221 protein-coding genes, 4 tRNA genes and 1 pseudogene (1 of these 226 only partly in view) are annotated in these 227,386 nt (G+C 61.5%); 108 read left to right on the forward strand and 118 right to left on the reverse strand.

What is annotated here, in order from left to right:
* Positions 1–1,597: the 3' portion of a valine--tRNA ligase gene (locus tag ACK4FH_RS12195; RefSeq protein ID WP_409814025.1), read on the forward strand. 1,205 nt of this gene lie to the left of the window's left edge; 1,597 of the gene's 2,802 nt are visible here — the last part of the coding sequence; its start codon lies beyond the left edge, outside the window; it ends in the stop codon at positions 1,595–1,597.
* Between the two features lie 51 nt (positions 1,598–1,648).
* Here ACK4FH_RS12195 and ACK4FH_RS12200 read toward each other — a convergent pair whose 3' ends face one another.
* On the reverse strand, positions 1,649–2,737 hold the full coding sequence (locus tag ACK4FH_RS12200) for a Zn-dependent alcohol dehydrogenase (protein WP_409814027.1): 1,089 nt from the start codon (positions 2,735–2,737) through the stop codon (positions 1,649–1,651).
* A gap of 207 nt (positions 2,738–2,944) precedes the next feature.
* Between ACK4FH_RS12200 and ACK4FH_RS12205 the strand changes: the two genes are divergently transcribed.
* A complete protein-coding gene (locus tag ACK4FH_RS12205; protein WP_409814030.1) occupies positions 2,945–3,697 on the forward strand; it encodes a tetratricopeptide repeat protein in 753 nt (250 codons plus the stop codon).
* A 3-nt stretch (positions 3,698–3,700) separates the two neighbouring features.
* Here the strand turns inward: ACK4FH_RS12205 and ACK4FH_RS12210 are convergent, their stop codons facing one another.
* The gene (locus ACK4FH_RS12210) at positions 3,701–4,084 is read right to left on the reverse strand and encodes an EthD domain-containing protein (RefSeq protein WP_409814032.1); all 384 of its coding nucleotides are present in this window, start codon (positions 4,082–4,084) and stop codon (positions 3,701–3,703) included.
* Positions 4,085–4,286: 202 nt separating this feature from the next.
* Here ACK4FH_RS12210 and ACK4FH_RS12215 point away from each other — a divergent pair, with 202 nt between their 5' ends.
* Entirely contained in the window at positions 4,287–5,798 is a 1,512-nt protein-coding gene (locus ACK4FH_RS12215; protein WP_409814034.1) for a M81 family metallopeptidase, read from the forward strand.
* 3 nt (positions 5,799–5,801) lie between these two features.
* On the opposite strand, the gene blaOXA is transcribed toward ACK4FH_RS12215, so the two are convergent.
* The 4 genes from blaOXA to erpA all read right to left on the reverse strand — a co-directional run bounded on the left by blaOXA (position 5,802) and on the right by erpA (position 8,543).
* A complete protein-coding gene (blaOXA, locus tag ACK4FH_RS12220; RefSeq protein ID WP_409814037.1) occupies positions 5,802–6,605 on the reverse strand; it encodes a class D beta-lactamase in 804 nt (267 codons plus the stop codon).
* Positions 6,606–6,677: 72 nt separating this feature from the next.
* On the reverse strand, positions 6,678–7,463 hold the full coding sequence (gene xth / locus ACK4FH_RS12225; RefSeq protein ID WP_409814039.1) for an exodeoxyribonuclease III: 786 nt from the start codon (positions 7,461–7,463) through the stop codon (positions 6,678–6,680).
* A 10-nt stretch (positions 7,464–7,473) separates the two neighbouring features.
* Positions 7,474–8,049, reverse strand: coding sequence for a PAS domain-containing protein (locus ACK4FH_RS12230; RefSeq protein ID WP_409814041.1), 576 nt, complete (start codon positions 8,047–8,049; stop codon positions 7,474–7,476).
* 131 nt (positions 8,050–8,180) lie between these two features.
* The gene (gene erpA, locus ACK4FH_RS12235) at positions 8,181–8,543 is read right to left on the reverse strand and encodes an iron-sulfur cluster insertion protein ErpA (protein ID WP_409814043.1); all 363 of its coding nucleotides are present in this window, start codon (positions 8,541–8,543) and stop codon (positions 8,181–8,183) included.
* A 112-nt stretch (positions 8,544–8,655) separates the two neighbouring features.
* Between erpA and ACK4FH_RS12240 the strand changes: the two genes are divergently transcribed.
* The 13 genes from ACK4FH_RS12240 to ACK4FH_RS12300 all read left to right on the forward strand — a co-directional run bounded on the left by ACK4FH_RS12240 (position 8,656) and on the right by ACK4FH_RS12300 (position 21,178).
* Positions 8,656–9,846, forward strand: coding sequence for a deoxyguanosinetriphosphate triphosphohydrolase (locus ACK4FH_RS12240; protein ID WP_409814045.1), 1,191 nt, complete (start codon positions 8,656–8,658; stop codon positions 9,844–9,846).
* An 80-nt stretch (positions 9,847–9,926) separates the two neighbouring features.
* The gene (gene argS, locus ACK4FH_RS12245) at positions 9,927–11,675 is read left to right on the forward strand and encodes an arginine--tRNA ligase (RefSeq protein ID WP_409814048.1); all 1,749 of its coding nucleotides are present in this window, start codon (positions 9,927–9,929) and stop codon (positions 11,673–11,675) included.
* A complete protein-coding gene (locus tag ACK4FH_RS12250; RefSeq protein ID WP_409814049.1) occupies positions 11,675–12,520 on the forward strand; it encodes an SPOR domain-containing protein in 846 nt (281 codons plus the stop codon). Before argS ends, ACK4FH_RS12250 begins: the two co-directional genes overlap by 1 nt.
* On the forward strand, positions 12,517–13,530 hold the full coding sequence (gene nagZ, locus ACK4FH_RS12255; RefSeq protein ID WP_409814052.1) for a beta-N-acetylhexosaminidase: 1,014 nt from the start codon (positions 12,517–12,519) through the stop codon (positions 13,528–13,530). The genes ACK4FH_RS12250 and nagZ overlap by 4 nt, the downstream gene beginning before the upstream one ends.
* A 201-nt stretch (positions 13,531–13,731) precedes the next feature.
* Positions 13,732–14,583, forward strand: a complete 852-nt coding sequence (locus tag ACK4FH_RS12260) for a segregation and condensation protein A (protein WP_409814055.1) — start codon at positions 13,732–13,734, stop codon at positions 14,581–14,583.
* Positions 14,576–15,403, forward strand: a complete 828-nt coding sequence (scpB, locus tag ACK4FH_RS12265) for an SMC-Scp complex subunit ScpB (RefSeq protein WP_409814056.1) — start codon at positions 14,576–14,578, stop codon at positions 15,401–15,403. Before ACK4FH_RS12260 ends, scpB begins: the two co-directional genes overlap by 8 nt.
* A gap of 205 nt (positions 15,404–15,608) precedes the next feature.
* On the forward strand, positions 15,609–15,839 hold the full coding sequence (locus ACK4FH_RS12270; protein WP_409814059.1) for a twin-arginine translocase TatA/TatE family subunit: 231 nt from the start codon (positions 15,609–15,611) through the stop codon (positions 15,837–15,839).
* 61 nt (positions 15,840–15,900) lie between these two features.
* A complete protein-coding gene (gene tatB / locus ACK4FH_RS12275; RefSeq protein ID WP_409814061.1) occupies positions 15,901–16,371 on the forward strand; it encodes a Sec-independent protein translocase protein TatB in 471 nt (156 codons plus the stop codon).
* Between the two features lie 10 nt (positions 16,372–16,381).
* On the forward strand, positions 16,382–17,206 hold the full coding sequence (tatC, locus tag ACK4FH_RS12280; protein WP_409814064.1) for a twin-arginine translocase subunit TatC: 825 nt from the start codon (positions 16,382–16,384) through the stop codon (positions 17,204–17,206).
* A gap of 136 nt (positions 17,207–17,342) precedes the next feature.
* Positions 17,343–18,650: a serine--tRNA ligase gene (gene serS / locus ACK4FH_RS12285; protein WP_409814067.1), complete on the forward strand. Its 1,308-nt coding sequence runs from the start codon at positions 17,343–17,345 to the stop codon at positions 18,648–18,650.
* Between the two features lie 16 nt (positions 18,651–18,666).
* The gene (gene surE / locus ACK4FH_RS12290; protein WP_409815277.1) at positions 18,667–19,464 is read left to right on the forward strand and encodes a 5'/3'-nucleotidase SurE; all 798 of its coding nucleotides are present in this window, start codon (positions 18,667–18,669) and stop codon (positions 19,462–19,464) included.
* 29 nt (positions 19,465–19,493) lie between these two features.
* On the forward strand, positions 19,494–20,144 hold the full coding sequence (locus ACK4FH_RS12295) for a protein-L-isoaspartate(D-aspartate) O-methyltransferase (protein ID WP_409815280.1): 651 nt from the start codon (positions 19,494–19,496) through the stop codon (positions 20,142–20,144).
* A 41-nt stretch (positions 20,145–20,185) separates the two neighbouring features.
* A complete protein-coding gene (locus ACK4FH_RS12300; protein WP_409814070.1) occupies positions 20,186–21,178 on the forward strand; it encodes a peptidoglycan DD-metalloendopeptidase family protein in 993 nt (330 codons plus the stop codon).
* A gap of 9 nt (positions 21,179–21,187) precedes the next feature.
* Here ACK4FH_RS12300 and ACK4FH_RS12305 read toward each other — a convergent pair whose 3' ends face one another.
* The gene (locus ACK4FH_RS12305) at positions 21,188–22,048 is read right to left on the reverse strand and encodes an ATP-binding protein (RefSeq protein WP_409814072.1); all 861 of its coding nucleotides are present in this window, start codon (positions 22,046–22,048) and stop codon (positions 21,188–21,190) included.
* 225 nt (positions 22,049–22,273) lie between these two features.
* Between ACK4FH_RS12305 and yajC the strand changes: the two genes are divergently transcribed.
* The 6 genes from yajC (at position 22,274) to ACK4FH_RS12335 (ending at position 27,293) form a co-directional block, all read left to right on the forward strand.
* Positions 22,274–22,588 carry a preprotein translocase subunit YajC gene (yajC, locus tag ACK4FH_RS12310; protein ID WP_409814075.1) on the forward strand — a complete coding sequence of 105 codons (315 nt, stop codon included), beginning with the start codon at positions 22,274–22,276 and terminating at the stop codon, positions 22,586–22,588.
* A gap of 39 nt (positions 22,589–22,627) precedes the next feature.
* On the forward strand, positions 22,628–24,235 hold the full coding sequence (gene secD, locus ACK4FH_RS12315) for a protein translocase subunit SecD (protein WP_409814079.1): 1,608 nt from the start codon (positions 22,628–22,630) through the stop codon (positions 24,233–24,235).
* A 20-nt stretch (positions 24,236–24,255) separates the two neighbouring features.
* Positions 24,256–25,206 carry a protein translocase subunit SecF gene (gene secF / locus ACK4FH_RS12320; protein WP_409814081.1) on the forward strand — a complete coding sequence of 317 codons (951 nt, stop codon included), beginning with the start codon at positions 24,256–24,258 and terminating at the stop codon, positions 25,204–25,206.
* 4 nt (positions 25,207–25,210) lie between these two features.
* Entirely contained in the window at positions 25,211–25,585 is a 375-nt protein-coding gene (locus ACK4FH_RS12325) for an Mth938-like domain-containing protein (protein WP_409814084.1), read from the forward strand.
* 180 nt (positions 25,586–25,765) lie between these two features.
* Positions 25,766–26,380, forward strand: coding sequence for a urate hydroxylase PuuD (locus ACK4FH_RS12330; RefSeq protein ID WP_409814087.1), 615 nt, complete (start codon positions 25,766–25,768; stop codon positions 26,378–26,380).
* A gap of 64 nt (positions 26,381–26,444) precedes the next feature.
* Entirely contained in the window at positions 26,445–27,293 is an 849-nt protein-coding gene (locus tag ACK4FH_RS12335; protein WP_409814089.1) for a phytoene/squalene synthase family protein, read from the forward strand.
* Here ACK4FH_RS12335 and trmFO read toward each other — a convergent pair whose 3' ends face one another.
* The 5 genes from trmFO to ACK4FH_RS12360 all read right to left on the reverse strand — a co-directional run bounded on the left by trmFO (position 27,294) and on the right by ACK4FH_RS12360 (position 34,866).
* Positions 27,294–28,703: a methylenetetrahydrofolate--tRNA-(uracil(54)-C(5))-methyltransferase (FADH(2)-oxidizing) TrmFO gene (trmFO, locus tag ACK4FH_RS12340; RefSeq protein ID WP_409814091.1), complete on the reverse strand. Its 1,410-nt coding sequence runs from the start codon at positions 28,701–28,703 to the stop codon at positions 27,294–27,296. It abuts the gene before it with no gap.
* Between the two features lie 27 nt (positions 28,704–28,730).
* A complete protein-coding gene (locus ACK4FH_RS12345) occupies positions 28,731–30,158 on the reverse strand; it encodes an amidase (RefSeq protein WP_409814093.1) in 1,428 nt (475 codons plus the stop codon).
* 17 nt (positions 30,159–30,175) lie between these two features.
* Positions 30,176–31,603, reverse strand: a complete 1,428-nt coding sequence (locus tag ACK4FH_RS12350; RefSeq protein WP_409814094.1) for an amidase — start codon at positions 31,601–31,603, stop codon at positions 30,176–30,178.
* 66 nt (positions 31,604–31,669) lie between these two features.
* Positions 31,670–33,790 (reverse strand): alkaline phosphatase D family protein, encoded by a 2,121-nt coding sequence (locus tag ACK4FH_RS12355; RefSeq protein ID WP_409814096.1) that lies wholly within the window; start codon positions 33,788–33,790, stop codon positions 31,670–31,672.
* 47 nt (positions 33,791–33,837) lie between these two features.
* On the reverse strand, positions 33,838–34,866 hold the full coding sequence (locus ACK4FH_RS12360; protein ID WP_409814097.1) for a helix-turn-helix domain-containing protein: 1,029 nt from the start codon (positions 34,864–34,866) through the stop codon (positions 33,838–33,840).
* Between ACK4FH_RS12360 and ACK4FH_RS12365 the strand changes: the two genes are divergently transcribed.
* The gene (locus tag ACK4FH_RS12365) at positions 34,843–35,637 is read left to right on the forward strand and encodes an alpha/beta fold hydrolase (protein WP_409814099.1); all 795 of its coding nucleotides are present in this window, start codon (positions 34,843–34,845) and stop codon (positions 35,635–35,637) included. The genes ACK4FH_RS12360 and ACK4FH_RS12365 overlap by 24 nt on opposite strands.
* On the opposite strand, the gene uvrA is transcribed toward ACK4FH_RS12365, so the two are convergent.
* A complete protein-coding gene (uvrA, locus tag ACK4FH_RS12370) occupies positions 35,618–38,641 on the reverse strand; it encodes an excinuclease ABC subunit UvrA (protein WP_409814101.1) in 3,024 nt (1,007 codons plus the stop codon). The two genes, ACK4FH_RS12365 and uvrA, sit on opposite strands and share 20 nt — an antisense overlap.
* Before the next feature lie 249 nt (positions 38,642–38,890).
* Between uvrA and ACK4FH_RS12375 the strand changes: the two genes are divergently transcribed.
* The 12 genes from ACK4FH_RS12375 to ACK4FH_RS12430 all read left to right on the forward strand — a co-directional run bounded on the left by ACK4FH_RS12375 (position 38,891) and on the right by ACK4FH_RS12430 (position 49,467).
* A complete protein-coding gene (locus tag ACK4FH_RS12375; RefSeq protein WP_409814104.1) occupies positions 38,891–39,118 on the forward strand; it encodes a hypothetical protein in 228 nt (75 codons plus the stop codon).
* Between the two features lie 94 nt (positions 39,119–39,212).
* Complete coding sequence (locus ACK4FH_RS12380) at positions 39,213–39,689, forward strand: single-stranded DNA-binding protein (protein WP_409814106.1); 477 nt, start codon at positions 39,213–39,215, stop codon at positions 39,687–39,689.
* Between the two features lie 12 nt (positions 39,690–39,701).
* On the forward strand, positions 39,702–41,006 hold the full coding sequence (locus ACK4FH_RS12385) for an SDR family oxidoreductase (RefSeq protein WP_409814109.1): 1,305 nt from the start codon (positions 39,702–39,704) through the stop codon (positions 41,004–41,006).
* A complete protein-coding gene (locus ACK4FH_RS12390) occupies positions 41,006–41,479 on the forward strand; it encodes a DUF2269 family protein (RefSeq protein WP_409814112.1) in 474 nt (157 codons plus the stop codon). The genes ACK4FH_RS12385 and ACK4FH_RS12390 overlap by 1 nt, the downstream gene beginning before the upstream one ends.
* Before the next feature lie 4 nt (positions 41,480–41,483).
* The gene (locus ACK4FH_RS12395) at positions 41,484–42,356 is read left to right on the forward strand and encodes a protein phosphatase 2C domain-containing protein (protein WP_409814114.1); all 873 of its coding nucleotides are present in this window, start codon (positions 41,484–41,486) and stop codon (positions 42,354–42,356) included.
* A gap of 257 nt (positions 42,357–42,613) precedes the next feature.
* Entirely contained in the window at positions 42,614–45,430 is a 2,817-nt protein-coding gene (gene gyrA / locus ACK4FH_RS12400) for a DNA gyrase subunit A (RefSeq protein ID WP_409815282.1), read from the forward strand.
* 8 nt (positions 45,431–45,438) lie between these two features.
* On the forward strand, positions 45,439–45,951 hold the full coding sequence (gene coaD, locus ACK4FH_RS12405) for a pantetheine-phosphate adenylyltransferase (RefSeq protein ID WP_409814116.1): 513 nt from the start codon (positions 45,439–45,441) through the stop codon (positions 45,949–45,951).
* A gap of 11 nt (positions 45,952–45,962) precedes the next feature.
* Complete coding sequence (locus tag ACK4FH_RS12410; protein WP_409814117.1) at positions 45,963–46,499, forward strand: peptidylprolyl isomerase; 537 nt, start codon at positions 45,963–45,965, stop codon at positions 46,497–46,499.
* Positions 46,500–46,517: 18 nt separating this feature from the next.
* Positions 46,518–46,991, forward strand: coding sequence for a peptidylprolyl isomerase (locus tag ACK4FH_RS12415; protein ID WP_409814119.1), 474 nt, complete (start codon positions 46,518–46,520; stop codon positions 46,989–46,991).
* An 83-nt stretch (positions 46,992–47,074) separates the two neighbouring features.
* Positions 47,075–48,130: a tRNA preQ1(34) S-adenosylmethionine ribosyltransferase-isomerase QueA gene (queA, locus tag ACK4FH_RS12420; RefSeq protein ID WP_409814122.1), complete on the forward strand. Its 1,056-nt coding sequence runs from the start codon at positions 47,075–47,077 to the stop codon at positions 48,128–48,130.
* Positions 48,127–49,281 (forward strand): tRNA guanosine(34) transglycosylase Tgt, encoded by a 1,155-nt coding sequence (gene tgt, locus ACK4FH_RS12425; RefSeq protein WP_409814124.1) that lies wholly within the window; start codon positions 48,127–48,129, stop codon positions 49,279–49,281. The genes queA and tgt overlap by 4 nt, the downstream gene beginning before the upstream one ends.
* A 111-nt stretch (positions 49,282–49,392) precedes the next feature.
* Positions 49,393–49,467: transfer RNA gene (locus ACK4FH_RS12430), tRNA-Lys, on the forward strand.
* Here the strand turns inward: ACK4FH_RS12430 and ACK4FH_RS12435 are convergent.
* Genes ACK4FH_RS12435 through ACK4FH_RS12445 form a run of 3 tightly spaced genes read right to left on the reverse strand, consistent with a single transcriptional unit; the run spans position 49,455 to position 50,648 of the window.
* Entirely contained in the window at positions 49,455–49,853 is a 399-nt protein-coding gene (locus tag ACK4FH_RS12435; RefSeq protein WP_409814127.1) for a tetratricopeptide repeat protein, read from the reverse strand. The two genes, ACK4FH_RS12430 and ACK4FH_RS12435, sit on opposite strands and share 13 nt — an antisense overlap.
* Positions 49,828–50,331 (reverse strand): tetratricopeptide repeat protein, encoded by a 504-nt coding sequence (locus ACK4FH_RS12440; protein ID WP_409814130.1) that lies wholly within the window; start codon positions 50,329–50,331, stop codon positions 49,828–49,830. The genes ACK4FH_RS12435 and ACK4FH_RS12440 overlap by 26 nt, the downstream gene beginning before the upstream one ends.
* Positions 50,307–50,648 carry a hypothetical protein gene (locus ACK4FH_RS12445; RefSeq protein WP_409814133.1) on the reverse strand — a complete coding sequence of 114 codons (342 nt, stop codon included), beginning with the start codon at positions 50,646–50,648 and terminating at the stop codon, positions 50,307–50,309. The genes ACK4FH_RS12440 and ACK4FH_RS12445 overlap by 25 nt, the downstream gene beginning before the upstream one ends.
* 142 nt (positions 50,649–50,790) lie before the next feature.
* Here ACK4FH_RS12445 and ACK4FH_RS12450 point away from each other — a divergent pair, with 142 nt between their 5' ends.
* Positions 50,791–51,312 carry a DUF1993 family protein gene (locus tag ACK4FH_RS12450; RefSeq protein WP_409814135.1) on the forward strand — a complete coding sequence of 174 codons (522 nt, stop codon included), beginning with the start codon at positions 50,791–50,793 and terminating at the stop codon, positions 51,310–51,312.
* A 72-nt stretch (positions 51,313–51,384) separates the two neighbouring features.
* Here the strand turns inward: ACK4FH_RS12450 and ACK4FH_RS12455 are convergent, their stop codons facing one another.
* A complete protein-coding gene (locus ACK4FH_RS12455; RefSeq protein WP_409814136.1) occupies positions 51,385–51,801 on the reverse strand; it encodes a GreA/GreB family elongation factor in 417 nt (138 codons plus the stop codon).
* Positions 51,801–52,295 carry a GreA/GreB family elongation factor gene (locus ACK4FH_RS12460; RefSeq protein ID WP_409814139.1) on the reverse strand — a complete coding sequence of 165 codons (495 nt, stop codon included), beginning with the start codon at positions 52,293–52,295 and terminating at the stop codon, positions 51,801–51,803. The genes ACK4FH_RS12455 and ACK4FH_RS12460 overlap by 1 nt, the downstream gene beginning before the upstream one ends.
* A gap of 365 nt (positions 52,296–52,660) precedes the next feature.
* Here ACK4FH_RS12460 and ACK4FH_RS12465 point away from each other — a divergent pair, with 365 nt between their 5' ends.
* Positions 52,661–53,512 (forward strand): helix-turn-helix domain-containing protein, encoded by an 852-nt coding sequence (locus ACK4FH_RS12465; RefSeq protein WP_409814142.1) that lies wholly within the window; start codon positions 52,661–52,663, stop codon positions 53,510–53,512.
* 24 nt (positions 53,513–53,536) lie between these two features.
* On the opposite strand, the gene ACK4FH_RS12470 is transcribed toward ACK4FH_RS12465, so the two are convergent.
* Complete coding sequence (locus ACK4FH_RS12470; protein WP_409814145.1) at positions 53,537–54,439, reverse strand: carbonic anhydrase; 903 nt, start codon at positions 54,437–54,439, stop codon at positions 53,537–53,539.
* Between ACK4FH_RS12470 and ACK4FH_RS12475 the strand changes: the two genes are divergently transcribed.
* The 11 genes from ACK4FH_RS12475 (at position 54,438) to ACK4FH_RS12525 (ending at position 68,976) form a co-directional block, all read left to right on the forward strand.
* On the forward strand, positions 54,438–54,773 hold the full coding sequence (locus tag ACK4FH_RS12475) for a hypothetical protein (protein WP_409814147.1): 336 nt from the start codon (positions 54,438–54,440) through the stop codon (positions 54,771–54,773). The genes ACK4FH_RS12470 and ACK4FH_RS12475 overlap by 2 nt on opposite strands.
* A gap of 150 nt (positions 54,774–54,923) precedes the next feature.
* Positions 54,924–55,718, forward strand: a complete 795-nt coding sequence (cysD, locus tag ACK4FH_RS12480; protein ID WP_409814150.1) for a sulfate adenylyltransferase subunit CysD — start codon at positions 54,924–54,926, stop codon at positions 55,716–55,718.
* Between the two features lie 12 nt (positions 55,719–55,730).
* A complete protein-coding gene (gene cysC, locus ACK4FH_RS12485; RefSeq protein WP_409814152.1) occupies positions 55,731–57,644 on the forward strand; it encodes an adenylyl-sulfate kinase in 1,914 nt (637 codons plus the stop codon).
* A 35-nt stretch (positions 57,645–57,679) separates the two neighbouring features.
* Positions 57,680–58,666, forward strand: coding sequence for a UDP-glucose 4-epimerase GalE (gene galE / locus ACK4FH_RS12490; protein WP_409814155.1), 987 nt, complete (start codon positions 57,680–57,682; stop codon positions 58,664–58,666).
* A gap of 130 nt (positions 58,667–58,796) precedes the next feature.
* The gene (gene glmU / locus ACK4FH_RS12495) at positions 58,797–60,161 is read left to right on the forward strand and encodes a bifunctional UDP-N-acetylglucosamine diphosphorylase/glucosamine-1-phosphate N-acetyltransferase GlmU (protein ID WP_409814158.1); all 1,365 of its coding nucleotides are present in this window, start codon (positions 58,797–58,799) and stop codon (positions 60,159–60,161) included.
* Between the two features lie 3 nt (positions 60,162–60,164).
* A complete protein-coding gene (gene glmS / locus ACK4FH_RS12500; RefSeq protein WP_409814161.1) occupies positions 60,165–61,988 on the forward strand; it encodes a glutamine--fructose-6-phosphate transaminase (isomerizing) in 1,824 nt (607 codons plus the stop codon).
* A 201-nt stretch (positions 61,989–62,189) separates the two neighbouring features.
* A complete protein-coding gene (locus ACK4FH_RS12505) occupies positions 62,190–63,434 on the forward strand; it encodes a tetratricopeptide repeat protein (RefSeq protein WP_409814164.1) in 1,245 nt (414 codons plus the stop codon).
* Positions 63,435–63,552: 118 nt separating this feature from the next.
* Positions 63,553–65,061 (forward strand): hydroxymethylglutaryl-CoA synthase family protein, encoded by a 1,509-nt coding sequence (locus ACK4FH_RS12510; protein WP_409814167.1) that lies wholly within the window; start codon positions 63,553–63,555, stop codon positions 65,059–65,061.
* A gap of 12 nt (positions 65,062–65,073) precedes the next feature.
* Entirely contained in the window at positions 65,074–66,276 is a 1,203-nt protein-coding gene (locus tag ACK4FH_RS12515) for an acetyl-CoA acetyltransferase (protein WP_409814169.1), read from the forward strand.
* A 155-nt stretch (positions 66,277–66,431) separates the two neighbouring features.
* Complete coding sequence (locus ACK4FH_RS12520) at positions 66,432–67,940, forward strand: MBOAT family O-acyltransferase (protein WP_409814172.1); 1,509 nt, start codon at positions 66,432–66,434, stop codon at positions 67,938–67,940.
* A 13-nt stretch (positions 67,941–67,953) separates the two neighbouring features.
* Positions 67,954–68,976: a hypothetical protein gene (locus ACK4FH_RS12525; protein ID WP_409814174.1), complete on the forward strand. Its 1,023-nt coding sequence runs from the start codon at positions 67,954–67,956 to the stop codon at positions 68,974–68,976.
* Here ACK4FH_RS12525 and ACK4FH_RS12530 read toward each other — a convergent pair.
* The 4 genes from ACK4FH_RS12530 to ACK4FH_RS12545 form a co-directional block, all read right to left on the reverse strand.
* On the reverse strand, positions 68,973–69,473 hold the full coding sequence (locus tag ACK4FH_RS12530) for a PAS domain-containing protein (RefSeq protein WP_409814177.1): 501 nt from the start codon (positions 69,471–69,473) through the stop codon (positions 68,973–68,975). The genes ACK4FH_RS12525 and ACK4FH_RS12530 overlap by 4 nt on opposite strands.
* A 94-nt stretch (positions 69,474–69,567) precedes the next feature.
* The gene (locus ACK4FH_RS12535; protein WP_409814179.1) at positions 69,568–69,945 is read right to left on the reverse strand and encodes a DUF6285 domain-containing protein; all 378 of its coding nucleotides are present in this window, start codon (positions 69,943–69,945) and stop codon (positions 69,568–69,570) included.
* Between the two features lie 4 nt (positions 69,946–69,949).
* Positions 69,950–70,966: a phosphotransferase family protein gene (locus tag ACK4FH_RS12540; RefSeq protein ID WP_409814182.1), complete on the reverse strand. Its 1,017-nt coding sequence runs from the start codon at positions 70,964–70,966 to the stop codon at positions 69,950–69,952.
* 1 nt (position 70,967) lies between these two features.
* The gene (locus tag ACK4FH_RS12545; protein ID WP_409814185.1) at positions 70,968–72,002 is read right to left on the reverse strand and encodes a hypothetical protein; all 1,035 of its coding nucleotides are present in this window, start codon (positions 72,000–72,002) and stop codon (positions 70,968–70,970) included.
* Positions 72,003–72,273: 271 nt separating this feature from the next.
* Between ACK4FH_RS12545 and ACK4FH_RS12550 the strand changes: the two genes are divergently transcribed.
* Positions 72,274–72,939: a DUF502 domain-containing protein gene (locus ACK4FH_RS12550; protein ID WP_409814187.1), complete on the forward strand. Its 666-nt coding sequence runs from the start codon at positions 72,274–72,276 to the stop codon at positions 72,937–72,939.
* Here ACK4FH_RS12550 and recG read toward each other — a convergent pair.
* Entirely contained in the window at positions 72,931–75,015 is a 2,085-nt protein-coding gene (gene recG / locus ACK4FH_RS12555) for an ATP-dependent DNA helicase RecG (protein ID WP_409814189.1), read from the reverse strand. The genes ACK4FH_RS12550 and recG overlap by 9 nt on opposite strands.
* Before the next feature lie 98 nt (positions 75,016–75,113).
* Between recG and ACK4FH_RS12560 the strand changes: the two genes are divergently transcribed.
* From ACK4FH_RS12560 to ACK4FH_RS12570, 3 genes are all read left to right on the forward strand, one after another.
* Complete coding sequence (locus tag ACK4FH_RS12560; RefSeq protein ID WP_409814191.1) at positions 75,114–75,404, forward strand: succinate dehydrogenase assembly factor 2; 291 nt, start codon at positions 75,114–75,116, stop codon at positions 75,402–75,404.
* 12 nt (positions 75,405–75,416) lie between these two features.
* Complete coding sequence (gene mfd, locus ACK4FH_RS12565) at positions 75,417–78,926, forward strand: transcription-repair coupling factor (protein ID WP_409815285.1); 3,510 nt, start codon at positions 75,417–75,419, stop codon at positions 78,924–78,926.
* A 122-nt stretch (positions 78,927–79,048) separates the two neighbouring features.
* Complete coding sequence (locus ACK4FH_RS12570; RefSeq protein WP_409814194.1) at positions 79,049–79,396, forward strand: hypothetical protein; 348 nt, start codon at positions 79,049–79,051, stop codon at positions 79,394–79,396.
* An 86-nt stretch (positions 79,397–79,482) separates the two neighbouring features.
* Here ACK4FH_RS12570 and ACK4FH_RS12575 read toward each other — a convergent pair whose 3' ends face one another.
* Together ACK4FH_RS12575 and ACK4FH_RS12580 are read right to left on the reverse strand one after the other, a co-directional pair.
* On the reverse strand, positions 79,483–79,926 hold the full coding sequence (locus ACK4FH_RS12575) for a hydrogenase (RefSeq protein WP_409814197.1): 444 nt from the start codon (positions 79,924–79,926) through the stop codon (positions 79,483–79,485).
* 25 nt (positions 79,927–79,951) lie between these two features.
* Complete coding sequence (locus ACK4FH_RS12580) at positions 79,952–80,599, reverse strand: DsbA family oxidoreductase (RefSeq protein WP_409814199.1); 648 nt, start codon at positions 80,597–80,599, stop codon at positions 79,952–79,954.
* A 153-nt stretch (positions 80,600–80,752) separates the two neighbouring features.
* On the opposite strand from ACK4FH_RS12580, the gene ACK4FH_RS12585 reads away from it, so the two are divergent.
* From ACK4FH_RS12585 to ACK4FH_RS12600, 4 genes are all read left to right on the forward strand, one after another.
* Complete coding sequence (locus ACK4FH_RS12585) at positions 80,753–81,532, forward strand: SDR family NAD(P)-dependent oxidoreductase (protein WP_409814201.1); 780 nt, start codon at positions 80,753–80,755, stop codon at positions 81,530–81,532.
* On the forward strand, positions 81,513–81,908 hold the full coding sequence (locus tag ACK4FH_RS12590) for a hypothetical protein (RefSeq protein ID WP_409814204.1): 396 nt from the start codon (positions 81,513–81,515) through the stop codon (positions 81,906–81,908). Before ACK4FH_RS12585 ends, ACK4FH_RS12590 begins: the two co-directional genes overlap by 20 nt.
* A gap of 111 nt (positions 81,909–82,019) precedes the next feature.
* On the forward strand, positions 82,020–83,477 hold the full coding sequence (gene putP / locus ACK4FH_RS12595) for a sodium/proline symporter PutP (protein ID WP_409814206.1): 1,458 nt from the start codon (positions 82,020–82,022) through the stop codon (positions 83,475–83,477).
* A gap of 119 nt (positions 83,478–83,596) precedes the next feature.
* Entirely contained in the window at positions 83,597–83,776 is a 180-nt protein-coding gene (locus ACK4FH_RS12600; protein WP_409814208.1) for a hypothetical protein, read from the forward strand.
* On the opposite strand, the gene ACK4FH_RS12605 is transcribed toward ACK4FH_RS12600, so the two are convergent.
* The gene (locus ACK4FH_RS12605) at positions 83,773–85,332 is read right to left on the reverse strand and encodes an acyl-CoA synthetase (RefSeq protein ID WP_409814210.1); all 1,560 of its coding nucleotides are present in this window, start codon (positions 85,330–85,332) and stop codon (positions 83,773–83,775) included. The two genes, ACK4FH_RS12600 and ACK4FH_RS12605, sit on opposite strands and share 4 nt — an antisense overlap.
* A gap of 164 nt (positions 85,333–85,496) precedes the next feature.
* Here ACK4FH_RS12605 and ACK4FH_RS12610 point away from each other — a divergent pair, with 164 nt between their 5' ends.
* Both ACK4FH_RS12610 and ACK4FH_RS12615 read left to right on the forward strand, forming a co-directional pair.
* Complete coding sequence (locus ACK4FH_RS12610; RefSeq protein ID WP_409814212.1) at positions 85,497–86,627, forward strand: CaiB/BaiF CoA transferase family protein; 1,131 nt, start codon at positions 85,497–85,499, stop codon at positions 86,625–86,627.
* Positions 86,624–87,382: a histidine phosphatase family protein gene (locus tag ACK4FH_RS12615; RefSeq protein ID WP_409814215.1), complete on the forward strand. Its 759-nt coding sequence runs from the start codon at positions 86,624–86,626 to the stop codon at positions 87,380–87,382. The genes ACK4FH_RS12610 and ACK4FH_RS12615 overlap by 4 nt, the downstream gene beginning before the upstream one ends.
* On the opposite strand, the gene ACK4FH_RS12620 is transcribed toward ACK4FH_RS12615, so the two are convergent.
* From ACK4FH_RS12620 to ACK4FH_RS12630, 3 genes are all read right to left on the reverse strand, one after another.
* Entirely contained in the window at positions 87,383–89,044 is a 1,662-nt protein-coding gene (locus tag ACK4FH_RS12620) for a class I adenylate-forming enzyme family protein (protein WP_409814217.1), read from the reverse strand.
* Positions 89,045–89,089: 45 nt separating this feature from the next.
* Positions 89,090–90,013 carry an NAD(P)H-dependent flavin oxidoreductase gene (locus ACK4FH_RS12625; protein WP_409814219.1) on the reverse strand — a complete coding sequence of 308 codons (924 nt, stop codon included), beginning with the start codon at positions 90,011–90,013 and terminating at the stop codon, positions 89,090–89,092.
* 71 nt (positions 90,014–90,084) lie between these two features.
* A complete protein-coding gene (locus ACK4FH_RS12630; RefSeq protein ID WP_409814221.1) occupies positions 90,085–91,881 on the reverse strand; it encodes an extracellular solute-binding protein in 1,797 nt (598 codons plus the stop codon).
* A gap of 236 nt (positions 91,882–92,117) precedes the next feature.
* Between ACK4FH_RS12630 and ACK4FH_RS12635 the strand changes: the two genes are divergently transcribed.
* Positions 92,118–92,675: an invasion associated locus B family protein gene (locus ACK4FH_RS12635; protein ID WP_409814224.1), complete on the forward strand. Its 558-nt coding sequence runs from the start codon at positions 92,118–92,120 to the stop codon at positions 92,673–92,675.
* A gap of 6 nt (positions 92,676–92,681) precedes the next feature.
* On the opposite strand, the gene ACK4FH_RS12640 is transcribed toward ACK4FH_RS12635, so the two are convergent.
* Both ACK4FH_RS12640 and hspQ read right to left on the reverse strand, forming a co-directional pair.
* Positions 92,682–93,404, reverse strand: a complete 723-nt coding sequence (locus ACK4FH_RS12640; protein ID WP_409814225.1) for an acyltransferase — start codon at positions 93,402–93,404, stop codon at positions 92,682–92,684.
* 42 nt (positions 93,405–93,446) lie between these two features.
* The gene (gene hspQ / locus ACK4FH_RS12645; RefSeq protein WP_409814228.1) at positions 93,447–93,779 is read right to left on the reverse strand and encodes a heat shock protein HspQ; all 333 of its coding nucleotides are present in this window, start codon (positions 93,777–93,779) and stop codon (positions 93,447–93,449) included.
* Between the two features lie 155 nt (positions 93,780–93,934).
* Here hspQ and ACK4FH_RS12650 point away from each other — a divergent pair, with 155 nt between their 5' ends.
* Positions 93,935–95,041, forward strand: coding sequence for an NADH:flavin oxidoreductase (locus tag ACK4FH_RS12650; protein ID WP_409814229.1), 1,107 nt, complete (start codon positions 93,935–93,937; stop codon positions 95,039–95,041).
* Positions 95,042–95,047: 6 nt separating this feature from the next.
* Here ACK4FH_RS12650 and ACK4FH_RS12655 read toward each other — a convergent pair whose 3' ends face one another.
* The 4 genes from ACK4FH_RS12655 to ACK4FH_RS12670 form a co-directional block, all read right to left on the reverse strand.
* On the reverse strand, positions 95,048–96,091 hold the full coding sequence (locus tag ACK4FH_RS12655) for an HpcH/HpaI aldolase/citrate lyase family protein (protein WP_409814232.1): 1,044 nt from the start codon (positions 96,089–96,091) through the stop codon (positions 95,048–95,050).
* Between the two features lie 71 nt (positions 96,092–96,162).
* Positions 96,163–97,455 (reverse strand): MFS transporter, encoded by a 1,293-nt coding sequence (locus ACK4FH_RS12660; protein ID WP_409814235.1) that lies wholly within the window; start codon positions 97,453–97,455, stop codon positions 96,163–96,165.
* Positions 97,456–97,547: 92 nt separating this feature from the next.
* Entirely contained in the window at positions 97,548–98,117 is a 570-nt protein-coding gene (locus ACK4FH_RS12665) for a gamma carbonic anhydrase family protein (RefSeq protein ID WP_409814237.1), read from the reverse strand.
* Positions 98,110–99,396 (reverse strand): MFS transporter, encoded by a 1,287-nt coding sequence (locus ACK4FH_RS12670; RefSeq protein ID WP_409814239.1) that lies wholly within the window; start codon positions 99,394–99,396, stop codon positions 98,110–98,112. The genes ACK4FH_RS12665 and ACK4FH_RS12670 overlap by 8 nt, the downstream gene beginning before the upstream one ends.
* A gap of 165 nt (positions 99,397–99,561) precedes the next feature.
* On the opposite strand from ACK4FH_RS12670, the gene ACK4FH_RS12675 reads away from it, so the two are divergent.
* The 11 genes from ACK4FH_RS12675 to ACK4FH_RS12725 all read left to right on the forward strand — a co-directional run bounded on the left by ACK4FH_RS12675 (position 99,562) and on the right by ACK4FH_RS12725 (position 104,867).
* A complete protein-coding gene (locus tag ACK4FH_RS12675; protein WP_409814241.1) occupies positions 99,562–100,179 on the forward strand; it encodes a glutathione S-transferase family protein in 618 nt (205 codons plus the stop codon).
* Between the two features lie 140 nt (positions 100,180–100,319).
* The gene (locus ACK4FH_RS12680; protein WP_409814244.1) at positions 100,320–100,706 is read left to right on the forward strand and encodes a hypothetical protein; all 387 of its coding nucleotides are present in this window, start codon (positions 100,320–100,322) and stop codon (positions 100,704–100,706) included.
* Positions 100,707–100,724: 18 nt separating this feature from the next.
* Positions 100,725–101,135, forward strand: a complete 411-nt coding sequence (locus ACK4FH_RS12685) for a hypothetical protein (RefSeq protein ID WP_409814246.1) — start codon at positions 100,725–100,727, stop codon at positions 101,133–101,135.
* Positions 101,136–101,178: 43 nt separating this feature from the next.
* Complete coding sequence (locus ACK4FH_RS12690) at positions 101,179–101,598, forward strand: PaaI family thioesterase (RefSeq protein WP_409814248.1); 420 nt, start codon at positions 101,179–101,181, stop codon at positions 101,596–101,598.
* A 56-nt stretch (positions 101,599–101,654) separates the two neighbouring features.
* A tRNA-Ser gene (locus tag ACK4FH_RS12695) sits at positions 101,655–101,744 on the forward strand.
* A gap of 35 nt (positions 101,745–101,779) precedes the next feature.
* A complete protein-coding gene (locus ACK4FH_RS12700; RefSeq protein ID WP_409814251.1) occupies positions 101,780–102,076 on the forward strand; it encodes an RpiB/LacA/LacB family sugar-phosphate isomerase in 297 nt (98 codons plus the stop codon).
* Positions 102,077–102,086: 10 nt separating this feature from the next.
* Positions 102,087–102,218 (forward strand): RpiB/LacA/LacB family sugar-phosphate isomerase, encoded by a 132-nt coding sequence (locus ACK4FH_RS12705; RefSeq protein WP_409814253.1) that lies wholly within the window; start codon positions 102,087–102,089, stop codon positions 102,216–102,218.
* A gap of 107 nt (positions 102,219–102,325) precedes the next feature.
* Positions 102,326–102,964: a hypothetical protein gene (locus tag ACK4FH_RS12710; protein WP_409814256.1), complete on the forward strand. Its 639-nt coding sequence runs from the start codon at positions 102,326–102,328 to the stop codon at positions 102,962–102,964.
* A gap of 24 nt (positions 102,965–102,988) precedes the next feature.
* Positions 102,989–103,891 carry a haloalkane dehalogenase gene (locus ACK4FH_RS12715; RefSeq protein ID WP_409814259.1) on the forward strand — a complete coding sequence of 301 codons (903 nt, stop codon included), beginning with the start codon at positions 102,989–102,991 and terminating at the stop codon, positions 103,889–103,891.
* 29 nt (positions 103,892–103,920) lie between these two features.
* Positions 103,921–104,355 (forward strand): hypothetical protein, encoded by a 435-nt coding sequence (locus ACK4FH_RS12720; RefSeq protein ID WP_409814262.1) that lies wholly within the window; start codon positions 103,921–103,923, stop codon positions 104,353–104,355.
* Positions 104,356–104,468: 113 nt separating this feature from the next.
* Complete coding sequence (locus tag ACK4FH_RS12725) at positions 104,469–104,867, forward strand: hypothetical protein (RefSeq protein WP_409814264.1); 399 nt, start codon at positions 104,469–104,471, stop codon at positions 104,865–104,867.
* An 11-nt stretch (positions 104,868–104,878) separates the two neighbouring features.
* On the opposite strand, the gene ACK4FH_RS12730 is transcribed toward ACK4FH_RS12725, so the two are convergent.
* Positions 104,879–106,144, reverse strand: a complete 1,266-nt coding sequence (locus ACK4FH_RS12730) for an MmgE/PrpD family protein (RefSeq protein ID WP_409814267.1) — start codon at positions 106,142–106,144, stop codon at positions 104,879–104,881.
* A 356-nt stretch (positions 106,145–106,500) separates the two neighbouring features.
* Between ACK4FH_RS12730 and ACK4FH_RS12735 the strand changes: the two genes are divergently transcribed.
* The 8 genes from ACK4FH_RS12735 (at position 106,501) to ACK4FH_RS12770 (ending at position 114,485) form a co-directional block, all read left to right on the forward strand.
* Entirely contained in the window at positions 106,501–107,424 is a 924-nt protein-coding gene (locus ACK4FH_RS12735; protein ID WP_409814270.1) for a septal ring lytic transglycosylase RlpA family protein, read from the forward strand.
* Positions 107,425–107,463: 39 nt separating this feature from the next.
* Positions 107,464–108,621, forward strand: a complete 1,158-nt coding sequence (locus tag ACK4FH_RS12740) for a D-alanyl-D-alanine carboxypeptidase family protein (protein WP_409814273.1) — start codon at positions 107,464–107,466, stop codon at positions 108,619–108,621.
* Between the two features lie 3 nt (positions 108,622–108,624).
* Positions 108,625–109,257: a dTMP kinase gene (tmk, locus tag ACK4FH_RS12745; RefSeq protein ID WP_409814275.1), complete on the forward strand. Its 633-nt coding sequence runs from the start codon at positions 108,625–108,627 to the stop codon at positions 109,255–109,257.
* A gap of 148 nt (positions 109,258–109,405) precedes the next feature.
* Positions 109,406–110,080: a M23 family metallopeptidase gene (locus tag ACK4FH_RS12750; RefSeq protein ID WP_409814277.1), complete on the forward strand. Its 675-nt coding sequence runs from the start codon at positions 109,406–109,408 to the stop codon at positions 110,078–110,080.
* A gap of 41 nt (positions 110,081–110,121) precedes the next feature.
* Complete coding sequence (locus ACK4FH_RS12755; RefSeq protein WP_409814280.1) at positions 110,122–111,273, forward strand: DNA polymerase III subunit delta'; 1,152 nt, start codon at positions 110,122–110,124, stop codon at positions 111,271–111,273.
* A 34-nt stretch (positions 111,274–111,307) separates the two neighbouring features.
* Complete coding sequence (gene metG / locus ACK4FH_RS12760; protein WP_409814282.1) at positions 111,308–112,864, forward strand: methionine--tRNA ligase; 1,557 nt, start codon at positions 111,308–111,310, stop codon at positions 112,862–112,864.
* Complete coding sequence (locus ACK4FH_RS12765; protein ID WP_409814285.1) at positions 112,864–113,670, forward strand: TatD family hydrolase; 807 nt, start codon at positions 112,864–112,866, stop codon at positions 113,668–113,670. The genes metG and ACK4FH_RS12765 overlap by 1 nt, the downstream gene beginning before the upstream one ends.
* The gene (locus ACK4FH_RS12770; protein WP_409814287.1) at positions 113,667–114,485 is read left to right on the forward strand and encodes an MBL fold metallo-hydrolase; all 819 of its coding nucleotides are present in this window, start codon (positions 113,667–113,669) and stop codon (positions 114,483–114,485) included. The genes ACK4FH_RS12765 and ACK4FH_RS12770 overlap by 4 nt, the downstream gene beginning before the upstream one ends.
* A 108-nt stretch (positions 114,486–114,593) precedes the next feature.
* On the opposite strand, the gene ACK4FH_RS12775 is transcribed toward ACK4FH_RS12770, so the two are convergent.
* A complete protein-coding gene (locus ACK4FH_RS12775) occupies positions 114,594–114,914 on the reverse strand; it encodes a hypothetical protein (RefSeq protein WP_409814289.1) in 321 nt (106 codons plus the stop codon).
* Positions 114,915–115,226: 312 nt separating this feature from the next.
* Between ACK4FH_RS12775 and ACK4FH_RS12780 the strand changes: the two genes are divergently transcribed.
* The 4 genes from ACK4FH_RS12780 (at position 115,227) to mazG (ending at position 118,524) form a co-directional block, all read left to right on the forward strand.
* A complete protein-coding gene (locus ACK4FH_RS12780) occupies positions 115,227–115,427 on the forward strand; it encodes a hypothetical protein (RefSeq protein WP_409814292.1) in 201 nt (66 codons plus the stop codon).
* Between the two features lie 74 nt (positions 115,428–115,501).
* On the forward strand, positions 115,502–116,152 hold the full coding sequence (locus ACK4FH_RS12785; RefSeq protein ID WP_409814295.1) for an MBL fold metallo-hydrolase: 651 nt from the start codon (positions 115,502–115,504) through the stop codon (positions 116,150–116,152).
* 138 nt (positions 116,153–116,290) lie between these two features.
* On the forward strand, positions 116,291–117,712 hold the full coding sequence (locus tag ACK4FH_RS12790) for an MFS transporter (RefSeq protein ID WP_409814298.1): 1,422 nt from the start codon (positions 116,291–116,293) through the stop codon (positions 117,710–117,712).
* Between the two features lie 8 nt (positions 117,713–117,720).
* Complete coding sequence (gene mazG, locus ACK4FH_RS12795; protein ID WP_409815288.1) at positions 117,721–118,524, forward strand: nucleoside triphosphate pyrophosphohydrolase; 804 nt, start codon at positions 117,721–117,723, stop codon at positions 118,522–118,524.
* Here the strand turns inward: mazG and ACK4FH_RS12800 are convergent.
* From ACK4FH_RS12800 to dusB, 10 genes are all read right to left on the reverse strand, one after another.
* The gene (locus ACK4FH_RS12800; RefSeq protein WP_409814299.1) at positions 118,521–119,351 is read right to left on the reverse strand and encodes an inositol monophosphatase family protein; all 831 of its coding nucleotides are present in this window, start codon (positions 119,349–119,351) and stop codon (positions 118,521–118,523) included. The genes mazG and ACK4FH_RS12800 overlap by 4 nt on opposite strands.
* 2 nt (positions 119,352–119,353) lie before the next feature.
* Positions 119,354–120,706: a GTPase HflX gene (gene hflX / locus ACK4FH_RS12805; protein WP_409815291.1), complete on the reverse strand. Its 1,353-nt coding sequence runs from the start codon at positions 120,704–120,706 to the stop codon at positions 119,354–119,356.
* 66 nt (positions 120,707–120,772) lie between these two features.
* Positions 120,773–121,018 (reverse strand): RNA chaperone Hfq, encoded by a 246-nt coding sequence (gene hfq, locus ACK4FH_RS12810; protein WP_409667485.1) that lies wholly within the window; start codon positions 121,016–121,018, stop codon positions 120,773–120,775.
* Positions 121,019–121,235: 217 nt separating this feature from the next.
* The gene (locus ACK4FH_RS12815; RefSeq protein ID WP_409814301.1) at positions 121,236–122,093 is read right to left on the reverse strand and encodes a D-amino-acid transaminase; all 858 of its coding nucleotides are present in this window, start codon (positions 122,091–122,093) and stop codon (positions 121,236–121,238) included.
* A gap of 15 nt (positions 122,094–122,108) precedes the next feature.
* The gene (gene trkA, locus ACK4FH_RS12820) at positions 122,109–123,485 is read right to left on the reverse strand and encodes a Trk system potassium transporter TrkA (protein WP_409814304.1); all 1,377 of its coding nucleotides are present in this window, start codon (positions 123,483–123,485) and stop codon (positions 122,109–122,111) included.
* A 28-nt stretch (positions 123,486–123,513) separates the two neighbouring features.
* On the reverse strand, positions 123,514–124,908 hold the full coding sequence (locus tag ACK4FH_RS12825) for a sigma-54-dependent transcriptional regulator (protein ID WP_409814306.1): 1,395 nt from the start codon (positions 124,906–124,908) through the stop codon (positions 123,514–123,516).
* On the reverse strand, positions 124,898–127,255 hold the full coding sequence (locus ACK4FH_RS12830) for an ATP-binding protein (protein WP_409814308.1): 2,358 nt from the start codon (positions 127,253–127,255) through the stop codon (positions 124,898–124,900). Before ACK4FH_RS12830 ends, ACK4FH_RS12825 begins: the two co-directional genes overlap by 11 nt.
* 202 nt (positions 127,256–127,457) lie before the next feature.
* Positions 127,458–128,900, reverse strand: coding sequence for a nitrogen regulation protein NR(I) (gene ntrC, locus ACK4FH_RS12835; RefSeq protein WP_409814311.1), 1,443 nt, complete (start codon positions 128,898–128,900; stop codon positions 127,458–127,460).
* Positions 128,893–130,056 (reverse strand): two-component system sensor histidine kinase NtrB, encoded by a 1,164-nt coding sequence (locus ACK4FH_RS12840; RefSeq protein WP_409814313.1) that lies wholly within the window; start codon positions 130,054–130,056, stop codon positions 128,893–128,895. The genes ntrC and ACK4FH_RS12840 overlap by 8 nt, the downstream gene beginning before the upstream one ends.
* Positions 130,056–131,084: a tRNA dihydrouridine synthase DusB gene (gene dusB / locus ACK4FH_RS12845; protein ID WP_409814316.1), complete on the reverse strand. Its 1,029-nt coding sequence runs from the start codon at positions 131,082–131,084 to the stop codon at positions 130,056–130,058. The genes ACK4FH_RS12840 and dusB overlap by 1 nt, the downstream gene beginning before the upstream one ends.
* A gap of 112 nt (positions 131,085–131,196) precedes the next feature.
* Between dusB and ACK4FH_RS12850 the strand changes: the two genes are divergently transcribed.
* Genes ACK4FH_RS12850 through ACK4FH_RS12860 form a run of 3 tightly spaced genes read left to right on the forward strand, consistent with a single transcriptional unit; the run spans position 131,197 to position 133,343 of the window.
* Positions 131,197–132,348: a bifunctional 2-C-methyl-D-erythritol 4-phosphate cytidylyltransferase/2-C-methyl-D-erythritol 2,4-cyclodiphosphate synthase gene (locus ACK4FH_RS12850; protein WP_409814318.1), complete on the forward strand. Its 1,152-nt coding sequence runs from the start codon at positions 131,197–131,199 to the stop codon at positions 132,346–132,348.
* Positions 132,349–132,351: 3 nt separating this feature from the next.
* Entirely contained in the window at positions 132,352–132,852 is a 501-nt protein-coding gene (locus ACK4FH_RS12855; protein WP_409814319.1) for a phosphatidylglycerophosphatase A, read from the forward strand.
* On the forward strand, positions 132,849–133,343 hold the full coding sequence (locus ACK4FH_RS12860; RefSeq protein ID WP_409814320.1) for a CinA family protein: 495 nt from the start codon (positions 132,849–132,851) through the stop codon (positions 133,341–133,343). Before ACK4FH_RS12855 ends, ACK4FH_RS12860 begins: the two co-directional genes overlap by 4 nt.
* Here ACK4FH_RS12860 and ACK4FH_RS12865 read toward each other — a convergent pair.
* The 11 genes from ACK4FH_RS12865 to ACK4FH_RS12915 all read right to left on the reverse strand — a co-directional run bounded on the left by ACK4FH_RS12865 (position 133,318) and on the right by ACK4FH_RS12915 (position 144,673).
* Entirely contained in the window at positions 133,318–133,824 is a 507-nt protein-coding gene (locus ACK4FH_RS12865) for a type II toxin-antitoxin system RatA family toxin (protein WP_409814322.1), read from the reverse strand. The two genes, ACK4FH_RS12860 and ACK4FH_RS12865, sit on opposite strands and share 26 nt — an antisense overlap.
* Before the next feature lie 6 nt (positions 133,825–133,830).
* On the reverse strand, positions 133,831–134,796 hold the full coding sequence (lipA, locus tag ACK4FH_RS12870; protein ID WP_409814325.1) for a lipoyl synthase: 966 nt from the start codon (positions 134,794–134,796) through the stop codon (positions 133,831–133,833).
* Between the two features lie 71 nt (positions 134,797–134,867).
* Positions 134,868–135,371, reverse strand: a complete 504-nt coding sequence (locus tag ACK4FH_RS12875; protein ID WP_409814328.1) for a PAS domain-containing protein — start codon at positions 135,369–135,371, stop codon at positions 134,868–134,870.
* 57 nt (positions 135,372–135,428) lie between these two features.
* Positions 135,429–136,958, reverse strand: coding sequence for a sulfatase (locus ACK4FH_RS12880; protein ID WP_409814330.1), 1,530 nt, complete (start codon positions 136,956–136,958; stop codon positions 135,429–135,431).
* 28 nt (positions 136,959–136,986) lie between these two features.
* Entirely contained in the window at positions 136,987–138,384 is a 1,398-nt protein-coding gene (gene lpdA / locus ACK4FH_RS12885) for a dihydrolipoyl dehydrogenase (RefSeq protein WP_409814333.1), read from the reverse strand.
* Entirely contained in the window at positions 138,384–139,658 is a 1,275-nt protein-coding gene (locus tag ACK4FH_RS12890) for a pyruvate dehydrogenase complex dihydrolipoamide acetyltransferase (RefSeq protein WP_409814336.1), read from the reverse strand. The genes lpdA and ACK4FH_RS12890 overlap by 1 nt, the downstream gene beginning before the upstream one ends.
* A 10-nt stretch (positions 139,659–139,668) precedes the next feature.
* Positions 139,669–141,033, reverse strand: a complete 1,365-nt coding sequence (locus ACK4FH_RS12895; protein ID WP_409814339.1) for a pyruvate dehydrogenase complex E1 component subunit beta — start codon at positions 141,031–141,033, stop codon at positions 139,669–139,671.
* A gap of 3 nt (positions 141,034–141,036) precedes the next feature.
* Complete coding sequence (pdhA, locus tag ACK4FH_RS12900) at positions 141,037–142,089, reverse strand: pyruvate dehydrogenase (acetyl-transferring) E1 component subunit alpha (protein ID WP_409814342.1); 1,053 nt, start codon at positions 142,087–142,089, stop codon at positions 141,037–141,039.
* Between the two features lie 165 nt (positions 142,090–142,254).
* Positions 142,255–142,614, reverse strand: a complete 360-nt coding sequence (locus ACK4FH_RS12905; RefSeq protein ID WP_409814345.1) for an FtsB family cell division protein — start codon at positions 142,612–142,614, stop codon at positions 142,255–142,257.
* Positions 142,615–142,681: 67 nt separating this feature from the next.
* Positions 142,682–143,956 (reverse strand): phosphopyruvate hydratase, encoded by a 1,275-nt coding sequence (eno, locus tag ACK4FH_RS12910; protein ID WP_409814348.1) that lies wholly within the window; start codon positions 143,954–143,956, stop codon positions 142,682–142,684.
* Positions 143,957–144,121: 165 nt separating this feature from the next.
* Positions 144,122–144,673, reverse strand: a complete 552-nt coding sequence (locus ACK4FH_RS12915; RefSeq protein WP_409814351.1) for a PadR family transcriptional regulator — start codon at positions 144,671–144,673, stop codon at positions 144,122–144,124.
* Positions 144,674–144,940: 267 nt separating this feature from the next.
* Between ACK4FH_RS12915 and ACK4FH_RS12920 the strand changes: the two genes are divergently transcribed.
* The 6 genes from ACK4FH_RS12920 (at position 144,941) to ACK4FH_RS12945 (ending at position 150,697) form a co-directional block, all read left to right on the forward strand.
* On the forward strand, positions 144,941–146,893 hold the full coding sequence (locus tag ACK4FH_RS12920) for a DUF1302 domain-containing protein (RefSeq protein ID WP_409814353.1): 1,953 nt from the start codon (positions 144,941–144,943) through the stop codon (positions 146,891–146,893).
* Between the two features lie 119 nt (positions 146,894–147,012).
* Positions 147,013–147,726 carry a 7-cyano-7-deazaguanine synthase QueC gene (queC, locus tag ACK4FH_RS12925; protein WP_409814356.1) on the forward strand — a complete coding sequence of 238 codons (714 nt, stop codon included), beginning with the start codon at positions 147,013–147,015 and terminating at the stop codon, positions 147,724–147,726.
* A 5-nt stretch (positions 147,727–147,731) separates the two neighbouring features.
* Complete coding sequence (gene queE / locus ACK4FH_RS12930; protein ID WP_409814357.1) at positions 147,732–148,364, forward strand: 7-carboxy-7-deazaguanine synthase; 633 nt, start codon at positions 147,732–147,734, stop codon at positions 148,362–148,364.
* A complete protein-coding gene (locus ACK4FH_RS12935; RefSeq protein ID WP_409814360.1) occupies positions 148,364–148,732 on the forward strand; it encodes a 6-carboxytetrahydropterin synthase in 369 nt (122 codons plus the stop codon). The genes queE and ACK4FH_RS12935 overlap by 1 nt, the downstream gene beginning before the upstream one ends.
* Positions 148,713–149,219, forward strand: a complete 507-nt coding sequence (gene queF, locus ACK4FH_RS12940) for a preQ(1) synthase (RefSeq protein WP_409815293.1) — start codon at positions 148,713–148,715, stop codon at positions 149,217–149,219. Before ACK4FH_RS12935 ends, queF begins: the two co-directional genes overlap by 20 nt.
* A gap of 107 nt (positions 149,220–149,326) precedes the next feature.
* Positions 149,327–150,697 carry a sensor histidine kinase gene (locus ACK4FH_RS12945; RefSeq protein ID WP_409814362.1) on the forward strand — a complete coding sequence of 457 codons (1,371 nt, stop codon included), beginning with the start codon at positions 149,327–149,329 and terminating at the stop codon, positions 150,695–150,697.
* 8 nt (positions 150,698–150,705) lie between these two features.
* Here ACK4FH_RS12945 and ACK4FH_RS12950 read toward each other — a convergent pair whose 3' ends face one another.
* From ACK4FH_RS12950 to ACK4FH_RS12965, 4 genes and pseudogenes are all read right to left on the reverse strand, one after another.
* Positions 150,706–151,497: an SDR family NAD(P)-dependent oxidoreductase gene (locus ACK4FH_RS12950; protein ID WP_409815295.1), complete on the reverse strand. Its 792-nt coding sequence runs from the start codon at positions 151,495–151,497 to the stop codon at positions 150,706–150,708.
* 25 nt (positions 151,498–151,522) lie between these two features.
* Complete coding sequence (locus tag ACK4FH_RS12955) at positions 151,523–152,695, reverse strand: acyl-CoA dehydrogenase family protein (RefSeq protein ID WP_409814365.1); 1,173 nt, start codon at positions 152,693–152,695, stop codon at positions 151,523–151,525.
* Between the two features lie 333 nt (positions 152,696–153,028).
* Entirely contained in the window at positions 153,029–153,640 is a 612-nt protein-coding gene (locus ACK4FH_RS12960) for a helix-turn-helix domain-containing protein (protein ID WP_409814367.1), read from the reverse strand.
* A pseudogene (locus tag ACK4FH_RS12965) lies at positions 153,637–153,813 on the reverse strand (integrase core domain-containing protein); the annotation flags it as partial. The gene ACK4FH_RS12960 and the pseudogene ACK4FH_RS12965, both read right to left, overlap by 4 nt.
* A 103-nt stretch (positions 153,814–153,916) precedes the next feature.
* Here ACK4FH_RS12965 and ACK4FH_RS12970 point away from each other — a divergent pair.
* Together ACK4FH_RS12970 and ACK4FH_RS12975 are read left to right on the forward strand one after the other, a co-directional pair.
* Positions 153,917–154,549, forward strand: coding sequence for a TetR/AcrR family transcriptional regulator (locus tag ACK4FH_RS12970; protein ID WP_409814370.1), 633 nt, complete (start codon positions 153,917–153,919; stop codon positions 154,547–154,549).
* The gene (locus ACK4FH_RS12975; protein ID WP_409814371.1) at positions 154,536–155,444 is read left to right on the forward strand and encodes a phytanoyl-CoA dioxygenase family protein; all 909 of its coding nucleotides are present in this window, start codon (positions 154,536–154,538) and stop codon (positions 155,442–155,444) included. Before ACK4FH_RS12970 ends, ACK4FH_RS12975 begins: the two co-directional genes overlap by 14 nt.
* Here ACK4FH_RS12975 and kdsA read toward each other — a convergent pair.
* From kdsA to tpiA, 8 genes are all read right to left on the reverse strand, one after another.
* Positions 155,441–156,274 (reverse strand): 3-deoxy-8-phosphooctulonate synthase, encoded by an 834-nt coding sequence (gene kdsA, locus ACK4FH_RS12980; RefSeq protein ID WP_409814374.1) that lies wholly within the window; start codon positions 156,272–156,274, stop codon positions 155,441–155,443. The two genes, ACK4FH_RS12975 and kdsA, sit on opposite strands and share 4 nt — an antisense overlap.
* Before the next feature lie 18 nt (positions 156,275–156,292).
* A complete protein-coding gene (locus ACK4FH_RS12985; protein WP_409814376.1) occupies positions 156,293–157,921 on the reverse strand; it encodes a CTP synthase in 1,629 nt (542 codons plus the stop codon).
* 117 nt (positions 157,922–158,038) lie between these two features.
* A complete protein-coding gene (secG, locus tag ACK4FH_RS12990) occupies positions 158,039–158,422 on the reverse strand; it encodes a preprotein translocase subunit SecG (protein WP_409814379.1) in 384 nt (127 codons plus the stop codon).
* A gap of 193 nt (positions 158,423–158,615) precedes the next feature.
* Complete coding sequence (locus ACK4FH_RS12995; protein ID WP_409814382.1) at positions 158,616–158,837, reverse strand: hypothetical protein; 222 nt, start codon at positions 158,835–158,837, stop codon at positions 158,616–158,618.
* 3 nt (positions 158,838–158,840) lie between these two features.
* Positions 158,841–158,993, reverse strand: coding sequence for a hypothetical protein (locus ACK4FH_RS13000; protein WP_409814385.1), 153 nt, complete (start codon positions 158,991–158,993; stop codon positions 158,841–158,843).
* 2 nt (positions 158,994–158,995) lie between these two features.
* The gene (locus ACK4FH_RS13005; RefSeq protein WP_409814387.1) at positions 158,996–159,226 is read right to left on the reverse strand and encodes a hypothetical protein; all 231 of its coding nucleotides are present in this window, start codon (positions 159,224–159,226) and stop codon (positions 158,996–158,998) included.
* 53 nt (positions 159,227–159,279) lie between these two features.
* On the reverse strand, positions 159,280–159,489 hold the full coding sequence (locus ACK4FH_RS13010; RefSeq protein ID WP_409814388.1) for a cold-shock protein: 210 nt from the start codon (positions 159,487–159,489) through the stop codon (positions 159,280–159,282).
* A gap of 243 nt (positions 159,490–159,732) precedes the next feature.
* Positions 159,733–160,488 (reverse strand): triose-phosphate isomerase, encoded by a 756-nt coding sequence (tpiA, locus tag ACK4FH_RS13015; RefSeq protein ID WP_409814390.1) that lies wholly within the window; start codon positions 160,486–160,488, stop codon positions 159,733–159,735.
* 606 nt (positions 160,489–161,094) lie between these two features.
* Between tpiA and ACK4FH_RS13020 the strand changes: the two genes are divergently transcribed.
* The 10 genes from ACK4FH_RS13020 to lexA all read left to right on the forward strand — a co-directional run bounded on the left by ACK4FH_RS13020 (position 161,095) and on the right by lexA (position 170,838).
* A complete protein-coding gene (locus ACK4FH_RS13020; protein ID WP_409814392.1) occupies positions 161,095–161,436 on the forward strand; it encodes a hypothetical protein in 342 nt (113 codons plus the stop codon).
* A 213-nt stretch (positions 161,437–161,649) separates the two neighbouring features.
* Positions 161,650–163,545: a SurA N-terminal domain-containing protein gene (locus ACK4FH_RS13025; RefSeq protein ID WP_409814395.1), complete on the forward strand. Its 1,896-nt coding sequence runs from the start codon at positions 161,650–161,652 to the stop codon at positions 163,543–163,545.
* Positions 163,542–165,053 carry an anthranilate synthase component I gene (trpE, locus tag ACK4FH_RS13030; RefSeq protein ID WP_409814397.1) on the forward strand — a complete coding sequence of 504 codons (1,512 nt, stop codon included), beginning with the start codon at positions 163,542–163,544 and terminating at the stop codon, positions 165,051–165,053. The genes ACK4FH_RS13025 and trpE overlap by 4 nt, the downstream gene beginning before the upstream one ends.
* 75 nt (positions 165,054–165,128) lie before the next feature.
* Positions 165,129–165,722 carry an anthranilate synthase component II gene (locus tag ACK4FH_RS13035; RefSeq protein WP_409814399.1) on the forward strand — a complete coding sequence of 198 codons (594 nt, stop codon included), beginning with the start codon at positions 165,129–165,131 and terminating at the stop codon, positions 165,720–165,722.
* A gap of 79 nt (positions 165,723–165,801) precedes the next feature.
* The gene (trpD, locus tag ACK4FH_RS13040; protein ID WP_409814401.1) at positions 165,802–166,827 is read left to right on the forward strand and encodes an anthranilate phosphoribosyltransferase; all 1,026 of its coding nucleotides are present in this window, start codon (positions 165,802–165,804) and stop codon (positions 166,825–166,827) included.
* Positions 166,820–167,617, forward strand: a complete 798-nt coding sequence (trpC, locus tag ACK4FH_RS13045) for an indole-3-glycerol phosphate synthase TrpC (RefSeq protein WP_409814404.1) — start codon at positions 166,820–166,822, stop codon at positions 167,615–167,617. Before trpD ends, trpC begins: the two co-directional genes overlap by 8 nt.
* Positions 167,618–167,772: 155 nt before the next feature.
* Positions 167,773–168,288 carry a GNAT family N-acetyltransferase gene (locus tag ACK4FH_RS13050; RefSeq protein WP_409814406.1) on the forward strand — a complete coding sequence of 172 codons (516 nt, stop codon included), beginning with the start codon at positions 167,773–167,775 and terminating at the stop codon, positions 168,286–168,288.
* The gene (gene moaC, locus ACK4FH_RS13055) at positions 168,285–168,782 is read left to right on the forward strand and encodes a cyclic pyranopterin monophosphate synthase MoaC (protein WP_409814409.1); all 498 of its coding nucleotides are present in this window, start codon (positions 168,285–168,287) and stop codon (positions 168,780–168,782) included. Before ACK4FH_RS13050 ends, moaC begins: the two co-directional genes overlap by 4 nt.
* Positions 168,783–168,791: 9 nt before the next feature.
* Positions 168,792–170,003 carry a gephyrin-like molybdotransferase Glp gene (glp, locus tag ACK4FH_RS13060; protein ID WP_409814411.1) on the forward strand — a complete coding sequence of 404 codons (1,212 nt, stop codon included), beginning with the start codon at positions 168,792–168,794 and terminating at the stop codon, positions 170,001–170,003.
* A 121-nt stretch (positions 170,004–170,124) separates the two neighbouring features.
* Complete coding sequence (lexA, locus tag ACK4FH_RS13065; protein ID WP_409815298.1) at positions 170,125–170,838, forward strand: transcriptional repressor LexA; 714 nt, start codon at positions 170,125–170,127, stop codon at positions 170,836–170,838.
* On the opposite strand, the gene ACK4FH_RS13070 is transcribed toward lexA, so the two are convergent.
* A complete protein-coding gene (locus ACK4FH_RS13070; protein WP_409814413.1) occupies positions 170,832–173,027 on the reverse strand; it encodes a ComEC/Rec2 family competence protein in 2,196 nt (731 codons plus the stop codon). The genes lexA and ACK4FH_RS13070 overlap by 7 nt on opposite strands.
* 198 nt (positions 173,028–173,225) lie before the next feature.
* Between ACK4FH_RS13070 and gltX the strand changes: the two genes are divergently transcribed.
* Together gltX and gltA are read left to right on the forward strand one after the other, a co-directional pair.
* Complete coding sequence (gene gltX, locus ACK4FH_RS13075) at positions 173,226–174,638, forward strand: glutamate--tRNA ligase (protein ID WP_409814415.1); 1,413 nt, start codon at positions 173,226–173,228, stop codon at positions 174,636–174,638.
* Between the two features lie 112 nt (positions 174,639–174,750).
* On the forward strand, positions 174,751–176,067 hold the full coding sequence (gene gltA / locus ACK4FH_RS13080) for a citrate synthase (RefSeq protein ID WP_409814418.1): 1,317 nt from the start codon (positions 174,751–174,753) through the stop codon (positions 176,065–176,067).
* A gap of 58 nt (positions 176,068–176,125) precedes the next feature.
* On the opposite strand, the gene lpxB is transcribed toward gltA, so the two are convergent.
* The 23 genes from lpxB to ACK4FH_RS13195 all read right to left on the reverse strand — a co-directional run bounded on the left by lpxB (position 176,126) and on the right by ACK4FH_RS13195 (position 201,505).
* Positions 176,126–177,259: a lipid-A-disaccharide synthase gene (lpxB, locus tag ACK4FH_RS13085; RefSeq protein WP_409814420.1), complete on the reverse strand. Its 1,134-nt coding sequence runs from the start codon at positions 177,257–177,259 to the stop codon at positions 176,126–176,128.
* Positions 177,260–177,279: 20 nt separating this feature from the next.
* Positions 177,280–178,155: an LpxI family protein gene (locus tag ACK4FH_RS13090; RefSeq protein ID WP_409814422.1), complete on the reverse strand. Its 876-nt coding sequence runs from the start codon at positions 178,153–178,155 to the stop codon at positions 177,280–177,282.
* Between the two features lie 8 nt (positions 178,156–178,163).
* Positions 178,164–178,964, reverse strand: coding sequence for an acyl-ACP--UDP-N-acetylglucosamine O-acyltransferase (gene lpxA, locus ACK4FH_RS13095; RefSeq protein WP_409814425.1), 801 nt, complete (start codon positions 178,962–178,964; stop codon positions 178,164–178,166).
* On the reverse strand, positions 178,961–179,437 hold the full coding sequence (fabZ, locus tag ACK4FH_RS13100; protein WP_409814426.1) for a 3-hydroxyacyl-ACP dehydratase FabZ: 477 nt from the start codon (positions 179,435–179,437) through the stop codon (positions 178,961–178,963). The genes lpxA and fabZ overlap by 4 nt, the downstream gene beginning before the upstream one ends.
* 28 nt (positions 179,438–179,465) lie before the next feature.
* Entirely contained in the window at positions 179,466–180,527 is a 1,062-nt protein-coding gene (gene lpxD / locus ACK4FH_RS13105) for a UDP-3-O-(3-hydroxymyristoyl)glucosamine N-acyltransferase (RefSeq protein ID WP_409814429.1), read from the reverse strand.
* Between the two features lie 49 nt (positions 180,528–180,576).
* Positions 180,577–181,179, reverse strand: a complete 603-nt coding sequence (locus ACK4FH_RS13110) for an OmpH family outer membrane protein (protein WP_409814431.1) — start codon at positions 181,177–181,179, stop codon at positions 180,577–180,579.
* A gap of 52 nt (positions 181,180–181,231) precedes the next feature.
* The gene (bamA, locus tag ACK4FH_RS13115) at positions 181,232–183,640 is read right to left on the reverse strand and encodes an outer membrane protein assembly factor BamA (protein ID WP_409814434.1); all 2,409 of its coding nucleotides are present in this window, start codon (positions 183,638–183,640) and stop codon (positions 181,232–181,234) included.
* Positions 183,641–184,798 (reverse strand): RIP metalloprotease RseP, encoded by a 1,158-nt coding sequence (rseP, locus tag ACK4FH_RS13120; RefSeq protein WP_409815301.1) that lies wholly within the window; start codon positions 184,796–184,798, stop codon positions 183,641–183,643. It lies immediately after the preceding gene.
* Positions 184,799–184,932: 134 nt separating this feature from the next.
* Positions 184,933–186,156, reverse strand: coding sequence for a 1-deoxy-D-xylulose-5-phosphate reductoisomerase (locus ACK4FH_RS13125; protein WP_409814436.1), 1,224 nt, complete (start codon positions 186,154–186,156; stop codon positions 184,933–184,935).
* Positions 186,147–186,998 (reverse strand): phosphatidate cytidylyltransferase, encoded by an 852-nt coding sequence (locus ACK4FH_RS13130; protein WP_409814438.1) that lies wholly within the window; start codon positions 186,996–186,998, stop codon positions 186,147–186,149. Before ACK4FH_RS13130 ends, ACK4FH_RS13125 begins: the two co-directional genes overlap by 10 nt.
* A complete protein-coding gene (locus ACK4FH_RS13135; protein ID WP_409814440.1) occupies positions 186,995–187,762 on the reverse strand; it encodes an isoprenyl transferase in 768 nt (255 codons plus the stop codon). Before ACK4FH_RS13135 ends, ACK4FH_RS13130 begins: the two co-directional genes overlap by 4 nt.
* Positions 187,763–187,836: 74 nt before the next feature.
* On the reverse strand, positions 187,837–188,400 hold the full coding sequence (gene frr, locus ACK4FH_RS13140) for a ribosome recycling factor (RefSeq protein WP_409814441.1): 564 nt from the start codon (positions 188,398–188,400) through the stop codon (positions 187,837–187,839).
* Positions 188,401–188,432: 32 nt separating this feature from the next.
* On the reverse strand, positions 188,433–189,158 hold the full coding sequence (gene pyrH / locus ACK4FH_RS13145) for a UMP kinase (RefSeq protein ID WP_409814443.1): 726 nt from the start codon (positions 189,156–189,158) through the stop codon (positions 188,433–188,435).
* A 162-nt stretch (positions 189,159–189,320) separates the two neighbouring features.
* Positions 189,321–190,247, reverse strand: a complete 927-nt coding sequence (gene tsf / locus ACK4FH_RS13150; RefSeq protein WP_409814445.1) for a translation elongation factor Ts — start codon at positions 190,245–190,247, stop codon at positions 189,321–189,323.
* A 98-nt stretch (positions 190,248–190,345) separates the two neighbouring features.
* Positions 190,346–191,107 carry a 30S ribosomal protein S2 gene (gene rpsB, locus ACK4FH_RS13155; RefSeq protein WP_409814447.1) on the reverse strand — a complete coding sequence of 254 codons (762 nt, stop codon included), beginning with the start codon at positions 191,105–191,107 and terminating at the stop codon, positions 190,346–190,348.
* Positions 191,108–191,322: 215 nt separating this feature from the next.
* The gene (gene dnaE, locus ACK4FH_RS13160; RefSeq protein WP_409814449.1) at positions 191,323–194,730 is read right to left on the reverse strand and encodes a DNA polymerase III subunit alpha; all 3,408 of its coding nucleotides are present in this window, start codon (positions 194,728–194,730) and stop codon (positions 191,323–191,325) included.
* 99 nt (positions 194,731–194,829) lie between these two features.
* Positions 194,830–194,967, reverse strand: coding sequence for a hypothetical protein (locus tag ACK4FH_RS13165; protein ID WP_409814451.1), 138 nt, complete (start codon positions 194,965–194,967; stop codon positions 194,830–194,832).
* 111 nt (positions 194,968–195,078) lie between these two features.
* A complete protein-coding gene (locus ACK4FH_RS13170; protein WP_409814454.1) occupies positions 195,079–195,528 on the reverse strand; it encodes a DUF411 domain-containing protein in 450 nt (149 codons plus the stop codon).
* A 209-nt stretch (positions 195,529–195,737) separates the two neighbouring features.
* On the reverse strand, positions 195,738–196,466 hold the full coding sequence (locus ACK4FH_RS13175; RefSeq protein WP_409814457.1) for an ABC transporter ATP-binding protein: 729 nt from the start codon (positions 196,464–196,466) through the stop codon (positions 195,738–195,740).
* On the reverse strand, positions 196,459–197,751 hold the full coding sequence (locus ACK4FH_RS13180; RefSeq protein ID WP_409814461.1) for a lipoprotein-releasing ABC transporter permease subunit: 1,293 nt from the start codon (positions 197,749–197,751) through the stop codon (positions 196,459–196,461). The genes ACK4FH_RS13175 and ACK4FH_RS13180 overlap by 8 nt, the downstream gene beginning before the upstream one ends.
* A gap of 128 nt (positions 197,752–197,879) precedes the next feature.
* Positions 197,880–199,199 (reverse strand): proline--tRNA ligase, encoded by a 1,320-nt coding sequence (gene proS, locus ACK4FH_RS13185; RefSeq protein WP_409814463.1) that lies wholly within the window; start codon positions 199,197–199,199, stop codon positions 197,880–197,882.
* A gap of 93 nt (positions 199,200–199,292) precedes the next feature.
* Entirely contained in the window at positions 199,293–200,984 is a 1,692-nt protein-coding gene (locus ACK4FH_RS13190) for a hypothetical protein (protein ID WP_409814466.1), read from the reverse strand.
* 92 nt (positions 200,985–201,076) lie between these two features.
* A complete protein-coding gene (locus tag ACK4FH_RS13195; protein WP_409814467.1) occupies positions 201,077–201,505 on the reverse strand; it encodes a hypothetical protein in 429 nt (142 codons plus the stop codon).
* A gap of 73 nt (positions 201,506–201,578) precedes the next feature.
* Between ACK4FH_RS13195 and ACK4FH_RS13200 the strand changes: the two genes are divergently transcribed.
* Complete coding sequence (locus tag ACK4FH_RS13200) at positions 201,579–202,889, forward strand: NCS2 family permease (protein ID WP_409814470.1); 1,311 nt, start codon at positions 201,579–201,581, stop codon at positions 202,887–202,889.
* A gap of 289 nt (positions 202,890–203,178) precedes the next feature.
* Here the strand turns inward: ACK4FH_RS13200 and ACK4FH_RS13205 are convergent, their stop codons facing one another.
* The 20 genes from ACK4FH_RS13205 to ACK4FH_RS13300 all read right to left on the reverse strand — a co-directional run bounded on the left by ACK4FH_RS13205 (position 203,179) and on the right by ACK4FH_RS13300 (position 221,371).
* Positions 203,179–203,463 carry a DUF1467 family protein gene (locus ACK4FH_RS13205; RefSeq protein ID WP_409814473.1) on the reverse strand — a complete coding sequence of 95 codons (285 nt, stop codon included), beginning with the start codon at positions 203,461–203,463 and terminating at the stop codon, positions 203,179–203,181.
* Between the two features lie 7 nt (positions 203,464–203,470).
* A complete protein-coding gene (gene mce / locus ACK4FH_RS13210; RefSeq protein WP_409814476.1) occupies positions 203,471–203,875 on the reverse strand; it encodes a methylmalonyl-CoA epimerase in 405 nt (134 codons plus the stop codon).
* Positions 203,876–204,065: 190 nt separating this feature from the next.
* Positions 204,066–205,739, reverse strand: a complete 1,674-nt coding sequence (locus ACK4FH_RS13215) for a ribonuclease J (protein ID WP_409815303.1) — start codon at positions 205,737–205,739, stop codon at positions 204,066–204,068.
* A 21-nt stretch (positions 205,740–205,760) separates the two neighbouring features.
* Complete coding sequence (locus ACK4FH_RS13220; protein WP_409814478.1) at positions 205,761–206,513, reverse strand: biotin--[acetyl-CoA-carboxylase] ligase; 753 nt, start codon at positions 206,511–206,513, stop codon at positions 205,761–205,763.
* A 7-nt stretch (positions 206,514–206,520) separates the two neighbouring features.
* Positions 206,521–207,972, reverse strand: a complete 1,452-nt coding sequence (gene nuoN, locus ACK4FH_RS13225) for an NADH-quinone oxidoreductase subunit NuoN (protein WP_409814481.1) — start codon at positions 207,970–207,972, stop codon at positions 206,521–206,523.
* An 18-nt stretch (positions 207,973–207,990) separates the two neighbouring features.
* Positions 207,991–209,535, reverse strand: coding sequence for an NADH-quinone oxidoreductase subunit M (locus ACK4FH_RS13230; RefSeq protein WP_409815305.1), 1,545 nt, complete (start codon positions 209,533–209,535; stop codon positions 207,991–207,993).
* A gap of 2 nt (positions 209,536–209,537) precedes the next feature.
* Entirely contained in the window at positions 209,538–211,466 is a 1,929-nt protein-coding gene (nuoL, locus tag ACK4FH_RS13235) for an NADH-quinone oxidoreductase subunit L (protein ID WP_409814483.1), read from the reverse strand.
* Between the two features lie 6 nt (positions 211,467–211,472).
* A complete protein-coding gene (gene nuoK, locus ACK4FH_RS13240; RefSeq protein ID WP_409814484.1) occupies positions 211,473–211,781 on the reverse strand; it encodes an NADH-quinone oxidoreductase subunit NuoK in 309 nt (102 codons plus the stop codon).
* 89 nt (positions 211,782–211,870) lie between these two features.
* Entirely contained in the window at positions 211,871–212,485 is a 615-nt protein-coding gene (locus ACK4FH_RS13245) for an NADH-quinone oxidoreductase subunit J (RefSeq protein WP_409814487.1), read from the reverse strand.
* Positions 212,486–212,507: 22 nt separating this feature from the next.
* On the reverse strand, positions 212,508–212,999 hold the full coding sequence (gene nuoI, locus ACK4FH_RS13250; protein ID WP_409815307.1) for an NADH-quinone oxidoreductase subunit NuoI: 492 nt from the start codon (positions 212,997–212,999) through the stop codon (positions 212,508–212,510).
* A gap of 41 nt (positions 213,000–213,040) precedes the next feature.
* On the reverse strand, positions 213,041–214,054 hold the full coding sequence (gene nuoH, locus ACK4FH_RS13255) for an NADH-quinone oxidoreductase subunit NuoH (RefSeq protein WP_409814490.1): 1,014 nt from the start codon (positions 214,052–214,054) through the stop codon (positions 213,041–213,043).
* A 16-nt stretch (positions 214,055–214,070) separates the two neighbouring features.
* Complete coding sequence (gene nuoG / locus ACK4FH_RS13260) at positions 214,071–216,116, reverse strand: NADH-quinone oxidoreductase subunit NuoG (RefSeq protein ID WP_409814493.1); 2,046 nt, start codon at positions 216,114–216,116, stop codon at positions 214,071–214,073.
* A gap of 3 nt (positions 216,117–216,119) precedes the next feature.
* On the reverse strand, positions 216,120–217,406 hold the full coding sequence (gene nuoF / locus ACK4FH_RS13265; RefSeq protein ID WP_409814496.1) for an NADH-quinone oxidoreductase subunit NuoF: 1,287 nt from the start codon (positions 217,404–217,406) through the stop codon (positions 216,120–216,122).
* Positions 217,406–218,029: an NADH-quinone oxidoreductase subunit NuoE gene (nuoE, locus tag ACK4FH_RS13270; protein WP_409814499.1), complete on the reverse strand. Its 624-nt coding sequence runs from the start codon at positions 218,027–218,029 to the stop codon at positions 217,406–217,408. Before nuoE ends, nuoF begins: the two co-directional genes overlap by 1 nt.
* Positions 218,026–219,204 carry an NADH-quinone oxidoreductase subunit D gene (locus tag ACK4FH_RS13275; RefSeq protein ID WP_409814501.1) on the reverse strand — a complete coding sequence of 393 codons (1,179 nt, stop codon included), beginning with the start codon at positions 219,202–219,204 and terminating at the stop codon, positions 218,026–218,028. The genes nuoE and ACK4FH_RS13275 overlap by 4 nt, the downstream gene beginning before the upstream one ends.
* A 4-nt stretch (positions 219,205–219,208) precedes the next feature.
* Positions 219,209–219,811 (reverse strand): NADH-quinone oxidoreductase subunit C, encoded by a 603-nt coding sequence (locus ACK4FH_RS13280; RefSeq protein WP_409815309.1) that lies wholly within the window; start codon positions 219,809–219,811, stop codon positions 219,209–219,211.
* A 58-nt stretch (positions 219,812–219,869) separates the two neighbouring features.
* Complete coding sequence (locus ACK4FH_RS13285; RefSeq protein WP_409814504.1) at positions 219,870–220,409, reverse strand: NuoB/complex I 20 kDa subunit family protein; 540 nt, start codon at positions 220,407–220,409, stop codon at positions 219,870–219,872.
* Positions 220,400–220,765 carry an NADH-quinone oxidoreductase subunit A gene (locus ACK4FH_RS13290; protein WP_409668386.1) on the reverse strand — a complete coding sequence of 122 codons (366 nt, stop codon included), beginning with the start codon at positions 220,763–220,765 and terminating at the stop codon, positions 220,400–220,402. The genes ACK4FH_RS13285 and ACK4FH_RS13290 overlap by 10 nt, the downstream gene beginning before the upstream one ends.
* A 277-nt stretch (positions 220,766–221,042) precedes the next feature.
* Positions 221,043–221,119, reverse strand: a tRNA-Asp gene (locus ACK4FH_RS13295).
* 176 nt (positions 221,120–221,295) lie between these two features.
* Positions 221,296–221,371: transfer RNA gene (locus ACK4FH_RS13300), tRNA-Val, on the reverse strand.
* A 135-nt stretch (positions 221,372–221,506) separates the two neighbouring features.
* Between ACK4FH_RS13300 and ACK4FH_RS13305 the strand changes: the two genes are divergently transcribed.
* Positions 221,507–222,778 carry an MFS transporter gene (locus tag ACK4FH_RS13305; RefSeq protein WP_409814507.1) on the forward strand — a complete coding sequence of 424 codons (1,272 nt, stop codon included), beginning with the start codon at positions 221,507–221,509 and terminating at the stop codon, positions 222,776–222,778.
* Between the two features lie 65 nt (positions 222,779–222,843).
* Here ACK4FH_RS13305 and ACK4FH_RS13310 read toward each other — a convergent pair whose 3' ends face one another.
* The 3 genes from ACK4FH_RS13310 to clpX all read right to left on the reverse strand — a co-directional run bounded on the left by ACK4FH_RS13310 (position 222,844) and on the right by clpX (position 227,311).
* Entirely contained in the window at positions 222,844–223,119 is a 276-nt protein-coding gene (locus ACK4FH_RS13310) for an HU family DNA-binding protein (RefSeq protein ID WP_409668381.1), read from the reverse strand.
* Between the two features lie 197 nt (positions 223,120–223,316).
* Positions 223,317–225,764, reverse strand: a complete 2,448-nt coding sequence (gene lon, locus ACK4FH_RS13315) for an endopeptidase La (protein ID WP_409814510.1) — start codon at positions 225,762–225,764, stop codon at positions 223,317–223,319.
* A 281-nt stretch (positions 225,765–226,045) separates the two neighbouring features.
* Positions 226,046–227,311, reverse strand: a complete 1,266-nt coding sequence (gene clpX, locus ACK4FH_RS13320; RefSeq protein WP_409814512.1) for an ATP-dependent Clp protease ATP-binding subunit ClpX — start codon at positions 227,309–227,311, stop codon at positions 226,046–226,048.
* Positions 227,312–227,386 lie beyond the last annotated feature (75 nt).

A 227,386-nucleotide genomic window follows, 5' to 3' on the forward strand; every position in this document is an offset into this window, starting at 1 on the left:
CGAAACCGTCTTCGTGCCGAAGAACTGGGAAAAGACCTATTTCGAATGGATGCGCAACATCCAGCCCTGGTGCATTTCGCGTCAGCTCTGGTGGGGCCATCGGATTCCCGCATGGTATGGTCCGAATGGACACATCTTCGTTGCGTATAGCGAAGAAGAAGCGATAGCCCAAGCTAAGGAGATTTACCGGGCGCGAGGAAAAGACATTGTTGTTGCTGACATGAAGACCGCAATGACTAGTTGGGATGTTGATTGGGTTGAGGAGCCAATCAAGATATATCGCGATGAAGACGTGCTCGATACATGGTTCTCCTCCGGCCTCTGGCCGTTCTCGACGCTGGGCTGGCCGGATCAGACACCGGAACTCCAGCGCTACTACAAGACCGATGCGCTCGTCACCGGCTTCGACATCATCTTCTTCTGGGTTGCCCGCATGATGATGATGGGACTGCACTTCATGAAGGAAGTGCCGTTCCACACCGTCTATATCCACGCCCTGGTCCGCGACGAGAAGGGCCAGAAGATGTCGAAGACGAAGGGTAACGTCATCGACCCGCTGAAACTGATCGATGAATATGGCGCCGATGCGCTGCGCTTCACGCTGGCCGCGATGGCGGCGCAGGGCCGCGACATCAAGCTCGCGACGAGCCGCGTCGAAGGCTATCGCAATTTCGGCACCAAACTCTGGAATGCGGCGCGCTTCTGCGAGATGAACGAATGCGCGCGGGTGGAAGGCTTCGATCCGGCTAGCCTCCAGCAGACCGTCAACAAATGGATCGTGGGCGAGGCGGCGCGCACGGCATCTGAAATCACGCTGGCGCTCGAAGCCTATCGCTTCAACGATGCGGCGAATGCGGCCTATCGCTTTGTCTGGAACGTCTTCTGCGACTGGTATCTCGAATTCATCAAACCGCTGCTGATGGGCGAAGATGAGGCGGCGAAGGCCGAGACGCGGGCGACGGCTGCATGGGTGCTCGACCAGATCCTGTTGATGCTCCATCCCTTCATGCCTTTCGTGACAGAAGAACTCTGGCAGCGCACGGGCGAGAAGGGCCCGAAGCGCGAGAGCCTGCTGGTCACGGCTGCATGGCCGATCCATACCGGGCTTGGCGACAGGGCGGCGGATGCGGAGATGGATTGGGTCATCCGCTTCATTTCGGATATCCGCTCGGTGCGCGCCGAAATGAATGTGCCTGCGGGCGCGAAGATTGCACTTCTCATCAAGGATGCGAGCGCTGAGAGCCTTGCGCGGCTTGAGCGCCATCGGAGCCTGATCGATCGCCTTGCGCGCCTGTCGAGCGTCGATGTGGCGAGCGAAATTCCGCATGGGTCGGTTCAACTCGTGCTCGACGAGGCGACGCTGATCCTGCCGCTCGCCGACGTCATCGACCTGAAGGCCGAGACGGCACGGCTTCGCAAGGAGCTTGGCAAGCTCGAGGACGAGGTGAAGAAGATCGACGCGAAGCTCGGCAATGCGAAGTTCATCGCCGGCGCGCCGGAGCATGTCGTCGAGGAGCAGCGCGAGCGCAAGGCCGAGGCACAAGCCGCGATGGCCAAGTTCACCGATGCGCTGAAGCGGCTCGACGGAGCGGCGTGATACAAAAAGGCGGCTCCTGCGAGCCGCCCTTTCATTGCAGCGTTGTTCTGCTCAGGCGTCGAAGACGATGACGGAGCGGGCGAGTTCGCCGCGTTTCAGTTCGTTGAAGGCTTCGTTCACCTGTTCGAGCTTGATGCGGCGCGAGATCATCTCGTCGAGCTTCAGTTTGCCGGACATGTAGAAGTCAACGAAACGGGGCATGTCCACAGGGAAGCGGTTCGAGCCCATGATCGAACCCTGGATGCGCTTTTCGCCGAGGAAATCGGCGCCGTGAAGTTCGATGTTCACGCCGACAGGGATCATGCCGATGACGTTGGCCGTGCCGCCGCGGCCGAGCATGCGGAAGGCCTGTTCGGTCGTGACCTTGAGGCCGATCGCCTCGAAGGAGTGATGGACGCCCTGACCATTGGTCAGTTCCATGACCTGTGCAACCGGGTCTCCCGCCTTCGCGTCGATGACATCGGTGGCGCCGAATTGCTTGGCGAGGTTCAGCTTCGAGCCCTGCATGTCGATGGCGATGATGCGGCCCGCGCCTGCAATCGCCGCGCCGTTGATAGCCGCGAGACCGACACCGCCGCAGCCGACCACGGCAACAGTTTCGCCCGGACGCACGCCGGATGTATGGATCACCGCGCCCACGCCGGTCGTCACCGAACATCCGATCAGCGCGGCCCGGTCGAGCGGCATGTCCTTGCGGATCGCCACGCAGGCATGTTCATGGATCAGCATTTGCTCGGCGAAGGAGGAGAGGTTGAGAAACTGGTTCATGCCGCCGGGCGCTTCGCCGAGGCGGGGCTCTTCGCCTGCACCGCGCTTCGTCTCCGGGCTCACGCAGCGCGACATATGGCCGGTGAGGCAATGTTCGCAATGGCCGCAAAAGGCGGAGAGACAGGTGATGACATGGTCGCCCGGCTTCACCGTGCGGACCTCTGAGCCGACCTGTTCCACCACGCCCGCGCTTTCATGGCCGAGTACGGCCGGCAGCGGATAGGGGTAGGAGCCCTCGACGAAATGGAGGTCCGAATGGCAGACGCCTGCGGCCGCCGTGCGGATCAGCACTTCATGAGGGCCCGGCTTGTTGATCTTGACGTTCTCGATTTCGAGTGGCTTGCCTACCTGGCGCAAGACGGCAGCTTTCATGGCTTTCTCCCTGTGTCCGGATTTCTGGGGATTCTTGTTCCGGTTAATGGGGATGTTCTCCCGTGGCCGTCTCCGGGTCAACACGCGGATTTGGCCGCTGCCCGGTCATCAAAGGCCACAGCTTCACCATATTTCGCCATTTAAGATGCGTTCCGGGGGCATTCTGTCAGAATGGCCCCGTGTTGTTCGTCCCCTGCTGGAGTGTCCATGACCGTCCGTAGAAGCCTTGCCACGCTTGCCGCCGCCCTTGGCCTCACGCTTGCCGTGAACGGTGCCGTATTCGCCGAAACCAGCCCGCAGGCACAAGCCGCCTATGATCGCGGGCTTGCAGCGCATCGCGCCGGCGACCTTCCGGGCGCGGTGACGGAGTGGGAAGAGGCTGCGAAGCAGGGCCATGTGGCGGCTGCATGGATTCTCGGCAATCTTTACGACAAGGGCGCCGGCGTGCCGCAATCCGACGCCAAGGCCTATGAGTATTATCTGCAGGCGACGCGGGGAGGGCAGCCGGAAGCGGCCGTTCGTCTCGGGCGGATCTATCTTGATGACAATGAAGCGATCGGCCTCAAGAGGAATTATGAGGCCGCCCTCAAGGCCTTCGAAGTCGGTGCGCTCGCCGCGCGGGGTGATGCTCAATATTATCTCGGCATCATGCACCGGCGCGGCTGGGGGACCTCGGTCGACAGGACCGAAAGCTTGCGTTGGCTGATGCTCTCATCGAAGAAGCGTTATGCCCCGGCGCTGGCGGAAATTGGCCGCATATATATGGAAGGCGAAGGCGTCGAGCGCGACCGCGCCGATGGCTGGGCCTATTTCCTGCTCGCAAACCGCTATGGCAATGACGAGCAGCGCGCGGAAGCCAACGCCTATATGGAGCGATATGACGGCTGGATGAAGCGTGGCGAAAAGGACGAGGCGCGCTCCCGGGCGGATGCCTGGGTGTCGGCCTTTGGCGGTAGCTGAGACCTAGCCGAACACGACCTTCTCCTCGCCAAACCAGAGTGGCGAGCGGGTGAAGTCGATGAACTTCTTTTCGTCCTCGTAGAGGTCGCGGCCCGCCTCAATGCCTTCCGGTGTTGTGGTGGCCGCCGCGAGATCGTCCATGCTTTCCCACCAGAGCTGCGCCACCCCGTCATAGATGGCCGGCGCCTTGTCGAGCCCCCCGCCCCGCGCCTCGCGGATGCCATCGGAGAGCGTTGCCTCGAAGGAGTGAAGCTGCACATAGCGCGCGATGCGCAGCACCTTGCGGTGGCTGGCGACAAGTGGAGCATGTTTGTTCCACCAATAGTCATGGAACTCTTCCAGCGTCAGGTTCGGAAGCCTTGTCAGGCAGAAGGTGAGCTTGATCATGGTGGTCTTCCCTTTTCTTCTTTGTCATTGCCGGGCTTGATCCGGCAATCCAGGGTCAAGAATCTCGGGGTCGCGGCGCAACTTGCATTCACGATCCGGGCAAACCTTACTGCATACTGTCATTGTCGGCCCTGCTCGAGAACCCTGGATGCCCGGGTCGGGCCCGGGCATGACAATTGAGGAGAAGATGGAGCGAAACGGAATGCGTATCGCCGTTGGCGGCTTTCAGCACGAGACCAATACGTTTGCACCGACAAAGGCGGATTATTCCGCCTTTGAGCAGGCCGATTCATGGCCGGCCCTGCAGCGGGGCGCGGGACTGCTCTCTGCGTTTGGCGGTATGAATGTGCCGGTTGCCGGTTTTATCGATGCGGCGTCTGTAGGCAATACGCTGCTGCCGCTTGTCTGGTGTTCGGCGACGCCATCCGCACATGTGACCGAAGATGCTTTCGAGCGCATCATGGCCATGATGATTGAGGAGCTGCGTTCAGCAGGGTCTGTCGATGCCGTCTATCTCGATCTGCATGGCGCGATGGTGACGGAGCATTTCGACGATGGCGAAGGCGAGATCCTTCGCCGGGTGCGCGCCGTCATAGGCCGGGACGTGCCGCTTGTCGCCAGCCTCGATCTCCATGCGAATGTCACGGCACAGATGGTAGCGGAGGCGGATGCGCTGATCGGCTACCGCACCTATCCGCATGTCGACATGGCGGAAACGGGCGCGCGCGCGGCTGAGCATCTGTTCAAGCTTCTGAAATCAGGCCACCGCCAGGCAAAGGCCATGCGCCGCCTCGACTATCTGATCCCGCTGACAGCGCAATGCACATTGATCGAGCCTGCAGCGGCGCTCTATGCGCTGGTGGCGGAAACCGAAGGCAAGCTGCTCGGCAATGGGCGCGTGACCAGCGTTTCCTTCACGACAGGTTTTCCGCCGGTCGATATTCCCGAATGCGGGCCTGTGGTCGTTGCCTATGGCGAGACGGAAGCCGCCGCCGAAGCCGCCGCGCAACGCATTGATGATGCGGCACGCGCGGCCGAGCCCGATTTCAGCGAGAAGCTCTGGTCGGCACATGACGCCGTTGCCCACGCGATCAGGCATTCCGCGCCGGGCAAGGGACCGGTGGTGCTTGCCGACACGCAGGATAATCCCGGCGCGGGCGGCAATGGAGATACGGTCGGCATTCTTTCAGAGCTTCTCGCGCAGGATGCTCAGAATGCCTGTCTCGCCGTCCTGTTTGACCCCGAAAGCGCCGCGCGCGCGGCGCAGGCGGGCGAGGGTGCGGTCGTGACGCTTTCGCTTGGCGCGAAGACGGGCGGTGCGCCGGGCGAGCGGCCCATCGAAGCGGAGTTCGAAGTGATGCGGATTACCAATGGCGAGTTTCTTGCGACCGGGCCTTTCTATGGCGGCTCGCGCATGTCGCTCGGCACGACGGTCCGGCTGCGCCATCGCGGGGTACAGGTCGTGGTCGCCTCCCGCAAGGGGCAATGCGCCGACAAGGAAATGATCCGGCATACGGGGCTCGATCCGCGCAATCTCGCTATTCTCGCGGTAAAGAGTTCGGTTCATTTCCGCGCCGATTTCGGGCCGATGGCGAGCGAAGTTCTTGTTGTCGAAAGTCCGGGGCCGAATATTGCCGATCTCGCGAAGTTGCCGTTCAGGCGGCTGCGCAATGGCCTGCGGGTGACGCCAATGGGTACAGCATTCGTCAGCTAGGACCTACCAGGCCCCGAGCTGTTCCAGCAGCTGCTTTGCAAGCGGGATGCGGAGGGATGCCTGCGCATTCTCCGTCATGTCGATGTTGAGAGCGAAGCTGCGGATTTCTCCGTCCTTCTCCGCCCAGCCGACGAACCAGCCGAGCCCACCGCCGCCATCCGCAAAAGCCCAGCCGGTCTTGCCGTAAAGCCGCGCACCTTCTTTCTCTTCTAGCAACAGGATGTCGCGCACGGATTGCTGCACACCGGGAGTGAGGGGGAGGGTGCCTTGTGCGAGGCGAGCGAGAAACTTCGTTTGTTCAACGGCGCTGATTCCAAGCGGGCCGTCGAGCCAGAAGCGGTCGATGATTTCTCCGGTCTCGCCATTGCCGTAGTCGAGGCGCTGAAGCATTTCCGTCATGCGCTCGCTGCCGACCCGGTGCGCGACGCCCTGATAGACCGGGACATTCGACATTGCGATTGCCTCGCGCATGTTCATGTCGTGTTCCCATTGCTTGAAGGGCTGCGGCTTGCCGCCATAGGGCAACATTTCGTCGACACTCGATACGGCGCCCGTTTCGAGGGCGATCAGGCTGTTCGTGATCTTGAAGGTCGATGCAGGAACGAAGCGATGCTCGGCGCGGCTCCGGTTCACGGCGACGGATTCATTGCTGCGCGGATCGGAAAGGACAAAGGTCCCTTCCACACTGCTTTCTGCGAACAGGTTTGCGGCCTCTTCGGGCGCAGCGGTCATTCTTGCATCCGCCGGTCCAGGAAGTATGAGTAAAAATCCGGCGGCAAGGATCAGGCTGTGTCGAAGCGAAGTCATTTGTCGGTCAAGACTCCAAATCGGGATTGAACTCCTAAACGGGTTTCGTGGTGCAAATGAGGCTGGCGTCTGTCAGCCGAAGTCGAGTTCCGCCCAGATAGGCACATGGTCCGAGGGTTTCTCGCGGCCGCGTATGTTGCGGTCGATATCGCTGCCTTTCAGCAGGTCGGCAGCTTGTGGCGAGAGCAGAATGTGGTCGATGCGGATGCCGTCATCCTTCTGCCAAGCCCCAGCCTGATAATCCCAGAAAGTGTAGCGATGCGCTTCGGTGTGGCAGGCGCGGAAGGCGTCGGTCAGGCCGAGGTTCACCAACTCGCGGAATTTCGCGCGCGTCTCGGGGCGGAACAGGGCGTCGTTCGCCCAGGCCTGCGGATCGTGGACGTCGTCCGCCGTCGGGATGACGTTGTAGTCGCCGGCGAGTGCCAGCGGCTCCTCATAGGAGAGCAGCCTCACCGAATGATCGATCAGCCTGTCCATCCAGCGGAGCTTGTATTCGAACTTTTCGCTGTCGACGGGATTGCCGTTCGGCAGATAGATCGATGCGATGCGAAGCGCCTTGTCGTTCACCGACACCACTGCCTCGATATAACGCGCCTGTTCGTCGCCTTCGTCGCCCGGCAGGCCGCGCGTCACGTCTTCCAGCGGCAATTTCGAAAGAATGGCGACGCCGTTATAGGTCTTCTGACCATGCGTTGCGACATTGTAGCCAAGTGCTTCGATATCGCTGCGCGGGAAGGCATCGTCCATGCACTTCAATTCCTGCAGGCAGGCGATGTCGGGTTCGGCTTCCCTCAGCCAGTCCGTCAGGTTCGTTAGGCGGGCCTTGATCGAGTTGACGTTGAAGCTCGCGATCTTCATTCCGGTCCTTTCAGCGCTTTGCTGCCCAGGCGCCGGTCGTGCCAGCGAGAACATCTTCATCATCCGGGATGCCATTCCCCAAATCGATATAGTCAATCGAGGAGAGCGGCTTGAGATAAAGTGCCTTGCCGCCTTTCTCGGAAATGCCGCGCCCGACCGGCGTGACGACCATGACCATCATGGGGCTCCCATTGTCGTCGCCCCGCAGCGGGAAAGCCGCAACTTCCACTTCGGAGGCGATGCCGCGCGCATATTCCTCGGTGTGGATGGTACGAAGGCCACATGGCTGCGCATGGGCAGCTCTAATTCGTGCGAGGGCCCTGACTACCTGATCGGGTCTACTGAAATCGCTGTAGCGACGGCCGGTGATATCGATGCCCTGATGCTCGGCCAGTCCCGTTCCGACCAGCCGGAAAACGATATCGTTCTCCAGCGCCTCGACAATGACGAGAAAGGGCAGAAGCGGAGCAATTTCCGAGGTGACGCGAAAATCGCTGCGAAATGGGATGCCTTGCGTCTTGGTTCCAATTTCCCGCCAGTATGTCTCGAGTTTCTTGCCTTGGTCGGTCCGGTCCGAAGTCCCCATAGAGTAACGCTCGCCACCCATTAAGCAGAATCATAGATCAGGACGAAGGATACGACTTCGATCTCCAAGGTAAAATGGAAATTGTGCCAAATTGGCACAGGAATGCTTGATTTAACGCGCCGATCTGCCGTTTACACCGAGAAAGAGGTGCCGCAACCGCAGGAAGAGGTCGCATTCGGGTTGGCGATCTTGAAGGAGGCCCCGATCAGATCGTCGACATAGTCGATCTCGGAGCCGGCAAGATATTCGACCGAAACGGCGTCGACCAAAACAGTCGCGCCGTCGCGCTCAAGCACCAGGTCGTCGTCATTCCTGGATGTGTCGAGCGTGAAGCCATATTGGAAACCGGAGCAGCCGCCGCCCTGCACCGACACCCGAAGGAAGGTGCCCTGCTCCTCACCCTTGAGGATGAGGGCCACCTGTCTGGCGGCTCGCGCCGTCAACGCCACGGGCTTGTCGGCAGAAGGCGCATCGGCGGTCAGCGTATCGGTCATTATGGTTTCGGCTTTCAACGACGATCAAATTAGCTTAGCAGATATGTAAGCCCGGAGGTGCCTGATTTCAAACGGCATAAAGGCTAAGTCCATAATAGATCGAGGGTTTATCGTGCCGATCGCCAACCCTGCCGCTACCGCATCCTTCGCGACCAAGGCAGAGGAGACGAAGGGACGTCTGTTCGCCGAACCGGAAAGCCCGACCCGGACCGCCTTTCAGCGCGACCGCGACAGGATCATCCATTCTGTGGCCTTCCGGCGGCTCAAATACAAGACGCAGGTCTTCGTCTATCACGAAGGCGACAACTACCGGACGCGCCTTTCGCATTCGCTGGAGGTCTCGCAGATCGCCCGGTCCATCGCCCGGGTTCTAGGGCTCGATGAAGACCTGGCCGAAACGCTGGCGCTGGCCCACGACCTTGGCCACACGCCATTCGGCCATGCCGGCGAAACAGCGCTTGATGGCTGCATGAGCGAATTTGGCGGGTTCGATCATAACGCCCAGACATTGCGTATCGTGACCAAGCTGGAGCGCCGTTACGCCGAGTTCGATGGACTGAATCTCACTTGGGAGACGCTTGAAGGGCTGGTAAAGCACAATGGCCCGGTCATCGTGCCGGGTATCGGCATGGGCGACCTGCCGCGCGCCATTGCCGAATATGCAGAGACACAGGATCTGGAACTTGAATGCTTCGCCGGGCCCGAGGCGCAAGTTGCCGCTCTGGCTGACGATATTGCCTACAACAACCACGATATCGATGACGGGCTGCGCGCCGGGCTCTTCGGCATTGACGATTTGTTGGCGCTGCCGCTCGTCGGCGACGTGTTTCGCAAGGTAATGGATCGCTATCCGGGCCTTGAAGAGGCGCGGGTCATCCATGAGGCTGTGCGCGAGCTGATCGGGACCATGATCGCGGATGTTCTGGGTGAAACCAGAACCCGGCTTGCCGCTGCGAAGCCCGAAACGGTTGCAGATGTCCGCGCAATGGGCCGGCCGCTGGTCGGGTTCACGCCGGACATGAACGAGCACAATGCGGCGCTCAAGGCATTTCTTTTCAAGCGGATGTATCGCCACTACCGGGTCAACCGGTCGATGAGCAAGGCGCAACGCATTGTGCGGGACCTTTTCGGCCTGCTGCATCGATCACCGGACCAGCTGCCGCCAGAGTGGCAGGTTGGTTGCGACGGGCCTGGGGGTTTCAAGACGGCCCGGCGCGTTTGCGACTACATTGCAGGCATGACCGACAAATTCGCGATCGAGGAGCATCAGCGGCTTTTCGATCTCCACGATCCCCGCTCCTGAGCAGTGCCGCATGGGGCTGGAAACAGTCCGGCCTCGCGGCTAGAGTGCGCGCCCGGCAGGGTCCATAAGTGGCGGCAGACATGAATATTTTTCGGTATTTCGGCGAGCGGGTAGAGGCGGCAATTGGCGCCCTGGCCCAAGAGGGCGTGTTGCCGCCGGGGCTCGACCTGACCCGTATTACAGTAGAACCGCCGCGCGATGCGAGCCATGGTGACCTGTCGACCAATGCGGCGATGGTGCTGGCAAAACCTGCCGGCGCCAAGCCGCGCGAACTTGCCGACCGGATTGCCGCCAAACTTGCAGCGGAAGAAGCCGTCATCGAGGTTTCAGTGGCGGGGCCCGGCTTCATCAATCTGCGGTTGAACCCTGCCTTCTGGCTGGCCCGAATTCCGGACATTCTGCGCGCGGGCGATGCCTATGGAGCGAGCAATCTTGGCTCGGGCGCGGCGGTCAATGTCGAATATGTCTCAGCCAATCCGACCGGACCCATGCATGTTGGCCATGTGCGGGGCGCGGTGTTCGGCGATGCGTTGGCGAACCTGCTCGAAAAAGTCGGCTACCGTGTCTGCCGCGAATATTACATCAACGATGCGGGCGGACAGATTGAGGTGCTGGCGCGCAGCGCCATGCTGCGCTACCGCGAGGCGCTGGGCGAGACGATTGAAATTCCCGAGGGTCTTTATCCAGGCGATTATCTGAAGCCGGTCGGGCAGGTACTTGCCACGATGCACGGCAAGACACTGCTTGAAATGGAAGATGTGGACGCTCTGAAGATTGCGCGTGAGATCGCCGTCGAAGCGATGATGGAGCTCATTCGCGGCGACCTCGCGGTGCTCGGCATCACGCATGAGGTCTTCTACTCTGAATTGTCGCTGCACAAGTCGGGCGCGGTGGAGAAGACGCTGAAGAGGCTTGAGGACAAGGGGCTCATCTATGTCGGCACCCTTGAGCCGCCAAAGGGCGAGCTTCCTGACGATTGGGAGCCTCGGCCGCAGACCCTGTTCCGCTCGACGCAGTTCGGCGACGACACGGACCGCGCGCTCAAGAAGTCGGACGGAAGCTGGACCTATTTCGCACCCGACATTGCCTATCACCTCGACAAGTTCGAGCGCGGATACCGGACGATGATCGACGTCTGGGGTGCGGATCACTCCGGCTATATCAAGCGGATGAAGGCGGCCATCGAAGGCGTCACGGGCGGCGAAGCCGAATTCGATGTGAAGGTCTGCCAGATGGTCCGGCTGTTCCGTAATGGGGAGCCGGTGCGCATGTCGAAGCGGGCGGGCGACTTCGTGACGCTGCGCGATGTGGTGGACGAGGTGGGCAAGGGCGTCGTGCGGTTCATGATGCTGACCCGCAAGAACGATGCGCCGCTTGATTTCGACTTCGCCAAGGTGATGGAGCAGTCGCGCGACAATCCGGTCTTCTACGTTCAATATGCCAATGCGCGCATTCATTCAGTGCTGCGGAATGCGGCGGAGACGGGCAGCTACGACCTGTCTGACGGTTCCCTCGCCAATGCAGACCTCGGTCGTCTTTCCGATGAGGCGGAATTGGCGCTTGTCAGGCTGATGGCGTCGTTCCCGCGCCAGGTGGAGCAGGCGGCGCTCGCTCACGAACCGCACCGTATCGCATTCTATCTCGACGATCTCGCCGCCGCTTTTCATGGATTATGGAACAAGGGAAAGGATGAGCCCTCATTGCGTTTCATTCAGGCGGACGAGCCCGATGCTACGCTTGCAAGGCTGGCCTTGATTCGTGCAGCGGCCCATGTGATCGCTGCCGGATTGGGGATATTGGGGGTCGAACCGATCGAGGAGATGCGCTGATGCCACGGCGGGACGACGGTTGGGACGAAGATCCCGAATATGATTTCGATCCGGACGTCGAAGATTACGAGCATTATGACGATCAGGAGGAAACGGGCAGCGGGCGCCGCCGCACCTTGATGCTCCTCACCGTGATTGCATTGCTCGTCGTGTTTGGCGGTGTGGTTCTGCTTGCTTACCGGCAAGGGTCGCCTGAAGGCGCGGGTGGCATTCCGCCCATTTTCCGTGCGGATGGCGGACCTGTGAAGGTGCCGCCCGAAGATCCGGGCGGGCGAAATTTTCCGCATCAGGATGCCGGGGTCTACAATCGTATCACGGGTGATGGGCGCGCAGGCACGGCTGAGGGCGAGCAATTGCTGCCCCCGGCAGAAGAGCCGCTTGCCATCGAAAGCCCGTCGATCCGGCCGGAAGACCAGCGCGCGCTCGACCGGATGGCGGAGGCAATCGAGAGCGGCCCGCTTGAAGTGCCGCCGCCTGCTGGCGAAGTCCGCGAGGCGGCGGAAGAGCCTGTCATTGAGGCGCCTGTGTCTCCGGGCCCGGCATCGGAAGCCCCTGCCGCTCCACAGACAATCAGCCCGGCTGCACGGGCCGCGCAGGGTGGCGCCTATGTGGTGCAGCTCGCGGCGCTGCGTGACGAGCAGTCGGCGCGGGATACTTTTGCACGTCTTCAGTCGCGATACCCGGATCTGCTCGGCGGCCTGACTGCCGATATCCAGCGTGCTGATCTTGGCGACAGCGGCATCTATTACCGTGCCCGCGCCGGATATCTCGACCGCGCGGCAGCAAATGATATTTGCGAAAGGCTGGCGGCGCAGGGGCAGGCATGCATTGTGAGGGAGCGGTGAGCGTTTACGCCTCGATCTATGGTTGTTCGGGAACGGCGCTCACAGATGCGGAGCGCCGTTTCTTGCGAGATGTACGTCCCTGGGGGTTCATCCTCTTTGCGCGCAATATCGATGAGCCGGAGCAGGTGCGCCGCCTGATCGGCGAGTTGCGTGAGGCGGCGGGGCATGATGCCGAAGTCCTGATCGATCAGGAAGGAGGGCGGGTGCAGCGGCTCCGCCCGCCGCATTGGCGTGCCTATCCGCCGGGACGGCTCTTCGGTGAAATCTATGAACGCGATACGGAGACGGGGCTTCACGCGGCGCGTCTCGGCGCTAAGCTGATCGCAGCGGAACTTCGCTATCTCGGGTTCACAGTGGATTGCCTGCCCGTGCTTGATGTGCCGGTGCCGGGCGCTCATGACGTGATCGGCGACCGGGCCTATGCGCTGGCGCCGGGGCCTGTTGCGGCGCTCGGGCTTGCGGCTTCCGAAGGGCTGCTGGCAGGAGGGGTTCTCCCGGTCATCAAGCACATTCCGGGGCATGGCCGGGCGGGGGTCGACAGCCATCTAAGCCTGCCGGTGGTCGATGCCCCGGCGGCCGAACTTGAGCAAATCGACTTTGCTCCGTTTCATGCGCTCCGCCATATGCCTGTCGCCATGACCGCACATGTCGTGTATTCGGCCTATGACGCGGAACGGCCTGCAACGACATCACCTCTGGTCATCGACAAGGTGATACGGGGGCATATCGGTTTCGACGGACTTCTCATGTCCGACGATCTCTCGATGGAGGCGCTGTCAGGCTCGCTCGCCGAGCGGGCGCGGGCGAGCCTTGCGGCGGGCTGCGACCTCGTTCTCCATTGCAACGGCAAAATGGAAGAAATGCTGGCCATAGCGCCGGAAGTGCCGATTCTCTCCGGCGAGGCGCTGCGGCGGTCCGAAAAAGCGATTTCGCTTCGAAAATCCTCGCTTGTGCCCCTCGATGTCGACTTGGCCTGGCGGCAGTTCTCGGCCCTGACGGCGGTTTCATGACAGAAGCTTGGGGATAAGCCGAGAAACGGGGTACCGGGCCCATAGGGTGCGGGTTATAAAGGCCAATCGTCCTTCGCTGGCGGGAAAACGGCGAGGGCGCGCGGGGATTTCACTGTTTCGGATCGGATGCAACAGGCAGTCATGAGCGGGGCGCCTACTGAGAGCGACGCTGACGGCGGATCGCAGCCCAACGAGGCTGTCATGCCGGATGATGCTGCCTCGACTTTCGAGGAAGGCGCGCCCCGCTCCGCCGTGGAGCCGGATGAGAATACGCTGATCGTCGATCTCGACGGGTTCGAGGGGCCGCTCGACGTGCTGCTGATGCTGGCGCGCAACCAGAAGGTCGACCTCACCCGTATTTCGATTCTGAAGCTTGCCGAGCAATATCTCGACTTCATCACGCAGGCCAAGCGGATGGAGCTCGATCTCGCCGCCGACTATCTTGTGATGGCGTCCTGGCTCGCCTTCCTCAAGTCGAAACTTCTGCTTCCGCCGCCCGAGGAGGAAGAAGGCCCTAGCGGTGCCGAAATGGCGGCGCGGTTGGCCTTCCAGCTTCAGCGGCTCGAAGCCATGCGCAAGGTCTCGGTGGAGATTTTCGCGCGGCGCTGCAGGATGGGCATACATGTGTTTCCGCGCGGGGCACCGGAGGGCATTCGCCTGATAAAAACAAGCGAGTATCAGGGAACGCTCTATGAGCTTCTCAAGTCCTATTCCGATCAGCGCCTGAAAGGCCACGAGACGAAATGGGAGCCGAAGCGCCTGCCGATCATGGCGATCGAGGCCGCGCGGCACCGGCTCGAACGCATGATGGGCATGATGTTCGACTGGGGCCGGATCGACAGTTTCATGCCCATGGACGACATGTCGCCGGCCATGCGCCGCTCCGCCATTGCCAGCACTTTCAGCGCGGCGCTGGTTTTGGCCAAGGACGGGTTGATGGAAATTCGCCAGTCCGGTGCCTTCGGACCCGTTTTTGTGCGCCGCCGCGAACCGAAACCAGATCAAATGCCGTCCGAGCCGGAGGGCGAGACTGAGAAGACCGAAGATGAATGACGAGACCAGCGTGAGCGAAGCCGAAGACGGGATCGACGAGGCACCGGAAGATGCCGAGTTGCCTTCGGAGGGTGACGAAGAAGAACCCGACAGTGAGGAAGCCGCGTTCGACGAAGAGGCGGAGGATGCGGCCGAGAACGTCGTGCGTTTTCCAGGCAATGCGGCAGATCACGCGCAGCTGATGCGGATGGCGGAGGCGCTGCTGTTTGCTGCCGCCGAGCCGCTCGATATCGACAGCATCGCCGGGCGGCTGCCCGAAGGGGCGGATGTCGGCGCGGTGATCGAGGATCTGCAAAAGGCCTATGAAAACCGTGGCGTCCATCTCGTCCGGATCGCGAACAAGTGGATGTTCCGTACGGCCGACGATCTTTCATTTCTTATGGAGCGCGAGGCGGTCGAACAGAAGAAGCTCTCCCGCGCGGCCATGGAGACTCTTGCGATCATTGCCTATCACCAGCCTGCGACCCGCGCCGAAATCGAGGAAATCCGCGGCGTTTCGGTCTCGAAGGGGACGATCGACGTTCTAATGGAGACAGGCTGGGTGAGGCTGCGCGGCCGCAAGAAGACGCCGGGCCGCCCTGTGACCTACGGCACGACCGAGGCCTTCCTTGTTCATTTCGGGCTCGAGAGCGTCGGCGATCTTCCGGGCATGGATGAACTCAAGGCGGCTGGCCTGCTCGATGGGCGGCTTCCCCCCGGTTTCGACATTCCGAGCCCGAGCGATACGGGCGGCGAGGGCGATGGCGACTTCTCGGATGAAGAAGAATATGGCGACTCGCTCGATGAACATCTTGCTCAGGATGCTGCCCGCGAAGATTGACCGGGTTAAACCGCTTTCTCAAGTGCGTCCTGAAGCAAACATATTTTCAGTGTATTAGAGAGGTGTGTTAACCATATCTCTTTACTCAAGCCGCCAGCGTTTTGCCGGGATTGATGTCGCAATTTTTGCGCGGAACGCCCATATTGGGCCGAGGTAGTGCTTCATTCTAGCAAGGGCGCGGTTTTCTGCGCCCCTGGAGATCAAAATGCCGGGTTGGACTCAAATTCTCATCGTGCTCGTGCTGATCGTGTTGCTGTTCGGCCGGGGCAAGATTTCCGACATGATGGGCGACGTTGCGAAGGGCATTCGCAGCTTCAAAAAGGGCCTCGCCGACGAGGACGATGGCCAGACCGCCAAATCCGAGCCCAAGACGATCGACGCCTCTGTGTCGCACGAGGACAGCGCCGAGGCGAAGAACAAGGCGTCGCAAGGCTAACATTTGACGCGCGGGTGCCGGGCTTACCGCCCGGCGCGGCGCAGGCAATTCGGTACGCCTCATGTTCGATATCGGCTGGTCTGAGCTGCTTCTGATTGCAGCCATCGCGATCATTTTCGTGGGTCCGAAGGACCTGCCGAAAATGATGCGGACGGTCGGCCAGTATGTTGCCAAGGTGCGGGGCATTGCCCGCGAGTTCCAGAGTTCCTTCGATGAGCTGGCCCGCGAGACGGAACTTGAGGAGCTTCGCAAGGAAGTGGCCTCCCTGAAGAACCACGCGACGAAGCCGCTCCGCTCGCTCCAGGATGAGATCATCAAGCCGGTCAAGATCGGCGGTGGCGGTGCAGGCGCCGATGCGGCGGCGGCTTCCGCCGCGCGCGCCGAGGAGGAGAAGGCAGAGGCGGAACGGCTCGATACAAGCAGCGTTTCGGACGGTATTGCGGCATCGATCCGCGAGGCGGAAGAGATCGAGGCGTTCGGGGCGAGTGATCCGGCAGCCCCCGCTGCAATGACCGGGCAATCCCGCGAATGAGCGTGCCCGAATGAGTGCCATGTCAGCCGAGCCCAACCCTGACGACGAGATCGAGGCCTCGCGCGCGCCTCTGCTCGATCACCTGATCGAGCTGCGCGCGCGGCTTATCAAGGTGATGATCGCCTTCATCATCGCCTTTGGCATCTGCTTCTTCTTTTCAAAGGACATCTTCAACTTCCTCGTCGAGCCCTATAACAGGATCGTGGCGGAGGAAGGCGGGGCGCATCTGATCTATACCGCGCCGCAGGAGTTCTTCATCACCCGGCTCAAGCTTTCCATGTTCGGGGCTGTCTTCATCGCCTTTCCGATCATCGCCGGGCAGATCTACATGTTCGTCGCGCCGGGCCTCTACAAGCATGAGCGCGGCGCCTTCATCCCCTATCTGATCGCAACGCCGATCCTGTTCCTCATGGGGTCGGGGCTCGTCTATTTCGGTGCGCTGCCCATCGCTCTCAATTTCTTTGTTGGCATGGAGCAGGCGGGCGGCGATGGCGAGGCGACGATCGAGGCCCTCTACAAGGTCAGCGAATATCTGAGCCTCGTGATGGCCTTCATTCTGGCCTTTGGCATCTGCTTCCAGTTACCGGTGATCCTGACGTTGCTGGCGCGGGCAGGGATCGTCAATTCCGCCCAGCTCAAGCGGGGGCGGCGTTATGCCATTGTCATCATCTTTGCTGTGGCCGCCTTCCTGACACCCCCTGATTTCTTCAGCCAGATCGCGCTCGGTGTGCCGACGCTGCTGCTCTACGAGATTTCCATTTTCAGCGTCCGCTGGATGGAAAAGAAGAAAGAAACGGCGGAGGCAGAGGGCGAGCCGGAGGCTGAAGAGGCCTGATCCCGCGCCCGGCCTTGTCTGGACGCTCCGGGCCTTTCCGCCTATACAGGGCGCCGAAAGCGGGCCGGGTGGCTGCGGCCTGATTCGGCCCGGTATCCTGCCTCGTTCCGCGACATTTTTCCCTTTTCGAGGTGTCATGTTCGACATCAAAGCCATCCGCGAAGACGCCCAGGCCTTCGACGCGGGCCTCGCCAAGCGCGGGCTTGAACCGCAGTCCGCTCGCCTGATCGAGATCGACGAACGCCGCCGCGCCATCATTACCTCGCTGCAAGAATTGCAGCAGCGCCGCAACGATGCCTCGAAGCAGATCGGCCAGGCCAAGGCGAAAAAGGACGAGGCGCTGGCCCAGAGGCTGATGGACGAAGTGGCGAGCATCAAAAGCGCCATTCAGGAGGGCGAGGAGCAGGAGCGCACGGCCAACGCCGAGCTTGAAACCGCGCTCGCCTCGATCCCCAATATTCCGCAGGACGATGTGCCTGTCGGCCCGGACGAGAGCGCCAATGTAGTGCGGCACACGCATGGCGCCGCTCGGGCGATGAATTTCGCCGCGAAGGAACATTTTGAGCTTGGCGAGGCGCTCGGGCTCATGGATTTCGAGACGGCGGCGAAAATGTCCGGCGCACGCTTCACGGTGCTGAAGGGGCCGCTCGCGCGGCTCGAGCGCGCCATCGGCAATTTCATGGTCGATCTGCACACAAGCGAGTTCGGCTACGAAGAAGTGATGCCGCCGCTGATGGTGCGCGATGACGCCATGTTCGGTACGGCGCAGCTTCCGAAGTTTGCCGACGATCAGTTTGCGACATTCAAAGGACAGAGCAGGGACGATCAGGAAAAGTACTGGCTGATCCCGACCGCTGAAGTGCCGCTGACAAATCTCGTGCGCGAGAGCATTCTCGCGGAAGAGGAACTGCCGAAGCGCTTTACCGCCTACACGGCCTGCTTCCGCGCCGAGGCGGGCGCGGCGGGGCGAGATACGCGCGGCATGATTCGTCAGCACCAGTTTTCCAAGGTGGAACTCGTTTCGATTACCACGCCGGAAAAATCCGGCGAGGAGCATGAGCGGATGCTCAGCTGCGCCGAGGAAGTGCTGAAACGGCTCGACCTGCATTACCGCGTCATGGTGCTGTCGACCGGCGATATGGGCTTTGCCTCGCGCAAGACCTATGACATCGAGGTCTGGCTGCCGGGGCAGAATGCGTTTCGCGAGATTTCGTCCTGCTCTGTCTGCGGCGACTTCCAGGCGCGGCGGATGAATGCGCGCTACCGGCCGAAGGGCGGGAAGGGAACGCGCTTCGTGCATACGCTGAACGGCTCGGGCCTTGCGGTTGGACGCACGCTGATCGCCGTCATGGAGAACTACCAGCAGGAGGACGGCTCCATTGCCGTGCCGGAGGTGCTGCGGCCTTACATGGGCGGGATGGAGGTTATTGCGGCACATGGCTAAGTCTGTAACCAAGGGCCTGCGTATTCTGGTCACGAATGATGACGGTATCCATGCGCCGGGACTGAAGTCGCTGGAGAAGATTGCGCGCAAGCTTTCTTCCGATGTCTGGGTCGTCGCGCCGGAAGAAGAGCAGAGCGGCTCGGCGCATTCGCTGTCGCTCGCCAATCCGCTCAGGGTGCGAAAGCTCTCCGCGAAGAAATATGCGGTGCGCGGTACACCATCCGATTGTGTGCTGATGGCGGTGCGGCACATCATGATGGAGACGCCGCCCGATCTCGTTCTTTCGGGAATCAATCGCGGGCAGAACATTGCCGACGACGTGACCTATTCGGGCACCATCGCTGCGGCGATGGAAGGGACGCAGCTTGGGGTTCCCTCGATTGCCCTCAGCCAGGCTTTCGGTTTTTCCGGCCATGCCAATGTGAAGTGGGCGACAGCGGAGCAATTCGCACCGGAGATCGTCGAGAAGCTCGTCGCTGCAGGCTGGCCGACGGAAGTGCTTATCAATGTGAATTTCCCGGATGTCGTGCCCGCCTCCGTCACCGGCATCGAGGTCACGCGGCAGGGCAAGCGCGATCAGTCGCTCGTCCGGGTCGAAGAGCGGATCGACGCCCGCAACAACCCTTATTACTGGCTCGGCTTTGAGCGCATTCTGAGCAACCCGCCGCAGGGGACCGATCTCCGGGCGATCTATGAGGGACGGATTTCGATTACACCGCTCCATATGGATCTCACGCATATGCGGACCTCGAAGGCCCTGAGCGATGCGCTCGGCTCGCTTGCGCGCCCACGCAAGCCGCGCAGCAAGGGCTGACCGGAAAACGCGTGAACGAAACCGCAATCATGGACGAAATCGAGCACGAGAAGATCGAACTCATTATGGGGCTGCGCAAGCAGGGCATCCGAGACAACCGCGTGCTGTCCGCGATTGAGCGTGTGCCGCGAGAGAAATTCATTGCCGCGACCTTCCGCAAGCAGGCCTATGAGGACCATGCGCTGCCCATCGAATGCGGGCAGACGATCAGCCAACCCTACGTCGTGGCCTACATGACCGAGCAGCTTCATGTTGGCGAGCGAATGAAGGTGCTCGAAGTGGGCACGGGCTCAGGCTATCAGGCGGCGGTTCTGGCGAAGCTCTGCCGCCGGGTCTACACGATCGAACGCTACCGGACCCTGCTCAACGATGCGCTGAAGCGATTCGACGAATTGCGTCTCCATAACATCACCGCGAAGGTCGGCGATGGCGCAAAGGGCTGGCCGGAGCAGGCGCCCTTCGATCGGATCATCGTGACGGCAGCAGCGCCGGCCGTGCCGCAGGCGCTGGTCGATCAGTTGAAGGAAGGCGGCTTGATGATTGTTCCGGTTGCCATTTCGGGCAGCCGGGGCGAGCAAAAGCTTGTGCGGATCGAACGAACCGCCGAAGGTGTGAAGAGGGAAGAACTCTTGGCGGTGCGTTTCGTGCCGCTGGTCGAGGGTGTTGCCAAGGAGTCCTGAACGGCGGATTCTGATCCGATTGCGGCGGTGGACGAGGCCCTATGGGACGGTTCGACGAGATGCGGAAGATGGTGCAGCGAGGGGCAGTCCTCTCGCTGGCGCTTGTCGTTGCCGCATGCAGCAGCGGCGAACGTCCATGGTGGGATGGCGGCTCCTCGGGCCGCTCACCCTCGCCGGTGTCGCGGCCCGTCGAAACGATGCATCCCGGCGGCACCTATGTCGTCAAGCGCGGCGACACGGTCTACAGCATCGCTCGCGCCCATAATGTGCCGGTGCGCTCCGTTATCGATGCGAACAGGCTTGCGGCGCCTTACAAGATCGAGGTCGGGCAGCGGCTGACGATCCCCGCCGGCCGCTTCCATATCGTGCAGCGCGGCGACACGGTTTCCGGCATTTCGCGGCAATACAATGTAGGCGTGGCCGCGCTGACCAGCCTCAACCGGATACCGCCGCCCTATACGATCAAGGTGGGCGAACGGCTTCAAATTCCGGCATCGCAGCACCAGAGCCAGACCGCATCGTCATCGCCAGCGCAAGGTGGAACAGGCGTCCCGCTTGCGCGGCCGGCCGCAGGCGCTGCCGTCGCCTCGTTGCCACCGCCAACCGCTTCGACGCCGACCGTACCGCGCGACCCGCTGCCTGCACCGCCGGTGGCGACCGGCGGGTTCCAGTGGCCGATCCAGGGCAAGATCCTGTCGACCTTCGGCCCCAAGGCGAACGGTCTTCACAATGACGGCATCAATATCGCCGCAGAAATGGGCGCGCCGGTGAAGGCTTCGCAAAGCGGTGTCGTTGCCTATGCGGGTAATGAGCTGAAGGGCTATGGCAATCTGCTGCTCATTCGCCACGACAACGGCTGGGTCACTGCCTATGCGCATAACAGCAAGCTGCTGGTCAGCCGCGGCGACACGGTGATGCGGGGGCAGACGATCGCTCATGCGGGCAATACCGGCAGCGTGGTGACGCCGCAGGTGCATTTCGAAGTGCGTCAGGGTGCCAAGGCCATCGACCCGCAATCAGTCATCGGCATGTAGCCGCGGCCATCAATCCAGCGTCTGCCCGAGGCGTCCTGCCAGGTCCTGGATGAATTGCCAGGCGACGCGGCCGGAGCGCGCGCCGCGCGTCGCTGCCCATTCGATGGCTTCGGCCTCAAGCTCCTCGCTTCCGATCTTCAGTTCAAAGTGTTTCGCATAGCCCTCGACCATGCCGAGGTAATCCGCCTGGCTGCAATTGTGGAAACCGAGCCAGAGGCCGAAACGGTCTGAAAGCGAGACCTTTTCCTCAACTGCCTCCGATGGATTGATCGCGGTCGATCGCTCGTTCTCCATCATGTCGCGCGGCATCAGGTGGCGCCGGTTCGATGTGGCATAGAAAATCGCATTTTTCGGGCGGCCCTCAATGCCGCCTTCGAGAACGGCCTTCAGCGATTTGTAGCTTGTATCGTCATGGTCGAAGGAAAGGTCGTCGCAAAAGACGATGGCGCGCCGATCCTGGTTGCGCAGCAGCGTCATGAGGCGGGGCAGGCTCTCGATATCCTCGCGGTGGATCTCGATCAGAATGAGGCTCCTGGGAGCCTCTGCGTTGACCGCTGCATGAGCCGCCTTGACGAGTGAGCTCTTGCCCATGCCGCGCGCGCCCCAGAGAAGCGCATTGTTGGCAGGCAGGCCACAGGCAAAACGCCTCGTATTGTCGAGGAGGATGTCGCGAACGCGATCGACACCCCGGATCAGGGAGAGGTCGACCCGCGCCACTTCGGGTACGGGGACGGGACGGCCCGCCTCGGCATTCCAGACAAAGGCATCTGCGGTATCGAAGCCGGCGTCCGCCAGGGGAGGCGGCGCGAGCCTTTCGAGCGCCTCTGCGATGCGCTTCAGGAGGTGGGTGCGATCTGGGTCCGGCGTCATGGGCAAGTCTTGAGGCAGTTGCTGGGTGCGATGGGCGGTGCGGCACCGTAGCACCCGGCGGTCGGGCCGGAAAACTCTCTATATCCAAAAACTTGGGCGTTTCGCCGGGAGCGGCCGGGTTCGGTTTGCAAATGGCCTTGCGGCCGGTATAGTCCCGCGCAATCAGGAGATTTGCGGCCCCTGTCATTCAGGTTTTGCCGCATGACTAGCTAACAGGAGATGTTGATGGGCGGCGGCGGTACCAGTGAATTCTTGCTCAATGTCTTTCCGCTGCTCGCGTTTTTCGCGATCATGTATTTCCTGCTGATCCGCCCGCAAATGCGCCGGGCGAAGGAACATCGGGAAATGGTGGCGAATGTCCGCCGTGGCGACGTGGTGGTGACGGCGGGCGGCATTGTCGGCAAGGTCACCAAGGTCGAAGACAATGAGGCCACAGTCGAAATCGCAGAGAATGTCCGCGTTCGCATTGTGAAGACCACGTTGGCCGATGTGCGCTCGAAGTCTGAGCCGGTGCCCGCGAACACCAACACGCCTTCTTAAGAAAATCACCGAACCTCGGGGGAGGCGGAAGAGACCGGGATGCTCTATTTCGAACGCTGGAAGGTCGCCCTTATCGTCCTGCTTTGCTTTGCGGGACTTGCCTATTCCGCACCCAATTTCATTCCGCGGGCATCGCTCGAGAATGTCCCGGGCTGGCTGCCGAACAAGCAGATCAATCTCGGCCTCGATCTGCGCGGCGGCTCCTACATGCTGCTCGGGCTCGATACCGGGGGACTGGAGCAGTCGCGCCTGCAGGATCTCGTGAATGAGGTTCGCAACGCCCTGCGCGATGTTCGTGTGCCCTATACCGGCCTCGGCATTCAGGGTGGCATGGTCACCGTCAACATTACGCGTGCGGAAGATGTCGAAAAGGCGCGCGTTGCAATAGACGATCTCGCGACAACTGTTTCCGGCAATGCGTTCTCGGGCATGCCCGAACGCGACCTTCTGGTGCGGGCGGTCGGCCAGCGCATCGAAGTGGTCGTGACGGAAGCAGCCAAGCTCGCCCAGCTTCAGGCCGCCGTCGAACAATCCATTGAAATCGTGCGGCGCCGTATCGACGAACTCGGCACCACCGAGCCGGTCATTCAGCGGCAGGGCGCGGACCGTATTCTAGTGCAGGTGCCGGGCCTTGAAGACCCGCAGCAGCTCAAGGCATTGCTCGGCCGCACGGCTAGGATGAACTTCCGCCTTGTCAGCAACGCGATGTCGGCGCAGCAGGCGATTGCGACGCGCACTGTGCCCGCAGGAACGGAAATCCTCTATTCGGCAGACGAGCCGCGCGAGCCTTTCCTGGTCGAGCGGCGTATCATGGTCGGCGGCGACAGGCTGCGCGATGCGAGCCCCGGTTTCGATCAGCGCACTGGTCAGCCGGTTGTCAACTTCCGCTTCGACTCCATTGGCGGACGCCAGTTTGGTGAAGTGACGCGAGAGAATGTTGGCCGTCCGTTCGCCATTGTGCTCGACAATGAAGTCATCAGTGCGCCGCGCATCAACGAGCCGATCATGGGCGGTTCTGGCCAGATCAGCGGCAACTTTACCGTTCAGGAAGCGACGAACCTCGCGATCCTGTTGCGTTCCGGCGCATTGCCGGTCGATATCACCATTCTTGAAGAGCGCACGGTCGGTCCAGGCCTCGGTGCAGACTCGATTGCCGCCGGTGAAATTGCCGCGCTTATCGGCGCGCTTGCCGTCATCGTCTTCATGATTGCGAGCTACGGTTTCTTCGGTGTGCTTGCCGTCGTGGCGCTGGCGCTCAATGTGCTCATGCTGTTCGGCATCCTGTCGGTGCTGCAAGCGACACTGACGCTGCCGGGCATTGCCGGCATCGTGCTCACGATCGGCATGGCAGTCGACGCCAATGTGCTGATCTATGAGCGCATACGAGAAGAAGTGGCGGCGGGCAAAGGGCCGATACCGGCAATCGAGACCGGCTACAACAAGGCGTTGTCGTCGATCCTTGATGCGAACATCACCACGCTGATTTCTGCGGCGATCCTGTTCCAGATGGGAACGGGTCCCGTGCGCGGTTTCGCGGTGACGCTTGCCATCGGCATTATCACATCCGTCTTCACGGCTTACACCGTGAACCGCCTGATGATTTCGGTCTGGTTGCGCCGCAGCCGCCCGAAGGCGATCACGCTCTAGGCGCCGGGGAGAACAGTAACATGCGACATCTGAAGCTCATTCCGGACGATACGAAGATTCCCTTCGTGAAGTGGCGCAACATCGCCGTTTCGCTTTCCGTGATCGTGGTGATTGCCTCGGTGGTGCTGCTTTTCACGCGCGGACTGAACTTCGGCATCGACTTCACGGGCGGCATCCTGATCGAGATTTCGACGGACGGTCCGGCAAATATCTCGGAGCTGCGCACCGATCTCGGCGGGCTGGGGCTCGGCGAAATCCAGATCCAGGAATTCGGGCAGGCCGATGACGTGCTGATCCGCGTTCAGGCGCCGGACAGCGACGATGAAGCAGCGTCGCAGCAAGTGGTCAACATGATCCGGGCGGAGCTTGGGGACAGGGTTGTCGAATATCGCCGCGTCGAAGTGGTCGGTCCGCAGGTCAGCGGCGAGCTTGTTCAAGACGGCATTCTTGCGGTCGTGATCGCCGTTATCCTCATGCTGATCTATATCTGGTTCCGCTTCGAGTGGCAGTTCGCGCTCGGCTCCATCGTGTCGCTCATCCATGACGTGATGGCAACCATTGGCATCTTCTGCATCCTGCAACTCGAGTTCAATCTTGCCTCGATTGCCGCGCTGCTTACGATTGTCGGTTATTCGATGAACGATACCGTCATCGTCTATGACCGCATCCGCGAGAATCTGCGCAAGTACAAGAAGATGGATCTTGGCGATCTTCTCGATCTCTCGATCAACCAGACGCTTTCGCGCACCGTCATGACATCGGGCACGACGCTGCTCGCGCTCGCGGCCCTGTTCACTTTTGGCGGTGCGGTGCTGCGCGACTTCACCTTCGCGATGATCTTCGGCATTTTTGTCGGTACCTATTCATCGATCTTCGTCGGTTCACCGGTTCTTCTTGCAATCGGCGTGAACCGGGATGGCTCGGGAAGCGCCGGGCCGGCGGCGAAGGAGAGTGCAGCGGGCAAGGCTTGAGGAGATGGCCAGCCGGCCGCGTTTCGATGGACAGCCCTTTGTGGATGCCTATGGAGAAGGTGGATTTCGGCTTGCCGGACAACGCTTCGAAGGATCGGTCCTGATTACTCCGCGCGGGCTGTTTCCTTGGGCGGTGCGTTCTGTCGAGGACGCAACCTCCGCTTCCTTTGCGCCCGTTCTGGAGGCATCGCCAGATTTCGATTTTCTGATTGTGGGGTCGGGCACGGAGACGGCTTTTCTGCCGCCCGCCGTGCGGCGTCATCTCGAATCGCACACGATCTTTCCCGATGTGATGGCGACCGGCCCTGCTTGCCGTACCTACAATCTCATGCTGTCGGAAAATCGCCGTGTTGCTGCGGCGCTTGTTGCCGTCGGGTAAAGTCCTATCGCCGGGCTTGGCTTTTCGTCCGGAAACTCCTAGCTTTCTCGCAGTTTCGCGGCACTGAGTCGCAGATAAAAAGGGGATACGCCGACTAGGGCTTTAGGGGGCTCTGGGGCTTGTCCCGGTGTCCCTGCTGGCCGCTCAAGCGGCGAATGGCAACCGGAAGGGGAATATTCCATGGCATCCATTCTCACATCATTGCGGAACACGGTTATTGCCGGTTTCGTGCTCGCGGCGATTCTGCTGCTGCTTTATCTCAACTGGAACGGCTGGGACGGCGCGGCGCTCGGCCATGCCTTCTGGGCTTTCGTCTTCCGCTGGCTGCACGTCATCAGCGGCGTGATGTGGATCGGCCTGCTCTGGTATTTCAACTTCGTGCAGATTCCGTCCATGCCGAGCATTCCCGACGAGCAGAAGCCTGCGGTCAGCAAGGTGATTGCGCCGACCGCTCTGTTCTGGTTCCGCTGGGGTGCGATGGCGACCATCATCACCGGCATCATCCTTGCCATGATGAATGGATACCTTGTCTCAGCCTATACGCTCGGCGCAATCGAAGGCTTTGCGGTTCCGAAGAACATTGCCATCGGTATCGGCATGTGGCTCGGCACGATCATGTGGTTCAACGTCTGGTTCGTGATTTGGCCGAACCAGAAGATCGCGCTCGGCATTGTCGATGCACCGGCGGAGCAGAAGCCCGCAGCGGCGCGGACTGCGATGCTCTTCTCGCGTACCAACACGATGCTCTCCGTACCCATGCTCTTCTCCATGGTGGCGGCGCAGAACATCTACTGATCCCGGCGAGAGGTCGATGAGCGGGGCCGCCTCGATGGCGGCCCCGTTTGTTTTGAGGAAGCGAATGACGGAACGCGAAGCAAGTAAGAGCATGGTTGCGAGCCTCGAAGAGGTTTGTACGCATGACCATGACCGCTTTCTGACGCTGCTGTTCGCACCATCGGCGAAGCGCCCTGCGCTCACCGCGCTCTATGCCTTTAACATTGAAATTGCCCGGGTTGCGGAGGCCGTCACCGAACCGATGATGGGCCATATCCGCCTGCAATGGTGGCGCGAGACACTGGAAGGATTGCCGCGCGGCGAAACGCGCGGTCATGCCGCCGCAGAGGCGCTTCATGAAGCCGGCGGCATCCCGCTCGACAAGTTGCAGGCGCTGATCGACGCGCGTGAGCGCGATCTCTCTGAAGATGCCTTTCCGGACATGTCTGCCCTCGAAGACTATGCCGTGCAGACCTCGTCCGCGCTTATGACGATTGCCGCAGAAATTCTGGCGGGCTGGGATGCAGCCCGGAACGCCGCACTGCCGATCCGTCATGCCGGTATCGCCTATGCGCTGACCGGCATTCTTCGCGCGCTTCCGGTTCATGCCTCGCACGGACGATTGCTGCTGCCCGCCGACATCCTCGGGCGGCATGAAGTCGATCCGCATGATGTATTGGCCGGGCGAATGACAGAAGGATTGCGCGCAGCCATGCATGAAGTCGCAGGTGCCGCGCGGACACATCTTGCGGCGGCGCGCTCCCACACTGTTGAACCCACGCTTATTCCGGCGCTGCTCCCGGCATCGCTTTGCGACCGCCATCTCGACATCATGTCTGCGCGCGAATTTGATCCGTTCCGGAACCCTGTCGAAGTCCCCGCTTTCCGCCGGCAGTTGCGGCTTCTTGGGCGTAGCCTTCTGAAACGGATCTGACTATTCGGCGGCTTCAGCTGCGGGGTTCAACCAGCCTTCAAGGTCGCGTATCGCGCGGGACGTGTAGGCACGTTTGCGCGCAGGCGCCTTCGCCTTTCCGCGCGGGCGCATGCCGTTTTCATCGCGCGGCACTTCGGGTTCCGGGAAGAGACCGAAATTCACATTCATCGGCTGGAAGGTCGCGGCGTTCGCATCGCCGGTGATATGGGCGAGCAGTGCGCCAAGCGCGGTGGTGCGGGGCGGCGGCGACACCGCGCGGCCAAGCCGCTCAGCAGCGGCAAAGCGGCCCGCGAGAATGCCCATGGCGCCGCTTTCGACATAGCCTTCGACGCCTGTGATCTGGCCCGCAAAGCGCAGGCGCGGCTCGCGCTTCAGCCGCATGTTTCCGTCAAGCTGGTTCGGGCTATTGATGAAAGTATTGCGGTGGAGGCCGCCAAGCCGTGCGAACTCTGCCATCTCAAGGCCCGGAATGGTGCGGAAAACACGCGTCTGCTCACCATGTTTCAGCTTCGTCTGGAAGCCGACCATGTTGTAGATCGTGCCGAGCTTGTTGTCCTGACGGAGCTGAACCACGGCATAGGGCTTCACATCGGGTTGATGCGGATTGGTGAGGCCGACGGGCTTCATCGGGCCGAAGCGCAAGGTTTCCGCACCGCGCTCCGCCATGATTTCGATGGGCAGGCAGCCGTCGAAATAGGGCGTCGACATTTCCCATTCCTTGAATTCGGTCTTGCCGCCCGCCAGAAGCTCCGCGACGAATGCTTCGTATTGTTCGCACGTCATCGGGCAGTTGATATAGTCCTTGCCCGCGCCTGCCGGGCCAGATGCGCCCGCGCTTTCCTTGTCGTAGCGCGACTGGAACCAGCAGACCGACATGTCGATGCTGTCGCGATAGACGATCGGCGCAATCGCATCGAAGAAGGCGAGTTCGTCGGCGCCGGTCAATTCGCTGATTGCCTTGCCGAGCGCGTCGGAGGTGAGCGGGCCGGTCGCGATGATGACGCTGTCCCAGTCTTTTGGCGGGAGGCCCGCAATCTCGCCGCGCTCGACGGTGACGAGCGGGTGAGCGGTCAGCTTTCTGGTCACGTAGTCGGAGAAGATGTCGCGATCGACCGCCAGTGCGCCGCCTGCGGGCACGCGCGCGACTTCCGCAGCTTCCATCATGATCGAGCCCGCGCGGCGCATTTCCTCATGCAGCAGGCCGACCGCATTCAGCTCCGGGTCGTCGGAGCGGAAGGAATTGGAGCAGACGAGTTCGGCGAAGCCATCTGTATGATGCGCTTCCGTTTTCACCAGCGGCCGCATCTCGTGCAGCACCACGGGCACACCCGCCTGCACGAGCTGCCAAGTGGCCTCGGAGCCCGCCATGCCGGCGCCGATGATGTGAACGGGGGCGATGTCCTTTTTCATGGCCGAGGAGATAGCACTCCCGACTGCCTAGTTCCACACCTTCGGCTTCCGTCCGGCCCAGGGCAGTTCCTTTTCGAGCTGGGCGGCGAGCCGGAACAGCGTTGCCTCATCGGCATAGCGGGCGGTGAGCATCATGCCGATGGGGAGCCCACTTTCGGATTGCCAGAGCGGCAGGGAAAGCGAGGGCTGGCCGGTGAAATTGAAGGGCGGCGTGTAGGGGAAGACCTGACCCTGCCGCTTGTTCAGCTCGCGGGCTTCCTGATCCGGCCCGAGGAAACCGATTTCGGGCTGAAGCTGACCAAGTACCGGGCAGAGATAGATATCAAATTCCTCGAAGGTCGAAAGCACCTGCCGGTTCATCAGGCGAAGCTGCTGCCAGCCCCACATGGCCTGTGCGCCGGTGAGCTTGCTGCCGTTCTTGAAGCCCGCCCAGGTGAGCGGCTCAAGCTCGTGCTTCTCCGGCTCGCGGCCCATCGCCTCTATCCGGCGCATCATACCGGCAGCGAAGTTCGAGCCGGAGACGGCGCCTTGCGCCCTGTAAAGCTGGCGATAGTCAATGCCGAGGCCGCGCGGCGTCACCGAGTGGCCGAGCCTTGAAAGGAAATCCGCCGTCTTTTCGAGCGCCGCCTGGATTTCCGGGTGGATGGGTTTGCCGCCCGGCGTTTCCGAAGACCATGCGATCTTCAGCTTGCCGGGGCTCTTCGTGATCTCTTCCATATAAGGCCGCTCTTTCGGCGGCGGTGCATAAGGCGAAGCTGGCTCTGGAAAGCCGGTCGCGTCGAGCATCGCGGCGCTGTCGCGCACTGTCCGGCTCACCACATGGTCGACACTGAAGCCGATGGCGCGGTCGAAATCGTCCGGGCCCTGCGGGTTGCGGTCGCGCGTCACTTTGAGGCCGACAAGGCCGCAGCAGGCGGCGGGAATGCGGATCGAGCCAAGGCCGTCCGAGGCATGGGCAAGGGGAAGGATGCCCGCGCCAACGGCAGACGCCGCACCGCCCGACGAGCCGCCGGAAATGCGGTTCGGGTCCCAGGGGTTGCGGCAGGGGCCGAGGAGGCGCGATTCCGTCGTGCCGGTGATGCCGTATTCCGGTGTGTTGGTCTTGCCGAAGAGCACGGTGCCCGCAGCGCGGAAGCGTTGCACAAGCGTGCTGTCGTGATCGTCAACGACATTGGCGACGAACTTGCTGCCGCTGGTGCGGGGCCAGCCCTTCACCTCGGTGCCGAGATCCTTGATGAGAAAGGGCACGCCCTTGAAAAGGCCATCCGGGAGTTTGCCCTTGGCCGCCTCGCGCGCCTCGTCATAGGCCTTGTAGACGATAGCATTCAGCGTGCCGTTGTGGCGCTCGGCGCGCTCGATTGCGGCGTCCACGAGTTCGAGCGGCGTGACTTCGCCTTTGCTCACAAGTGTGGCAAGGCCGAGGCCGTCATAATCCGCATATTCGGCAAAGGACATTTTCTCTCCCCCTTGTGTCAGTTCCAGATAACCGGGCGGCGATCCTTCCAGGGCATTTCCTGTTCAAGCTGGGCGGCGAGGCGGAACAGCGTTGCCTCGTCGCCGAAGCGCGCGGAGAACATCAGTCCGACCGGCAATCCGTCCGACGACATGCACAGCGGCAGCGACATGGCCGGCTGACCGGTAATGTTCTGGATCGGCGTGAAGGGAACGTAGTCCACTGCCGGCGCGAAGGCGGCAATAGGATCGGGCTCGTTCACATTGATCAGGCCGAGCGGAATGGGCGGCGAGGCAAGCGTTGGGGTCAGCCAGACATCGTGCTTCGTCATGAATTGGCCGACACGGCGGGAGAGGCCCTGCGCTTCCTTTATCAGGATCAGATATTGTGAGGCGGTGATGGTCTTGCCGATTTCCCAGAGGCCGCGTGTCAGCGGTTCAAGTTCATCATCTTTCGGCCCGCGGCCACGGCGCGCCGTTTCAAGCTCGACCTCGGAGGAAAGCCAGGCTGCCCAGATCGGCAGGAAGAGGCTGCCGGGTTCCTCGGGTTTCAGCGGTGGCATCGCCTCCATGACGTCATGGCCGAGGCTTGCGAGCTTCGCCGCGACCGCCTCGACGGCTTTCACATTTTCGGGATGAAGCGCGGTGCCTGCGGCATTCGTTTTGCTGAAGGCGATGCGGAGCTTCCCCGGTGCGCGGGAGACGTCTTCGAGGAAGGGACGTTCGACCGGCGGCGCGACATAGGGCGCGCCGGGTTCCTGGCCGTGAATGCAATCGAGCATCGCGGCACAGTCGCGCACCGTTCGCGTCACCACGTGCTCGTGGCAGAGGCCGCTCAACACATCGCCATAGTCGGGACCGAGCGATGCGCGCGCCCTTGTCGGTTTGAGGCCGACGACACCGCAGCTCGACGCCGGGATGCGTATCGAGCCACCGCTGTCATTGGCATGGGCGAGGGGAACGATGCCTGCTGCTACAGCCGCCGCCGAGCCGCCTGAGGAACCGCCGGTCGAGTGTTTCACATTCCACGGATTTCGCGCGGGGCCGTAAAGAGCGGACTCGGTCGTGGGCAGCAATGTAAATTCCGGCACATTTGTCTTGCCAAGGAAGGTAAGGCCCGCGGCACGGAAGCGCTTGGCGAGATCGCTGTCTTCGGTAGCGGGTGTGTCAGCCCGGAAGCGAGAGCCAAGGCGGCTCGGATAACCCTTGATGTCGCCAAAGGCATCTTTCAGCAGGAAGGGTACGCCTTTGAACGGACCGTCGGCGGGAGACTTTGCCATCTCGCGGCCAAGGTCATAGAGTTTCAGGATAACGGCATTGATCGCCGGATTGTGCTTTTCGATCCGGGCGATGGCCTCGTCCGCAAGTTCGGCAGGGCTCACCTCGCCCTTGCGAACAAGCTCCGCCAATCCGAGGCCGTCATATGATGCGTAATCGGGAAATCCCATTTGTGCCTACTCCTCCCAATTCTTCTTTGGGAAAGCTTAGTCGCAGACGCCGCAGCGTCAAATTTCTCACTTTTCGACGTCTGACGGTGGCTTCCACGGATAGGGTGGAGGACCTTCAAACTCAGGCTCAGGACGCGCCGGTTCAGCGTCGCCCTCCCAGGCCGGAACTCGAAAGCGTGCCCGGCGCATCACGGCGGGACCCTCCGGGCCCTCGTCGCGCATGACATTGCCGACATTCACCTGTTCGGCGGCGATCCCGTCGTCGTTCAACGTCACCAGCGTGTAGCCATGCGCGTCGGAATCCATGTAGTCGAGGCCGGGGCTCGCGCGCTCATTGCGAACGAGATCGAAGAGATATTCCGAGTTCGTGTAATTGACGAGGATGCCGGCGCGCAGGCCGTTTACCAGCGTGTTGTTCCAGTTTTCCCGCTTCGCGCCGTTTTCATCCAGCGTGACTGCGCGATGGAAGAAGCCGCTGTTTCTTGTACCGCGATCCGCCATTGAGTACATTGAGGACGAGCTGATCGCCGCCGTCACAAACTCCGGGACTGCAAAGCTCAATTCATCCGCATCCGGATCGACGGGCAGACGGCCCGCGGCGAATGTGTGGTAATCGCCCGCGATCGACACGGTGTTGCCGATGCCTTCCTCCTTGATGAAGCGAAGAAGCTCCTGCAATTCGCCGGGATAGCCCTGCCAGGCATCTGTGCCGACATAGCCATCTTCGAAACCGGCGAAAGGAATGCGCGAGAAATCGAGGCGCATCTGCAATGCGGGGCCGCCATTTACCCAGATGCGCCATTTCGCGGTCGACGCCTTCATCACCTGCTTGAACCAAGCCTTCTGGGCGGCACCCAGCTGTGTGCCGGGCGGAAGATCCTTGCGCGGGTTCACGATTTCCCTGTCGCCATATTGAATCGCTTCGGGCGGATTTCCTTCATTGGCGGTACGGCCGGCGTCGAGGGTCTGCACGATCCGTACAGGCGGCATGGGCGCGCCCTTGATGAGTGCCTTTACTTCCTCTGAAATGACCGGCGGGCTGCGGTAGGAGCGGAGATCCGTCAGCACGAGATCGAGCATCGCGCCCCAGCGGAGCGTGCGATAGATCGTCAGGCTCGTTACGGCTTTCAGGCTGTCGCCCTGATAGAGCCAGTTTTCGTCATGTTCGCCGAGCGGTACGTCTTCGACGCGCGCATTCCGGAAATCATGTGCGGGCGCGGCAATGCCATTGAAGGCGCGGGCGCGGGTGAGAACGGCAGGGATGAATTCGAACCAAGCGCGGTTTGCGGCAAGTTTCCGCTTCTGCGCCGGATCGCCGTCGCCAAAATAGGTATCGTGTGCCTGCCATGCGTCGTTGGTGAATTCATGGTCGTCCCATGTATGCACAAAGGGAAAGCGCGCCCGGGCCGCCTGCAGGTCGGGATCGGTAAGATAGACCTTGTAGAGATGGCGGTAGTCGGCGAGCGAGACCGCCGCCTGACTTCCTTTCTGCCAGTGCGGCCTCGTTCCGTCCGGCACCCAGGGGTCCGAACCGTCGGGCAGGGGCCCGATCAATCTTTCTGGCCGCTGTTCCTCCGGTACGTCGCCGGTGCGTTCATAGATGAAGTCGCCGAGATGCAGCACGAAGTCGATCTGTTCGCCGGGTGCTGCCGCGATGTCGTCGTTCACGAGGCGGCGTAAGGCGCCGAAGTAGCCTTGTTCATAGTTCTGACAAGAGACAGCGGCGAAGCGAACCTTCCGGGATGCGCCAGGCTGCGGCGCCGTGCGGGTGCGCCCGGGCAGCGGCGTCTGGTCTCGTCCGGCATGAAAGCGATAGTGGTAGACCGTGTCCGGCGCGAGGCCCTGCACGAAGACGCGGACCGCGTGATCGGAGGCACGGCTCGCGCGCACGGCCTGTTCGACGACGACACGCTCGAACTTCTCGTCCGTTGCGACTTGCAGATAGAGGTCGATATCGCCATTGGGGAGGGCTGCCTCCGGATCGAGCGCCTCGACCCGCGTCCAGAGCATGACGGCATCGGGCTGCGGGTCGCCGGAGGCGAGGCCTTGCGGGAAGTGGAAGGAAAACGGTGCTGCCTTGGCATGACCGAGGCGCGGCAAGAAAGGCGTGGCGGTGGCGGTGACGGCAAAACAGCCGACGGTCGCTGTGAATAGCCTCAAAAACTCACGACGATCAATCTGGACCATATTCCCCGGTGTCCTGGTGAAATCTCTCAAGCAGACGTGTTGCGTTTTCAGGTCGCAGTGGACCGGGCATCTGGAAGATCAAGACTTTCAACGTCAGATTCAGCATTCAAGGTTTGCAGAAATGATCTGGATTCCGGGCTGGCCGGGAAGAAGCATTCTATGCGGATGGACTGCATCGTCGCATCATAGGGAGCGCCGAAAGTGCTGTAGTTCGAAATGAACGCAAGCTGCCGGCCGTCGTTTTGAATTTCGAAGCGGAAGATCGGCAACTCGGCAGACGCCGGTTCGACGCCGGGGCCGGCAAGGCGCCGGATGCGGGCTACCAACCGCCTCGCCTCAACCTGGTTCGGGGCGATAAGCGCTTCCTGTTCGAGGTGATGGAGCAGGGCGGGTGCAATTTCATGCCAATTCACGACTGAGGAGCGCAATTCCGTATCGGAAAAGAAAAACTCGAACAGATTGTCGCCTGCAGTAACCGGGTTTTCGCGGGAGAAGTTGAAAAACCGGATAGCGGCGTCATTCATTTCGAGAATGTTGCCAAGTGAGTCCGATGCGACGGCGGGAATGCCGCCCTGCGCGTCCAGAAGTTTGGACACGGCATCGAGAGCGAGCAGGCGGCCCGACTGGCCGAGATCGTCATGTGCGAATGCAGGTGCGAATCCGGCGAGGCGAAGCAGCGCATTGCGCTCGCTTGCCGACAATTCCAGCGCATCGCCAAGGCGTAGCACAACATCCCGGCCCGGACGGGACCTGCCGGTTTCAAGGAAACTCATGTGCCGCGGCGAGATGCCTGCGAACTCGGCAAGTTCTTCCTGACTTATCTTTTTCTCAAGACGGGCGCGGCGCAGATGAACGCCAAAAATGCTCTCGTCCTGCAAGATCGTGTCCATGACGATTTTCTTACCTTCCGGGTAGTGGCGCCACGACGCGGCTCCGCCGAACCTGCGGTCCGGTACAAACGGAAAGAGCGCAAAATGGCTGAAACCCTGACATTCCCTTACGAAGATATTGAACTTGCCTACACCGTTTCCGGAAGCGGACCGGCGCTGATCTTGCTGCATGGCTGGCCATTTCACAAGGCGAGCTTCCGCAAGCTGCTGCCGATGCTCGAGCCGCATTACACGTGCTATGCGCTTGACGCTGCCGGCATGGGAGAAAGCGGCTGGAGCCGCCACACCAATTTTTCCTTCTACGGACATGTCGAGCGCGTTCGCGCCTTTGCCGACCGAATGAAGCTCACCGGATACTCCGTGATAGGCCACGATACAGGCGGAACCTTTGCCCGGATGCTGGCCGTATCGGATGCAGCGAGGGTCGACAGAATCGTCGCCATAGACACGGAAGTTCCGGGACATCTTCCCGGTGTCGTACCCAAGCTGCAATGGGCATTCCGGCGACGGTGGGGCCGCGCGCTTTTCAAGGCGGCGCTCGGCTCGCCCGCGCTGATGCGCCGCTGGCTTGGCAATGTCGGCTTCTTTTTCGACAAGCGAATGATCGACGACGAATATATGGATCTGTTCGTGACGAGCTGGTTGCGCTCCGACCATGCCTATCGCGGCCTCCTCGAATATCTGCTCGGGGTTGACCACAGTTTCGTTGCGCGGCTCGATGTCCTGCATGCGAAGATCGAAGTGCCGATGCTGTTCGTTTGGGGCGAGAAGGATGGCGTCTTTCCGGTCAAGCGTGCGCGGGAGATGGTTGCTCGAATGCCGGACAAGGCAAGTCTTGCGGTTATCGAAAGAGCGGGATTTCTGCCGCATGAAGAAAGGCCGGAAGAGGTTGCCAGACATGTTCTGGCGTTCCTCAACCCGGAAGTTCCTGTGCGCCTTAGACGCGATACCGCCTAGCACCGGGCTTCGGCCATTTTCTTTTCGCAGCGGCTTTCGGTTTCGGCTCGGACTTGCGGACGCTGAGGCCGCTCTTTGCGGCGGCGCTCGCCTTCTTCATGCCTGCCTTGCCGGGGCGGCGCTTGAAGAGTTCCTTCAGATACTGGCCGGTGTAGGAGCGGGCCTCGGCGGCGACATCTTCCGGTGTGCCGGCGGCCACGATCTCGCCGCCGCCATCGCCGCCTTCGGGGCCCAGATCGAGTATCCAGTCGGCGGTCTTGATGACTTCGAGATTGTGCTCGATGACGACGACGGTGTTGCCGCTGTCGACGAGTTCGTGCAGCACTTCGAGGAGTTTCGCCACGTCGTGGAAATGGAGGCCCGTCGTCGGCTCATCGAGAATGTAGATCGTGCGGCCGGTGGCGCGCTTCGAGAGTTCCTTGGCGAGTTTGACTCGCTGCGCTTCGCCGCCCGAGAGCGTTGTCGCCTGCTGCCCGACCTTGATGTAACCGAGGCCGACGCGCTGCAGCACTTCCATCTTGTCGCGGACGGCGGGAACCGCCTTGAAGAAGGTGGCGGCCTCATCGACCGTCATTTCGAGGACGTCGGCGATCGACTTGTCCTTGAACTTCACTTCAAGCGTTTCGCGGTTATAGCGGTGGCCGTGGCAGGCGTCGCATTCGACATAGACGTCGGGGAGGAAGTGCATCTCGATCTTGATGACGCCGTCGCCCTGGCAGGCCTCGCAGCGGCCGCCCTTGACGTTGAAGGAGAAGCGGCCGGGCTTGTAGCCGCGGGCCCGGCTTTCCGGCAATTCGGCAAACCAGTCGCGAATGAAGGTGAAGGCGCCGGTATAGGTCGCCGGGTTCGACCGCGGCGTGCGGCCGATGGGCGACTGGTCGATGTCGATGATCTTGTCGAGATGTTCGAGGCCGACGATTTCATCGAAAGCGCCGGGATGTTCGCGCGTGTTGTTGAGACGGCGGGCGACCGCCTTGTAGATCGTCTCGATGAGGAGCGTGGACTTGCCGCCGCCGGAGACGCCGGTGACGCAGGTGAAGGTGCCGAGGGGAATTTCCGCCGTGACATTCTTCAAGTTGTTTTCCTTCGCGCCGGTGACCTTCAGCCATTTGCCGTTGCCCTTGCGGCGCTCCTTCGGGACTTCGATCTGGCGGAAGCCGGTGAGATACTGGCCGGTGAGGCTGTCGGGGTTCGCCATGATGTCATCGGGCGTGCCCTCGGCGACGACGCGGCCGCCGTGGATGCCGGCGCCCGGTCCCATGTCGACGACATGATCGGCGACGCGGATCGCGTCTTCGTCATGCTCGACCACGATGACCGTATTGCCGAGGTCGCGCAGCCGCTTCAGCGTGTCGAGCAGGCGGTCATTGTCGCGCTGGTGGAGGCCGATGGAGGGCTCGTCCAGCACATAGAGAACGCCGGTAAGGCCGGAGCCGATCTGCGAGGCGAGGCGGATGCGCTGGCTTTCGCCGCCGGACAATGTGCCGGAGTTGCGCGAGAGGGTGAGATATTCGAGGCCGACATTGTTGAGGAAGTGCAGGCGCTCGCGGATTTCTTTCAGGACGCGGCCGGCGATTTCGTTCTGCTTGGCGGTCAGGTGCTGGTTCAGGTCGCGGAACCAGGCATCGGCCTCGCGGATCGACATTTGCGAGACCTGGCCGACATGGAGACGAGCGATCTTCACCGCCAGCGACTCGGGCTTGAGCCTGTAGCCGCCGCAATCGTCACAATTGGTGACGCCCTGGTAGCGTTCGATTTCCTCGCGCGCCCAGGAACTGTCGGTCTCGCGCCAGCGGCGTTCGAGGTTCGGAATGACGCCTTCGAACGGTTTTTTCGTCTTGTAGGAGCGCATGCCGTCGTCATAGGCGAAGGTGACGACTTCCTCGCCGGTGCCATAGAGGATGACGTTCTGCGCTTCTTCCGGCAGCTGCGACCAAGGGACGGTCATGGAGAAATTGTACTGCTTGGCCAGCGCCTGCAGCGTCTGCGTGTAGTAGGGCGAGGTGGAGCGCGACCAAGGCGCGATGGCACCTTTTTTCAGCGACAACCCGTGATCCGGCACGACAAGGTCCGGATCCATGTAGAACTGGGTGCCGAGCCCGTCGCAGGAGGGGCAGGCACCGAAGGGATTGTTGAAGGAGAAGAGGCGCGGCTCTATCTCGTCGATGGTGAAGCCGGAAACGGGACAGGCGAAACGCGACGAGAAGGTGATGCGTTCGGCATCCTCACCCTTTTTCACATCCGCCATTTCGATCACGGCGATGCCGTCTGCGAGGTCGAGCGCGATTTCGAAACTGTCGGCGAGGCGGTTGCCGAGGTCGGGGCGGACGACGATGCGGTCCACCACCACATCGATATCGTGTTTCAGCTTCTTGTTGAGCGCCGGCACTTCGGCGATCTCGCAGAAGGTGCCGTCCACCTTCACACGCTGGAAACCCTTCTTCTGCAGCTCGGCGAATTCCTTGCGGTACTCGCCCTTGCGTCCGCGGATGATGGGCGCCAACAGGTAAAGCCGCGTGCCTTCGGGGAGAGCCATCACGCGGTCTACCATCTGGCTCACCGTCTGGCTTTCGATGGGAAGGCCCGTCGCCGGCGAATAGGGCACGCCGATGCGCGCCCAGAGAAGGCGCATATAGTCGTAGATCTCGGTGACTGTACCGACCGTCGAGCGTGGATTGCGCGAAGTCGTCTTCTGTTCGATGGAAATGGCCGGCGAAAGACCGTCGATCTGGTCGACATCAGGCTTCTGCATCATTTCGAGGAATTGCCGCGCATAGGCCGAGAGGCTTTCGACATAGCGGCGCTGGCCCTCGGCATAGATCGTGTCGAAGGCAAGCGACGACTTGCCGGAGCCGGAAAGGCCGGTAATCACGATCAGCTCGTCGCGCGGCAGTTCCACACTGACATTGCGCAGATTGTGCTCGCGGGCGCCGAGAACGCGGATGAAGCGGTTCTGGCTATCGCTTTTCTTGCTTGAGGTGGGCTTCTTCGAGGCGGTGCTCATCGGGCCGGAACTTTCACGGGCGCGGCCAGCCTTGCGGGCGGCGCGGATCTTACGCTTCAGGGAATGCGGCTTGGTCTCAGGCATTATGTATGTAGGGCGGCGGCTTCCGCTTCAAGGCCGGTAAAGTTTCGGAAGCGGAAAAGAATCGGAAGTCTCAAAATCATCTTGCCCCAGTTTGACGACCGTGAGAACATATGGAGAACAATTTTCGGATTTCAAGTCCTTTAAATGCCAGCACGGGGAGGGCATATGGGATTGAGTTTTTATACGCTGGGTTATTCCGCGCGGCTTCAGGCCGCAGGGGCATCGAAACAGCTTTCCGACGAGCATGCGAGGCTCGCCCGCGACATGATCATAGCCGATCTCGTGACGAAGGAAGATTTGAGGCTGGCGCTTTCGCACCAGACCTTGCAGTTCGGTGCGATGCTGGTTGTCGGGCTCGGGCTTCTGTTCGCTGCCATCAGCTTCATTGTTTGATCCACAGGTTTTTTGAGCAGGACGCTGGCATGGGGCCGCTGTGGCAGCTAGGGTCCGGCGCAGAGAGACAATTCCAGCGCGAGGCGAGACGAATATGGCAGGCAGCGTCAACAAGGTGATCCTGGTGGGCAATCTGGGCGCGGACCCTGAAATCCGCCGCACGCAGGACGGCCGGCCAATCGCCAATCTGCGCATCGCCACGTCAGAAACCTGGCGCGACAAGAATACGGGCGAGCGGAAGGAAAAGACCGAGTGGCACCGCGTGGTTGTGTTCAACGAGGGGCTCTGCAAGGTCATCGAGCAATATGTGAAGAAGGGCTCGAAGGTCTATATCGAAGGCGCGCTGCAGACCCGCAAATGGACCGACCAGTCGGGCCAGGAACGCTATTCGACGGAAGTCGTGCTGCAGGGCTTCAACTCGACGCTGACCATGCTGGATGGCCGTTCCGGCGGGGCTTCGGGCGGCGGCGGTGATTATGGCGGCTCGGACGATTACGGCAGCAGCTCATCGGGCGGCGGCGGTGGCCGGGGCAATTTCTCGCAAGACCTCGACGACGAAATTCCGTTCTGAGGGCGATACGGCATGCGGGTGCTGGTCACGGGAGCCTATGGCTTCATCGGGCAGCACATCGCGGTGGGGCTGGCGCGGGCGGGACATGAGGTTGTGGCCTACGGGCGCGACCTCGCACTAGGCCGGCGATTGCTGCCCGGATTTGAATGGCAGTTCTGCGATTTCAACAAGGATACCGATGAGGCCATCTGGCTGCCGCGACTTGCCGGGGTGGAAGCGGTTGTCAACTGCATCGGCATCTTGCAGTCGACTGCGCAGGACACCCATCAGCATGCTCATGTCGACGGGCCCATCGCACTCTTTGGCGCGGCCCAAAAAGTGGGCGTTCGCCGTGTCGTGCAGATTTCTGCGCTCGGGGCAGAAGCCGAAGCCGGCACCGACTATTCCGCCAGCAAGAGCGTTGGCGATGATTTTCTGAAATCCCTCGATATCGACTGGGTCGTTCTGAAGCCGTCGCTTGTTTATGGGCGGGGCAGCTTTGGCGGCACGACATTGCTTCGCTCGCTTGCGGGGCTGCCCGGCGTCGCGCCACTTGTCGATGGCGGGCGCCACGCGTTCCAACCCGTTTTCATGGATGATCTCGTGGCATCGGTCGTGCGGCTGGTGGAGCCGGATGCGCCGTCGCGTATCGAGATCGCCATTACCGGACCGGTGCCGAAGACTACGCGAGAGATTGCTGTTCTTATGCGGCGGTGGCTCGGCTTTCCCGATGCGCATGTGCTGAATATTCCGGCCTGGCTCGCAAAGCCGATGCTGCTGCTTGGCGATATGGCGGGCTGGTTCGGATTGCCGACCGCATTCCGAAGTTCATCGCTTCGCCAGATGGAACTTGGCAATACGGCAAATTGCGATGCCGCCGTAGCAGCGACCGGTGTCGTGCCGCGGCCAATGGAAGTGGCGCTGGCAGACAACCCGTCAACGCTGCAGGATCGTCTTCACGCCCGAAGCGCAATCGCGGTAGCGCTTCTTCGTATTGCAATCGGCCTGTTCTGGGTTGCGACCGGCGTCATTTCATTACTGCCATCGGTCAATCTCGTCGCGGCAGGTTTTGTCGGGGCGACAGGGCTGGACGAATATGCATCGCGGCTTCTCGTCACTACTGCGGGTATCGCCGATATTACCCTCGGTCTTCCATTTCTCGCGGGGTGGCGGGTGCGCTTGTTCGGCTCGCTGCAGATTGCGCTGACGCTTGCCTATCTTGTGGTGCTGAGCATCTGGCTGCCTGCGATGTGGCTTGATCCATTCGGGGCGCTGATGAAGGCCGTCCCTCTTGTCTTTGCGACGCTTGTCGTCATGGCCTGGGCGGAGCGGCGCTGATGGACTTCTTTCTGATCCTGAAGCTGCTTCACATTCTCGGCGCTGCTGTTCTTTTCGGGACTGGGCTTGGCATCGCTTTCTTCATGTTCATGGCGGACAGGCGAGGCGATGTTGCACTGATTGCAGGCACGGCGCGGATCGTCGTTATCGCCGACTTTCTATTCACAGCGACGGCGGCTGTCATACAACCCGTGACGGGGCTCGGCATGGTCTATCTGACCGGCTACAGTCTTGCCGAGAGCTGGATAGTTGCGAGCATCTGTCTTTATCTGATCGTCGGCATGTTCTGGGTGCCTGTCGTCTGGCTGCAATCTGAAATCGGCATGATGGCGCAGGACGCCCTTCTTTTAGGCGCGCCTCTATCGCCACGTTATCGCCACTTCATGCGGGTCTGGTTCTGGTGCGGATGGCCTGCGTTCATTTCGGTGCTTGCCATCTTCTATCTGATGATTGCGAAACCCGTTCTCTGGTGACGATTTGCTCCGCATTCTCGAAACGCTCAGCGATCCAGGCGATCCCGGCAAGGCGAATGAAGATGCGTTTGGCCATGTGAAGGGCCAGGCGGGCGATCATCTGTGGGTGATCGACGGGGCGACGGATGTGGCCGATGGGCCGCTGATCGGGACAGAGACTGGCGCGCATTGGCTGGCGCAGAGGGCGAGTGCGCTGTTTGCCGGAATGGCGGCGCGGCATGGCGACGACCTTCGCGGGCATGTGCGGGAGGTGCTTGAGGCGCTCGAGCGGGATTTCGAGCGCGAGCGCCTGCGGGTGCCGAACGGGCGGCATGAATGGCCGAGCGCGGCGATGATGCTTCTCCATGTGGGTGGTGGCTGGGTCAGGGCCGCCAATTTTGCGGATTGCGGACTGGTGCTGCTGGAGGACGGGGCGGCGCAGGCGCAGATTTTCGGCGCACAGCACAATTCGCGGGAGGCGCGCGCCGTCAGCCGCACGGCGGAACTCATCCGGGCGCTGGCACCGGGCGAAGCGCCTTTCAGCAATGCCGCGGTGATGGACTATCTGCGGGCGGCGCGACGGCGGCAGAACAGCAAGGATGGCTACTGGATTCTCGGGGTCGACGCAGAAGCGGCAGCGCATGTGCGGCTTGCCGGTTTCCCGTTTTCGCGGCCTGTGACCGGGCTCGTTTTCAGCGACGGGTTCGGTTCGCTCGTCTTCGACTATCACCGGTATGAGCCGGCGGATTTCGTACGCCGCGCGGTGGCGGAGGGGCTTTCGCCGCTGCTTGGCGAGATCAGAAAGATCGAGCGCGAAGAGGACCCGGGCTGCCTTCTCTGGCCCCGGTTCAAGCGCCATGACGACGCCACGGCGATCCTGTTCAGGGCGGAACCCTGAGAGGGCAAGGGCGAGGCTTCCGCGGGCGTCATTTTTCCTTTTATTTCAGCATGTTACGGAGCGTTCTCCACGGCGAATGAAGTTGCCGTGACAGGCGGAAACTGATATAGACTAAGGCAATAAACGAGAGGGATTCGGCGGCTGCCGGATGACCTCTTTTTCGTTCCTTCAGGGGGCCGCGCGAGGCCGGATTTCTTCCGCCACCGCCGCCCGTTACAGCGTCAGAAAAACACTTGTCCGATACTCAAGACAACGACATTCCGGGTGACGAGCCGGGCCCGGGCAACGATACCGGTGTGGATGATCTGAGCGGTTCGGGCAGCGGAAAGCCGCCTGCCGGATCGTCCTCGGACGGACCGCCGCCGGAGCGCGACGTCTCTCCCATTTCCATCGAAGACGAGATGCGCTCGTCCTATCTCGATTACGCGATGAGCGTGATCGTGAGCCGTGCTCTGCCCGATGCGCGGGACGGGCTGAAGCCGGTTCACCGCCGCATTCTCTTCTCGATGAACGAGAACGGCTACGACTGGAACAAGCCCTATCGCAAGTCGGCCCGCGTGGTCGGCGATGTGATCGGTAAATATCACCCGCATGGCGACCAGTCGATCTACGACGCGCTGGTGCGCATGGCGCAGGACTTCTCCATGCGCCTGCCGCTGCTCGACGGACAGGGCAATTTCGGCTCGGTGGACGGCGACCCGCCTGCCGCGATGCGTTATACCGAAGTGCGCATGGCGAAGACGGCGCATGCGCTGCTGAAAGACATCGACAAGAACACGATCGACTTCAAGGACAATTACGACGGCACCGAGAGGGAGCCTGTCGTGCTGCCCGCCGAGCTGCCGAACCTGCTGGTCAATGGCGCGAACGGCATTGCCGTCGGCATGGCGACGAATGTTCCGCCGCATAATCTCGGCGAGGTGATCGACGCTTGTATTGCGCTGATCGACAACCCGGCCATCACCATCGACGAGCTGATCGAGCATGTGCCGGCGCCGGACTTTCCAACCGGGGGTATCATGCTCGGGCGGCAGGGCGCGCGCTCGGCCTATCACACGGGGCGCGGCTCCATCGTGGTACGCGGGCGGGTGGATATCGAGGAGGTTCGCAAGGACCGCCAGGCCATCGTCATCACCGAAATTCCCTATCAGGTGAACAAGGCGTCGATGGTCGAGAAGATTGCCGAACTGGTGCGCGACAAGCGCATCGAGGGCATTTCCGATCTGCGCGACGAGTCCGACCGCAATGGCATGCGCGTTGTCGTGGAACTCAAGCGCGATGCCGTGCCCGACGTCGTACTGAACCAGCTTTACCGTTTCTCGCCGCTGCAGCAGAGCTTCGGCGCGAACATGCTGGCGCTCGACCACGGGCGGCCGGAGCTGATGAACCTCAAGCAGTTCCTCGAGATCTTCGTACGCTTCCGCGAGGAAGTGATCTCGCGCAGGACGAAGTTCGAACTCGCCAAGGCGCGCGACCGGGCACATGTGCTGGTCGGCCTCGCAATCGCCGTCGCGAATATCGACGAGGTGATCAAGCTGATCCGCACCGCGCCCGACCCCGCCACCGCACGAGAGTCCCTGATGGCGCGCGACTGGCCGGCGGCAGACATTGCGCCGCTGATTGCGCTGATCGACGATCCCCGGCACCGGCTTTCGGAAGGCGGCACGATCCGCATGTCGGAAGAGCAGGCAAAGGCGATCCTCGATCTCCGCCTGCAGCGCCTCACGGCGCTTGGCCGCGATGAAATCGGCGACGAGCTGAAAGGGCTTGGCGAGAAGATTTCCGACTATCTCGACATTCTGCGCTCGCGCGAGCGCGTGCTCGGCATCATGCGCGAGGAGCTTGGCGCAATCAAAGCCGAGTTCGCGACTCCGCGCCGGACAGAACTGACCGAAGCGGGCGACGAATTCGAGGATGAGGATCTCATCCAGCGCGAGGATATGGTCGTCACCGTGAGCCATCACGGCTATATCAAGCGTGTGCCGCTTTCGACCTACCGGGCGCAGCGCCGCGGCGGCAAGGGCCGCTCCGGCATGTCGACCAAGGAAGAGGATTTCGTTACCCGCCTCTTCGTGGCGAACACGCATACGCCAGTGCTGTTCTTCTCGTCGACGGGCATGGTCTACAAGCTGAAGGTGTGGCGTCTGCCGCAATCGACGCCGCAAGCTCGCGGCAAGGCAATGATCAACATTCTGCCGCTGAAGCAGGGCGAGACCATCACCACCGTCATGCCGATGCCGGAGGACGAGGAAAGCTGGGACAGCCTGCATGTCATGTTCGCGACGCGGAATGGCGGTGTCAGGCGGAACAAGCTTTCCGACTTCGTGCAGATCAACCGCAATGGCAAGATTGCCATGAAGTTCGAGGGCGACGATGCCGACGATTCCATCATCGGCGTTCAGATCTGCACCGAGGATGACGATGTGCTGCTGACGGCAGCGGGCGGACGTTCGGCGCGCTTTGCCGTGGCGGATGTGCGCGTCTTTGCGGGCCGGACATCGACTGGCGTGCGCGGTATCAAGCTCGATGAGGGCGACAAGGTGATCGGCATGACGATCCTGCGCCATGTCGATGTGACGAGTGCCGAGCGCGAGGCCTATCTCAAACAGGCCGCCGCCATGCGCCGCGCCATGCTGGGCGATGCGGAGACGGAAGAAGGCCCATCGAAGACCGATGACGAGGATGCCGAGGATGCGGCTCCGGAAGAACTGACCCTGTCGCCGGAACGCTATGCCGAGCTTGGCGCGAAGGAGCAGTTCGTGCTTGCCGTGACGGAACGCGGCTTCGGTCGGCGCTCTTCGTCCTATCGCTATCCGGCGAAGGGACGCGGCGGCAAGGGCGTGATCGCAATGGATGTGTCGGAACGCAACGGCAATCTCGTCGCTTCGTTCCCGGTGGAAGACGACGACCAGATCATGCTCGTCACCGATGCGGGGCAGCTCATCCGTTGCCCGGTGCATGATATCTCGATCCAGGCGCGCGGCACGCAGGGCGTGACAATTTTCCGGACCGATCCGGACGAGCGCGTCGTCTCCGTGGAGCGCGTGGAAGAGACCGGCTCGGACGAGGAATAGGAGAGATCATGGCGCGCATCGGCCTCTATCCAGGCACATTCGATCCGATGACCAACGGGCACATCGATGTGATCCGGCGGTCTCTGCGGCTGGTGGACCACCTCATTGTCGCGATCGGCATCAATGCAACCAAGGTTCCGCTGCTGACGCTTGAGGAGCGCTTCGCGCTGATCGAGAAGGAATCGACGCCGACAGCGAAGAAGCTCGGCGCGAAAATCTCCACGGCTTCATTTTCCGGGCTTGTGGTGGTTGCGGCGGACGAATTCGGCGCCAATGTCATCATTCGCGGATTGCGGGGCGCAGTCGATTTCGAATACGAGACGCAGATGGTCGGCATGAACCGGGTGATGAACCCGAAGGTCGAGACAGTGTTTCTCGCGGCATCGCCAGAGACGCAGTTCATCTCGTCCACGCTGGTGCGCCAGATCGCGGGCATGGGCGGCGACATAACGCCCTTCGTGCCGGCGTCTGTGAAGAAGAAGGTTCTGGCGGCAGTTGCCAAACAGAAGAAAAAGGGTTGAAGGAGTCAAACATGCGTGGACTTAAAGCGGCGCTTATCGCGCTTTTCGCCCTGACGGGTTTTGCAGGGACGGCCCAGGCAGCCGATCCCGAAAACACGATCTATCTCGACCTCAAGGATGGCCGCGTCGTCATCGAATTGCTGCCGGAAGTGGCCCCCCTGCATGCCGAGCGCATCAAGGAACTGTCACGCGAGGGCTTCTATGACGGCATCATCTTCCATCGTGTGATCCGCGGTTTCATGGCGCAGACGGGCGACCCGACGGGCACCGGCATGGGCGGCTCTTTCAAGCCGGATGTGAAGCTCGAGGCGAGCAACCGGGTGAGCTTCATTCGCGGCACGGTGGGCATGGCGCGGTCGGCGCTTCCCAACAGCGCGAACAGCCAGTTCTTCATCGTGACGGATGACTCCACTTTCCTTGACGGGAACTACACGCTATTCGGCCGCGTCATCGAAGGCATGGATTATGTCGACATGATCGCCGTGGGTGAGCCGCCGGCGAACCCGGACAAGATCATCAAAATGCAGGTTGCGGCGGACGCCGAGTAAAACGGAATCGAGAGACACATGACCGATATCAAGGATCCCGAGAACACGCTCATCATGGAAATCCCACATGGGACGGTCGTGATCGAATTGCGCCCCGACCTCGCGCCAAAGCATGTTGCGCGGATCAAGGAACTCGCCCGCGAAGGCTTTTACAACGGCGTTGCCTTCCACCGCGTTATCGACGGTTTCATGGCGCAGGGCGGCGACCCGACGGGCACCGGCGCAGGCGGCTCCGGCAAGAAGCTGCCGGCGGAATTTTCGGCCGAACCGCATGTGCGCGGCGTCTGCTCCATGGCCCGCACACAGGACCCGAACAGCGCCGACAGCCAGTTCTTCATCGTGTTCGGCGATGCGACCTTCCTCGACCGGCAATATACGGTCTGGGGCAGGGTCGTCTCCGGCATGGACGCTGTGGACAAGATCAAGCGCGGCGAGCCGGTGCGCGAGCCGGACCGCATCGTCTCGATGCGCGTTGCGGCGGATGCGGCTTAGGCACAGTTTCTACGCAAGCAAGAAAGACGTGGATGGCCCGGCCAAGCCGGGCCATGACGTTTTAAGGGAGTGGGCGCAACACGATGCGCGTTTCCGATTTCGATTTCGAGCTGCCGGAGGAGCTGATCGCGCTCCGGCCAGCGCGGCCGCGCGATGCGGCGCGGATGCTCGTGATCGGGCCGGAGGAAAATGCGCTGGACGACCGGGGCGTGCGCGACCTGCCGGGATTCCTCAACCCCGGCGACATGCTCGTCTTCAACGATACGAAGGTGATCCCGGCGCGGCTTTTCGGCACAAGGCGGCGCGGCGCGGCGGAAGCGAAGATCGAGGTGATGCTTCACATGCGGACGGGTGCTGACGATTGGCGCGCCTTTCTGCGGCCTGCAAAGAAGCTCAATGTGGGAGAGACCATCGAGTTCCCCGGCGGGTTCTCGGCGGAGGTGACGGAGAAGGCGGAAGGCGGCGAGACGGGGCTTCGCTTCTCTCTTTCGGGGCCTGAGCTCGATGCGGCGATTGCGGCGGCGGGAGAGATGCCACTGCCGCCCTATATTGCGCGCAAGCGGGCGGCGGACGAAGCGGACGAGGCTGATTACCAGACGCTCCATGCGGCAGAGCCAGGCGCCGTCGCGGCACCGACGGCGGGGCTCCATTTCACGCCGGAACTCCTTGCGGCGCTCGATGCGCGTGGCGTCGGCACTGTGCGCCTGACGCTGCATGTGGGCGCGGGGACGTTTCTGCCGGTGACGGTTGAAGATACCGAAGACCACAAGATGCATGCCGAATGGGGCGAGGTGACGGCGGCGGAAGCAGCAGCGATCAACGAGGCGCGGGCCAAGGGCGGGCGGATCGTCGCGGTGGGCACCACGTCGCTCCGGCTTCTGGAAAGTGCGGCGGACGAGCAAGGTGTGCTACATCCTTTCGCGGACGAGACCCGCATCTTCATCACGCCGGGCTATCGCTTCCGCGCAACGGACATGCTGATGACCAATTTTCATTTGCCGAAGTCGACGCTTTTCATGCTCGTCTCGGCGCTGCGTTCGACGAACGAGATGAAGCGCGCCTATGCGCATGCGGTTGCGTCGCGCTATCGCTTCTATTCCTATGGCGATGCATGCCTGATCTACGGGGCGCGGCCATGAGCAGTTTTTCCTTCTCGCTTCACGCGACGGACGGGCGGGCGCGGACGGGCGCAATCTCGACGCCACGCGGCGAAATACGCACGCCGGCCTTCATGCCCGTCGGCACGGCGGCGACGGTGAAGGCGATGTATCCCGAACAGGTGCGCTCGACGGGCGCCGACATCGTGCTCGGCAATACCTATCACCTGATGCTGCGCCCCGGCGCGGAAGAGGTGGCGGCACTTGGCGGACTGCACAGCTTCATGAACTGGCCTCATCCGATCCTTACCGATAGCGGCGGCTTCCAGGTGATGTCGCTTTCGAAGCTGCGCAAGATGACGGAGGAGGGCGTGACCTTCCAGTCGCATATCGACGGTTCGCGGCACATGCTCTCGCCGGAGCGCTCGATTGAGATCCAGTGCCTGCTTGGCTCGGACATCCAGATGCAGCTCGACGAATGCACACCTTTTCCGGCGACGGAGAAGGAGGCGCAAGTGTCGATGGAGCTGTCGCTGCGCTGGGCCGCGCGCTCCAAGGACGCCTTCACGAAACAGCCGCACCGGAAAGAAGGCATGGCGCTGTTCGGCATTGTGCAGGGCAGCACCTATGAGCCGCTGCGGCTGCGCTCGGCGGCGGGCCTGCGCGAGATCGGTTTCGACGGCTATGCGGTGGGAGGGCTTGCCGTGGGCGAGGGGCAGGCTGAGATGCTGCGTGTGCTGGAGTTCACGACGCCAGCGCTGCCCGAGGACCGGCCGCGCTATCTGATGGGCGTCGGTACGCCGGACGATCTTGTGGAAGCGGTGGCGCGCGGCATCGACATGTTCGACTGCGTGATGCCGACGCGGAACGGCCGACACGGCCTCGCCTTCACGCGGCGCGGCAAGGTGAACCTCAAGAATGCGCGGCATGCCGCCGACCCGCGTCCGCTGGACGAGGAAAGCACATGCCCGGCGGCGCGCGACTACAGCCGCGCCTATCTGCATCATCTGGTGAAGTCGGGCGAGATGCTGGGCTCGATGCTGGTGAGCTGGATCAACATTCACTACTACCAGTCGCTGATGGCGGGGATGCGCGCGGCGATTACCGAGGGGCGCTTCGAGGACTTCCGCGCCGAGTTCAAGGCGGCGCAGGCAGCGGGCGACATCGCACCGCATCGAGGGCCGGATTGTTGAGTTGAAACAATAAGTTGGATGCGGCAAATCAGGGTGTTGACCCGGTGGGAAGCGCCCCTTAAGTTCCGCCCACCTTCAAGAAAGGCGGCGGATTCCCGCGCCTTTCCCGGCGGGCCCTTAGCTCAGCGGTAGAGCGGCTGACTTTTAATCAGTAGGTCGATGGTTCGATCCCATCAGGGCTCACCAAATTTTTTCTGCAGCGCTTTTTTGGCATAAGCCGCTTTCCACTCTCGTGCTTGCTTTTGCGCCTCACTGATTTCCGCAGGCGACAGGGCGGCGTAGAGCTCCTTCAGTTTGTCTTGGGCTTTCTTGTTGTCCTGCGTTGCGGCCAACGAAGCCCACATGAAAGCTTTCACACCGTCCCTCGCTATCTGGCCGGTTGCATTTTCGCTGCTGTACATCCAGGCGAGATTGGTCATCGCTTCCGTATTGTTTTGCTCTGCGGCAAGCAGATACCATCGTTCGGCTTCACGGTAGCTCTGCGGCGCGCCTTGGCCCAATTGATGCGCAAGCCCCACGCAAAACTGCGCGGAGGCGGAGCCCTGATCAGCTGCCAGACGATACCATTTCATCGCTGTCGTAAGGCTCCGATTGACGCCCCCTGCCTTGTTCACACATCCATCCCACCCGGACCTGGGCGAAGGATAAGTCCTGAGCTGCGGCCAGGCGAAACCACTTGATGACCTCTGCGTCGTCCTGTTTCACGACGCGGCCCTTCAGGGCCATCATGCCTAAGTAGTATTGAGCGGGAGCCAGACCGCCCTGCGCGGCTTTCAGTATCCATCGCGCGGCGGTCTCGCTGCTGGCGGTAACGCCATTGCCACCCATATAAACCTGAACCAGATTGAACTGTGCGCAGCTCGAACCCAAGTCTGCGGCAGCAAGGAGCAGCATACTTGCCTTTCTCGCATCCTTGGGTACGCCGTCTCCCTTTTGATACATAACTGACAGGGCGTTGAGGCCGGCAGCATTCCGTTGATCGGCCGCACGTTCGAACCAGTGCACAGCCTTTGCGCTGTCTTTGGCTATCCCATATCCATGCAGATACATGAGGCCGAGCTTGTATTGCGCAGGAGCATAGCCCCGCCTTCAGCAGCAGGGCGATACCACTTGATCGCTTCCTGATAGTTCTGCGCCGACTTCTGTCCGGTGAAGAAGATCACCCCAACGTCATGTTGTGCTTTCGGGCCGCCTTTCTCGGCACGGCTGTAACGCTCAGGAAGGCTTGCTTCCGGTATGCTGCGGGAAAGCGCTTCGGGACAGAGGAAAGTTTCCCTACTTTCCGCTGTTGCGCGAGTTGGCAGGAGCGCGCAACAAAATGCGGCGGCCAACAGAAGGCGCGCGGTCGCATACCTTGTGATTTTCATAAGTCATCCCCACTTGTCACTATACATGGGGATCGCCGCGGAGCCATGTCTCCGCTTGACCGATCCGAAGGCGCGCACCTACCGTCTCGGCATCCAGATACAACGCCGGGGCCACAAGCCCTGCCTCCAAAAGGAAACCCCCATGTCCCTCTCGCTTTACGACCTCTCTGTCCCCAACTATCTGCAGGCGCTTGGCGCCGTGTCCGGCTATCTCGCGAAAGGGGCCGCTTTCTGCGTGGAGCAGGGAACCGATCCGAATGAGATCGTGGGGGCGCGGATGATCGACGACATGCTGCCCTTCAGCTTCCAGATCGCGTCGATCGCGCATCATTCGCTGGGCGCCATCGAGGGTATTCAGAAGGGCGCTTTCTATCCGCCCAAGGACCCCGGCACATACAGCTATGCCGATCTGCAGAAGCTGGTCGAAGACGCGAAGGCAGGGCTCGAGAAGGTTTCACCGGATGCCGTGAACGGTTGCGAGGGCAAGGACCTCGTCTTCCATCTCGGCAAGCACCAGCTTCCCTTTACAGCGGAGAACTTCCTGCTCTCCTTCTCATTCCCGAACTTCTATTTTCACGTGACGACGGCTTACGACATTCTCCGCATGCGCGGCGTGAAGATCGGGAAGGCCGACTATCTCGGCCGAATGCGCATGAAGATGTGAGGCGGGCAACAGCGGTTAAAGTGCAGGCGCGGCCGCCCCTTCCCGGAGAGGAAAGGGCGGCCTTGTTCCTCGCTAGTGGCGGCCGTGGACCTTCACGACCTTCAGCCAGCGGATGTCGCCGTAGCGTGTGCTCCAGCTGATCGTTTCGCCTTCGCGCATGCCGAGCAGGGCAACGCCGACGGGGGAGGCGAGCGAGATGCAGCCTTCCGCGATATCGCGTGACGGCATGACGAGTTTCAGCCTTTCCGGCTGACCCTTCATGCCGAAGACGAACTCGACCGTGGCGCCGACCGTCACCACCTCACGGGGGATGCGGGCCAGCGGCATCAGCTTTGCCCGCGACAGCTCGCGTTCAAGGAAAGCCGAAACCTCGGGCAGCACATCGCCCAGCCGCTCCGACATGTCGGAGAGATCGTCGAACTGTTCTTCCGCCACGATTATGGGCGGCAGGTTCTGCTGCGCTTCCTTTGTCTTGCTGATCAGTTCCATCACGCGGCCTCCGGTCCGTTGCCGTCATCATTGCTTGATTTCGCACGAAGCTTCGCTTCGGGCTGGTGGTCGAGGCCTTCGATGACGATGGTGAGCGAGCCCTCATCGAGGCGCCCGGTCATGACCGTTTCGCCGGCGCGGCGGCCAATCAGTGCAAGTCCGACCGGCGTCAGCACATTCACATATTGCCCATTCGGCGCGTGTTCGCTTCCGAGCACGAGGATGCGGCGCTGGAGCCGGTCGCCATCGACTCGGTAGCGAATGGTGCTGCCGAGCGTGATGACGTTGCCCGGCACTTCGCGGGACGGCACGACGGCGGCGGAGGCGAGCAGGGCCGCCACACGGGACCGCATGGGGCTCAGAATATCAAGATGGTCGAAGATGGCGGTCTCCAGCCGCCCATAGTCATGGAGGCCGATGAGCGGACGGGTTTCGTCCGTTCGGACATGGGATGTGGATTGCAGGCGCAAGGCGCCGGTGTCGCGCATGGACATTGCGGAATACCTCGTTGCGGCGCGGTCCATGAGGCCCGCCGGAGATTTGTCAGGAAAGGTGGATGAGGCGATCCCCGGACGTCGCGCGCAGAAACGCAGCGCCGGCCCGGGGCTAGAATCCCGCGAGCAGCGTACCCGGTGTCAGGAAAAGGGGCGCATTCTCGTATCGCATGTGGAGCAGGTTACCTTTTGGCAAGGAATTGTCAAAAGCGCGAAATGCCGCGGCTTCCCCGGCACCCCGCCCGCAGACAGAGCGCGGAATGGCACGAATGCCGCTTGCGGCCCGACAAAGAACGACAAGCCGGTACAATATTGGTAACCATGTCCGGATAGCCTCTCGCGAACCAATTGTGGCGAGGTGCCAGGTGACCGGACACAGAGAGGAAATCGGGCGGAAGCTCAGAGAGGCGCGTCAGTCGGCTGGATTGTCGCTGGCCGAGATTTCCGATGCCATTCGCATTCGTCCCGTCTATCTGACAGCGATCGAGGCGGGTGAGTTCGAGCGCCTTCCCGCCCTGCCGCAGACGGTCGGTTTCACTCGCGCCTATGCGCAGCATCTGTCGGTGGATATCGCGGGTCCGTTGTCGGCACTCGGCGAAGAGGTGCATCGCCATATCGACAGCGCGGATTACTCCGACCCAGAGCCAGTATGGACCGTGTCGCCTCGGCGCGTCAGTTATGTCTCGGCAGGTGTGTTGCTTGGCGCGGCGCTGCTCGGACTCTATTTTATCGACTTGCCGGAAGAGCGGCATGCGCCCTTTGCCGACGCCGCGTTGCCGGGACCGGCCGTGACCAGCTCGACGCCAATCGAACGCATGCCGCTGCAACCTGCATCTCCCTATGCCGCACGGACGGAAGGGACGGAAGTCTCAGCACCGGCCGTTTCCCCGGCGTATTCCGCTCCCGTGAGTGCTGCGCTTCATGAGCAAATGACGGTGCTCCTCGCCGGACAAGCCGATATTTCATCCGTGAACGAAGCAACCGAACCTCCGGCCGCTGCGCCTGCCATCGATAGCTATTTCGTTTCAGGCGATGTCTATCTCCGGTTTGAGCCTGCCAACAGCGGAGCGGTGGTCGGCGTTCTTAAGGGATGCGAGGCGGTCACGCTCGCAGATACGGATCTGCTCGGCCAGTGGCTCCGTGTTGGGCGCAATGACGGATCGTCCGGCTGGGTCTATGGCGCATTTATCCGCGCGGAAAAACCGGCACACTGCTGACAAATTTCCGGGGCGCAGTAGCGCTCAATCCGTTATGTCCCTGAAGCGGCCCACTTCGGGTTCATAGATCGACAAAAGGCCGGTGCCGATCCCGTAGAACCAGCCATGCAGCCGCAGCTGGCCTGCATCTTCGCGTTCCTTGATGAAGGGGAAGCTGCGCAGCCTGTCGAGCGAGGCAACCACCGCTTCCTGCTCAAGCTTGCGCAAGACGGTGTGGCGATCCAGCTCGCCATGTTTTTCCAGCACCTGCCTTGCGACGGGTTCGATCAGCGAAATCCAGCTCGGAATGAAGTCACCGGAAGCGGGCTTGCCACAGCAATCGTCGTAAATTGCCTCAATGCCGCCGCAGGCGGCATGGCCCATAACGATGATGTCCTTAATTTCCAGCGCCTTGACGCCGAACTCTAGCGCCGCGCTGGTGCCGTGGTGATAATGGCTGTCGGGTTCATAGGGCGGGACCAGGTTCGCTACGTTGCGGACGACAAACAATTCACCGGGATCGGAATTGAACACCATTGCCGGGTCCGTGCGGCTGTCGCAACAAGCGATGATGAGGGCTCTCGGCCTCTGCCGGCGAGCCGCCAAGGCCCGGTACCGCTCTTCGTTCTGCCGGTAGGTGCCTGCGCGAAACGCGCGGTAACCCGCGATCAGGCTTTCGATGGAATCCATAACAGGCTTTGCCCCCTTGTCCTTATTGCGCTGGCCTACATACACAAGGCTTTCGCACTGCAAAAGTATTGAATCGGGCGGGTGCTTGCCTGTTTTTAAGTCAGTTTGCCCGTTTCCGCAGCGTCTGCCCGCGCGCGCAGATTGAAAGTGCAATGATGTTTCGTTGCACTGGCAAAGGCCCGAAAACTGCATAAGGTTCCAGTCTGAAGGGGCGCGGCTAAAAGGCATCGCGCCGGGCAAGGTAATGGGGAAGAACATGTCGGTTGCAGAACTCCTCGGGAGTCTGACCCTGGAGACACAGATCATTGTCGCCGGGCTTTTATTTCTGGTGTTTATGCTGAGTGCTGTCCAAATCGCCTATATGCGCTCGATCCGGGCGCGCGAGGCGGTGCAGACCGAAAAGGCAATGACAGCCCAGCTGAGCCGGGTCGTTTCAATTCTTGAGGATAACGGCCGGCGCGCTGCCAATGGCCGTATCCTGCCGGCAGTTTCCCGGCTCCGGCCCGTCAAGAGAGCGGCGGATCGCAAGGTTCCGGCGGCGCGGTGCCCTTCCCCGCAGATGAGCAAGCGGGGTGGAAAGAGGGGCCGTTGAGCTTTCAATTTCCGGTCCGCAATCGCCAACTTCGTGCTTGTAAAAGGGGCGCGGGGGGATTAAATCACAACAGCATTCGGGGTTACATTTTGAACCCCGTTGTTTTTATGTGATTTGTGCCGGGAGCAACGCTCCCTCAGGAAGGCAGCCATGGATCGTCTGGATCAGCTCGAAAGCCAGAGCATTTTCATTTTCCGTGAGGCATTCAACCGGATCGAGAACATCGCCATGCTCTGGTCGTTGGGGAAGGACTCCAACGTAATGATCTGGCTGGCTCGCAAGGCGTTCTTCGGCCATGTGCCTTTTCCGGTGATGCATGTCGACACGGAAAAGAAGTTCCCCGAGATGTACGCGTTCCGCGACCGCTATGCGAAGGAGTGGAACCTGAACTTCATCCGTGAGCTTTGCCCGCCGATCGAGGAAATGGACGACTCGCTGCCGCCAGCCGCGCGGTCGGCTGCGCGCAAGACCGCGGGCCTCAAGAAGGCGATCGAAAAATACAAGTTCAATGCGCTTTTCGCCGGTATCCGCCGCGACGAGGAAGCGACCCGTGCCAAGGAGCGGGTGTTCAGTCCGCGCGGCACGACCGGCCAGTGGGATTTCCGCGATCAGCCGCCGGAGTTCTGGGACCAGTTCAAGACCGACTTCCCGCCGGGAACGCATATCCGCGTTCACCCTCTGCTGCACTGGACTGAAGTCGATATCTGGCTCTACACGCTGCGCGAACAGATTCCGACGATCCCGCTCTATTTCGCCAAGGACGGCAAACGCTATCGTTCGCTCGGCGACCAGGACATCACCAATCCGGTGCCCAGCACGGCGACGACCATCGAAGAAATCATCGAGGAACTTCGGACAACGAAAGTCGCCGAACGTTCCGGCCGCGCCATGGACCACGAAGCAGAAGATGCGTTCGAACGTCTTCGCGCCGACGGCTATCTCTGAGGAAATTCAAAAATGTCCGAAGCCAAGGTGAAGCTCGCCGCCGTGAACCAGAATCCTGCCGCAACGCGCGACCTTTTGCGCATCGTCATCGTCGGTCACGTGGACCACGGCAAGTCGACGCTGGTCGGCCGCATGTTCCACGACACGGGCTCGCTGCCCGACGGCAAGTATGAAGCCATCAAGGCCGTCTGCGAAAAGCGCGGCGTGCCTTTCGAATGGGCATTTCTCATGGATGCGCTGCAGGCGGAGCGCGACCAGGGGATCACTATCGATACCAGCCAGATCTGGTTCAAGACGGATGCTCGCGACTACACGATCATCGACGCGCCCGGCCACAAGGAATTCCTGAAGAACATGATCACCGGCGCGGCGCAATCCGACGCGGCGCTGCTCATCATCGATGCGGCAGAAGGCGTGCGCGAGCAGTCGCGCCGTCATGGCTATCTCCTGCATCTTCTCGGTATTCGCCAGGTTGCTGTCGCCGTCAACAAGATGGACCTGATCGGGTACGAGAAGGAGCAGTTCGATCTCATCGAACAGGAATATCGCGACTATCTCACGTCGATCGGCGTAACGCCGACTTTCGTCATTCCGGTTTCGGCACGCGAAGGCGACAATATCGTCACCCAGACCGGCGCCATGCCCTGGTACAAGGGGCCGACGGTGGTGAAAGCTCTCGACAGCTTCATGCCGACGGCGTCGTCCGTCGACCGGCCGCTGCGTTTCCCGGTGCAGGATGTCTACAAATTCGACCAGCGCCGCATCATCGCCGGCCGCATCGAAGACGGCCGCATTTCGGTCGGCGACCAGATTGTCTTTTCGCCCTCCAACAAGACCGCCCGCGTGCAAAGCATCGAGGCGTGGTCGTCCGTGCCGGGCAAGGCGTCGCCGACGGAAGGTGTGGCCGGCGAAAGCATCGGCATCACGCTTGACGAACAGATTTTCGTCGAACGCGGCGAACTCATCAGCCATGTAGAACATGCACCGATCGAGACAGACGTATTCAGAGCGCGCATTTTCTGGCTCGGACATGAGCCGATGGTCAAAGGCAAGAGCTATCGCGTGAAGCTCGGCACGATGGAGGCACCTGTCACGGTGCAGTCCATCGAGAGCATCATCGATACGAGCGATCTTTCCAACACGTCGTCGCATCAGGTGGAACGAAACCAGGTTGCCGAAGTCGTGCTGCGCTCGCGCCGCATGCTCGCGCTCGACGAGTTCAACACCGCGCCGAAGACCGGCCGTTTCGTGCTGATCGACAAGTATGACATCGCCGGTGGCGGCATCATCTCGATGGAAGGCTACGCCAACCAGCGCGAGCTGATCACTGCGCGCTCCACGAATATCACGCGCGTGGAACATGGTATTACCACCGAGGCGCGCGCCTTCCGCAATGGACATAAGGGTGGCGTGCTCTGGTTCACCGGGCTTTCCGGCGCGGGCAAGTCCACGGTCGCGGTGGCGCTCGAGAAGAAGCTCTTCGAGAAGGGCTATAATGTGTATGTGCTCGATGGCGACAATGTCCGCCACGGCCTTAACGCCAATCTGAGCTTCTCGCCGGAAGACCGGGCAGAAAACATCCGCCGTGTTGGCGAGGTGTCGGCGCTCTTTGCGCGGGCCGGGATGATCGCCATCACCTCGTTCATTTCGCCCTATCGCTCTGACCGCGACCGGGCCAGGGCTGCCATGAGCGGCACGGATTTCCACGAAATCTACGTCAAGGCCGATGTGGCGACCTGTGAGGCGCGCGACCCCAAGGGGCTCTACAAGAAGGCCCGGGCGGGCGAAATCAAGGATTTCACCGGCATTTCCGCTCCTTATGAAGAGCCGGAGAATGCGGAACTGGTCCTCGATACCTCGGCTCTGTCGGTCGATGAGTCCGTCGAGCGGCTCGTCAACTATGTGGAGATGAAGTTCAAGGTATAACCCTTAATGGTATCGATTCCGGATAAGGGTTTGAGATGAGCGTACTGGTCACTGGTGGCGCGGGTTATATCGGCAGCCATGCCGTGATCGATCTCCTGCGGGCGGGGGAAGAGGTCGTCGTGATCGACGATCTCTCCACCGGCTTCGACTGGGCGGTGCAGGACGCCGCAACGCTGTATCAGGGCGACATTGCCGACGAGGCGCTGGTCGACCGCATCATCCGGGAGCAAAAGGTCGAGGCCGTGATCCATTTTGCGGGCTCGATCGTCGTGCCGGAGTCGGTCGAGAACCCGCTCAAGTACTATTCCAACAACACGGCGAAATCGCGCGCGCTGATCGAGCGCTGTGTTGCGGGCGGCGTCCGGCACTTCATCTTTTCATCGACTGCCGCCGTTTACGGCATGGTCGGCAACGAGCCGGTGAGCGAGGAAACGGCGCTCAACCCGATGTCGCCCTATGGCCGCTCCAAGCTGATGACGGAGTGGATGCTGCGCGATGTGGCGGCGGCGCATGACATGACGTTTGCGGCGCTGCGCTATTTCAATGTAGCAGGCGGCGACCCGGAGGGCCGGGTTGGCCAGTCGACGGCGAATGCGACGCATCTCATCAAGGTGGCCTGCCAGACGGCGCTTGGACAGAGGTCCCATATCGAGGTCTTCGGCGACGACTATCCAACGCCGGATGGCACCTGCGTCCGCGACTACATTCATGTGAGCGATCTCGTTGCGGCGCATACGGCGGCACTCGGTCATCTGCGCAAGGGCGGTGCGAGCTTCATTGCCAATTGCGGCTATGGCCACGGCTTCTCGGTGCGCGAAGTCCTCGGCGCCGTCGAACGGGTATCGGGGCATGGCTTCGACGTGCGGCAGGCGCCGCGCCGGGCGGGCGATCCGGCCTCCATCGTATCCAACCCGGCGCTCATCAAGGAGACGCTTGGCTGGGTTCCGGCTTATGACGATCTCGACACGATCGTTGCCCATGCGCTTGCCTGGGAGAAGCGGCTCATGGAGCGCAATCGCTGACGCAATGCTTCTACCCGCGCCTCAGGGAATCGGGGCAACATAGTGAAATATAAATTTATTTCCCCGTTAATGGGCGGGAAGGCACATTTCGCGCGGGGCAGCGCGGAAATATACGGAGACGGACCGGGCCATGACGTCGAACGCCCTGACCACTGTCATTCTGGCGGCGGGAAAAGGCACGCGAATGAAGTCGCGTTTGCCGAAAGTCCTGCATCCGATTGCGGGCCGTCCGATGCTTGGCCATGTGCTGGCGGCGGCAACCGGGCTCGACAGTGCCAGAACGGTTCTCGTGGCGGGACCGGGCATGGACGATGTCGCGGAGTATGCGCGCGCCGTAGCAGCGAATGTCAGCATCGCCATACAGGAAAGCCAGCTCGGCACGGGCGATGCGGCGAGAGCAGCCGCGCCGCAGATTGCCGACAAGGATGGCGTCGTTCTGTTCGTCTTTGGCGATACGCCGCTTGTCCGGCGCGAGACGCTGGCCGGCATGGTGGAACGCTGCCGCAAGGAAAGCGATATCGTCATTCTCGGCTTTGAAGCGGCGGACCCCACTGGCTATGGCCGTATCGTCAGCTCGGGCAAGGAAGTGAATCGCATTGTCGAACACAAGGATGCAAGCGAAGAGGTGCGGGCAATCCGGCTCTGCTTCGGCGGGCCGATGGCGGTTCGCGCCGCGCATCTCCCGGCGCTTCTTGCGTCACTCACAAACGACAATGCACAAGGCGAGTATTATCTCACCGATTTCGTTGCACATGGCCGCGCGTCGGGTCTTTCCTGCAGCGCGGTCATTTGCCCCGAAAGCGACATTCAGGGCGTGAACAGCCGCGCCGATCTCGCTTCGGCCGAATCCGTCATGCAGAAGCGCCTTCGCACCGTGGCGATGGCGGGAGGCGTGACATTCCTCGATCCCGAAACCGTATATCTCAGCCACGATACTTCATTCGGTGAAGATGTGACGGTTGGACAAAATGTCGTCTTTGCGCCGGGCTGCAGAATAGCATCGGGCGCAACGATCAAGGCCTTTTCGCATCTCGAGGGCGCCGATATCGGCGAAGGTGCGGAGATCGGCCCCTTCGCGCGCATTCGTCCAGGGACGTCCGTCGGACGCAAGGCGCGGATCGGCAATTTCGTCGAGACCAAGAAGGCGAAGATCGAGGACGGGGCAAAAATCAATCACCTGTCCTATATCGGCGATGCAAGAGTGGGCGCAGGTGCCAATGTCGGCGCCGGGACGATCACCTGCAATTATGACGGTTACAACAAATTCTTCACCGACATTGGCGCGGGCGTCTTTGTCGGTTCGAATTCGTCGCTCGTCGCGCCGGTGAAGATCGGCGATGGCGCCTATGTCGGCTCGGGCAGCGTGGTGACGAAAGATATAGCGCCGGATGCGCTGGCTGTGGCGCGCGGCAAGCAGTTCGATAAGCCCGGCTGGGCGGCAGCTTTCCGCGCGAAAAACGAAGCGGCAAAGCAAAAGAAATCTTCGGGTGAATAAAGCATGTGCGGAATTGTCGGCATCATCGGAAATGAACCCGTCGCGCCCGTCATTCTGGAGGCGCTGAAGCGGCTCGAATATCGCGGCTACGACAGCGCGGGCATCGCAACGCTTTCAGGCGGCGAGATCGAGCGCCGGCGCGCGGAAGGCAAGCTCTTCAATCTCGAAAAGGCACTCGATGAATGGCCGCTCGACGGCACGATCGGCATCGGCCATACGCGCTGGGCGACGCATGGCGCGCCGACGGAACGAAACGCCCATCCGCATGCGACGGACCGCGTCGCGATCGTCCACAATGGTATCATCGAGAATTTCCGGGAGCTGCGCGAAAGGCTGACCGCCGAGGGCGCCAAGTTCGTCACCGAGACAGACAGCGAGGTAATTGCGCATCTCGTGACGGCCTATCTCGACAAGGGGCTGGACGCCCGCGCGGCGGCAGCGGCGGCGATCAAGGAACTCGAAGGCGCCTTTGCGCTCGGCATCATTTTCCGCAGCGACACGGATCTGATGATCGGCGCGCGGCAAGGAAGCCCGCTTGCCGTCGGTTATGGCGATGGCGCGATGTATCTCGGCTCGGACGCCTTCGCGCTTGCGCCGATGACGAACCGCGTATCCTTCCTCGAAGAAGGCGACCGGGTGGAGATTACACGGACGAGCGCGGTGATCCACGATGCCGCGGGTCAGATCGTCAAACGGCCGATCAAGATCACGGATGTGTCCGCCGCGCTGGTGGACAAGGGCAATCACCGGCACTTCATGGCGAAGGAAATCTTCGAGCAGCCGGAAGTGATCGGGCACACGCTGTCGGAATATCTCGACCCACTGGGCGACAAGCTGCGCGAGATTGCGCTGCCGGTCGATCTCGCCTCCGTGCCGCGCATCACCATCGTTGCATGCGGTACGGCCTTTTATGCGGGGCTCGTTGCGAAATACTGGTTCGAGAAACTTGCACGCGTACCGGTCGAGGTCGATATTGCCTCCGAGTTCCGTTACCGCGAAGCGGCTGTGCCACCCGGCGGACTGGCGATTTTCATCTCGCAGTCGGGCGAGACGGCGGACACGCTCGCCGCGCTTCACTATTGCCGGTCTCAGGGGCAGAAAATCGTTTCCGTCGTCAATGTGACGGAGTCTTCCATCGCGCGCGCGTCCGACGCGATCCTTCCGACATATGCAGGACCGGAGATCGGCGTTGCCTCGACCAAGGCCTTTACCTGCCAGCTTGCCACACTTGCCGTTCTTGCCGTGCGAACCGGGCTTGCGCGAGGTGCGATCTCACCTGCGGATGAAGCGCGTTTCGTGCGGACGCTGCTCGAAGTGCCGCGGCATGTGGCTGATGCGCTGACGCAAGACCAGGCCATTCAGGCGTTGAGCGCAGAGGTCGCCAAGGCGCGCGACGTGCTCTATCTCGGGCGTGGGCACAACTACCCGATCGCGCTTGAAGGTGCGCTGAAGCTCAAGGAAATTTCCTACATCCATGCCGAGGGCTACGCCGCGGGCGAGCTCAAGCATGGTCCCATCGCGCTGATCGACGAGGCTGTGCCTGTCGTCGTTATTTCGCCGGTGGACAGCCTGTTCGACAAGACGATTTCCAACATGCAGGAAGTGATCGCGCGGGGCGGCAATGTGCTGCTGATCGCCGACAAGGAAGGCATTGCGCGGGCGGGTGCGGGGCTCTGGGCGACAATCGAGGTGCCCACAGTCGACCCGCTGATCGCGCCGATCATCAATGCAATCCCGGTGCAGTTGCTCGCCTATCACACGGCGGTGTCGAAGGGAACCGACGTGGACCAGCCGCGCAATCTCGCGAAGTCCGTCACCGTCGAATAAGCCGATTCGTTCGTTATCGCGCGATCGGCAATTCGCGGTTTTTCATCAAGCCATTGAATTTGATCGGTTATTACAGCCGCCGTCAGGCTCCTGTCCGGCGCGTGGTAAATTATTGCCGGGTTTACCTCTGTCGCCATTCGAAGAGGGCCGGTCGATGCGGTGTGATGTATGCGAGACGTGATATCCGGTTTGAGGCGGGGAATGGCTGTGGCCTTATTTTCCGTCATGCTGGCGGCGACGCCTGCCGGATCGCAACTTGCCGGTGCCAATAGTGCCGAGACGGAGGCTGCCGCGCTGATGAAGGCCGGTGCCGATGCCATCGAGCGGGGCCACTACGACCGGGCGGCGGTCGACTTTTCAAATGCACTCGACAGTGGCGGCCTGACGCATGAGGGGCGCGCACTCGCCTGGCATCATCGTGGCGTCGCCTTCCAGAAGACCGGGCAACAGGATGCCGCGATTGCCGACTACAGCCGTGCGATCGATGCAGGCGGCTTGCCGAAGCCGGTGCTCGCGCGGGCGCATTACAATCGCGGCATTGCCTATGGGCAGGCGGGCGAAAACGATGCGGCGGAGCGGGACTATCGGGCAGCCATCGAATTGTCGCCGGGTTATGCCGCCGCCTACCACAATCTGGCCAATCTTGAGCGCAGGCGCGGCGCACATGAAAATGCCATCCTGAGCTACACGGCTGCGCTGGAATACATGCAGGGCCGAGAGCGGCGGCTTTCTCTTTACGGGCGGGCGCTCGCTCATGAACGCATCGGCGATATGACGCGGGCCGAGGCCGACTTGCGGCAGGCGCTTGCGATAGATCCCGAGTTCGACCTTGCGGCGACCAAGCTCGCTTCGCTCCAGGCGCAATATGCGGATCTGAGCGGACCGGCCCCTCAGCCTCAGGCTGCCGAAGCCACCTCGACGGCGCGCGTTGTGCCGTCGACCATCACACCGTTTCAGGCGGCGTCTTCCGGCAATGAGGGTGCGCAGATCATTCGAATTTCCAGCATTGGCGGCTGGCGGACGACCGCCACCCGGCTGCCGCGCGAAGAGACGCCGCCGCCTGCGCTAATGGCCGATGCGGCGGAGGCCAATGACGAGATCATTACCGGTTCGCTCCGTCCCGGCGGCGATGTGCCCCGGCCGAAACCCATGGCGCTTGCCAAGGCGCAGATGACGCCCGTGGCGGAGCCGGCGGCGGCGCGCTACCGGCTGCAGCTCGGTGCCTTCCGCGAGGAGGCTCTGGCGGAGCGTGCATGGCGGGAAGTTTCCACAGCGGCGCAGCCGATCATCGGCAGCGGGGGGCATGCAATCCAGAAGGCCGATCTGGGGGAAAAAGGCGTGTTCTACCGGCTGCAGGCGGGTGCCTTTGGAGAGATTTCGGCCGCCAAATCGGCCTGTAAGGCCCTTGAACAGCGGAAGATCGCCTGTTTCGTGGTCGAAGGCTGAGACTTGACGCAACGGCGGGCTGGTTCTTCCGTACCACCTATTCTGGCGGTTGTGGGCCGCTGCTTATCCCCGATAAACTCTCGCCAACAATAACCGAATATTCGGAAAGGGGAGACGTATGGCCCAGCAATCCGTGGGGCTTACAGCCTATGGCGGGTATATTCCGCGCCTCAGACTGCAGCGCAAGGCTGTGGCACAAGCCAACGCCTGGGTGGCGCCAAACTTTCTCGGCAAGGGGAAGGGCGAGCGCTCCATGGCGAACTGGGACGAGGATGCCGTGACGATGGCCGTCGAGGCCGCGCGCGACCTGCTCGGTCCCGATGACGACCGCAGCCATGTGGACGCGCTCTATTTCGGTTCCACCACCATGCCGTTCAAGGACCGCCTCAACAGCGGCATCATTTCGGCGGCGCTGACGCTCGAGCAGAGCGTGCGGGCGGTCGATGTCGCCTCGACACAGCGGGCCGGCACGTCCGCACTGATGCAGGCGCTGTCTGCGGTGAAAGCGGGAGAGGCGAAGAACGCGCTGGTGCTGGCCTCCGACCATCGCAAGACCAAGGCCGTGACTGCACAGGAGCTCGATTTCGGCGATGGCGCAGCCGCGCTCATGGTGGGTACGGACAATGTGATCGCCACCTATCTCGGCGGCGCGAGCCTGACGGTCGATTTCGTGGACCATTTCCGCGGCGACACAGAAGAGTTCGACTACAACTGGGAAGAGCGCTGGATCCGCGACGAAGGCTTTTCCAAGATCGTTCCGAAGGCTGTGAAGGCAGCGCTTGAGAGTTCCGGTGTAAGCGCAGGGGATATCAAGCATTTCGTCATGCCGTGCATCTTCGGTGACAAGTTCGCCCAGCAACTTGCCAAACGCTCGGGCATTGCGCCGGAAGCGGCGCGGGACACGCTGGCCGCCAATTGCGGCGAGACCGGCGCCGCCCATTCGCTGGTGATGCTGGTCAACACGCTGCAGACCGAAGCGAAACCCGGCGACAAGGTGCTGGTGCTGCATTTCGGTGGCGGCTGCGATGCACTGGTCTTCGAGGCGACCGACAAGCTATCGAGCCAGGCGGGCAAGCGCGGCATTGCCGGTTCGCTCAAGGACCGGAAGGAGGAGACGAACTATCTGAAGTTCCTCACCTTCAACGGCCTGATCGAGTGGGAAAAGGGCATGCGCGCGGAACAGGACAAGAAGACGGCGCTTACCACGCTCTACCGCAATGAAGACATGCTGATGGGCCTCGTCGGCGGGCGCTGCAAGGAAACGGGGGTCGTCCAGTTCCCACGCTCGCGCATTTCGGTCAATCCGAACAACCACACGGTCGATACGCAGGAACCCTACAAGTTCGCCGAGAAGAAGGCGAAGATCCTGTCCTGGTCGGCCGACTTCCTGTCCTTCAGCATGAACCCGCCGAACCATTACGGCATGGTGGTGTTCGACGAGGGCGGGCGGATCATGATGGACTTCACGGATGTGGAGGCCGGCACTGTCGATTCCGGCATGGAAGTGAAGCTCGTTTTCCGCATCAAGGAGTTCGACGAGAAGCGCGGCTTCCGCCGCTATTTCTGGAAAGCGGTGCCGATCGCTTCCAGCGCAGCAAAATCACAAACGGGCCAGGCGGCCGAATAGGGAGAAACGGACATGGCGGCAGGTATTAAGGACAAGGTCGCGATCCTCGGCATGGGTTGCTCCAAATTCGGCGAACGCTGGGATGCGGGCCCCGAAGAACTGATGGTCGAAGCCTATCTCGAGGCGATGCAGGATGCGGGGATCGAGCCGACGCAACTCGATGCGGCGTGGTTCTCGACGCATATCGACGAGATCGGCACCGGCAAGGGCGGCACGCCGCTGTCGCTCGCGCTGCGGCTGCCGAACATCGCGGTGACGCGCGTTGAAAACTTCTGTGCCTCGGGCTCCGAGGCGCTGCGCGGTGCAGTCTATGCCGTGGCCTCGGGCGCAGCCGACATCGCGCTTGCGGTCGGCGTCGAGAAGCTCAAGGACACGGGTTATGGCGGCTTGCCGGTCGGCAATATGGGCACGCTCAACCCGCAATGGTCGCCCTCCGGTTCGGCGCCGGGCAACTTCGCCCAGCTCGCCTCCGCCTACCGGGCAAAGCACGGCGTGAGCAAGGAAGACCTGAAGCGTGCCATCGCGCATGTCTCTGTAAAGAGTCATGCAAACGGCGCGAAAAACCCGAAGGCGCATCTGCGCAATGAGGTGACGGAAGAGCAGGTGCTCAACGCGCCGATGATTGCCGAACCGCTCGGCCTCTTCGATTGCTGCGGCGTGTCGGACGGTGCGGCGGCGGCTATCGTGACGACGCCGGAAATTGCCAGGGCGATGGGCAAGCAAAACATCGTGACCGTGAAGGCGATGCAGCTTTCCGTCTCGAACGGCCTTGAAAGCCAGCATAACAGCTGGGATGGCAGCTACTTCCACACGGCGCGCATTGCCGCCAAAAAGGCCTACAAGGAAGCGGGCATCGACAATCCGCGCGAGCAGGTCAGCATGATGGAAGTGCACGACTGCTTCTCGGTGACGGAACTCGTGACCATGGAAGACCTGTTCATCTCGCCCGAGGGCGGGGCGGTGAAGGACGTCATGGACGGCTTTTACGATGCCGATGGCAAGGTTCCCTGCCAGATCGATGGCGGGCTCAAGTGTTTCGGCCACCCGATCGGGGCATCGGGCCTCCGCATGGCCTATGAGATGTACTTGCAGCTTCAGGGCCGGGCAAGCGAACGCCAGCTTCCCAACCCGAAGATCGGCCTGACCCACAATCTGGGCGGAGCCCCCTCCCAGAATGTCTGCTCGGTGACGATCATCGGTGCGCATGGTGCGTGAGCTGACGCAAAATAAATGATCCGAAGAAGGCCGGGACTGCGTTCCCGGCCTTTTTTATGCCTTGGTTCAATCTAAGATCGCGCCGCTGAAGGCCGCCGCCTGAGTCTTTCCCCAAAGGCCGCCTTTCCTTTCCGAGGCAGGAGCCTCCTCGCCAATTGCTGTTCAACTCGCCTGTTTTTCTGTTTGTCTTCCTGCCGCTGGTGGCCATTGGCTGCTTCTATGTCCGGGCAAGGCTCGGGCGGGAGGCGAGTCTCGGCTTCCTTGTGCTGGCGTCGCTGTTCTTCTACGGCTGGTGGAACCCGATCTACCTGCCTCTGCTGATCGGCCTTGCGATTTTCAACTTCCTGATGGCGAAGGCCATCATGTTCGAGAGGTTGAAGCCGGGCGGCGGGCAGGCAACGATGCTGACCGCCTTCGGTGTGACGGTCGACCTTGGATCGCTCGCCTATTTCAAATATACGGACTTCCTGATCGGCACGTCGAATGCGCTGCTCGATACAGGTTTTGAGTTGCAGCACATTGTCCTGCCGCTCGCCATTTCCTTCTTCACCTTTCAGAAGATCGCCTATCTGGTGGATGCGCGGCGCGGCGAAGTGGAGCCGCATTCGTTCCTCGAATATTGCTTTTTCGTGATGTTCTTCCCGCAACTCATTGCGGGACCCATCGTCCATCACAAGGAAATCTTCTCGCAGACCAAGCGGGCAAAGGGCTTTTCATTCGACCGGATGAACCTTGCCGTCGGTCTCACCATATTTTTCATCGGTCTCTTCAAGAAGGTGGTGCTGGCGGACAATATTGCCCTCGTTGCAACACCGGTCTTTGCGCGTGCGGCGGCAGGCGGCGAGATCGGCTTCTTCGATGCCTGGGAAGGAATGCTCGCCTATACGTTCCAGCTCTATTTCGACTTCTCGGGCTATTCCGACATGGCGATCGGCGCCGCGCGGATTTTCGGCATCAGGCTGCCGCTCAATTTTCACTCGCCCTATCAGGCGCTGAACATTTCCGATTTCTGGCGGCGCTGGCACATGACGCTGTCGCGCTTCCTGCGCGACTATCTCTACATCTCGCTTGGCGGCAACCGGCGGGGCAAGGCGCGGCGATATCTCAATCTCTTCATCACGATGGCGCTTGGCGGACTATGGCACGGCCCGGCATGGACATTCATGCTATGGGGGGCGGCGCACGGGCTCATGCTCATCATCAATCATGGCTGGAACGCGCTGCCGATCCGAAAGATCAATACCTGGTGGTCGCGTGGCTTGGCGCGGGCGCTCACCTTCCTTTGCGTTGCGCTTGCCTGGGTGCTGTTTCGTGCGGCGGATCTCGATGCTGCGATGGCGATCTATCGCGGGCTCGTCGCCGTTCCATATGCGCCTGACGTTGCGAGGCTGGGCGAAGGCCTCGCCTGGCTTGCCTTCTGGATGGGCATTGTCTGGTTCTGGCCGAATACGCAGCAATGGCTCGCCATGGTTCGGCCCGCCTTCAACTACAAATGGAGCGACCGCAGGGATGACCCCTTGCTACTACCGGTGGACGGAACGAAATATCAGCTCATATTTTTCTGGCGTCCAAGCAAGCGTGTGGCGCTCGCGATCGGGCTGATGGCCGCAGCATCCTTTTTGAGCCTGCAGCGGATCAGTGAGTTCCTCTATTTCCAGTTCTGAGTACGCCCAGCCGATGACCATGAACAGATATATTCCCGGCTATTTCGCGGCGCTAGTTGCGACCGTGCTCGCATGTGCGGGCGCGGTTTTTGCCGTGAACGCGGCTGTCGATCCGATGTGGTATTTCGGTGGCAACAAGGTTGGCTCGGTGAACTACGCCTTCAATGAGCGGCTGAGCAAGATGAACCTCTTTCTTTCACGGCAGGATGAGTATGACTGTGTGATATTCGGCGACAGCCGCGCGACGCTTTTGCCGGCGCATTGGATCGAAGGTCATCGCTGCTTCAACTTTGCGTTCTCGGCGGGCAAGGCAGAAGAGGCGGTCGCCTACGCGCGCTACATAGCGGATCGGGGCTTCAGACCGAAACTCGTCATCATGGGTGTTCCGGCGTCTGCTTTTCGCGACAAGATCGGCGGCGCCGTTATTCCCCCCTTCATTCGCGAGCTTGACGAGCCAAAGCCCGCGTTGATCGCATATCTTTCATTCGATGCGCTTTCGATGTCGTTGCGAACACTCGTCGGTTCGTCACCGCTAGATCGAATCTACACGCTCGATTTCGAATGCCGTGTGGCACCGGGCGCGCCGGACTATGATCCTGCAAAGCCGATCCCCGACATGATGGCGGGCCGTTTCACGGCGACGCATCGCGTCAAATTCTACGATGACATGCGCTCAATTTTTCCCGAAGCGAAGCTTGTTGGCTACGTTCCGCCGGTTTCGGCATGGGCAGTCGCAGGTTACGAGAAAGCGGGTTGGTTGCCGGAGTATGTGGCAGCGCTTCATCTGGCTTCGGAAAAATTCAACCGCTTTGTCGATTTCGGCATTCCGTCTTCCATTACCATCGACACGCGCAACACCTATGACGGAACGCATTATTCGGTAGAAGCGAACCGGATCGTTGCGGAGACCTTGCTCCGGTCAGACCAGGCGGACGCGCTTGACGTGAAGCGGTTCGATGCTGAAGCGATGCTTGCGATCTACCGAGAGAGGCTCAATTCCTATCGGGACCAACTGACGGCCGGGCTCGGCAATTAGATGCCGGCCGCAGGCCGACATGTACATTCCGTGGTGACAGGCGCGATAGCGACAAAAATCTGATCGGTATCGTCTGCCGACGCCCTGACCGGAAAGACGCCCCGATGTACCATGATGAAATCCTTGCCTTTGATCGGCAGATTCGTGGTCGAGATGATAGGGCGGCCTTCGGCAAGTATCTGCGCGAACTCCCGGCGCCGGATTTCCGTTCCCTCCGGCGTCAGGTGTTCACCGAGAAATTTCCCGGTGTAGTCGACCCCGAATATTTCGGTACAGCCGGTCCCTGCAAGGCGGTAGCGATAATCCACAGAATCGCCCATGCGGTTGACTTCGAGCACGAGGAGCCAGGGCAGAATGCCGGCAATCTCGGCCGGATTTATCTTGCTCCGCTGCGGCACCTTGCCGTCGACCGCGTGCCGCTTCCAATAGGTATTGAATGCGCGAACGGGATGCCGCTCCGCAATGTATTCGATGTCGACTACCTGATAATTCGGCACTTTTCGGGCCCGTCCGGGGACTGTTCAGTTCAGCACGGGATAGTGACCTGAAATCACTTACCAAACTGTCACCCGCGGGACCGGTTTTCGACGATCAGGCCTTCTCTTCAAGTGCGCGGCGGTAGCCGGAATATTTCGGCTGGTCGATGGCAAGCTTGGTCAGGGTCGTTTCCCAGAGGTGCTCGCGCAGGCCAGGCGTTTCGAGCGTCATTTCGTCGCTTTCGATTTTGGCACAGAGTTCACGGTTCAGCGCTTCGATGGGCCCGTCCTTGCCGAGCAGGGACTTCAGCCGGCGAAGCTCCTCGTCGCCTGCCTTCGGGCCGATCTCGAGTTCCCGCCTGACGATGTCGAGCGCATTGGCGGCGACAAGCGCGTGGAAGGCCGTATGGCCCTTCAATTGCGGCATGGCGTGATTGCGGATGAATTCGCCAACCACTTCTATCAATTCGATGGCGGAGGGTTGATCCTGCATTTCCCTATTCCTTGCCCGTGAGCGGCGCCAGCAGGCGCATCAGATCGACTTCGGTTTCGGAGGAGCGGCGGCCGATGGTGGCGCGTTCGACGGAACGGTCGCCCTGCAGGAAGGCCGACGCCATTCCCATGCACATGATGCCCCATTTGAGTGTGCCGAGCACTTCCCAGAACTTGATGCGGGCGGGATCGACCTTGCCGCCGCCGCCGGCCTCGTAGCCCGCGAAGAGGTCTTCGCGCAGGCCGAAGCCGCCAACCGGCATGTCGATATTGCCGAAGCGCCAGGGATTGATACATATCCATGACAGGTCGGCCATCGGATCGCCGACATGAGCGATTTCCCAGTCGAGCACTGCGCGCAGGCCTTCCGGCCCGATCATCAGATTGCCATTGCGGAAGTCACCATGAACAAGCGTCAGTTCCGTCGTGTCGGGCGGTGCATTGTCTCGTAGCCAGCGGAAGGCAAGTTCGAAGACGGGGTGGGGATAGTCGAGCTGCTTGTAAGTGGTGAAATACTGCTCGACCTCGTCGCGGCCCGTGGCGACACGGAGCGGTGGGAGCTTCGCCTTGTCGACCTTGTGGAGCCGGGCGAGAACCTCGCCGCATTGCCGAGCAAGTTTCGGGCGAGCTTCTGCAAATTCCTCATCACGCAGGATTTTGCGGGCGAGGGTTTCGCCGGGAATGCGGTCCATGATGAAGCCCTGGCCAATCCCGTCTTCCTCGGTCATCACGTGACGCACGGGCGGAACCGGTACGCCGACTTCTTCGGCGAGATCGATCAGGCGGGCTTCGGTCTCAAGCGGGACGGCCGTACCCGAACGTCCGGTGTCGCGGAAGCCGCCGGGTGCACGGCGCAGGATGAGCGGAACCGTGCCCGAGGGCGTTACCGCGTCGAAGGACCAGATTTCCTGACTTGCGCCGCCTGAAAGACGTTTCAATGCGTCGATTCCGCTCGCGCCCGGAATATGCTTGCGTGCGACCTCGGCGAGCGGCGCCGCGATCGGATTGTTCTCACCGCTCATGTCAGTGGCCCGCGCCGACGGGCTTGCCGTCCACGATCTGGTCCAGATACTCGGACAGGCCATAACCCACCATGCCGTTGCAACGGTATTCGGTCATGCCTTCGGTGATCCGGGTGTTGAGCTCGGTACCGTCTGCATCCTTGCGCCGGTTGCGCAGCGGGATCAGCGAGAGCACCTTGCCGTCGATCTCGTAGGTTGCGCCGGACTCGGTCTCGACCTTTGCGCAAAGGGCCGTCTGGTACCAGTTCTCGTCCCAGTCGCTGTCGATGCTGCATTTGGTGATGAGGTCGTATTTGCCGTCCTTCAGCACCATGCCGCCATGCCGCTCTTTGCCTTCGTCATTCGTCACGATGGAAATCATCATGCCAAAGTCGCGTCCGAAGTTTATGGGCAGCCAGCGATACCAGTGGATCGCCTGCCAGTAGCGCGGGCCCCAGCTCTTGTCGCGGAGGCCAAAGCCTTCCACCTCGAAGGTCTCTTCGCCAACCTTGAAGCGGCCCTTTGCGGCCATGTGCTGCTCGTAGTGGGCCTTGGCGAAGGATTTTTCGGGGTCGATGTCCAGGGGCGACCCGTCTTCCTTCACCGTCTCGCCACCGAACATGGGCGAGACGCCTTCATAGTCGAGCTCGACCTCGCAGGGGACGACCGGGTTATCCTTGAAGGCACGGGCAGGGTCCGCCATGTCGAACGGATTGGCGAGGACGACAACCTTGCCGGAATAGGTGACGCGCAGGCGCTTGAAAGGCTCGATCACCTCGAATTTCATGCCGCCGGCATTCATTTCGGCATTGCCGGAGATCTTCGGGCGGCCATAGGTGAAGGCGACGCGGCCATCCGGCAGATAGAGGCAAACCGTCATTTCGGCATGGCCTTCATTGGGGCGGTTGCCAAGGCGAAACCAGCCGCCAATCTTCCGGGCCGGGTCGAACATATTGAAATACATGCTCTCATTATAATTCGAGGCCTTGTCAGGGGTGTGGGTGTACTCGTCTTCCGGCAGCAGCCGGATTTTCGTGCCGGGGGCGGCGGTCGCCATGGCGGTTCTCCCTTGGGTCGGTCGAGGCTTTATTTGGCCTCATTTTCAATGCTCAATTGCCCCCATGATACGGGGACGCGACTGACAGGGAAGCCCCGCAATGCTATGAGTGACCAAGGGGCCGGAAGATCAGTGCGCCCCGGCGTCAACGAGACCCCCTTCGATTTCCGGTGAGCCAGCGGCAGGCTGAATGAACACTCCAGACGATCAAAATCCGCACGAGAGCGGGGCCGAACCGCACCTGATTCTTCCGGGCAAGTCGCCCCGGCTGATGACCCGGATCCGGAACTATTTCCTGACAGGTCTCGTGGTCGCGGCGCCTATCGGCCTCACCATCTGGATCACGCGCTGGTTCATCGACCTGATCGACACATGGTTCACGCCGATCCTGCCGGATGCTTATCAGCCCGACAATTATCTGCCTTTCGACATTCCGGGGCTGGGGCTTCTGATTGCGTTCGTTTTGCTCACGCTGCTTGGTGCACTGACCGCAAATATCTTCGGACGAACCGTGCTCAACGTGGGCGAGAGACTCGTTGCGCGGATGCCGGTCGTTCGCAGCATTTATGGTGCGCTGAAGCAGATATTCGAGACCGTCATCTCGCAGTCCAATGCCTCCTTCCGCGAGGTGGGGCTGATCGAGTATCCGCGCAGGGGGCTCTACTGCCTTGTGTTCATCACGACACAAACGAAATACGAGATCCTCGATCGCGTGGAGCATGACGAGCTTGTCAGCGTATTTCTGCCGACGACGCCTAACCCGACATCCGGCTATCTTCTCTTCGTGCCGAAGGACGACATTCAGGTTCTCGACATGACGATCGAGGAGGGCGCGAAAATGATAATCTCCGCCGGTCTTGTGGAGCCGCCGCGCCGGAAGGGCGACGCTGCACCCGAAGCGGTGACCGTCGGAAATGCCCGTCTGCCGTCAGCCTGACCTGAGATAGCGGATCGCCTCGTCACGCTCGAAGAGATAGAGCAGGGTGCGAAGCGCCGCTCCGCGTCCCGTTTCGAGTTCCGGGTCGCGTTCCACGATCATGCGCGCATCGTCATGGGCGGCGGCAAGAAGCTCCTTGTGGGTTTCAATATCTGCGATACGAAAGCGCGGCAGGCCGCTCTGACGCGTACCGAGCAGTTCGCCGGCGCCCCGCAGACGCAAATCTTCCTCCGCAATCCGAAAACCATCCTCCGTCTCACGCATGATCTTGATGCGGGCTTCGGCGGTTTCTCCGAGCGGCATCTGATAAAGCAAAAGACAACTTGATTTATCCGCACCACGGCCGACACGTCCACGCAATTGATGAAGCTGGGCGAGGCCGAAACGCTCGGCATGCTCTATGACCATGACGGTGGCCGAAGGCACATTGACGCCGACTTCGATAACCGTTGTGGCGACGAGAATCTTGATTTCTCCCGCCGCGAAGCGCGCCATGACGGCGTCCTTGGCAGCGGCTTTCATGCGTCCGTGAACAAGGCCGACGAATTCGCCGAAGATGGAATGCAGGTGCTTGTATCTCTCTTCGGCCGCCGCGGCATCGACCTCATCGGATTCCTCGACAAGGGGACAGACCCAGTAAATCTGCGCACCACGAGCAAGAGCGCGAGGAAGGCCGGCAACGATTTCGTCGAGCCGGTCGAGAGGCAGCGCACGCGTATCGACCGGCTTTCGTCCCGGCGGCTTCTCGTCAAGTTTCGAGACGTCCATGTCGCCATAGGCGGTAAGCGTCAGCGTGCGCGGTATGGGCGTTGCCGTCATCACCAGCACGTCCGTACCGGGCCCTCCCTTCGATGTGAGCATGAGACGCTGATGGACGCCGAAGCGATGTTGTTCATCGACAACGGCGAGTGCCAGCGCATTGAAGGCGACGTCTTCCTGAAAGAGCGCGTGGGTGCCAACAAGAACATCTATTTCTCCATCGGCGAGCGCCGTCAGAATTTCCTCGCGCGGCTTGCCCTTCTCACGGCCCGTCAGAAGCGCAAGCCGAATGCCTGCGGCCTCGCAAAGCGGTTGCAAGGTGGCGTGGTGCTGGCGGGCGAGGAGTTCGGTTGGCGCCATCATGGCGGCCTGAAAGCCTGCTTCGACGGCATTGAGCATGGCCAGCAGTGCAACAATCGTCTTGCCGCTGCCGACATCGCCTTGCAGCAGGCGCAACATGCGATGCGGTGCCTTCATATCGGTTTTGATCTCAGCCAGCGAACGGACCTGTGCGCCGGTCAAGGCGAAGGGGAGCGCATCCTCGACCTTGCGGCACAGGCGGCCGTCACCCTCGATCGATCGTCCCGGCAGTTTTTTCATTCGCAGGCGGACAAGCCCGAGCGCAAGCTGGTTTGCCAGCAATTCATCATAGGCGAGCCGGGCACGGGCCGGGGCCCCCGGCGCCAGATCGGCGGCGGATTGCGGTTCATGCGCGGCATATAGTGAAGCGCGCCAGGACGGCCAGGCATTCGATTTGAGCCAGGGGCCGTTCTGCCATTCCGGCAGATCGGGCAGAAGCGGCAGGGCGGCGCGCAGTGCCTTCTGCACAGACTTGAGAGGCAGGCCTGCGGTCAAGGGATAGACCGGTTCGAGCAGGGGCAAGCCGGCGCTCTCGGCCAGATCGACAATATGATCGGGATGGGTCATCTGTGGCGCTCCCTGATAGAACTCGATGCGCCCGGAAACGATGCGCCGACTGCCTTCCGGCAAAACCTTGGCGAGGTAGTCGGCACGGGGATTGAAAAAGACGAGCTGCATCTCGCCGGTTTCGTCCGAGACATGGACGCGATAGGGAAGCCGCTTCGTTCGCGGCGGCACATGGAGCCCGGCAATGACCTCAATGGTCGCAATCTCGCCGTCCCGCGCTTCGGAGATTTTGGGCCGGCTGCGACGGTCGATAAGGCCGGAGGGGAGGTGCCAGAGGAGGTCGACTACCTTTGGCCCGGCCAGCCTTTCCACGAGCTGTTCCAGTCGCGGCCCTATGCCCGGCAGCGAACGTGCCGGCGCGAAAAGCGGGAATAGGACTTCAGGGCGCATGACCCGCGCTCCGGCAAATGACGAGAATCATGAGGCATTCTAATGACATATGACCCGTCCCGGTCTATATCCCGCCGATGCGGACAGGAGACAGGCGAATGGGCGACGAAAAGGACGAGGATCGCAGTATCAGGCTCCGGAAACTCAAGTTCCGGTCCTGGCACCGCGGCATCAAGGAGATGGACCTTATCCTCGGGCGCTTCGCCGATAGTATTCTGGATTCGCTCAGCGATTCCGAGCTCGACACCTATGAGGAACTGATCTCGGCCGAAGATACCGAGCTCTACAACTGGCTCACCGGACGCGAAAATGTACCGTCCGAACATGATCATGCCCTGTTCGCACGTATCCAGACGTTCAACCACATGAAGGGACCGATCAGCCGCTGACGGCTGCCGGCCATATCCTTGAAAAGCCATTCTGAAGTTGTTTCGGCGCCGGGCCGGCTGACCCTCGGCGAGACCCCGGAGGGGTTCGACGCTCTTGTGCTCGCGGATATGGTGCGCGCAACCAGGGGCAGGAGTACCGTTTCGGTTCATGTGGCGCGAGACGATACGCGCTTGGCTGCAATGGCCGAAGCGCTCGGCTTCTTCGCGCCGGAGATCGAGATCGTCATCTTTCCGGCATGGGATTGCCTGCCATACGATCGCGTCTCGCCCAATGCCGATATCAGCGCGCGGCGCATGGCGGCGCTGTCGCGGCTTGCAGCGCTGAAGGCTGCACCCGTAAGCACCCCAGTGCTGCTGCTGACGACGGTAAACGCCGTGCTGCAGCGTGTACCGCCGCAGGCGGTGGTGAGCCGATCCGCCCTGTCGCTGCGCACGGGCAATCAGGTCGATCTCGATGCTCTGACCGCCTATCTCGCCGCCAATGGCTATAACCGCACAGGGACCGTGCGCGAACCGGGCGAGTTTGCCGTTCGTGGTGGGATCATCGACATCTATCCGTCCGGATTCGAGCTTCCGGTCAGGCTCGACATGTTTGGCGACACACTTGATGCGATCCGCAGCTTCGATGCAGCGACGCAAAGAACCGTTGGACAGCTGAAGGGTCTCGATCTCGTTCCGGCGAGCGAAATCCATCTCGACGCCGATGCCATCCGCCGCTTCCGCGCTGCCTATGTCGCCACGCTTGGCGCGGTGACCGGCGATGACCCTCTTTATGCCGCGGTCAGCGAGGGCCGCAAACATGCGGGCATGGAACATTGGCTGCCACTGTTCCACGAGCGCATGGAAACGATCTTCGACTATGTGCCGGAGGGATTGATCTGCTTCGATGCGCAGATCGATGAAGCAAAGTCGGCGAGGCTCGAACTCATTGCCGATTATTACGACGCACGCGCCGAAGCCAGGCAACAGGGAAGTACGGCGAAGCTTGCCGCCGATGCGCCGAGCTACAAGCCGCTGAAGCCCGATGCGCTCTACCTTGCCGATGACGAGTGGCGCGATCTCTTCGCCGGACGGCGGCTACGAGAGCTGACGCCGTTCAGTGTGCCGGAAGGTGCCGGCATGAATCTGGGCGGCAAGCAGGGCCGGGACTTTGCGCCTGAGCGCGCACAGGACGGCACGAATATCTTTGAAGTTCTGGGCGGCCATATTGCCGGTCTGCGGCGCGCGGGCAAGCGCATTGCCATTGCAAGCTGGAGCGATGGCGCAAGGGACAGACTGCAGCATGTGCTCTCGGATCACGGTATCGGAAATGTGCTCATTGCCGATAACTGGGCCGATGTTAACAGCGTTAGCAAATCGACAGTTTCGCTGATTGTTCTCGGTCTCGAAGCCGGATTCGAAACAGACGATCTCGCGATCATCAGCGAACAGGACATTCTCGGAGACCGCTTGATCCGCCAGCGGAGGAAAAAGCGGGCCGAGAACTTCCTGACGGAAGCATCCAGCCTGTCGCCCAGCGACCTCGTCGTTCATGTCGATCACGGTATCGGCCGCTTCGAACGGCTTCAGACGATTGAAGTCATGGGGGCGCCGCATGATTGCCTGCTGCTCGTCTATCAGGGCGGCGACAAGCTCTATCTGCCGGTCGAAAACATCGAACTCCTGTCGCGCTATGGCGCTGACGACAGCGACGCGGCACTCGATCGACTTGGCGGCGCGGGCTGGCAGGCGCGCAAGGCGCGGCTCAAGGCGCGCATCCGGGAAATGGCGGCCGAGCTTATCCAGATTGCCGCCGCGCGGGAGCTGAAGACTGCGCCGGTCATGGAGCCGGTGCCGGGCGCCTATGACGAATTCTGCGCGCGTTTTCCCTTCACGGAAACGGAAGATCAGGAACAGGCCATCGAAGCCGTTCTCGAAGATCTTGCACGCGGGCGGCCGATGGACCGGCTCATCTGCGGCGATGTCGGCTTCGGCAAGACCGAAGTCGCGCTGCGCACCGCCTTCGTTGCGGCGATGGCCGGCTATCAGGTTGCCGTCGTCGTCCCGACGACGCTCCTCGCGCGCCAGCACTACCGGACCTTCAGCCAACGCTTTCACGGGCTGCCACTCAAGCTCCGGCAGATGTCACGACTTGTGAACGCGAAAGACATGGCAGAAGCGCGCGAGGGCCTTTCGAGCGGGCAAGTCGACATCGTGATCGGCACCCACGCGCTGCTCAGCAAGCAGGTGAAGTTCCACAATCTAGGCCTCGTGATCGTGGACGAGGAGCAGCATTTCGGCGTGGCGCACAAGGAACAGCTGAAGAAGCTGCGCGCGGAGGTTCATGTGCTGACGCTGACGGCGACACCCATTCCGCGGACACTGCAGCTTGCGCTTTCCGGCGTGCGCGAATTGTCGCTGATCGCGACGCCGCCGGTCGACCGCCTGGCGGTGCGCACCTATGTTTCGCCATTCGATCCGGTCGTGTTGCGCGAGGCGCTGCTGCGCGAACATTTCCGCGGAGGGCAGAGTTTCTATGTCGTGCCGCGCATTGCCGATCTCGCCGAAGCGGAGGAGTTCCTGCGGGAATATGTGCCGGAAGTGAAGTTCATCGCCGCGCATGGGCAGATGGCACCGGGCGAAATCGAAGACAAGATGACGGCCTTCTATGACTGCAAATATGATGTGCTCGTCTCGACAACGATTGTCGAATCCGGCCTCGATATTCCGACGGCAAATACGCTCGTCGTCCATCGCGCCGACATGTTCGGCCTGGCGCAGCTCTATCAGCTTCGGGGGCGCGTCGGGCGGTCCAAGGCTCGCGCCTATGCCTATCTGACCGTGCCGCCGCATCGTACGCTGACGCCCGGCGCCGAGAAGCGGCTGCGCGTGCTGCAATCTCTCGACTCGCTTGGCGCAGGCTTCTCGCTCGCGAGCCACGATCTCGATATTCGCGGCGCAGGCAATCTGCTGGGCGACGAACAGTCCGGCCACATCAAGGAAGTCGGCTACGAGCTTTACCAGGAGATGCTCGAGGAAGCCGTTGCCTCGATGCGGGGCGGCCTTGAGGAGGACGGGCAATGGTCGCCACAGATCAATGTCGGCACGCCGGTTCTGATCCCTGAAAACTTCGTGCCGGATCTCGATGCGCGCATGGCGCTCTACCGGCGCCTTTCGAGCGTCGAGACGAGGGCAGAGATCGATGGCTTCGCAGCGGAACTTATCGACCGGTTCGGCAAGCTGCCGGAAGAGGTCGAGTTCCTGCTCAAGATCGTCGAGATCAAAGGGCTCTGCCGCACGGCGAATGTAGAAAAGATCGAGGCCGGACCGAAAGGCGTTGTGCTGTCACTGCGCGAAAACACATTCCCCAATCCGGCGGCACTGGTGGAACTCATCAACGATGAACGTGGCAAAGCGAAGCTCCGGCCCGATCACAAGCTTGTCTTCATGCGGGACTGGGAGACGCCCGCCGAGCGGCTTTCGGGCACCCATCGGCTGATGTCGACACTTGCCAAGCTGGCTGGGCAGGCAAAGCCCACCTGATCCCTTTCCAATGCCTACGGATTTCCGGTTGCCCAATAAAAGTATAGTGGCATAATCCGAACGGGCATTTATTGGGGGTACTCTAGAAAAACTATATTATTGCTGCAGTTGCGGCCTCTTTCGTGCCGGCCGGCTGCGCACCACGCACTCACGAAATCCAGAGCGCCTATGTCAGTCCGAAGGAATATTCGGACTATACGTGCGATGAGCTTGCGCAGGAGCGCAGTTCGATTATCACAAAGGCCAAGGAAATCGGCGATCTGCAGGAAGAAAATGCGGATGCCGACGCTGCATTTGTGGCGGGCTTTCTTTTCGTTTCCATGCCGTTGCTGATCGGCACCGCATTCACGAAAGATCGGGCCGATGAATTTGCCACACTTAAAGGCAAGTACGAAGCAGTTGACCGCGCGCAGTATGAAAAGAAATGCGACGTGGACGACGATGCGCGCCGTCAGGCCTTCTACTCGTAGCCAGAGAAGAAAGAACCGGATTTCGGCGGCCGCAAGAAGTAATCAGGCGGCGGCATACGAGAAATGGAGCACGGGGCTGACGCCTGTCAGCCCTGCTTTTCCATGCGCCACAATCCCCAGATGATCATGGCAACACCGATCACCATCGCAATCGAGATTGAGATCAGCAGAAAGGCGACGACGCCTTCCTGAACCGGCGTGCCCGTAAGTCCCTTTGCGGCGATGGGCATCATAGAGGCGCCAGCGCCCCAGATGCCGCCGAGCAGAACACCCAGCCAATTCGCATATGCGCCATAGACGACCATCCAGAACGCAACAGCAGATGCTTTGGCACCCAAAGCAAGCCGGTGCCAGAAGAGGCCGAGCACGGCAAGGAAGGTGCCGTTCATCAGCCCTTCGAGATGAGCGGACAGGCCCATACGCGGATTTTCGAATGTGCCGGAAACGAAACCGGTCAGCAGTCCGATCATGAACAGGATCATGCCGAGCAGCAGAAGCCGCTGCCCGAGCACGGATGGTTGTGCCGTCATTTGATTTCCCCCTTTTGGCCGCCGCCTAGCCAGCAGCTGCTTGCTCAGCCTCTCGCGCCAGAAGCTTGTTGAACATGCGCACCAACGTTTCCGGCTCCTGCGCGCCGGTGACGACCCATTGCGAATTGATGACGAAGCTCGGAACACCCTGAATACCGATCTCGCGCGCCACAGCGTCTTCCCTGGCAATGAGATCTCTGTCGGCATCCTTGGAAAGCAGGTCACGTACAATGTCTGTGTCCATGCCGGCTTCCCCGGCCGCATCGACAAGCACGTCATGCGAGCCGATATCCTCGCCTTGCTCGAAATAGCGGCGGAACAGGATGCCGACCATTTCGTTCTGGCAGCCCGCGGTGCCTGCCCAGCGGATCAGGCGATGACTGTCCATTGTATTCGGCGATTTCCCGATCAGGTCGAAACGGAAGTCGATACCGACTGCGTTGCCGAATTCGCGGATTGTGTTGCCCACTTCCTTTGCGCGCTCGGCGCCGAACTTCTTTTCCATGTAGGTCTTGCGGTCGACGCCGCCGGCCGGGATCGTGGCGTCGAGCTGGAAGGGACGCCAGACAAGCGTGATGCCTTCGCCGCCATGCATTTCCAGCGCCTGATCGAGCCGCTTCTTGCCGATGTAGCACCAAGGGCAAACCGTATCGGATACGACGTCGAGCTTCATTCTGGCCTCCCTCCGGCTTCAGCGTTTTCCTGATTATGCGAAGAGCGGCCGGATGAGAGCAAGCCGGTTGCGGCCTTGACCGGGGCAACATGACATCTAGGATGCCGCAAACAGAAAACGGCAATCAAAACAAGCAGATGCAGGGCAAAGAGCATGGGCGACGCGACGGAAATCAGGCTGCCGGAATATGATCTCTCGGGCAAGGTGGCGCTTGTCACGGGGGCTACAAGCGGACTCGGACGCCGATTTGCACTCGTTCTCGCCAAGGCCGGGGCAAAGGTCGCGATCACCGGGCGGCGCGTCGAACGGCTCTCGGACCTCAAATCGGAGATCGAAGCCATCGGCGGAACGGCAGCGGCGATTACGCTCGATGTGACGGATACGCAGAGCATCGCCGATTGCGTGGCCGAGACGGAAGCGAAGCTCGGACCGCTCGACATTCTCATCAACAATGCCGGCATGAATGTTCAGGCGCTGCCTGCCGATGTCACGCCTGGAGGTTTCGACACAATGTTCGACACGAATGTGCGCGGCGCCTTCTTCATGGCGCAGGCGGCGGGCCGCTCCATGATGGCGCGCGGGCAAGGCGGACGTATCGTCAACATTGCCTCGATCGGCGCGCATACTGTGCTGCCGGGTCTCACCATCTATTGCATGACGAAAGCGGCGGTCGCGATGATGACCCGGTCGCTCGGCAAGGAATGGGCCCGCCACCAGATCAATGTGAATGCGATGTGCCCCGGCTTCATCGAGACGGAACTCAATTCCGAGTGGTTCCAGTCGGAGGGCGGCCAGAAGCAGATCAAGACCTGGCCGCGCCGCCGCCTCGGGCTCGAGGAAGACCTCGACGGCACCTTGCTGCTGCTCGTTTCGGATCACGGTCGCTTCATCACAGGTTCGCTCTTCACTGTGGATGACGGTCAATCGCTCTAGGGTTTCTGCGGCATTCAAGCCCTGTCGGCTTTTGTTAACCATCCAAGATCATAATTTTCCCGAATCCTTCCGCAATGCGGCTCGAGGAGCTTCCCGTGGGAAAATTGATCGGCGGTTTCATATTCGGATTTCTGGCGTGCGTCTCGACCCGACGGAGGCTGTCGTCGTCTTCGGAGGCAAGCTGGCCGCGGCCCATGAACATCTGGAAGCGGAATATCGGGTCGACCCTCGCCATGGGCACAAGGGCCAGTACAGCAACTACAATCGCAGCCTCGAAGGCGCAGTTGCACCGGAACGCCATTCGGTGGCGAGCGAACTTGCACATCCCCCGGTATATTGGCTAACTCGGCAGATGGGCGGGCCACCGATGATGTAGGCCCGCAAGGGGGGCCATGATCGGTGGACTGACTATCGCTACCTGGTTTCTGCTTGCGCTGCCTGCGCTTGCGGTCATCATTTCAATTGCCGGATGGGCGAGGGCCGCGCGATGAGCGGCACAATCGCCATTACCATCACCGTCTATCTCGTGGCGATGTTCGCGCTCGGCGTCGCCGCCTATCGCTATACGGTCAATCTCAAGGACTACATTCTCGGTGGGCGCAGGCTCAATGGCGGCGTGGCGGCGCTCTCGGCCGGTGCGTCCGACATGAGCGGCTGGCTGATGCTGGGACTGCCCGGCGCCATATATGCTTCGGGTTTCAATCAGATCTGGATTGCCGTCGGTCTCGTCGCGGGCGCCTATCTGAACTGGCAATATGTCGCGCGGCGGCTGCGCCGCTATACGGAAATCGCGGGCGATGCGCTGACGCTGCCCGACTATTTCGAGAACCGGTTTTCGGATAGCAGCCGGATGCTGCGCGTTGCGAGCGCCTTCGTCATCCTGATCTTCTTCACGATCTACACATCGGCGGGGCTCGTCTCCGGCGCCATTCTGTTCGAGCAGGTGTTCGGGCTCGATTATCATGTGGCGCTCATCATCGGCACAGTGAGCATCCTGTCCTATACGGCGATAGGCGGGTTTCTCGGCGTCTGCTGGACCGACACGGTGCAGGGCATCATGATGTTTCTTGCGCTGCTTATCGTTCCGGCGGTTGCAATCTCGGGGATGGGTGGATGGGGCGCTTCCGTTGATGCGGCGTCTGCCGCGGCGGGGGCTGGATATTTCGACGCTTTCCACGACACCACGGTCATCGGTGCGATTTCGCTCATGGCCTGGGGGCTTGGCTATTTCGGCCAGCCGCATATCCTGGCGCGCTTCATGGCGATCAAGGATGAGCGAGACATGCCGCAGGCGCAGGCCATAGGCATGACATGGATGGTGCTGGCGCTTTATGGTGCCATCGCCACAGGCTTTGCGGGCGTTGGAAATTTCGCTGCTGCGCCACTTGCCAATCCGGAAACGGTGTTTCTCGCCTTGTCGCAGGCCCTTTTCCCGCCTCTCATTGCCGGCATATTGCTGGCCGCTGTGCTGGCCGCAATCATGAGCACGGTATCGTCGCAGCTTCTCGTCTCATCGAGCGCCATTGCCGAGGATTTCTGGAAGCGGCTTTTCCGCAAGCAAGCGGGAGAACAAGAGCTGCTCATTGCCGGCCGCGTTTCAGTGCTTGCGATCTCCGTGATTGCGATGGCACTGGCGCTTGACCGCGAGAGCACAGTGCTTGCGCTTGTCGCCTATGCCTGGGCGGGCTTCGGCGCGGCTTTCGGACCTGTCGTGTTGTTCTCATTGTTCTGGGGGCGGATGACCCGCAATGGTGCGCTGGCGGGGATGGTCTCAGGCGCTATCACGGTGATCGTGTGGAAGCAGCTTTCGGGCGGCATTTTCGATGTCTATGAAATCCTGCCGGGCTTCCTCTTTGCCAGCTTCGCGATCATTTCGGTCAGCCTTGCGGACGCGAGACCTGCGCGGGCCATTCTGGAAATGCACGGAGCGGTGCGCGGGGACTGAACACCAATGCGTATCAGAATGGCACAAGCCATTGATTCTACTTGTATTTTCATGTTCGCAGCCACAGGCTTTGCAGAACGATTCGTTGTGGCAGCGGGGGCGGGCTTGCCGAAGGCGCCATGTCCAATTTCATCGTCGGCATTGTGGCCGGTTTCTTTCTCTGCGTCTGGGCGCTCGATGCGAGCCCGGTGACGGCGACCGTTGCGCTGATCGACCGGGTGAGGCAGGTCGAGGTGAGCTTTGCCGCGGAGGAGGCGAAGAACACGCCGCGGGACGAGGCGCGGGCAGAAGCGAACTAGCTCTTCTGCAGCGCCCGGCGCATGACCTTTCCATTGGCGGTGCGCGGCAAGGTTTCAACGAAAATGACTTCGCGTGGGCATTTGTAGGCCGCAAGGCGCTGATGCGCCCAGGCTAGGATAGAGGCTGCATCCGGTTCCGATGCTTCCTTCGGAACAACGAAGGCAGCAACAATGCTGACGCCCTCACGTACATGCATTTCCGTGACGGCGGCTTCCTGAATATCGGGATGGCCTGAGAGCGCCGCTTCCACTTCCTGCGGCGAGACGCGATAACCCATTGCGTTCATCACATCGTCGGCGCGGCCCTCGTACCACATATAACCATCTTCATCGAAACGGGCGAGATCGCCGCCGATGAACCATTCGCCGCGATAGACTTCCGCTTCTTCCTCCGGCCGCCGCCAATAGCCGAGCATCAGGCCGGGGTCGGAGCGGTGGACGGCAAGCAGTCCCGTTTCACCGGGCGGCAGCGGCTCTGTGCCGCCATCGAGCGGCAGGGCCGCGATGCAGCGGCCGGGCTGCGGCCTGCCCGGGCTGCCGACGCGGATTTCCATGCCCGGTGCGGTCGAGACATAGGTCGAGCATTCGCTCATGCCCAAAGCCTCATAGAGTTCCTTGCCGGTTGCTTCCCGCCAATGATCGAGCAAAGCGGGTGAGAGCGCTTCCCCTGCCGTGAGGCCGTGGCGAAGCCTCGTCAGATCGAACTGCGTCAAATCGCAATATTTCAGGATCTGGCGATAAAGCGTCGGCACGGCGGCGAACATGGAGGCGCCGGTTTTCGCCATCAGCTTCGGCCAGACCTGCACATCCTTGTCGCCATTGTAGAGGACGGTCGTCGCGCCATTCGCCCACGGGTCGGTGAGGCCGACGCCGAGCGTATAGGTCCAGTTGAAGGCACCGGCATGGAGGATCGTGTCCGCCGGTTCGATGCCATACCAGCCGCGATACATGGGACGGCGGCCCCAGGCGCTTCGCTGTGCATGGAGGACGCCTTTCGGCCGGCCGCTCGTGCCGGAGGTGTAGACGAGAAAGGCGGGATCGTTTGTCCCGGTATCGGCATAGGCCGCGAGCGGCTCATGCAGCTTCAGGCGCTCAACGGTCTCGGGGTGCAAGATTTTCACGCCGGGCGGGGCGCTGACTTCCATTCCCGGCGCGACGGCGATCGCCGCCGCTGCGGAGTCGGTGAGCAGGAAATCGGCTTCCGCGGCTGTCAGCTGCGAGGAGGAGGGAAGCGGCACGATGCCTGCCGCCAGCGCCCCGAAAAAAACCAGCGCATAATCCGATGTATTCGGCATACGGATCATCAGCCGTTCGCCGGGCCTGAAACCTTCGGCGAGGAGGCCGGCAGCGACGCTGCGCACCGCGAGATCGAGTTCGCCATAGGTCCATCGCTCCGCCTTGTCGAGTGGCGCATCGGCATCGGAGACGACGATCAGCGCCGTCTTGAGCGGCGTGCGCTCCGCCGAAGCGGCAAGGCAATAGCGCGCCATGTTGAAGCGGTCGGGGCAGGGCTCGCCGGTGAAGCCGCGGGCGATGGAGGGAGCAAGTAAGGCCATGCAGGGTTTTTAGGGCCCGGCTGCAGGCTTCGCAAGCGCGACGCTGCGTCAGATCGCGGCGGAATTTCGAGGCGTTTACGCGGCTTTCGCCAGCCTGTACAAATCAGCCCAATCAATGGAAATGGCGGCCGGTGAAAGGCCGTGGAACCAAGGGAGTGAGACGGATGGGCAGCGGACCCCTGAGCGGCATCAAGGTCATCGAATTCGCAGGCATCGGGCCAGGCCCGTTCTGCGCCATGCTGCTGTCAGATATGGGCGCCGACATCATCCGCATCGACCGCAAGGGCGCGAAGGGCGGTTCCAAATATGACATCGGTTCGCGCGGCCGCCGCTCCGTGGCGCTCGACCTGAAGAAGCCCGAGTCGGTCGAAGCCTGTCTCAAGCTGATCGAGAAGGCGGATATCCTGCAGGAAGGCTTCCGCCCCGGTGTGATGGAACGTCTCGGCCTTGGGCCCGATGTCTGCCTGAGGCGCAATCCGAAACTCGTTTATGGCCGCATGACCGGCTGGGGCCAGACCGGCCCGCTGGCGATGGCCGCCGGTCACGACATCAACTACATCTCGCTCACCGGCGCGCTGCATGCGATCGGCCGTCCTGGCGAGAAGCCGGTGCCGCCGCTCAACCTCGTTGGCGATTTCGGTGGCGGCGCGCTCTATCTCGCCATGGGCATGCTGGCGGCGCTCGTGGAAGCACAGCGCAGCGGCAAGGGTCAGGTGGTCGATGCCGCGATGACGGACGGCGCGACCTCGCTCATGGCGATGTTCTACGGCTTTACTGCATCCGGCATGTGGCAGGAGCCGCATGGCACGAACATGCTCGATGGCGGTGCACATTTCTACGACACCTATGAGACGAAGGACGGCAAGTGGATCTCCATCGGCTCCATCGAGCCGCAGTTCTATGCCATCCTGCGCGAGAAGGCGGGGCTCACCGACAGCCTGTGGGATGCGCAGATGGACCGCGCCCAGTGGCCTGCGATGAAGAAAAAGATCGAAGAGGTCTTCAAGACCAAAACGCGCGACGAGTGGTGCGCGATCATGGAAGGCACCGACATCTGCTTCGCGCCGGTTCTCTCGGTCAAGGAAGCGATTAACCATCCGCATAACAAGGCACGTGAGACCATCGTCGAGATCGACGGTGTGGCACAGCCCAATATCGCGCCGCGCTTCTCGCGCACCGAATCGAAGATCCAGGGCCCGGCGCCAACGATCGGCGAGCACACGGAAAGCGCGCTGAAGGATTGGGGCTTCTCCGACGGCGATGTCGCGGGCCTGAAGAAGGCGGATGCGATTTGAGCGCACTTCCCGGCACGACGGGCAGGCGGCGCATCTATCTGATGCGGCACGGCCATGTCGACTATTTCGGGCCCGAGATCATGGCGGCTGGCGGAGACACGAAAGTGGTGCCGCTGACGCCGCTCGGGCAGGAGCAGGCGAAGGCGGCCGGTATTGCGCTGTCACATGTGACGTTCGACCGCGCGGTCTGTTCCGGCGTCCCGCGTACGCGGCAGACGGCCGAATTCGTGCTTGCCGGGCAGGAGGGCAAGGCGCCCTTCCTCGAAGAAAAGCCGGAGCTTGTCGAAATTCATGGCGGCAGCTTCGGCCGGATCTCGAGCCGGGCCGAGCTTGCCGCCAAAATGGCCTTTCATTTCGACATGGCCGGTGAACCCGGCGCGACCATGCTCGACGGCGGCGAAGTGTTCGAGGATGCGCTGCGCCGTGCCGTGCGCTCGCTCGAGCGGCTGCTCGCCGAACCCGGCTGGCACACGATGCTCATCACCGCGCATGAAGGAATCAACCGGCTGCTGCTTGGCTGGGCGGCGACGGGGTGTTCGCTCGCCCGTGCGCTTTCTGCCGTGCGCGCCTTCGAGCAGGATCCGGCCTGCATCAATGTGATCGATTTCGACATGGTGCCCGCCGCCGATGGCAGCCTCGGCACGGAAATCCAGCGCGCGATCATCAAGTCCGTCAATGTGACGCCGTATAACTACGTCAAGCACGGCATGAACATGACGAGCCTCGAGGCGATCTTTTCGAAAGACCCGCGCTGACTACTCCCCGATCATCGATCTCAGCTCGCGCCTGAGCACCTTGCCGAGCGGGTTGCGCGGCAGGGCGGGGGCAAGTTCGAGACGCTCCGGCAGCTTGTAGGCGGCGATGTCGGCTTTCGCGAGGTGGTTGCGGATATCGTCGAGCGTCAGCGTTTCTCCATCGGCGGGAACGGCAACGGCGCAGATGCGTTCGCCCATGACAGGGTCCGCATAGCCGACGACGGCGGCTTCCTTGATCTTGGGCAGGCCTGCAAGCAGGCCATCGATCTCGCCGGGAGAGATGTTCATGCCGCCACGGATGATGATGTCCTTCGCGCGCTCCACAAAACGGTAGTAGCGGTTGCCGGGTCCGGCGATTTCAAAGACGTCGCCGGTGCGGAAGAATCCATCCTTGTCGATAGCATCGGCGGGGCCGCCGCCGTCGCCAGCACGGAAATAGCCTGCGAATAGCGTTGCACCCTTGATGAGAAGTTCGCCGGGTTTGCCGGGTTTTGTAATTTCCTCGCCCGTTTGAAGGTCGATCAGTTTTGTCTCGACAGCACCGGCGATTTTCGCAGGCCACTGGAGACCTTTCACACCAAAGCGCGGGAAGAACTGCGCCCGTTCCTCAGGGTCCGGCACGTCGCCTGCGCCGGAAATGAGGCAGGTGCCTTCGTTCGAGCCGAAGATGTTGACGATGGGGAGTCCATATTGCTCCTGCCAGGTCTTCACCATCCAGGGCGAGAGCGGCGCAGAGCCGGAGCCGATGCTGCGCACATGAGAGAAGTCGAGGCTTGCCATCAGCTTCTCTTCCTTGAGCAGCATGGTCAGCACGGCGGGCGGCGCGACCGTATAGGCGATCTTCTCGCCGACGAGCTGGCGGAGGAAGACCGGCAGGTCGAAGGGATGGTGCTGCACCAGCGTGCCGCCTGTCAGCAGCCAGGGCATGAAGCAGCCGCCGATCGCTGCCATGTTGACGAGCGGGAAGGGATTGAGCACCGCGTCTCCCGGCTGCAATTGCGCGGCGTCGGCGCAGGCCACGCCCGCGATCATCCAGTGATTATGGCTGCGGGGCACGCCCTTGGGCCGCGCCTCGGTGCCGGAGGTCCAGCAGATCGTGGCGGCCTCGTTTGCATCCGCCTGTGGCAGCGCATCGAGGCGCTTCGTATCCGCAGCGGGCCATGCGGTTTCACCGGAAATGAAGACATGGGAAAGGGCGGGGCACTTCGCCTTCAGTTCGGCGAACATGGCGCCATGGTCATGGCCGCGGATCGAGCGCGCGGTAACGGCAGCTTTCGCGCCAACGAAATTCAGCACATCGCCCAGCTCATGCGCGCGCCACTGTACGGGGAAGGGCGTGACGATGAGGCCGATGCGCCAGGCTGCGAAATAGACGGCGACGAGGTCCGCCGTATTGGGCAATTGAACGGCGACGACATCGCCCTTTTTCAATCCGGCATCGAGAAAGCCGGTGGCGATGGAGTCGGCGAGATCCTGAAGCTCGCGATAGGTAAGGCGCTTCGGCGCCGTCCCGTCGATTTCCTCGCGGTTCGGCGGGTCGGCGACGGCGAGGCGGTCGGGCGTTGCCGCCGCATTGGCGCGGAAGCGGGCGCTCGTGGTTTCCGTGCCCCACCAGCCAGCCGCCGTGTGAGCTGCAATTTCCGCTTTCGATGCAAGTATCATGATCGCTCCTCCCAAAGCTTCATGCCGGAACATTCGTTCCCGTTTTTATTTCTTCCGTGCTTCCTCGTACTCAGCCTTCAGCCGCGCGACGAGACTTGCGGCCGGCTCCGTTCTGTCGATCAGGCCCACGCCATGTCCTGCCGACCAGACATGTGCCCAACGCTTCGCGCCGGATTGCGGGTCGGTGAAGTCCACGTCCGGATTCTTTTCCATCGCATCCAGGTCATATCCGGCGCGCGCAATGCTCGGCTTGAGCCAGTTCGCGGCGACGCCGGTAATGGCGCGGGTGAGAATGAGATCATCCACCGTGGAGTTAACCAGCATGTCGCGATATTCGGGCGCGGCAAGGCTTTCCTCGCAGGCAATAAATCGCGTGCCCATATAGGCGAGGTCCGCATCCAGCACCTCGGCTGCCCTGATGCCTGCGCCATTGGTGATGCCGCCGCCGAGGATCACCGGCCCGTCGAAAAATTCACGCACCGCTGGCACGAAGGAAAAGCCAGTCATGTTGCCGGTGTGTCCGCCCGCGCCGGCCGCGACGAGGACAAGCCCATCCACGCCCGCTTGCACAGCCTTGCGCGCGAACGGCACCGAGTTCACATCTGCAAAGACGAGCCCGCCATATTCGTGCACGCGATCCACGATGGCGCGAGGGCTGCCCAGCGCCGTGATGACCAGCGGCGCCTTGTAGCGCATGACGAGATCGAGATCCTCGTCAAGCCGCGAATTGGACCGGTGGACCACGATATTCGCGGCCCAGGGTGCGTCCTTATCCGTCAGGCCGGTCGTGATCCGATCGAGCCATTGATCGAGATCGGCGACCGTGCGCGCATTCGGCGTCGGGAAGCTGCCGATGACGCCATTGCGGCAAGCCGCAAGAACGAGCTCAGGCCCGGAAATCAGGAACATCGGCGCGGCGACAAGCGGCAGGGACAGGCGCGCGCGCCATTGTCCGACCCGGTCTCTCATTTATATCCTCCCTCGAAATCTTTTCCCGAAGGATAGCAACAAGATGGGGGCCGATGCGAGCCTTCGACGGGCTATTTCTCCTCTATCCACCAGGTGCTGCTGCGATACCCGTACAGGGATGTCGTTTCCGGCACCTTCACCTTGTCCCAGAGGGCGAGCCATTGCTCGGGCTGGTGGAACAGCGGGATCATATAGGCGCCGGACATGAGAACCCGGTCCATCGCGCGCACCGCTGCGGTGAAGTCTTCTCTGGTTTTGGCCGCCAGCATGGCTTCGATCATTGCGTCGATCGTCGGCTCCTTCACTCCCATATAGTTGCGTGTGCCGGGTACATCCGCGGCGGCGGAGCCCCAATAGAAACTCTGTTCATTGCCCGGGGAGAGCGACGAAAACCAGCTATTGAAGATCATGTCGAAGTCGTAGTTGCTGCGGCGCTCCTGATATTGACTCGGATCAACATTGCGCACGGCAATTGCGATTCCCAAGCGGCTCGCCATGCGCGTATAGGTGAGGGCGAGCCTTTCCTCGGACGGTGTTGCTACAAGTATCTCGAAGCGAAGGGGCCGGCCTGTGGCTACATGCGTCATTACGCCGTTGCGAATCTCGTATCCGGCGGTGGCCAAAAGGGAGACAGCGTATGCGCGATTGGCCCTGTCTTGCCCCCCGGGATCACCCTTTGGCGCGCGCCACCCATTTTCCATGACGGGAAGCGAGACAGCACCCGGATAGGGCGCGAGAAGTTTCCGTTCGCGCTCATCGGCCGGTCTCCCGCTTGAACCAAGCTCGGAGTTGTCAAAGAAACTCTTTGTACGAACATATGATCCGAAATAGAGGTTCCGGTTGATCCAGTCGAAATTGAACAGATGGATCAGGGCCTCTCTCACATGCTGGTTTGCGAAGACGGGGCGGCGCGTGTTGAATACGAGGCCATACATCCCCGATGGCAGGCCGGTCTCGAATGTGACCTTCCTTACCCTTCCATCGCGCAAGGCCGGAAATTCGTATCCCGTGGTCCAGCGCACCGGGTCGTCTTCGGGACGCGCATGGTAGATGCCGGTCTTGAAGGCTTCGAAGGAGGCATTGGTGTCGCGGAAATATTCGTAGGTGATGACATCGATATTGTAGTGGCCGGCATTGACCGGCAGGTCCCGTCCCCAATAGCCGGGATTGCGGCGATAGACGATGCGTTTGCCCGGCACAGCACGGTCCACGACATAGGGGCCGCTGCCGAGCGGCGTATCGAAGTTTGCGGCGCCGAAGTCTCGTTCGCCGTAGATGTGCTTCGGAATAATCGGCATCAAGCCGAGAATGAGAGGAATTTCCCGGTCGCCATCCGGCGTAAAGTGAAATCGCACGCCGTGTTTGCCGAACGGTTCGATGCGCTCGACCTTGGAATAATAGGTCTTGTAATTGGGGCGTCCCTTGTCGCGCAGCGTTTCCAGAGAGAAGATCACATCGTCGACCGTTACCGGCGCGCCATCCGAGAAGCGCGCATCCGGATTCAAGGTGAAGGCGACCCAGCTTCGGTCGGCAGGGACTTCCACCGTTTCGGCGAGCAATCCGTATAGCGTGAAGGGCTCATCGAAACCGCGAGCGAGCAGGCTTTCGAAGACATGTTCCCGCAAGCCCAATGCGGATGTGCCCCGGACGATGAATGAATTGAGACTGTCGAACGACCCGATCGCGCCATAGGTGATGGTGCCGCCTTTTGGCGCGTCGGGGTTTGCGTAGGCAAAGTGGGTAAATCCGGAAGGATAAAGAGGCTCCCCATGCATGGCTATGGCATGGCGCGGGCCGGAACCGCTCTCCGCGCCAGACGCGCCCAAGACCGGGAGCAGAAAGGCGAAAATCACAGCTAGCCGGAACACTCGGAGCCCTCTCACTATTGTTTCCTTCCCGGAGCCCGGCTCCAGCCAGATTGGTGATAGATGTGTCCAAGGGTTAAGCATTTCCGCAGATTTTTCAAAGATTCCCGATGCCTTCTTTATGCCGAAATGCGAGGCTAGAGAGGTTTCAACAAGCCCGCGCGGCGCTCGCCGCGGGGCTGAGTTGCTGTAGAATGGGCAGAATCCCGTTTGCCGCCGAATTCGAGAGGATCTCGATCATGTCACTTCGCCGAGCGCTTTCCGGCGTTTCGCTTGCCGCCGCCATTGCAATCACCGCCTATGCGCCTGCCCAGGCACAAGGCGCTGCCAGCGACGGAGCAAAAGTTCAGAATTTCGGCACCTGGAGTTCACGCTGCGAATCGAACGAAGCGGGCAGCGAACAGTGCCATGCCTTTGTGGCCGTCGGCGTCAACGATGAGAGCGGCCAGCAGCAGCGCGTTCTCTATATCGGTATCGGTTACGGCAAACGCGATGCCGACAATGACGGGAAGAACGACCTCTTCATGTTCGCGATCACACCGCTCGGGACACTTCTTCCTGCCGGCATCGCATGGGAAATCGACGGGAAGAACGGTTTCAACCAGCAGTTCCTCTATTGCTTACCGGGCGGTTGCCAGACGGAAATTCTCCTCACGGAAGATCGCGTCAAGGCGATCAAGGCCGGGTCGCAGATGGAAGTCGCCTTCAGGCTCGTTACGCGCGGCGAATTGAAAGTGCCGGTGAAGCTTGATGGCGTGAGCAAGGCAATCGACTCCTTGCCGAAGCCGAAGTCCTGAGGCCATTCAATCCATTCTCGTCGGTGAGAACACGCTTCTGAGCCAGCTCAGAAAGGTGTTCTCCCGCAGGATGTAGCGCATCAGATTGTCCATGTCGCGTTCGAGCCTTTCCGGATCGGCAAAAAGGGTCTCGCGCTTCCTGAAGTCACGTGTCGTATCGAGCTGCCGGACCACGCGTGCCGGATTACCGGCGGCGATGCAGTTCGGCGGAATGTCCGAGACGACAACCGAGCCCGCGCCGACGATGCTGTTCTCACCGATTGTCACGCCCTTGCCGACGATCACGCGCACCCCCAGCCAGACATTTTCCCCGATCTGAATCGGACGGTGCTTTTCAAGCTCGGCCGTCCTGTCATAGGTGTCGTGCCAGTCGGAATCCGAGATGTAGCAACCGCTCGCGATCATCGTGTTGCTGCCAATGACAATGCGCTCCGATGCAACGATGTGTGTACCCGGACTTATGAGCACGTGATCGCCGATCTCGATACGCCCCTCGCGTTCGCCGCTACGCCAGGTCGCGAGGCGTACCATGTTCCCCTTCGAAGCATGGAGATGCAGGTTCGCGCCGGCGGAAATGCCGCCACCCCATATCTCGACATTCCGCGGACTGGTGATATCGGGATGTGCGCCGAGCGCATCGAAAGCAGGCGCCACGAACCGTCTCACATAAAAGCGGTTCCAGCCGTCCTGCATCCGGCGGATGAAATAGGGTCGCTTGTCCCGCCGCATGGCGCCTGGCCTCTCGTCATTGCGCAAATCCGGCGCACGGTCTCAGTGGGCGGATCCGGTCCGCAGGGCATAGAAGCCGTTTTTCAGCGGGCCGAAAAGCTCGGCCACCTGTGGATGGCGGACCGGCTCTCCGGATTCGTCCGGCAGCAGATTCTGCTCCGAGACATAGGCGACATATTCCGTTTCGGCGTTTTCGGCCAGCAGATGGTAGTAGGGCTGGTCCTTGCGCGGGCGGACTTCCTCCGGGATCGACAGCCACCATTCCTCTGTATTGTTGAAGGTGGGGTCGACATCGAAGATTACGCCCCGGAAGGGGAAGAACCGGTGGCGGACAACCTGCCCGATCCTGAATTTCGCTGCCCTGTTGACTTCCATATCGCCTTTCCGCCTTTCTCCGCGAAACTCACTCTAACAGGCTGAAACAGCTACTGAAATCCATTCCGTGCGAAGGGGCTTCGTTTCGGGATTGCCATTCGCGCCCGGACATCCAATATGGCGGCCATCGAAATTTTTCAACCGACAGGAGAGACATGATGAGCAGGCCGGTAGCGCCCTTGTTCGAGCCATTTACTTTCAACGGCCTGACCCTTCCAAATCGCATCGTGATGGCGCCCATGACCCGCTCGAAGTCACCGGGCGGTGTGCCGGGCGCCGACGTGGCCGCCTATTACCGGCGCCGGGCCGAGGCCGAGTGCGGCCTCATCATCACTGAAGGCACGACGGTCAATACGCCGGTTGCCACGGCCGATCCGAACTATCCGCAGTTCTGGGGCGAGGATGCGCTCAAGGGCTGGAAGCGCGTTGTCGAGGAGGTTCATGGCGCGGGCGGCAAGATCATGCCTCAGATCTGGCATGTCGGCATGGTGCGCAATCCCGAGAAATCAACCAATTCGCATCTGCCGAGCCACGGGCCATCGGGTCTCGCTGTGCCCGGCAAGAAGCGCGCCGAGCCTATGACGCGCCAGGAGATCAAGGACACGATCGAAGCCTTCGGGCAGGCGGCCGCCGATGCGCGCGAAATCGGTTTCGACGGCGTTGAGGTCCATGGTGCGCATGGCTACCTCATTGACCAGTTCTTCTGGGCCGGCACCAATGAACGTGACGACGAATATGGCGGCGATCTCGTCGGCCGCACGCGTTTTGCCGTCGAAATCATTGAGTCGATCCGGCGTCATGCCGGCAAGGACTATCCGCTCATCCTGCGTTTCTCGCAGTGGAAGCAGCAGGACTACACGGTGAAACTCGCGCAGACGCCGGAAGAGCTTGGCGCGTTTCTCAAACCACTGTCGGATGCGGGCGTCGATGTGTTCCATTGCTCGCAGCGCCGCTTCTGGGAGCCGGAGTTCGAAGGCTCCGACCTCAATCTTGCGGGCTGGACGAAAAAGCTCACCGGCAAGCCGAGCATCACAGTCGGCAGCGTCAGCCTTTCGGGCGAATTCATCGCCTCATTCGCGGGCGAAAGCTCCGAGGCGACGGGCATCGACGAGCTTCTGGAGCGGCTTGAGAAGGGCGAGTTCGATCTCGTCGGCGTCGGCCGCGCGCTGCTGGTCGATCCGGCCTGGGCCCGCAAAGTCCATACCGGCGCTTTCGATCAGCTCATGCCGTTCCGTGCAGAGGCGCTTGCCTCGCTCTCCTGAACAAAGTCAGAAACCGTAGGCTCTGGCGAGGTCGGGATCCTTCTCGGCAACCTTCCTCGCCAGATCCACAATCACCTTTGCCTGTTTCCAGGTGGCGTCGTCCTGCATCTTGCCGTCGATCATGGCGACGCCGGTGCCGTCCGGCATGGCATCGAGAATCTTCTTCGCGAAGATCACTTCGTCGGGCGCGGGGCTGAAGACGCGCTTTGCAATCGCGATCTGGTTCGGATGCAGCGACCATGCGCCGACGCAGCCCATCAGAAATGCATTGCGGAACTGCTGCTCGCAGGCATCGAGATCCTGAATATCGCCGAAGGGGCCATAGAAGGGGCGGATGTCGTTTGCGACGCAGGCATCCACCATCTTGGCGAAAGTGTAGTGCCAGAGGTCCTGCTGCGCGGCGATACGCGGGCTGCCATCTTCCTTCGGATCTTCCAGCACACGATAGAACGGATGGCCGCCGCCGACGCGCGTCGTCTTCATCTTGCGCGATGCCGCAAGGTCGGCGGGCCCAAGGCTCATGCCATGCATGCGCGGTGAGGCGCTGGCGATTTCCTCGACATTCTTCACGCCTTGCGCCGTTTCCAGAATGGCATGGATGAGGAGCGGTTTTTTCAGCCCGTGTTTCGCCTCGAGCTGGGCGAGAAGCTGATCGAGATAATGAATGTCCCAGGCGCCTTCGACCTTTGGCAGCATGATGACGTCGAGCTTGTCGCCGATCTCGGCCACGAGCTCCATCACGTCGTCGAGCATCCAGGGGCTGTTGAGCGGATTGATACGCACCCAGAAACCGGTGGAACCGAAATTGTGGCTCTCGCCGACTTTGATCACGCCGCGCCGTGCGGCGTCTTTCGCATCGGCGGGAATTGCGTCTTCGAGATTGCCGAGCAGCACATCGACCTGCGGGATGACGTCGCCGATCTTGGCGCGGACTTTTTCGTTGTGACCCGGAAAGAAATGGATCATGCGCTCCAGCGCCACGGGCAGTTCCCGGTAGGGCGCGGGCGCACCGATTGCGAGCGGCTTGTAGAAATTCGTCGGCAGTTTCATGGCAATCCAATCGGGCAGGGGTGGAACGGGCGCAGTCTAGCGGCGCGACACAACCAAATCCATGAGCGATTTCAGTCCTTTCCCGGCCGTTCCTTTGCATCGATCAAGGCCCGGACGGGACCTGCCGCATAAAGGCTTGCGAAGCCGAGTGCCGAAGAGATGGTGAGTGCAAGGAAGGCGATTTCATACCCCCCCGCCGTGACATAGAGGAACCCGAGCAAAGCGGGGCCGGCGGCATTGGCGCATGTCGTGATCATCTGCGAGACGGAGAGGATGCGGGCATAAGCCTTGAGACCGAAGGCTTCGGCAACAATCAGCGGCTGCATCATCTGCATGTTGCCGACCGTCGAGCCAAAGACCGCCGAGGCGACGAAAAGCGCGATCGGGCCCTGCACGAAGGCGAAGAGCACGAAGGACAGCGCCTGCAGCATATATATCGCATAGAGATAGGTCTTGGAGGCGACATGGGAGAGCACCACGCCGCCGACGAGCCTCCCGGCAATACTTGCTGCCGCCATGATGGCAACGGCGAGCGCCGCCATCTGATCGTCGCCCGTTCGGGTCGACACAAGGCGGAACTGGTGCGCCAGCGAGCCCACCTGCGCCATCATCGAAAAGACGAAGGCCGCGGTGCAAAGGATGAAGAAGCGGCTGCGCACTGCTTCCTCGAATGTGACACCATCCGGAGGCAGAAGGCTCCCGTCGGCGCTTCGGCGCGGGGGATCGCCGTCCGGCGACAGGCCTATGGCCTCCGGGCTTGCACGGAGAACGATCAGGGCGACCGGAATGACGCCGATGACGAGCACGAGCCCCAGCCAGTAGGCCGCATCCATCAATCCATAGCGTTCGATCAGCCCCGCCGATAGCGGCGTGAAAACGATGCCGCCGAGTGACAGGCCAGTAGACGCATAGGCAATTGCCTTGGAGCGCTGGCGCGTGAACCAGCGGGCAACAATCGTCATGCCGGGGATAACGGCGACTGCCGCGTTGCCGATGCCGAACAGTATGTAGAAGGCATAGAGCTGCCACATCGCCGTGACGTGACCTGCGCTGGCGAGGACGGCGCCTGACAGAAGCGCGCCGAACGTGACGACCCAGCGCGGATCGTAGCGATCGAGAAGCCAGCCGACTGCGAGCCCCGCAATACCGGACGAGACAAAGAACAGCGCGGTTGCATTCGATGCGGCCGAGACCGTGAATCCGCCTTCGGCCACGAATGCTTTCAGGAAGATCGACAGGTTGTAGAAAATCAGGCCGCAGGAGACCGTATGGATGACAAAGACGGCGGCAACGACGTACCAGCCGTAGAAGAACCGCCCGCGCGGCGAAGCGGGCGGCGTTTCTGGCGCCGTGCCAGCATCCATTTCAGGGCTCCGATAGACGGAAGGGTGAATAGCGAGTTCTGACCTAAATAGCCGTTCCGGTCAGCACGCCCAAGCGGAATCTTGGGGGCGTGTCAGTCTGCCGCCGTCAGCGCCTTCATTTCCTCCGCCATCGCCTTTTTGAATGCCTCCCGCTCCGTTACGCGGTGATCGCCATTCGCGTAGGCGAGTGCATTTTCATAGTAGAAGCGGGCATTCATCGTATTAGCGATGCCGTTGTCGCGGGTCTTGATGACGCGGGCCGGGGCGCCGGCAACGATGGAGTTTTCGGGGATCACCGTGCCTTCGGTGACAATTGAATGACCGGCGACAATGGAATTCCGCCCGATCCTCGATCCGTCCATCAGGGTCGAGTTGATTCCTATGAGACAGTTGTCGCCGATTTCAGCACCGTGGATCGTGCAATGATGCGTGATCGAGCAGTTCTCGCCGATGACGGTCGGCGTCTCGCCACCGACATGGATCATCACAAAATCCTGGATATTCGTCCGATTGCCGATCCTGACCTCATGCATCTCGCTCCGGATCACCACATAGGGCCAGAGGGACGCACCCTCGCCGATGAAGACCTTGCCATAAACGAGTGCCGTCTCATGGATAAAGGCGGGTTTGTCGAGCGTGACGTCGGGACCGAAATTACGCATGTGTCTTGCTTTCAATCAGGGCACGGACGGGGCCGCCCGCAAGTATGAAGATGAAGGCGAGAAGCGAGGCCGCCGCCATGACGAGGAAGGCGACGCCATAACCGTCGAGCCATTCATAAAGGAAGCCAACGGCGGCAGGACCGGTGGCGACGCCCGCTGTCATGAAGAGCTGGCTCAACGAATAAATGCGGCCATAGGCCTTGAGGCCGAAGGCTTCTGCAAGCATCAGCGGCTGCATCATCAGAAGATTGCCGACGGTGACGCCGAAAAGAATGGTCGCGCAGAACAGCTCAAACGGAGTTTCGGCGATCGAGTAAAAGGCGAGGGCAAGTCCCTGTCCGACGACAAGCGCGAAGACAAAGCGGCGAGAGGGGATGAAGCTCAGGGCCCAGCCGCCAGCGAGGCGGCCGACGATGCTCGCGAAGGCCATGGTGGCAACCGCCATTGCCGCCGTTTCATCGCTGCCGCTGCGCAAGGCGACGAGACGGAACTGATGCGCGATCACGCCGACCTGAGCCATCATCGCAAAAATGAAAGCGGATGTTGAAAGGATGAAGAAGCGGCTGCGGATCGCCTCGTGATAGCCGATGCCATCCGCGGGAAGCACTGCGCCGCTTTCGTCGCGCCTTATCGGGTCGCCGTCGGGCCCAAGGCCGAGCGACTGGGGCGAGGGCCGTATCAGGAGCCATGCGATGGGAATGATGCCGATGACAAAGCCCAGCGCGAGCCATGGTGTCGTTGCCTGCAGTCCCCAGCGGTCGATCAGGCTTGCCGCGACCGGCGTAATCAGAATGCCGCCAAGCGAAAGACCGGTCGAGGCGATGGACAGCGCGACGGAGCGGCGGCGGGCGAACCAGCGCGCGACGAGCGTAGTGCCGGGAATCAGGGCGGCACCCGCATAACCGGCACCGAAGAGAATGTGGAAGAGATAGAGCTGCCAGAGTTCGGAGACATGGCCCGCGCCAAGCGTGGCGATGGCACTGACGATCGCACCGCCTGTGATGACCCAGCGCGGATCGTATCGCTCGATAAGTGCGGCGACGCCGAGGCCCGCGATGCCGGAGGAAATGAAGAAACAGGCGGTGGCGCCTGACGTGGCCGCAACCGAGAAACCGCCTTCCTCAACGAAAGCCTTGAGATAGACCGAGAGATTGTAGAAGCCGAGGCCGGCCGTCACCGTCATGATGGCGAGCACCGCCGCCACGACATACCAGCCGTAGAACACGCCCTGACCCGGATTGTCCGGGCCGACCTTCTCCGTGGCGCGCTCTGCGCTCATTGCCGTCTCCCTTGCCCCGGTCTGCGCCGGATTTGGCGTAGATAATCACGAATAGCCGGCGCGCCAACAAGGAAAAGGTCGGGCGGTGGCGCGGAGTGCCTCATTCGGCTAATCATGGTGCCATTCCGGCATTTGAAAACAGACCGGGCTACAGGGAGACAATCCATGAAATTCTACAATTCGATCGGGCCGAACCCCCGCGTCGTCAAAATGTTCATGCATGAAAAGGGCATCGAGATTCCGTTCGTGGAAGTCGATCTCATGAAGGGCGAAAACCGCAAGGAACCGTTCCTGGCGAAGAATCCGGCGGGCCAGCTTCCCGCTCTCGAACTCGACAATGGCAGCGTCCTCGCCGAGATCACCGCAATCTGCGAATATCTCGATGAGAAGTTTCCCGGCGGTTCGCTGATCGGCATGACGCCGGAAGAACGGGCCGAGACGCGCATGTGGACGCGCCGCGTCGATCTCAATGTCTGCGAGCCGATGGCAAATGGGTTTCGTTTCTCCGAAGGCCTGCCGCTCTTCCAGAACCGCATGCGTTGCCTGCCGGAAGCAGCCGCTGGCCTCAAGGCGATTGCGCAGGACAAGCTTGCCTGGATCGACAAGCTGCTTGAGGGCAAGGAGTTCCTTGCAGGCAAGCGCATGACGCTCGCCGATATCCTACTGTTTGGTTTCCTTGATTTCGGCGCAGCCGTCGGACAGCCGATCAATCAGGATCTCAAGGATGTCGCTGCCTGGTTCGAGCGCATGAAGGCGCGTCCTTCGGCTGCCGCATCGGCCTGACGCCTATATCTCGGGCGGGCGTGGCGGCTGCGCCGCCGCGGCCGCCCGGTTTATTTTTGTCCTCTTGCGAACCGCCACAATTCTGCCAGAATAGTAAAAGTATATTACTATTATCGGGGGATATCGTGGGAGGAGTTATCATGAAGTATGTCGTCCAACTGTGTCTGCTGATCGGCCTCGGGTTCTTGGGGATGGGCCTTGCGACGGAACCGGCGCATGCGCAGGCCGTGCCTGAGTGCATCGACAGCGACAAGGCGGGCAATCCGCAGGCAACAGCCGCCTGGTGGAACCGGCGCAGCCCCGAGCAGAAGAAATACATCAGCGAACTGCCTTGCGAGCAGCGCTTCATTCCGATGGTCTGCATATTTCTCTGGGATCCGGATCTGCGTGGCTGCACGAACAAGGGTGTCGCCGAGTACAAGGCCGACAAGGCATGCACCGCGGAAGGCCATGCGCTGCTGTCAGAAGCTCACTCGTCCTGCAAGGAACGCTTCAAGAAGACCTTCACGCCTCCCTTCCCAGGCTGACCGGCAGGAGCGCAAAACATGAAGCTACTTGTTCAGGCTTGCCTGCTGCTTGGGCTTGGCACGCTCGTGATGACGGCATTGGCCCAGCCTTCCTCGGCGCAGGTCGGGTCCGACATCATTCCCGATTGCATCAATAGCGATACCAACGGCACGAGGCCCGCCGACGGAATCGCATGGTGGAACCGGCGCACGGAGGAGCAGAAGAAATATATTCGCGAACTGCCTTGTCAGGAGCGGTATATTCCGATGGTCTGCATCTTCCTCTGGGAGCCCGATCTGCGCGGCTGCACCAACAAGGGCGTTGCGGAATACAGGGCCAACAAGTTCTGTGAAGAGCAGGGCTATGCGTTGCTGAGCGAAGAGCATGTGGCCTGCAAGGAACGATACAAGAAGACGTTCGTTCCGCCCTTTCCCGGCCCGACAAGCTGAGCCGGTGGGCGGGTGACGACCGTCCGCAAAAGGGAAGGCGACGATGAGTACTGCTGGCGGCGACAACCCGGCTCTGGACCCTGACTGGGAGTCGCCTGCGGCGATGACACTCGGCAAGCAGGTGCTCGAGAAGGATTCGGAACGAGGCTATATCAAGGCCTCCTTCATTGCCGGCGACAATTTCGTCAATCGCGGCGGGCGCATCTTTGGCGGCTTTCTCTCAGCCATGCTGGACGGGCTTTGCGGCCATGCGGTTCGGCTTACCCATGAAAAGCCCGGTACGCCGCAGGTCACCCTGGAACTGAAGACAAGCTTTGTCGGCAGGGCCGATCAGGGAAAGCTGGTGGGCGAGGGCTGGGTGCGCCATCGCGGCAGGTCCATCGCCTTTGCCGAAGCGGAACTCCGCAACGAAGCCGGCGACCTCGTAGCCAAAGGCAGCGCCACCTTCAAGATCGGCACCTGAACGCTATGCCGTTTTCCTGTTGAGAAAGCACGCGCCAGCCGATAGTCAGTGCGTAGGGAAGGGTGGCCGAGTGGTTTAAGGCACCGGTCTTGAAAACCGGCGTGGGTTCACGCCCACCGTGGGTTCGAATCCCACCCCTTCCGCCATCCCGTTTCGCTCGCTGCCTCAGGAAGCATCGCCGGTGCGCATAGCCATTACATCCGACCATGCCGCTTTCGACCTCAAGGCGGAGCTGCGCGAGTATCTGATCGGGCTCGGTCACGAGGTCGCCGATCTCGGGCCGGAGACTGCAGACAGGGTCGATTATCCCGACTATGGCTACAAACTCGCATCCGTCATCGCGGAAGGCATTGCCGATCGTGGCGTTGCGCTCTGCGGATCGGGCATCGGCATTTCGATTGCGGTCAACCGCAACCCCGCCTGCCGTTGTGCGCTGGTCTCGGAACCGCTTTCCGCCCCCCCTTGCGCGCGAACATAACGATGCGAATGTGATCGCGCTTGGCGCGAGGCTGACCGACGGCGACATGGCCAAGGCTTGCATTGACGCTTTCCTTGCCACCGATTTTGGCGGTGGCCGCCACGCCGGCCGGGTCAGCAAGCTTTCCCATCCCGCAACCTGACGTTTCCCGACGACCATCTTCCTGCAAATTTCGCTGCCCTTGATATAATGACATTCATAGTGTCATTATATTCACCAGCAGGCTGCTTGAACGGCGGGGAGGGAATTTTGACCGCAGGTATCTGGATCTGGGGCATTGCCGCGCTGGCGGCGATTGCGTTCCTCGGCTGGTATCGCAATTGGCGCGGACCGCTCTCGAAGGATGAGATCGAGCGCTATATGGCGACGGCAATCGAGATGCATGGTGCCAATGAGTTCAACGATTTCGACATTGTGCGGCGTTTCCTCGAAGCCGATGACGGGCGCGAATTCGTGATGCTCAATCTGGTGCGTCTGGCACCGGGCGAGGTGGCTGACCCTGAAACCGGCGCGCCCACGCGCTCGGGAAAACTGATGCAGCGTTATTCACGGCCCTTCATGCAGGCATTGATCCGGCGGGGAGGGCACCCTGCCATGGTTGCGCGGAAGGTCGGCGGATATGTGGACGCCTGGCGCGTACCGCCCGATCCGGGTTGGACCATTGTCGGTTTCATGCGCTACCGCAGCCGCCGCGACATGATCGAACTCGTGGTCGACCCGCGTTTCTCGTCGTCGCATGCCTTCAAGTTTGCCGCGACCGCGGAAACCTTTTCATTCCCCACGCAGCCCGTGCTCCGGCTCTATCCGTCGCCGGTCCTCTGGGCGCCATTGCTGCTCGCGCTGATCGCTGCGCTCGCGCATCTCGCCATTCTGCTTTCCGCCAGCTAGACGCAATTCCACCGGGACACACCCATGAAAATTCTTCGCACACCTGATGATCGCTTTCGAGATCTGCCCGGCTTTGCATTCGCGCCGAGTTACACGGAAATCTGCGACGAGGACGGCACACCGATCCGTATTCATCATGTCGATGAAGGTCCGCGCGAGGCACCGCCGATCCTGCTGATGCATGGCAACCCTACCTGGGCCTATCTCTACCGCAAGATGATCCCTGGCCTTGTGGCGACGGGGCGGCGCGTGATTGCCGTCGACCTCGTGGGCTGCGGGCGCAGCGACAAGCCTGCCTCGCGCGACGACTACACGCTGGCGCGGCACTATGGCTGGATGTCGAAATGGCTCATCGCGCTCGACCTCAAGAACATCACGCTGTTCTGTCAGGACTGGGGCGGCACGATAGGGCTCTATCTCGTGTCTGCCTTTCCAGAGCGTTTCTCAGGCGTGATCGCTTCCAACACCGGGCTGCCGCTTGGCGAAGGCGAAAGCGAGTTCATGAAGATGTGGGTCGGGATGATGAAGGCGGCGGAGCGCTTTCCCTGGGAGATGTTCGAGCAGGGCATGAGCGCGCGTCTCTCCGAAGCGGAGGTGGCGGCCTATCGCGCACCTTTCCCGTCGCCGGAATATGAAGCCGGGATCGTCAAGTTTCCTGTGCTGATTGCGGTCCAGCCTGACAATCCCGGCGCGCCGCTCAATCGCGCGGCATGGGAGAAACTCAAGATGTTCGACAAGCCATTCCTCACTGTTTTTGGCGCGCTCGATCCTGTCTCGAAAGGCTGGGAGAAGCGGGCGCAAGCCGAAATTCCCGGTGCAAAGGGGCAGGACCACGCCATCATCGATCACGCAAATCACTTCATTCAGGAAGACGCACCGGAAGAACTCGTCGCGGCGATTGCAGCTTTCCTGACAAAGAACCGCTGACGATGCCAACAGAAAGGAAACCACGCAGAATGGTCATTCCCGCCAGCACGAACGATGAATATGGAGGCGCCGCCGTTTCGGCATGGTTTCTCGTGTTTGCCGGTGCCCTGTCCGTCATCCCGGGCGCGATCCATTATTTCCTGCCGGATGGCGGTGCCGGCGTGATCGCGGGCATTGACCTCTCGCAGCGAGGCGACACGATAGTTGCTGTCTTTGCCTGGATGGGCGCCATGCAGATCGTTCACGGCACCGCCATGGTTCTGGTAGGGCTTCGGTACAGGCCGCTCGTGCCGCTGTTTCTGCTGCTGCTGTTTGTCGAGCGCGCGCTAATTGCCCTGGATGGCTGGTTCATCAAGGGAGCCGTCTCCGGGCATCACCCGCCGGAACACTATGCAAGCGTTGTGGCCCTGCCTTTGATCGCCCTGTTTTTCTGGCTCTCCGTCAGGCCGCGAGAGGGCGGCTGACACAGGATTGGCTTCCATGTGATGCCCGTGTGCCACAAAGATGACATGAGGGCAGGCACTTCGCCCGATGTTTATGGTTAACGCGAAAACCCTTTTGCAAGCGGGGTCAGGGCTTGCCAAAATGGGACAAACGACGGCAAAAAGGCCGCGGGGTTTTGTTTGGGGGGAGTGCTGTTGTGCCATTCGATTTGACGTCGATCTGGATTCCGGTGGGCATCATCGGATTGCTGGGCCTGTACATGGTCGCGCAATTCATTCAGGAGCGGCGAGAGTCGCGCGAATTGATTGCCGCCGAAGCTGCGGCGGCTGCAGCTGAAGCTGCTGCGCCGCCTCCTGCCGAAAAGCCGGTCCCGGCGGCTGCTGTAACATCGGCGCCTGCCGCACCCGAGGCAAAGAAGAAGGCAAAGCTTCGCTGGCGCACGGCCTGGATCTGGCTGCCGTTTCTGATTGGATTTTTCGGTCAGGCCTATCTCAGTTTCATCAAGCCGATGATCGAGGCGGGCGGGCAATAACCCGCATTTGCTCAATAGAGATTGAGGTGCGGGAGAACGCCTCCTGACGCCATGCCCAGGATCGCGTCGACAAGGCGGTCAGAGCATTGCGCATCGCCATGCGCAAGGAGCATCCGCGCCTTGGCAATCATTTCGTCGCGGCTGAGGGGCGCTTCAGGGTCGCCTTTCGCATGCATTCGCTCGGCGGCATATTCCGCCCCCGAGGCAAGCCGTACGACCACGCGGCCTCCCCATGATGCAGGATAGGCGGCTGCCCAGGGCTCGGCGCGCTTGACCTTCACGCGCGCAGCAAGAGGGCCGCAGGCAGTGCGGGCTGCGTCGCCAAACGCCTCGAAATCGACAAGCGGGCAGGTGAGGGCGGCGGCAATCGAATGCTGCAGCGAGAACTTCGCTTCGTAGTCGCTCGTGGCGACGGGACGGTCGCAAACGTCGAGCGCAGCCTGATAGGTGCCGATCTCGATTTCCGAGATTGCGTCGAACGCAACGCCATCGGCGATCATGCGGGCGCGCAATTCTTCGCCGGCATCGATTGTCGGATGGGTATGGCGGCAAGATGGCCAAGGCTTGATCGAAGTGCGGACGAGTTGCCACGGCGCTTCCGGTGCGCGCATCACAGCGTCAGGGTCGGCGTCAGGGCAGGTCGCGCGAAAGAACCCTTTCTCGCCTTCGAGGATACGTGCAGGGCCTGTGAAACCAAGCGACGCCAGTTCGGCCGCGCGCACACCGGCCTCGGCTGCGTGACCCGCATGAAGGTGCTTCGTCATTGCGCCGGTTTCAAGAAACTGCCAGAGACCGGAGGACTGGCTCCCGGCATTGCCGAGCGCGTGCATGGCCGCGTCGTCATCAAGCTTGAGAAGCGAGGCGGCGGCAAGCGCCGCGCCGAAGGGGCCGCAGGTCGCCGTATTGTGCCAGATGCGGTAATGCGCGGGTCCGACCGCCATGCCGACACGGGCCGCCGCCTCAAAGCCGTGCAGCACGGCAATCAGCAGGTCGCGTCCGCCAAGCCCATGCTTCTCGGCCAGTGCGAATGCCGCCGGCACCACGACACACCCCGGATGCACTACCGACTCCCGGTGCAGATCGTCAGTTTCCAGAATGTGGCAAAGCCCGCCGAGCAAAAAAGCGACGCGGCCCGCATCGGGCACCGCATTTGACGCCGCATTGGCGCCGAACCACTGCGACAAAATGCGCCCCGGCGCAGAATTGCGGCCCGCGACGCTGTTTGCCAATGCGTCCAATGTAAACAGCGCCGCGGCGTCAAGATCGGCGGAAGTCACGGGTTTTTCACGGACAAGGCGCACCAATTGCTGCGTTAGCGAGGGGCCGGCGGGGCGGGGGGAGGACATATCGTTCACTGCGCTTTGCCTTCGATGGACAGGGAATCTTCACGGCTTCATGCTGAAGTCGCCAGAGCGGCGAGGCCCGTTCCAGGCGCCCCGCGGTGCAGACTATATCGTTCGCTGCGATGCCTTGCCCGGAAAAGCGCCGCTGATTATAAGGATTTAGTAGTGTTCGCAGGGTGATTCGCGCGGATATGCGCGGCGTGTCCACGGACCGGGGTTTTCCGATGCATACTAGAAACAGACCATCAGTTCGCCGCCGTGGCCTGCCGCGGGGGCTGGCCCTTGCGCTGATGGCGCCGTTGATGATGGCGCTTGCAGCCTGCAGCACAACGCCGACCAAGACCACAACGCCGGCTGGCCCGGCGAAGCAGGGCGGCGGCTACTACAAGGTCGGCAATCCCTATCAGATCAATGGCATCTGGTATTATCCGGCTGAGAACGAAAAATACGACTCCGTCGGTATCGCCTCCTGGTACGGTCCGGGCTTCCACGGCAAGAAGACCGCCAATGGCGAAACTTTCGACGAGAACCAGATCAGCGCCGCCCATCCGACGCTGCCGATGCCCGTGATCGCACGCGTCACCAATCTTGAAAACGGCAAGTCCATTGTGCTGCGGATCAATGACCGTGGTCCCTTCGCTGCCGGTCGAGAGATCGACCTTTCGAAAAAGGCTGCCGAAGTGCTCGGCTTCAAGCAGAAGGGCACAGCCAAGGTTCGCGTTCAGTATATCGGCCGCGCGCCACTCGAAGGCGGCATCGGCGACGGAATCGGAGTTGCCGAGACTTTCGTGGCGCCGCCCGTTGAAACGCCAGCAGAAGAGCGCCGCGTTGCAGGCACAGCACCTATCGCCAGCGTATCGACCGTAGCGACGGCGGAACTCGCAGCACCCCAGGCACCCGCATCGGTGCCCGCCGCCACCATGTCGCCGGTTTCCGACGCGCCGCCCGCATCGCCTCAAGTGGAGCAAGTTGGCGTTGGCGGTCCCGGCAACATCTATGTTCAGGCCGGATCTTTTCAGAGTTTGCAGAACGCGGAATCTGTACGCCAGCAGCTGAGCGGCGTCGGGCGCGTCGAAATCCAGACGACGATGGTGGACGGTACGCCCTTTTATCGCGTTCGCGTCGGGCCGCTGAACGACGTTCCCGCTGCGGACAATTCGCTGCAGACCGTCATTGCGCAGGGCCATCGCAGCGCCCGCATTGTTGTCGACTGACGGCCCACAAAACCTGAATAAAAGGAAATGCCAGAGATCATGATGATCCGCGCAAAGATCGCAGCCGCTATTCTGTTTTTCCTGCTGGCGGGCATTATTGCCTTGCCGAGGCCAGCGGCGGCGCTGGAGACGACGGCCGAATTTGCGATGCTGATGGACTATGAGACAGGCGCGGTCCTTTGGGGCAAGAATGTCGACGAGCCGATGTATCCGTCGAGCATGAGCAAGCTCATGACGCTGGAGATGCTGTTCAACGCTATCCGAGATGGAACCGTCTCGCTGGAAGATGAGTTCCGGATCAGTGAATACGCATGGCGTGTCGGTGGTGCGGCATCAGGGTCGTCAACCATGTTCGCAGAACTGAATTCAAATGTGCCGGTCGACGCGATCCTGCGCAGCATCATTATCCAGTCGGGCAACGATGCCTGCATTGCCACCGCCGAAGCCCTTTCCGGGTCCGAAAGCGCCTTCGCTGAAGCGATGAACGAACGTGCCAAGGAACTCGGCATGAAAAACTCTCACTTCGTGAACTCGACGGGCTGGCCGCATCCCGAACACATCATGACGGCCTACGATCTTGGCCTGCTGTCGCGCCATCTCATCATGGACTTCCCGGAGTATTACCCGATCTTCCGCGAGACGGAGTTCACCTGGAATGGTATCCGTCAGGGCAACCGCAATCCGGGGCTCTATCTCGATCCGACGATCGATGGACTGAAAACGGGGCACACCCAAGCTGCGGGTTATGGTCTCGTCGCCTCCGCGAAACGTGGCGACCAACGCCTCATCCTTGTCGTGAACGGGCTGCAAAGCGAGAAGGCGCGCGCCGACGAGACCGTGAAACTGATGGATTGGGGTTTCCGATCGTTCAAGCGATATGACCTGTTCGCCGCTGGCGCAGTGGTCGAGAATGCGCCTGTCTGGCAAGGTACCTATGGCGAGGTGCCGCTCGTCAGCAAGAAGGATATCAACGTCATCATTTCGCCCCAGCAGCGCAGGGACATGAAGGTCACGGTCGTCTATCAGACGCCGATTGCCGCGCCGATCGCGGTTGGTCAGGAAATCGGTGCCTTGAGGATCGAAGTGCCGGGAATCCCGGTTCAGGAACATCCCCTTGTTGCTGGCGGCGCCGTCGAGCGGCAGGGCATCTTCGGCCGCGCGATGAATGCGCTGAAGCATATGATCCTCGGCAGCTGACGCGTGGCGCGCGGCAGGTTCATCACGCTTGAGGGCGGCGAAGGGGCGGGCAAGTCCACACAGATCAAGCGGCTCGCGGCGAAGCTCGAAGCGCAGGGCATTGCCGTTGTCGTGACAAGAGAGCCGGGCGGTGCGCCGGGCGCCGAGGCGATCCGCGAGTTGCTCGTGCAGGGCGAACCGGGCCGCTGGACACCGCGCACCGAAGCGCTTCTGCATTTCGCAGCAAGGGAAGAGCATCTCGCCCGCACGATCCGGCCCGTGCTTGGACGCGGCGATTGGGTGATTTCAGACCGTTTCGTCGATTCGACCATGGCCTATCAAGGCGTGGCGCAGGGCCTTGGCGCGGAGTTTATCGGTAAACTTCAAGCGCTTGTCGTGGGCAAGGACATGCCAGTCCTTACCCTTGTGCTGGATATCGCACCCGAAGCCGGCCTTGCGCGCGCCTCCGGCCGAGCAACGCCGGGCGAAGACCGCTATGAGCGAATGAACCTGGAATTTCACCAGACCCTTCGCCAAGCCTTTCTGAACATTGCCAAAAAAGACCCCAAACGATGTTCCGTCATCGACGCCTCACAGGACGAGGACACCGTTGCCGCCGCCATCTGGGCAATTGTACAGGCACGGCTCCTTGCCTGATGTCATGGAAGTTTCACGGTTTTTGACCGGGAATTACGGTTAATCGCATTTGCCCTATGGCTATCCGTCGACTATAGAACACGGGTCTTTTTTGCTCCCTTGAACACAGCCCTGCACCGAAGCCGGGCACGAAGATAATGGATCGCCGATGAAACGACGACACCGGAACGCTTTTGGCCTCGCTCAAATTCCGGTGGCCGCCATCCTTCTGGCCGCCTTGTTCCTTCTTCCTGCTGTTTCCGCCAATGCGAGCGACGCTTCACACGACCTTGCAGCGGTCAGCTACATCCTCCCGCTTACCAAGCCCGAACCCGCCATTGCCGCCTACCCTGAGCGCGGGCTTCATTTCGGCGACCCTATCGATGTCTCGAAAGCGCGCATGACATCCGGCTTCGGCTGGCGCACCCATCCGGTGCTGAAGGACAAGCGTTTTCACAAAGGCGTCGACTACGCAGCCCCCAAAGGCACGCCGGTTTATGCAACCGAAGACGGCATCGTCGGCAGGGCAGGCTGGCGCGGCAATTACGGCAAGCTCGTCACCATCAAACATTCCGACCATGTCGAAACATTCTATGCGCATCTCTCGGCCTTCGCGCCGGGCATCCGGCCAGGTGCCAGCGTGAAGAAGGGCGATGTGATCGGTTATGTCGGCATGACCGGCCTCGCGACCGGCAATCACCTCTATTACGAAGTTGTCGTCAACAACGAGCATATCGACCCGCTCGCTTCCGACCTCAACGAACAGGTGAACGTGCTCAGCGCCTCGATCGAGCGTCCGAAAGGCCGCATCGCCGAGAGCCGGAGCGGCTCCGAAGCACGCTAAGAACCTCGCCGCCGGCGGCGGCCCCGTGCTACCAAAGGGGCATGAGCGACACAGAGATTCCCGAAAGCGACCGGCTCGGCCAATTTCCGCATCCACGCGAGGTTTCGCGCCTTGCCGGACAGAAGGAGGCCGAAAGGGCGCTGTTCGATGCCTTCATGAGCGGCAGGATGCAACATGCCTGGTTGCTGACTGGCCCCAAAGGCATTGGCAAGGCAACGCTCGCCTATCGCATGGCGCGGTTCGCGCTCCACTACGGAACCCCCAATGCGGCGCTGGCCGCCGGAGCCCGCGACCTTTCTGTGCCCGAAAGTTCTCCGGTTTTCCATCAAGTCGCAGCGGGAAGTCATCCGAACCTTTTGACAGTCCGGCGTCCGTGGGACGACAAGGCCAAAAAGCTCAAAACCGTCATCACGGTGGATGAGGTCCGGCGCATCGGGCATTTCTTTGGGCTGACCGCGACCGAGCGCGGCGCATGGCGCGTCGTCATCATCGACAGTGCCGACGAAATGAACGTGAATGCTGCCAATGCGCTTCTGAAGGCACTTGAAGAACCGCCCGCTAACGGCCTGTTTCTGGTGCTTTCGCATCAGCCGGGACGGCTGCTGCCGACGATCCGCTCGCGTTGCCGCATGTTGCGCATGACGCCGCTCGACGAAGCCGAGATCGAAAGCCTGATGGCACAAACGGAACTCCCGGATGCTGGCAAGAAGCGTAAAAGCGCAGGACCGACCGAAAATGAACGGCGGCAGATCGCGCAGCTCGCAGAAGGTAGCGCGGGCAGGGCGCTATCGCTGGCCGAAGGTGGCGGGCTGGACCTATACAAGGACGTCGCGGCGCTTCTCACCACATTGCCACGCGTTGACGTGGCGGGGGTCCATGCATTGGCTGACAAGGCCGGCCGCAAAGGCTCAGATGGCGACTATGAAGCCATGATGGAACTCATCACGCTCTGGCTGCAGCGGCTGATCCGCGCGGGCGCCGGGCTGGATGCCGGGCGGGACATTGTGCCGGGCGAGGGCGCCGCGATGGCCCGCCTCGCTGCCGGGGCGAGCCTTGATCGCTGGGTCGAGGTATGGGAAAAGATCGTCCAATCCACGGCCCACGGCGAAGCCTTGAACACGGATCGCAAGCTCGTGATCCTGAACGCTTTTTCGATGCTCGAAGCGGCCGCGAGCGAACGCGCCGGAGCGTAAGCCCGGCGCTCTTTATTTCTGAGCGGATGAGTAAATGACGGCCCTCAAAGCCTTTTACGTCACGACACCGATCTACTACGTGAACGACGTGCCGCATATCGGCCACGCCTATACGACGCTTGCCTGCGATGTCCTGGCACGCTTCAAGCGGCTCGAAGGCTATGACGTGATGTTCCTGACGGGCACCGACGAGCATGGGCAGAAAGTCGAAAAGGCGGCGGCGATTGCCGGCGTCACGCCGCAGGCTTTCACCGACCGCGTGTCGCAGAATTTCCGCGATCTCTGCCAGACCATGAACTATACGAACGACCAGTTCATCCGCACGACCGAGCCGCGCCATGCGGCAGCCTGCCAGGATCTCTGGAAGAAACTCGAGGCGAGCGGCAACATCTATCTCGGCTCCTATTCAGGCTGGTATGCCGTGCGCGACGAAGCCTTCTACGGCGAGGATGAACTGACCTCAGGGCCGAACGGCAAGAAGATCGCGCCGACAGGTGCCGAGGTCGAATGGGTGGAAGAGCCGTCCTATTTCTTCAAACTGTCGGCCTGGGCCGAGCCGCTCCTGAAATTCTATGAGGCCAATCCCGATTTCATCGCGCCCACGGCACGCCGCAACGAAGTCGTGAGTTTCGTGAAGGGTGGTCTGCACGATTTGTCGATAAGCCGCACGACCTTCGACTGGGGTGTGCAGGTGCCGGGCGACGAGAAGCACGTCATGTATGTCTGGCTCGACGCGCTGACCAATTACATGACGGCTGTCGGCTATCCCGATACCAGCAACGAGGCCTATAAGCGCTACTGGCCAGCCGATCTGCACATGATCGGCAAGGACATCCTGCGCTTCCATGCCGTCTACTGGCCGGCCTTCCTTCTGGCCGCGGGCCTCGAAACGCCGAAGCGCGTTTTCGCGCATGGCTGGTGGACGGTCGAAGGCCAGAAAATGTCGAAATCGCTGGGTAATGTGATCGCGCCGGACCATCTGGTTTCGACCTATGGGCTCGATGCCTCGCGCTATTTCCTGCTCCGCGAAGTGCCGTTCGGCAGCGACGGCGATTTCTCGCACAAGTCGATCGTGCACCGGACGAATGGCGACCTTGCAAACGATCTCGGCAATCTCGCGCAGCGCTCGCTCTCGATGATCGCGAAGAATTGCGGCGCCGCTGTGCCGCAGCCGGGCGCCTTCAGCGAGGCCGACAATGCATTGCTCGGCAAGGCGCACGCGCTACTGGAGCGGGTGCGGGCCGAGTTCGATGCGCAGCTTTTCCACAAAGGTCTCGAGGCGATCTGGTCGCTCTGCGGCGATGCCAACCGCTATATCGACGAGCAGGCACCGTGGGCGCTCAAGAAGACCGATCCTGAGCGAATGGCGACAGTGCTCTACGTGCTTGCCGAGACAATCCGCCATATCGCCATTCTCGTGCAGCCGGTGGTGCCGGACTCGGCGGGGAAGATGCTGGACCAGCTGGCGCTTGGGCCCGGCGAGCGGAGCTTTGCCGCATTGGGCCCGCAAGGCGCGTTGAAGCCTGGCACGCCGCTGCCGGCGCCGCAGGGCGTGTTTCCGCGTTATGTGGAGCCGGAGGCCGCTTCCTGATGACGCTACCCGTCCTCATCGACAGCCATTGCCATCTCGACTTCCCTGATTTCGGTCCGGAGGTGGAGGAGGTCGTCGCGCGGGCGCATGGGGCAGGCGTCGGGCTCATGCTCACGATCTCTACCAAGGTCAGCGAGTTCGACCGGGTGAGGGCGGTGGCGGAGCGGTTTCCCCATGTCTATTGCACAGTGGGCATCCACCCGCATGAAGCGGCAAGCGAGCCCGAAACCGACATGGCGACACTGGTTGAAATGGCGAAGCACCCCAAGGTCGTCGGTATCGGCGAGACGGGGCTCGACTATTTCTACGAGCATTCCCCGCGCGAGGCGCAGCAGCGGAACTTCCGCGCCCATATCGCCGCCGCGCGCGAAACGGGCCTGCCGCTCGTCGTGCATACGCGCGATGCGGATGAAGACACAGGCGCGATTTTGGCCGAAGAGATGGGGAAGGGTGCATTTCCGGGGCTTCTGCATTGCTTCAGCTCAGGCCCGCAACTCGCTGAAAAGGCTCTGGAAATAGGTCTCTATATCTCGCTTTCCGGCATTCTCACCTTCAAGAACGCCGTGGAGCTGCGCGAGACGGCGGGAAAGGTGCCGCTGGATCGGCTGCTCGTCGAAACCGACGCACCTTATCTCGCTCCTGTGCCGAAGCGCGGCAAGCGGAACGAACCGAGCTTCGTCGTCCATACAGCCGAAAAGCTTGCCGAGGTGAAAGGTGTCAGCGCCGCGGAACTTGCCGAGGCAACCACCGCCAATTTCCTGAGGCTTTTCAGCCGCGTGCCCGAGGAGGCTGTGCGCCGGGCATGAAAATGCGCGCGACCATCCTTGGCTGCGGTTCCTCGGGCGGCGTCCCGCGACTGGGCATTGGCGGGCCATTCTGGGGTGCCTGCGACCCGGCGGAGCCGAAGAACCGGCGGCGGCGTTGCTCGCTGCTTGTCGAGCAGTGGGACAAGGACCCGAACGAGAAGACGGCCGTTCTTGTCGACACGTCGCCCGACATGCGCGACCAGCTGATCGATGCGAAGACCGGCTGGGTCGACGCCGTGCTCTTTACTCATGACCATGCCGACCAGTGCCATGGGATCGACGATCTGCGGATGCTCGCGATCAACAAGCGCCGCCGGGTCGATTGCTGGATGGATGCGCCGACCGCCGACACGCTGCTGACGCGCTTCGGCTACTGTTTCCGGGAGATGCCCGGATCGGGCTATCCGGCGATCCTGAACGATCACATGATCGAAAGCCCCGGCAAGCCGATCCGCATCGACGGGCCAGGTGGCACCATCACGGCGCTGCCATTCGACCAGGACCACGGCAACATCCGTTCGCTCGGCTTCCGCTTTGGGCCCTTTGCCTATTCGGCCGATGCAGTTGGCATCCCGGACGATAGCTTCGATCTACTTGACGGAATAGATTGCTGGATCGTCGACGCACTTCGCTATGCGCCGCACCCGACGCATGCCCATGTTGACATGGCGCTCGAGTGGCTGAAACGGGCGAGGGTGAAGCATGGCATCCTCACCAATATGCATGTCGATCTCGATTATGGCCGCCTCAAGAGCGAGCTTCCGGAAGGCGTGGAACCCGCCTTTGATGGCATGACGATTGATTTCGAGATTTAACTCTGGCGCATTTTACTAATTAAAACAAATTGTTACGCTGAATCATTGAGTCCGTATGGGAGCGGCGCGGAAGCCTTGCCTCCGCGCCGCATGGTCCCGAAATCGGGGTCAGTAAGCTGGCTGTTCGCCAATCACCATCGCCGAATGTGCATCGAATTCGACAGTTACGCGCTCGCCCTCGATATTCGTGGCGTTGAAGAAGAGCGTACCTTCCGCCGCAGCGTCGCCTTCAGCCTCGATGGGCTCGATGTCGCTATAGCCGAGCGCCTGAAGCGTGACCTCCGGGTCGGCAGCCGGCGTCAGATCGACGGCACCTTCGACCGGCACTTCGGCGGGTTCGATTCCATACATGTCGGCGGCCAGCGCCGGGCCGGCGATGAGTGCGAGGCTGGCGGTGCCGGCGAGAAGAAGCTTCTTGAAGTTGGTCATCGGATCTTTCCTCCAGAGACAATGTGCGCCCCCAAGCGCCCTTGATGTCTGTAGAACGGCCGGTATCAAAAATCGTTTCGGACCGCCATCGAATTACCCAATATGTGACAGGAATGAGGGAGACTGCATATATCTTCCTGGATGGCCACAAGCGTCTGGCCACAGGAACGCCTGAAAACCCATCTAATATATTTCCATAATATATATTATCGGCGGTTGTGTGGGGGTTTTTCATTCGGTTCCGGTCTGGAAGCCCGGCATCACAAACCTATAACCCTCTTCGACTGCCGCCAGCTGGAGCCCGCCACCAATTTGCCCGACAGAAATACACGCGACACTGCGCTCGCCTTGATGGCCCAGTATGGCGACGACGCCGAAGTGATCGCCATGATGCGCGCGGCGGAATATGCGGCGGCTGGAGATATCGCCGCGCTGAAGATCTGGGACGACATCATCGAATGGCTGCGATCCTTCGATGTGGCTGCAGGCGCCTCCCCGGACCAGCTCAACTGACCGCGCGGCGTTCCAATACCCAGCGAATTGCACTAGGTTCAGGCATCGAAATTCACAATTCAAAGGCATGCCCGATGGCTCTCAAGGCCGCGATCCTTCCCGTTACGCCGTTTCAGCAAAACTGCACCCTGATCTGGAACGACGAGACGATGCGCGGCGCCGTGAGCGATCCGGGCGGCGATCTTCAGCGGATCAAGGCCGCGGCAACAGAAATCGGCGTCACCATCGAAAAGATCCTGCTGACGCATGGGCATCTGGATCACGCGGCTGCGGCAGGCGATCTGGCGAAGGAACTCGGCATTCCTGTTGAAGGCCCGCATGAGGACGATCTTTTCCTGATCGAGGCCCTCCCCGACCAGGCCGCCAAGTATGGCTTCGGCCCCGTTGGAAGCTTCCGCCCGGACCGCTGGCTCAAGAACGGCGACACTGTCGAGGTGGCCGGGCTGACGCTCGACGTCGTCCATTGCCCCGGTCACACGCCCGGCCATGTCGTCTTCTTCCACAAGCCTTCCCGGCTTGCGCTTGTCGGCGATGTCCTGTTTCAAGGCTCAATCGGCCGGACGGACTTTCCCCGCGGCGACCATGGTGCGCTGGTGCGGTCCATCCGCGAACGGCTCTGGCCACTCGGCGACGATGTGACGTTTGTACCCGGCCACGGTCCGCTTTCGACGTTCGGTGCCGAACGGCGGACCAATCCTTTTGTCGCCGACGAGAATTTCGCCTGACGGAAACCGTACGCTTCCGCTGCGAAAGACGTGGACATTCGCCTTCCAATCGGCTTCCTTAGCGACACTGACAAATAATCAATAACGACGCCCAAATGGGGCGCGCCGGTACCAATTCAGCAGCGCCCAGGGAAAGAAATGCAGCAGAAGAAGAATGTCACGCGATGGCAGATTGGCGCCTATGCCCTGCCCTCGATACCCATGTCGGCACTCGGCCTGCCGATCGTCGTCTACCTGCCACCGTTTTACGGCCATGAGATGGGGCTTGGGCTGACGGTCGCAGGCACAATCTTCATGTTGGCGCGCTTCTGGGACGTTTTCACCGATCCGGTTCTCGGCATGGTCTCTGACCGTTTCCCTAGCCGCTGGGGCCGCCGGCGTCACTGGATCGTGCTGTCGACGCCGATCCTGCTGGTAGCGGGATACATGCTCTTCATGCCAAGCCCACCCGTGACCTGGGTCTATCTCGCGGTCTGGATGTTCGTTCTCTATATTGGCTGGACGCTGCTTACCATCTCCCACATGTCCTGGGGCGCGGAACTCTCCGAGGATTATGACGAGCGTTCCACCATTCAGGGGATGCGCGAGTTTCTTCTGATCCTCGGCATGTTCGCCGTTCTCGCGCTACCGGCAATCATCGAAATGATGGCGGAAGACGGCGCTGGCGGCCGCGAAAAAGTCGCGGCGATGGGGTGGTTCATCCTGATCCTGCTGCCGATCACCGTGGCGCTGGCGGTATGGAAGGCGCCAGAGTTCAAGAGTGTGCCGCAAGCCCAGATTCCCTGGCAGAAAGCCTGGGCCATCATTGCGCGCAACAGGCTGCTCCAGCGCGTCCTGCTTGCGGATCTGCTCGTCAATATCGCCCCAGCCATCACCGGCTCGCTCTACATCTTCTTCGCGATCCACGTGATGGAACTGCCGCGCCATGCGAGCCTTCTGCTGCTCGTCTATTTCATTTTCGGCTTTGTCGGCATTCCGTTCTGGATCCGCCTGAGCCACATGGCAGGCAAGCACAAGACGCTCTCCATCGCGATGGTCTATGGCGCGGTGGCGCTGCCGCTTGTCATTTTCTTCCCGCGAGGCGAGTTCTGGTGGCTCTTCCTGGGCAATTCGCTTTATGGCATTGCCTATGGCGCGGGGTCATTCCTGCTTCGCTCCATCATGGCGGACGTGATCGACACCGACTATCTGAAGTCAGGTCAGCGCCGCACGGGTCTCTATTATTCTCTGCTGACCATGACGGCAAAGATCGGCGCGGCGCTTGCCGTGGGCATAACCTACCCGATCCTCGACTATATCGGTTTCATGCCGGGCGGCGGCAATTCTCCGGAAACACTCAATCAGTTCATGGCGATGTATGTCACCCTGCCCGCCATCACTATGCTGGTGGCAGCCTTCGTGATGTGGGGCTTCCCACTCGACAAGGCGGCGCAGGAGAAACTGCGCGCTGAAATCAGGGCGCTTGAAGGCGAGCACAAACCGCATGATGCGGCGGATGCGGCAGCTGCCGTGGTGCAGGTCGGATCGGCCGGCGGCATTGTCGACCGCTCCGGCGACTAGGGAGAGCGATCTTGAGCGAACGCGCCATCGACCGGTTGCTTACGATCATGGCGAGGTTGCGCGATCCCGATGGCGGCTGTCCGTGGGATCTCGAGCAGGATTTCTCTTCCATCGCGCCCTATACGATCGAGGAGGCCTATGAGGTGGCCGACGCGATCGAGCGCGCCGATATGGACGACCTCAAGGACGAACTTGGCGATCTGCTGCTGCAAGTCGTGTTTCACGCGCGCATGGCCGAGGAGGCTAACCTCTTTGCATTCGACGATGTCGCCAACGCCATTTCCGACAAGATGACCAGGCGGCATCCGCATGTCTTCGGCGATGAAGGCGAGCGGAGCGCCGGCGAGGTGAAAACCCGCTGGGAGGAAATAAAGGCGGAAGAAAAGGCGGCGAAAAACTCAACGCAGACAAGCATCCTTGACGATGTTCCGCTCGCCCTTCCCGCGCTTGCCCGCGCCGTGAAGCTGCAGAACCGCGCAGCCCGCGTCGGCTTCGACTGGCCGGAGACGTCGCTCGTCATCGACAAGCTGAACGAGGAAATGCTGGAACTTTCGTCTGAGATTGCCAAGGGCGGCGACCCGGACCGGCTTGAAGACGAAATGGGCGACCTGCTTTTCGTCTATGCCAATCTCGCACGGCACATGAAGATCGATCCAGAGGCCGCGCTCCGCCGCGCCAATGCGAAGTTCCGCCGCCGCTTCAGCCGGATCGAGGAAATGCTAGATGCCAGGGGCAAGCGTCCTGAAGACTCGACACTCGAGGAAATGGACGCGCTCTGGAACGAGGCAAAGCGCGAAGAACGCGGCGGCTAAAGGTGGCCGCGAAGGACGCGGATCGCGTCTGCGGTGCGATGCCAGCCTTCCTCGTCGCGCGCGATGAGATGCGGGCCCTTCAGGTTTCGCGGTGCATAGTCCATGCCGGTTTCCATATCGCGAATGACACCGCCTGCTTCACTGAGAATGAGCGAGCCCGGCGCGTGGTCCCATGGCAACATGCGGTGATAGGTCACGAAATCGTGGTTGCCTCGCGCGACATTTGTGTAGTCTACGGCGGAGCAGAGGAATGACGATTTTCGGCCGATGCCTTCGGCATGCGCCGTGATCGCGGATTTCCACCCGTCAGGCATAAACCGGACATAGAAGCTCGCGCCCTGCGCCGACATTTCGGCCGGCGAACGTCCGGCATCAAGGCGTTTTGCGCCGGAGGCATTGTGCCACCAAGTGCCCTCGCCTCGCGCTGCAACAGCGAGTTCATCCGTTACCGGAAGATAAATCCAGGCACGCGTCACCTCGCCCCGTTCGATCAATGACAACATGACTCCGAAGGTTTCCTTGCCCGCGACAAAATTCGCCGTACCGTCGACAGGATCGATGGTCCAGAGCGGCGTGTCGTCGTCAAGCCGCGACATCAGCGACGGATCGGCGGCCGTCGCCTCCTCGCCCAAAGCATGCGAACCGGCGAGCAGGGCTTCAAGGCGCGGCGTCAGCCAGATTTCAGAGGCACGATCGGCGACGGTGACAAGATCGCCCTTTTCCTTTTCCTCAATGTCATGATCGGCAAGCGCGCGGAAGCGCGGCATGATCTCCTGCGCAGCGACTTCACGCATCAGTGCCGCGACTTCTTCGGCAAAGCGATCCATATCTATCGAGCTGCCACGGCGCCAAGGCGGCGTGCAAGATCCGGGAAACGCTTTTCGAAACGGCCGGCGACGATGGGCGTGATGCCCAGATCGAGATGGACAATGCCCTCGTCATCGTCCTTCCGTGCGCGCACATGTGCATTTGCGTGGAGCCAGGCGATGGCCTCCCCTTCCTTTGCCGGAAGGTCGAAATGGACAGCCCGCTCATCATCGACGATCAGGCTGTCGACAAGCGCAAGAAGTTCCGTCGTCCCCTCGCCCGTCATGGCAGAGACAGCGACAGTCAGTTCCTCGCGCGCCGCGAGATTGACCGCAGCCTCACGCATTTCAACCGGCAGGAGGTCGATCTTGTTCAGCACGTCGACGACATGCTGGCCGTTTTCGGCAGCGCTTTCCTTGGTCACGCCAAGTGAGGCAAGAACCTCCTCGACATCCTTTTTCTGGATTGCCGTTTCTTCATGAGCTGCGTCGCGGACGTGAAGGATGACATCAGCCTCAAGCACCTCTTCCAGAGTCGCGCGGAAGGCGGCGACGAGATGCGTCGGCAGATCGGATATGAATCCCACTGTGTCGGAGAGGATGACCTTCCTTCCGCTTGGCAGTTCGAGTGCACGCATCGTCGGATCGAGCGTTGCAAAGAGCAGGTTTTCGGCGAAGACGCCGGCTTCGGTCAGGCGATTGAACAGCGTCGACTTGCCGGCGTTCGTATAGCCGACCAGCGCCACGACCGGATAAGGTGCTTCGCGGCGCTTCTTGCGGTGCAGTTCGCGCGTGCGCGTCACGGTTTCGAGTTGGCGCTCGATCTTGGTGATGCGTTCCTGGATCATGCGCCGGTCGGCCTCGATCTGGGTTTCGCCGGGACCGCCAAGGAAGCCGAAGCCGCCGCGCTGACGCTCAAGATGGGTCCAGCTCCGCACGAGCCGCGTCTTCTGGTAATTCAGATGTGCAAGCTCGACCTGCAGCGCGCCTTCACGTGTATGTGCGCGCTCGCCGAAGATTTCGAGAATGAGGCCGGTGCGGTCGAGCACCTTCACCTTCCAGGCCTTTTCGAGATTGCGCTGCTGACCGGGACCGAGCGGTCCGTCGACAACGACCAGTTCGGCGCGAAGTTCCGCGATCTGGCCTTTTAGCTCCTCGACCTTGCCTTCGCCGAGCAGCGTTGCCGGACGCGGGTTGGCGAGCGGAACGACGGCCGTTCCCACAATGTTGAGCGAAATGGCCGCAGCAAGCCCGACTGCTTCTTCCAGACGGGAATCAGGCGAGCGCGGTTTCACCTCGCTGCGCCGTGATTTGAGGTCTGCCGATTTCAGCCAGGGCACAAGCACAAAAGCGCGTGTCGCCTCTTTCGGCGTCATCTGGAACTCACCGGGGCCGCGCGCGGCGTTACCGGCATTCTCGTTTTCTTCGGTCAATCAGGTCTCTCAGGCCTCGCCCCCGCCTTCTTCGGGTTCGAAGAGCTGAACGGGCTGGGCCGGCATGATGGTTGAGATCGCATGCTTATACACCAGCTGCGAATGTCCGTCCCGGCGCAACAACACACAAAAGTTATCAAACCAGGTGACCACGCCCTGAAGCTTGACGCCATTGACCAGAAAGATCGTCAGGTTCGTCTTGTTCTTGCGAACGTGGTTCAGGAACGTATCCTGAAGGTTATGGGTCTTTTCCATGGGTAAACCCCATTTTTGAAGTTCGTGGGGCCGGACCGTCGCCGCGGGGGTCCGGCTTTTTCTTTGCACAAGCCTCCCGGCAGGACGGGAAGCTGGCTGCGGCTCTCAAACAATACAGTCCGGCGTTTCAAATCATGCTGCAAGTGCGAAATTCAATTCGCAGGTGCAAATTACATGTGTTTTGTGCCTATTTTGTGTTTTTTGCCCCTGTGCGGCTTCAACTCAATTCGCAATGCTTCAAATAGGCCTCGCGCAACCGCAAGGAAAGGGAGCCCGGTGCGGCACTTCCAACCGGCTTTCCGTCGATCCTCGTCACCGGAATGAGAATCGCCGACGAGGCGCTGATAAAGGCTTCGCGGGCCTCTATTGCCTCTTCCGGCGTGAAGGCGCGCTCGACAACCTCGACCCCCTCGGCCCGCGCTGCCTTGAGCAAAACCAGCCGCGTCACGCCATTCAGGATGTCGGCGCCGGCAGGCCGGGTGACAAGGCACCCTTCCCTGTCGACGATCCAGGCATTGGTGGAGGAACCTTCCGTGACGAAGCCATCGCTGTCGACCAGCCAGGCTTCATAGGCGCCTGCCTCACGCGCGGCCTGTTTCGCCAGAATGTTCGGCAGCAGGGAAACCGACTTGATATCGCGCCGCGCCCATCGAATATCCGGCATGGTGACGACGGAGACGCCTTTTTCGATCGAGGCGGCTATGCGGGCTACGTTGAGCCGCTTGGCAGTGACGACGATGGCGGGTGGCACGGGCTCCACCGGGAACGGGTGGTCGCGCGGCGCGACGCCCCGCGTCACCTGAAGATAGACGAGTCCGTCATGCAGAAGATTGCGGCGCACGACTTCGCGCATGACGAACTGCAAGGCCGCGCGGCTCATCGGCTCGGCGATCCTCAATTCCGCCAACGAGCGCTCAAGGCGATCGAGATGCAGCCGCTCGTCCATGAGCTTGCCGGCGCGAACGCCGCAGACCTCGTAAACGCCGTCGGCAAACTGATAGCCGCGATCTTCAATATGAATGGCGGCTTCGGCGTGGCGAATGTAACGGCCGTTAACATATGCGATGCGGGACATGGAACGAACTTTCGATCAGAAGAATTCGAGGCTGACGCGGAACATCTGTTCCACTTTCTTCACCTGATCGGAAAGAACGAATAGAACCACACGGTCGCCTGCGCGGATTTCGGTGTTGCCACGGGGAATGATGACGTCGTCCTCCCGGATTACGGCCCCGACCAAAATACCGCTCGGCAGCGCCACTTCGCGCAGCGGCTTTCCGACCAGCGTGGACGTTTCAAGCGCTTCCGCCTCAATGACTTCCGCGGCACCGTCGCGCACCGATTGCAGCCCGCGAATGCGGCCGCGGCGAACATGCTGAAGCACCGTCGAAACGGTAGCGCTGCGCGGATTTATGAATGCGTCGATTCCGAGCGAGCGCATCAGCGGTTCATAGGTATTGTTGTTGATTAGCGCCATCGTGCGCTGGCAGCCTTCGCGCTTCGCAACGACGCAGGAAAGGATATTCGCCTGATCGTTATTCGTCAGGGTAATCAGGGTTTCCGTCTCCGATATGCCTGCCTCCTGGAGCAGTTCCGGATCAAGACCGTCGCCATGGAGCACGATGGACCGCTTGAGACGATCGGCGGCTTGTACGGCCTTTTCGCGGTCACGCTCGATCAGCTTGACGCGCGTACCCGGATGGTTTGTTTCAAGTTCATGTGCGACATGCAGGCCGATATTTCCTGCACCGACAATAATGACGCGCCGAGCTGCAACTTCCTCATGGCCGAAAATACCGAGCGTGCGTCGAACGTCGCGCACGTCAGCAGCAAAATAGGCTTCATCTCCAACAAGCATCGGATCGTCGCTCTGCGGCACGAACAGTTCACCGTTGCGGACAATACCGACGACGCGCGACCGGAGGTCGGGGAAGAGATCCGTCAACTGCCGCAATGGCGTGTTCACGATGGGACAGTCTTCTTCGAGTGAGACGCCAACGACACTGACCTTGCCTTCGGCAAAATTCAAAATGTCGAAGGCGCCTGGCACTGCGAGGCGCCGCAAGACGGCCTTGCCGACCTCCAGCTCCGGCGAAATGATGACGTCGATCGGCAAATGATCCTGCGAGAAAAGATCCTGAAAGCCCGGCTGCAGATAGGATTGCGACCGGATGCGGGCAATCTTGGTCGGCACGTTGAAGAGCGAGTGTGCCACCTGGCAGGCGATCATGTTCACTTCGTCGTGAAACGTGACTGCGATCAACATGTCGGCGGAAGATGCACCGGCGCGCTCCAGAACATCGGGATGGGCGCCGTGTCCGACAAGCGCGCGAACGTCGAGCGAGTCAGATATCTGCTGCACAAGTTGCGGCGACTGGTCGATGACCGTCACGTCGTTCTGCTCAGCAGCGAGCTGGCGCGCAATGCCGAAGCCGACCTGGCCCGCGCCGCAGACGATTACTTTCATTGTGCGGACTTTCCGTTTCGAGCCATCGTCAGACCGGCATGTCTGGCCGGTTCGCAGCTGCGACACCGAGCGATTTGAGCTTGCGGTGAAGCGCCGATCGCTCCATGCCGATAAAGGCGGCCGTGCGCGAAATGTTGCCGCCAAACCGGCTGATCTGCGCCATCAGATACTCGCGCTCGAAAGTTTCACGGGCCTCGCGCAAGGGCAGAGCCATTATGTGTTCGCCGCCGGAGCCATTGACCGACATCTGCGCCGATGTACCCACCTCCGCGGGAAGCATGTCCGCGGTGACGATGGCCGAGGCATCGCCCGACGTAAGAATAAGCAGCCGTTCAATATTGTTGCGAAGCTGGCGGACATTGCCCGGCCAATCATGTGCCTGAAGCGCCGCCATAGCGTCATCCGACACGCGGCGCGGCGGCAAGCCTGTTGCACGGGAAATCTGCGTCATGAAGTGCTCGACCAGCAGCGGAATGTCTTCACGCCTCGATGCCAATGGCGGCACATGGATCGGCACCACGTTGAGACGATGATAAAGATCCTCCCGGAATCGGCCCTTGGCAATTTCATCCAGAAGATCGCGGCTAGATGAGGATACAACGCGCACATCGACCTTGACGCGGGCGCTGCCGCCAACGCGTTCGAATGTCTGATCGACAAGGACACGCAGGATCTTGCTCTGCGTTTCGATGGGCATTTCGGCGACTTCATCGAGGAACAATGTGCCGCCATGTGCCTGCTCGAATACCCCGACCTTGCGCGGTCCGGCTGCGCTTTCTTCGGTTCCGAACAGCTCCGTCTCCATGCGCTCCGGCGCCATGTTCGCCGCGTTTAGCGCAACAAAGGCATTGGCCATGCGGCGCGACCGTTCATGGAGCAGCCGCGCGACGACTTCCTTGCCCGAGCCCGACGGACCCTGAATGAGAACCCGGCTGTTTGTCGGCGCGACCTTCTCGACGGTCTGGCGCACATGCGACAGCGCCGGCGAAACGCCGACAAGTGTCGTGTCGTCTCCGGCGCGCAGGCGAAGCTCGCTATTCTCGCGCCGAAGCCGGTATGCCTCGATCGCGCGGCGTACCACGAGGATAAGGCGGTCCGTCTTGAACGGCTTTTCGACGAAGTCGTAGGCACCCTTCTTGATCGCGGAGACGGCCGTTTCGATGTTGCCGTGACCGCTGATTACGACAACCGGCAAATCCGGATGCCGGTCACGAATGATGTCCAGAAGCTCAAGTCCATCAAGCTTGCTGCCCTGCAGCCAGATATCGAGAATTAGCAGGCCGGGACGGCGCGCTTCGATTGCGGCGAGCGCCTTGTCGCTGTCGCCGGCGCTCCGCGTGTCGTAGCCCTCGTCGTTCAGGATACCGGAGACAAGCTCGCGGATGTCGGCTTCGTCGTCGACTATCAGAATTTCAGACGCCATTCACAGCCTCTTTACTTGGCTTTTCTGCCTCACGCTCGGAACTGCCGGAACTTTCCTCGCTCGACGCATCTTTTCGGATCCGCTGCCTCGGAAAGATGAGCGTCACTCGCGCGCCGCTTTCCCAGCCTTCGCTTACCGGCGCATCTTCGAGCCGCAACTCGCCGCCGTGGTCTTCCATCACCTTGTTGACGATGGCGAGGCCAAGGCCTGTGCCTTTGGTTCGCGTCGTCATGTAGGGTTCCGTGAGGCGCGATCTGTCGGCTTCGGGCAGGCCGCAGCCGGAATCGGTTGCGATAATAGTTACGACATCGGCGTCGGCTATCAGCTCAATATCGATACGCCCGACTTTTTCGTTCGGCGCCGTTCGCCGCGCGGCAGGCAATCCGTCATCATCCCCTTCATTCTCTCCTGAGCCCCGAATTGCCTCAGCCGAGTTCTTCAGGATGTTGGTCAGCGCCTGACTGACAAGCCGGCCATCGCATTCGAGTATGACGGGCTCTTCGGGCATTTCGAGATTGTATTCGATATCCGCATGCCCGACACGTTGAAGGAAAACCGACTGCCGCACAATCTCGTTTATATCGAGCTGTTTCATCGTTGCTGACGGCATTCGCGCAAAAGACGAGAATTCATCGACCATCCGGCCGATATCGTTCACCTGCCGGATGATCGTCTCTGTGCATTGCTCGAAAACATCGGGATCGGAAACGATCTCCTTCCCGTATTTTCGCCGGATGCGCTCTGCAGAAAGCTGAATCGGCGTCAGCGGATTCTTGATTTCATGCGCGATGCGGCGCGCGACATCGGCCCATGCAGATGTACGCTGCGCCCGGACAAGTTCGGTAATATCGTCGAAGGTCAGCACAAAGCCGCCCTGCCCGGAATCCGTCATCTCGCGGGTCACACGAAGGTTGAGCGTCCGCTCCTGCCCGGCACGCGCGAGCACAATCTGGGCCTGCGCTGTGCGATCCGGGTGCGCGCGAGCGTCCGCCACGGCTGCCGCCATTTCGGGGATCGCAGATTCGAGCCGATTGCCCAGCAACTGCGACTCGGTGCGCTGGAAGAAGCGGAGTGCGGCTCGATTTGCGTGAGTGATGCGGCCTTCATTGTCGAGACCCAGAACGCCTGCGCTGACGCCCGAAAGCACCGCTTCGGTGAACTGGCGGCGTTCATCCAGCTGATGATTTGCTTCGATCAGATCATTCCGCTGACTCTCTATCTGGCTTGTCATGCGATTGAACGCGCCGCTAAGCATGTCGAGTTCGTCGCCGGAACCGCCGACCGGCACGCGCGCGCGAAGATCGCCGAGGCTGACGCGTTCGGCCGCGCCGACAAGCCGGGAGATCGGATCGACGATACGGTTTGCCGCCCAGAGACCAAGCCAGATCGCGGCAAGCAGCGTAATCAGCGCCACCGTGACGTAGATCAGAGCAAACGTGACCTGAAACTGATTGCGCCTGGTCTCCAGGTTTTCATATTCGCTGACCGCGGCGCGCGTTTCTGCAAGATGCTCGAGCACCTGCGCATCGACGAGGCGTGCGACATAAAGGAATGTGCCCTCCATCGCAGGCAGCGCCACGAGCGCCCTAATCTGATTGTAGTCCTCGACCACGAACAGAGCCACGTCATTGGCCCGCGCGGTATCGAAATAGCGCGTTTCCGGCATACCTACATCGACGCTGCCGCGAGCTTTCGCAATGATGCGGCCATCCGCTCGGATGAGATAGGCCGCATGGAGCGCGCGCACCCGCATCTGCCCGTTGAACAGGGTCATGAAATAGGGCGGATTGCTTTCGAGCATCGCCGACTCGCGATTGATGTCGGTTGCCATGGCGAGCGTATCGGCACGCAGAACCTGCCTGTGTTCATTGAGATAGGCAGCGGCAACCGTTTCGGCGTTCGAGATGATGGTCTGGGCGCGCTCGCCGAACCAGGTATCGAGACCACGGTTGAGCGTCACGGCGGCAAAGACGGCAACGATGATCGCCGGCATGACCGCGACGATGGCAAATAGCGTCACGAGGCGGGCATGGAGCTTCGCCCCGGCCGTACCGCTAACCCTCGCGAGGATGATGCGCACCACCCGCCAGAAGATGAGCCCCGCCAGTACCAGCACGATAAACAGATTTCCGAGCAGGAGCGCAATGACGAGGCCGCGCGTCGGGGAGAACGGGGTAAGCCCCGTCAGAAGCATATAGGTGAAGGAGCCAAGACAGATCGCCGTGACCACCAGTCCAACCGAAAAGGCAGCCGAATAGCGGCGGCGGCTGAACATCTGCCACAGCCGGCTTTCCCAGCGCGCTGCCCGGCCTGGCCGGATTTCTTCAACCTGATCTGTCGGTACCATGCCAGTCCTTGCGCGGCGGAACAGTGCCGGGCCTGAACAGGCTCAAGGGCCATGATCGACCGCCCCGCCTGTGCCCGATACGCCACGCTCCTATTCGGCAGCGCGCATTTTGCAACTGTCAGCGGTACCGATCAACAACAATGTTGCCCGTTTACATCACTGTCATATTGCTGGCAAACAAGGGCCGGACACCATACTCGCCTCACTTCAGGCCGCGAATGACCTGAATGTCGAGTTCACGGATCTTCTTGCGCAGGGTGTTGCGGTTGATACCAAGGAGGTGCGCAGCCTTGATCTGGTTTCCACGCGTCGCGGCAAGGCTCATGCTGAAAAGGGGCTTTTCCACTTCCTGCAGCAGCCGGTCATAAAGGCCGGGCGGCGGCAGATCGTCTCCATGGGCAGCGAAAATCCGGTTCAGTGTCCGCTCGACGGAAACCGACAGAGGCTCGTCGGCGGCGGCCTGCTCCACGGGTTTGCCGAAATCCGGCTCGGCAAGCTCGGCTTCAAGAATTGCCGCACCGATGGTCTCCTCGGTATAGAGCGCCGCGAGACGGCGGACGAGGTTTTCGAGCTCGCGCACATTGCCTGGCCAGCGATAGCGTTTGATGAGCTCCATGCCTTCGGCATCTATGGTCTTTGGCGGCAGACCTTCATCCTCGGCCTGCCCGAGAAAGTGACGCACGAGATCCGGTATGTCCTCCGAGCGTTCACGCAGCGGCGGCAGCCGGATCGGCACCACGTTCAGCCGGAAGAAGAGGTCTTCGCGGAAAAGTCCCTGGTTGATGAGCTGGCGGAGATCGCGGTTCGTCGCGGCGACGATCCGCACATCGGTCTTGATCGGTGTGCGGCCGCCGACGGTCGTATATTCACCCTGCTGCAATACGCGCAAAAGCCGCGTCTGCGCCTCCATCGGCATGTCACCGATTTCATCGAGAAAGAGTGTACCGCCTTCGGCCTGTTCGAAGCGGCCGGTAGCGCGCTGGCTTGCGCCGGTGAAAGCCCCCTTCTCATGGCCGAAGAGTTCGCTTTCGATAAGCTCGCGCGGGATGGCGGCCATGTTGACGGCAACGAAGGGTCCGTTCCGCCGGCGGCCATAATCATGCAGCGCGCGGGCAACGAGTTCCTTGCCGGTGCCGCTTTCGCCGGAAATCATCACGGTGAGATCGGTCTGCATCAGGCGCGCGAGCACGCGGTAGATATCCTGCATCGCGGGCGAGCGGCCGATCAGTGGAATCTTCTCATCTTCTTCCGGCTGCACGCGCGCGATCGCCGGCTCGCGCGGCGCCGTCATCGCGCGGTCCACCACGCGGATCAACTCATTGAGGTCGAACGGCTTCGGCAGATATTCATAGGCGCCGCGCTCGGCCGCCGTGATAGCCGTTTTCAGCGTGTTCTGCGCGCTCATTACGACGATCGGAAGTTCGGGCCGCACGCGCTTGATACGCGGGATGAGATCGAAAGCGTTTTCGTCCGGCATCACCACATCGGTAATGATGAGATCGCCCTCGCCCTGGCTGACCCAGCGCCAGAGCGTCGCCGCATTGCCGGTCGAGCGCACTTCGTATCCGACGCGGCCCAACGCCTGGTTGAGTACGGTACGGATCGCCGCATCGTCATCTGCAAGAAGAATGGTTCCGCTAGGCATCTGCCGCTCCTGCTACCTGATGCGCGCCACGCGCCTTGTCGTTGCGAACCGCGGTCGCGCCCGTATGCATTGGCAGCAACACGCGAAAGATCGTTTTCCGGGGCAGGCTTTCGCATTCGACGATGCCGCCATGATCGCCGATGATCTTGGCGACCAGCGCAAGACCGAGGCCGGTGCCGGAGGTTTTTGTCGTCACGAAAGGATCGAACAGATGCTCCATAAGGTCAGGGGCCACACCGGGGCCGTCATCGATCACACAGATTTCGAGCGGGAGGCTGACACGGTCGCGGCTGCCGGGCATGGAGAGGCGGACGCCCGGCCTGTAGGCCGTCGTAAGCACGATTTCGCCTTCCGATGCCGACCCGATCGCTTCTGCGGCATTCTTCACGAGATTGAGAAAGACCTGAATAAGCTGGTCCTTGTCGCCCAGCACAGGCGGCAGCGATGGGTCGTATTCCTCGACAATGCGTATGTTCTTCGCAAAGCCCGTGGTGGCGAGCTGCTTCACATGGCCGAGCACGAGGTGGATGTTCACCGGCTCGCGCGGCACGGGGCGCTCATCGGAGAATACCTCCATCCGATCGACGAGCTTGCAGATGCGGTCCGTCTCGTCGCAGATGAGCCGTGTCAGCGTCTTGTCTTCGGGTGACCCCGAAAGCTCGAGGAGTTGCGCCGCGCCGCGAATGCCGGAAAGCGGATTCTTGATTTCATGCGCGAGAATCGCGGCCATGCCAGTGACGGAGCGGGCCGCGCCGCGATGCGTCAATTGCCGGTCCATCTTCTGTGCCATGGTGCGCACCTGCAAAAGCAGCAGCACGTGACCGGGATATTCGTTGAGTGGCGTTACCTGAATATCGACTTGCCGGTCGCCGATGCGCGGTGTGCCGATTTCCACACCATATTCGTTGACCGATACACCGCGCTCGAAAACCTGATCGATCAATGCGAGAACCGGGCTGCCGAAGGCGACAATGTCGTTCAGCGGATGACCGAGCAGCATGGTCGAACTTGCGGCAAAAAATTCCTGGGCGCTGTCATTCACATACTCGATGCGCTTGTCCCGGTCGATCAGGAGAACGGGATGCGGCATCGATTTCAGAATGACATTTGCCTCGGGCGGACCGCCCGGACCAAATGCACGAACGGCCTGCGACATCAGGCTGCCTCCATGTTTTCGGCTTTGTTTTGGGGTGCAGTTCTCGCTGCAAATTCATAGAAGGCAGCAAGACGCCGGAGGACGGCATCGGGCTCGTCCATACGCACGATTTCGCGCTTCGCTTCCATTGCCTCGTCCGGGAATGCGCGCGATGCGTCTTCGAGATACCAGACGAGATGTTTGCGTGCGACGCGAAGGCCCAGGCGTTCGCCATAGTGATCGATCATGTCACGATAATGCGCGAAGGCGATTTTGCCCTGTTCTTGCCATGACGGCGATGCAAGCTTCTCACCGGTTGCAAGATAGTGCGCGACCTGCGCGAGGAACCAGGGGCGCCCCTGCGCACCACGGCCGATCATCACGGCGTCGGCGCCCGATGCGTCGAGGATGGCGCGTGCATCTTCCTCGCTTGTCACATCGCCGTTGGCGACGACGGGGATCGAGACCACCTTCTTCACTTCGGAAATGAAATTCCAGTCCGCCCTGCCCTTGTAGAACTGGCAACGGGTGCGGCCATGAACCGTCACCATCTTCACGCCCGCCGCTTCCGCGCGGGCTGCAAGTTCGGGCGCGTTGCGCCTTGTCTCGTCCCAGCCGGTCCGCATTTTCAGCGTCACCGGAACGTCGACTGCGCCGACGGTCGCCTCGATCAATCCCAGCGCATGATCGAGGTCGCGCATAAGCGCGGAGCCCGAAAGACCGGACGTCACCTGCTTGGCCGGACAGCCCATATTGATGTCGATGATGTCGGCACCCGCTGCCGCTGCCACCCTCGCCCCCTCGGCCATCCAGTGAGCCTCCCGGCCTGCAAGCTGGATCGAAAGCGGCGCAAATTCGCCCGCCCCGGCAGCCCGGCGCACGACATCGGGCCGGGCACGGACCAGTTCGTCGCTCGCCACCATTTCCGAAACGACGAGACCGGCACCGAGCCTGTGAGCCACACGGCGAAAGGGCAGATCCGTCACACCAGCCATAGGGGCCAGCAGGACCGGGTTTGCGAGGGAATGGTTGCCAATGGTAATGGTCAAACTTTGGGCACCGCAAGAAACTGCACAAATTTTATCCAATTTAGCGCCTGCCTAAAGTTTCAGCAAGGCAAATTACTTGCGCGGATACATGCGGGGTGCGAAACGAGCAGATATGAAAGTCGCCGCTCTGATCGTGGCGGCCGGCCGCGGCAGCCGCGCGGGGCCGGGCGCGCCCAAGCAATACCGCCCTCTGGCCGGTGAGCCGGTGCTGAGGCGGACCCTGACGGTATTTGCGGGGCATCCTGACATCTCTGTGATTCAGACCGTCATCCACCCGGAAGATGCCGAAGCCTATGAAGCGGCGGCAAGGGGCTTGACCCAGCTTCGCCCGGCCATCCCGGGCGGACAGACGCGGCAGGCTTCCGTGCTTGCCGGGCTCGAGGCACTGGCAGGCGCAGAGGCGCCCGACCTCGTACTTATTCATGACGGGGCGCGGCCCTTCGTTTCGCACCGCCTGATAACCGACTGCATTGTGGCCCTCGCCTCGCATGACGGCGCGCTGGCCGCTCTACCGCTCACCGACACCATAAGACGGGGTACAGCGGGACTTGCCGGAGAGACCTTGCCGCGGGACGGGCTCTGGCGCGCGCAGACGCCCCAAGGCTTCCGTTTCAGATCTATTCTTGAGGCGCATCGCGCGGCCGGGGGGCAAGACTTCACGGATGATGCAGCTGTCGCGGCAATGGCGGGGATCGACGTCGCGCTGGTCGAGGGCGATGAGGACAATTTCAAGATCACGAGTGCGGCGGATATCGAGCGGGCGGAACGGATGCTGATGCGTGGAGGCGAAACGAGAACTGGCGTGGGTTACGACGTGCATCGCTTCGGGCCGGGCGACCATGTCTGGCTATGCGGCGTGAAGGTGCTCCATGTGGCGGGGCTCGAAGGGCACTCGGACGCCGATGTGGGGCTTCATGCGCTCACCGACGCCATTCTCGGCGCAATCGGTGCCGGCGACATCGGCAAACATTTCCCACCGAGCGACCCACAATGGAAGGGCGCTTCCTCGGACCGCTTTCTGGCGCATGCAGCAAGGCTCGCGCATGATTCAGGCGGCGAAATTTCAAACGTGGATGTGACGCTCATCTGCGAAGCGCCGAAAATCTCTCCACATACGGACGCCATGCGTGCGCGCATCGCGGATATTGTCGGCATCGGCGTGTCGCGCGTCAGCGTCAAGGCAACGACGACCGAGGGGCTCGGCTTTACCGGGCGGCGCGAAGGCATCGCGGCGCAAGCCGTGGCGACACTGAGGTTCGGGTAAGCCATGATCGGACTGACGCCCCTTCCCGCTCCGCTTCGCTTTCGTGATCCAACCGTGATTGCCGCAACATGGTTTGGCGCCGGGCTTCTTCGGCCTGCGCCTGGCACATGGGGCACGCTTGCCGCGCTACCCTTCGCATTTGTGCTGCAAATGAGCGGCGGCGTATCGCTCCTCGCGTTGTCCACAATCCTTGTCTTCACCGTCGGCCTTTGGGCTTCGGGGGCTTATTGCCGGGCCGTGGGACGAGACGACGCATCTGAAGTCGTGATCGACGAAGTCGCCGCGATGTGGCTGGTGCTAGTCGCAATACCGGCCACCGCTTTCGACTGGCTGCTGGCATTTCTTCTGTTCCGGTTGTTCGATATTCTGAAACCTTGGCCCATCGGCTTAATCGAGCGGCGCGTCAAGGGTGCGCTTGGCGTGATGATCGACGACATTTTCGCCGCCATATTCGCCATCATTTCATGGTTTCTTCTCCACGCTCTCTGGACGATTCTTACATGAGCATGTTTCCGCGCCGCCTGGTTCATCTCGCAGAACTCACGCTTGCCGATGCGCGGGAAGCAAAGTTCAAGATCGTCACGGCCGAGAGCTGCACCGGCGGTCTTATTGCCGGTCTGCTGACCGAAATTGCAGGCTCTTCCGATGTGGTGGAGCGCGGTTTCGTCGTCTACTCCAATGAGGCGAAGCGTGACATGCTCGGCGTTCCGGGCGACATGATTGCGGACTTCGGCGCCGTATCGGAGCCGGTCGCACGAGCGATGGCGGAAGGCGCATTGAAAAATTCACGGGCGCATATTGCCGTGTCCGTCACGGGCATTGCCGGTCCGGGCGGCGGCACACCGATGAAGCCCGTCGGCCTCGTTCATTTCGGGGCTGCGCGCGCCGGCCGCAGCATCATTCACGAAATGCAGCTCTTCGGCGATATCGGGCGCGAGGAAATCCGTTTGAAAGCCGTGGAGACGGCGCTCAATCTTGTGCGACGGATGATTTAGCCACGGCCAGGCTTTCGCCACTTGCCGGGCTCTTGCCTCCGTGAAGCGCATCGGCCCTGTCTATAAAGGCCTGCATCATCTTTGCGAAGGCGCGGGAAAACACCGCACCGATCATCTTTTGCAGCGTCGCGCTGCGAAACTCGAAATCGATGAAGAAATGGATGCGCGTGCCACCCAGTGGCAGCGCCTCGAAATACCATTTGTTGTGCAGATATTTGAACGGTCCCTGCACATAGGCGACATCGATCTTGCACACCGGCCTCTCAAGAGTGACCCGGCTGGTGAATTGTTCGCGGAACACCTTGTAGGAGACGATGAGGTCCGCAAGCAGCACCTCGTTGTCGCCCTCGCGTTCGCGCCGGCGGATACGCGCGCCGCTGCACCAGGGTAAAAACTCGGGATAGCGGTCGATGCCGGCCACAAGCTCGAACATATCGTCGGCCGCGTAGGGTACATCGCGGATCTGCTCATGCGCCGGCATGGACCATCACCCCCGCGCGAGCGCCGCTTTGCGCGCTTCGCGCAGCCGTTCAAAATCCTCGTCCGCATGATAAGAGGAGCGCGTCAGCGGACTCGACGAAACGAGCAGGAAGCCCTTGGTGCGCGCGACCGTTTCATAGGACTTGAATTCGTCCGGCGTCACGAAGCGGTCAATCGCCGCGTGTTTCCGCGTCGGCTGGAGATATTGCCCGATAGTCAAGAAGTCGATGGTGGCGGAGCGCATGTCGTCCATCACCTGCAACACTTCCTCGCGCGCTTCGCCAAGGCCGACCATGATGCCGGACTTGGTAAAGATCGTCGGATCGAGCTCCTTTACCCTCTGGAGCAGGCGCAGCGAGTGGAAATAGCGCGCACCGGGACGAATGTTCAGATAGAGCCGCGGTACGGTTTCAAGATTGTGATTGAATACGTCGGGCCGTGCCGCCACGACCTTTTCCAGTGCACCGTCTTTTCGTAGAAAATCTGGCGTAAGGATTTCGATCGTCGTGCCGGGAGAGCGGCGGCGGATCGCCTCGATCACCTCGACGAAATGCTGCGCGCCACCATCGGCGAGGTCGTCGCGGTCCACAGAGGTAATCACGACATGACGAAGGCCGAGTTTCGCAACGGCATTCGCTGCCTTCTCCGGCTCATCCGCATCAAGCGGCGCGGGAAGCCCCGTTTTCACATTGCAGAAGGAACAGGCGCGGGTGCAGGTGTCACCCATGATCATCATGGTGGCGTGCTTTTTCGTCCAGCACTCCCCGATGTTCGGGCAACCCGCTTCCTCGCAGACGGTGACGAGACCATTCTCGCGAACGATCTGTTTCGTCTCTGCATAGACAGGCGAGCCCGGCGCCTTGACGCGTATCCATTCGGGCTTGCGCAGAATGGGCGTGTCGGGCCGCTTCGCCTTCTCGGGATGCCGGGGCTTTGCCGCGCCCGGCTTCAGCGTATCTACGATCGTAACCATGAATTCGGATATGCCATTGCCGTCAGGACATGGATAGTACGTCGGCCCGATTCAAGCAAATCCGGCAGTTTTCAGGCCTTGTGGCCCGCCAGATCGTAAAGACCGCCGATAACCTGCATAGCGCCCGCCGCCGTTCGCACCGGCAGGTAGATCGCCTCGTAGTGCACATGCTCGAGATCGACGCCGATAAAACGCCCCCGCAGGCAGGCGGGTTTTTTCGTCTCGATGATACGGTTATGAAAGGCGATCTGCTCCGCCGCCATTTCGGGCGCGTAGCTTTCGGTGAATAATTCACCCGTGAATTTTCGGCCGAGCCGGCGTTCATTTTCGCTGCCGACAAGGCGGTAGCGCATATTCGCGCCGCCATCGACCGGCTCTACCACGAACATGCCGCCCATCGCCATGGGCATGTCGAGTGGATTGAAATCCGATCGCAGCATGAGACCATCTTCCTGCAGGCGGGCTCGCCAATAGGCAAACAACGCACGGCAGTGCGGATGTGCAGGTTCATCGACCTCGACTACCGCATAGTCGATCCCGCTTCCGGCAGCAGGCGCTTGTTTTTCTATCGCCATGGGCCACTCCTCCAGTATCGAGCCTAGTCCCCGGCAGTTAAACATTCCCTATTTCAGCTAAAGACCAAGTCGCTGGAACTGGCTGGCGGGCGCATCCAGCTCGGCAAGGGCCTCCCGCAAACGCGCCGCAATTCCGGTTTCGTGGCTGGAACCCGCCAAATTCTGCGTTTCCTCCGGGTCGCTTTCCAGATCGTAAAGATGATGCCCAGTGAATTTGGTCAGCGCCCAGTAAGGCACCATATCGCCCTTCTGCCATTGCTGGTGGATCACGGGGATACGGCTGCCGGGCATATGGTCGAGAAAGGCACGCTCGTCCGGCAGCGGAAGTTCCTGCTCCCGCGTCAGAAAATGCGTCGGCATGGTGGACCAGCGGTTCGACATCATGCTGAGCGGCGCATTGTCGCCCGCCGGGCCCCGCGCATATTTGTATCGCCCGTCGATATAGTGCACCTCCCTGCCCCAGACGCCGGTAAGCAGCCAGTCGCGCACCGAACCCGCCTCGCCACGCAACAGCGGCAGCAGCGATTTGCCGTGTGTAGGTTGGCGCACTTCGACGCCGAACAAATCTGCAAGGGTTGCGAAAAGGTCGACGCTCGTCGTAAGCGCATCGCAGGTGCCGGGCGCGATGCCGGGATGGGCGATCATAAGCGGGATGTGGCCGAGCGGCTCATAGACCGGCACACCGGGCTTTCCCCAGATGTCCTTCTCACCGAGATAGTGGCCATGATCGGTACAGAGAATGACGAGCGTATCGTCCCACAGATCATGGGCATCGAGTTCATCGAGAATGCGGCCGAACCATTTGTCGATCATGGTCAGCTTGCCGCCATAGGAAGCGCGAATCTGCCGTGCCTGACGCGCATCGATCACGCCTTTTTCTAATCCACCCTGCACATACGGTGGCCAGATGAGATGCGGGCCTTTCCAGTCCGGGTCGTACATGGAGGCATAGGGCTCGGGCGTGTCGAAAGGCTCATGAGGGTCGAACTCATCGACAAAGAGCATGAAGCGGTCATGGTGCTCCGCATTCTCGGCAAGCCAGCGCGCGGCAGCGCCCATGGTGCGCGGACCCGGAAAATCCTCCTCGCCGCGGAAATAGCCGCGCGAGTCGTCATAGGGCATATGCTTGCGCATGAAGTTCGGCGCGCCGGCCCAGCTTGGGTCTGCCCGCGTTTTCCACGGGTCGCCTTCGTGTCCGCGCTGATAATCCCAGGCCGTGAAGTCGACATGATAGTTCTCGCCACCCGTCTCGAAAAGATGCGGGTGATCGGAAATAAGCTGCGTCACCACGCCCTTCTTGCGCAGCTCATAGGTGATTGCATCTTCCCAGATTTCGACGGAGCCCCAGGGCCGCCAGAGAAAATCGAGCGCGCCACATAGAATGTCGTGCCGGGCCGGCATACAGGGAAGCGACCCTGTGTAGTGCCGCGTGAAGCGCGTGGCGCGAGCGGCGAAGCTGTCGAGATTGGGCGTGGTGAATTCGCGCCCGCCATACGCGCCCAGCATATGCCGGTTAAGACTGTCCAGCAGAATGACGACGGCATTCTTCGGCGCGCGCAGCGCGGCCAGCTTGTCCTCGGCGGCCAATGGTTCCTCCCCTTACGATCCCTCGGGATCAAGTATGGAGGACGCGCCCATAAGCGTCGAGTACCGCCTCATGCATGGCTTCGGAAAGCGTCGGATGCGGGAAGATGGTGTGCATCAATTCCGCTTCCGTCGTTTCGAGCGACATGGCGATGCCATAACCCTGAATGAGCTCGGTCACTTCCGGACCGATCATATGGGCGCCAAGAAGCTCGCCGGTCTTGGCATCGAACACCGTCTTCACGAAACCGCCCGTCTCGCCAAGCGCGATGGCCTTGCCATTCGCCTTGAAGGGGAAGCGGCCGACCTTCACCTCATGGCCTTTCTCCTTGGCCCTGGCTTCGGTGAGGCCGACGCTCGCAATCTGGGGCGAGGAATAGGTGCAGCCGGGGATGCGGCTCGTGTTCATCGGATGGAGGCCCTTCAAACCCGCGATGCGCTCCACCGCGATCACGCCCTCATGACTAGCCTTGTGTGCAAGCCAGGGCGGACCGGCAAGATCGCCAATGGCATAAACGCCCTTCACACCTGTCTCCAGCCATTCATTGACGACGACGTGAGACTTCTCGACTTTCACGCCTGCCTTTTCGAGACCCAGATTTTCGACATTGCCGACGATGCCCACAGCCGAAATAACCTTTTCGGCTTCCAGCGTCTCGCTCTTGCCACCTACCGTGACAGCGATCTTCGCGCCCTTGTCCGAAATGTCGGTCATTTCGATTTTCGCCCCAGTGAGGATGCGGATGCCGCGCTTCTTGAAAGCGCGCGCGGCTTCCTTAGAGATTTCCTCGTCCTCGACGGGGAGAATGCGGTCAAGCACCTCGACCACTGTCACTTCCGCGCCGAAGGTACGATAGAAACTCGCGAATTCGATTCCGATGGCGCCAGAGCCAATAACGATCAGCGATTTCGGTATCGCTTTCGGCACCATTGCCTCGCGATAGGTCCAGACCGTCTTGCCATCGGGCTCCAGACCATCGATCACGCGGGCGCGGGCGCCGGTTGCGAGGATGACATTCTTCGCGGCGAACTCGCGCGTCTTTCCTTCCTTTTCCTTGACGGCAATCTTGCCTTCGCCAGCGAGACTGCCGCTGCCTTCGATCACATCGATCTTGTTCTTCTTCATGAGGAACTTGACGCCGCCCGACAATTGCGCGGCGACATCGCGGCTGCGCTTCACGATGGCTTCCGCATCGAAGCTCGCTTTTTCCACCTTGAGGCCGTAGTCAGACGCATGTTGCATCGCCTCATATACTTCAGCCGAGCGCAGCAGCGCCTTGGTCGGAATGCAGCCCCAGTTGAGGCATATGCCGCCCAGCGCGTCGCGTTCGACAATGGCCGCCTTTAGGCCAAGCTGCGCGGCACGGATCGCCGCGACATAGCCGCCGGGGCCGGAGCCGATCACCACAACATCGTAATTGTCCGCCATCAGAGCAGCATCCTTGCCGGATATTCCACGAAGGATTTGAAGGCTTCGAGGAAGCGCGCGCCGAGCGCACCGTCGATTGCACGGTGATCGCAGGACATCGTCACCGTCATCACAGTAGCCACTTCGAGCTTGCCGTTTTTCACCACCGGCCGTTCTTCGCCCTTGCCAACGGCGAGGATAGCCGCCTGGGGTGGATTGATGACGGCGGTGAAGTGCTTGATGCCGAACATGCCGAGGTTGGAGATCGAGAAGCTGCCGCCTTCAAATTCACTGGGCTTCAGCTTCTTGTTGCGCGCGCGCTCAGCGAGCGATTTCGCCTCCTCGGAGATTTCGGCGAGGCCCTTCTTCTCCGCGTTACGGATGATCGGCGTGATGAGCCCGCCATCGAGCGCAACGGCAATGCCGATATCGGCCGATTTGTGCTTCAGTATCGAATCGCCCGCGAAGCTCACATTCGCCTCCGGCACCCTGATCAACGCAAGCGCAGCGGCACGAACAAGGAAATCGTTGACCGAGAGCTTGACGCCTTCGCCCGCCGCTTCATTCAACCTCTTTCGCGCCACCAGCAATTCATCGAGTTCGCAATCCACCGTCAGATAGAAATGTGGAATCTCCTGCATCGACTGAGTAAGGCGGCGGGCAATTGTCTTGCGCATGCCGTCAAGCGGGATTTCCTCATAGCTTCCCTTCTCGTAGAAGGCGCGCGCATCGATGGAGGAGGCAGGCGAAGCCGCGCCGGACGTCGCGTGCTTTTTCGGCTCCGATTTCGGTGCGCCTTCAAGGTCCCCCTTCACGATTCGGCCGCGCGGACCGGAGCCTTCAACGGTGGCCAGATCAATTCCCCGCTGCTCCGCGAGGCGGCGCGCGAGCGGCGAGGCGAAAATGCGGCCACCCTTTTCAGCTTTCAGTGAAGGCACCGGCTTCGCTAGTGCCTTCTCTTCTGGTCTCCTTGGCTCGTCGGCCTTTTTCTCTTCGGCCTTCTTCTCAGGCTTTCGCGCGTCGCCCGCATCCTTCAGTGCGCTGTCGTCTTCGCCCTCTTCGAGAAGCACGGCGATCACGTCATTGACGAGAACGCCCTCCGTTCCTTCCGCCACGCGGATTTCGCCGATCGTGCCTTCTTCCACGGCTTCGACTTCCATCGTCGCCTTGTCGGTTTCGATCTCGGCGATCACGTCGCCCGCGCTCACCTTGTCGCCCTTCTTCACATGCCATTTGGCAAGCGTACCCTCTTCCATTGTGGGCGAGAGTGCGGGCATCAGGATATTGACCGGCATCGGCGCCTCCTCAGCGGTAGCAGACGGCTTTCACCGCCTCCACCACATCTGCGGCGCTTGGCAGCGCGAGTTTTTCGAGATTGGCCGCATATGGCATCGGCACATCCTTCTGCGTCACGCGAAGGACCGGCGCATCTAGCCAGTCAAAGGCCTTTTCCTGAACCGTGGCGGCGATTTCCGCGCCGATGCCGCAGACCGGCCAAGTCTCTTCGACCGTAACGAGACGGTTCGTCTTCTTTACCGAGGCAATCACCGTGTCCAGGTCGAGCGGGCGGATGGTCCGCAGGTCGATCAGTTCGACGTCGATCCCTTCCTCTGCCAGCTTCGTCATCGCCTCAAGGCAATAGGTGATCCCGTGGCTGTGCGAAACGAGGGTCACGTCGTTCCCCTCCTTCATCACCCGTGCCTTGCCGATCGGCAGCACGAAGTCCTCATGCTTCGGCACTTCAAAGCTTTTGCCATAGAGCACTTCGTTCTCAAGGAAGATGACCGGATTCGGGTCGCGGATCGCAGCCTTGAGAAGGCCCTTCGCGTCCGCCGCGGAATAGGGCGCAATCACGATGAGGCCCGGCACATGCGCATACCAGGAGCTGTAGTCCTGGCTGTGCTGCGCGGCGACGCGCGCCGCCGGCCCGTTCGGCCCGCGGAAGACGATGGGGCACGACATCTGCCCGCCGGACATATAGCGCGTTTTCGCGGCCGAATTGATGATCTGGTCGATCGCCTGCATGGCGAAATTGAACGTCATGAACTCGACGATGGGACGAAGCCCCGCCATCGCCGCACCGACGCCAAGCCCAGCAAAGCCATGTTCGGTGATCGGCGTGTCGACCACACGCTTGTCGCCGAACTCGTCGAGCAGCCCTTGAGTGACCTTGTAGGCACCCTGATATTGCGCGACTTCCTCGCCCATGACGAAAACGCTTTCGTCACGGCGCATTTCTTCAGCCATCGCATCGCGCAGCGCCTCGCGCACGGTCTGCGTCACGAATTCCGTGCCTTCCGGCAGATCTGGATCGGACTTTACCTCGACCTTCGCCGGCTTCGCGGACTTCGCCTCTTTCGCGGGCGCATCTTCTTTCTTCGCGGCGGATTTCTTTTCCCTCGGCGCATCGGCAGCGGAGATGTCTTCGCCGTCATCGGCGAAAATGGCGATGACCTCGTTCACCTTCACATTCTCTGTGCCTTCTTCGACGAGAAGTTTGGCAACCTTGCCGTCCTCGGAGGCTTCCACTTCCATCGTCGCCTTGTCGGTCTCGATCTCGGCGATCACGTCGCCGGACTTCACCTCGTCGCCCACCTTCACATGCCATTTGGCGAGTGTGCCCTCTTCCATTGTGGGCGAGAGCGCGGGCATGAGCACTTCGATCGTCATTTCTCACGCCTCCACATCGGCAAGAATGTCAGTCCAGAGTTCCGAGGGATCGGGCTCCGGGCTCGACTGGGCGAATTCGGCCGCTTCATTGACGATGGTCTTGATCTCCTTGTCGATTTCCTTGAGGTCTTCCTCGGCGAGCGCCTTCGTATCAAGCAGCCGTACGCGAACCTGCTCGATCGGGTCATGCTCGGCGCGCATCTTGTTCACTTCTTCCTTGGCTCGATATTTCGCAGGGTCGGACATGGAGTGGCCGCGATAGCGGTAGGTCATCATCTCGAGGATGTAGGGCCCCTTGCCGGCACGGCAGAATTCAACGGCGCGCGCGCCGGCTTCACGCACGGCCCGAACATCCATACCGTCCACCTGCTCGCCGGGAATGTTGAAGCTCACGCCGCGCTTCGAAAGATTCGTCTGCGCGCTCGCGCGGGCGACGCTGGTGCCCATCGCATACTGGTTGTTCTCGATCACATAGACGACCGGCAACTGCCAGAGTTCGGCCATGTTGAAGCTCTCATAGACCTGGCCCTGGTTCGCTGCGCCGTCGCCGAAATAAGCGAGGCAAACGCGGTCATTGCCGCGATAGCGGTTGGCGAATGCGAGTCCCGTGCCGAGCGGCACCTGCGCACCGACAATGCCGTGGCCGCCAAAGAAATTCTTGTCGCGGCTGAACATGTGCATGGAGCCGCCCTTGCCGCGCGAATAGCCGCCTTCGCGCCCCGTCAGTTCCGCCATGACGCCTTTCGGGTCCATGCCGCAGACAAGCATATGACCGTGGTCGCGATAGCCTGTGATGACCTGGTCGCCCTCATCAATCGCCATCTGCATGCCGACGACGACGGCTTCCTGACCAATATAGAGGTGACAGAAGCCGCCAATGAGCCCCATGCCATACATCTGACCCGCCTTCTCCTCGAAGCGGCGGATCAGCAGCATGTCGCGATAGGCCTGGACATCCTCTTCCTTCGTAAAGGGAGCAGGTCCGTCCACGGACTTTTTCACCTGTTTTTTCTGAACAGGTTTGGCGGTGGATCTGGAAGCAGATTTGGACGTCATTCGGGGGCCTCGACGTCAGAAATTCAAGAAACGCTGGCAGCCAACAGGCGCGCAAAGGCACCGTCGCCATACTTTAGAAATGGATGATAAAGGTTTGGTTTCAATGAAAAAATGACGAATTAACCGAATTTCGGTTAAGTTCCGCTGCGGATCGTTTTGTCCATTTCAGCGCGCGGAGCGCGGGCCCACAGGCGGCGGATCGAGAAAAATGACTATCTCCCCCGGATTTGCATAGCCAAGGGCGGCGCGAGCGCGTTCGTCCAGCAGGTCCGGGTCGAGACTTTCCGGCCGCAAGAGCGCCACCTGCCGGTCAAGCTGCTGGCGCTGGCGTTCGACATCCGCCAGCTGGTGCGCCAGAAGGTCAATGCGATTCTGTATGTCGAGCCAGGAAATGAAGCCAAGCCGTCCATAAACCGCGTGATAGGCGAAGTAGCCGAGCACGATGATGCAGACGAAGGGAATCAGCGCCTGCCTCAGGCGCAGTGGTTCCGAGCTGCGAATCACGACGTTGCTTTCCATGTTCATGATGGAATCATACAGCGATTCCAACGGTCAAGGGCATTTACCGGAAATCACGTCGAAACGCTTGCCGCTAAGCCTTCAGGACAGAACGGCCGGCATATTCCGCTGTCGGCCCGAGGGCTTCCTCGATGCGGATGAGCTGGTTGTATTTTGCCAGACGGTCCGAGCGCGCGAGCGAGCCGGTCTTGATCTGACCGCAATTCGTCGCCACAGCGAGATCCGCAATCGTCGCGTCTTCCGTTTCGCCGGAGCGATGCGACATGACCGCCGTGTAGCGCGCCTTATGCGCCATCTCGACGCTTTCGAGCGTCTCGGTGAGCGAGCCGATCTGGTTCACCTTCACGAGGATCGAGTTGGCGGTGCCGCTCGCGATGCCGTCAGCGAGACGGCGCTTGTTCGTGACGAAGAGATCGTCGCCGACGAGCTGAACCTTGCCGCCAATGCGGTCGGTCAGCGCCTTCCAGCCAGCCCAATCGTCTTCGGCCATGCCGTCTTCGATGGAGATGATCGGGTACTTGCCCACAAGATCGGCCCAGTAGTCGACCATGCCGCCGGCATCGAGCTTCTTGCCCTCGCCTTTCAGATCGTAGACGCCGTTCTTGAAGAACTCTGTCGAGGCCGCATCGAGCGCAAGGAAGATGTCATCGCCTGGCTTGTAGCCCGCCTTCTCGATCGCCTTCATGATGAAGCCGATGGCTTCTTCCGTCGACGCGAGGTTCGGCGCGAAGCCGCCTTCATCGCCGACATTCGTGTTGTGGCCGGCGGCCTTCAGTTCGCCCTTGAGCGTATGAAATACTTCTGAACCCATGCGGACGGCATCGGCAATCGAGCCTGCCGCCACCGGCATGATCATGAACTCCTGAATGTCGATCGGATTGTCAGCATGTTCACCGCCATTGACGATGTTCATCATCGGCACGGGCAGCACGCGCGCGGCGGGTCCGCCGACATAGCGGAAGAGCGGCTGGCCAAGCGAGGCTGCTTCCGCCTTGGCGATGGCGAGCGAAACGCCGAGGATCGCATTTGCGCCGAGGCGCGACTTGTTGTCGGTGCCGTCGAGTTCGATCATCGTACGGTCGATCTGAATCTGCTCGGACGCATCCATGCCACCGATGGCGTCGAAAATTTCGCCGTTCACCGCGGCGACCGCCTTCTGTACACCCTTGCCCTTGTAGCGGGCGCCGCCATCGCGCAGCTCGACCGCCTCATGCGCGCCCGTCGACGCACCGGAGGGAACGCCGGCGCGGCCAAGCGCGCCGTCTTCCAGCAATACGTCCACCTCGACAGTCGGGTTGCCACGGCTGTCCAGAATTTCACGCCCGATAATGTCGATGATGGCGGCCATGTCGTCCCGTTTCTGTCTAGTGATTGGTGAGCCTCCGGGCCAGGCCCGGTTTTGCGCGTTTCATAGCGGAGCGTGGCTCCCGGCGAAAGAGCCTAATCACGGAAATACAAATGCCCGGACCTGAAGTCCGGGGCACTCGCAATCCGATCGATTTGCTATGAGCCGTCAGGCGCCGGCTCGGTTCAGTTCCCTGACCTCTTCAGGGCAGCTCGCCAGCAGCTGGGCCGAATGCTTCATGATGTAGTCCCGCTGCGCTTCCATCATGGACCTGCCGAAGCCGATGCAGAAGCGCTGCCCCTCCTGCAGCAGTTCTTCGGCTTCCCGCCGGTCAAGATCACGAAGGATTTCGTTCGTTTCCGCAAGGCGGTGATCGAGCAGCTCCTTGACGCGCCAGCGCGGCAGGAACGGCGCAAAGCTCAATATGAATATGAATTCGGAGCGCAACCTGTGTTTGGCGCTACCTGACATCAGCGCCCGGAGAGCGGCAGCGCGCCCCGCATCGGTCAACTCATAGACCTTCTTGTTCGGCCGGTTGTCCTGTTCAACGCGCTGGAAGGTCACAAGACCCTCCGCGGCCAGCTCGTTCAGGGCCGGATAGAGGTTGGACAAACTGACATCGAGCAGCGTCGAAACCTCATTTTCCATGGTTTTCTTGATGTCATATCCGGTCGCGGGACCGGACATGAGGACACTCAGCAACAGTTCCTTGGTATTCAATCCGCGCCCTCCCCGACAGCAGATTACGGCACTTGAACGCTGTGCCGACTTGATATATCCCCTTTACTAATAGGTATGAAATACCTATTGCGAACCCTCACATAACAGATTGACCCAACGCGAATATCCCTCCTCGATCCTCGCAAAAGGTCAGCATCCCTCACCAAACTTGAGGCCGGTTCCACCGGAACCGGCCGATTGCTTGGAGTTCCACCAGAAATCCAGGCGCAAACACAAGAATCCAACCTCCCGGGAGGAACCTTCAAAATGATAGTATCGGCAGGAAATGGCGCTGTCACGAATGAACGAGCATTGCTCCGCAATCGCCGTTCGGGGGCATTGCCAGTTGCCGCAGCGTTTGCTTCGGCTTTTCTCTTTTCAACTTCGGCTACCGCTGCAAATTATGTTTTTGGCGATCTGAACGTCCAGATCGACACGACGGTTTCGGCGGGCGTGACGCTCCGGGCGAGCGACCGCGACTGCACCAAGGTCTCGATCGTGAATGGCGGCTGCGTCAATGGCGACGGCCGGACGACCGGCATCAATTCGGACAACGGCAACCTGAACTACGACCGGTGGGACTTCGTCAACCAGACGATCCAGACCACAATGGACATTCAGGGCACGTGGGAAAACTACGGCTTCTTCGTCCGTCCGACTGCCTTCTACGACTTCGTTTATGCAGAGAACGACCTTCGCTTCCGCAATCTCGAGTCGGATGGCCGCGACCAGCTCGCCTATGACATCGACGTACTCGACGCCTTCGTCTACGGCAACTGGGATATCGACGGCCACTACACGACCGTCCGCTTCGGCAAGCAGGTGTTGAACTGGGGCGAAAGCCTCTTCATCCAGGGCGGCATCAATGCTTTCCAGGCCGTTGATGTCACTCGCATTCGCACACCCGGCGCGGAACTCAAGGACGCGCTGACGCCGATGCCGATGCTTTTCGCCTCGACGACGATCACGCCGAATCTGTCGGTCGAGGCCTTCTGGCAATTCAAATATGAGTACACGGAACTCGATCCGGCCGGCTCGTTCTTCTCGACCGATGACATCACCGGCCGCGGTTCGCTTCCCGGCCTGCTTAACGCTGTCGTCGACAATCCCGATCTCGCAGGCCCTCCCGGCGGCTTCCCGCCGAGCGCGCAGGTTCCGATCGCGGTTCGGCGTTCCGCCGACCGGATCGCCAGCGAGACCGATCAGTTCGGCATGGCCCTGCGCTACTATGCCGAAAATCTCGGCGATGGTGTCGATTTCGGCCTCTATGCGGTGCGCTACACGAGCCGCCTGCCCTATCTCGGCTTCACGACCGGTCCGGACGATCTGGCGTCCTCTTGCGCCTTCGTCGGAATTGCAACGGGCGGCGCGCTGGATTGCGGTTCGGCTGTACCTGCGGTCCAGGCCGCTTCGCTGAACGCCGCCTTTGCCTATGCCGCCAACCAGCTCCGCTACTTCTACAGCTTCCCGACCATCGAGACGCTGGGTGCAAGCTTTGCGACCACGATCGGCGGAACAGCGGTTTCGGGCGAACTCTCCTACTCGCCCAACATGCCGTTCGGCGTGTCCGATCTTGAGCAGAACGCCTCGCAGCTCGACGGCACCGGCGCGTCCGGTCCGCTTACGGGTGCGCCCGGCAATGTAAGCTCGTTGCCTTCGGCCGGTCCGAACCAGGACACGGTCCACATGATCGAACTCGACGCGATCCAGGGCCAGATCGGTACCGTGAAGCTCTGGAGCACCACGGACCCGATCACGGAACTCTTCCGTGCCGACACGGCGACCTTCGTGTTCAACGCAGGTTTCGTCTATGTGCAGAATGCGAGCGACTATCCGCTCAACCGCGTTGGCCCCGAAGGCGGCCTGCGTAACCCGTTCGGCGCGGCGCTCCTCACGGGCGGCGTGACCAATGTGAAGTATGCCGATGATATGTCCTATGGCTATCGTCTGGTCTTCGCACCGTCCTACAACAACGCCTTCGGTACGGCCGTCACGCTGACGCCGAGCATCTCGTGGCGTCATGACCTGCAGGGCAACTCGCCTGGCCCGAACACGGCCAACTATCTGCAGGGCATGAAGCAGGTGTCGCTCGGCCTTTCCGCCGACTACCAGAACACCTGGCGGGGCAATCTGAGCTACACCAACATCTTCGGTGCCGGCTTCGACAATCCCACCCATGACCGCGACTTCATCATGGCGAGCGTTTCCTACTCGTTCTGATCTGAAGTTAACGGCGACGTTCAAGGCCCCGGAAAAGCTCGCTTTTCCGGGGCTTCCTTTTGTCCGCTTGACGGCGCCGGGCGGCTCCTGTTCAACACCCCCGAACGGAGCTCTATCAAATGACTGAATCGGCAGGGAAAAAGGCACTCGTGCTGTTCTCGGGCGGGCAGGACTCGACGGTCTGCCTCGCATGGGCGCTTGCGCGCTTTGCTGAAGTCGAGACGGTCGGCTTCGATTATGGCCAGTCTCATGCCGTGGAGCTCGACTGCCGGGACAAGGTGCGCGCGGGACTCGTCGCGCTCGATCCTGTCTGGGCCGCGCGCCTCGGGCCCGATCACACGATCGAGCTAACCGAATTGGGTCGGATCAGCGAGACCGCCCTCACCCGCGATGTCGAGATCGAGATGGGCGAGAACGGCCTGCCGACGACTTTCGTGCCGGGCCGCAATCTCATCTTCTTCACCTACGCGGCGGCGCTGGGCTATCGCCGGGGCGCGCAAGTGCTGGTGGGCGGCATGTGCGAGACGGATTATTCGGGCTATCCCGACTGCCGGGAAAACACGATCAAGGCGCTGGAAGCTGCAATCACTCTCGGGATGGACAAGCCCTTCGCGCTCGAAACGCCGCTCATGTGGATCGACAAGGCGGCCACATGGTCGCTTGCCGAGGCAATGGGCGGCAAGGCGCTGGTCGACCTCATCGTGGAAGAGACACATAGCTGCTATCGGGGGGACCGTTCGAACCGCCATGACTGGGGCTATGGCTGCGGCACCTGCCCGGCATGCGAACTGCGCGCCCGCGGCCATGCCGCCTATCTGGCGGCGGGAGCCTGACTCCCATGTATTCGGTGAAGGAAATCTTCTACACGCTGCAAGGCGAAGGCGCGCAGGCCGGGCGGCCAGCCGTCTTCTGCAGATTTGCGGGCTGTAACCTCTGGTCAGGCCGCGAGGAAGACCGGCCGAGCGCCGTCTGCACCTTCTGCGACACGGATTTCGTTGGCACGGATGGCGAAGGCGGAGGCAAATTCCGCGATGCTGCGGCGCTGGTGGACGCTATCGAAAAGACATGGGTGACGGGAGCCGGTGAAAACCGCTATGTCGTGTGCACCGGCGGCGAACCCCTGTTGCAGCTCGACGAGGCGCTGATCGCGGCGTTGCATGCGCGTGGCTTCGAAATCGCTATCGAAACGAATGGTACGCTTGCCGCGCCGCAAGGGATCGACTGGATCTGTGTCAGCCCAAAGGCAGACGCGCCACTCATCCAGACACAAGGAGACGAATTGAAGCTCGTCTATCCGCAGGAAAAAGCCTCGCCTGAGCGCTTCGATGGGCTCGGCTTTCGCTACTTCTTCCTGCAGCCGATGGATGGACCGAAGCGGGAAGAGAATACGCGCGCGGCGACGGAATACTGTCTCGCGCATCCGAAATGGCGGCTCAGCCTCCAGACCCACAAGCTGATCGGTATTCCGTGATGAAGATCTACAAGGAATTCTTTTTCGACGCGGCGCACTTCCTCCCTTACGCGGAAGAAGGCCATCCGAACCGGCGGATGCATGGCCATTCCTTCCGCGTCGTCGTCTGGCTCTCCGGCAGGCCCTCGCCGGAGACGGGCCTTGTGCACCATTTTGAGGATGTCGAGCGCGAGGTGATGACCGTGCGCGAGAAGCTCGATCACCACCTGCTCAACGAGATCGAGGGGCTGGAACTGCCGACGCTCGAACATATCGCCGCCTGGATATGGAAGGCGCTGGCCGGTCCGCTGCCGGAAATCGCGCGGGTCGAAGTGCATCGCGCTTCCTGCCGCGAAGGCTGCGTCTATGATGGCCCGGACGCCGAATAAGGATCGGAAGATGACCAAACCTGCGGGAAACAAGAATTCGAAGGGCCTGAAGCAGCTTGGCGGGGCAGCAGCGATACCCGCCTCCCCCGAAAAGGCGGTGCTCGAGCGCGTTCCCAATCCGCATCCGGGCGAAAATTACGTCGCCCGCTTCACCGTGCCCGAATTCACCTCGATCTGCCCGGTGACGGGCCAGCCGGATTTTGCGCATATCGTTATCGACTATGTTCCGGGTAAATGGCTCGTCGAGTCGAAGTCGCTGAAGCTTTATCTCCAGTCCTTCCGCAATCACGGTGCCTTTCATGAGGACTGCACGGTTGCGATCGGCAAACGGCTTGCAGAGACACTTGTCCCGAAATGGATCAGGATCGGCGGGTACTGGTATCCACGTGGCGGCATCCCGATCGACGTTTTCTGGCAGAAAGGCAGGCTTCCTGCCGGTATCTGGGCACCGGATCAGGGCATTACGCCCTATCGCGGACGGGGCTGACCTCGAAAAGAAAATTAAATTTTGATTTACACGCGTGGACTACTCTCGCGCGACGAAACGCACGGCCTTGGGTGGGCAGCCGTCTGGCGTTTCGATGGAGCGCCGTCTTGTCCACCTCGTCTCGCGAAAAAAATCGCATAAGCGACTTCGACGTACAGCGCGAGCTGAACGCTCTTTTCCGCGACTCGCTGCTGCCCATATCGCTCTTTCTGGCGGCACTCTACGCGCTGTTCGTCATTCTCCACCTGAGCATTCTGGAAAATCCGTCGCGGATCATCATGACGTCTGCCGCACTGACAGGCATGTCGGCACTTCTCATCATCGCCGCATCGGTACGCGCAAACCAAATTGCACCGAAATATGCCTACACGACCGGTTTCATCATCCTCGGAATCGTTCTTGCCAATTCCGCACTTCATATGTTGATCGAGAAGGACATCTACCAGTCGACGAATTTCGCGCTCATCTTCGTCGCGGCTGGCCTTTTCTTCCTTTCCCGCCGTAACCTGATCATCGCATTCGCCATCAATTTTTCCGTGTGGGCGATATGCGCGGCAATGGTCACCGAAAACTCCAAAATGCTGGAGCATTTCGCGGTGATGAATCTTCAGGCACTTCTCATCGGCTTTCTCGCCATCGAGCTACGGCTGCGCAGCAGCCGCAAGCTGATACGCATGCGCGCAGAGGCCGGGGAACGCGAGCGCGCGCTGGAACAAGCGCTGACAAAAATGAAACTCTATGCATCGGTAGAGCGCGACAACAAGGCGAAGACCGAATTCCTCGCCAACATGAGCCATGAGCTCAGGACGCCACTCAATGCAATCCTCGGGTTTTCCGAAGCGATGGAGCAGCGCCTGTTCGGACCTATCGGCAATCCGCGCTACGAATCCTACGTGCATGACATTCATCACGCCGGAGAGCATCTGCTATCGCTGGTGAACGATATTCTCGATCTGTCGCGAATCGAGCTTGACGGTCTGAAACTCAATCCTCAGCCAGTGGATTTTGCTCGCGTCTGCAACAATTGCCTCGCCATCGTGCGCGGGCGCGCCGAACGCGGCGATGTCAAACTCGTACTTGATGCCGTGCCGCCCTTCCCCGCCATCGAGACGGATGAGCGGCGGCTGAAGCAGGTCATCATCAACCTGCTCAACAATGCAGTGAAGTTCACACCGTCCGGCGGCAAGGTCACGCTAGAGCTCGCGCATGGCACAAAAGGCGGCGCCATCATCCGCATCCGCGACACCGGCATCGGCATGAACAAGGAAGAGCTTGAGGCCGCGCTTCGTCCCTTCTGGCAGGCCGATGCAGGGCTCGATCGCACATTCGAGGGCGCGGGCCTCGGACTCGCTCTCGTTACGGAACTCGTTTCGCTGATGGAGGGTGAATTCCGGCTGGAGAGCGAGCCAGGCAAGGGCACCGTCGCGACCGTCACCCTGCCGTGCATCTGCGGGGCTCGGAAGACGGCCGCGGCCTGAGCCGCCGCTCAGCGCGGCGGCATGCGAATGGCGCCGTCGAGACGAACCGTCTCGCCGTTGAAATAGCCGTTACGCAGCATGGTGCAGGCAAGATCAGCATATTCCGACGGATCGCCAAGACGCGGCGGGAACGGCACCGAGGCCGCGAGATTTTCAAAAATCTGCGGTGCGCGATCCTTCACGCCGAGCATGGGCGGCGTCGCCATGATGCCGGGCAGGATCGTGTTGATGCGGATGCCTTCGCGCGAAAGATCGCGGGCGATGGTGAGTGTCATGCCCTTGATCGCCGCCTTTGCCGCCGAATAGGCAACCTGGCCGATCTGCCCGTCTTCGGCGGCAACGGAGCCCGTGTTCACGATCGCGCCGCGCTCGCCGCTTTCCAGCGGATCGAGCGTCGCCATTCCGGCCGCGCTCTTCACTATGCAGCGGAAGGTGCCGACCGTGTTGAGGCCCAGCACATATTCGAAATCTGCGATCTTGAAGGGGATGATCGCGCCGGTCGTCTTGTCGCGCGCGATGGTCTTGCCGCCACGGCCGCCGCCGGCGCAGTTCACCAGCGCCCGCTCCTGCCCGTTGGCAGCACGCGCTTTTTCGAATCCCGCATCGACGGAGGCTTCGTCCATCACATTCACTTCGCAATATGTCGCGCCAAGCTCCTTGGCGACGCGCTCGCCGTTATCCTTGTTGAGATCGAAGATCGTAACCTTGACGCCCAGATCGCGCAGCGCCTTCACCGTCGCCTTGCCGAGACCGGATGCACCGCCCGTAACGATGGCGGCAATCGAGCTGTCGAGTTTCATCATGTCCTCCCTGTTCAGTTTCATGTCAGTGCGATCTTCCAGCCCAGTCGCGCTTGATCTTCTTTGCTAGCGACCATTTGTGAACTTCTGTCGGGCCGTCATAGATGCGAAAGGCGCGGATCTCGCGGAAAATCTGTTCGACGATCGTATCGCCCGTGACGCCCATGCCCCCCATCACCTGCACGCAACGGTCAGCAATGCGCATCAACGCCTCCGATACGGCAACCTTCGCCATCGAGCTTTCGGCTGTGCCGAGCGAGCCGGTATCGAGTACATCGGCGCACCAGTCGATCATGAGTTCGGCCTGCTTCAGGTCGATCAGATTTTCCGCCAGCATGAAGCCAACGCCTTCATGATCGATCAGCGGCTTGCCGAAAGCATGGCGGCGGTTCGCATAATCGGTCGCGATCTCGTTAGCGCGGGTGCAGCCGCCGAGCCAGCGCATGCAATGCGAGAGCCGCGCCGGGCTCAGGCGGATCTGGGCATACTTGAAGCCTTCTCCGCTTTCGCCGAGCATCTGGTCGGCGGGCAGGCGGAGATTGTCGATCATGACGACCGCATGGCCGCCCGGCATGGAATTGTCGATCGTGTCGAGCACACGCTCGATGCGGATCGAGGGGTGAGGGAGATCGACGAGGAACATGCAGGCGCCGTCCTCGCCCTTCGCCATGACGATGCCGACCTTCGCGCCTTCAGCACCGGTGATGAAAGCCTTGCGGCCATTGATGACCCAGTGATTGCCATCTTTCACGCAGGTCGTTTTCATCATCGAGGGGTCGGAGCCCGCGCCGCCTTCGAGCGCGGGTTCGGTCATGAAGAATGCCGAGCGGGAAGCGCCCGAGACGAGCTGGTTCAGAAAGCGTTCCTTGATCTCCGGGCTGCCGATCTTGCCAAGCAGGTACATATTGCCCTCGTCCGGCGCGCCGGTATTGCATGCAACGGGGCCGAGCGGCGAAAGGCCGGTCTTGCGCAGGACGAGCGCCGTTTCGCGCTGTGTGAGATGACTGCGGTCTGCAAGGATATGCGGCGTCATCACGCCGGCCGCCCGGGCCTTGTCGCGCAGCTCGACAACAAGATCTTCAGTCGGCCCATGCACCGTGCAGCGTGGATCGCGCTCGTAAGGCGCCACGACATTGCGCACGAAATCCTCAACCCTTGCGGCTATCTCTTCCGCCCTGCCCGCTACTGCCTGCGCCATTTTTCTGCCTGGTCCCTCTGCCGGTTGCAACGGAACAGGCTATAGCACATGGCAATCGGCCTTTGACGAGCGCTTACGTGACCAAAAGCACGCCGCTCGCTCCCCTGCTTGGGCGACGTTGAGAAGGACACAGATTCTTAGTAGCTCAGTCGACCTTTGAGTTCATTGACTTTTTTTGAATCGGAAGTGACTCGTTTCACGGGCTAACGTGATTCAGGCGTGATGGCTTTCAAGTCAGTTTGACCCAAAATAGTCAAGTCACTGATTTCGCTTCATTTTTCCGAACGAGCCGTTGCTACACGGGTACGTTCAATACACCCCCCTTTTGCACGGTCATCCAGTTTCGGATCGAGACTGGTAACTCTTGCGCCATTGAAGCGGGGTCGTGCCAAACTCCCGGCTGAAGGCGCGGATGAAGGCGGCGGCTGAGCTATAACCTGCCATGTCCGCCGCCTCTTCCACCGACAGATCTTCGGCGAGCATTTTCCGGGTCACATGCGTGAGACGCAGCCGCGCCAGCGTTTGCATCGGTGTGCGTCCGACGACACGGCGAAATTCTTCCGCAAACTTCGTTCGCGACATCCCGGCCTGTCTGGCAAGCCGGTCGATACTCCAGCTTTCGAGAGGCGCATCGAGGAAGGCGCGAATGGCGGAGATCACTCCTCTGTTCTTGACGACGCCGGAAGGGAGATTCGGCCCTTCCGCCAGGAGTGAGCGTGTCATGTTGATGACGATAATCTCCGCGATCCGCCGCACGATGATCGCGTGTCCGTACTCCTCACCACTACCAACAAACTCCTCATTGAGAAGTTCGGCCGCCTTCCATATTCGGCTTGCGCAGTCAGGGAAGCGCGTCCGGCTTAAATGTATCGGACCGATGATCAGATTGCCGATTGAACTTGCCCCCAACCTTGGACCGGCTGGGCTGGTAAATTCCGGCTTCATCTGACGGCAGGCTGGCCGGGGTTGCCGGCCGGAGGATGAAGCCTGATCGGTACTTCGTTTCCGATCGCGCTGTGCGGTCGGACCTCGTTGTAGTCTCTACGCCAAGCCTCGCATTTTGATCGTGCTTCGTCGAGGCTCAGGAAACAGTTGGCGTTCAGGCACTCCGCGCGGAAAGCCGGTAAACAGCCCAATCTGACACCCTGGCCCCGTCACCGCGCCCGACGCATGTTAAGAAGCCCCCTTGCACTTCCCGGCGATTTTTATATAATTACCATTATGCCAAAACTGATCGACCATGATGCCCGCCGTAAGGACTTCGCCCGCGCCGCCATCGCGGTGATCGGCGAACAGGGGATCGACAATACGCGGCTTGTCGATGTCGCCCGCGAAGCAGGAGCGACGACCGGCGCGATCACTCATTATTTCAATGACAAGGATGCGGTGCTGCTCGCCGCGCTCGATCATGTGGCGCAGGGCATCCTTTACCGGCTGAAGGCGAGCGGTGATGCGGATGATCTCGTCGAGCTCGCGGCCCTCATCCTGCCGGTCAACGAGGAGAGCCGGCGCGAATGGCGCGTCTGGATGAGTTTCTTCGGCCGCGCCGTGGGCGACCCCGCCCTCGCCCGCATCAACAAGGCCTATTACGACGAATTCCGCGACGGGCTTGCCGCCATCATTCGCCGTCAGCAGCGCAAAGCCAAACTCGCGGCCCATATCGATCCCGCCGTCACGGGCGATGCGATCATCTCGATCCTTGACGGTTTCTCGATCCGCGCCACGCTTGAGCCCGATGAATGGCCCGCGAAGCGCCAGCGCGCGCAACTCGAAGCCATGCTGCGGCCGCTATTGCCCGCGCCGGAGACCGCGCACCGCAAATCAACGGGAGGAAAGAAAAATGCCAAAGCTTGAAATGCTGCCCGCGAGCGCCAGCGCAGAAGATATCGTCGCCGTTCTGAAGCGCGACGGCGCGCTGATCGTGACCGGTGTTCTTTCAGCCGAAGAGCTTGCCCGCGTGAAGGCCGAGACCATGCCCTATATCGAGGCGACAGAATTCGGCCGCGACGATTTCACCGGCAATCTCACCACGCGCACAGGCGCGCTGGTCGCCCGCTCGCCCGCCTGCCGCGACATGGTGATGAGCAAGACCGTGGTCGAAGCGGCAAACATATTCCTCAAGCCATTCTGTGAGCGCATCCAGCTTCATCTGACGCAAGTCATCCGCATCACGCCGGGACAGAAGAAACAGCAGATCCATCGCGACCGCTGGGCTTGGGGCACGCATCTCAAGGGCCTCGAACCGCAGTTCAACACGATCTGGGCGATCAGCGATTTCACGAAGGAAAACGGCGCGACACAGGTCTGCCCCGGCAGTCTCGACTGGCCGGACGATTATCAGCCGACGGACGACCAGATCGGCTATGCGGAAATGCCGGCCGGTTCCGTGCTGATCTATTCGGGCGGCGTGTTCCACGGCGGCGGCGCCAATCAGTCGAATGGCGACCGCATCGGCATCAACATCACCTATACGCTGGGCTGGCTACGTCAGGAGGAAAACCAATACCTCTCCTGCCCGCCCGACATCGCAAAGACGCTCGATCCCGAGTTACAGGCCTTGATAGGATATTCGATGGGAAGCTATGCACTCGGCTATTACACGCCGCCGCTAGGACCGGGTCAGGGGCCGGAAGTCGTGCCGCCGGAATTCGCGCTCGGCAAGCTCGATCCTTCGGCTGCACAGTTCGGTTCGGAGGAGCTCCGCCAGCAGGTCTCGGCGCAGATCAGGGGCGAGAAGCAGACGGCCTAGGCGGCCTTTGCCAGCGCGTCGAACTGCTTGAGCCGAGCGAGCAGCGGTTCGAGCTCGGCGAGCTTCACCATGTTGGGCCCGTCGGAAGGTGCATTGTCCGGATCCTGATGCGCTTCCATGAAGACGGCGCCGACGCCGATTGCAACGGCGGCAGTCGCGATCACCGGCACCATGCGGCGGTCGCCGCCCGATGCCGTGCCGTGCCCGCCCGGCTGCTGCACGGAATGCGTCGCGTCGATCACCACCGGGCAGAGGCATTCGTCCTTCATGATCGGCAGCGCGCGCATGTCGTTCACAAGCGTGTTGTAGCCGAAGGAGACGCCGCGCTCCGTCGCGAGCACATTCGGGTTGCCCGCATCGACGATCTTGTTGACGACATTCTTCATGTCCCAGGGCGCGAGGAACTGGCCCTTCTTGACGTTCACGACCTTGCCGGTCTGCGCCGCTGCTTCGAGAAGGTCCGTCTGGCGGCAGAGAAAGGCCGGGATCTGCAGAATGTCGACGACGCGCGCCACTTCCGCGCATTGCTCGCGCTCATGCACGTCGGTCAGCACCGGCACACCGAGTTCCTTCTTCAGGTCCTCGAAGATCGGCAGCGCAAGTTCGAGGCCGAGGCCGCGCTTCGCATTGCGGCTCGTGCGGTTCGCCTTGTCGAAGGATGTCTTGTAGATGAAGGGGATGCCGAGCCGGTCCGCGATTTCCTTGATCGCGCCCGCCATGTCGAAGGCATGCTGGCGCGTTTCGAGCTGGCACGGCCCCGCGATCAGCGCGAAGGGCTTGTCGTTCGCGATCTCGAAATTGCCGACCTTGACTGACTTGTTAGCGGGCATCTCGGTTACTCCTGCGGCCTAGACGAGGCGGCTCTGCTCCACCGCCGCTTCCACAAAGGACCGGAACAGCGGATGCGGGTCGAACGGCTTCGACTTCAGCTCCGGGTGATACTGAACACCAATATACCACGGATGGTCGGGTATCTCGATAATCTCCGGCAGGAGCCCGTCGGGCGAGACGCCGGACATGACGAGGCCCGCCTGTTCGATGGCATCGCGGTAGGTCATGTTCACTTCATAGCGGTGGCGGTGGCGCTCGTTGATCCGGGTGGAACCGTAGATCTGCGCGACCCGGCTCCCCTCTTTCAGCACCGCGTCATAGGCGCCAAGCCGCATGGTGCCGCCAAGATCGCCATTCGCCGCGCGCTTCACGAGTTCGTTCTCGCGCATCCATTCGGTCATCAGGCCGACAACGGGTTCATTCGTCGGGCCGAACTCGGTCGAGCTTGCGCCGGTCAGGCCGCCGATACTCCGCAGCGCCTCGATCACGGCCATCTGCATCCCGAAACAGATACCGAAATAGGGGACGTTCCGCGTCCGCGCGAATTCGGCCGCGCGAATCTTGCCCTGACTGCCGCGTTCGCCAAAGCCGCCCGGCACCAGAATGCCGTTCACGTCTTCCAGGTAATAGGCCGTGTCTTCCGTGTCGAAGACTTCGGACTCCACCCATTTCAGGTTCACGCGCACCTTGTTTGCGATGCCGCCATGCACCAGCGCTTCCATGAGCGACTTGTAGGCGTCCTTGAGGCCCGTGTACTTGCCGACAATGGCAATGGTCACGTCGCCTTCCGGCTCGCGGATATTGTGGGTGATGGTCTGCCAGCTTGCGAGGTTCGGCTCCTTGGCATCCTTGATACCGAAGACGGCGAGCACTTCCTCGTCGAGCCCTTCGAGGTGATAGGCATTCGGCACGTCGTAGATCGTATCGACATCCATCGCCTGAATGACGGCGCTTTCGCGCACATTGCAGAAGAGCGCGATCTTGCGGCGCTCATCCTTCGGGATCGGCCGGTCGCAGCGGCACATCAGTATGTCGGGCTGAATGCCGATGGAGCGCAGTTCCTTCACCGAGTGCTGCGTCGGCTTGGTTTTCATTTCGCCGGCGGACGGGATGAAGGGCAGGAGCGTCAGATGGATGTAGCAGGTCTGGCCGCGGTCGAGTTCGTTGCCGAGCTGGCGGATCGCCTCGAAGAAGGGTAGACCCTCGATATCGCCGACCGTGCCGCCGATCTCGCAAAGCACGAAATCGACATCCTTGTTGCCGGAGAGCACGAATTCCTTGATGGCATCCGTCACATGCGGGATCACCTGCACCGTGCCGCCGAGATAATCGCCGCGGCGTTCCCGCGCGATGATTTCCTGATAGATGCGGCCGGTGGTGATGTTGTCGGCGCGGCTTGCCGGTACGCCGGTGAAGCGCTCGTAGTGGCCGAGGTCGAGGTCGGTTTCCGCCCCGTCATCGGTCACATAGACTTCGCCATGCTGGATCGGGGACATGGTCCCCGGGTCCACATTGAGATACGGGTCGAGTTTCCGCAGCCGCACGGAATAGCCGCGCGCCTGCAGAAGCGCGCCGAGCGCTGCGGAAGCGAGACCTTTTCCGAGGGAGGAAACCACGCCGCCGGTGATGAATATGTACCGCGTCATGGGCCCCTAGGTTACACCAAGCAAAATGATTCGGAGGCCCCAAACCGGCTCCCGATACAGAATCTTCCCGCCGGTCCGGGCGCCTGTCCAGAACCGGCCAAACGTGACTTTTTTCGTCTATTCCGCGCGCGGAACGGTCGGTTCGGCAGGTTCGGCCGGGGCCGCCGGAGTTACATCCGGTTCACCAAACCCCTCGAACGGCGCCGGCACATCCGGCAGCACGGTGTCGCCCGGGCCTGCCAGCGGCACCACACGGTCAAGCACGCTGTCGCTCGAGCCTCCGCGCGTCGCAAGAATGCCGAGCACAAGGCTTGTGGTGATGAAAAGCACAGCCAGAACTGCTGTCGTCCGGGTTAGCGCATTTGCTGTCCCGCGCCCCGACATGAAGCCATCGCCGCCACCGCCGATACCCAGCGCACCGCCTTCGGAGCGCTGCAGCAGGATCGTCGTGACAAGCGCCACCGCGAGCATCAGATGAATGATGAGAATGATGGTCGTCATGACACCTCGGGCAGCCCTGAAGGCTTATGGAAAATAAAGAGCCGCCACGCGCATCGCTCGATGCGGTCCGGCCAGACGGGCCGGTTTGTAGCGCATGAAGCGTCCGGTTTCCAGCCCTGTCAACGGGGTTTCGACCAAGGTCACGGCCGCCCCGCAATTATTACGGAAATTTTCAGCTTGGCTGGTTTCGGCCTCAGGCGGCAGTCGTGTTCCCGGCCGTTGCGGGATGATCGAGCTGACCTTCCCGAACCATGCGTTCATGGCCATCAGCAAGGTTCTTGACACGGTACTGGTAGCCGTCGCCTTCTGCGGGAAGCTGGCGCAGCACCTTGTAAAGACCGCGTGCGGCGGGCGGATAAGACCCGCCGGCGGTGAACTCGACCGTTTCACCGATATCAAACCTGTGCTTCTGCATTGTTCAGTCTCCTGGCGGCTCGCTGCCATCGTCGCCCTTCACATCCTTGCGGAGAGCCGTTTTTTCCTCGCGATCCTTCAGCTTTTGCTGTGTCTTCGCGGATTTGGCGCGATCGCGCTCAGCGCGCTCATGCCGATAGTTCGGTTTGAATGCCATGCTTACTTTCGCTTGACCCGCTCGATCGTTTTGACCCGGCCGCGAGGGCGCCCGGACTTTTCCGCGATGTCACGGTCCTGCGCCTCGATGATCGCTTTTGCGCCCGCCGTATCGGCGGCGCCGTCGATCTCCGTCAGCGGCACCTTGCGATTGGAGCTGAGCGCGCCGTCTTCATAGACGACGTTGAACATGACGAAGTCGCTGTCCGTCAGCTTTCTGTTGCTGCGCGCCATAACCCGCTCCAAAAATAGAAAAGGGGCGCCGAAGCGCCCCTTGAATAGCCGGTTCAGGCGTTGCGAAGATTCGCCGCCGAGACCTTGCCGCTGCGCTGATCGGTCTCGAGGTCATAGGCAATCGCCTGACCTTCGTTGAGACCGCGCATGCCCGCGCGTTCAACAGCGGAGATATGGACGAAAACGTCCTTGTCGCCGCTTTCCGGCTGAATGAAGCCGAAGCCCTTCTGGGAGTTGAACCACTTAACGGTGCCGTTTGCCATGTGAGGCATTCCTTATAACGTGAGATATTGCCACCGGTCGCACTGTGCTACCGGCGGATCAAACTTCGAGGGATCGGGATAGACAGGTCCGGCGCTCGATCGCGAGCGTGGAGAGCAGCCGAACCAAAGAATTCGATGACGCACATATAGGCGCTTTGCCGGAGGATTACAAGGCAATCCTAAAAAAACCCGGTATTCAGCCAATTCCACCGTACTTGGCCAAACCGAAATGTCGCGTCTCGCTCAGAGATAGGCGGAAATGATACCCCAGAAATCATCCGCCTTGAGGCTCGCACCGCCCACCAGCGCACCGTTCACATTCGGCACCGCCATAAGCTCCTTCGCATTCGCAGGCTTCACCGAGCCGCCATAGAGAATGCGCATCTTCGCGCCTTCCGCGCCGAAGCGCGCTTCCAGCACATTGCGGATCGCGGCATGGACCCTGGCAACATCTTCCGGGGTCGGCGTCCGGCCCGTGCCGATAGCCCAGACCGGCTCATAGGCGATGACGGTTGTCTTCGCCGCGGCAGCGTCAGGGAGCGAGCCCTTGAGCTGGCTGCGGATCACTTTGAGCGTCGCGCCTGCATCGCGCTCGGCTTCCGTCTCGCCGACGCAGACGATGGCCGTCAGCCCTGCGCGATGTGCGGCTTCCGCCTTGGCACGAACCGCGGCATCGGTTTCGCCATGGTCGGCGCGGCGCTCGGAATGACCAACGATGACATGGGTTGCGCCGGCATCCTTCAGCATCTCCGCGGAAATGTCGCCAGTATGAGCGCCGCTTTCCTTCGCGTGACAATCCTGGCCGCCGATCGCGATCTTCGAGCCCCTCACCGCTTCCTTCACCAGGCCGACCAGAGTGGCAGGCGGGCAGATCAGAACGTCGCAAGCCAGCTTTTTCTTGCCCGCCAGCTTCCGCACGAGCGCCGTCACTTCCTTCTTCGAGGCCTTCTCCCCGTTCATCTTCCAGTTGCCGGCCACAAGTGCCTTCACGCGCGCCATCTTCCCGCTCTCCGCATCAAAATGATTTGCGTCCGTTTAGCAGAAGGCCGGCACCGCGCCAACGCCCGGCTGTGACACACGCCGCGCATGGGTGACATTCACCTGAGGGAAATAGAACACAGTCCCAACGAAACTTTCATTTCAATGAATATTCGATTGGCAAGTAATACACCCGCGTGTAGGTTGCCCGGCATGAAAAACCGTCGAATCCATATGGCCGTAGAGGCCACCTTTTGGGGTTACTCGCCTTCGGGGCCGAGTCGCTTGCGCACGCGCTGAAATAGCCTGCAAAATCGACGTTTGAGAGCCCCATCCACCAGATCGGGGCTCTTGTGTTTTCAGAACTCCGGTCACCGCCGACACAACGCGTAACCGGAGATTGCCCATGCCGCTTGAATACTTGAACCGCTTCGCCGGCCCGTCGCTGGAGATACGCGCGCCGCCGCGCTGATTCAGCGTCATTACAGCGTTTCCGAAGGTGGAGCCATTGTTCCCGCGCAAATTGCGTGGGCACAACCAGTAGAGTTTTGCCTGCCTTCCAGCGCCTGAATACTTGAAAACAACTTGACCTTCTTCGCAATCGCGGAGAGGGAATGGAGAAGAATTATGCCTATCGCCCTGGTTCACAGGATCGTTCAGCACGGCCGCAGCGCGGGTGTCGCCGCCTCGCTCGCCGTCTTTCTCGGCCTGTCGTTCGGCTCCCGCCCGCCGGACGACCTCCTGCAGGCGCTCGTCGTCATACTGCCCGCCTTTCAGGTCGCCTTCTTCGCCTTGATTTTCGCGACGGCGCAGGATGAGACGCCGCATCTGCTCGGCGCCCGCTTTGCCTTCTCGCTCTGGGCGGCGGCGAGCTTCGTCCTGATGTGGGCGCTTGTAGAAGCAACGCAGGCGAGCATCCGGGTCTATGTCGAGTTCGGCCTGCCCCCAATCTACAGCGCGCAGGTCTGAGGTCCCGGCAGCAGCCCCCCCCCTGCCGGACGGCGGGGCTTCCGCATTTTTCCAAGGAAAATCAAGCGTGAAGCCCCGCCGAGCCGCTTGCGGCCCCCTGCCCCCGCACCTATCATGCCGCCCTCATTCGCGGGGGCCGGTTGGCCGGACCCGCATATCTGAAATACGAATTGAGCCGCCTTGCCAAAAGGGGGCCGGAGAGAAAGACGGACCATGCTCGACAGTCTTCGGAAAACCGCTTCCGGTATCGTCGGATTTGCCATTATCGGCATTCTGGTGATCGCATTCGCGGTTTGGGGCATCGCCGACATCTTTACCGGCTTCAGCGATGACACCGTCGCCAAAGTGGGCGACCAGAAGATCGACTCGGCTACATTCGAGCGCGAGTTCCGAATGGAGATCGACCGCATGTCCGAGCGGCTCGGTCAGCCCCTCACGCGTGAGCAGGCGGTGCGCTTCGGGGGCGACAGGATGGCCCTGTCCCGCCTTATCGCCGTGGTTTCGCTTGACGAGGCCGCCAGCGAACTCGGCCTGGCCATTGGCGACGAGGCCGTCGGGATCGACATTGTGAACGATCCCAATCTGCAGGGTGCCTTCGGCCGCTTCGATCGCGACCTCTTCCGGCAGCTTCTCCGCCAGAACGGCATCCCCGAAGAGCGTTTCATCGAACAGCGCCGCAAGGGCATGCAGCGGGCGCAGCTCTCCGGCGTGGTCGAGGCCGGCATTCCCACACCGGACATTCTTACGAAGACAGTATTGCGCTTTCAGGAGGAAACCCGCACAGCCGGATACATCATTCTGCCACCGTCGCTGGTGACCGAGATTCCCGAGCCTTCGGAAGAAGATGTCGCCTCGCTTTATGAAGCCGGCGCCTCCGCCTTCACGCTGCCCGAGACGCGCGACTTCGCGATCATGGAAATCGAACCCTCGGACATTCTCGATTCCGTATCGGTGTCCGAGGAACAGCTTCGGGCAGCCTATAAGGAACGGCGCGGCGAATATGACGTGCCCGAGCGGCGCGAACTCGTTCAGATCACGTTCCCGAGCGAAGGCGATGCCTCGGCCGCGCTCGCACGGCTGCGCGAGGGTACGTCCACATCCGTCATCGCAGGCGAACTCGGCCTCGACGAAGAGGATTTCAAGCTCGGCAAGGTCACGCGCGACGAGCTGCTTTCGCCGGTTCTGGCGGATGCTGCCTTTGCCGCCGAGGCTGGCGCATGGAGCGAGCCAGTGCGCGGTCCGCTCGGCTGGGCTGTTTTCCGCACCGACTCGATCGAAGAAGGCAACCCGAGCACATTCGAGGGAGTGCGCGAGCAACTTCTCGCCGCGCTCAAGATCGAACTGGCGCGCGAGCAAATCTACGACACGCAAAACGACATAGAAGATGCACGTGCGGGCGGTGAATCGCTCGATGCCATCTCGGAGCGCTTTGGCATCGCCGTGCGCCATTTCTCCGGCGTCACGTCGCAGGGACGGACGCGCGAAGGCGAGGCTGTCGACCTGCCGGAGCTGCCGGGACTTCTCAGCGCCGTTTTCGAGAACATGGAGGGGGACCAGATTCCGCCGCTCGACACGGGCAAGGAAGGCTACTACTGGGTCGAGATCAATGCGGTGACGCCCGCCGCGCGGAAACCTCTCGACGAGGTTCGCACTGAAATCGTCAAGGTCTGGAGCGACCAGCAACGGGTGGCGGCGCTCGAGAACATCGCACAGAAGCTTGCCGACCGCGGCAATGCAGGCGAAAGCTTCGATCAGATCGCGAGCGAGTTGAACCGCAGCGTCCTCACCATGCCCGGCATTCAGCGATATGCGCAGAGCGACACGTTCTCGCGGACGGCCGTCGCACGCATGTTCGCCGCGCCGGAAGGCAGCTTCACCTGGGGGCCGGTCGGCGTGGGCGACAGCCTCATGCTGATGCAGGTTCGTTCGGTGGGCGTTCCGGAGGCGAAAAAAGGCTCCGACGCCTATGAGAAGGCACGTGCAGACGTCGCCGACTCCATCGGCGCCGACATGCTTCAGACCTTCGTCGTCGGATATCAGAACCAGTCCGGTGTCACGATCAATCAGGGTCTCGTGCGACGGCTGACATCGGCGGATGCCGGACGATGATCTCGCCTGAATTCGGTTCTTTCGAAGCTGTCTACAAGGAAGGACGGCCACAGGTCGTCTATACCCGCCTCGTTGCCGATCTTGAGACGCCGGTTTCGGCCATGCTCAAGATTGCGGACGGCAAGGCGAACAGCTTTCTCCTCGAATCCGTCGAAGGCGGCGATGCGCGCAACCGCTATTCGATCATCGGTCTCAGGCCCGATGCCATCTGGCGGACGCAGGGCGACTGTGCCGAAATCAACCGCAAGGCCCGCTTCGACGTGGAAGCATTTGCCCCATGCGAAGGCGGTGCATTGAAAAGTCTGCGCACCTTCATCGAGGAGTCGCGGATCGACTTGCCGGAAGAATTACCGCCGATGGCCGCCGGTGTCTTCGGCTATATGAGCTACGACATGGTGCGCCTGATGGAGCACCTGCCGAATGAGAACCCGGATGCGCTCGGCCTCCCCGACGGTATCTTCATCCGTCCGACCGTCATCTGCGTCTTCGATTCCGTGAAGGATGAAGTCACGATCGTGACGCCGGTCCGGCCGGAGCCCGATGTCAGCGCCACCGCCGCCTATGCACGGGCGAGCGAAAGGCTCTCCGATGTCGTTGCCGATTTCGACCGCGCACTGCCGCATGGTGCGCGCGACGCCGACATTGCGGCGCTCGCCGAACCGCAATCGAACACACCGCGCGACACCTATTACGGCATGGTGGAGCGGGCGAAGGAATATATCGCTGCAGGCGACATCTTTCAGGTGGTGCTGTCGCAGCGTTTTGAAACGCCTTTCGCCCTTCCGCCCTTCTCGCTCTATCGGGCACTCAGGCGGATCAATCCGTCGCCCTTCCTTTACTTCCTCAATTTCGAGAATTTCTCCATCGTCGGATCAAGCCCGGAAATTCTTGTACGTGTCAGGAATAATCGCGTGACGATCCGTCCGATTGCCGGCACACGCCATCGAGGGAAAAACCGCGCGGAGGACGAGGCGATTGCCGAAGAGCTGCTCGCCGATCCGAAGGAGCGTGCCGAACATCTGATGCTGCTCGATCTCGGACGGAACGATGTCGGTCGCGTCTCGAAAATCGGCAGCGTCGAGGCGACGGAACGTTTTGCGCTCCAGTACACCTCGCATCTGATCCACATTGTATCTAATGTCGAGGGCGACCTCGATCCATCCTATGATGCGATCTCCGCGCTCGTCGCGGGCTTTCCTGCGGGCACGGTTTCCGGCGCGCCGAAGGTTCGCGCAATGGAAATCATCGACGAACTCGAGCTAGAGAAGCGTGGCCCCTATGCGGGCTGCGTTGGCTATTTCTCGGCGGCCGGTGAAATGGACACCTGCATCGTGTTGCGCACGGCCATCGTGAAGGACGGCAAGATGTATGTGCAAGCGGGCGGCGGCGTGGTTGCCGATTCAACGCCCGAAGGCGAGCATCAGGAAAGCATCAACAAGGCAAAGGCCCTCTTCCGCGCCGCGGAAGAGGCCGTTCGCTATGCGTCTCAGGCAGGAAAGCGGCAATGAGCGCCTTGCTGGAATGCAGGGTGAAAACCCGGATCAAAATGAACGGCCCTGAGGCCGGTTTTGGGGAAACGCGCCATGCTGCTTCTCATCGATAATTACGACAGCTTCACCTACAATCTCGTCCATTTTCTGGGCGAGCTGGGTGCCGAGGCGTCCGTTCACCGGAATGACAAGATCACGGTCAAGGAAGCGCTTTCGACGCGGCCGCAGGCCATCGTCCTGTCGCCCGGCCCCTGCGACCCGGACAAGGCCGGCATCTGCCTCGACCTCATCGCCGCCGCCGCCGCGCACCGGATTCCGCTTCTCGGCGTCTGCCTCGGGCATCAGGCCATTGGCCAGTCCTTCGGTGGCAAGGTGGTGCGCGCTCCGGTCCTCATGCATGGCAAGATGAGCGACATCCACCATGGCGGTAAAGGCATCTTCCAGCACCTGCCGAGCCCCATCGCTGCGACGCGCTATCACTCGCTGATCGTGGAACGCGAGAGCCTGCCGGATTGCCTCGAGATCACCGCCTGGACCACGGACGGCATCATAATGGGCATGCAGCACAGGGATCTGCCGATCCACGGCGTCCAGTTTCACCCCGAAAGCATCGCCTCCGAGCATGGCCACGACCTGCTGAGGAATTTCCTGCAGCTCGCCGGCATGAATGTGCGGGAACTGGCCTGAGGCAGTAAGGCGGAATGGCTGTATTTTTGGCGGTCGAGCGAATATCTTTCAGACGGACCAGAACAGACCAAGCAGAACAATGACCGATTTCAAGACGATTATCGCAGCGCTTGCCGAAGGACAGAAGCTCGACGCGGCGGAAGCCCGCTCGGCTTTCGAGACCGTCATGTCCGGCGAGGCGAGCCCGGCACAGATCGCGGCCTTCCTGATGGGGCTTCGTGTACGCGGCGAAACGGTCGAGGAGATCACGGCTGGTGCCAATGTCATGCGCGAGCGTGCGCTCCGCGTGAAGGCGCCTGCAAATGCCATCGACATTGTCGGCACGGGCGGCGACGCGCTCGGCACCTGGAACATCTCGACGGCGACCTCCATCGTCGTCGCCGCGACCGGCATTCCGGTCGCCAAGCATGGCAACCGCAAGGCGTCCTCGCTTTCGGGCACAGCGGACGCGTTGCAGGAGCTCGGCGTCAATCTCGACATCGATCCCGCCACCATCCAGCGCTGCATCGAGAAGGCGGGTATCGGCTTCATGTTCGCGCAGGCCCATCATTCCGCCATGAAGCATGTTGCGCCTGTTCGCAACGATCTCGGTATCAAGACCGTGTTCAATATGCTCGGGCCGCTTTCCAATCCCGCGCTTGTGAAGCGTCATCTGCTTGGCGTGTTCTCGTCAGGCTGGGTAGAGCCGTTTGCCGAAGTGCTGCGCAATCTGGGCTCCGAAAGCGCCTGGGTCGTGCATGGCTCGGATGGCATGGACGAAATCACGACCACGGGTCCGACCACTATTGCCGAATTGAAGAACGGCGCGATCCGCCTCTTCGCGGTGACGCCGGAAGATGCGGGCCTGAAGCGTGCCTCCATCGAAGATTTGAAGGGCGGCAGCCCGGCCGAGAATGCAGCGGCTATCCGCCGCCTCCTCGATGGCGAGCCAAGCGCCTATCGCGACATCGTTTTGCTGAACAGCGCCGCGGCACTCATCGTCTCGGGCCGTGTAACGGATCTCAAGGACGGCGTCACGATCGCCGCCAAGGCAATCGACAGCGGCGAAGCAAAAGCGGCTCTCGCAAAGCTTGTCGCGGTCTCGAACGGAAAGTCAGATGGCTGACATTCTCGAAAAGATCGGTGCCTACAAGCTCGAGGAAATCGCATCCGCAAAGCAGGCGCATCCACTCGCCGGCGTCGAGGCGGCAGCCCGCGCGGCGAGCCCCGTGCGCGGCTTTGCCGATGCGTTGAAGTCGCGCCTGTCCGCCGGCTCCTTTGCACTGATTGCCGAAATCAAGAAGGCGAGCCCTTCCAAGGGCTTGATCCGCGCCGATTTCGACCCGCCTGCCCTTGCGCGCGCCTATTCGGCGGGCGGCTCGGCATGTCTTTCCGTTCTGACAGATGGCCCCTCTTTCCAGGGTGCGCCCGACTATCTCGCCGCCGCGCGAGCCGCCTGTGTCCTGCCCGTCATCCGCAAGGATTTCATGTACGACACCTATCAGGTGGCGGAAGCCCGCGCTATGGGAGCCGATGCCATTCTCATTATCATGGCGGCGGTGTCGGACGCACAGGCGCGCGAACTTGAGGACGCCGCTTTCCATTGGAATATGGATGTGCTGGTCGAAGTGCATGACGAGGACGAGCTGGAACGAGCGCTTTCTCTCAAGAGCGAACTTCTCGGAGTGAACAACCGCAATCTGAAGACTTTCGAGACGACGCTCGCAACGACCGAGCGCCTTGCGCCACGGGTCCCTCGGGACAGGCTCATCGTCGGCGAGAGCGGCATCTTCACGCATGCCGATCTCCAACGGCTCGAAAAGGTTGGAGTGCGGACATTCCTCGTCGGGGAAAGCCTTATGCGGCAGGAAAATGTGGAGGCGGCAACGCGCGCGTTGCTGTCCGGTTCCACCTGACCGCAGGCGCATGGGCCCCCGTGAGGGGCCGACCAAGCGGGGCCTGGTTCTTGCTGTCCCCGCGCAGATCAGTTCGCATCCCCGTTTCGTGCGCCACCGCTTCATGCGACGTTTGTATTGCGTTTCGGTGATAGCGCCATCGAAAGACAAAACCTGTGACCTATGAAATCCGCCAGGCTCGACCGGACGATTTCCGCCATTTCGGTGTGATCGAAAGCGCAGCCGCAGCCCTCTTCGCCGATGCCGGTCTGCCGGAGATTGCATCGCATGAACCGACCGGTCTCGAATTCATCGAAGCCACCGCCAATGCAGGCGTTGTCTTTACCGCGACCGGTAACGGCATGCCGGTCGGCTTCATTCTCGGCGCGCCTCTCGACCGCCATATGCATATCTATGAATTGTCCGTGCACCCCTCACATGGCAAACGCGGTCTGGGACGCAGGCTGGTCGAAGCCGTCTGCACCCATGCGCGGGAGCGTGGATTTGATGCGGTAACGCTTTCCACATTCCGTGATATCCCGTGGAACGGCCCGTTCTATGTTTCATGCGGATTCCGGGAGCTTGCACGGAACGAGTGGACGCCGGCCCTTCTTCTCGCTCATTATCGCGAGGAAGATTTGGGCTTGCCGATCGAACGCCGCTGCTTCATGCGCAAGGAACTTGCCGAATGACGAAAAAACCTGCCTCGAAGAGGAAGCTCACGCATCTCGACGAAAAGGGTGCGGCGCGGATGGTGGACGTATCGGAGAAACCGGTCACGGCACGCAGCGCAACGGCGAATGGGCGCATCTTCATGAAGCCGTCTACGCTCAAGCTCATTCTCGATGACAACCTCAAGAAGGGAAATGCGCTCGAAGTGGCGCGGCTTGCGGGAATCATGGCGGCAAAGAGAACGGCCGACCTAATCCCGCTTTGCCATCCGCTCGCCATTTCAAAGGTCGAAGTCGATCTGCGCGCTGACAAGAAGACAAACTCTGTCGAAGTCGAGGCGACGGTGAAATTGTCCGGTCAGACAGGCGTAGAGATGGAGGCGCTGACTGCCGTATCCGTTGCCTGCCTCACACTTTACGACATGGCGAAAGCTGTCGATCGAGGCATGGTGATCGGTGATATCCGGCTCACGGAGAAGTCGGGCGGCAAGTCTGGTCACTACAAGGCAGGCTAGGAAAGCCTCATGGCAGAGCAACCTCTCCTTTCCGTGGCGGAAGCGCGGACGCGTATTCTCGCCTCTCTGCACTCGACGCAAACGGAAAGCGTGCCGCTGCGCCACGCGTATGGCCGCGTGCTTGCGGAAGAAGCAATTGCGCGGCGGACGCAGCCGCCCGCCGATCTGTCGGCGATGGATGGCTATGCGGTGAAAGCGGCGGATGCTGCGACCGTTCCCGCACGTCTCAGGATTGTTGGCGAGGTGCCTGCGGGCGGCGCCTATGCCGATGAACTCAAGACTGGCGAGGCGGTGCGCATCTTCACCGGCGCAGCGCTGCCACGCGGTGCCGACGCAATCGTCATTCAGGAGAACACGGAACGCGACGGCAGCATCGTGATCGTCAAGGAGACGGCAACGGCGGGTCGGCATGTGCGCCGCGCCGGCCTCGATTTCCGCACCGGCGATGCAGGACTTCCTGCCGGACAGCGCCTTTCACCCGCCGATATTGCGCTTGCCGCTGCGATGAACCTCGCAACGCTGCAAGTCTGCAAGCGACCGGTCATAGCCTTCTTCTCGACCGGCAACGAGCTTGTTCCGCCCGGCACGGAACCGGGCCCGAACCAGATCGTCTCCGCCAACAATGACGGGCTTGCGGCGCTCATCCTCGAGGCGGGCGGGGTCCCGCTCGATCTCGGCATTGCGGCAGACAGCGAAAACGCCATCCGCGCTGCGACCGAACGCGCGCGCGAGGCCGACATGCTGGTGACGCTGGGCGGCGCATCGGTGGGCGACCATGACCTGGTACAATCGGCGCTTGTGCCGCTCGGCCTCGATATCGACTTCTGGAAGATTGCCATGCGGCCGGGCAAGCCGCTGATGTATGGCCGGCTTGGCGATAAGCCCATGCTCGGCCTGCCTGGCAATCCGGTTTCCGCCCTTGTCTGCGCCGTCTTGTTCCTCAAGCCCGCCATCGCCCGGCTGCAGGGCGGGGATGCTTCGCTCCGCACGACCCTCGCCCGGCTTGGCTCAGCGCTTCCCGCCAATGACCGGAGAGAAGACTATGTCCGGGCCGGTTTCGACCATATTCAGGGGGAGCTTCCCGTCGCGACACCGGCCATGATTCAGGACAGTTCCATGCTCTCCGCGCTTTCGCGCGCCGGCTGCCTCATCATTCGTCCGCCCGAGGCGCCGGAGGCCAAAGCCGGTGAAATCGTTACGGTTTTGCCACTGCGTATGTGAGTTATCCACAAATGCGCTTGACAGATTCACGAGAACTAAACTAGAACAGCCAAAAGCGTTTTTGTTTTGTTCCGAGTGGCCAGAATTTGGCCCCGTGAACCGCTGGAAGGGGCTGGAGACGATGCTGACACGCAAACAACACGAACTGCTGATGTTCATTCATGAGCGGATCAAGGAAGGCGGTGTCTCCCCAAGCTTTGACGAAATGAAGGAGGCGCTCGATCTTCGCTCCAAATCCGGCATTCACCGGCTCATCACGGCGCTTGAGGAGCGCGGCTTCATCCGCCGCCTGCCGCATCGTGCCCGTGCTCTCGAAATCCTGAAACTGCCGGAAGCTGCCTCGCCCAGCCTCGCCGTGTCTCGCGGCAGGGGCTTCTCGCCCAGTGTCATCGAAGGCGGCGCCCAGGCGAAACCGTCGAGCCGCGATCTCGCGCCCTCACGGGACAATGGCGACTCCATGACCATATCCGTCATGGGCCGGATTGCAGCCGGCACGCCCATTGAGGCGCTGCAGGAGGAGAGCCATCAGGTCAGTGTACCTTTGACGCTGCTCGGATCCGGCGAGCATTACGCGCTCGAGGTGAAAGGCGACTCGATGATCGAGGCGGGCATTCTCGACGGCGATACCGTTCTCATTCAGCGCTGCGATACGGCATCGAGCGGCGACATCGTGGTAGCGCTTGTCGATGGCTACGAAGCGACGCTGAAGCGCCTGCGCAAGAAAGGCGAGTCGATCGCACTCGAAGCGGCGAACCCTGCCTATGAAACCCGGATCTTCGGGCCGGATCGCGTCAAGGTTCAGGGCAAGCTGGTCGGTCTTCTCCGCCGCTACTGAGCCCTGCCGCGCTGCTGTACCCAGGGCCGGTTGCCACGTGCCTGCCGCGCCGTCTTCACTTCAATCCTTCCGTCTTCGGCGAAGGTGAGTTCGGTCGCTCCATTTCGCCAGAAGTGGAACCAGTCGAGCAGCAGCAGCGCGCCGCATTCATTTTTCAATCGGTAAGGCACCGGCACACGGGCGACAACGACTTCAGCCTTGCCGCAATCCTCCGCAACCGCATCGAGCGTTGCCGGGAACGCAACAACATATCTGCCCTCCTCTGCATAAACGCATCCGCTCGCATCACAATTCATATGTTCCACGCGCGCGGCGTCCCGCGGGCTCCGGCTATCACCTTCGTAGCGAAGCCATTGGCGCGCGGCATAGTCCGGCGGCGACGAGGTAAGCGCGATCCTGCCGTCGGCGGCACGTACTGCGAGCAATGACGCATCCCTGTCAATCATGATATCGGGCTTCGGCGCACTGTTCCAAAGCGCAAGGCCAATGACGATCGGCAGCACGCCGGCATGGCGCCAGCGCTCGCGCCATAGCGCCATCCACAATCCGCCGAGCGTAACAAGCAGCAACGCATGCAGCGGTGCAGCGGGCACCAGCCTGTCGGCTCCACCCCAGCTCGCCACCTCATTCGCCACGTCGAGCATGGTCGAGACACCCCAGCCCATAGCCCAAAGTGCGGGTGCATCCAGCCCAAACGGCATCAAGAGCAGCGCCGCCAGAGCCATAGGCATCACGACAATGCCGACGACTGGCATGGCGGCGATGTTCCCCGCCAGACCGTGGATTGCGATGCGATTGAAGTGGAAGGCGGCAATGGCACCCGTCGCTGCACCGGCGACGATGCTCGTAAGTGCTATACCGAGCGTGTAGGCGGCTGCAAGGCGCGGCCAATCGGCTAGGCCATAGCCGCGAGGCCCCGTCGTCCAGCGGCGCACCATATCGCTTTCATAAAAAGCTATTAGGGCGACCACTGCCGCAAATGACATCTGGAAACCTGCGCCGATGAGGCTTTCGGGCCGCCAGAGCAAAACCAGAATGGCCGCCAAAACGACGTTCCGCATGCTGAGCGCAGGCCGGTCGAGCATGACCGCGATAAACATGAGGGTAATCATCAGCCAGGCGCGCTGCGTCGCTATGGCGCCGCCCGAAATGGCGAGATAGAAACTCGCACCGACAATCGCGGCGGCAGCGGCCCATTTCTTGATCGGGTAGCGCAATGCCAGTCCCGGCACGAGCGCAAGTGCGGCGCGCACCGCCCAGAAGAACGAGCCTGCAAAGAGCACCATATGCAGGCCGGAAATAGCCAGAACGTGATAGATGCCGGCAGAACGCAGATCATCCGACACATCGTCCGGGATGCCCGCGCGTTCGCCGGTTATCAATGCGGCCGCAACGGCGCCGCTCGTCCCGCCGATCACGCCGCGTATGCGGTCGCCGATCGTCATGCGCAGGCTCATCAGCCACGCATCGGCACCGTCCGGCGCCTCCAGTTCGACAGGTGCGCTATAGGCAAAGCCGACCGCGCCAAGCCCCTGAAACCAGGCTTGCCGCGCAAAGTCGAAGCCGCGTGGCGAGACAGGTTCCGGCGGCGGCATGAGCCTGGCCCGCAATTCCACAACCGCGCCGGGGCGTAACGCAGCGTCACGGATGCGGATATTGAGCCGCACTTTCGCAGGTAGCTTATCTTCCGCGTGGCTCGAAAAGGACTGTGGCGCGATGACTGCCAGAAGCGCGCCGGTCTCGGTTTTCTCGACCGATATGGCGCGCCCGATCAGCGTCCCCGAAAGCGGCCGCTCAAGCACCGGCGCCGCCACCCGCTCCGCCCGCCAAACCGCCGCGCCAAAGCCGATCGCCGTCGCAAACAGCGCCGCGGCACAGAGCGCCATCATGGGGCGCCGGCGCACACCCCAAAGGAGCAGGCCCGTTGCGGCCAGAGCCATCAGCGCTGGCAATATGTCCGGTTCAAACGGCAGGGAGAAATAGGTTCCTATCCCGAGAGCCATGAAAACCGGCGTCCACAGGAAATAGCGATCCGCCTCGGCCGCGAATGACCGGCGTATCCAGTTCAGCGCCGCCGCCGGCGCTTCGCGGGGCGTCAGCCTGGCCCCATAAGTCTCCGGAAAGCTCTCCGCCCCTGCCACTCCCCACCCCGTCAGCGAAGTGCCCTGCGCCCGCGGCGAATACGGCACCTAAGACACTTATCCCAAAGGCTTTTTTCCGGCCGCCGCAGGTCACATTTCAGGCTTACGCTGCGTTGCCGCAATGTGCTAGAAATCCCCCTGCCCCGCAGCAGGCCCCAGGGTTCTTGCCCATAACAGGGTCAAAGCTTGCCAACATTCTAGCGTGTTGCCTACCCGTGCGGCTGCGAGGCCGGATCGCAGGAGACCATGACCGATACGAAGACCGTCATTACCCGCTTTGCTCCCTCGCCGACTGGATATCTCCATATTGGCGGGGCGCGGACGGCTTTGTTCAATTGGCTCTTCGCCCGCCATCATGGCGGCCGCTTCCTGCTACGCATCGAGGATACGGACCGCGAGCGCTCGACCGATGAGGCCATCGACGCAATTTTCGAAGGATTGCGCTGGCTCGGGCTCGAATGGGACGGAGAGCCGATCTTCCAGTTCTCTCGCAGTGCGCGGCATCGGGAAGTCGCCGAAGAGCTGCTTGCCACAGGCAAGGCCTATTACTGCTATGCCAGCCCCGAAGAGCTTGAGGAAATGCGCGAGAAGGCCCGCGCAGAAGGTCGGCCCATCCGCTATGACGGACGCTGGCGCGACCGCGATCCATCGGAAGCACCTGCCGGTGTAAAGCCTGTGGTTCGCTTCCGCTCGCCAGACGAAGGCGAAACCGTGGTCCGCGATCATGTGATGGGCGACGTCCGCTTCCCGAATGAGCAGCTTGACGATCTCATCATCCTGCGCAGCGACGGTACGCCGACCTACAATCTTTCGGTCGTCGTGGACGACCACGATATGGGCATCACCCATATCATCCGTGGGGACGACCACCTGACCAATGCCGGCCGTCAAGGCCAGATTTATGCAGCGCTCGGCTGGGCAACGCCCGAATTCGCCCATGTCCCGCTGATTCACGGGCCTGATGGCGCAAAACTTTCCAAGCGCCATGGCGCGCTGGGCGCGGAAGCCTATCGCGACCTCGGCTATCTGCCTGAGGCCATGCGGAACTATCTCGTGCGGCTCGGCTGGAGCCATGGCGACGACGAGATTTTCTCCACCGAACAGGCCATCGAGTGGTTCAATCTCGGCAGCATCGGCCGGTCGCCTGCGCGTTTCGACTTTGCCAAACTCGAAAATCTGAATGGACACTATATTCGCGAAGCAAGCGACGAGCGACTGGCCGACGAAACCATCGCGCTGATGGCAAGACTCAACGGCTGGAAAACAGACGACGCTTTCCGTCAGAAGCTCATCGCGCTCATGCCCGGCCTCAAGGAGCGCGCCAAGACGCTGGTCGAACTCGGTCAGGGTGCAGCCTTCCTGCTGGCGCAGCGGCCCCTGTCCTGCGACGACAAGGCAGCCCAGCTTCTGAACGCCGAGGCCCGCGCCTTGCTCGCCCGCCTCGTCTCCCGGCTCGAGACGCACAATGATTGGCAACTGGAACACATAGAAGCGGAGATCCGCGCCTTCGCCGAAGAAGAAAATCTGAAGCTCGGCAAGGTGGCGCAACCGCTTCGCGCGGCCGTGACCGGTAGTACCATATCGCCGCCCATTTTCGATGTGCTGGCCACCCTTGGCAGGGATGAAGCGCTGGCGCGGATAAAGGATCAGGCCGCATGAACCGGGCTTTGCACCGGCGAATGCGACAAGACATGATGATGTTGAACGAATCCGCCCGGCTTGCTGCCCTGAAGCAGCGCTCCGGCCGGCAAAACAGGACAGGTAGGCAGGCATGACTGAATTCGGAACCAAAGCTGGAGCGAAATCCCAGGCGACGCTCTCGGTGGATGGCAAGTCTTACGAGTTGCCGGTCTATAGCGGTTCGCTTGGCCCGAGCGTCATCGACATCTCTTCGCTCTACGGCAAGAGCGGCGCTTTCACCTACGATCCGGGTTTCACCTCCACGGCGAGCTGCGAGTCCGACATCACCTATATCGACGGTGAAGAAGGCATCCTGCTTTATCGCGGCTATCCGATCGACCAGCTCGCGGAGAAGGGGAATTTCCTCGAAACCTGCTATCTGCTGCTGAATGGCGAACTGCCGACCTCGTCGCAGTACAGCGAGTTCGAGCGCGCCATCACCATGCACACCATGGTGCATGAGCAGATGCAGTTCTTCCTGCGCGGTTTCCGGCGCGACGCGCACCCCATGGCCATCATGTGCGGTATGGTCGGCGCGCTGTCGGCCTTCTATCACGACTCGACGGACATCAACGACCCGTTGCAGCGCATGATCGCGAGCCGCCGACTGATCGCCAAGATTCCGACCATAGCCTCGATGGCGTATAAATATTCGGTCGGCCAGCCGGTCGTCTATCCGAAGAACAGCCTCGGTTATGCCGACAACTTCCTCCACATGTGCTTCTCGGTTCCGGCGGAAGAATACAAGGTGGACCCGATCCTCGCCCGCGCGATGGACCGCATCTTCATCCTTCATGCCGATCACGAGCAGAACGCCTCGACCTCGACCGTGCGCCTCGCCGGTTCGTCGGGCGCCAATCCGTTCGCCTGCATCGCGGCCGGTATCGCCTGCCTCTGGGGCCCCGCTCATGGCGGCGCCAACGAAGCCGCACTCAACATGCTGCAGGAAATCGGCACGGTCGATCGCATCCCTGAATTCGTCAAGAAGGCGAAAGACAAGAACGACCCGTTCCGTTTGATGGGCTTCGGTCACCGTGTCTACAAGAACTACGACCCGCGCGCCCGCGTGATGCAGCAGACCTGCCATGAAGTGCTGAAAGTGCTGGGCATCAAGGACGATCCGCTTCTGGACGTCGCGCTCGAACTCGAGCGGATCGCGCTCAATGACGAGTACTTCATCGAAAAAAAGCTCTATCCGAATATCGACTTCTATTCGGGCATCACGCTGAAGGCGATGGGCTTCCCCACCACCATGTTCACCGTTCTCTTCGCGCTCGCCCGCACGGTCGGCTGGGTCGCGCAGTGGAACGAGATGATCGAGGATCCGGGCCAGCGCATCGGCCGCCCGCGCCAGCTCTACACGGGCGCAGCGCAGCGCGACTATGTTGACATGGGCAAGCGCAAGTAAGCGCTCGTTTCGGCGAGAGGCCATGAAGGGCGCTTCTTCGGAAGCGCCCTTTTTTCGTTCAGAGGAGTTCGAGGACGGCTTTGGCGGCGCGGCTGTTCGGGCTTTCACCGCCAACGCCCATTTGCGAGCGCACTTCCTCAAGATCAGCAATAGCGCGGCGGCGTTCGGCCGTATCCGACAGCAGCGGCCGCAGGCCGTCCACCAGCTCATCGGCCGTGCACCGGCTGTGCAGATATTCCCGCACAGATGGCCGGTCGAGGATCAGGTTGACGAGCACGACCGAGGGAATTTTCAGCACATTGAGCGCGAACCAGCCGACAATCGCCTCGGCGCGATAGGCGATGACCATTGGCACCCGCGCGAGAGCAAGCTCGAGCGATACGGTGCCGGAGGCGGCAAGCGCGGCGGTCGCGGCATCGAAGACCGCGCGCTTCTCATCCTCACCGGCGACGACGTCGACGGCCATGCCCCATTTCGCCACCGATGCCTCGATAAGTGGGCGGACATGTGGAACGGCAGGCACGACAACGCGCAGTCCGGGCATCTCGGCCGAGAGTTTGCGGACTGCGTCGCCGAATATGCCCACGAGATGCTTTACCTCATTTACACGGCTGCCGGGCAGAACGAGAAGCAGGGGTGCGTCCGGCGAAATGCCGTGACGATCACGGAATCGGGTGCCGCTGCCTGGCTCCGGCAATCGTTCGATCGCGGGATGCCCGACATAGACGCAATCGACGCCGACAGTCTTAAGGAAGCGAGGCTCGAAGGGCAAAAGCGCAAGGACGCGGCTGATATAGTTTTTCATCGCCCGGGCGCGGCCCTGCCGCCAGGCCCAGACGCTTGGCAGCACATAGTCGACGATGGGAACACCCGGCGCACGGCGCGCAATCCGCTTCGCAACCATATGCGTGAATTCGGGGCTGTCGATCACCACCACAATATCGGGCTTCTCCTCCACGGCATGACGCACCGTTTGCCAGATCCGGCGAAAAATAAGAGGCAGGCGTGGAATGATTTCGCGCGGGCCCATGACGGCAATATCGGACATGGGGAAAATCGACGAGATCCCACGCGCTTCCATTTCAGGGCCACCCACGCCGGAAAATCGCAATGGCACCACGGATTGCGCGACCAGTGCATCCATCAAACCGGCGCCGAGAACATCGCCGGAGGTTTCTCCGGCCACGAGCATCACATGTCTCGCAGCGCCGGTCACGCCCGCGCCTTTTCAATTCGAGCGCGGCCGAGGCCGACGACAAATATGCCCGCCTTGTTGGCCGCGCGCGCCACGGCCTCGCCATCGACGATCAATGCACCGCCCGCCTCCACGGCGATGCCGGCAAGACCGGAGGCGGCGACATTCTCGACAGTCTTCACGCCGATGGTCGGCATGTCCACACGCCGCTCCTGCCCGGGCTTCGACAACTTCACGAGAACGCCTTCGCGCGCTCCGTCCCGCCCGCGCATTTCCGGCGGCAATGTCACGATGCGCTCGAGCATCCGATCCGTTCCCTCGGCGGCTTCGAGCGCCAGAACCACGCCGCGGCATGCGACCGCGCCTTGCCCGATGTCGAGGGCACCGATGGCGAGTACTGCACGGATCGCGATATCGATGTCGATATCCTGTTCGGCCGTTGGCAACACGCGCGTGAGAACTGCCTCCGGCGCGAGCAGCTCGCCCGCCACTTCATGCGCACCGATTACGCGGAATCCGTGTTCCGTTTCGAAGTATTCGGCAAGTCCACGAAGGAGCCCATCGTCACCCTGCATCAGCCAGCGCGCGACACGCGGCATGAGTTGCCGTCCGGTCTTGTCCGGCAAGATGGCCGCAAGGCTCGGCCGCTTCACACCGCCGATCAAGACAATATCCTCGCAGCCATTCTCCTTCAGCAAGCGGAGGAATTCGCCCATCGCACCTATACGGACCCAGGCATGCGGAAAACGTTCGATTCCCTTCCCGGCGGCCCCTTCGATGCCGACGATGAAGACTTCCCGGCCGGCGGCGAGCGCGGCTTCTGCCAGCGACTCGGGCAATGGGCCGCTACCGGCGGCTATACCTAGCTTTCGAAGTTTTTCATGGGTCGCCATGAGAGCGATCAGGCCGCTCGTTCAGAACGGGGCATACAGATCGCGCGGTCCGATTCCGAACGGATGAAATTCACGATTTCCATGACTTCCGGTTTGTCGGCGAAACGCTCCGCCGCCTCTTCCACGCGATCCCGTAGCGTGCCTTGCTCCGCAAAAAGAAGAGAATAGGCTTCGCGCATGGCCTGGATCTGCTCCCGCGTGAAACCGCGGCGTTTCAGGCCAATCAGGTTGAGCCCCATGAGATGGGCGCGATTGCCGACCACAAGGCCGTAGGGAATGACATCGTTCTCGACAGCGCTCATGCCACCGACAAATGCATGCTTGCCAACACGACCGAACTGATGAAGCGCAGCGCCGCCGCCAAAGATCACATAGTCGTCGATCTTGCAGTGTCCGGCGAGCATCACATTGTTCGAGAACACGACATGATCGCCGACAATCGAGTCATGGCCGACATGCGATGCCGTCAGAAAAGCGCAGTGGTTGCCCACGCGCGTTACCATGCCGCCGCCTTCGGTGCCGGGATTCATGGTCACATGTTCGCGGATGAGATTGTCCGTGCCGATTTCAAGACGGCTCGGCTCGCCTTTGAACTTCAGATCCTGCGGCGCATGACCGATTGAAGCGAAAGGATAAATCTGTGTCCGCGCGCCGATCGTCGTTCGTCCCTCGACCACCACATGCGAATGAAGGACAACGCCATCATCGAGCACCACATTGGCGCCGACGACGCAATAGGGACCGACAGTGACGCCGGGCGCCACCTGCGCCTTCGGATCGACTATCGCTGTCGGATGAATATTTGTCATTTTGCTGATGCACCCGCGATCATCGCACCAATATCGCATTCGGCGACCAGCTGACCGTTCACCCGGCCCTCACCGTGATATTTCCAGACCGAACCGCGGCTCTGCAGTTTCGTCATGTGCAATTCCAGCACATCCCCTGGCACTACCGGTTTGCGGAATTTGGCGCGGTCCACCGTCATGAAATAGACGAGCTGGTTACTGCCGGAGGTTCCGAGATGGTTGATGACAAGCGCGCCCGCGGTTTGCGCCATAGCCTCGACGATCAGAACGCCCGGCATCACCGGATGGCCGGGAAAATGTCCCTGGAAGAACGGTTCGTTATTCGTCACGTTCTTGATGCCAATGGCAAATTCATCACGTTTCATATCGACGATGCGATCGATCATCAGCATGGGATAACGATGGGGAAGAAGCTCAAGAACCCGCTTTATATCGGCACTATCGAGCTTTTCCGGCGCCTTAGCCTCGCTCATACGTTCATCCTTCCAAGATTGCTCGTCGCTATTCGTCTGTCTTTGCCGTCCGTTTCGGACGCCGTCCAAGCTTCCGGAGCTCAACCACTTCGCGGCGCCACTCCGCTATGGGTCGCGCCGGCACGCCGCCATATTGCTGGCCGGCAGGAACATCATGTACGACGGCGCCTCGCGCCGCGATCTGCGCACCGCTATTGACGGTGAGATGGCCGGTTACGCCAACCTGCGCCGCGAGAACAACAAAGTCACCGAGTTTGGCGCTGCCCGCAATACCTGTCTGCGCAACGATCACGCATCCCCTGCCGACTTCCACGTTGTGACCGATCTGAACAAGATTATCGATCTTGGTTCCCTCACCAATTACCGTATCCGGACCGGCGCCGCGATCAATGGTCGTATTTGCGCCGATTTCAACATCGTCCTGAATGATGACGCGGCCGAGCTGCGGCACCTTCTCGTGTTTCGGATAGCCCATTGCAAATCCAAAACCATCCTGACCGATGCGCACGCCTGGATGGATGATCACCCGGTCGCCAATATGGGCATGGCTGACAGTTACGTTCGGCGCGACGAAGCAATCCTTGCCGACAGTGCAGCCTTTGCCAATGCTTGTATTGCTTCCAACAATCGTGTTCCGGCCGACTTCAGCGTGAGCACCGATAGACGCACCCGGTTCGATGGTCACATTTTCTCCCAGCCTGGCCGTCTCGTGAACGCAGGCACGGGGGTCAACCGATCCTCGATTGCCGAATGTATCGCAGCCATGCGTCGCGTCGGGATGGAAAGCCTGCGCAGCTAGAGCATACGACCTGTAGGGCTGCTCGGTCAGGAGAAGCAACACGCCCTTCGGCGCCCGCTCGGCAAATTTCGGATGGACAAAACATGCAGCGGCCTTCGTCCTCTCAAAGGCCGCTGCGTATTTCGGGTTGTCGAGAAAGCTGACTTCGCCAGGCCCCGCCAAATCAAGCGGTGCGACCCCTTCAATCAGATAGTCCGCGTCAGCACCCGGAACGACAGCCGCACCGGTCCGGCTTGCCAAATCCCTGAGTGGCAAGGCCTTTCCCGGAGTAAAGAACCGCTCGTCCGCCATAGAAACCGCATCCGGGCCACCTAAGCGGCCCGCCAGTGCATTCGAAGTATTACTGTCCGCTTGCCGCCTTCTGGGCCGCTTCGATTTCTTCCTTCGTCAGCGCCTTCACGTCCACCTTTGCAAGCTTTTCATTGAGACGCTTCAGGACTTCTGCCGAAATATCGAGATCGGCGCCACCGGCAAGCACCACAGCCTGGTCGAGCAGAATGGTGCCGCCCTTCTCTTTCATGATCTCGGCAAATATCGGGCGAAGCGCGGCTTCAACCTGCGCCTCGGCACGCTGTACGCCAAGCTGCAGCCCCTGCTGCTTGATCTGCATGGACTGCTGGAACTCGACATTGCGCTGCTGAAGGCTCTGAACCCGCTTCTGGAGATCTTCCTGCGACAGCAGAGCGCGCTCATCGGAGAGCTTCTTGGCGTCAGCCTGAAGCGCATCATCCGTCTTCTTGCCATCGGCCATGATCTTCTTGGCCTGCTCTTCATACTGGCTGCGGATGCTCTGACCGGCCTTCGACTGCGCGAATACGGCTTGCGTATCCACAACAAGAATTACGGCCGGGCCAACCGCCTGCGCCGGAGCCACAGCAAGGCTCATCCCAAAGGCAAGTGCTGCAACGGCAGCGATACGCTTAACACTCAACTTGAAACTCATTTCAGAGCATCCCTCATTGGTCTTGTTGCAGGCTGCCCCCCGGCAGCCCGGATCAGAACGAAGTACCCGCGCTGAAGCGGAACGATTCCTTTTGGTCGTAAGGTTCTTCGACCAGCACATGGGCGAAGTCGAGGCGGATCGGGCCGAACGGCGACTGCCAGTAAAGGCTGACACCAACCGATGCGCGCGGCGCAAAATCATCGATGACACCCGGGTACAGGGTGGAATCGTAGTCAGCGATACCGATGTAACCGCCGTCCACAAACACCGAAGTCCTTACGCCCAGCGCGTCCGGCAGTCCGTTGGGGAACGACAGTTCCGCCGTACCGAAAACATAGGCGAGCGCGCCGACGGCATCATTGTTTGGCGAGGACAGGTCGCGAGGACCGACACCACCACGTGCGAAACCTCGGATCGTGTTGCCGCCCTTGAAGAAATGGTCGGCCAGTGGCACTTCCTGTCCGATTCCGTGCGTATATCCGCCGTCCAGTTTCCAGCTCGTCAGGAAACCCTCTGTAAGCTGATAATAGAAGCGAGCCAGAACCTCGTTCGAAATGTAGCGGACATTGCCGCCGACACCGGCGAAATTCTGCGTAAAGAGGAAGTCCCAGCCGCCTGTCGGATCGACCGGATCATTCCGGTTGTCGTAGTAGTAGTCGTAACCGATGATCGAACGGTATTTCTCGCCTTCGGCCGCCTTGACGATGTTTGAAGCGTTCGGATGTACGTCGAAAATCTCGTCATACCGGAACTGATAGCGGGCGAGGAACCTGGACTTGTCCGAGAGCGGGAAGCCGAAGCGCAGGCCAAAGCCCTGCGAACGCGAGTTGAACGAGGACTCGTTCTGATAGTTCGTTTCGCTGCCGAACAAATCAAAGCCGCCAACCAGATTGCGGTCGAGGAAGTAGGGATCGGTATAGCGGAAATCGATCAGCTGCCTGCGCTTCGAAATCGACAGGCTGGTGCTGAGCTGCAGTCCGCGGCCCAGGAAGTTGCGTTCCGAAAGCTGGATGCCGGCCACCGCATTGTCGAGCGTCGAGAAACCGGCACTCAAGGACAGCGAGCCCGTCGACTGCTCCTGAACGTCGACATTGATCACGGTCTTGTCGGGTTCGGTGCCAGGGTCCTGAGAGATGTCGACTTTCGCAAAATATCCAAGCGCGCGAATGTTCTTCTCGGAGCGGTCGAGCAGAACCTTGTTGAAGGCGTCGCCTTCCGACATGCGCATCTGCCGCCGGACCACCTTGTCCAGCGTGCGGGAGTTGCCCGTGATATTGATACGCTCGACATAAACGCGAGGGCCTTCGGTGATCTGAAAGGTGAGGTCGATCACCTTCTCGTCGGTGCGCCGCCGAACCCGCGGGCGCACTTCGGCAAAGGCATAGCCGCTCGTGCCGGCCGCATAGGTGAGATCATCAAGCGTCTTGTCGATCAATCCTGCGTTGTAGATGTCGCCGGTCTTCGGAAGGAGCAGAGCCTCAAGTTCTGCCATATTCAACTTGTCGAGTTCAGTCGTGACGATGACTTCGCCAAACTCGTAGATATCGCCTTCGTCGACCGTGAACGTGATGTGGAAGGCGGAGTCGTCACGCCGCAGATCGGCGATGGCCGACACGACCCGGAAGTCGGCATAGCCGCGCTGCAGATAGTAGCGGCGAAGCAATTCGCGGTCATAGGTCAGGCGGTCGGGGTCATAGCTGTCGGAAGAGGACAGAAACTTCCACCAGGCGGATTCGCTGGTGGAGATGACTTCCCGCAACTTGCCGTCGCTGAATTTGGTGTTGCCGATGAAATTGATCGACGCGATCTTTGTCTTGGGGCCTTCGGTGATCTCAAATACCAGATCGACGCGGTTCTGCGGCAGCTGGATGATCTTTGGATCGACCGTTGCCGAGAACCTGCCGCCACGGCGGTAGAGTTCGATCAGGCGTGTGACGTCGCTCTGCACCTTCGCGCGCGTGTAGACGGTACGCGGCTGAAGTTGCACTTCCTGCCGCAGATCGTCTTCGTTGATCGCACTGTTCCCTTCGAAGGCGACACGGTTGATGATCGGGTTTTCCACGACCGACACGATCACCCGGGTTCCATCGAGATGCATCGACACGTCTGCAAACAGGCCCGTGCCAAAAAGCTGCTTCAGCGAGGCGTCGGCAATCTGCGGGTCATACTGCATGCCAGGCATCAGCAGCATATAGGTCCGGACCGTGCCGGACTCGATGCGCTGGTTGCCCTGCACGACAATTTCGGTGATGTAAGGTGCCTCGGCGCGGGCTTGCCCGCCCGCCCCCGCCAAACCGGTTGCGACAATCGGCACAACAAACAAAGCCGCGGCCATTGCCGCGATGCGCGCCGTTCTGGTCAAATAGCCGGCCAGTCGCCCCATCCTGTCCCCTAACCTTCTCATCTTCGCCCAACCGCGACCCAGGTCGCACTTTGCGGCGCTGCCGTCAGATCGCGGCAATCAGCTGAACAAACCACCAAGAAACGAGAATACCTGCAAACGAGACAGGTCATTCCATGTCGCAAATATCATCAATGTCATGACCAGCGCGAGGCCGATACGGAAACCGTATTCCTGGGCTTCCTCGCCGAGCGGCCGCCCCCGCACCGCCTCAACCGCATAATACAGAAGATGGCCGCCATCAAGGAGCGGCACAGGAAACAGGTTCAACAGACCTATGCTGACCGAAAGGAGCCCGGTCAGCATCAGAAGCGCAACGATACCGAATGTCGCGATCTGCCCCGAGGTTTCCGCGATTCCGATGGGTCCGCGAAGCTGGTCCGCCGATTCCCGCCCGGTAATCATGCGCCCGATATAGGCGAATGTCTGTTCAACGATGAAGCCGGTCTGCTTGACGCCTTGCCAAATGGCAGCGACCGGGTTGCTCCGCACCACCTCTGTCGTCCCGCCGTGCTGAATGCCAAGCTGCGGCACGCGATGCACATTCCCGAACCGGTCGGTGATTTCATTCACTTGGGGCGTGGCGGTCAATGTGAGCTGTCCGCCGTCGCGTTCAACACCGAATGTCATGGTCGAGGTCGTCGTCGAAACGTAGCGCTGAATATCCTCGAAACTGTCTACGCGCTTCCGGTCAATCGAGACAATCCGGTCGCCGGCCATGAAGCCTGCCGCCGCTGCCGGGCTGCCGTCGACCACCCCGCCGACAAGCGGAGTGCTGATCTGGCGGCCGACAAAGGTGAACACACTGGCGAAAATGACGATAGCGAGAATGAAATTGGCAATGGGCCCCGCTGCAACGACGGCGGCGCGCTGATGCAACGGCTTGAAGTGAAAAAGGTCGGCCTTCTGGTCTTCCGGGATGGCGTCGAGTTTCTCGCGATCCGGGACGCTCGCGGCATTCTCGTCGCCCGCGAACTTCACATAACCGCCAAGCGGCACCCAGCTCACCTTCCAGCGCGTGCCGTGCCTGTCGTTCCAGCCGAAAATCTCCCGCCCGAAACCGATCGAGAAAACATCGACTTTCACACCGAACCAACGCGCGACCGAAAAATGACCAAGCTCGTGGAAGAAGACCACAATGGTCAGCACGAAGAGGAAGGGAATGAGATAGCTCCAGAGCGACTCTCCGAAGCCTCCTATCCCGGCAAGCAGTTCCATCACGCTCAAGCTGTTGTCCCACTCAACGAGCGGCAGCCCATCCGGATACCGGACGAGACTCTGCCGTTCCCCCACTACACACCCAGCCCGGTGGCATTGTCGATTCCCGGGCCTCTTGCTTTTGACAGACTACGTCAGCGGCTATGCTTTTGCACCCATTGGCGCGCAAGAATTCGGGTGTTTCTGTCAATTTCGTAAACGCCGTCCAGGTCAGCGGGAGCGCCGTTCCGCCCGGCATTTCCGGCCATTATATCGGCCGCCAGCCGCGCAATATCCAGAAAGCCTATTGCACCGCCGAGAAATGCCTCCACGGCCACTTCATTGGCGGCATTCAGCACCGTCGGGGCGGCGCCCCCGGCCCGGAGTGCTTCGCGGGCGAGGCTCAATGCCGGAAACCGTTGCAAATCAGGCTCTTCGAAGGTTAACCGGGCGATCTGCGCAAGATTGAGCTTCTCGGTTGGTGCGGCCATCCGGCCAGGCCATGCAAGCGCATAGGCGATGGGGGTCCGCATATCGGGCGAACCAAGCTGCGCCAGAACCGATCCGTCGACATAGGCGACCATGCTGTGAATGATCGATTCCGGGTGAATGATGACGTCAAGACGCTGCTCGCCGACCGGAAAAAGATAATGAGCTTCAATGAGTTCCAGCCCCTTGTTCATCAAGGTGGCGGAATCGACCGAGATCTTGGCTCCCATATCCCAGCGTGGATGGGCGACCGCCTGCGCCTGGCTCGCCTTCGCCATCTCCTCGAAACTCCAGGTCCGGAACGGGCCGCCGGAGGCGGTCAGCACGATCTTGTCGACCGTTTCGAGCTGCGCGGTGTCGAGCACCTGAAAGATGGCATTGTGTTCGGAATCGACAGGCAGGAGCATCGCGCCGGATTTCCTGACTTCGGCCAGGAACAGCGGACCGGCCGAAACCAAGCACTCCTTGTTGGCGAGCGCAACATGGGCGCCGCGGCGGACAGCGGCGAGCGTCGGGGCAAGCCCGGCCGCCCCGACAATGCTTGCCATCACCCAGTCGGCCGGGCGGCCAGCCGCCTCTTCGACGGCCGCCTCGCCTGCCGCCGCTTCAACCCCGGTGCCGGCAAGGCCGTCCTTCAATGCGGCGTAGTGCGTCTCATCGGCGATCACGGCAAGGCGAGGCCGGAACTCGCGTGCCTGGGCCACGAGCGCGGTCACGTTGCGGTGCGCCGTCAGCGCCACAAGATCGAAGCGTTCGCGGTCACGCGAGATCAGGTCGAGCGTTGAACACCCGATCGAGCCAGTCGAGCCCAGAATGGTGACACTGCGCCGGGCGTCTTGCGGCGAGCGTGTCCCCCGTTCATTGATATCGGCGGCGATGCTCAAGGCCAAATCAGTACCCCCGCGGCAGGGCTCGCCGCATCGTTCATCAGGGCCAGCAGGGCAGCGCCAAGCGCAACTGCCACAAGTCCGTCCACCCGGTCGAGAATACCGCCATGTCCGGGAATGAGGGTGCCGGAATCCTTGACGCCCGCGCGGCGTTTCAAGGCGGATTCAGCGAAGTCGCCCGCCTGTTCGACGACCGTCAGCACGATCGCAATGGCGATCAGCGCCAGCAGCGAGCCTGCGCCCAGCCACATCCATGTCGCGACGGCCACGGCTATGGCGCCGCCCATGCCGCCGATCAGACCGGCCCAGGTCTTCTTGGGCGAAATTTTCGGCGCCAGCTTCGGTCCGCCGATAAACCGGCCTGCGAAATAAGCAAAAATATCGATGGCCCAGACAGTTGCGAGCAGCCAGAAAATTACCGTGAGTCCAAGCGCCGGATCGGCGCGCAGCCAGATCAGCGCGACCAGCGGCAGGACGACATATGGATAGGCGATCAGGGCGGGCCATAGCGGTTGCCCGGTCCAGCTTCGCGCCGCCAGCGCAAACGCAAGCCCCGCTGCGCCCGCAGCCAGCGCCGCCGTCGTCAGCCCCGCCACTGCAAACGCCAGCGCCACGAGAGCGGTGATGGCAAGAAGGGCCGATTTCCGGAGGCTCGCCTCTCCAAAAAGCAGGCCGGCTGTTTCACGCGCCATCAACACCGCGGCAATGGCCAGCAGGCCGGCGAAGAACCAGCCGCCGAACCAGACCGCGGCAAGTACCAATGGCGCCAGAACGGCGGCGGATGCGATGCGTATCTTGAGATCACCGGTGCGGCTTGCGGCTATTTCGCCGGCTGTATCGGTCATGATCCGGCATCCGGTACCGGGGCATCGAGCCCCCCGAAACGGCGGCTGCGGCTGCAATATTCGTCGACCGCCTCGCGCAACCTTTCAGGCGTGAAATCCGGCCACAGGGCATCCGAGAAAACGAGTTCGGAATAGGCCCCCTGCCAGATCAGGAAGTTGGACAGGCGTTTTTCGCCGCTGGTGCGGATGATGAGGTCGGGGTCGGGAATACCCGCCGTATCGAGGAAGCCCGATACAATTTCCGGCGTGATCATTTCCGGGTCGAGGTTGCCCGCCTTCACCTCGCGCGCGATCCGGCGCATGGCCGAGGTGATTTCGTTCTGGCCGCCATAATTGAAAGCGATCTGGAGCTTCAGCCGGCTGTTCTCCCGTGTCAGGGCCTCGGCCTCGTCGATCAGCGCCACGATATCGGCGTCGAGATGATCGCGGTCGCCGATCACACGGACCTGCACCCCGTTCTGATGCAGTTCCGCAAGATCGCGGCGGATGAAGAGCCGGAGCAGCCCCATGAGGTCGCTCACCTCTTCGGCCGGGCGCTTCCAGTTTTCCGAGCTGAACCCATAGAGCGTCAAATATTCGATGCCGATTTCGCCCGCCGCACGCACGATCACACGAACCGCCTCGACGCCCTGGCGGTGCCCGGCGACACGCGGCAAATGGCGCTTGGCAGCCCAGCGGCCGTTGCCATCCATGATGATGGCCACGTGCCGAGGCAGTTTACCCGGCGCGGCCTCGCTCATCTTTTGGCCGGAGGTGAGCGTCATGGCGCCAATTTTTCCTCAATGGAAATCATATGGTTAACGGCAACCTCTCGCTCAGGTCAGAAACACGCAGGTCATCAGACCTGCATGATCTCGGCCTCCTTGTGCGCAAGGGCGGCATCGATCTCGCCGATCACCTTGTCTGTCAGCTTTTGCACCTTTTCGGACCAGCTCTTGTGATCGTCCTGACTCATCTGTGAGTCTTTTTCGAGGCGCTTCAGTTCGTCCATCGCATCGCGGCGGACATTGCGGACCGCGATCCGGGCCTGCTCGGTATATTTGGCGGCGATCTTGGTCAGTTCCGTACGCCGTTCCTGGTTGAGCTCAGGAATCGGCAGGCGAAGCATCATTCCGTCCACGACCGGGTTGAGCCCCAGGCCCGAGCTGCGGATGGCCTTCTCCACGGCGCCCACCATGCTCTTGTCCCACACCTGAACCGTGAGCATGCGCGGCTCCGGCACGCCAATGGTCCCTACCTGGTTGATCGGCATGGACTGGCCATAGGCCTCGACCACGATGGGCTCCAGCAGGCTTGCCGTCGCGCGCCCGGTCCGGAGCCCCGCGAATTCCTGCTTCAGCGACTGAAGCGCACCGCGCATCCGGCGTTCGGTATCGTCGATGTCAAAGCTGTCGTTAGCCATTTCCTGTCCTTCTTATTTCCGTGTCACGCCGCTCAGGCAGCGTTTGAAATCACGGTGCAACGGCCTGCACCTTTCAGAACCCTGGCGAAGCCGCCCGGCTCATCGATGGAATAAACGATAATCGGAATGTTGTTTTCGCGGGCCAGCGCGATGGCCGAGGCATCCATTACCTTCAGGTCACGCGACAGCACGTCCATGAAGGTGAGCCTTTCGTAGCGCTCGGCATTGGCCACCTTATGGGGGTCGGCCGAATACACGCCATCGACCTGCGTGCCCTTGAAAAGCGCGTCACATCCCATCTCTACAGCGCGGAGTGCGGCCGCCGTGTCGGTGGTGAAGAAGGGATTGCCGGTACCGGCTGCAAATATCACGACCCGGCCCTTTTCCATGTGGCGCACAGCCCGGCGGCGGATATAGGGCTCGCAGACGGTCGTCATCGGGATTGCGGACTGAACGCGCGTCGGAATCTCGATCGCTTCCAGCGCGGTCTGCATGGCAAGCGCGTTCATCACGGTCGCGAGCATGCCCATATAGTCGGCACTGGCGCGCTCCATGCCTTTGGCGGCGCCCGAAAGACCGCGGAAGATGTTGCCGCCGCCGATCACGAGACAGACCTGCACCCCCGCTTCGACCGCTTCCTTTATGTCGCCTGCAATCCGGTCGACGGTCGCAATGTCGATGCCGTACTGGCCGTCACCCATCAGGGCCTCGCCTGAGACCTTGAGCAAAACGCGGGAATAGAGCGGTTTTTCGGGCATGGGCATCCGTTCCGTCATAACCGGCCGGGAAGGCCTGTTTACTCAAGCATGGGGCAAGGCGGGCCGGTTTTCCGAATCCCCGCGTGCCCTCAAGACAATAACGCCCCCAACACCATCTGGCGAAGGGGGCGTTGTACTCAAATCTGCCTTTCGGGCGGGTTATCAGCCGCGAGCGGCAGCCGCAACCTCCGCCGCGAAATCCGATTCTTCCTTTTCGATGCCCTCACCGAGCGCGAAACGGACGAAACCGACCACGGTGATCGGGGCACCGACACCCGCTTCGGCCGCTTTCACGGCCTTTTCGACCGTATCGTCGGGGTTCATCACGAAGGCCTGCGAAAGAAGCACGACTTCCTCGTAGAACTTGCGGATACGGCCTTCGACCATCTTTTCGATGATGTTGTCGGGGCGGCCGGATTCCTTCGCTTCGGCGATGAGCACATTGCGCTCACGCTCGACAACGGTGGGATCCAGATCTTCCTTGCGGGTCGAAAGCGGGTTCGTCGCCGCGATATGCATGGCGATCTGGCGGCCAAGCTCAAGGAGCTTCGCCTTGTCGCCCGTCGACTCGAGGCCGACCAGCACACCGATCTTACCAAGGCCCGGCACGACCTGGTTATGGACATAGGCCGCAACCGCGCCATCCGACACGGAGATGAAACCGGCGCGGCGGACATTCATGTTCTCGCCGATGGTGCCGACCATTTCGGTCACGTGGTCCTTCACGGACTTCGAGGCGCCGGGGAAGTTCGCGGCCACGAGCTTGTCGAAGTCGCCGCCATTCTCGAGCGCGACTTTCGCAATGTCCGTCACCATCTTCTGGAACTGTTCGTTGCGCGCCACGAAGTCGGTTTCGGAGTTCACTTCGACGACGGCGCCAGCGGTGCCGTTCGCCACGACGCCGATCAGACCTTCGGCTGCCACGCGGCCGGCCTTCTTCGCGGCCTTGGCGAGACCCTTCGTCCGCAGCCAGTCGATCGCTGCTTCCATGTCGCCGCCGGCTTCGTTCAGAGCCGACTTGCAATCCATCATGCCTGCGCCGGTCTTCTCGCGCAGTTCCTTCACCATGCTTGCGGTGATCTCAGCCATTGTATCCTCGATTGTCTGTCGTCCCCTGCGGGTTGCGCAGCGGGGCATTGAAAGCCTGAATTGGCCCAGCCGGAGCCGGGCCAATGCGAAAGCGTCGATTACTCGGCGACTGCCGGAACTTCTTCCGCCGCAGGTTCGGCCGAAGCACCGATGTCGATGCCGGAAGCCGACTGGCTCTGCGAGATACCGTCGATGACGGCGCGCGAGACGAGATCGCAATAAAGGCTGATCGCGCGGGCGGCGTCGTCATTGCCCGGCACCGGATAGGCGATGCCATCCGGGTTCGAGTTCGAGTCGAGAATGGCGACGACCGGGATGCCGAGCTTGCGGGCTTCTTGAATTGCAATCTCTTCCTTGTTCGTGTCGATCACGAAAATGAGATCCGGCAGACCGCCCATGTCCTTGATACCGCCGATGGCGCGCTCGAGCTTGTCGCGCTCGCGGGTCAGGTTCAGGACTTCCTTCTTGGTCAGGCCGCGCGCTTCACCGGAGAGCATCTCATCGAGTTCGCGCAGGCGGCGGATCGAGTTCGAAATGGTCTTCCAGTTGGTCAGCATGCCGCCGAGCCAGCGGTGATTGATGTAGTACTGGGCGCATTGCCGAGCGGCCTGAGCGACCGGCTCGGAAGCCTGGCGCTTGGTGCCGACGAAAAGCACGCGACCGCCGCCGGCAACCGCATCGCGCACCGCGAGAAGGGCCTGGTGCAGCAGCGGAACCGTCTGCGCGAGATCAATGATGTGGATGTTGTTGCGGTCGCCGAAGAGGAACTTCTCCATCTTCGGGTTCCAGCGGTGGGTCTGGTGACCGAAATGGACACCGGCCTCGAGAAGCTGACGCATAGAAAAATCGGGGAGTGCCATGACACCCTATCTCCTTTTCCGGTTGAACCTCCGCGGGGAGTGAACGACCGCCCTTGAGCCTTCAAAGGAGGGTCGCACCGGACCGACTAACCCTATGTTTTCCCTCTTAAAAGGGAAGTGGGAGAGCCGAACCCCGCGTGTGGAATGGCGCCTTTATAGGGGAAAACGGCAAAAAGGCAAGCGGGACGGGCTGTTAGTCCCGGCGGTGCCGATCTTCAAATCTCCCGTATATCGACCACGCCGGGGACGGCCTTGATGGCGCCGCGGATCTGCGGGGTGACGCGGAAACGCTCCTTGAGGCGCAGCTCGACCTCCCTGCCCCCTTCACCCATCAGGACGAGAGAGACGAGGCCCTTGCCCTTTTCGGTGAGGCGGGACTTCACCGTGGCGAGAGGTGCGGCGTCATCGATGAAGATGCGGAGCCCCGCGCCGGTATCCTTCACCGCCTCGTCGACAGAGCGGACGGACTGGGCGCGGAGCTTTACCTCCTCGCCTATGCGGTCAATCTCGACGCCGATGACGATGGCATTGCCCGGCTCCATGAGGTGGCGGTATTGCGAGAGGGCTTCGGAGAATACGACAAGTTCGAACTGGCCGGTCGGGTCGGACAAGCTGAGGAAAGCGAAGGGGTTGCCCTTCTTCGACTTGCGCTGCTGGAGCGCCGTGACAGTGCCCGCGATGAGTTCGGCGCGATTGCCGCGCGCAAGCAGCTCGGCATAGGTGACGACGCCGGCGCGTTTCAGATCGGTCTGGTAATCGTCCAGCGGATGACCGGAGAGGTAGAAGCCAACGGCATTGAATTCTTCCGTCAGGCGCTGCATCGGCATCCAGGGCTCGGCGGCGGGAAGCGGCGGGCCGGCGGCGGCGGTGCCGCTCTCCTCGCCGAACAGGCCGCCTTGCTGGCTCTCCTGCTCGCGGATCGCGGCATTGGCCGTGCCGAGCATCATGTCGACGGCGGCAAGCACCTGGGCCCGGTTCGGTTTCAGCGCATCGAAGGCACCGGCGCGGGCAAGGTTTTCCAGCGCACGCTTGTTCACCATGCGCGGATTGATGCGGCGGGCGAAATCGAGCAGGTCGCGGAACGGTCCGCCTTCGCGGCGAACCTCGACGATGTGCTCCATCGCCTGCAGGCCGACATTCTTGATGGCGGCGAGCGCATAGAGGATTTCGCCATTGGCGACGCCGAACAGCGCCTCCGAACGATTGACGCAGGGCGGGCGCACCTTGATGCCGAGGCGCTCGGCCTCCTGCTTGAAGATGCCGAGCTTGTCGGTGTTGCCGAGATCGAGGCTCATCGATGCGGCGAGGAACTCGACCGGATGGTTCGCCTTGAGCCAGGCCGTCTGGTAGGCGACAAGCGCATAGGCCGCGGCATGCGACTTGTTGAAGCCGTAGCCCGCGAACTTGTCCACCAGCTCGAAGATGGTGGATGCCTGCGCCTTGTCGATACCCTTGGCGACGGCGCCGGTGACGAAGCGTTCCTTCTGCGCTTCCATTTCCGCCTTGATCTTCTTGCCCATGGCGCGGCGCAGAAGATCGGCTTCGCCGAGCGAGTAGCCCGACAGGATCTGAGCAATCTGCATCACCTGTTCCTGATAGATGATGACGCCATGCGTCTCCTTCAGGACGGGTTCGAGCATCGGGTGCAGATAGTCCGGCGCTTCCTGCCCGTGCTTGCGGCGGACATAGGACGGGATGTTGTCCATCGGGCCGGGACGATAAAGCGCGACGAGAGCGATGATGTCCTCGAAGCGGTCGGCCTCGAGCTTGCGCAGCACGTCGCGCATGCCCGAACTTTCAAGCTGGAACACGCCGACCGTTTCGCCGCGGCCAAGCATGTCGAAGGTCTTCTTGTCCTCAAGCGGCAGTTGCAGCAGGTCGACCGGAATGTCGCGGCGGGCGACGAGCTTCACCGCGCGGTCAAGCACGGTGAGCGTCTTCAACCCCAGAAAGTCGAACTTCACGAGGCCGGCAGGCTCCACCCATTTCATGTTGAACTGGGTGACCGGCATGTCGGAGCGCGGGTCGCGGTAAAGCGGTACAAGCTCGTCCAGCGGGCGGTCGCCGATCACGACACCGGCGGCATGAGTCGAGGCGTGACGATAAAGCCCTTCGAGGCGGCCACCGATCTCGAGCAGGCGGGCGACGGTTTCGTCGTTGCGCTGTTCTTCCTGCAGGCGCGGCTCGCCCTCGATCGCCTGGGCGAGCGTGACAGGGTTCGCCGGATTGTTCGGCACCATCTTGCAGAGCCGGTCGACCTGGCCGTAGGGCATCTGCAAGACGCGGCCGACGTCGCGCAGAACGGCTCGGGCCTGCAGCTTTCCGAAGGTGATGATCTGCGCAACCTGCTCGTAGCCGTAGCGATCCTGCACATAGCGGATCACCTCGTCGCGGCGGTCCTGACAGAAGTCGATATCGAAGTCCGGCATCGAGACGCGCTCAGGGTTCAGGAAGCGTTCGAAGAGGAGCCCGAAGCGGAGAGGATCGAGATCGGTGATGGTGAGCGCCCAGGCGACGACGGAGCCCGCGCCCGAACCGCGGCCCGGCCCGACCGGAATGTCATGCGACTTCGCCCATTTGATGAAGTCGGCAACGATGAGGAAATAGCCGGGGAAGTCCATCTTGATGATGACGTCGAGCTCGAAGTCGAGACGCTGGCGGTATTCCTCTTCCGGCGCGACAGCCTCGGCGGCGGCGAGGCGCGCGGTGAGACCTTCATGGGCCTGACGGCGAAGCTCGTCGGCCTCCGAGGTGCCGGCGGCGAATTTCGGCAGGATGGGTTTGCGGGTGCGCGGGCGGCAGGCGCAGCGGCGCGCAATCTCGATGGTGTTCGCTGTCGCTTCCGGCAGGTCGGCAAAGAGCGCAAGCATTTCGGCCTGCGTCTTGAAGCGGTGCTCGGGGGTCAGGCGGCGGCGGTCAGCCTGCACGACATAGGCGCCGCCCGCGATGCAGATCAGCGCGTCATGCGCCTCATATTCCTCTTCCTTGGTGAAATAGGGCTCGTTGGTGGCGACGAGCGGAATGTCGTGCGCGTAGGCGAAATCGACCAGCGGGCCTTCGGTCTGGCGCTCGGACGCCATGTCGTGGCGCTGCAGCTCGACATAGAGGCGGTCGCCGAAGACCGATTTCAGCTTGAGGAGAAGCGCCTCGGCGGCGTCCTTCTGGCCCTGCTCAAGGAGGCGGTTCACGACACCGTCCGGCCCGCCGGTGAGGCAGATGAGACCTTCGCCAAACTCCGCGAGGCGGGCGAGCGAGACCTGCGCCGCCTCGCCCGCATCGGGCTCAAGGAAGGCGAGGCTCGAGAGCTTCATGAGGTTCTGGTAGCCCTGCTCATCCTTCACCAGCAGCGCGAGGACGCCATGCGGGTCGCGCCGGGCGGGCCCGCGCGAGGGCTCTTCCGGCTCATCGAGGCGAATGGGGAGCGTGCAGCCGGTGATGGGCTGGATGCCCGCCTCGGCCATGACTTCGGAAAATTCGAGCGCGCCGAAAAGATTGCCCGTGTCGGTGAGCGCCACCGCCGGCATGCCATCCGCCTTGCAGAGCTTGGGCAGCTCCTTGATCCTGATCGCGCCCTCGAGGAGCGAATAGGCGGAGTGGAGACGGAGATGGATGAACTGGGGCATTGAATCGGCCATGCGTCATTGTCGGGCGCGGGAGCCACAGAGTCACGGACGGTGCCGCGCCTGAGGCCATCAAAGCTGTGGACAACAATGCCCGCCGCTTCAGCCGACCATGACCTCGGCGATGTGGAGCCAGGTGGTCGCGGCCCAGAGGAAGGCGCCGATAGAGATCAGCCCCGCGACATCCTTCACCCATTCCCGCGTTTCGCCTTCAGAAGCCCTGTTCCAGATCGCACGCATATCGAAGCCCTCCAGATATGTTCGCTAAATGTTCTGATTTGTATGTTGTCGTTTCGTTCTCATTTGTCAAGGAGGCCAAGCCCATAAAATATGCGGAGGCCGAACGGGCGGTCAGTAGCGGGCGAAGACGGTTCGGGTGCCGGGGCCGAAGAGGACGACATAGTAGGGCTCGGTGTGCCCGTCCATTTCCATGCCAGGCGAACCCATGGGCATGCCGGGGACGGCAAGGCCCGCCGCGGCCGGGCGCTCCTTCAGGAGGCGGATGACATCGGCCGCGGGGACATGGCCCTCGATGGCAAAGCCGCCGATCAGGGCCGTATGGCAGGAGGCGAGCTCCGCCGGGATGCCGTGGGCGGATTTCAGGGGTTCGAGATCGTCGAGCTCGGTCACGCGGACGGCAAAGCCCGCCTCGCGCATGTGATCGACCCATGCGGTGCAGCAACCGCACCAGGGGGTCTTGTAGACGTCGAGCGTTTCGGTCGTGGCATGGGCCGGGAGGCCGGTAGCCGCGAGTGCGGTGGCGGCAAGGGCGGAGAGAAGGAATGTGCGGCGGGTGTGCATGGGGCGTCTCCTGTCAGGCGTGCAGGATAAACCTTCCAGCGGGTGGAGGCACACTCACCTCATCCATTCAACAGACGACGTCACGGCCCGATTTATTCGGGCCGTTCACGGCGCAGGTGGCAATCCGTGAAAGCAAGAAAGACGTGGATGGCCCGGCCAAGCCGGGCCATGACGATCTTTCTAATCATGCCAGATCAGAGATGGAGTCCTCAAAGGCTCTGGTAGGCCGCCGCTATGTCGGTGCCTTCGTGGAGGATGCCTTCATGGAGGAGGACGACGCGGTCCATGTGGCTGGCGAGGTCGAGATTGTGGGTCGCGATGAGGGCGGCGACGCCTTCGGAGCGGCAGATGTTCAGAAGTTCGCCGAAGACCATGCGGGCGGTCTTGGGGTCGAGATTGCCGGTCGGTTCATCGGCAAGGAGGATGCCGGGGCGGTTTGCAAGCGCGCGGGCAATAGCGACGCGCTGCTGCTCGCCGCCCGACAGTTCCGCCGGACGATGCTCGGCGCGTTCGGCAAGGCCCATGCGGGTGAGGAGGTCCATCGCAAAGCCGCGCGCCTCGCGGCGCGACACACCCGCGATCATCTGCGGCAGGATGACATTTTCTACCGCCGAGAATTCGGGCAGGAGATTGTGGAACTGATAGACGAAGCCGACTTCGGAGCGGCGCACGGCGGTGCGACGCGCATCGGAAAGCGCCACGCAATCGCGGCCGCCGATCCAGACCTCGCCCGCGTTGGGCGCTTCGAGGAGGCCCGCGATATGGAGGAGCGAGGACTTGCCCGCGCCCGAGGGGCCGACCAGCGCGACGATCTGGCCCGGCCAGATGTCGAGATCGGCGCCGGCGAAGATGCGCAGTTCCTCTTCGCCCTGCATATAGGTGCGGGTGATGCCGCGCAGGCTCAGCACGGCCGCGTCGTCATGCATGTCATCACTCATAGCGAAGCGCCTCCACCGGATCGAGCGAGGCGGCGCGCCAGGCGGGATAGAGCGTGGCCGCGAAGGAGAGGAAGAGCGCCATCAGCACGACGGCCGTGACCTCGCCTGGATCGACCTCTGCCGGCATGCGGCTCAGGAAATAGACTTCCGGCGAGAAAAGCTCAGTGCCCGACAGGCTCGACAGGAATTGCCGCAGGCTCTCGATGTTGAGGCAGAAGACGAGGCCGAGAAGGAAGCCCGCGATGGTGCCGATGACGCCGATCGACGCGCCGGAAATGAAGAAGACGCGCATGACAGTGCCGCGCGTTGCGCCCATCGTCCGCAGCACAGCTATGTCCCTGCCCTTGTCCTTCACCAGCATGACGAGGCCCGAGATAATGTTGAGCGAGGCAACGATGAGGATGAGCGTGAGGATGAGGAACATCACGTTCCGCTCTACCTGAAGGGCGGAGAAGAAACTTTCGTGGCGCTGCTGCCATGTGGTGACCTGACAGCAGGGGCCTGCCGCATTGGCCACGCGGGCGACGAAATCATTGATGCGGTCGGGGTTCGTCACGCGGATTTCAAGCGCGCTCACGCCTTCATTGGTGCGGAAGAACATGCGCGCCTCATCGAGCGGCATGAAGACGAAGCTCGCATCGTATTCCGACATGCCAAGCTCGAAGATGGCGCGAATTTCAAAGGCGCCGACCTTTGGCGCCGTGCCGAAGGGTGTGATCGCACCGCGCGGCGAGAGGAGCGTGATGTTGTCGCCGAGATTGAGACCGAGATTCTGCGCCATGCGCGAACCGACAGCGACGCCGCCAAACTCATCGAGCCCGTCGAGCGAGCCTTCCTTGATGTTGTCTGCGAGAAGCGGCATCGACTTCAGGTCGGCCTCGCGCATGCCGCGCACCAGCGCGCCGCCGGCATTATAGGGGCTTTGCACCATGACCTGACCGTCGACCAGCGGCGAGACGGCGGTGATGCCCGGCACATTGCGCAATTCGGCGGCGAGCGTGTCGTAATCGGTGATGTTGACGCCGATGCCCTGCACATACATGTGGCCATTGATGCCGAGGATGCGCGAGAGAAGCTCGGTGCGAAAACCGTTCATCACCGACATGACGATGATGAGCGTGGCGACACCGAGCATGATGCCGAGGAAGGAAATGATGGCGATGACGGAGACGATGCCTTCGCGGCGGCGCGAACGCAGATAGCGCATGGCGAGCAGCCATTCGAAAGCACCGAAGGCGCGGCTCTTGCCGGTGCGTCTTTCGCGGTGGTAGGCGGCCTCTGTCATTTTTATTCCTCAATCGCCGGCGCCGCCCTCCGGCGGCTTGGCTCACGCGCCATAAGGCGCGGCGGCCAGTCGGCCTTGCCGTTTTTCGTCAGCGAAAAACGGAAACTGGTTGTCCCTCGCCACCTCGGTTACCCGGCGATCTTTGCAAGCGCGGCTTCGGGCGAGAGTTCTTCCTTTTCGCCGGTGGCGCGGCGCTTCAGCTCGACCGTGCCGGACTTGATACCGCGTGGGCCGACGACGAGCTGCCAGGGCAGGCCGATCAGGTCCATGTTCGAGAACTTGGCGCCGGCGCGCTCGTCCGTGTCGTCATAGAGGACCGAGACGCCCGCTGCCTGGAGCTTGTCATAAAGCGCGGCGCAGGCGGCATCGGTTTCCGCATCACCGCTCTTCAAATTCACGAGACCAACCTTGAAGGGCGCGACGGCATCCGGCCAGACGATGCCGTTTTCGTCGTGGCTTGCCTCGATGATGGCGCCGACAAGGCGCGAGACGCCGATACCGTAGGAACCCATCTGGAGCGGCGTTTCCTTGCCGTCCGGGCCCTGCACGACGCAGCCCATTGCCTGCGAATATTTCGTGCCGAAGAAGAAGATGTGGCCGACCTCGATGCCGCGCGCGGAGAGGCGCTTATCGGCGGGGACTTCGGCCTCGAATTTCGCTTCGTCGTGTTTCTCGTCCGTGGCGGCATAGAGATCGGTGCGGGCGCGGATCGCTGCTTCCAGATCGCCGTCATAGTCGATGTCATCGCCGGGGACCGGCATGTCCACGAGGTCGCGGTGGCAGAAGACGGCGCTCTCGCCGGTTTCGGCGAGGATGATGAATTCGTGGCTCATGTCGCCGCCGATGGGGCCGGTGTCGGCGGCCATCGGGATCGACTTCAGACCCAGCCGCGCAAAGGTGCGCAGATAGGCGATGAACATCTTGCGATAGGCATTGCGCGCGCTGTCGACATCGAGGTCGAAGGAATAGCCGTCCTTCATCAGGAATTCGCGGCCGCGCATGACGCCGAAGCGGGGGCGGATCTCATCGCGGAATTTCCACTGGATATGATAGAGGTTGCGCGGCAGGTCGCGATAGGATTTCACGGCGCCCTTGAAGATGTCGGTGATCATCTCCTCGTTTGTGGGCCCGTAGAGCATGTCGCGCTCGTGGCGGTCCTTGATGCGGAGCATTTCGGGGCCATAGGCGTCGAAGCGGCCGGACTGACGCCAGAGGTCGGCGGATTGCAGCGTCGGCATCAGGAGTTCGATCGCCCCTGCCCGCGCCTGCTCCTCGCGAACGATCTTCTCGATATTGCGCAGCACGGCGAGACCGAGCGGCAGCCAGGCATAGATTCCGGCGGCCGTCTGGCGGACGAGGCCCGCGCGCAGCATCAGCCGGTGGGAGACGATCTGCGCCTCGGCGGGGTTTTCCTTGAGGGTGGGCAGGAAGTATCTGGAAAGGCGCATGATGACCCTGAATATGGCCGCCGCAACGATGGCAGGGCGGCCCGCGGCGCACCCCTGAGGGCCCGCCGGAGCGATGACAAATGTGGGCCAGTTTTAGGGGGTCGCGGGCGGATTCGCAATCTCACCGCTAGCTGTGCGGCGGCTCGTCACGCCCTGCAGATAGGCCCGGACATTGACCTCGGGGCCCTCTTCCACGCCGCGGCCCGTACGCAGGCCCCAGGGGCCCCGCTCCAGATCCTCGATCGTATAGCCCATATCGACGTCATAGGTGCGGTCGATCTGGTTCCTGAGGAAGCGCTGCGCCTCGTACCAGCGGGTCTTGAGGGCGCCGTCGCGGCAGGTGGAAAGCTCCTCGCCGCTCGCGCCCCAGCGCCGCTCGACGCATTGATAGGGATCGAAGGAGAGGTCGTAGAGGCGGCCGATGATGTGATCGAGCGAAAGCGGGACGGTGCGGCCTGCCGAATTCACATAGGAGATGTTGCAGGCGGCGTTCTGCTCCCAATAGGCAGCAAGGAGATCGCCCGCCAGATCGTCGCCTTCGTAGTTCAGGCGGGGCGCATCCACCATGTCCATCTTGATGAATTCGACGACGAGATCGTACATCTCCTTGAAGGCGGTCTTGAGGCGGGCGTCGCGGGAGGGTGTGGAATAGAGTTCCCAGACGCCATGCGTGCCGTAGATATTGTCCGGCAGGCGATGCGGCGGGTCCATGTTCTGGATACCGCGGCCGATTGAAATATCCACCGCCTGCTTGCGCGAGCGCACATCGAAGCAGATCGACTGCATCATGGCGCGCAGTTCCTCGACCGGGCGATACTCGAGTTCGCCAGCCGACAGACGCGCTCGGAGATAGGTGTAGAAGTCGTGGTCCTCGCCATTGTGATTCCACGAAGCCGAGGCCCAGCGGAGCGGATCACCGGGCGGGCTGCCCTGATACTGCTCGAGCGAAAAATCAGGGATCTCGTCATTCGAGGCGGCGACGATGCGGCCGCCGACCAGCGCACCGTTGGGCGCGCGCGTAGCGCCGACGACTTCGATCGGACGGAACTTCTGGAAGATGGAGCCGAGTTCCGGCCCCGTGCGCAGGAACTCCTTGCCGAGATGGGAGCGGCTCAGCGAATGATCCGGGTGCGAGGAGAAGATGAGGATGCGGCCGCCGCTTTCCACACGCCAGACAAGCGAGGCATGGCCGTTCACATCATAGGTGACGGTGCCGGGTACGATCGATTCCCGGTCGAGGCGCGGCGAATAGGTATCGGAGAACATGACGGGATCGTCCGCCATGGAGTTGCGGCGGAACATGGCGGTCGACACGACATTGACGAGCGTATGCAGGACCGGGATGGCCGGCACACCGTTTGCCGTGCGCGGAACGGAGTCGCGCGCGACCGTGACATTGCCAAAGGGCGAATACCGGATGTCGCCCTTCTCGCCATCGGCGGCGCGCATCGCAGACTGCCACGCGAAGGGCAGACCGTTCTTCCAGGCGAAGTAGGCGCGCAGCACATAGGGCATGTCGGCGCAGTCGACATAAAAGCGCGTCTTCGGGTCGGTGTGGCGATAGGGATTGGCGGGGCTCTTGATGCACTCGTCGAAGGTCCAGCAATCGGCAGCGCCGAGACCGGCCACGAAATCCTGCCATGCCTTTTCGTCGGACGGCTCCCAGCGCTCCTTGGTGATGCGCCAGCGCCCGTCCTGCGCATGGGCCACGGCGCTCGCACCGAACATGGCGGCGAGGAAAACGGAGGCAGCAACAAACGCGGCTCTGCGCCAGCGTGACATCATGGAAAACGTTCCTTGCCCCTTCTGGGCCCCAAACTGCTTGAAAGCCTGCGGGCCGGGGATCGGCCTGTCAACAAAAGCCGGTCAGGCGCGGGTCATTTCGGCTGCCGCTGATGCAATCTTGCACAGGCTTCGGCGAGGGAATGGTCGAGGCCGGTCACGTCTTCACCGTCAATTGTGACGCGGCCCGTACCCATGTCGATGGCGATGCGGGCAACATTCATCTTGGTGGCGGAATTGAAAGCAGGGTTTCGTCCGGCAAGCGGATCGAGCGTGGCGTCGAATTCATAGACGGGGCGACGGCCATAACCATAGCCTCCATCGAGATCGGCGGGTGCGACGGCGCGGCCGTCGGCGGCGACACCCGGCACATAGTCCGCCCCGCCCGGCAGATAGGGCGCGATGTGGCGGCAGTCCTTTTCGGAAATCTCGACAATACGCGGGGCCTCACCGCCGGCGAGCCCGGCGTGAGCGGGCGCGGCGGCAAGAACAAGCACCAGAAGGGACAAGAGCCGTTTCATCATGCTTCCATCCTGCGCCGGAGGGCTTTAAGGAATTGTTGCGGGGATATTACATGGGACCGGGGATAGCACGAAAATGAGCGATGGAAGCAGCGGCATTCTCGAACGTCTTTTCGCGCTCACGGCGAACGGGACAACTGTCCGTACCGAGATATTGGCGGGCATCACGACGTTCCTCACCATGGCCTATATCATTTTCGTGAACCCTTCGATCCTGGCGCAAGCGGGGATGGATTTCGGGGCGGTGTTCGTGGCGACCTGCATCGCGGCGGCGGCCGGCTCGCTCATCATGGGGCTATATGCGAATTACCCCGTGGCGCTCGCGCCGGGGATGGGGCTCAACGCCTATTTCGCCTTCACTGTCGTGCCGCAATTCGGCGGCGACTGGCGGCTGGCGCTTGGTTGTGTCTTCCTCTCCGGCATTGCCTTTCTTGCGCTGTCGCTGTCGCCGCTGCGCGAATGGCTCGTGAACGCGATCCCACGATCGCTGAAATACGGCATCGGCGCGGGCATTGGATATTTCCTCGCGCTGATCGGGCTGCAGAATGCCGGCATCGTCACGGCTCATCCGGTGACGCTGGTGACGCTTGGCAATCTCGGCGCGCATGGCGCGCTGCTGGCGATGGCGGGGTTCGTCGCATTGGTCGCGCTCTATTTCCGGCGCGTGCCAGGAGCGATCATGCTGACGATCATCGGCGTGACGGCGGCGGCGGTGCTGCTCGGATTGCAGCCGCTGCAGGGCGTGGTGGACATGCCGCCGTCGCTCGCGCCGACGCTGTTCGAGATGAATATTCGCGGCGCCTTCGAGATCGGATTCGTGACCATCATATTCGTGTTCCTGCTGGTCGACCTCCTCGATACAACGGGAACGCTGGTCAGCGTGGGCCAACGCGCGGGCATGGTGGATGAAGACGGCAAGCTGCCACGGCTGCGCAAGGCGATGGTGGCGGATTCGACGGCGACGGCAATCGGCGCAGCGCTCGGCACCTCCACGACGACGAGCTACATCGAAAGCACGGCGGGCATCGAGACGGGAGGCCGCACGGGGCTTATGGCGGTGACGGTGGGTGTGCTGTTTCTAGCGAGCCTTTTCCTCGCGCCGCTTGCAGGCACGGTGCCGGCCTATGCGACGGCGCCCGCGCTCGTCTTCGTTGCCTGCCTGATGGCGCGCAGCCTTGCCGACATCTCGTGGGACGACATCACGGAAGCCGTACCTGCGATGGTGACGGCACTTGCCATTCCCCTCACCTATTCCATCTCCAGCGGCATCGGGCTCGGCATCATCGCCTATGCCGGGATCAAGCTCGCCTCAGGACGCTGGCGCGACCTCAACTGGGCCATCGCGCTCATTGCGGCGGCCTTCGCCGTGAAGCTTGCCCTGCAATGAAACACAAGCCCGGAGGGGTGCATCGGTCATTTCATTGCGCGCGTGTGAAGCGGATGATGCAAAAATTTCACGGAGTAGAAAAAACCGCGTGACATGTCGCCGCAGGCTTACTAAAGTCCCCTCCACAAAAGGGGAAAAGCGCATAAGCGCAGCCCAAGTTTAGGGAGGGAACGCTGACTTCGACGATCCACAAGGATCGCGGAGGCGCGAAATGAGGGAACACTAAAGCAGCAAGGCCGCGAAAGCTGGCCTTGCTTTTTTTTGGCTTTTTGTCCGTTGAGCGGGAAGTTCAGCCGCTATAGCCGCTGCCGAAATCGGGCATGAAGGGGATGTCTTCGTAGGCGATGGGCTCGGCGACCTGGAGCCAGAAGATGAAGGCCCAGAGGAAGGCGGCAATCACCGTGGTGACCGCCATTTTCTTCAGGAGCGCGGGGCGCGTGGGGGCGCCGGGCTCGGTTCCGGCCGGAATCTCCTCGCCGCTCTCATGCTGCGAGCGGATACCCCAAGGCAGGACCGCAAAGAGGGTCAGCCACCAGACGATAAAATAGATTGCGAGCCCGGATACGAGGTCCATGCCGGTCTCAGGCCTGCTCGAGCTCGACCAGCGTGCCGTTCAGGTCTTTCGGGTGCAGGAAGACGACGGGCTTGCCGTGGGCGCCGATCCTGGGCTTGCCGGTGCCGGTGATGGTGACGCCTTCGTCGTTCATCTTCAGGCAGGCGGCTTCGATGTCGTCCACCTCGATGCAGATATGATGGATACCGCCCTTGGGGTTCTTCGCAAGGAAACCGGCAATCGGCGAATCCTCGCCCAGCGGTTCCAGCAGCTCGATCTTGGTGTTGCCGAGATCGACGAATACGGTCGTCACGCCATGATCCGGCTGGGGCACGGCATCCGACACCTTGGCATTGAACTTCTGGCGGTAAGTCTCTGCCGCAGCTTTGATATCCGGCACGGCGATGGCAACGTGATTGAGCTGTCCGAGCATGGTTTATTCCGTATTCTGGAGCGGTTTCAAAGTTCAGATGCCTTTTGTTTAGGCCGGTTCTCCCACCAAAACAAGTTAGGTCATTGTTGTTTAGCCTCAAGCGCCGGCGCGCGCATCCGCGCGCTTGACTTACGCGCCATAAGGCGCGGCGCGCGGTCGCGCTTGCCATTTTCGAGTGCCTCGAAAATGGTTATATACGTGTGACCACCACCTCGACCTGGGGTTTCTTGCCCCATTCGCGCCGCAGCGCGCCGCGGACGGCGCGGCGCAGGAATTCCGCTACGTCATCATCATTGCCGCGGCGCTTATTCGGCAGGCGGTCGAGGGCATCGTCCACGGCATCGAGCGCCCGGTCCTCGAAGGTGACGCCATGCGAATCTTCTTCGGGGAGACCCATTAGCCGCACCTGCGGCTCGCCCCGGACCTCGCCCTTGCCGTCCAGCACGAGGCTGACGAAGACGGAGCCCGCGAAAGCGAGACGGCGGCGCTCCTGCACCGCGCCCTCGTCTTCTTCCGTCAGCACCTCGCCATCGAGATAGAGGCGGCCCGAAGGGGCTTCATCGATGACCTCGGCGGCGCCGGGCGCGAGGCGGACCATGAGGCCGTTTCTGACCACAATCTGTTCCGGCACCTGAAGTTCGCGAGCAAGGGCTGCATGTTCTGCGAGGTGGCGCGCCTCGCCGTGAACCGGAATTGAGACTTCCGGCCTGATCCACTGATACAAGGCGGCAAGTTCATCCCGGCAGGGATGGCCGGAGACGTGGACGAAGTGGTCCTTCTCCGTGACGATGCGGATGCCGCGTTCGGCGAGACGATTCTGCAGATCGAAGATCGAGGTTTCGTTGCCGGGGATGACGCGCGAGGAAAAGATGACTGTGTCCCCCTTTTCCAGAACGATGCTCGGATGGCTGTCCTCGGCGATGCGGGCAAGGGCGGCGCGCGGCTCGCCCTGACTGCCGGTGCAGATGAAGAGGACGCTTTCGCGCGGAAGATAGCCCGCATCATCCTCGCTCAGGATTCTCGGGAGGTCGTGCAGGTAGCCCGCCTCGCGCGCGGCAGCAACGACGCGGTGCATAGAGCGGCCGACGAGAACCGGATGACGGCCGACGGCGTCGCCCGCGCGGATGATGCTTTCGAGGCGCGCAACATTGGACGCGAAGGTGGTGACGGCCACCCTGCCCTGACATTCCCTGAGAAGCTCGATCAGGCTTGCCGCGACATCGGCCTCGGAGCCGGAGGTGCCGGGCGAGAATACATTGGTGCTGTCGCAGACAATGGCGCGCACGCCTTCATCGCCGATGGCGCGGAGGCGGGCTTCGTCTATGTCGCCGCCGACCACGGGATCGGGGTCGATCTTCCAGTCGCCGGTATGCAGCACGAGGCCGAGCGGCGTGCGGATGGCGAGCGCATTCGGCTCGAGGATCGAGTGCGTGAGCGTGACGAGTTCGATGTCGAAGGGGCCGAGCTCGAAACGGTGGCCGAGCGGGATGATGTGCATAGGCACTTCCGCCTCGATGCCGGCCTCGATCAGCTTGCCGCGCACCATTGCCGCCGTGAAGGGCGTGGCATAGACCGGGCAGCGGAGGCGCGGCCAGAGATGAGCAAGAGCGCCAATATGGTCTTCATGGGCGTGGGTGAGCACGATGGCGATGAGATCCTCGCGCCGTTCCTCGATGAAGGCGGGATCCGGCATGATGAGGTCGACGCCGGGGGTGCGGTCGTCGCCGAAGGTGACGCCGATATCGACGATGATCCAGCGGCGGGCGTCCTCCGGGCCATAGCCATAGAGATTTAGGTTCATGCCGATTTCGCCGGAGCCGCCGAGCGGCAGGAAGACGAATTCGTCACGGGAGGGCTGGGACACGGCTTTACTCATGGGCAGAACCTAGTGCGCCGGGCGGGGAAAGAACACATCTCCCGCAGAAATGAGGCGTAATTCGCCATTGGAAAGACGAAGCTGAAGGGCGCCATCGGGCGCGAGGCCCTCGAAAATGCCCTCTATCACCTCATCCGACAGGCGGACGGTGATGGGCCCGCCGAGGCCCTCGGCGCGCTTCACCCAGGATTCGCGGATGGCCGCAAAGCCATTCTGGCCGCGCCAGACGGACAGCCAATGGGTGAAGGCGGCATCAAGCGCCGTCAGCGCTTCATCGGGGGCAACGGGCGCGCAGCCTATCGCGGCGAGCGACGTTGCCCTGTATTCAAGGCCTTCGGGATGCGTGGCGAGATTGAGCCCCATGCCGATTGCAACCCAGGCGACCTGCGCGCCCGCGACGCCGGACGACTCAAGCAGGATGCCGGCGAGTTTCGCCCGGTCATGAAGAAGATCGTTCGGCCATTTGAGGCGGAGCGCACCGCGGAGCGGCGGCGGCAGGAGGCTTTCCACCGCCTGATGGACGGCGAGTGCGGCGACGAAGGAAAGTTCGCCCGCTTCGCGCGGGCCGCAGCGGGGCGTCAGATAGAGCGTGCCCATGAAATTGCCGGAGGGGCTTTCCCATGTCCTGCCCCTGCGGCCGCGGCCCGCCGTCTGCCGCCTTGCGACGATCCAGACGGGGCCTTCGGTTCCGGCATCGCCGAGGCGGCGCGCCTCTTCGTTGGTGCTGTCGATCTCTTCGAAGCGGCGGATATCGGCGGTCATTTCCGCATCAGGGGAAGAGCGCGGTGACAGCCATCTCGGCGCCCGCGATGAGCGGAAGCGGATAGACGAAGAAGAGCATGGTGAAGACGCCCGACACGCCGAGCACCGCCGCGATCTCGCCCGGCAGCGGCGCCTCGAAAGGCTCCGCCGGATCGTCGAAATACATGATCTTGACGATACGCAGGTAGTAATAGGCGCCGACGACACTGGCGAGCACGCCGATCACAGCGAGCGGATAGAGGCCCGCCTCGATCGCTGCCATGAAGACGTAGAACTTGCCGAAGAAGCCCGCGAGCGGCGGCACGCCGGCCAGCGAGAACACGAGCATCGCAAAGATGAAGGCGAGCATGGGCCGGCTGCGCGAGAGGCCTGCGAGATCGGCAATGCTCTCGACATAACCTTCCTTGCGGTTCATGGCGAGGACGCAGCAGAAGACGCCAGCATTCATCACGACATAGATGGTGAGATAGACAAGCACACCGCGCAGGCCTTCCGGCGTGCCGGCGGCGACGCCGACCAGCGCAAAGCCCATATGCGAGATCGAGCTGTAGGCAAGCATGCGCTTGATGTTGGACTGGCCGATGGCGGCGAAGGCGCCGAGCACCATCGAGGCGATCGAGATGAAGATGACGATCTGCTGCCACTGATCTTCCATCGAGGGAAAGGCGCCGAAAAGCACGCGGATGACGAGCGCCATCGCCGCAACCTTCGGCGCGCCCGCAAAGAAGGCGGTGACGGGCGTCGGCGCGCCTTCATAGACGTCCGGCGTCCACATGTGGAAGGGCACGGCGGAAATCTTGAAGGCGAGGCCCGCCAGCACGAAGACGATGCCGAAAATGGCGCCGATGCTGGCACCGTCTGCCTGTAGCACCGCGGCGATGGCAGGGAACTCGACGGAACCCGTGAAGCCATAGATGAGCGAGGCGCCGTAGAGCAGCATGCCGGAGGCAAGCGCGCCGAGGATGAAATATTTGAGGCCAGCTTCCGTCGCCCGCGTGTTGTCGCGGTGGAAGGCGGCGATGACATAGAGAGCGAAGCTCTGCAGCTCGAGGCCCATATAGAGGGCGATGAGGCCATTGGCCGAGATCATCATGAACATGCCGAGCGTCGCCAGCGCAATCAGGATGGGATACTCGAAACGGTCGATCCCTTCGCGCTTGATGAAGGTGAGCGACATGATGATGGCCGCTGCCGCGGCAAGCAGCGTCAGCAGTTTCATGAACTTGGTGAAGCCGTCGGCGACGAAGCTGCCGCCAAAGGCGAGCACCGCCTCGCTCGGCTCGACGACGAGCAGCGCGGCCACAAGAACGAAGAGCCCGATCACCCCGATGGAGGTTTCACGCGCGGTGCATTCCTTGCGGAACACGCCGAACATGAGAAGCGCCATGGCGCCCACCGCGAGAACGATCTCAGGCAGGGCCGGAAGGATGGCCGGAACGTTGGATGCTGCTTCTTCCATTGTCATTCGTTCCCGAGATCAGTTTCCGGCGAAGAGGCTTGCGACCTCGCCGATCAGGCCGGTTTCACCGGCGACGCTATGCGCCTCGATGGCGGCGTTGTAGTTGGCGATCAGGTTTTCGACCGAGACGGCCGTGACTTCCATGATCGGCGCCGGATAGACGCCGAAGAAGATGGTCGCGGCAACGAGCGGAGCGATAGTCACGATCTCGCGGCGGTTGAGATCCATGATGGATTTCAGCGTGTCCTTTTCCAGCGCGCCAAAGACGATGCGGCGATAGAGCAGCAGCGCATAGGCGGCAGCGAGGATGACGCCCGTGGCGGCGATGGCTGCGACCCAGGTGTTGACCTTGAAGGTGCCGATGATGGTGAGGAATTCGCCGACGAAGCCGCTGGTGCCAGGCAGGCCGACATTGGCCATGGTAAGGATCAGGAAGGCCGCGGCATAGAGCGGCATCCGGTTCACGAGACCGCCATAGGCCGCGATCTCGCGCGTGTGCATGCGGTCGTAGACAACGCCGACGCAGAGGAAGAGCGCTCCTGAAATCCAGCCATGCGACAGCATCTGGAAGATGCCGCCCTGTATACCCTGCGTGTTTGCCGCAAAGAGGCCCATCGTCACGAAGCCCATATGGGCGACGGATGAATAGGCGATCAGCTTCTTCATGTCCTCCTGCACCAGTGCGACAAGCGAAGCATAGACGATGGCGATGACGCTCATGCCGAAGACAAGCCAGGCGAGATCGGCGGAGGCGACCGGGAACATGGGCAGCGAGAAGCGCAGGAAGCCGTAGCCGCCCATCTTGAGCAGGATACCGGCAAGGATGACAGAGCCTGCCGTCGGCGCCTCGACGTGGGCATCCGGCAGCCAGGTATGGACCGGCCACATCGGCATCTTCACCGCGAATGAGGCGAAGAAGGCGAGCCAGAGCCAGGTCTGCATGCCGACCGGGAAATCATGCTCGAGCAGCACGGGGATGCTCGTCGTACCGGCCGACCAGTACATCGCCATGATGGCGAGAAGCATCAGCACCGAGCCCGCGAAAGTGTAGAGGAAGAACTTGAAGCTCGCATAGATGCGGCGCGCGCCGCCCCAGACGCCGATGATGAGGAACATCGGGATCAGGCCGCCCTCAAAGAAGATGTAGAAGAGGACGAGATCGAGCGCGCAGAAGACGCCGATCATCAGCGTTTCCAGCACGAGGAAGGCGATCATGTATTCCTTCACGCGCTTCTCGATGGAGGTCCAGCTTGCGAGGATGCAGGCCGGCATCAGGAAGGTCGTGAGGATGACGAAGAGCATCGAGATGCCATCAACGCCCATGTGATAGTTGATCGCGCCGCCGAGCCACTCCGTCTTCTGGACGAACTGGAAATCGGCGGTCGTCGGGTCGAACTTCCACCAGATGTAGAGCGAGACGACAAAGGTGATAGAGGTCGTCCAGAGCGCGACATAGCGCGCATTGCGGGCAACCGTCGCCTCGTCGCCGCGCGTCACCAGAATGATGAGCGCGCCGACCAGCGGCAGGAATGTAATCAGCGAGAGAATATTGCCGTCGGTCATCGTCATGCCCCTCCGACCATGAACCAGGTCACGAGCCCGGCGACACCGAGCAGCATGGCGAAGGCATAGTGATAGAGATATCCGCTCTGGAGACGGACCACCTGGCGCGTGATGTCCTGCACGCGCGCGGCGATACCATCCGGTCCGATCCCGTCAATGATGCGCCCGTCGCCCTGTTTCCAGAAGACGCGGCCGATCCAGAAGGCGGGACGGACGAAGAGGAAATGATAGATCTCGTCGAAATACCACTTGTTGAGCAGGAACTTGTAGATCGGCTCATGGGTCTTCGCGAGCTGCTTCGGAATATCCGGGCGCGCGATATAGAAGAGCCAGGCGGTGGCAAAACCGACAATCATCATCAGCGTGGGAGCATATGGCACCCAGGCCGGCACGTTGTGGAACTCGTGCATGATGCGGTTCTCGGCGCCGCGGAAGATCGACTCGAGCCAGAACGCCTCATAGGCGTGGCCGATGAAGAGCGGCGCAAAGACCATGCCGGCACCGAGCGCGCCGACGGCGAGGATGACGAGCGGAACCAGCATGACGAGCGGCGACTCATGAACATGGGAGAGCGTCTCGTTCGAGGCACGGCTTGTCCCATGGAACGTCATGAAGATGAGGCGCCAGGAATAGAACGAGGTGAAGAGCGCCGCCGTGACAGTGAGTGTGAAGGCGAACATATGCGCGGCATTGTGGCCGGCATAGGCCGCTTCGATGATCGCGTCCTTCGAATAGTAGCCCGCGGTGAAGGGGAAACCGGTCAGCGCCAGCGTGCCGATCACCATCATGATCCAGGTGACCGGGATCATCTTGAATAGGCCGCCCATCTTGCGCATGTCCTGCTCGTCGCTCATCGCATGGATGACAGAGCCCGAGCCGAGGAACAGGAGCGCCTTGAAGAAGGCATGGGTGAAGAGGTGGAACATCGCGATTTCATAGGCGCCGACGCCGATGGCAACGAACATGAAACCGAGCTGCGAACAAGTGGAATAGGCGATGACGCGCTTGATGTCGTTCTGGACGAGACCGACCGTCGCCGCGAAGAAAGCGGTGATGGCGCCGATGACCGTGACGACGGTGAGGGCTACAGCAGAGAACTCGAAGATGGGCGAGAGGCGCGCGAGCAGGAAAACGCCGGCCGTGACCATGGTGGCCGCATGGATGAGGGCGGAAACCGGCGTCGGGCCTTCCATCGCGTCGGGAAGCCAGGTGTGGAGCAGGAACTGCGCCGACTTGCCCATGGCGCCCATGAAGAGCAGCAGGCAGGCCGTGGTGACGATGGGGACATCGTAGCCGAGGAAGTGGAAGGTCTTGTCCGCCAGTTCCGGAATGGCGGCGAAGACGGTGTCGAATTCGACCGAGCCGATGGTGAGGAAGAGCGTGGCGATGCCGAGGATGAGGCCGAAATCGCCGACGCGGTTCACCACGAATGCTTTGATGGCGGCGGCATTGGCGCTCGGGCGCTGATACCAGAAGCCGATCAGCAGATAGGAAGCGAGGCCCACTCCTTCCCAGCCGAAGAAAAGCTGCACGAAATTATCCGCCGTCACCAGCATGAGCATGGCGAAGGTGAAGAGTGATAGATAGGCGAAGAAGCGCGGCTGGTGCGGATCGTGGCTCATATAGCCGATCGAATAGATATGCACGAGCGCCGACACCGAAGTGACGACCACCAGCATGACGGCGGTGAGCGTGTCGATGCGCAGGCGCCAATCCGCCTCGAAGCTGCCGGAGTCAATCCAGGTCAAGACCTGAACGCGCTCGGTCTCGCCCTGAAGGCCGACGGAAATGAGCGCGACGACAGAAAGGACCGCCGAAACGACGAGAAGACCGGAGGTGACGAGCTGCGCGCCGCGCACGCCAAGCCAACGGCCGAAGATGCCTGCGATCAGAAAGCCGATGAGCGGCAGGAAGACGATTGCCGAATACATGCCGCCTTACCCCTTCATCATGTTGATGTCGTCAACCGCGATAGAGCCGCGGTTGCGGAAGAAGACGACGAGGATGGCAAGGCCGATGGCGGCCTCGCCTGCGGCGACGGTCAGCACGAAGAGCGCGAAGACCTGTCCCACGAGATCGCCCAGGAAGGCGGAGAAGGCAACGAGGTTGATATTCACGGCGAGCAGCATCAGCTCAATCGACATGAGAATGACGATCACATTCTTCCGGTTGAGGAAGATGCCGAAAATGCCCAGCGTGAACAGGATCGCCGCCACGGAGAGATAGTGTTCGAGGCCGATTGCCATCTGTTGTCTCCTGCCTCCGCCGAAAGGCGTGGAGGCCAGTCCCCTTCAAATTCTCCGGCGATGCGATAGCCGCAGCGCCCCGATATTCCTCAGAGCCCCTGCCCGGGCTCGACCTTCTTCATTTCGACTGCATCTTCGCGCTTGCGGCCCACCTGATCGCGGATCACCTGCCGCTTCACATTCGGCTTGTGGCGCAGCGTCAGCACGATAGCGCCGATCATGGCGACGAGCAGGATCATGCCGGCCGCCTGGAACGGATAGACATATTGCGTGTAGATGATCTGGCCGAGAGCCCGCGTGTTGTGGACCTCGGTGATGGCGGGCGTGGGCGCCGCGGCAATTCCCGCCGCTTCCGGCGCGATGACCCAGCTGCCGAAGATCAGCAGAAGCTCGATTAGCAGGATGATGCCGATGAGCGCGCCGACCGGCAGATATTGCAGGAAGCCCTGACGCAGTTCAGCGAAATCGATGTCGAGCATCATCACGACAAAGAGGAACAGCACCGCGACCGCGCCGACATAGACGATGACGAGAATGAGCGCGAGAAACTCTGCGCCGAGCAGCACGAAAAGCGCCGCCGCATTGAAGAAGGCAAGAATGAGGAACAGCACGGAGTGCACAGGATTGCGCGCCGCGATGACCATGAACCCCGCAGCGACGGTAATCGCCGCGAAGAGATAGAATGCTATGGCGGTGGCAATCATCCTGTTCCTCGTACCCGGTCGTTCAGCGGTATGGCGCGTCGAGCGCGATATTCTTCGCGATCTCGCGTTCCCACCGGTCGCCATTCGCGAGCAGCCGGTTCTTGTCGTACATGAGTTCTTCGCGGGTTTCGGTCGCGAATTCGAAATTCGGCCCTTCGACGATCGCATCCACCGGGCAGGCTTCCTGGCAGAGCCCGCAGTAAATGCACTTCGTCATATCGATGTCGTAGCGCGTGGTGCGGCGTGTGCCGTCATTGCGGCGTGGGCCCGCCTCGATGGTGATGGCGAGCGCCGGACACACCGCCTCGCAGAGCTTGCAGGCGATGCAGCGTTCCTCGCCGTTCGGATAACGGCGGAGCGCATGCTCGCCGCGGAAACGGGGCGAGAGCGGGCCCTTCTCGAAGGGGTAGTTCAACGTCACCTTCGGCTTGAAGAAATAGCGCATGGCGAGGAAGAAGCTCGACACGAACTCGGTGAGGAAGAGAGACCGCACTGACTGATCGAGCCAGGCCATGCTTGCGTTTCTTTCGGATTTTACCGTCATTGGCCCGCTCCTCAATTGTTCGGCAGCAGGTCGAAGCCGACCAGCACACCGGCCGTCAGCACGACCCAGAAGAGGGAGAACGGCAGGAAAACCTTCCAGCCGAGGCGCATCAGCTGATCGTAGCGGTAGCGCGGCACGAAGGCCTTGACCATGGCGAACATGAAGAAGACGGCGAAGACCTTGAGCAGGAACCAGACGACGCCCGGCACCATATTGAAGGGCGCGATGTCGATGGGAGGCAGCCAGCCGCCGAGGAAGAGGATCGTCGTCATGGCGCACATGAGCAGGATCGACACATATTCGCCCAGCATGAACATCATGTAGGAGGTGGACGAATATTCGACCATGAAGCCCGCGACGAGTTCGGATTCCGCTTCCACGAGATCGAAGGGCGGGCGGTTCGTTTCGGCCAGCGCCGAGATGAAGAAGATTGCGAACATCGGCAGGTGCGGGATGACGTACCAGACCGTCTTCTGCGACTCGACGATTTCCGAGAGGTTCAGCGTGCCTGCCGTCATGAGCACGCAGACGATGACGAAGCCGATGGAGACTTCATAGGAGACCATCTGGGCGGCGGCGCGGAGCGCGGAGAGGAAGGGATATTTCGAGTTCGACGCCCAGCCCGCCATGATGACGCCGTAAACGCCGAGCGAGGAGATGGCGAAGATATAGAGAATGCCGACATTGATGTCGGAGATGACCATTTTCGCATCGAGCGGAATGACGGCCCAACCCGCGAGCGCGAGCGTCACCGTGACCAGCGGCGCGATGAGGAATACGCCCTTGTTGGCGCCTGCCGGAATAACGATTTCCTTGAAGACGAATTTCAGCAGGTCCGCAAAGGACTGGAACAGGCCAAAGGCACCGACGACATTGGGGCCGCGGCGAAGCTGCACCGCCGCCCATATCTTGCGGTCGGCAAGAAGTACGTAAGCCGTGACCAGCAGGATCGCGACGATGAGCGCGAGCGACTGGCCGACAATGATTGCCAGCGGGATGCCATATGCGACGAGAAAATCCATCATTGCCTGCAGCCCATCCTCATTCCGCCGCCTGAATGCGCGCCGCCGCAACACGGCCTGCGGCGCATTCCGCCATCACCGCGCTTGCGCGGGCGACGGGATTGCTCATGTAGAAGTCCCTGACCGGGCATTCGAAGGGCGCGGCATCGAGCTCGCCCCTGGCGAGATCGGGCAGCGCGCCTGCCGGCACGGCCATATCCACGTCCGCGAAATGCGGCGCGTCGGCCGCCATCGCGGCGCGGAGCGCGTCGAGATTGTCGTAAGGCAGAACCTTGCCGATAACGCCCGAGAGCGCACGCAGGATCGTCCAGTCCTCGCGCGCCTGACCGGGCGGGAAGACGGCGCGGCGGCCAAGCTGCACCCGGCCTTCTGTATTGACCCAGGTGGCGGGTTTTTCGGTATAGGCAGCACCCGGCAGGATGACATCGGCGCGGTGGGCACCGGCATCGCCATGTGTGCCCTGATAGACGACGAAGGCGGACCCGAGCTTGCCCATGTCGATCTCGTCGGCGCCGAGGAGATAGACGAAGGAGATGTCGCCCTTTGAGGCACCATCGAGAATTCCCGCGACATCGCGGCCGCCCGCACCCGGCACGAGGCCGAGATCGAGGCCGCCGACACGAGAGGCTGCGGTGTGGAGCACGCTGAAACCATTCCATTCGCCTGAGACGGCGCCGGTGGATTTCGCCAGCGCAATCGCCTCGGCGAGAACGGCCGCGCCATCGGCACGGGCGAGCGCGCCCTGCCCGGCCACGATCAATGGACGTTCGGCATTCTTCAGCACATCGGCGAAGGCACCGAGATCCTTCAGCGACTGCGGACCGGCGCCGAGATAGTCGTAATCATAGGAGAGGTCGACGCGCGGGCCGACGACGCCGATCTTCACGCCGCCCATGCGAGCGCGCTTCAGGATGCGCGCATTGACGATGGGGGCTTCGATGCGCGGGTTGGTGCCGATGAGCAGAATGGCGTCTGCGTCCTCGATACCCGCAATGGTCGAGTTGAAGATGTAGCTTGCGCGGTGGCCCGCATCGAGCTTCGCGCCGTCCTGACGGCAGTCGATATTGGGCGAGCCGAGGACGGCGAAGAGATCCTTCAGTGCCTTCATGCTTTCGGCGCAGGCAAGATCGCCCGCAATGGCGGCGATGCTTTCGGGATTTGCATCCTTCAGCTTCGCGGCGATGGCGGCGAAGGCTTCATCCCATGAGGCGGGGCGCAGCTTGCCGTTTTCGCGGATGTAAGGCGTGTCGAGGCGCTGGGTCTTGAGGCCGTCCCAGACGAAGCGCGTCTTGTCGGAAATCCACTCCTCGTTCACCTCTTCGTTGAGGCGCGGGAGAATGCGCATGACTTCGGCACCGCGGGCATCGACGCGGATGTTCGAACCCACCGCATCCATGACGTCGATCGACTCGGTCTTCTTCAGTTCCCAGGGACGCGCCGTATAGGCGAAGGGACGGAAGGTAAGCGCGCCGACCGGGCAGAGATCGACGACATTTGCCGACAGCTCCGACGTGAGCGCATGCTCCAGATAGGTGGTGATCTCCATGTCCTCGCCACGGCCGATGGCGCCGAGTTCAGGCACGCCAGCCACTTCCTGCGAGAAGCGGATGCAACGCGTGCAATGGATGCAGCGCGTCATCACCGTCTTCACGAGCGGGCCCATGTATTTTTCCTCGACGGCGCGCTTGTTTTCATGGAAGCGCGAGCCGTCGACGCCATAGGCCATCGACTGGTCCTGCAAGTCGCATTCGCCACCCTGGTCGCAGATCGGGCAATCGAGCGGATGATTGATGAGGAGGAATTCCATCACGCCTTCGCGGGCGCGCTTCACCTGCTCGGTCTTCGTGTGAACGACCATGCCATCGGCGGCCGGCATTGCGCAGGATGCGACGGGCTTCGGCGACTTCTCGACCTCGACTAGGCACATGCGGCAATTGCCCGCGATGGAGAGGCGCTCGTGGTAGCAGAAGCGCGGGATTTCCGCGCCCGCTTCCTCACAGGCCTGCAACAGCGTGGCGCCGTTTTCGACTTCGACCTCGATGCCGTCGACAATGAGTTTCGGCATGACCTACTCCGCCGCCTGAGCCGCGCCGCGCTTGGCGGCGATGCGGTCTTCAATCGTGCCCCGGAAATGGCGGATGAGGCCCTGAACGGGCCAGGCCGCGGCATCGCCGAGGGCGCAAATCGTGTGTCCTTCGACGCGCTTCGTGACGTCGAGCAGCATGTCGATTTCCTCGACCTCCGCATCGCCCGCGACGAGACGTTCCATGACGCGCCACATCCAGCCCGTGCCTTCGCGGCAGGGCGTGCACTGGCCGCAGCTTTCATGCTTGTAGAAGGCAGAGAGGCGCGCGATCGCCTTGATGACGTCGGTGGACTTGTCCATGACGATGACGGCAGCCGTGCCGAGGCCGGTCTGCACGGCCTTCAGCGAGTCGAAATCCATCAGCACGTCGTCGCAGACGGATTTCGGAATGAGCGGCACGGAGGAGCCGCCGGGGATCACCGCAAGGAGATTGTCCCAACCGCCGCGTACGCCGCCCGCATGCTTTTCGAGAAGCTCGCGCAGCGGGATGCCCATTTCCTCTTCGACATTGCAGGGCTTGTTCACATGGCCCGAAATGCAGAAGAGCTTGGTGCCGGTGTTGTTCGGACGGCCGAGACCCGCGAACCACGATGCGCCGCGGCGCAGGATCGTCGGCGCGACCGCGATCGACTCCACATTATTTACTGTGGTGGGCGCACCATATAGGCCGACATTGGCCGGGAATGGCGGCTTCAGGCGCGGCATGCCCTTTTTGCCTTCGAGGCTTTCGATGAGCGCCGTTTCCTCGCCGCAGATGTAGGCGCCCGCGCCGTGATGGACATAGAGATCGAAGTCCCAGCCGGAGCCGGCGGCATTCTTGCCGAGAAGGCCCGCTTCATAGGCTTCGTCGACGGCGGCCTGAAGCTGCTCGCGCTCGCGGATGAATTCGCCGCGTACATAAATATAGCAGGCATGGGCACCCATCGCGAAGGAGGCGATGAGGCAGCCTTCGATGAGTTTCTGCGGATCGTGACGCATGATGTCGCGATCCTTGCAGGTGCCGGGCTCGGACTCGTCGGCATTCACGACAAGGTAATGAGGGCGGCCATCGGACTCCTTCGGCATGAAGGACCATTTGAGTCCGGTCGGGAAGCCCGCGCCGCCGCGGCCGCGCAGGCCGGATTTCTTCATCTCGTCGACGATCCAGTCGCGGCCCTTGGCGATGATCGCGGCCGTGCCGTCCCAATCGCCGCGCTTGCGCGCAGCGGCGAGCCGCCAGTCATGGAGCCCGTAGAGATTGGTGAAAATCCTGTCCTTGTCTTCAAGCATCAGTTACTCCCACCCGTCTCCGGCTGACCGACATTGGTGAGGCTCGTCAGTCCGCCAATGGGCTCCGACGCATGGCGCTCGTTCTGCGGACCGGGCTTCACTTCCCTGCCGGCGCGAAGATCGGTCAGCACGCGCTCAAGCGAGGCGGCATCGAGATCCTCAAAGAAATCGGCATTGATCTGCACCATCGGCGCGTTGACGCATGCGCCGAGGCACTCGACCTCCATCCAGGAAAACTTGCCGTCTGCAGTCACCGTCTTTTCCGGGCCGATATGCTTGCGGCAGACTTCCTTCAGTTCGTCCGCGCCGCGCAGCCAGCAAGGCGTGGTGCCGCAAAGCTGCACGAAATGCTCGCCGACCGGCGAGAGATTGAACATGGTGTAGAAGGTCGCGACTTCGAGGGCGCGGATGTAATCCATGCCCAGCATTTCAGCGACATAGCGAATCGCAGGCTCGGGCAGCCAGCCGTCATGCTGCTCCTGCGCGCGCCAGAACAGCGGAATGATCGCCGAGGCCTGCTTGCCTTGTGGGTATTTCGCGATCTGCTTTTTCGCCCAGTCGAGATTTTCCGCCGTGAAGGCGAAGCTCGCGGGCTGATTGGGATCGAGACGCCTGACGCTCACCGGTCCACCTCTCCGAACACGATATCGATGGAACCGAGAATGGCGGCCACGTCGGCCAGCATGTGCCCCTTGCAGAGATGATCCATCGCCTGAAGATGGGCATAGCCCGGCGCGCGGATCTTGCACTTGTAGGGTTTGTTGCTGCCATCCGAGACGAGATAGACACCGAATTCGCCCTTCGGCGCTTCGACGGCGGCATAAACCTCGCCAGCGGGGACGTGATAGCCCTCGGTATAAAGTTTGAAGTGATGGATGAGCGCTTCCATGGAGCGCTTCATCTCGGCGCGGGACGGCGGCACGACCTTGCCATCCTCGGAATGCACCGGCCCGCCCGGCATCATCTCGATGCACTGCTTCATGATACGCAGCGACTGGCGCATCTCTTCCATGCGGATGAGATAGCGGTCGTAGCAGTCGCCGTTCTTGCCGACGGGAATGTCGAAATCGAGTTCCGAATAGACTTCATATGGCTGCGAGCGGCGCAGGTCCCAGGCCATGCCCGAGCCGCGCACCATGACGCCGGAGAAGCCCCATTCGAGCGCTTCATGCTGGCTGACGACGCCGATGTCGACGTTGCGCTGCTTGAAGATACGGTTGTCGGTCAGGAGACCTTCAAGATCGTCCAGCACCTGCGCGCAGGGATCGCAGAAATTGTAGATGTCTTCGAGCAGCTTCGGCGGCAGGTCACGATGCACACCGCCGACACGGAAATAGTTGGCATGCATGCGGGCGCCGGAGGCGCGCTCATAGAAGACCATCAGCTTTTCGCGCTCTTCAAAGCCCCAGAGCGGCGGCGTCAGCGCACCAACGTCCAACGCCTGCGTGGTGACGTTGAGCATATGCGCGAGGATGCGGCCGATCTCGGAATAGAGGACGCGGATGAACTGGCCGCGGCGCGGCACTTCGAGGCCGAGCAGCTTTTCCGCGGCGAGCACGAAGGCGTGCTCCTGATTCATCGGTGCCACATAGTCGAGGCGGTCGAAATAGGGCGTCGCCTGCAGATAGGTCTTGTGCTCGATGAGCTTCTCGGTGCCGCGATGCAGAAGGCCGATATGCGGATCGACGCGCTCGACGACTTCGCCATCAAGCTCCAGCACGAGGCGAAGAACACCGTGAGCTGCGGGATGCTGCGGCCCGAAATTCAGATGGTAGTTGCGGAGTTCCTGTTCGGCCATCGGATCAGCCCTCCGCCTTTTCGTCGCCCGGCAGCAGATATTCCGCGCCTTCCCAGGGGCTCATGAAATCGAAGCTGCGGAATTCCTGTACGAGCTTAACCGGCTCGTAGACCACGCGCTTCTGGTCTTCGTCGTAGCGGACTTCGACATAGCCGGTGAGCGGAAAGTCCTTGCGCAGCGGATATCCGTTGAAACCGTAATCGGTGAGAATGCGGCGAAGATCCGGATGGCCGGAAAAGAGAACGCCATACATATCGAAGGTTTCGCGCTCGTACCAGTTGGCCGCCGGAAAGATCGGCACGACGCTCGGCACGGCCACATCCTCGCTCGTGGTGACGGTGACGCGAATGCGATGGTTCTGAAACATCGACAGCAGGTGGTAGACGACATCGAAGCGCGCGGCGCGGGCGGGATAGTCGACGCCGGTAATGTCGAGCAGCGTCGAGAAGCGGCAGGCGGGATCGTCGCGCAGGAACTTGAGGACGCGCGCGATCGCCTGCGCCTGGGCGCGGATCGTCAGCTCGCCATAGGCGACTTCGAAACCGAGCACCGAATCCTCAAGCATGCCTGAGATGTGCTCGCCAAGTTCTTTCAGACTTTCGTCCATCGATGCGGTCTCGAAATCCGGTAGCGGCATGCGCGCGGCATTGCCCGGTTATTGGAAATCAGCGGTCGAGCGTGCCCGTCCGGCGAATCTTTTTCTGAAGCGCGAGGATGCCATAAAGCAGCGCCTCGGCGGTGGGAGGGCAGCCCGGTACATAGACATCGACCGGAACGATCCGGTCGCAACCGCGGACCACGGAATAGGAATAGTGGTAGTAGCCGCCGCCATTGGCGCAGGAGCCCATGGAGATGACGTAGCGCGGCTCCGGCATCTGGTCGTAGACCTTGCGGAGCGCGGGGGCCATCTTGTTCGTCAGCGTACCGGCAACGATCATGACGTCGGACTGGCGCGGGCTTGCACGCGGCGCAACACCGAAGCGCTCGGCATCGTAGCGCGGCATCGAGGTCTGCATCATCTCGACGGCGCAGCAGGCAAGGCCGAATGTCATCCACATCAAGGAGCCGGTGCGCGACCAGGTGATGAGGTCATCAACGGTCGTCAGCACGAAACCCTTGTCGGCCAGCTCATCGGAAGCCTGCCGGAAGAAATCATCGCCCTGCAGCGCGGGGACGGCTGCGGTTTGCGAAGTCGTCACTCCCATTCAAGCGCACCTTTCCGCCATTCATAGGTGAAGCCGATCGTCAGCACGCCAAGGAACACCATCATCGACCAGAAGCCGAACATGCCGACATCGCCGAGCGCGACCGCCCAAGGAAAGAGGAAGGCAACTTCGAGATCGAAAATGATGAAGAGGATGGCGACGAGGTAATATTTCACGTCGAACTTCATGCGCGCATCATCGAAGGCGTCGAAGCCGCATTCATAGGCTGCGAGCTTTTCGGGGTCGGGCTTGGAGGGCGCAACGACGAAAGGTGCGATCAGAAGCGCAAGACCGACAACGAGAGACAGGCCCATGAAGATCAATATGGGCAAGTACTCGAGCAGCAGGTCTTCCATCGAACTTTCCTCACATGGTCCCGGTGCGAGACGCGCGGGCAAGGACTGCCGTTTCGTTCGCGCGGGCGCGCAAACCGGACGAGAGGTCGTCCTCAACAAGCCCCCAATTCGGCGCGCAGTATATCCCTCGCAATTGCAAAATCAAAGGCTAGCCGACGAATTGTCAGTGGCAAAAAGCCGTTGATTTATCAGCCGTTGCAAGACATTCCGAACAACGCAAACGCCCGCCCCCGCAGCAGACGCGGACCGGACATCAAACCCATGATTTGGAGAGAGATGGCGGGAGTGACGGGGCTCGAACCCGCGACCTCCGGCGTGACAGGCCGGCGCTCTAACCAACTGAGCTACACCCCCTTTGCCGACGGCCGCGCCGTCCGAAAGGTGGGCGGTTCGTAAGCCAAGGTACCGGCCCTGTCAAGGAGGATCGGTGCCGGACAACGCAAGGATTTTAGCGGGGATATTGAATGGCCGGCCTGCTCGCTTTCAAGCCTGCGGCCCGCCGGGCCGTAGCTCGCGAAGCGAGCGAACGCTGGTGGGCGGTGAGAGACTCGAACTCCCGACATCCTCGGTGTAAACGAGGCGCTCTACCAACTGAGCTAACCGCCCTTTGCCGCTGCGCGAAACCTCTATCGAATGGTTCCGCCATTTGCAAACGGAACCCTTTGCGCGCCATTGCATTGCCATACCAAACCCGCAATCTTGGCCATACTGCCCATTCCATTCACGACAACGGGTGTTCCCTTGCCCCGCACCATCGCACCCGTTTTCTCGCTGCTGCTTGCCACGGGCATCCTTCTTATCGGCAACGGGATGCTGGGCACGCTGATCCCGATTCGGGCCGGTATCGAGGGTTTCCTGCCCACCACCGTCGGCATTATCGGCTCGGTCTATTTCGCGGGCTTTCTGGTGGGCTGCATCGCGACGCCGCATCTGGTGCGGCGGGCGGGCCATATCCGCGCCTTTGCGACCTTTTGCGGCGTGGCGGCGGCAGCGCCGCTGATTCACGCGCTATCGGGCGATCCTTACGTCTGGGCGCTGCTGCGGGTGCTGACCGGCTTCTGCTTTGCAGGGCTCTATATGGTGATCGAAAGCTGGCTGAACGAGCAGGCCACGAACGAGACGCGGGGGCGGTTCTTTTCGGCCTATCTGATCGTCAATTTCTCGGCGCTGACCGTTGGCCAATTCGTGCTCAATGCGGCAGACCCGGCGGGCTTTGCACTTTTCGCGGTGGGGTCGATCCTGACGTCCATCGCGCTCGTGCCTGTCGCCATGACGACATCCGTACAGCCGATGCCGATTCAGAGCACGCGGATCGACATCAAGGCGCTCTATGCTCTGTCGCCTGTGGGGCTGACGGGCGCCTTCGTGGTGGGGCTTGCCAATGCTCCGTTCTGGACGCTGGCGCCGCTATACGCGGCGGAAAGCGGGCTCGATACGAGCGGCATCGCACTGTTCATGTCGGCGGCGATCGTGGGCGCGGCGCTGGCGCAATGGCCGATCGGGCGCCTGTCGGACCGGATGGACCGGCGGCGCGTGATCGTGGCGCTCAGCATCGGCGCGGCCATCGGCGAAATTGCGCTGGTGCTGGCAGGCAGCAGCGGCTTGCGCGAAGCGGTGCTGGTGGCAGGCTTCATTTTCGGCATATCGGGGCTCACGCTTTATTCGGTCGTGGTCGCCCACATGAACGATCATGCGCAGAGCGAGAGCTTCGTGGCCGTGTCGGGCGGATTGCTGATCGTGTTTTCTGTCGGCTCGATCATCGGCCCGACTGCAGCCTCGGTCGGCGTTTCGACATTCGGCATTGCCTCGATCTTCGTTTTCACGGCAATCGTGCATGCCGTCTTCGCGGGCTATACGGCCTGGCGGATTGCGACGACGCCGGCGCTCACCGAAGAACAGCGCGGCGAATTCGTGGCCGTGCCCGTGGCGCAGGTGCAGCCGCCGCCGACCGAACTCGACCCGCGCGCGGCGGACGACACCGATATGCCAGGCGAGGCGGAACGAACCGCCTGAAAATCAAAGGCCGGCCTGCCCGAAGGCAGCCGGCCCCTGAATAAAACGGTTGATCGCCTGGACGATCAGCTGTTCACGGCGTCCTTCAGACCCTTGCCGGCCTTGAATTTCGGCTGCTTCGACGCAGGAATCTGGATCGTCTCGCCGGTACGCGGGTTGCGGCCCTCGGTGGCAGCGCGGCTCGACACATTGAAAGTACCGAAACCAACCAGCCGGACCTCTTCGCCCTTTTTCAGAGATGCCGTGATGATATCGAAGACATAGTCGACGGCCTTGGTCGCATCGGCCTTGGACAGGCCGCTCCGGTCCGCCACTTCTGCTATCAGATCGTTCTTGTTCACGTGAGGCCCCTCTCCAGATGCGATGGCGGGAATCCAAGGATTCCCTTGAGACTAGGGAGTCTACCCGTCGGCCAAAGAGGGGGTCAAAGTAAAATCTAAGGATTTCTGCGGAAAATTCAGGCGGCACGGAGATTAAAAACGGGAGCCAAGTGGCTCCCGTTTCATGTTTTTTGCCGCTTTGCCTGAAATTATGGCGATTAATGGGCCGTCAGCTGTTCCCCCGCATCCGGGCGTTTGCCGGCTGCGGCCTGTTCGGCAAGCCAGGCTTCCTCGTCCCATTCGATGGGCTCCGGCATGCGGGTAAGCGCGTTGCGGAGCACCTCGTCGATGGTATTTACCGGCACGATTTCCAGACCGTTCTTCACATTGTCCGGGATGTCGGCCAGATCCTTGGCGTTGTCCTGCGGGATCAGCACCTTCTTGATGCCGCCGCGCAGCGCCGCGAGGAGCTTTTCCTTTAGACCGCCGATGGGCAGCACCCTGCCCCGCAGCGTCATTTCACCGGTCATGGCAACATCCTTGCGAACCGGGATGCCGGTCATCACCGAGACGATCGCGGTCGTCATGGCCGTGCCCGCGGAGGGGCCATCCTTCGGCGTTGCGCCTTCCGGCACGTGGACGTGGATGTCGCGGCGGTCGAAAAGCGGCGGCTCGATGCCGAAGCGGGTCGCCCGCGAGCGGACATAGGAACTGGCCGCCGAGATCGACTCCTTCATGACTTCGCGCAGATTGCCCGTCACCGTCATGCGGCCCTTGCCGGGCATCATCACGCCTTCGATGGTGAGGAGCTCGCCGCCGACTTCGGTCCAGGCCAGGCCTGTCACGATACCGACCTGATCCTCGCCCTCTATCTCGCCGAAGCGATACTTCGGCACGCCGGCATAATCCGCAATGTTCTCCTTGGTGAGGCTGATCGACTTCCGGTCCGGGTTTGTGAGGATTTCCTTCACCGCCTTGCGGGCCAGATTGTTCAGCTCACGCTCGAGATTGCGGACGCCTGCCTCGCGCGTGTAGACGCGGATGAGATGGCGCAGCGCCTCGTCGTCGATCGACCATTCGCCCTTGCGCAGGCCATGCGCCTCGACCGCCTTGGCGATGAGGTGGCGGCGGGCGATTTCGACCTTCTCGTCTTCCGTGTAGCCGGCAATGCGGATGATCTCCATGCGATCCATCAGCGGCTCGGGAATGTTGAGCGTGTTCGCCGTCGTCACGAACATGACGTCGGAGAGGTCGTAATCGACTTCGAGATAGTGGTCCGCGAAGGCGTTGTTCTGTTCGGGGTCGAGAACCTCGAGCAGCGCCGCCGACGGGTCGCCACGGAAATCCGAGCCCATCTTGTCGATCTCGTCGAGCAGGAAGAGCGGGTTCGTGTGCTTCACCTTCTTCATCGACTGAATGACCTTGCCGGGCATCGAGCCGATATAGGTGCGGCGGTGACCGCGGATCTCGGCTTCGTCGCGCACGCCGCCGAGCGACATGCGTACGAAGTCGCGGCCGGTCGCCTTGGCGATCGACTTGCCGAGCGATGTCTTGCCGACGCCGGGCGGGCCGACGAGGCAGAGGATCGGACCCTTGAGCTTGTTCGACCGGCTCTGGACCGCGAGATATTCGAGGATGCGTTCCTTGACCTTGTCGAGACCGTAATGCTCGGTGTCGAGGATCGTCTGCGCGTTGGCGAGATCCTTCTTCACGCGGCTCTTCTGCTTCCAGGGAACGGAGAGCAGCCAGTCGAGATAGTTGCGCACGACGGTCGCTTCGGCCGACATGGGGCTCATCTGCTTGAGCTTCTTCAGCTCCGCCATGGCCTTTTCGTTGGCTTCCTTCGAAAGCTTCGTCTTCTGGATGCGCTCTTCAAGCTCGCGCATCTCGTCCTTGCCCTCGTCGCCGTCGCCGAGTTCCTTCTGAATGGCCTTGAGCTGCTCGTTCAGGTAGTACTCGCGCTGCGTCTTTTCCATCTGGCGCTTGACGCGCGAGCGGATGCGCTTCTCGACCTGGAGGACACTGATCTCGCCTTCCATGAGAGAGTAGACGCGCTCCAGCCGTTCGCTGACGGAGGACATTTCGAGAAGCTCCTGCTTCTCGGGAATCTTGATGTTGAGGTGGCTGGCGATGGTGTCGGCGAGCTTGGCGGGATCCTCGATCTGGCCGATCGAACCCAGCACCTCCGGCGGCACCTTCTTGTTGAGCTTCACATAGCCGTCGAACTGCGAGACGACGGAGCGTGCGAGACCTTCGAGCTGCTCGGTGTCGCCTTCCGCTTCATCGATCATCTCGATTTCGGCTTCGAAGAATTCCTCATTGCCGGTGTAGCGCTTCACGCGGGCGCGGCGCACACCTTCGACGAGCACCTTCACGGTGTTGTCCGGCAGCTTGAGCAACTGAAGGACGGTGCCGACGGCGCCGATCTCGTAAATATCGTTCGTGTCCGGATTGTCGTCCGCGGCGTTCTTCTGCGAGACGAGCAGAATCTGCTTGTCGTCCTGCATCACGTTTTCAAGCGCGCGCACCGACTTTTCGCGGCCGACGAAGAGCGGCACGATCATGTGGGGGAAGACGACGATGTCGCGGAGCGGGAGCACCGGAAGCACCAGGGTCTCGCCCTTGCCCGATCCGCCTGCCTGCCTGTTTTCGTCTGAGTCTGTCATGCTCGGATACCTGCCTTACAAATGTCTGCCGCCCACCGCGAGTGACAGCCTACCATTCGAATCTGAACGAATGCTGATCTGCCGACCGTCCTCTCAGGATAGCTGGATTCGGCGGAATTCCGCCCGCTATCGAGGCTCTTTCGGACGATTGCCTGTGGAGCGTTTGCCCCGTCAGGCGCGGCGCGGGTGGGCCAGCTGGTTAAATAGAAAATGGCCCTGAAAGCACGCGCTTTCAAGGCCACCTTCAATTCTCAAAAAACGTAGCGTTTCCGGGCCTTCACTCAGGCGCTGGTGCCGACATCGCCCTGCCGCTCGGCGTAGATGTAGAGCGGACGGGCCTTGCCCTCGACCACTTCGGCACTGATGACGACTTCCTCGACGCCTTCCAGCGTCGGCAGGTCGAACATCGTGTCGAGAAGGATCGACTCGAGGATGGAGCGCAGGCCACGGGCGCCGGTCTTGCGTTCGATCGCCTTGCGAGCCACGGAGCGCAGCGCCTCTTCGGAGAAGGTGAGCCTCACATTCTCCATTTCGAACAGGCGCTCATACTGCTTCACCAGCGCGTTTTTCGGCTGGGTCAGAATGGTGACAAGCGCCTCCTCGTCGAGGTCTTCCAGCGTCGCCAGAACCGGCATACGGCCGACGAATTCCGGGATGAGGCCGAATTTCAGCAGATCTTCAGGCTCCAGATCCTTCAGCACGTCGCCAGTGCGGCGCTCTTCGACATCCTTCACCGAGGCGCCAAAGCCAATGCCTGCACCCTTGCCGCGCTGGCCGATGATCTTTTCGAGGCCCGCGAAGGCGCCGCCGCAGATGAACAGGATGTTCGTCGTGTCAACCTGCAGGAACTCCTGCTGCGGGTGCTTGCGGCCGCCCTGCGGCGGCACGGAGGCTACCGTGCCTTCCATGATCTTGAGCAGGGCCTGCTGCACGCCTTCGCCCGACACGTCGCGCGTGATCGACGGGTTGTCGGACTTGCGGCTGATCTTGTCGACTTCGTCGATATAGACGATACCGCGCTGCGCACGCTCGACATTGTAGTCGGCGGACTGGAGCAGTTTCAGAATGATGTTCTCGACGTCTTCGCCGACATAACCGGCTTCGGTCAGCGTCGTCGCATCCGCCATCGTGAAGGGCACATCGAGGATGCGGGCGAGCGTCTGCGCGAGCAGCGTCTTGCCGCAACCGGTCGGGCCGATCAGCAGGATGTTCGACTTCGCGAGTTCGACGTCGTTGTTCTTCGCCGCGTGGTTCAGGCGCTTGTAGTGATTGTGGACCGCGACCGAGAGCACGCGCTTGGCATGCTTCTGGCCGATCACATAATCATCGAGCACTCCACAGATTTCCTGCGGCGAGGGAACACCGTCACGCGACTTCACCAGCGAGGATTTGTTTTCCTCACGGATGATGTCCATGCAGAGTTCGACACATTCGTCGCAGATAAAGACGGTCGGTCCCGCGATCAGCTTCCTGACCTCATGCTGGCTCTTGCCGCAGAAGGAACAGTAGAGCGTGTTCTTGGAGTCGCCGCCGCTCACCTTGCTCATAAGAACTCCTTAGTAACCCACAGACCCGGCCGGACATGCCTGGCTGATTTCCGATGCACCAACCGTGCCTGCCAT

The sequence above is a fragment of the Parvibaculum sp. genome (assembly GCF_046297875.1).
Taxonomy (GTDB): Bacteria; Pseudomonadota; Alphaproteobacteria; order Parvibaculales; family Parvibaculaceae; genus Parvibaculum.

Coding starts and splice junctions, on each gene's coding strand:
- ACK4FH_RS12200 (WP_409814027.1), bottom strand. CDS start 2,737: ATGAAAGCTGCCGTCTTGCGCCAGGTAGGCAAGCCACTCGAAATCGAG.
- ACK4FH_RS12205 (WP_409814030.1), top strand. CDS start 2,945: ATGACCGTCCGTAGAAGCCTTGCCACGCTTGCCGCCGCCCTTGGCCTC.
- ACK4FH_RS12210 (WP_409814032.1), bottom strand. CDS start 4,084: ATGATCAAGCTCACCTTCTGCCTGACAAGGCTTCCGAACCTGACGCTG.
- ACK4FH_RS12215 (WP_409814034.1), top strand. CDS start 4,287: ATGCGTATCGCCGTTGGCGGCTTTCAGCACGAGACCAATACGTTTGCA.
- blaOXA (WP_409814037.1), bottom strand. CDS start 6,605: ATGACTTCGCTTCGACACAGCCTGATCCTTGCCGCCGGATTTTTACTC.
- xth (WP_409814039.1), bottom strand. CDS start 7,463: ATGAAGATCGCGAGCTTCAACGTCAACTCGATCAAGGCCCGCCTAACG.
- ACK4FH_RS12230 (WP_409814041.1), bottom strand. CDS start 8,049: ATGGGGACTTCGGACCGGACCGACCAAGGCAAGAAACTCGAGACATAC.
- erpA (WP_409814043.1), bottom strand. CDS start 8,543: ATGACCGATACGCTGACCGCCGATGCGCCTTCTGCCGACAAGCCCGTG.
- argS (WP_409814048.1), top strand. CDS start 9,927: ATGAATATTTTTCGGTATTTCGGCGAGCGGGTAGAGGCGGCAATTGGC.
- ACK4FH_RS12250 (WP_409814049.1), top strand. CDS start 11,675: ATGCCACGGCGGGACGACGGTTGGGACGAAGATCCCGAATATGATTTC.
- ACK4FH_RS12260 (WP_409814055.1), top strand. CDS start 13,732: ATGCCGGATGATGCTGCCTCGACTTTCGAGGAAGGCGCGCCCCGCTCC.
- scpB (WP_409814056.1), top strand. CDS start 14,576: ATGAATGACGAGACCAGCGTGAGCGAAGCCGAAGACGGGATCGACGAG.
- ACK4FH_RS12270 (WP_409814059.1), top strand. CDS start 15,609: ATGCCGGGTTGGACTCAAATTCTCATCGTGCTCGTGCTGATCGTGTTG.
- tatB (WP_409814061.1), top strand. CDS start 15,901: ATGTTCGATATCGGCTGGTCTGAGCTGCTTCTGATTGCAGCCATCGCG.
- tatC (WP_409814064.1), top strand. CDS start 16,382: ATGAGTGCCATGTCAGCCGAGCCCAACCCTGACGACGAGATCGAGGCC.
- serS (WP_409814067.1), top strand. CDS start 17,343: ATGTTCGACATCAAAGCCATCCGCGAAGACGCCCAGGCCTTCGACGCG.
- ACK4FH_RS12295 (WP_409815280.1), top strand. CDS start 19,494: ATGGACGAAATCGAGCACGAGAAGATCGAACTCATTATGGGGCTGCGC.
- ACK4FH_RS12300 (WP_409814070.1), top strand. CDS start 20,186: ATGGGACGGTTCGACGAGATGCGGAAGATGGTGCAGCGAGGGGCAGTC.
- ACK4FH_RS12305 (WP_409814072.1), bottom strand. CDS start 22,048: ATGACGCCGGACCCAGATCGCACCCACCTCCTGAAGCGCATCGCAGAG.
- yajC (WP_409814075.1), top strand. CDS start 22,274: ATGGGCGGCGGCGGTACCAGTGAATTCTTGCTCAATGTCTTTCCGCTG.
- secD (WP_409814079.1), top strand. CDS start 22,628: ATGCTCTATTTCGAACGCTGGAAGGTCGCCCTTATCGTCCTGCTTTGC.
- secF (WP_409814081.1), top strand. CDS start 24,256: ATGCGACATCTGAAGCTCATTCCGGACGATACGAAGATTCCCTTCGTG.
- ACK4FH_RS12325 (WP_409814084.1), top strand. CDS start 25,211: ATGGCCAGCCGGCCGCGTTTCGATGGACAGCCCTTTGTGGATGCCTAT.
- ACK4FH_RS12330 (WP_409814087.1), top strand. CDS start 25,766: ATGGCATCCATTCTCACATCATTGCGGAACACGGTTATTGCCGGTTTC.
- ACK4FH_RS12335 (WP_409814089.1), top strand. CDS start 26,445: ATGACGGAACGCGAAGCAAGTAAGAGCATGGTTGCGAGCCTCGAAGAG.
- trmFO (WP_409814091.1), bottom strand. CDS start 28,703: ATGAAAAAGGACATCGCCCCCGTTCACATCATCGGCGCCGGCATGGCG.
- ACK4FH_RS12345 (WP_409814093.1), bottom strand. CDS start 30,158: ATGTCCTTTGCCGAATATGCGGATTATGACGGCCTCGGCCTTGCCACA.
- ACK4FH_RS12350 (WP_409814094.1), bottom strand. CDS start 31,603: ATGGGATTTCCCGATTACGCATCATATGACGGCCTCGGATTGGCGGAG.
- ACK4FH_RS12355 (WP_409814096.1), bottom strand. CDS start 33,790: ATGGTCCAGATTGATCGTCGTGAGTTTTTGAGGCTATTCACAGCGACC.
- uvrA (WP_409814101.1), bottom strand. CDS start 38,641: ATGAGCACCGCCTCGAAGAAGCCCACCTCAAGCAAGAAAAGCGATAGC.
- ACK4FH_RS12375 (WP_409814104.1), top strand. CDS start 38,891: ATGGGATTGAGTTTTTATACGCTGGGTTATTCCGCGCGGCTTCAGGCC.
- ACK4FH_RS12380 (WP_409814106.1), top strand. CDS start 39,213: ATGGCAGGCAGCGTCAACAAGGTGATCCTGGTGGGCAATCTGGGCGCG.
- ACK4FH_RS12385 (WP_409814109.1), top strand. CDS start 39,702: ATGCGGGTGCTGGTCACGGGAGCCTATGGCTTCATCGGGCAGCACATC.
- ACK4FH_RS12390 (WP_409814112.1), top strand. CDS start 41,006: ATGGACTTCTTTCTGATCCTGAAGCTGCTTCACATTCTCGGCGCTGCT.
- coaD (WP_409814116.1), top strand. CDS start 45,439: ATGGCGCGCATCGGCCTCTATCCAGGCACATTCGATCCGATGACCAAC.
- ACK4FH_RS12410 (WP_409814117.1), top strand. CDS start 45,963: ATGCGTGGACTTAAAGCGGCGCTTATCGCGCTTTTCGCCCTGACGGGT.
- ACK4FH_RS12415 (WP_409814119.1), top strand. CDS start 46,518: ATGACCGATATCAAGGATCCCGAGAACACGCTCATCATGGAAATCCCA.
- queA (WP_409814122.1), top strand. CDS start 47,075: ATGCGCGTTTCCGATTTCGATTTCGAGCTGCCGGAGGAGCTGATCGCG.
- tgt (WP_409814124.1), top strand. CDS start 48,127: ATGAGCAGTTTTTCCTTCTCGCTTCACGCGACGGACGGGCGGGCGCGG.
- ACK4FH_RS12435 (WP_409814127.1), bottom strand. CDS start 49,853: ATGAAATGGTATCGTCTGGCAGCTGATCAGGGCTCCGCCTCCGCGCAG.
- ACK4FH_RS12440 (WP_409814130.1), bottom strand. CDS start 50,331: ATGTATCTGCATGGATATGGGATAGCCAAAGACAGCGCAAAGGCTGTG.
- ACK4FH_RS12445 (WP_409814133.1), bottom strand. CDS start 50,648: ATGAAAATCACAAGGTATGCGACCGCGCGCCTTCTGTTGGCCGCCGCA.
- ACK4FH_RS12450 (WP_409814135.1), top strand. CDS start 50,791: ATGTCCCTCTCGCTTTACGACCTCTCTGTCCCCAACTATCTGCAGGCG.
- ACK4FH_RS12455 (WP_409814136.1), bottom strand. CDS start 51,801: ATGGAACTGATCAGCAAGACAAAGGAAGCGCAGCAGAACCTGCCGCCC.
- ACK4FH_RS12460 (WP_409814139.1), bottom strand. CDS start 52,295: ATGTCCATGCGCGACACCGGCGCCTTGCGCCTGCAATCCACATCCCAT.
- ACK4FH_RS12475 (WP_409814147.1), top strand. CDS start 54,438: ATGTCGGTTGCAGAACTCCTCGGGAGTCTGACCCTGGAGACACAGATC.
- ACK4FH_RS12470 (WP_409814145.1), bottom strand. CDS start 54,439: ATGTTCTTCCCCATTACCTTGCCCGGCGCGATGCCTTTTAGCCGCGCC.
- cysD (WP_409814150.1), top strand. CDS start 54,924: ATGGATCGTCTGGATCAGCTCGAAAGCCAGAGCATTTTCATTTTCCGT.
- cysC (WP_409814152.1), top strand. CDS start 55,731: ATGTCCGAAGCCAAGGTGAAGCTCGCCGCCGTGAACCAGAATCCTGCC.
- galE (WP_409814155.1), top strand. CDS start 57,680: ATGAGCGTACTGGTCACTGGTGGCGCGGGTTATATCGGCAGCCATGCC.
- glmU (WP_409814158.1), top strand. CDS start 58,797: ATGACGTCGAACGCCCTGACCACTGTCATTCTGGCGGCGGGAAAAGGC.
- glmS (WP_409814161.1), top strand. CDS start 60,165: ATGTGCGGAATTGTCGGCATCATCGGAAATGAACCCGTCGCGCCCGTC.
- ACK4FH_RS12505 (WP_409814164.1), top strand. CDS start 62,190: ATGGCTGTGGCCTTATTTTCCGTCATGCTGGCGGCGACGCCTGCCGGA.
- ACK4FH_RS12510 (WP_409814167.1), top strand. CDS start 63,553: ATGGCCCAGCAATCCGTGGGGCTTACAGCCTATGGCGGGTATATTCCG.
- ACK4FH_RS12515 (WP_409814169.1), top strand. CDS start 65,074: ATGGCGGCAGGTATTAAGGACAAGGTCGCGATCCTCGGCATGGGTTGC.
- ACK4FH_RS12525 (WP_409814174.1), top strand. CDS start 67,954: ATGACCATGAACAGATATATTCCCGGCTATTTCGCGGCGCTAGTTGCG.
- ACK4FH_RS12535 (WP_409814179.1), bottom strand. CDS start 69,945: ATGCAGGATCAACCCTCCGCCATCGAATTGATAGAAGTGGTTGGCGAA.
- ACK4FH_RS12540 (WP_409814182.1), bottom strand. CDS start 70,966: ATGAGCGGTGAGAACAATCCGATCGCGGCGCCGCTCGCCGAGGTCGCA.
- ACK4FH_RS12545 (WP_409814185.1), bottom strand. CDS start 72,002: ATGGCGACCGCCGCCCCCGGCACGAAAATCCGGCTGCTGCCGGAAGAC.
- ACK4FH_RS12550 (WP_409814187.1), top strand. CDS start 72,274: ATGACCCGGATCCGGAACTATTTCCTGACAGGTCTCGTGGTCGCGGCG.
- recG (WP_409814189.1), bottom strand. CDS start 75,015: ATGCGCCCTGAAGTCCTATTCCCGCTTTTCGCGCCGGCACGTTCGCTG.
- ACK4FH_RS12560 (WP_409814191.1), top strand. CDS start 75,114: ATGGGCGACGAAAAGGACGAGGATCGCAGTATCAGGCTCCGGAAACTC.
- ACK4FH_RS12575 (WP_409814197.1), bottom strand. CDS start 79,926: ATGACGGCACAACCATCCGTGCTCGGGCAGCGGCTTCTGCTGCTCGGC.
- ACK4FH_RS12580 (WP_409814199.1), bottom strand. CDS start 80,599: ATGAAGCTCGACGTCGTATCCGATACGGTTTGCCCTTGGTGCTACATC.
- ACK4FH_RS12585 (WP_409814201.1), top strand. CDS start 80,753: ATGGGCGACGCGACGGAAATCAGGCTGCCGGAATATGATCTCTCGGGC.
- ACK4FH_RS12590 (WP_409814204.1), top strand. CDS start 81,513: ATGACGGTCAATCGCTCTAGGGTTTCTGCGGCATTCAAGCCCTGTCGG.
- putP (WP_409814206.1), top strand. CDS start 82,020: ATGAGCGGCACAATCGCCATTACCATCACCGTCTATCTCGTGGCGATG.
- ACK4FH_RS12600 (WP_409814208.1), top strand. CDS start 83,597: ATGTCCAATTTCATCGTCGGCATTGTGGCCGGTTTCTTTCTCTGCGTC.
- ACK4FH_RS12605 (WP_409814210.1), bottom strand. CDS start 85,332: ATGGCCTTACTTGCTCCCTCCATCGCCCGCGGCTTCACCGGCGAGCCC.
- ACK4FH_RS12610 (WP_409814212.1), top strand. CDS start 85,497: ATGGGCAGCGGACCCCTGAGCGGCATCAAGGTCATCGAATTCGCAGGC.
- ACK4FH_RS12620 (WP_409814217.1), bottom strand. CDS start 89,044: ATGATACTTGCATCGAAAGCGGAAATTGCAGCTCACACGGCGGCTGGC.
- ACK4FH_RS12625 (WP_409814219.1), bottom strand. CDS start 90,013: ATGAGAGACCGGGTCGGACAATGGCGCGCGCGCCTGTCCCTGCCGCTT.
- ACK4FH_RS12635 (WP_409814224.1), top strand. CDS start 92,118: ATGTCACTTCGCCGAGCGCTTTCCGGCGTTTCGCTTGCCGCCGCCATT.
- ACK4FH_RS12640 (WP_409814225.1), bottom strand. CDS start 93,404: ATGCGGCGGGACAAGCGACCCTATTTCATCCGCCGGATGCAGGACGGC.
- hspQ (WP_409814228.1), bottom strand. CDS start 93,779: ATGGAAGTCAACAGGGCAGCGAAATTCAGGATCGGGCAGGTTGTCCGC.
- ACK4FH_RS12650 (WP_409814229.1), top strand. CDS start 93,935: ATGATGAGCAGGCCGGTAGCGCCCTTGTTCGAGCCATTTACTTTCAAC.
- ACK4FH_RS12655 (WP_409814232.1), bottom strand. CDS start 96,091: ATGAAACTGCCGACGAATTTCTACAAGCCGCTCGCAATCGGTGCGCCC.
- ACK4FH_RS12660 (WP_409814235.1), bottom strand. CDS start 97,455: ATGGATGCTGGCACGGCGCCAGAAACGCCGCCCGCTTCGCCGCGCGGG.
- ACK4FH_RS12665 (WP_409814237.1), bottom strand. CDS start 98,117: ATGCGTAATTTCGGTCCCGACGTCACGCTCGACAAACCCGCCTTTATC.
- ACK4FH_RS12670 (WP_409814239.1), bottom strand. CDS start 99,396: ATGAGCGCAGAGCGCGCCACGGAGAAGGTCGGCCCGGACAATCCGGGT.
- ACK4FH_RS12675 (WP_409814241.1), top strand. CDS start 99,562: ATGAAATTCTACAATTCGATCGGGCCGAACCCCCGCGTCGTCAAAATG.
- ACK4FH_RS12680 (WP_409814244.1), top strand. CDS start 100,320: ATGAAGTATGTCGTCCAACTGTGTCTGCTGATCGGCCTCGGGTTCTTG.
- ACK4FH_RS12685 (WP_409814246.1), top strand. CDS start 100,725: ATGAAGCTACTTGTTCAGGCTTGCCTGCTGCTTGGGCTTGGCACGCTC.
- ACK4FH_RS12690 (WP_409814248.1), top strand. CDS start 101,179: ATGAGTACTGCTGGCGGCGACAACCCGGCTCTGGACCCTGACTGGGAG.
- ACK4FH_RS12715 (WP_409814259.1), top strand. CDS start 102,989: ATGAAAATTCTTCGCACACCTGATGATCGCTTTCGAGATCTGCCCGGC.
- ACK4FH_RS12720 (WP_409814262.1), top strand. CDS start 103,921: ATGGTCATTCCCGCCAGCACGAACGATGAATATGGAGGCGCCGCCGTT.
- ACK4FH_RS12735 (WP_409814270.1), top strand. CDS start 106,501: ATGGCGCCGTTGATGATGGCGCTTGCAGCCTGCAGCACAACGCCGACC.
- ACK4FH_RS12740 (WP_409814273.1), top strand. CDS start 107,464: ATGATGATCCGCGCAAAGATCGCAGCCGCTATTCTGTTTTTCCTGCTG.
- ACK4FH_RS12750 (WP_409814277.1), top strand. CDS start 109,406: ATGAAACGACGACACCGGAACGCTTTTGGCCTCGCTCAAATTCCGGTG.
- ACK4FH_RS12755 (WP_409814280.1), top strand. CDS start 110,122: ATGAGCGACACAGAGATTCCCGAAAGCGACCGGCTCGGCCAATTTCCG.
- metG (WP_409814282.1), top strand. CDS start 111,308: ATGACGGCCCTCAAAGCCTTTTACGTCACGACACCGATCTACTACGTG.
- ACK4FH_RS12765 (WP_409814285.1), top strand. CDS start 112,864: ATGACGCTACCCGTCCTCATCGACAGCCATTGCCATCTCGACTTCCCT.
- ACK4FH_RS12770 (WP_409814287.1), top strand. CDS start 113,667: ATGAAAATGCGCGCGACCATCCTTGGCTGCGGTTCCTCGGGCGGCGTC.
- ACK4FH_RS12775 (WP_409814289.1), bottom strand. CDS start 114,914: ATGACCAACTTCAAGAAGCTTCTTCTCGCCGGCACCGCCAGCCTCGCA.
- ACK4FH_RS12785 (WP_409814295.1), top strand. CDS start 115,502: ATGGCTCTCAAGGCCGCGATCCTTCCCGTTACGCCGTTTCAGCAAAAC.
- ACK4FH_RS12790 (WP_409814298.1), top strand. CDS start 116,291: ATGCAGCAGAAGAAGAATGTCACGCGATGGCAGATTGGCGCCTATGCC.
- ACK4FH_RS12800 (WP_409814299.1), bottom strand. CDS start 119,351: ATGGATCGCTTTGCCGAAGAAGTCGCGGCACTGATGCGTGAAGTCGCT.
- hflX (WP_409815291.1), bottom strand. CDS start 120,706: ATGACGCCGAAAGAGGCGACACGCGCTTTTGTGCTTGTGCCCTGGCTG.
- hfq (WP_409667485.1), bottom strand. CDS start 121,018: ATGGAAAAGACCCATAACCTTCAGGATACGTTCCTGAACCACGTTCGC.
- ACK4FH_RS12815 (WP_409814301.1), bottom strand. CDS start 122,093: ATGTCCCGCATCGCATATGTTAACGGCCGTTACATTCGCCACGCCGAA.
- trkA (WP_409814304.1), bottom strand. CDS start 123,485: ATGAAAGTAATCGTCTGCGGCGCGGGCCAGGTCGGCTTCGGCATTGCG.
- ACK4FH_RS12825 (WP_409814306.1), bottom strand. CDS start 124,908: ATGGCGTCTGAAATTCTGATAGTCGACGACGAAGCCGACATCCGCGAG.
- ACK4FH_RS12830 (WP_409814308.1), bottom strand. CDS start 127,255: ATGGTACCGACAGATCAGGTTGAAGAAATCCGGCCAGGCCGGGCAGCG.
- ntrC (WP_409814311.1), bottom strand. CDS start 128,900: ATGCCTAGCGGAACCATTCTTCTTGCAGATGACGATGCGGCGATCCGT.
- ACK4FH_RS12840 (WP_409814313.1), bottom strand. CDS start 130,056: ATGTCGCAGGCCGTTCGTGCATTTGGTCCGGGCGGTCCGCCCGAGGCA.
- ACK4FH_RS12850 (WP_409814318.1), top strand. CDS start 131,197: ATGAAAGTCGCCGCTCTGATCGTGGCGGCCGGCCGCGGCAGCCGCGCG.
- ACK4FH_RS12855 (WP_409814319.1), top strand. CDS start 132,352: ATGATCGGACTGACGCCCCTTCCCGCTCCGCTTCGCTTTCGTGATCCA.
- ACK4FH_RS12860 (WP_409814320.1), top strand. CDS start 132,849: ATGAGCATGTTTCCGCGCCGCCTGGTTCATCTCGCAGAACTCACGCTT.
- ACK4FH_RS12865 (WP_409814322.1), bottom strand. CDS start 133,824: ATGCCGGCGCATGAGCAGATCCGCGATGTACCCTACGCGGCCGACGAT.
- lipA (WP_409814325.1), bottom strand. CDS start 134,796: ATGGTTACGATCGTAGATACGCTGAAGCCGGGCGCGGCAAAGCCCCGG.
- ACK4FH_RS12875 (WP_409814328.1), bottom strand. CDS start 135,371: ATGGCGATAGAAAAACAAGCGCCTGCTGCCGGAAGCGGGATCGACTAT.
- lpdA (WP_409814333.1), bottom strand. CDS start 138,384: ATGGCGGACAATTACGATGTTGTGGTGATCGGCTCCGGCCCCGGCGGC.
- ACK4FH_RS12890 (WP_409814336.1), bottom strand. CDS start 139,658: ATGCCGGTCAATATCCTGATGCCCGCACTCTCGCCCACAATGGAAGAG.
- ACK4FH_RS12895 (WP_409814339.1), bottom strand. CDS start 141,033: ATGACGATCGAAGTGCTCATGCCCGCGCTCTCGCCCACAATGGAAGAG.
- pdhA (WP_409814342.1), bottom strand. CDS start 142,089: ATGACGTCCAAATCTGCTTCCAGATCCACCGCCAAACCTGTTCAGAAA.
- ACK4FH_RS12905 (WP_409814345.1), bottom strand. CDS start 142,614: ATGAACATGGAAAGCAACGTCGTGATTCGCAGCTCGGAACCACTGCGC.
- eno (WP_409814348.1), bottom strand. CDS start 143,956: ATGGCCGCCATCATCGACATTATCGGGCGTGAAATTCTGGACAGCCGT.
- ACK4FH_RS12920 (WP_409814353.1), top strand. CDS start 144,941: ATGATAGTATCGGCAGGAAATGGCGCTGTCACGAATGAACGAGCATTG.
- queC (WP_409814356.1), top strand. CDS start 147,013: ATGACTGAATCGGCAGGGAAAAAGGCACTCGTGCTGTTCTCGGGCGGG.
- queE (WP_409814357.1), top strand. CDS start 147,732: ATGTATTCGGTGAAGGAAATCTTCTACACGCTGCAAGGCGAAGGCGCG.
- ACK4FH_RS12935 (WP_409814360.1), top strand. CDS start 148,364: ATGAAGATCTACAAGGAATTCTTTTTCGACGCGGCGCACTTCCTCCCT.
- queF (WP_409815293.1), top strand. CDS start 148,713: ATGGCCCGGACGCCGAATAAGGATCGGAAGATGACCAAACCTGCGGGA.
- ACK4FH_RS12950 (WP_409815295.1), bottom strand. CDS start 151,497: ATGAAACTCGACAGCTCGATTGCCGCCATCGTTACGGGCGGTGCATCC.
- ACK4FH_RS12955 (WP_409814365.1), bottom strand. CDS start 152,695: ATGGCGCAGGCAGTAGCGGGCAGGGCGGAAGAGATAGCCGCAAGGGTT.
- ACK4FH_RS12960 (WP_409814367.1), bottom strand. CDS start 153,640: ATGAAGCCGGAATTTACCAGCCCAGCCGGTCCAAGGTTGGGGGCAAGT.
- ACK4FH_RS12970 (WP_409814370.1), top strand. CDS start 153,917: ATGCCAAAACTGATCGACCATGATGCCCGCCGTAAGGACTTCGCCCGC.
- ACK4FH_RS12975 (WP_409814371.1), top strand. CDS start 154,536: ATGCCAAAGCTTGAAATGCTGCCCGCGAGCGCCAGCGCAGAAGATATC.
- kdsA (WP_409814374.1), bottom strand. CDS start 156,274: ATGCCCGCTAACAAGTCAGTCAAGGTCGGCAATTTCGAGATCGCGAAC.
- ACK4FH_RS12985 (WP_409814376.1), bottom strand. CDS start 157,921: ATGACGCGGTACATATTCATCACCGGCGGCGTGGTTTCCTCCCTCGGA.
- secG (WP_409814379.1), bottom strand. CDS start 158,422: ATGACGACCATCATTCTCATCATTCATCTGATGCTCGCGGTGGCGCTT.
- ACK4FH_RS12995 (WP_409814382.1), bottom strand. CDS start 158,837: ATGCAGAAGCACAGGTTTGATATCGGTGAAACGGTCGAGTTCACCGCC.
- ACK4FH_RS13000 (WP_409814385.1), bottom strand. CDS start 158,993: ATGGCATTCAAACCGAACTATCGGCATGAGCGCGCTGAGCGCGATCGC.
- ACK4FH_RS13005 (WP_409814387.1), bottom strand. CDS start 159,226: ATGGCGCGCAGCAACAGAAAGCTGACGGACAGCGACTTCGTCATGTTC.
- ACK4FH_RS13010 (WP_409814388.1), bottom strand. CDS start 159,489: ATGGCAAACGGCACCGTTAAGTGGTTCAACTCCCAGAAGGGCTTCGGC.
- tpiA (WP_409814390.1), bottom strand. CDS start 160,488: ATGGCGCGCGTGAAGGCACTTGTGGCCGGCAACTGGAAGATGAACGGG.
- ACK4FH_RS13020 (WP_409814392.1), top strand. CDS start 161,095: ATGCCTATCGCCCTGGTTCACAGGATCGTTCAGCACGGCCGCAGCGCG.
- ACK4FH_RS13025 (WP_409814395.1), top strand. CDS start 161,650: ATGCTCGACAGTCTTCGGAAAACCGCTTCCGGTATCGTCGGATTTGCC.
- trpE (WP_409814397.1), top strand. CDS start 163,542: ATGATCTCGCCTGAATTCGGTTCTTTCGAAGCTGTCTACAAGGAAGGA.
- ACK4FH_RS13035 (WP_409814399.1), top strand. CDS start 165,129: ATGCTGCTTCTCATCGATAATTACGACAGCTTCACCTACAATCTCGTC.
- trpD (WP_409814401.1), top strand. CDS start 165,802: ATGACCGATTTCAAGACGATTATCGCAGCGCTTGCCGAAGGACAGAAG.
- trpC (WP_409814404.1), top strand. CDS start 166,820: ATGGCTGACATTCTCGAAAAGATCGGTGCCTACAAGCTCGAGGAAATC.
- moaC (WP_409814409.1), top strand. CDS start 168,285: ATGACGAAAAAACCTGCCTCGAAGAGGAAGCTCACGCATCTCGACGAA.
- glp (WP_409814411.1), top strand. CDS start 168,792: ATGGCAGAGCAACCTCTCCTTTCCGTGGCGGAAGCGCGGACGCGTATT.
- lexA (WP_409815298.1), top strand. CDS start 170,125: ATGCTGACACGCAAACAACACGAACTGCTGATGTTCATTCATGAGCGG.
- gltX (WP_409814415.1), top strand. CDS start 173,226: ATGACCGATACGAAGACCGTCATTACCCGCTTTGCTCCCTCGCCGACT.
- gltA (WP_409814418.1), top strand. CDS start 174,751: ATGACTGAATTCGGAACCAAAGCTGGAGCGAAATCCCAGGCGACGCTC.
- lpxB (WP_409814420.1), bottom strand. CDS start 177,259: ATGCTCGTGGCCGGAGAAACCTCCGGCGATGTTCTCGGCGCCGGTTTG.
- ACK4FH_RS13090 (WP_409814422.1), bottom strand. CDS start 178,155: ATGGCGACCCATGAAAAACTTCGAAAGCTAGGTATAGCCGCCGGTAGC.
- lpxA (WP_409814425.1), bottom strand. CDS start 178,964: ATGACAAATATTCATCCGACAGCGATAGTCGATCCGAAGGCGCAGGTG.
- fabZ (WP_409814426.1), bottom strand. CDS start 179,437: ATGAGCGAGGCTAAGGCGCCGGAAAAGCTCGATAGTGCCGATATAAAG.
- lpxD (WP_409814429.1), bottom strand. CDS start 180,527: ATGGCGGACGAGCGGTTCTTTACTCCGGGAAAGGCCTTGCCACTCAGG.
- ACK4FH_RS13110 (WP_409814431.1), bottom strand. CDS start 181,179: ATGAGTTTCAAGTTGAGTGTTAAGCGTATCGCTGCCGTTGCAGCACTT.
- rseP (WP_409815301.1), bottom strand. CDS start 184,798: ATGGAACTGCTTGCCGGGATAGGAGGCTTCGGAGAGTCGCTCTGGAGC.
- ACK4FH_RS13130 (WP_409814438.1), bottom strand. CDS start 186,998: ATGACCGATACAGCCGGCGAAATAGCCGCAAGCCGCACCGGTGATCTC.
- ACK4FH_RS13135 (WP_409814440.1), bottom strand. CDS start 187,762: ATGACGCTCACCTCCGGCCAAAAGATGAGCGAGGCCGCGCCGGGTAAA.
- frr (WP_409814441.1), bottom strand. CDS start 188,400: ATGGCTAACGACAGCTTTGACATCGACGATACCGAACGCCGGATGCGC.
- pyrH (WP_409814443.1), bottom strand. CDS start 189,158: ATGCCCGAAAAACCGCTCTATTCCCGCGTTTTGCTCAAGGTCTCAGGC.
- tsf (WP_409814445.1), bottom strand. CDS start 190,247: ATGGCTGAGATCACCGCAAGCATGGTGAAGGAACTGCGCGAGAAGACC.
- rpsB (WP_409814447.1), bottom strand. CDS start 191,107: ATGGCACTCCCCGATTTTTCTATGCGTCAGCTTCTCGAGGCCGGTGTC.
- dnaE (WP_409814449.1), bottom strand. CDS start 194,730: ATGCCCCAGTTCATCCATCTCCGTCTCCACTCCGCCTATTCGCTCCTC.
- ACK4FH_RS13165 (WP_409814451.1), bottom strand. CDS start 194,967: ATGCGTGCGATCTGGAACAGGGCTTCTGAAGGCGAAACGCGGGAATGG.
- ACK4FH_RS13170 (WP_409814454.1), bottom strand. CDS start 195,528: ATGCACACCCGCCGCACATTCCTTCTCTCCGCCCTTGCCGCCACCGCA.
- ACK4FH_RS13175 (WP_409814457.1), bottom strand. CDS start 196,466: ATGAGTGATGACATGCATGACGACGCGGCCGTGCTGAGCCTGCGCGGC.
- ACK4FH_RS13180 (WP_409814461.1), bottom strand. CDS start 197,751: ATGACAGAGGCCGCCTACCACCGCGAAAGACGCACCGGCAAGAGCCGC.
- proS (WP_409814463.1), bottom strand. CDS start 199,199: ATGCGCCTTTCCAGATACTTCCTGCCCACCCTCAAGGAAAACCCCGCC.
- ACK4FH_RS13190 (WP_409814466.1), bottom strand. CDS start 200,984: ATGATGTCACGCTGGCGCAGAGCCGCGTTTGTTGCTGCCTCCGTTTTC.
- ACK4FH_RS13195 (WP_409814467.1), bottom strand. CDS start 201,505: ATGATGAAACGGCTCTTGTCCCTTCTGGTGCTTGTTCTTGCCGCCGCG.
- ACK4FH_RS13200 (WP_409814470.1), top strand. CDS start 201,579: ATGAGCGATGGAAGCAGCGGCATTCTCGAACGTCTTTTCGCGCTCACG.
- ACK4FH_RS13205 (WP_409814473.1), bottom strand. CDS start 203,463: ATGGACCTCGTATCCGGGCTCGCAATCTATTTTATCGTCTGGTGGCTG.
- mce (WP_409814476.1), bottom strand. CDS start 203,875: ATGCTCGGACAGCTCAATCACGTTGCCATCGCCGTGCCGGATATCAAA.
- ACK4FH_RS13220 (WP_409814478.1), bottom strand. CDS start 206,513: ATGACCGCCGATATCCGCCGCTTCGAAGAGATCGACAGCACCAACGAA.
- nuoN (WP_409814481.1), bottom strand. CDS start 207,972: ATGGAAGAAGCAGCATCCAACGTTCCGGCCATCCTTCCGGCCCTGCCT.
- ACK4FH_RS13230 (WP_409815305.1), bottom strand. CDS start 209,535: ATGACCGACGGCAATATTCTCTCGCTGATTACATTCCTGCCGCTGGTC.
- nuoL (WP_409814483.1), bottom strand. CDS start 211,466: ATGTATTCGGCAATCGTCTTCCTGCCGCTCATCGGCTTTCTGATCGCA.
- nuoK (WP_409814484.1), bottom strand. CDS start 211,781: ATGGCAATCGGCCTCGAACACTATCTCTCCGTGGCGGCGATCCTGTTC.
- ACK4FH_RS13245 (WP_409814487.1), bottom strand. CDS start 212,485: ATGATTGCCACCGCCATAGCATTCTATCTCTTCGCGGCGATTACCGTC.
- nuoI (WP_409815307.1), bottom strand. CDS start 212,999: ATGGCCTGGCTCGATCAGTCAGTGCGGTCTCTCTTCCTCACCGAGTTC.
- nuoH (WP_409814490.1), bottom strand. CDS start 214,054: ATGATGGATTTTCTCGTCGCATATGGCATCCCGCTGGCAATCATTGTC.
- nuoG (WP_409814493.1), bottom strand. CDS start 216,116: ATGCCGAAACTCATTGTCGACGGCATCGAGGTCGAAGTCGAAAACGGC.
- nuoF (WP_409814496.1), bottom strand. CDS start 217,406: ATGCTTGAAGACAAGGACAGGATTTTCACCAATCTCTACGGGCTCCAT.
- ACK4FH_RS13275 (WP_409814501.1), bottom strand. CDS start 219,204: ATGGCCGAACAGGAACTCCGCAACTACCATCTGAATTTCGGGCCGCAG.
- ACK4FH_RS13280 (WP_409815309.1), bottom strand. CDS start 219,811: ATGGACGAAAGTCTGAAAGAACTTGGCGAGCACATCTCAGGCATGCTT.
- ACK4FH_RS13285 (WP_409814504.1), bottom strand. CDS start 220,409: ATGGGAGTGACGACTTCGCAAACCGCAGCCGTCCCCGCGCTGCAGGGC.
- ACK4FH_RS13290 (WP_409668386.1), bottom strand. CDS start 220,765: ATGGAAGACCTGCTGCTCGAGTACTTGCCCATATTGATCTTCATGGGC.
- lon (WP_409814510.1), bottom strand. CDS start 225,764: ATGACAGACTCAGACGAAAACAGGCAGGCAGGCGGATCGGGCAAGGGC.
- clpX (WP_409814512.1), bottom strand. CDS start 227,311: ATGAGCAAGGTGAGCGGCGGCGACTCCAAGAACACGCTCTACTGTTCC.